The following is a 222,572-nucleotide window of genomic DNA, read 5'->3' on the forward strand; positions in this document are numbered from 1 at the left end:
CACCGATTGCGGTGCCACAACCCGTGCAGCCGGGGCGGAAGCACCCGAAACCTCTCTTAGGAAAGACATCACTGGTGTTGTGGCGCGGCTCTCAGTTGGTCGCCAACGGCAAACACCGCGCTCGCTTCGCTGACGATGGAGACGTGATCCCTGGCGGCCTTGCCGGCGGCATTACCGTCGCCCCGCATGATTGCGGTGACAATGGTGTCGTGCTCCTGCCAGGATTTGGCGAGCCGTCCCGGCAGCATGAATTGCGCGCGGCGGAACGGCGCCAGCCGGCTCCGTGTCATCACGGTCATTTCGTAGATATGGGCGTTGTGGGCGCCGCGATAGAGCCGGGTGTGGAACTCGGTGTTGAAATACTCGTAGTCCTCCTCGGCGCGCAGCTGCACCAGTCGTGCCGAGGCCTGATGCTCGATCTCGAGCGAGCGGCGTTCGCCGCTGGTCATGCGCTCGGCCGAGAAGCGGGCGCAGATCGCCTCCAGTTCGGCCATGCTCTCGAACATCGAGGCGAGATGCTCTTGCGTCACCACGGCGACGATGGCGCCCCGGTTCGGTCGCCTTTCGACCAGGCCCATGGCGCTGAGCTGGCCGAGCGCCTCCCGGACCGGGGTTCGTGACACGTCGAAGCGGGCGGCGAGCGAGGTCTCGTCGAGCTTTTCGCCGGGGCGCAGGAAGCCGGTGACGATCCGGTCGCCGATCGCCCTCACCATCTGATCCACGGTCGTGCCCGACCTGATCAAGCTGCGCTTCCCCGACAAATCTCCTCCGTCCGGTCTTCTGTAGAGTCAGTCGGCGCATAGGCCTGTCGACTCGATACACCACTCTATGCCTCTATTTTAATCTGCCTGTCAAACTGTCTGTTTTCAAGGCAAAAAGTGCATGCAATTGCCTGATACATGAGCAGATGCTTTTGAATGCATGATTGATTTTATTTGATAAATTCATGTTTTGGAATTGGCACAGCGATTGCATGCACTTTTTCGAGAAGGCGTTAACCGACCTGGAAAAGGGTCCATAGGGGAGCATAAGAGATGACCGACAGATTCATGCTTAGCCGCCGCCAATTGCTCAAGACCTCCGCCGCCGGAGCCGCACTTGGGCTGGCCTCGGTATCCTTTCCCATCACAAGGGCTTTTGCTGCCGCCACCACCGTCGGCTTTATCTATGTCGGGCCGAAGGACGACTATGGCTACAACCAGGCGCATGCCGAAGGCGCCGCGGCGCTGAAGGGCATGGAGGGCATCTCCATTGTCGAAGAGGAGAACGTGCCCGAGACGGTCGACGTCCAGAAGACGATGGAATCGATGATCAATCTCGACGGCGCCTCGCTGATTTTCCCGACCTCATTCGGCTATTTCGATCCGCACATGCTGGCCATGTGCGCGAAATTCCCCGACGTGCAGTTCCGCCATTGTGGCGGCATGTGGAACAAGGACAAGCATCCGATGAATGCCGGTTCCTATTTCGGCTATATCGGCATGGGCCAATACCTCAACGGCGTCGTCGCCGGCCATACGAGCAAAACCAAGAAGCTTGGCTTTATCGCCGCCAAGCCGATCCCGCAGGTGTTGCTCAACATCAACTCCTTCCTGCTTGGCGCGCGTTCGGTCGACCCGACGATCACCTGCCAGGTGATCTTCACCGGCGAATGGTCGCTGGCGGTCAAGGAGGCGGAAGCCACCAACGCGCTGGTCGACCAAGGTATCGATGTCGTCACCTGTCATGTCGATAGCCCCAAGGTCGTGGTCGAGACGGCCGCCGGCCGTGGCGCCTTCGTGTGCGGCTACCATGCCAACCAGAGCCCGCTGGCGCCCGAGAAATACCTGACCGGCGCCGAGTGGAACTGGGCCAAGGTCTACAAGATGTTCGTCGACGACCTCGTCGCCGGGACGCCGCTGCCCAATTTCACTCGCGGCGGGTTGGCCGACGGCTTCGTCAAGATGAGCCCGCTCGGCCCCGCCGTCTCCGAGCCGGCCCGCAAACAGTTCGACGCAACGCTGGCCGAAATGACGAAGGGCGGCTTCTCCGTCATCAAAGGGCCGCTGAAGAGCAACAAGGGCGCCGTCGTGGCGAGTGAAGGCCAGGCCTTCACCGAGACCGCCATCGAGCTTGAAAGCATGGACTATCTCGTCGAGGGCGTCGTCGGCTCGACCGCCTGAACCGGACGGAGGCGGCAACATGACAGACACGGTGGCAGGGGCCGGCGCGCCGGCGACATTCGGCGTCAGGGGTTATCCGGCGGCGCTGGAATGGATCGCCCGGCGCGCCGAGGCCGTTGTCATTCCGCTGGCGGCGCTGGTCGTCGGAATGGCCCTGTTCAGCCTGTTCATCCTGGCTGTCGGCAAGTCGCCGGTCCAGCTCTATGAAACGATGTGGCGCGGCGGCTTCGGCTCGTGGTTCTCGGTCCAGAACTCGCTGTCGCGCGCCGCACCCCTTTTGCTGGCGGCGTTGTGCGTGGCGCTGCCGGCCCGGCTCGGCCTCGTCGTCATCGGCGGCGAGGGCGCGATCGTGCTGGGCGGCGTCGCTGCCGCGGCAGCCGGTGTGGCGCTGAGCGGCGCCCCCTCCTTCATTGTCATTCTCGTCATGGGCGTGGCGGGCATGGCCGCCGGCGGCATCTGGATAGGTGCCGTCGGCGCGCTCCGCCATTACCGCGCCGTCAACGAGACCATCTCCAGCCTGCTGATGGCCTATATCGCGATTGCCCTGATGAACCAGCTGGTCGAAGGACCACTGCGCGATCCGGCCTCGCTCAACAAGCCATCGACCCAGCCGCTGGCCGATATCTATCGCGTCGGCAACATGCCAGGCATGGAGGTGCATTGGGGCCTGGCAGTCGGCGTCATTGCCTGCGTGCTGTCCTGGGTGCTGATCGAAAAGACCCGCTGGGGCTTTGCCGCCCGCATCGCCGGCGGCAATGTCAGGGCCGCCCAGGTGCAGGGGCTTGCCGTCGGCTCGCTGATCGTCGGCTTCACCGGGCTGGCCGGCGCCTTCGCCGGCCTTGCCGGCATGCTGGAGGTCGCGGCGGTGCAGGGCAGCGCCAACGCCTCGCTCGCCGCCGGCTATGGCTATACCGGCATCCTCGTCGCCTTCCTCGCGCGGCACAATCCGCTGGCCATCATTCCGGTCGCCTTCCTGCTTGGCGGCATCGATGCCTCCGGCGGGCTGATCCAGCGCCGCATGGACCTGCCCGACGCCACCGTGCTGGTGCTGCAGGGCATGCTGTTCATCGTCATCCTGTTCAGCGAAACCTTTTACGGCCGCTTCAAGGCCTTCAATCCCGACCTATGGCAAAGGAGCAGCTGATGGACGCCACCGGGATCGGCCTCTGGGGCGTGCCGCTCGCCATCCTCGGCGGCGCCATCCGCGTTTCCACCCCCTTCATCTTCGTCTCGCTCGGCGAAGCCATCACGGAGCGTTCGGGGCGCATCAACCTCGGCCTCGAAGGCACGCTGGTGTTCGGCGCCATGACCGCCTATGCGGTGGCGGTGATGACCGGCTCGCCCTGGCTCGGCCTCATCGCCGCAGCCATCGCCGGGCTTTGCTTCGGCCTGTTCCACGGCTGGATCTGCAAATTCCGCGGGGTCAACGACATTGCCATCGGCATTGCGCTGATGCTGTTCGGCTCGGGCCTCGCCTTCTTCTTCGGCAAGCCGTTCATCCAGCCTTCCGCGCCCGACCTGCCGGCCATTCCCCTCGGCGCCTGGTCGGACATTCCGCAGGTGCAAGCCGCACTCGACGTCAACGTGCTGTTCCTGATCGGCGCGGCACTGGCGGTATTCCTGTGGTGGGCCTTCCGCAACACCCGCGCCGGCCTCATCGTGCGCGTCGTCGGCGACAGTTCCGATGCGGCGCGCGCCATGGGCCTCAACCCGGACACGGTGCGTCTCATCGCCACCGGGGTCGGCGGCGCGCTGGCCGGCATCGGCGGCGCTTATCTGTCGCTCTATTATCCCGGCAGCTGGACCGAAGGCATCTCGTCGGGGCAGGGGCTGATGGCGGTGGCGCTGGTCATCTTCGCCCGCTGGAACCCGCTCGGCTGCTTTGCCGCAGCCCTTCTGTTCGGCGGCGCCGGCGCGCTCGGCCCGGCGCTGCAATCGGTCGGCGTCACGCAAGGCTACTATCTCTTCTACGCCGCCCCTTACATTCTCACCCTGATCATCATGATCGCCACCTCCTCGCCCAGCCGTTCGCTCGCCGGCGCGCCGGGCGAGTTGTCGATCACCAAATGAACCGGAGTTTGCTATGAACGCCAGAGCCGGGATCGCCCAGCGCTACATCGACGCCGATCCCTATCCTTGGCCCTACAATGGTGATCTGAGGCCCGACAACACGGCGCTGATTATCATCGACATGCAGACCGATTTCTGCGGGCCGGGCGGCTATGTCGACCATATGGGCTACGATCTGTCGCTGGTGCGCGCCCCGATCGAGCCGATCAAGTCGGTGCTGTCGGCGATGCGCGCCAAGGGCTACACCATCATCCACACCCGCGAGGGCCACCGGCCCGACCTCGCCGACCTGCCGGCCAACAAGCGCTGGCGCTCGCGACGCATCAATGCCGGCATCGGCGATCCCGGTCCTTGCGGGCGCATCCTGGTGCGCGGCGAGCTGGGCTGGGACATCATCCCCGACCTCTATCCGGCCGAGGGAGAACCGATCATCGACAAGCCGGGGAAAGGCTCGTTCTGCGCCACCGATCTCGAACTGATCCTCAACCAGCGCGGCATCGAAAACATCGTGCTCACCGGCATCACCACCGATGTCTGCGTCCACACCACCATGCGCGAGGCCAACGACCGCGGCTTCGAATGCGTGATGCTGGAGGATTGCTGCGGGGCGACCGACTACGGCAATCATCTCGCCGCCATCAAGATGATCAAGATGCAGGGCGGCGTGTTCGGCGCGGTGTCGAACGCCGCCGCGCTCGTTACCCAGCTGCCGTGAGGATACCGCGATGAGCGCAACCACGAACAGTAAGGCGGTCGGCGTCGAGGCCATCGGCATGACCATGCGCTTTGGCGCCTTCACCGCGCTCGACGATGTCTCGGTCAAGGTGCCGGCCGGCTCCTTCCACGCGCTGCTCGGCGAGAACGGCGCCGGCAAGTCGACGCTGGTCAAATGCATGATGGGTTTTTACCACCCGACTTCCGGCGACATGCTGGTCGACGGCCGCGAGGTCACGATCGCCAGCCCCAAGGATGCCTCGGCACTCGGCCTTGGCATGGTCTACCAGCATTTTACCCTCGTGCCGTCGCTGACCGGCGCCGAGAACCTGGTCATTTCGCGCGAGAAGGTGCCTGGCGTCATCGACTGGCGCAAGGAACGCTCCGGCCTTGCCCAATTCATGGAGCGGATGCCGTTCAAGCTGCCGCTCGACGTCAAGGTGGCCGAGCTTGCCGCCGGCGAGAAGCAGAAGCTGGAGATCGTCAAGCAGCTCTATCTCGGCCGCTCCTTCCTGGTGCTGGACGAGCCGACTTCGGTGCTCACCCCCGGCGAGGCGCAGGAAGTGCTTGGCTTGGTGCGCGCCATGACCAGGGCGGGCGACCTCACCGTGCTGATGATCTCGCACAAGTTCCACGAGGTGACGGCGTTCGCCGACGATGTCAGCGTGCTGCGCAAGGGCAAGCTTACGGGAACCGGCCGTGTTACCGATCTCGACCACAAGGCGATGGCGGCGATGATGATCGGCGACCAGCCGATCGCGGCGCTCGACAGCCGTGCCGAGCCAAAGCTGGACGCCGAGATCGTGCTCAAGGTGAAAGCATTGAAAGCACCGGACCGCACCGGGTTGAAGTCGATCCGGATCGAGGATCTTGGCGTGCGCTCGGGCGAGATCGTCGGCATCGCCGGCATTTCCGGCAACGGCCAGAAGGAGTTCCTCGAAGTGCTGGCCGGGCAGCGCCCGCGCGATGCCGGCGAAGTCATGGTGCGCGGCACGACCTATGCGGCGACGCGTGCCGAGGCGCGTGCGCTCAATGTCCGCCTTATCCCGGAGGAGCCGCTGAAGAACGCCTGCGCGCCGAAGATGACGGTGGCCGAGAACATCTCCTTCCGCACCTTCGACATCGACGGCAACGGCAAGCCGGTGAACTGGATCAGCGCTGGTGCCATCCGCGCGTTCAGCGCCAGGCTGGTCGAGCAGTTCAAGGTCAAGACGGCCTCGCTGTCGTCGCCGATCGCCTCGCTGTCGGGCGGCAATGTTCAGCGCGCCGTACTTGCCCGCGAACTGACCGGCGAGGTCGACCTTCTGATCGTCTCCAACCCGTGCTTCGGCCTCGACTTCTCGGCCGTGGCCGAGATTCGCGCCCGCATCATGAAGGCGCGCAATGCCGGCGCGGCTGTGCTCCTGATGTCGGAGGATCTCGATGAACTGCTCGAGCTCTCCGACCGCATCTTCGTCATGTCCGACGGCGCGCTCGTCTACGAGACGCCGATCGCGCTGGCGAGTGTGCAGACCATCGGTGAGCACATGGCGGGACATCATTGATGGTTGAAATCGCAGCGCAGCCATTTCCATTCGCCTTCAAGCTGCCGACCATGGCGCTGGTCGTCATCGACATGCAGTGCGATTTCGCCGAGCCCGGCGGCTTTGGCGCCAGCCTCGGCAACGACGTCAGCCGGGTGGTGGCGATCGTGCCGACGGTAAAGAGACTGATCGAAGGCTTCCGCGCCGCCGGACTGCCGGTGATCCACACCATGGAATGCCACAGGCCCGACCTTTCGGATCTGCCTCCCGCCAAGCGCAATCGCGGCAATCCGTCGATCCGCATCGGGGACGCCGGGCCGATGGGCCGCGTGCTGATCGCCGGTGAGCCGGGCACGGCGATCCTCGACGAGCTTGCGCCGCTGCCCGGCGAGATCGTCATCGAGAAGCCCGGCAAGGGCGCGTTCTATGCTACAAGCTTTGGGGACGACCTCAAGAAACTGGGCGCGCAGCAGCTGGTCTTTGCCGGCGTGACGACCGAAGTCTGCGTGCAGACGACGATGCGCGAGGCCAACGACCGCGGCTACGATTGCCTGCTCGCCGAGGACGCGACCGAAAGCTATTTCCCCGAGTTCAAGGCGGCGGCGATCGCCATGATCAGGGCACAGGGCGCCATCGTCGGCTGGACGGCGACCACCGACCAGGTGCTCGAGGGAATTGCCAATGCCTAATCTGAGTTTTGTCGGCCTGCTCGACGACGGCTGGCGCGATCTCGTATTCGAGCCGTTCCGCGATGGTATCAGTGTGCACTGGCTGCTGAAGGGCGGGCGGGTCGAGCCGTCGGTCGCCATCCTCAGCTACCGGCCCGGCGCCGGTGTGCCACGCCACCGCCATGCCGGGCTGGAGACGATTGTCGTGCTAGACGGCACCCAGAGCGATGAGAACGGCGACTATCCGGCTGGCAGCGTCGTCCTGAACCCGGTCGGGACCGAGCATTCGGTGTGGACGAAAGACGGCTGCGTCGTGCTGATCCAGTGGGACCTGCCGGTGATCATTCTGGGGGGGGCCAAATGAGCGACATCCACTTCGACATCGGCAGCCTGCACGGCGCCTATAAGGCTGGCACCGGCGTCGCAGAGGTGATCGACGCCGTCTATGCACGCCTCGCGGCCGCCGACGATCCCGGCATCTTCATCTATCTGGCCGACAAGGCCGCACTGCTGGCCGCGGCCGCGGACCTCGGCCAGTTCAATCCCGTGGCCAGGCCACTCTGGGGCATTCCCTTCGCCGTCAAGGACAACATCGACGTCGCCGGCATGCCGACGACGGCGGCCTGCGCCGAATACACCTACTGGCCCGACAAGGACGCTACCGTGGTGGCGCGGCTGAGGGCGGCAGGCGCGCTGGTCGTCGGCAAGACCAATCTCGACCAGTTCGCCACCGGCCTCGTCGGCGTGCGCACGCCCTGGCCGATCCCGCGCAACGCCATCGATCCCGAACTGGTGCCGGGCGGCTCTTCCTCCGGTTCGGCGGTGGCGACGGCGCGCGCCATCGTCTCCTTCGCGCTCGGCACCGACACCGCCGGCTCCGGCCGCATTCCCGCCGGCCTCAACAACATCGTCGGGCTGAAGCCGACGGTCGGCGCGCTGTCGGCCGCCGGCGTCGTGCCGGCCTGCCGAACACTCGACTGCGTCTCGGTGTTCGCGCTGACCGTCGACGACGCCTACAGGGTATTCTCCGTCGCTGCGGCGCGCGACGCGGCCGATCCCTATTCGCGCGACATCGCCGTCCAGCCGCTCGCCGCCCGCCCGCCGGTGCTGAGCGTCGGTATCCCGGCAAAGGCCGACCTGAAGTTCTTCGGCGATGCGGCGATGCAGGCCGGCTTCGAGGCCGCGTTTGCCATGCTGTCGCGGCTCGGCTGCCGGCTGGTCGAAATCCCCTTCGGCGATTTCTACGCCACCGCCAATCTTCTCTACGAGGGCGCCTGGGTGGCCGAGCGCTATGCGGCGATCCGCGATTTCATGGAGGCCAATGAAGCGGCCCTGCATCCGGTAACACGGAAAATCATCGGCGGCGCCAGGAACCTGTCGGCAGCGGACGCCTTTCGCGGCCTCTATGCCTTGCAGGCCTACAAGGCGAAGCTCGCCCCGGTCATTGCCTCGGTCGACCTGTTCTGCGTGCCGACCGCGCCGACACATTACACCGCCGCCGCCGTGCTCGCCGACCCGGTCGAGACCAACAGCCGGCTCGGCACCTACACCAACTTCGTCAACCTGCTCGACATGTGCGGCATCGCCGTACCGACCGGCAGGCGCGGTGACGGCCTGCCGATGAGCGTCACCTTGCTGGCGCCGGCCGGCCGCGATGCGCTGACGGCGGCGCTCGCCCGCGACCTGCATGCGGCGAGCGGCCTTTCGCTCGGCGCCACCGGCTGGTCGCAGCTCGGCCTTCAGCCGGCGTCGTTGCCGGCCAGCGACGGCATGATCGACCTCGTGGTGGTCGGCGCGCATCTGTCAGGCATGCCGCTCAACAGCCAACTCGATCAGCTCGGCGGGCAATTTCTGCGCGCGACCACGACCGCCCCGGCCTACAGGCTCTATGCGCTGGCCGGCCAGTCCGTGCCCAAGCCCGGCTTGACCCGCGTCGCCGATGGCGGCATGCGGATCGACGTCGAGGTATGGCGGCTTGGGCCGGAGGCCTTCGGCCGTTTCGTCGCCGCAATTCCGGCACCGCTAGGGATCGGCACGGTCGAACTCGACGACGGCACCCGGGCCAAGGGTTTTCTGGTCGAAGCCGTTGGCTTGGAAGGTGCCTCCGACATCTCCTCATTCGGCGGCTGGCGCCGCTTTGTCGCACGCGGCAAAGACATGACCGAACAAAGTGAAAAGCGGCAGAACTGGCCCGCTGGCGTCCCGATCTGATCGTCGTGCAGACTTGCCTTGCCGGACTTGGCTATTGGCACGCCGGTGGAGGTGTCCTCTCGACCAGCAGTCTCACAACGCTTCCATATCTCATGAAACCTCTTGTGGTCAGTGCGCGGACGTTGAGGGAAGAAAACGTGTGTTGCTTTTCATCGCTCTGAATTACTTGCGCGCGGAATCAGCGGTGCCGCATTGAAATTATTGATCAATTTCAAACGAAATCGCTACCATTGCGTATAGATTCTGTAGCTATTTCAATGGTTTAAGGAGTTTTGGTAGCGGGAGAGGGAAACGATATCCCGCCGCCTTCGACATTGATTTTGCACGGTTTTCTCTAAAGGCATGGTACCGAAAAGGTACCAAAACTCAATACCCAAAAGGAACACGCTATTGCCACAATGCCGTTGATCACCGCTTGGCTCCTACTAGCTCTAAGAGCCAAGCCATTGTCATCAGGCGCGCACCTTCTTCACCATACGCACCGCCTGACCGTCGATCCGAACCTCCACTTGGTTCCGCGCCGCGTAGGGTTCGATTTGCCGGGCAAAACGCGAGATGAGCCGGTGTGACACTTCGAACGCATGCCACCTCCCGGACCGAGCGCAGCGATCGTCAAAGCCATTTAGGGCGCGAAAGCTTCCGGCGTTTTGGATGGGTCGCTGAACATCCCAACGGGTTTCCTCAGGATATGCTCCGTCTGTGACGCGCAGTCTCACGCGGTGCTTTGACTTGGCCTTGACACTTATTGCCTGGTGTCGGCGCAATTGGATGATTTTCGCCATACAACTTCTCCTTCGGCTCAAGGAGTTATTGAAAAGAGAGGTGTCGCGAGCCAGCCGACAACCTCACCCGGTCAAACAGGTGTGGTCGGCGGTCCGCCGTGTACCGGCGGTATCAGCTATCGCTTTGGCGACGCGGTTCGTGAAGCGTTTGGGCTTCGACCCCGGTGGCCAATCCTCGACCCGATAGGCAGGGTGGTCAAGCCCTAAAGAGACGAAAATGTTTCCCAACGAGCTACCGTTTTCAGCCCATGCAATAATTGCTTAACAGCCGCTTCCAGTGTCTAGGGCAAGCAGTTTCTTCGCAGCCGTTATGCTATCTCCTCGTTCGTCGCCATCTTGGCGGACTGATACGGAGCGCGCACGCGCCTACCGACCTCTTGCAGCCTAGAAAGTCTCCGTTAGGTCTACCATATACCTAATTCCAATCTAGCCAAATGAGAGGCCGATGAGCACTTCCGAAACGACAGAATTTGCGGTTATGGACTGTCCGTGTGGGAACGGAAAAATCCTCAAATACATTACCACCCAAGACAACCCATGGAGCTCTGCTCACATCTCCTATGGAACTAACTGCGGTACATGCTCGCGCGATTGGGAAATATCCAACTTTGGGACAATGACCAATCGTGAATCAGAAAACCCGTACAAAGCAGCGTATCGTGCGGAGCAGAAAATAGTGTCGTTGATTCATGCTATCACGGACGATCTGGCCGACCAGTATTTCGAAAAATTTGCAGACAAGCCGGCGACGGTGGAACTTCGGGAAATGCAGCGTCTTGGTATCGCGCGCTTTAATATCGACAAGCTCAGGCAAGCACGACGACAAGCGAGCAAGCCGTCCAAAAACGTCTATGCGTTGCGGAACCCTAATTGGCTTGCGGACCTAGCTAATTCTGCTGGGAGAGAAAACGAGTTTGGTCAGTTAAGAGCAGACTACGAAGCTGCGGTAAGTAAGACAAAAGAGGCAAGCAGCAAAGTGATTAGCCGCTCCATACCACGCAGCTATCCATGACACGCGTGGTTTAAGGTTGAGGGTCTCGCCATTTGTCGAGAGCCGTCCAGCTAAGCTCCGCCTCAATGCGTCGCCGATATTCGGTGTCGATTTGTCGTGGCGCCAACCGAATATAACGCTCGGCGTTTTCGCGGCTACTCCCAGCCAACTTTCGGAGATGGTTTAACGTTTGCTCAATCGTTGGGATTTTGCTTTCCACGCCCAGGAACTTGGGCGGAAGCGCTGTCCAAACAACACCGCCAACACCCCTTGCTGCTGCCCATTCAGCCAAACTGGGTATTTGTTGGGGCGAAGGTGCGCCGAGGACCCATTGGCCAATGTGATTTTTCGAGGGCTTTCCCTCTCTTCCTCGCAGGGCTTCTGCTGATTGGTTGATGTCGGTCGTGTCCATAACAGCCCAAAGCACCCGGACAGGCTTCGCGGAATGCTCAATCACCAAAGTGATTCTATCGTCACTAGATTGACGAGCAAACTCGATCCTGACGAATGGGCCGTCGTCAAACCACTGCCTTTGGACAGGCAACTCGCGTGGATCCCATATCAAGGAGCCCCATCCTAAGCACGCTATCACCGGCACAGTCTTCCTCCCACCTTGATGGTCTGCACTAAACGTCTAGGAGGGCAAAGCCGTACGGCATGGTGGCCCGGTGCCCCGCCTAAGCGGACATAGCTCGTCGAACTCCACGGGCTTCAGAGAGCCCAGTACCGGGTCCCACCGCCGTGGGTTGTTGAAGCGCTCGATGTAGTCGAAAATCGACCCTAGAGCCCGTTACTCGTTGAGTATCGCCAGAAGCCGCTGCTTCATCAATTCCTTCCTTGCGTCATAAAACTCCCGAAAACCTAATAGGCCCATCGAAACCGAAGTTCCGATATCGTGGGCGCTTTCGTACTGCTGCCTTTCTGTGTGTCCAGAGAAGCGCTTTGCGAGCCAATCTGCCGGCAGTGCAGCACGTTTCTCGTTGTTCTCAGCGCCATCCAGTAGTTGCAAGTTTGGGAGAAGATTTCTTCTTTGCGAGACCCAGCTTATTTCCTCGACGGGCCACTCCTGTTTGCTAAGCGAAGACCACTTGGTCAGACTTTCTGGATATATGTGGTCGATGTGGTACTGATTTCGTAGGTCGACGAAGGGATAGAGTAGCGTCAATGCTAGGAATGTGGCTGGCTTTCCGTAGTCTGAGCCAAGAATGGCATCGATCTCCCGCTCTTCGAATGTCAAAGGCTTTCCTCGGGATGCCATAATCTCGCGGAGATGTGCTTCCGGAAAGCCTGCCTCGGCGCTATCGCGAATTGCTGTCCTTAGATGGGTAAGCAGGGTGTCTAATCCACTGCCCCAGATACCGGAAGGTTTTAGCAATGACGCGATGAGCCATCTGCGTATCTGTCTGCGATCGCCGGCGTACTGCGTGTGCGTAAGGTAGTTGTCTTGTGCCTGTATCCGATACAAATAGTACGCGATGGGCAGTAGCGAACTAACCGCCCGGAGGTTGCTCCCGCTGAGCCCAAATTGGCTTGCGAGATGAGTTGTTAAGACCAGCGCGGAGCGAATGTTTGTCCAATTTTTTTCTAACAGTGCCATGTTGGAGCGCGTAAAGTTCTCGACGCGAAACCCTACACTCGCAACATCTGTCAGCATCAACCCAGCCTTCAGGACAAAGTTCTGAGTGAAGGCAAATCCTGGCTTAACTCTGTTAAGATCGTCAACTAAGGACGCTATTTCGCGCCTCGCGTCTAGATGAGCCCACTGAGAAACAATAATGCTATGGAGCAAATCAGATTGCGACAGGAGAGTTCCAGCACTATTGAGGCGAATAAATATGTTAAGAACTCTCTCCAGATCAGAACTTGGCTCCTCGTAGTAATATATCAAAGGATCAACATGAATTACCTTGTGCAGGCGATCAAGAGCAGAAAAAGCCGTGTTGAGGTCTTCACCTTGTAAGCCGTTCTGGGTCAGTAGGTTTAGCATATTGGGGCCGCTCTGAAGGGCCATTATCTCACTAACTCGAAACCAAAATTCCTGCCCAGAAACATATTCTTTAGGCTCACTAAGGAACCGAAAATCATATCGCTGCTTTTCAAGTTGGCCTTCCGGAGTTTCCTTCTCGCTAGATAATAAGTTGAGATAGAGGGTCAATCGCGGATAAGCGTCGGCACTCGATTTTCGAGCGTGTTTCCGCTTCAGCGCCATTGATCCACGAAGGCCAATATTGAGTGCGGTCAGCCGTTGCTGACCATCAAGCACGGCAGTGAGCGCACGACTTGATACCGGGCCTAGCTCGCTACAGTGACGGGCATCCCTCTCATGGTAGTCGCGCATGAAATCGTAGAATTTCCACTCGCCAACTTGTTCAGGCTCGATGCGCCAGAAAAGGAATGTACCAAATGGAAAGCCCCTCATAAGGCTATCGAAGAAACCCGTAACTTGATCGGATCTCCAGACGAATTCGCGCTGAATAGCAGGGAGAACCCAGTGTTTCTGCTCTATTTTTTGTAGAGCGTCCTTGATGGTACCGCCCGGCTTGTACATCGTTGCCCCTCCCATTTCATGGCGAGAATGCTCTAGAAGCTAGAGCGGAAGCTATGCCCGTTCTCGCTGTGTCCACTGCTTTGTGGACGCGATCCAGCCAACTGAAGGCGATTACCTCCGATAGCACCCATCTTATCACGACCTATAGACCCTACGTTCCTAGAGGCCAGCGCCATCCTTCGAGTTGTATTGGCGATCGAGTTGAGCCGCATTGTGCGACTTGTATTTGAAGATCCGTCCGGTAGTTTGACCGTTCCGGTCATCGGGGGGATGAATGGAAGAGGCCGACCGAACTAACGACGATGCACAAGCTGGGGCGCCCGTTCACCTCATCCTCGGGACTGTGCTCCACGGTGCCTTAGCGTTCAAAGCCCGCAACGTGAACGATACATTTCGCGGCCAAGTGCTTTGCAATGACGGCGAAACCAGACATGCGATTATCAAGGACCTGACGCCACGCCAGCTCGCGAACGAGATCATGGCCGCCGCCGATGGCTTGGCGTCGGGGCTTCCAATACCTTTGCCCATAATCGCTAAGGTCGAGCCAGGGGTCTTGAAGGTTTCTCGTTGCCCTCTGTCTGACAAGAGTGGGCATCTGGTGTTTGCGTCCGCTGACGTGGAGGCAAAGAGCGTTCAACAAATTTTTCGCGGCGATCCTAGCCTGGTTCCGCTGGTCCGTGAGAAATTGGCGGGATGGTCCGATGTGGCGGCAATGTACGGGTTTGACACATGGATCGCCAACATCGACCGGCACGAAGGAAATCTCCTCTTCTCGGGACGCAACGAAATTTGGCTAATAGACCACGGGCATAGCTTTACGGGCCCAAAATGGAACGCGAGGCACTTCAAGCCAGACGCTCAATACAACAACCGCTTGTCAAGTTGGCTCACTCCAACCCTATCCGATGACCGCCGGCGTGAGCTAGCAGGGCCGGCGGGTGCATTGCCTGAGCGTCTCGACGGTGTCGAGCTTGCGCGGCTAGGAGAACTGAACTACGTCGCTCATATTTTGACGCGAGGGGATTTTGATGCCCTCGTGGCGTTCCTCAATGCTCGCGTGGAGCACGTTCCGCGATTGGCTTCGGAAGCTCTCGGGTTGCTGGTATGAGCATGGCCTTCACAAGTGGCGACTTTCCTAGCCGAGCTCATCATATCCGGGCATTGTGGGCGCCGGTGCTTTTATCCCCGCGCCTCGGTTCGCCCGAGAACCTTGTTATCGGCGTCGCAAGCGCGACGGAAGGTGACTTTCATCTCGCAGAGGCAAATGCGTGGCGGCGGCTGCACTGTTTGTTCGGAGACGGTTCGGAGACGGCACTGCTTGCGGCCCGTGTTGCGCTCGATACGCTGAAAGCGGATTTGTCAGAACGAGGACAAATCGCGCTTCGTGAACCTCGGGATACTTTTTCGGGGATCAGTTTCGGCAAGGTGAGGGAAGGCGAAGGTAGTAGCGTGAAGCAGATTGCAGTGACTTGGCTCGCCTCGCTTTCATCCCTCTATGATGTTGCTCTAGCGGAGAAAGTCGACAAGGCTGGTGACGCGGTAACGGCAACGATTGAGACCCAGGTCAAGGCGGATCGCTTGCCGGTTCTTGTCCTGGAGTATGTTCAACAACATAGGCCGCAGCTATCTAATTTCTTTAATGCCGAAATTCGTGAGAAGCGTGAACGCCAAAGAAAACCACGCGCGCAAGACATCTACATTGGTTTTGCCGGCTCTTTCCTCGTAGCAAATTTCGCCACATTACCTGCAAAGCGTTCCAACACGACCGTCGACCATATAAAACGTCTAATGTGGGATTTGGAACAGGATCGTGATGCCGCTGGCGACCTAGACCGCCAGCGCAAATACGAGATGATCGTCAAGCATCAGGATAAGTACGATCCGCATATCACCGAAAAGCAGTTCGATGAGGTACTGGGCGTGGTCGACGAGCTTGGAGAGCAGGGCAGAAAGCGGGATATTGCTGTGGTTTCACGGGTAACCGTTCCGGATATAGGCAACCACCTCTTAGAATTTGAACGAGCTGCTTGATGTCGCCTTCTCTAATTGAACTGCTTTCGCGAAAAGCCGAGTGCCTGAGCATTGTCTGATACAATATCCTCGACTTCCTTCGAGAAGCCCTCAGGGCTTTCGGCTTGGACTTCGAGCACGATACGGAAGGTGGTGCCGTCAGCCCGGTCGAGTTCCGCAACGACGCTTTCGAAGATCTGAGAGACCTTTATTGCGCCACGAATGGTGTCCAGCTCGATCATCCCAGAAAAACGCGTCGGTCGCACCGCTTGTCGGGCCTCACCCGGTTGGCCTTCTGTGCCGGAAGCGCTAGCCGTTGAAGTGCTGGACACCGAAGCCTTGCTAATTTGCTCCCGTTTCTTTGCGGCTTCGGCGATCTCCCGCAGAACAATCACCATGTTCTGGCCGAAACGTACCGGCACGGTCCTGGCGAACTGAAGTTCGGTATATTCGTCATCGGTTCTATCTGCTGCCAGCGCGAACTTGGCGCTTGCAGCATCCATGTCTGCAACGGCGTCAGAAATCGCACTCGCCAAAACTACCTCATCCCTCAGTCGCTCCATATGAAGGAATTCGAAGTACCAATCACGTACTTGGTCGACTGGGAGATCCGACTTCCCCTGCGGCCAGAGCTGCAGCATACGCTGGGTGAAGCTCTGGCGACCGAGCGTCGTAGAGACTACCGCTGCCTCCGACGCTTTTTCCCACGCCGCTTCCGCAGGGGTGCGCTGACCCGAAAGCCGCATAGCAAAATGCTCCAGCCCAACAACGCTCTGATCTGTCGCAGAAAGCGTTGGCACCAGCAGATGCGACCAAGCTTTGCGAACGGTATCTTTCGCAGCTTTTTCCGCCTGCGTGTAACGGTTTTGCGCGTCGGATTTTTGGCTGTCGGTCAGGTCGAGGCTTCGGTCGTCGATGATGCTTTTCCATGCCATCATTCGCTTGACCGTGCGTCGACCATCCTCAAGTCCGCGATCGTCGGCAGAAAGAAAGACGAGGGCATTGCGATACTTGCGCTGGCCTCCAGCACGGCGGTCCAACCCATCCAATGCTTCGATTTCCGCGATTGATCCGCCCCCGGGCTGATAGAGATGATTGGGGCCAAGGATCACCAACCCGGATGTCGGGCGATCCTCCACTTCCGAGGCCCGGTCCGGTGAAGTATGGACCCGACCCCAATTGCTTTTTGCTCGCTCGTCAATCTTGAGGAACTTGATGATCTCAGCATCGGCGGCATCATTGTCCACATCGAGCTGTCGGTTATCGGCCAGTTTGTTTAGCGTCGCGCGGGGACCGTACCAATAGCGGCCTTCTGTCTCATAAAGATGCGCTGACCGTTCTGCAATTTCGCGAAGCGCATCACCGAATATGGAAATCTGCTCTCCTGGCTTGACGCAGGCGAGCCTGAGTTCTGGACCAGTTATGCCGCCGCGAGCATCTCCCGCAGGAGCTGTGCTAATGAACACAGCACGCGCTGCGCGCCTGGCAACCTGATCGTTCCGGTAGCGCTGCCTTCTGCTTTCCATCTCAGCCGGCAGCGACGTGTCTCCATCGACTTCGCCTTCTATAATCGATCCCCATACAGGGCCAGGCAGCGGTTCGAGCAACGCGCCACGAACTGCTGGATCATCCACGCGCAATGAACTTGGCAGGATCAGCGGCTCGTCGCTACGCTCGCGATAGCTGGCAAAGATCGTGCGGGCCAAAAGTGCTAGCAGGCCGCGCGTGCGCTGGAATTTCTCCAGTACACCCCATTCGTTCGAGAGCTTGTCGAAAAGCATCGGATGGATTGGATAGGCTTCCATCATTTTGTCAGCATAGTCGCGCTCGCCCGTTCCCGATGGAAAGTCCGACTTGTGATCACGGTACAGCTTTATGAAGCGCTCTACAGTGCGCTTGCGCTGCTTCTCTCCCTCGGTATCAAGTGCCTGAAACAGGCGCCGCCTTATTACGGAGTACGTTTCGGAGCCTTGTGCTGGCTGCCAAGTGGATTGCGTTCGTCCAAACAGTTTTTCGAGTGCGCGCAACGTCTCGCGTCCCTTGTCGCTTCCGCCTGCCTCAAGGTCGCTTTCTGGCAACGAACCGACGATCAGGGCATTGGGGATTTGCGCTGCAGCCTCGGTCAACGATTGCAGGAATGAGATATGTGCGTTGTAACGTTCGCCTGTAAGCTGGCGCACAAACACGACCAACTCGTCCAGCAGGATTAGCGACGGCTTCCCCGTCAGCGTTAGCACTTTCTGGAAGACTTCCGCCCCGGGACTGGTGCCAGCCTCCTCGGATGGCTTGACAAGCGCTAGACCTTCACGCCCTGCCACGCGCCAGGCTAGGTAACCCCAGAGCGTCCGGACGGCCTGGCCATCAGCAGTCGCAAGCGGTGCGTCCGGCCCTTTGTCACTGCCACTGAAGACCGCAAGGTTCACTTCTCCAAGATTGGAAGAACCGATCTCGGCAGCGATCGAAGACAGATTGTCAGCACGGCTCAAGTGCTGAAGCCGAGCCATATGCAGCAGCGAAAGCAGTGTGTGGGTCTTGCCACCACCGAAATTGGTTTGCAGTCCGATCGTTGAAGGGCCGCCGGTCCCTCTGAGACGTTTGGCGGCATTTTCGAGTGTCATTCGCAAGCCGGCGGTCAAGTAGGTCGCGTTGAAGAACTCGATCGGATCAGCGTAGGTTTCCTCGCCCTCGGCGCGGTCGGCAGCGGCGAGGTTGGCCGCGAATTTGTCCTTGTCGAGCCTGCCTGTCAGAACATCCTCGCGCGGGGGCGATACTACCCTCCAAGGCTTCAACCCTTCCACCTCGCCTCCGCCGAAGAAGTCCTCCTGCCTTGGTTCCTCGGCTTTTGTGCGGTTGGGGGTCAGCGTAAGCGTAGGGCGGCGTAGTGTCTCCGGATCTGTTAGGGTGTTTGCCGGTTGTGCTTCTGCCCTTGCTTCAGCTGGGCTGGCCATCGCCGTCAGCAAGCCCCTCAATAGAGCCGAAGCCCGATCAGCTTCGTCTTTCGCACCAACCGCGTTTAGCAAATCCGACCCGCCCGAAAGAGCACGGAGCGCTAGCTGGTCGTCTATTGTCCCGGAAGAGTGCGCGAATGTGTTGCGGCCGGCCAATGCGGCGGAGGCTGCATCTCGCACTTCCATTTTGAGTATGTTCTGAAAGACCTCGCGCCAGTTGTTGTTGATGGCATATAGCAAGGCGTAAGAGTCCAAGTCAGCCATAGGAGAAAGAGACGGCGGCATCCGTGCTGTGCGCCGCCAGTTTGCACCAAGCTGAGCCGTTAGGTGCTTCTCCACAAACGGCAGGCAACCACGCTCAATCAGGGCCAAAAGCTGTGCGATGCGGTCGCGATTGTTCATTTCTCGTCCTTACGGTAGTGCGGGGAACGCAAACTGACCCTGAATTGGTGCCGGGCCGACACCGTCCGCTTCGGCGCGGTCAGCCGCCCGTTCAATTTCCGGCCATGCCGTCTGAAGTTGGTTCCAGGTCAAAGCCTCGTCATTGTCGCCCTTGTTCGTGGCGATCTCAAAAAGACGCTCGGCTACGAGCAGAACGTCCGGTGCGGAACGCCGGCTCTCTGCAAGAATGCGACCGGCCTTGTCGGTGCCGCCATCCTCAGCATGAAAGACGCGGCTGAGGTGTTGGGCTATCTCCCAAACAGTGAAGGTGCCATCGCGAGACGGGCTCCAATGCGGGTCGGCGTCGATCATTTCGAAGCGGGTCAACAGCTTGGCGTCACCGCCGCGCGACCGGAATAGGCCAGACGCGTTCATGCGGCTTTCCGCGAGATTGAAACCCTGAAGCATGTTGATTGCCGTGCCAGCACCGCCGGACACAAGCTTATAGCCATTGATCTCATACCATTCGAGCGCAAAGCGAGTTTCTGCATCCAGCGCTTCTGTGCCTTCGCTTAACGCTTCGTCGATCTCTCGATTGATTAGGGTCAGTGCGGTCGCGACGCTCATCGCGGTGTCATCGGCCTCTCGCACTGCCGCATATTTGGAGAAGTTACCGATGCCGGGACCGATCGCTGCTTGCCGGCGATCAGGCAGTGGCACACCAGCCTTCTGGTGATCTTCTATCGCCTGCCTCATCTGCGGCTTCAAGTCGCGTAGGAATTCACGGCGACTGGCAGTCTCTGCATCCTCTGGTCGAGCACGGCAGACTAGTACGACGGATGAAGCAAGCGCATTTGCATTGTTCCCGACCGCTCTGTTCGATGCTTCGGTGCGAACCGGCCACGTTGCGTCAACCCGAAGTCCTGAATTGACGACAGCCTGCAGAAAAGCAGCCCAACCGGGCGAAAGAACACCCTCCTCGCGCGCTTCCGATTGCTTGAACGCGTAGTAGATGGCGAGTGGCGCCTCGGTAGATGCCTTGCGCATGGCCTCCAAAGCTTCGCCCATCCCATCCATGAAGTGTTTGTCAGCTTGCGCCTGACCGCCGTATCGGTATCGCTCGGCGATTAGCTCCTCACTCTTGGGCGTTAAGAGTCGGCGGAACAGCTCCTTGTGGATGTTTTTCAGGCTGCGCCGAAGCCACACGTAAAAGAAATCGGATAGATCAGCGTATCCAATGTTGTCATAATAAGGTGGGTCAGTTGAGATCAGGGCGGGCCGGATTGGATACGAATTTTTTGGCGCGTCTATCAGATAGCACTGCGCTAGAGAACCTGTATAGCTCGTCAGCAAGTACTCCGAAGAGGTATCGACTGCGGACTGCCATCCGCCACTTGATTTTTCAAAGGGGTTGGCTTCGCAGAAATCCCAAGACATTGGGATGGCTTGTCGCGCAAACGTAGTCCGAATGGCGTTATCTTTCGGAAGCCAAGTAGAGATCGAGCTATTGTATTCGCTCACCCTACTTAGTGCGCAAGACAAATACGTTGCCACCGCATCGGCATAGGCGACCGGGCCAGTACCGCCTTCTGCAAGAGGGAGCTTAGGGTCTAGGTGATTCGCAAAAGCGGTGGCCGCACTAGCATCCTCCAACACCCGCTCCCGCACCTTGCCGATTAGGTCGGAGAAAGTGGTCAATGCAACGAGTTGCCGGCTAGTGAAGTAGTCTCCAAAGGATTTGAAGCCGTAAATACGCCCCTGCGCATTGCTGGCGAAAGTGCCACGTGCTGGTTGATCTGGTTTGTCCTCAGCCACGACTGATAAAGCCAACTGAGCGTGTTCATCGTTGGGAGGAAGAAATATCCTAGAGCGCGGACCTTCTGCTACGATGGCCATCAGCCTGGCACGCATCCGACCGGCATTGGCCTCATCGTCCACATACGCGTACTGAATTCGTGATCCTGACAGCAGGCACGTAAAGCTACCTTGAGAGGCTTTCGTGCCGCGGGCTGCCACTGCCATCTCAGCCTTCGTCACTCCTTTCGTTTTCACGGTAAATTGCCAGCCACCCTCGGCGGCGGCATCCTTGACTGGCACCACTATGGCCTCTCTATCTGCCTTCGATGATAACACGAAGGATGAGGCAAGCGGCACATGCGCGCCTTTCTGTGCTGGGTCTGGCGACGCTACTGTGCGCGACCACAACCACGCAACCACGGTCGCTTTGGATCCGTCTGGCAACATCACCTTTGGATAAAGCTCTCCGATCGCCTTCTCCGCCTCATCACGCATCCACTGGCCGTAGCCACGAACGTCTTCGGCAAGCCCTTGTGCGCCATTCCAGACTCGGCCGCCAAGGTCTCCTTCCTTCTTCACGTTCGGATGGACGGGCGGCAGGTTGGCAAACTTTGGAGGGAATTCAATCAGCGCCCTCGTGATCAACACTGCGACTGGATTGAGGTCGGAGCCATAAGCGCGAAGCCCCAGGCGCTGGGCTTCCAGAGGGATGGACCCTCCGCCGCAGAAAGGGTCATATACTGGCGGTCCCTTAGTCTGGAGAAAGTCGATTACGGCTTTCGGATCGGTCGGCGGTTCCTCGCCTAACCCCCAGGCAACCGAACGAGCAATCTCGTAACGTGCGACCTCAATCGCTCGCTCAAAACGTTTCTGGTCCTTCGCGTTTGGGTCAGGCCACTCGATCATCTCCTTTATGACCTGATGCAGGCGTCGCCGCTCCCGTGCCTGATCCTCGTCGGTATGAAAGATGTTGGGCCAAGCCGATGGGTCGTCGACAAGTTGCGCGAATATGACGGCCCTGCTGGTTGCAAGGGGACGGTGTGCCCAATACTTGTGTAGTTTTGTCGGATAGTGCTTTGGGGCTTTGTTCTTGGTTTTGTTCGCCAAGTTTATGGCTTCGAGAGGCAGCGAGTGCTCGATTAGCTTCAGGCGCAGGGTCATTGGTGCGCGAACCCGGAGATTTTCGGGGACGTGTGTGCCAGGACTACAATGTCCTTTACGGCGTAGTGACGGCAAATGTCACGGAACTCGCCTTCGTCCCACAAATGTCGTGCCGGATCGCAGAGATAGAGCGGCTGACCCGAAAACCCGCCTTCGATTGGCACATACACCAGATGATAACGGTCGCCGGCGTTTCGCGCCTTGAGCATCTCGTTCTTCGTCACAATGATTTCCCGTCCGCCAACGACACGGCCCTTAACTTCCAGAAAAAGCAACTCACCCTCGGCTGTGGCGCTCTCAATGTCCCAACCCCGATTGTGCATCGAGACATCGACCGGCGTGCGCCCGGCCGCTCGTTCATCTTCCATAACAGCGTTCATCGCGAGAAGCTCGGTTTCTTCCGTCTCCTCCGCAAATCCGTCGTGGAAAACCGCCTCGCCCTTAAGCCTCGCCAGCAGTCCAGCAGGTATGACAAGCGCGCCGCCGCGAATGATCGGTGAAGCGGCGGAAATGTCTCGCTCCTTCTTCAACTCCAATAGCCGAAGTTCCAGTCGATCGGCCAGTCGTGACGCTCGCTCCTCGGCTTGGGCAAGCGCCAGTCGTTCATCCTTTCCCGTTTTGATGTTGAGCCCGTGTTGATCGGCGCGTCGGCTCCAGTAGGCAATTTCCTTTTTGAGGCGGACGCGGACTGCCTCCTCGACTTTGCGGATATAAGCGAGGCGGCGCGTGCGGACCTCATCCAGATGCTCCGTAACGAGGTGCTGACTGACATATGTCCGTGCTCGCGCCAGAAGGTCTTGCTTTAGCCAGTTCGCCTCCAGCGCTTCCTTGCACAGGTCGTATTCCTCAGTGGTCAGTGGACGAAGATCGAGATAGGGAGCAGCCCCTTCGTCTCGCGCGCCGCCGTCCTCGCCGAGACTGACGAATTGCAGCCGCTTGGAAATAACGCGAGGCTGGCCGTCGGACGCGGTCACTGCGTCCTTGATCTCGTGTTCGGCCATGATAAGCAAACGCGGCCCGCCGTCCTGAGCGGTTTCAGAAACAAGTACTGCGCCCTGCCTCAATGCCGGTCCGTAGTATTCAATGGTGAGATCCACCACCGCCTGGAGTAGGGGATGGCCAGGTGCTATCAGGGCGGCATTCGGCTGGCCATGGGCTCCACTCACATGTGTCTTATCGAAACAGACGCGGCCATACCGCTCCAATACTGGATCGCCGTGCCCTGTCAGATGATCGCGGCCCCGGATTAGCGCCGGCACGCGAATGATTTCCCAGCGACCTTCCTCGCGCACAACCATTTCGCCGCCTAGCCGCTTGAAGGCTTCCGTAAAGAACATGCGGACGTAGAACGGCTGTAGGCGGCGAGCGTGCGCCCGCTCCATTTCGAACTTTAGCTCCTGGACGCGTTCGGGATTAAGCGTTTCCTGCGAAAGCTGCGCGCGTTCGGTCAAAGAATTGAGATGCGACTTATCCACCACCCCGTCGATACTCTGGAATAGGCGCGCCCGAATATCCTCGCGATCGCCGTAGCGCACGGCCTCCATCAGCAAGTCCTTCAGGCTCTTGTCTTCGAAGGCTTCACCGAGCACATCGTAGACCTTGCCCCCAAGGGCCTTGCGAGCCTCCTCAAGCTTTTCCAGCAGGCGCTGATAGACCGCGCCTTCGCGCGTTTCACCGGCCACCAAATTCCACAGGTGGCATACCTCGGTTTGGCCGATCCTGTGGATGCGCCCAAAGCGCTGTTCAAGCCGGTTCGGGTTCCACGGTAGGTCATAATTGACCATCAGGTGCGAGCCGCGCTGAAGGTTGACGCCTTCGCCTGCTGCATCGTTGGCAATCAGCACACGAACCTTGGGATCATCGTTGAAGCCGGCGACTGCTGCACGACGCTGCTGGCGCGGCACGCCGCCATGAATTACTTTGACGGCCTCGGGATCGCCAAGACGAGCGACGATCTTCTCCCGCAAATATTCGAGCGTGTCTCGTGGTTCAGTGAAGAGAATTATCTTCTTCTGGCGGCCGGTGGCAGGATCATAAATAGGCGGCTGGTTGAGGATCGCGGCGAGTTGGGTCCATTTCGTATCCTCCCCTGAGCGGGTTAATACGAACGCCTTATCTTCGAGAACCCTGAGACTTTCGATCTCTATCTTCAACTCCTCCAGCGTGCGAGCACTGGAGGCCGTGTCGATGGCCTCGTTTTCGAGCGCTTCCACCTCCTCTTCGGGCATTTCCTCCAGATCCTCCTCGCCAGGAACATCTACAATGGACGACGGGGAGAACGTCGATGGCGTCCCGCCTCTCAACTTGAGTTGTTCTTCCTCCAATCGCTTTTGCAGCCTTTCCCGGCGGCGCTTAAGTGAATGCCAAATCGCGCGGGGCGACGAGGCCAGACGGCGTTGAAGCGATTGCAGCGCAAAGCCGACATTGTTCCGTTTCTTGTCATCCGAATTGGCGAACCGTTCGGCGCGGTTCATCTCTTCACGCACATAATCGGTAACCGAGGTGTAGAGGTCGGCTTCGGCTGCGGACAGCGGATAGCTGACCGTATAAGCGCGTCTCTCTGGAAAGAGCGGCCGACCGTCGAACCAGTAGAGTTCCTCTTTGATCAGGCGGCGCATGAGGTCGGACGCATTGGATGTACGCACGCCCTCTCGGTACGCTCCCTCGAAGCGATCATTGTCCAGCAGCGTCAGGAAAAGCTGGAAATCGTCGTCCTTGCCATTGTGTGGAGTAGCCGTCATCAACAGGAAGTGACGCGAGTTGCGACCAAGCATCCGGCCGAGCTGGAAGCGCTTCGTATATTTGACCTCGCCCCCCGTATAGCTCGCCGACATGCGATGCGCCTCATCGCAAATCACTAGGTCGAAATCCCGGGAGGCTTCGATCAGTGCTTGCACATCCTCAGACCGCGAGGCCATGTCAAGCCGAACGATAATCCTGTCCTCGTCATTAAACGGATTGCCGCTGTAGCTGGCGCGGAACATCTCGCGGCCAACAATCTTAAAGTCGAGATCGAACTTCTCCTTAAGCTCGTCCTGCCATTGCTCGACTAACGATCCGGGCGCAACGATCATGCAGCGCTTTAGGTCGCCACGGATCATCAACTCCTTGATGAATAGGCCTGCCATGATGGTCTTACCCGCCCCGGGATCATCAGCCAAAAGAAAACGCAGTGGTTGACGCTCCAGCATCTCTCCATAGACGGCAGTGATCTGGTGGGGCAGGGCTTCTATGTTGGCGCTGGTCAACGCCAGATAGGGATCGAACAAATGTGCCAGAGTGATCCGATGCGCTTCGGCAGCGAGACGAAAGTTCTCGGCGTTCCCATCGAAGGAGAATGGCGACGTAGCAGTCGCGGTTAGCAGCCGGTCTTGGTCGTCGCGAACGAGGATGCGTTGATCGAAGCCCTTGCCGGTGCGGTAGGTGACTTCAAGCTGGTGATCGCTCAGCCAATCGACCGAGATTACTTCGGCTGTACCAGCTGGCGAAAGACCATCAATCTGAGCGCCACGCTTAAGTTCTTCCAACCGAACCACAATCAATTCCCCCGCGCCATTTTACAATTGCTAGCTTTTTTGCCAATTATCAATGCAGTGCGTCTGTGGTCCCATAACGGAAGGCCTAGGAGTTCCACCACAGCTGCTTTCAGAACGAGACGATTTCTGAGGCAAAGTCTCACACAAAGAGGTGCCTGGACAGGCAGTTCCTCGGAACCCGTCAGGTTCAAAGGCCGGTTGCGCGATATCTCTCACGGCCATGCATTTGCCGGTGCATAACATTTGAACCCGGGTTCATTCGCCAGGTGCTTCCAATATCCGGTACACCGATGCTCGACCCATGCCGAGGCGCTTCGCAATTTCGGTTGGACCCACTCCGTCGATATGGAGTTTGATGACTTCTCCCGACCTCGCTCGTGCAGTCGGCTTCCTGCCTTTGTATTTACCGTCGAGCTTCGCCTTCGCGATCCCTTCGCGCTGCCGCTCTAGCATCATCTCCCGCTCGAACTGGGCCATTGCGGCGAACATAGTGAGCATCAACTTGCCGCTGGGGGATTTTGTATCAACTGACGCACCACCAAAATCCAAAATTCTGAGACCGACCTTCTTCTCCTCAAGTCGATCCACGATGGCTAGGAGATGAGAAGTCGAGCGGGCAAGGCGGTCAATCTTCGTCACAACCAGTGTGTCGCCCTCGCGTAGAAAGTCGAGCGAAGTCTCCAGCTCTTTGCGATGGCCAATCGAGGAGACCTGCTCTGAAAAAAGCTTCTCCACTCTGGCCTCGCGTAAATCGCGCTGCTGCGCCAGGAGCCCGGCATCCTGTTCGGCCGTAGAAGTTCTCGCATAACCGACTAGCATCGAATTCGCCCCAGTGACATTCAGGACATAATGAGACAATTGTCTCAAAAGTCAAATGATATGTATATGAGACGTCGATCGTTGATCTTTTGAACGTCTCACTAGCGCGAGCTCGTGTGAGAAAAGGGAAACCGCCTGTCTCAGGGTGCTCGGCCTGCAAAGCCATTCTTGAGGATGTTCGGTTGGTTTGTTGCGCTCCAAGGACGAGGTCGATACACACTCTTCAACTGGGCGGGGTAAAATTTATGAATGCAGTTAGATCAGCTGCGGCATTCCTTATGCTAGTGCCTTCATTGGCATCTGCGGAGGCATTTGACTGGGCGGCACAACTACAAAAATCGCCCCGCGCTGTGCAGGCCGCCCTCGGCGCAAGCGCGCGTTGCAGTACCGCAAGCCATTCTGTCCCCGTTAAGTTTATTGACCAAAACACCACGGTTCGAGCGGACTTATTCGATCCAATCGAGAATACGAACCCGAAACAATACTTTTGGTCGGTAGGCGGCGAAGAGGACCTTTCCATCGACCGGGATGACGAGCGGCGTTACGTCGCTGATACGATAAGCGTCCTAAACTGCATCCTCGGTCGAGAAGCGACTGTTACCGCCTATACGTTCGATAACAGGATTTTTCGGATACAACTAGCATTCGACCGCTGCGCTTCGCGAGAGGAGAAAACGAGCCAAGTTCTCAGCACCCCGGAAAAGCCATTTACATACCGGGAGTGCGATGGATTTGACCCCGATGAAAAGGACTATGACGAGGCCATATTCCAGACAATCAAGGCTCGCAACACTTACGGGTACAACAGTCAGGGCCGCCCTGGGATATTCGATTTCCGCTGGAATGGACATGTTCGCGGCGAGTACAAAGGCGCTGAGGAAAATGCTCTGTTTGGCTTCTCCTGTAGTGTTGACCGCCCGACAGGGGCTAGACAAGTGATCCTTGATGACGAGCCCTATCGCTGTCTGATCGACGTTGACAACGCAGACCTTTCGCATTGGTCTTCGACTGCTATGTACGAATTCCTTACCCCGGGGGTCATCTTCGACAGTGTCGCGAAACGGTTGACTGCAAAGAGAGTGTTTATCGATATGCCCGCCGAAAGCCTCGCCGCCAAATCTATGTGGCCTGGGCTTGGAGCTATGCTCGACGCCGTCAAGTCGGAAATTTCCACGCGCCTGGCGGAAAAGGTTTCGACCGAGGGAGCTGTGTCGAAAATCCTCGGCGCGCCGTAATCGTGCTAAGCCATAAGCCTCAATCAACCTGATCCCGTATCTTTGAATAGTCGGCAAGTGGCATGCTTCCCATATAGACGCCCAGCGGGACGGTCTCCTCGCCAGAGGCAATCGCGTTTGCGCCGGCAACTCGCGCTTTGGCCTCACCATCATATGGTATTGCAATCGCAGTGCCGCCTTGCTGGCCAACCAGATACACATCTGGATCAGTCTCGGCGGTGAATGCCTTCATCTTACACCCAACGAAGCGGTAGCCGTCGACTTCCGCCTTTCGACAACTCACCACGCTGTATTTGTCCGGGTCGAAGAAAGCGTCGTGCCCTGAGCGCAGTCGTGCGAGGTATTCGAGCTCGACTGCATCCCGCACTCTGTCGACCTGGCCGTCGGTAACATTCGACACGCCTTCCAATTTGATTTCGACTAGTCCACTTGCCTTGCTTTCACATACGCTGCCCCATTGGTTCTCTGCAGCCGCGACGGTCCAATCGTCGCGCGGTACGCCCAACGCTTTGGTCAGTTTGTCGTCGACCTTCTTGACGCGCTTTTCGATCCAAGCCCGGCGCTTATCCCATTTGCCGTCGGAACCGTCTTCGGCGAACTGCTTGTTCGCCTGGCTCCTGATCACGTCATACTGCTGGATCGTGTCGCAGTATCCTGGAGGGGGTGCAGCGCCTAGCGCAGTGGCCGCCCGTGAGACGTCGACCAAGTTCGCAGCAACAAGCGCAATCCCGAAGCCCAGTTTCAGCGTCATATGTCAGCCCCCGAATGAGCCGGACTGCTAGCCCGGAATTATCTCAAGATACCGATTTATAGTACGGAAATCAAATGTTTGCACGTATCTATGGTCGGTTCATCGCACGTAAAACCGCCTCCATGATACGTGCATGGGTTTGAAAGAAGCATTTGGAAATCGGATCAAGTCGTTGCGCCGACAGCGTGGCTTGACGCAAGACGCCTTGGCTTTCCGGGCCGAGAGGGCAGTAGATACCATCTCGCTGATTGAGCGTGGCGTAAACTGGCCAAACGCAGAGACGGTTGAGAAGCTGGCCGAGGCACTGGGCGCTACCATCAACGAACTGTTTGACGATTTGCCTGTCGCATCAACCGATGACGGAGAAGATCAGTTGGCGGTCGGTAAGGACCTACTGAAACAGCTAGACGACAAGGAATTGGCTCTGGCGCTGGTCATGTTAAATGCACTTCTCCAAAACAAGCAGTAATGCCCGCCCTTAATGACTTGCATAATCGTCACTCTGTACCCGGGTTCATGGTCGTCCGGGTTGCGTTGAGCCCCCCATGGCAGGAGAGTGTCGCAGTTGATTGATTACCCCAGAAAATCTTGAATGAACGCTTCTCGCGCCCCATGCACCTGAGGTTAGCACGCCTCTTCTCACGAGATGCTCGATCAAGCCTGCATCCGGTCCACTGATACCCGCATAGCTGCCGAGCGAGATGATCAAGCTCATGACGCGCTCCTTCGTGCCAGCGTCACCTTCCCAGGCTGCAAAGGCCTCGAAGAAGTCTGCCGCATCGCTTAAACGAAACGGTCGAGATTGCGCTGGAATTAGGTACTGTCTCTGCTTGTTGAGCTGCTCGGCCGCATGGGTGGTCGTCTGTTCAAGCCAAGAGATGATTTGGTTCAGATCTTCCGATGTATGAGTGCCGCCGATGTGGGATGAGTGCGTGCTGAGATTGTGCCGTACTTCGAAGCGAATGCGCGCGCTAGTTTTGGCGTACACGACCAGGGTGACCCCCTTTATCAAAGGTTTGGTCACAACCAAGCTGTTTCCTCTTCTTGAATGCGAAGTCGGTGGCCCGTACGACATCATTTTGAAAGCGGACCCTCTCATCAGCTCACGGTCGGCTAGAGCCCGCATATAGCTATGGGGATCATCAGAGGCCGCTCCCAGTAGGTCTCAACGGAAGACAGGTTGTAGGTCGGCTGACCTCTTAGCGATGCGTGTAGGACAGCCTGTGAGACTTCTTCTATCCGCGAATTTAGGAATTCGAATGCTTTGCGGATATACGCGCCCTCATGAGCTCTGTAGATCGAAGGGCTCAACATGCGGAGCTTTCTGCGCTCAACAATGCAGTTGTCATTGTTGTCGAGGATGTGTTCACCGTCTGAATTCTGACGAAGGTCCCGTGTCAGCAGAGATCGGGCCGTCAGATCCAATGGCTGACCGCTTCTTAAGCCCCGTATCAGGGCGCTATCGATGTGATGGTGGCGTACGAACCTTGTAGGGTTGAGCGACAGATCAGCGCTGATTTGGAACACGGTAGGTCCGTAATCTGGTCTTGTCCTACGCAAGAGCAATGTGCCCCCTAAGAGCGATAGTCCAGGGGGCGTCCTGTAATGAGTGTTCGCGCTGGATAATAGCTTAACGCTGTTTCGATAGCCCAGCGGGCTTTGAGCTGCGTTGAACGACGGGCCCTCTTCTGCGAATACGACAGGGACCGCGTAGTCCCCTCTGCCAGAGAGTGTTTCTACGAGTATCCTGCCATCAAGATCGTTGCCCAGGAGCCGGAGGCCGGTCCACCCTATTTCAATCTTGTCATGTCGTGCGGTATCGATGAGAAACTCGGTGTCATCAGACACGCTTCCGATGATGTTAGCCAGAATGGGGTATACCATGTAGAAACGCTGTGACGCCTTGTTGCCAATGCGGCATCGTAGCGTGCCAGTCTTTCGAAAGGCTGACTTGTCGTCAGCTACCTGTACCGCCGATCCGGGCAGCGTTTGCGACGAGATGGTCCAGATCCAGTCCGTCGTACTGGACGCGCTCGACGGCGTCATGCAGGCGCTTGATCGTCTGCCCCTGGCCATAGCGGCTGTCCATACTGGCCTGTGCGCTCCATCCGTTGATTGCGTCGCGAAGTTCACGGTCGACCGACGCGTTGCGAAGGGCGTCGTTGAAGTTGTTTCGAAAGCTATGGAATACGCGCCGCCGCGACTTCCACACTCCCGCGAACTTGGCATTGCTGGCGAACCTCTTGGAATAGACATCGGACGGCTTTTCGCCCTTTCTAGCGAGAGCCTCAGGGAACAATCTGTCGTGCGCTGAGCCGTCAACCCAGCGAAGAAAGCCCATGGCAATCAGCTGGTGATGCAGTGGAATGTTACGAACGGCATTGCCGGTCTTGAGGCGCTTCTCAAAGCCCGTTCCACTATAGTCTCCGTGCTCTTGGTCCGTCACTTGAATGAACGGAATGTTGTCGATTGACCGACGGATGTCTGCCTTCTCCAACTGCAAGATCTCGTTCATTCGCATGCCGGTCCAGAGGGCCAAGATTGGAGCCCAGTAGCGATGGCGCATGGGCAGGTTCGGTCCTGGGGTGTGACAGCCGTTTTCGTCGTCGATGCAACCTACAAACAGCGGAAGTGAAAACAGCTTGTTCAGGTCGGAGACGCTGAACGGTTCATAGGTGTTCCCCTTTGCTATGAACTTTTTCATGCGGGGTATGGCCACCTTTATGCCGTCCCACGGGTTCTTAGCGATCCAGCCTTCCTGCTTGGCGAGGTCGAAGGCGCTTTTCAGGATGGCAACGTGTTTCTGGGCTTCAGCATGCCGATCGGCGTACGCGCCTGTCTTAACGCGAAACAGTTCAGCAGCCTTCTCAAGCGTTAAATTCGGATAGTGTTGAGCCGCATGTGAGGGAACCTTCGGAAGAAAGTCCATCAGCTCACGGCACCTATTACGATCGATATCGCCCAACGGGAGCGCGCCAATCTGCTCTTCCAGGACACGGAATGGGATGCGGTATTGAGATGACCGTGATCGAGTGACCTCGGTTTTCGTCCCGAGGAAAAGTTCCTTCAGATCGGCGATCGTCTTGGTGATTGCCATGTCGCTAGCTGGCAGCGGCTGGGACGGTGCACTCTCGGCATTGGCAAAGAAATCGTCTCGGATCGGAGCCAGTGTACCCAGGTTCAAAGAAAGGTATCTTCGATTGGCGAGTTCTAGATCGGCACGTTCTATGAGACGACAAAGAAGTTGAAACGTCTTGTGGCGTCCGAGGCTGCTTGGCCACCTGTCTGGTGAAAGTTGATCAGCCTGGGAACGGGATACAATGCCGTGTCTGACGAGCAGTTCCAGCGCCTTCGGATCAGTGGTGACCTCAGCCCCGGACGCCACACGCAGCGCCACGGAAGCGGCTTCTCCCGCATCAGATAACAGATCGGCGAAATCAGGATCGTCTTGAAGTCCGAAGTAGTCACCCCGAAGCAGATTAGCCTGGTGTCGTTCCAAAAAGTAGGAGAGCGCGATCTGGCGCGCATTCGTTAAGCTCAGGTTGAGTTCGTTCTCAGCTTCAGAAGGGCGACCAGCAGTTGATGCTAGCGCTTTGAACTTTTGCAATTCACCATCGGTCCTCAGAGCGAACAGGTTGCCCTGCCTCCAGATCTCAGCAGCTCCTTTGCTATGCACTCGTTCCACGAAAGCGGTCTTGCCCGCCACGGAATGCAATCGCGCCGGAATGTTGCGCTTGAACTTCTGGTCGCCTGGCTTACCAACCAAATAACGAATTTTCGCCATGTCTTCCATCCCGAAAAGGTACCAAAGAAAGGTACCAACTGCGAGCGAAAAGACGTTCAAAACCAGCAACTTGCTGAGATATCAACCCCTTAGTAAGGGGCTGGTAGCGGGAGAGGGACTTGAACCCCCGACCCCAGGATTATGATTCCCGTGCTCTAACCAACTGAGCTACCCCGCCAAGGCGGCGAAAGGCCCGAAATCCGCCTCAAATCGAAAGGCATGTCGAGGCATTCGCCAAGGTCGCGCGGATATAAGGTTGGGACACCAAGCCTGTCAAGCATCGATGCAGCCGGCATGCCGTCATATTGGGGGTCTCCGAAATGCTTTGCCGGGCAGACATTTGAGCTGAGCTACCGGGGTTGAGTTCGACGAGGCACGTCGCTATGTCTCGGCCACGAAAGTCATGGTCTGAAATTGATGAAACCGCGCATTGCAGTCCTCGGTTGCGGATACTGGGGCAGCAACCACATCCGCACCCTGAAGGCGCTCGGAGCGCTGCACGCGGTTTCGGACGCCAACCCTGCCCGCGCCGAAGGGTTCGCCAGCGAGCAGGATTGCCTGGCGATCGAGCCCGAGGCGCTGTTTGGCCGCAAAGATGTCGATGCCATCGTCATGGCGCTGCCGCCGCAGTTCCACGCCGACATGGCGGTACGCGCCGTCGAGGGCGGCAAGGATGTGCTGGTGGAAAAGCCGATCGCGCTGACAGTGGCCGATGCCGAGCGCTCGGTGCAGGCGGCGGCCGACAATGGCCGCGTCTTCATGGTCGGCCATGTGCTGCGTTTTCATCCCGCTTTCGAGACGCTGAAGGCGCTGATCGACAATGGCGAGCTCGGCGAGGTGCGCTACATCCACTCGCACCGGCTCGGGCTTGGCAAGTTCCATACCGAAAACGACGCGTTGTGGGATCTTGCGCCGCACGATCTGTCGATGATCCTGGCGATCACCGGCTCGGAGCCGGTCGAGGTGCGTGGCGAAGGGGCTGCCCTGCTCGACAGGCTCAGCGACTTCGCGCATCTGCACATGCGCTTTCCCAATGGCTTGCGCAGCCATCTCTTCGCCTCGCGGCTCAATCCTTACCGCGAGCGGCGGCTGACCGTGGTCGGCACCAAGGCGATGGCGGTGTTCGACGATGTCGAGCCGTGGGAGCGCAAGCTCGCCGTCTACCGCCACGCGGTATGGCAAGACAGCGGCCAATGGGCCTTCACCGCCAACGAGCCGTCCTATGTGGCGGTCGGGGAGGGCATGCCGCTGACGCGGGAGCTTGAGCATTTCATCCAGTGCATCGAGACGCGGGCGGAACCCCGCACCAGCGGCGAGGAAGCCATCAGGGTGCTGCGCATCCTGACCGCCGGCACGGTCGCCCATACCGGATCGCCTTCCTGAGAGAAAAGCGGCGGTGCCGCCCTATTCGGCGGGAACCTGCGCCGGCCGGGCGGCAAGCCGGTTCAGCATCGCCTCGGCCTCGGCGCCGCGCTCGGAACGCTCGATGAAGCCGCCGCCCAACACGCGGGCTTCGTTGCCGTCGTCGGAATAGAGCACGCAGGCCTGGCCCGGCGCGATGCCGGATTCGCCGTCGACCAGTTCGACAAAGGTGCTGCCGGCCCGATGGTGCAATATCGCCGGGCGCGGCGGGCGCGTCGAGCGGACCTTGGCAAAGAGCTCCAGCCCGGCGGCCGGAATGTCGGACAGCGGGCCGTCGCCCAGCCAATTCATGTTGCGCAGATAGATCTTGTGCGTCTCCAGCGCCTCGCGCGGACCAACGACGACGCGGGCACGATCGGCATCGAGATGGACAACGTAGAGCGGCTCGCCCGAAGCGATGCCGATGCCGCGGCGCTGGCCGATCGTATAGCGCAAAATGCCTTCATGGCGGCCGAGCACGCGGCCGTCGATATGGACGATGTCGCCCGGGTTGGCGGCGGCCGGCTTCAGCTTGGCGATGATGTCGGAATATTTGCCCTGCGGCACGAAGCAGATGTCCTGGCTGTCCTGCTTGGCGGCGACGTTAAGCCCCATTTCCTCGGCAATGGCGCGAACCTGCGGCTTCGACAGGCCGCCGAGCGGAAAGCGCAGATAGTCGATCTGTGCCTGTGTGGTGGCGAACAGGAAATAGCTCTGGTCGCGATCCGCGTCGACCGGCCGGTAGAGAGCACGATGGACACCGTTGGCGCCGGAACGAATGTAGTGGCCGGTGGCCAACGCGTCGGCGCCGAGCTCCTGCGCCGTCGCTAGAAGGTCGGCGAACTTCACCGTCTGGTTGCAGGAGACGCAAGGGATCGGCGTTTCGCCGGCCACATAGCTTTCGGCGAACGGGTCGATCACCGCCTTGCGGAAGCGCTCCTCGTAATTGAGCACATAATGCGGGATGCCAAGCGTCTCTGAAACGCGGCGGGCATCGTCGATGTCCTGGCCGGCGCAGCATGAGCCGGCCCGGTGCGTTGCCGCGCCGTGGTCGTAGAGCTGCAGCGTCACGCCGACGACATCATAGCCTTCATGCTTCAAAAGACCGGCGACAACGGACGAATCGACGCCGCCCGACATGGCAACGACGACGCGGGTGTTTTGCGGGCTTCCGGGAAGGTCGAGGCTGTTCATGGTTCTTTCGTTCTGCGCGGCGCCCGATTGACGGCGCCTGAATGCCAATGGCCGGAATATAGGTCAAGCACTTCGGGTGCGCCAGCTTTGCGGCGGCGCCGATTTTCGCGAGCAATTCCGCGTTTGCCGACGGATATCTCAAATGCCGGCGAAAACACTAACGCGGCGTTCATGATCCTTACCTAGCTATTAGGGTTCGCTTAGGCAATTTTTAAAGCTGTGGCGGTAATGTGGTGGGGATTGGGTCTTTGAGTTTTTAGTAGAGAGTACGATGACCGATCTAGTTCGACCGCGAGTCAAATATGTTATCGGGCCCGACGGCAGCCCTCTTACGATCGCCGATCTGCCGCCGACGAACACGCGTCGCTGGGTTATCCGGCGCAAGGCGGAAGTGGTTGCTGCGGTGCGCGGCGGGCTTTTGAGCCTTGAAGAAGCTTGCCAGCGCTACAAGCTGACCACCGAGGAATTCCTGTCCTGGCAGGCATCGATCGATGAATACGGCCTTGCCGGGCTGCGCACGACGCGCATCCAGCAATATCGCCATTAGAGCTTTTGACCATGATCTTTTCCGAAAACCGGATTCCCCTTTTCGGGATCATGGTCTGAACCCGGTTCGAGGACGATGAGAGGCGCGGCAATCCGCGCCCTTTTTTGTTTTGCCGGAACGATTCTCCCGTGTCAGGCCGCAAGCGCCACCTTGCCGATCGGCTTGGTGCCGACAAAGGCATGCGCGGCACCGGCCTCTTCAAAAGGAAAGACGTTCGCCAGGTGAACGGCAAGCTTTTCGCGTCGACCCGCTCGACAAGCTCAGCAAGGCCGTTGCGGTCGGGCACGACAGACATGCGTTCGACCCGGATACCTCGCGCGGGGGCTGCGGGACAGTGACCCGGATAGCTCGCGCGGGCGGCTGCGGGACAGGAAGGGTGGCTTGGGACTGACACCCATCTGGCGAGTGGCGGCATCCAGGGTCAATGCCCGATCGCCGCGTGCCAATTAGGCCTGGAGCCCTGTTTTCAGCCGATCATGGCGCTGCGGCCGCCGGTCTCGGCGTCGCGGATCTTGGTGTCACGCGATTCGAGCATTTCGGCCTTGGAGAGCTCCGCTTCGGCTTCGCCGAGCAGTGATTCGGCAATGCTTCGCTGCTGGGCGAGATCGCTCTCCGAATTTCTGAGATTGTCGCGACGCAAACGCGCCGCCTTGGCGAAGGTCGGATAGGCAAAATGGTTGATGTCGGTGATGCCAGCCTTCTTTTCCTCGGCGGTGATCTGAAGTTCCAGTTCGACGGCCATGCGTTCGAATTCGGCGATCATCATGTCGAGTTGCAGCAGCTGCCGCCGCTTCTCGTTCACCTGAAACTGCTTCAGTCGAACGAGGTTTTCACGTGACTTCATGATTCGGTACTCCTGGAAACGCACACCTGCACATATCGTCCAATCCGCCCCGGCAAGCCGAGGCTTCACCCGTTTCCACCGGCTTTCCCGGAACTATGGGAAACAAACCCCTAAAGTTTTTTGCCGGCGGTAACCATTCGTTTACGGGCATTGTTAATCATACGGCTCAGGACTTAAGGCCGGGTAAAAATTCCGGTCCTCGGCTGGAAAGCAAGGCCAGCGAGTCCCTGGAGTCACTTAGTCTGGCTTATTAATGTGTTGCATTAGCGGTTTGGTTCTGTGATTCATCATTAGATTCAACAAGGTGTAGAAAGGGGTTAAAAAATCTGGTACCGTCATCAGCACGGAATTAGGTTTTGTTAACCATTCGATGGCAGCCTCTGCTCTAGGCAATCACTGCTCCGGTCCTGGACGGGTCGTGAAATGGTCCGGCGGCAGAAAAGGGGAATGAAATGCGTGTTCTGCTGATAGAAGATGACAGTGCAACCGCACAAAGCATCGAGTTGATGCTGAAATCGGAAAGCTTCAATGTCTATACGACCGACCTTGGCGAAGAAGGTGTCGACCTAGGCAAGCTTTATGACTACGATATCATCCTTCTCGACCTCAATCTCCCCGATATGTCGGGATATGAAGTCTTGAGAACACTTCGTCTTTCCAAAGTGAAGACGCCGATTTTGATCCTCTCCGGCATGGCCGGCATCGAGGACAAGGTTCGTGGTCTCGGCTTCGGCGCCGACGACTACATGACTAAGCCGTTCCACAAGGATGAGTTGGTTGCCCGTATTCACGCCATCGTGCGGCGTTCCAAGGGCCATGCCCAGTCGGTCATCACCACCGGCGACCTGGTGGTCAACCTTGACGCCAAGACCGTCGAGGTCGGCGGCCAGCGCGTGCATCTGACTGGCAAGGAATACCAGATGCTGGAGCTGCTCTCGCTGCGCAAGGGCACCACGCTGACGAAGGAAATGTTCCTCAACCACCTTTACGGCGGTATGGACGAACCGGAACTGAAGATCATCGACGTCTTCATCTGTAAGCTGCGCAAGAAGCTCGATGCCGCTTCCGGCGGCCAGAATTACATCGAGACGGTCTGGGGCCGTGGCTATGTGCTGCGCGAACCCGAGGATATCCGCGTCAGCGCCTGAAAACCCTCTTTCGATTGGTTTCCTACAAAAACCCGGCTTTCCGCCGGGTTTTGCTTTTGAACAGCTACTCGTGATCTGGCGTCAGACGCGATTTTCAAGTTGCGGAAGCATTCGAGCAGTTGCGGCCGATTGAACGGCTTCAGCAGATAGCCCTGAGCGCCGGCGCGCTTTGCCTTCATGATCGCCGCGACTTCGACCTCAACCAGCGAAATCAGGATCTGGGGCTGTATCGGGCTTGCCATGGCGCGCAGACGGCGAATGACGTCCACCGCCTGCATATCCGGCAGGGCGCCGTCGACGATGATGATATCAGGCATATCGGCTGCACACATCTCGATCGCGTCAAACCCGCTGGCGGCTTCGATGACCAGCATGTCGGGGCCGCCCAGGATGCGCTTTGCAACCTTCCTGATGACGCTCGAATCGTCGATGAACATGCAGCGTTTCATTCGGGCCTTCTTTGCCGGCGGCGTCGCGAGGGGCTGGGAGGCACCATAGGGTCAATCCGGTAAAGAAGCCGAAAACCCGTTGGGTAAAATTTTTGTAAAGGCGCTATTTACATATTCTTCTTCGTCGATACTTCGACTTTGTCAGATCGGGAAATCTTTCCGTTACGACACCAGGTATTGTTAGAAAAGGTTCTTTATCTGTGCTTTCTGCTGGTGAACGACCCAATCACAGGCTCGGAAGCGGATCATGCATCCGAGGCGCTGTGTAGCGCTCCAGAAGTCTCAGGCTGCGGAAAGTACGATTTCCTCCGCGGTTGCGTGGATCGATATCGTCATGTTGGCTTCGCGCGCCAGGAGCAGCGTGTAATAGGGTTGCACCGAATGCGCGTCGATCGGTTCCTCGGGTCTGTGGCCGGAATGAAGTTCGAGGAACTTTGGCGGTACGCGCAGCATCGGACCGCTCGCGGCCAGAGCAAAGCGCGGCTCGGTGTCGAGGTTCTCAAGCGTGACCACAAGCTTGCCGCCACGCGGGATGGCGGCGTTGGCGACGAGAATGAGATTGAGCAGCAGCTTGACCTTGTTCTTGGGCAACAGCGCGCGGCTTCCGTTCCAGATCAGTTCCGGCTTCTCGTTCTTGAGGAAGGCGATGGCAACGGCTTCTGCGTCCCCGGTGTCGATCATCATGCCGGCAGAACCGGCCGCGCCGAAGGCGATACGGGCGAATTGCAAGCGGGCCGAGGCATTTCTGGCGCTCTGGCGAATCAGTTTCATGGCATCTTCGTCGGCGCCGCCTTCATCGAGCAGTTCGAGCCCGTTGTTTATGGCGCCCACCGGCGAAATAATGTCGTGACAGACCCGGCTGCACAAAAGTGCTGCAAGATCGGGTGCGGAAAGGGTGAAAAGCTCGGCCATCAGCGAAAAGTCCCTGCAAAATTTCACAACCAATGGCCGGGCGATCGACGATCACGCCTGTCCACGCGAATCACGCTTGCTCCCAAGGCTTTCTGAATACACAGCGCTTGTGCGTGCATCAACAAATCCAGAATTTGCCGTGATAGAAAATGGTGCGTTCACGCAAGTGGATGCGCGTGCGAGCGAAACCGGGCTAAAACCAGCCTTCGAACCGCCATCTTCATGTGAAAGCTTAATGGTTGAAAAAGAATTACGGCATAGTTTGCCCATAACAGTGATCCTTAACGGCCGCCAAAGAGCCGAACGGATGCGAGGCGTCGGCGAAAGTGCTCCCTGACGGAGATTGGAAGCATGTTTTCCCGATTCTACGACCGGACTTTTTTCCGGGTCCTCACAATGACGATCGCTCTCATGGGCCTTGTCGTCCTTTCCCCCTCGGCTTTGCGAGCCCAGGAATACACCGCTCAGGAGATCGTTGATTCCGGTCACAAATTCTTCGGGGCGACATCGGGCGGGCTCGCCACCGTCGTCGAGAAGATCTTCGCTTCCTACGGCTTGCCAAACGGCTATCTGCTTGGCGAGGAAGGGTCCGGCGCGCTGATCGGCGGCCTGACCTATGGCGAAGGCACGCTCTACACCAAAAATGCCGGCGATCACAAAGTGTTCTGGCAGGGGCCGTCGCTTGGCTGGGATTTCGGCGGCGAGGGCTCGCGGGTGATGATGCTGGTCTACAATCTCAATGATGTGAGCAGTCTCTACAATCGTTTCGGCGGCGTTGCCGGCTCGGCCTACATCGTGGCCGGCGTCGGCTTCAACGTCATGAAGAACAACAATGTGCTGCTGGTGCCGATCCGTACCGGCGTTGGCGCCCGGCTCGGCGTTAATCTCGGTTACCTCAAGCTTACCCAGCGAGCGACCTGGAATCCGTTCTGAGCGAGCATCATCTCGATCGGGCTTGGGTCCGAGATCCGATCAGTGTCGCGGCAGACCCTTGCCGCAGCGCTGGAATTCCGTCATGCGAACGTGGCACAATTGCCTACGATTGTTTGCCATCCATAACGGATAGTCATCTTGGTTCAGTCAATCCTGTTCTTTGTCCTCGGCTTTCTCTGCGCCGGCTTTCTGGCGCTGATGATTGCCCCGGCGATCTGGCGAAGGGCCGTGGCGCTGACGCGCAAACGCGTCGAGGGTTCAATGCCGCTGACGCTGGCCGAGATCCAGGCGGACAAGGACCGCGTCCGGGCCGAGTTCGCCATGTCGACGCGCCGGCTCGAAATGAGCGTGAAGTCGCTGCGCGAGAAATCGGCCGAACAGCTTGTCGAGATCGGCCGTGGCCTTGAGGCCCTGAAGGGCCTGGAAATCGAGCGGAAGGACAAGAAACAGGCCCTTTTGGAACTCGAAGCCAAGGGCGAGGAACTTCGGCAGCGCGAAGACCAGTTGCAGGGTCTGACGGATCGGCTTGCCCAAACCGAGCGTGTGCTGGAAAAGCGCGCACTCGAGTTGGAAAAGCTGGAGCACATGTATGATGACGCCAGTTTTTCCTCCAGCAACCGCCAGATCGAACTGGTTGCGCGCGAATCCGAGCTGCAGAAGCTGGCCAGCGACATTTCGTTGCTGCGCGGCCAGCGCAAGGAAGCGGACAGGCGCAGCCAGGAGATCGTGGCCGAGAGCAAGGCCGTACGGGACGCGTTGAAAGCCGAGAAGAAAAGGACGGGTGAACTGGACAAGAAGGTCGAGCGCCTGCTCGCCACGCTTGCCGATCGCGAGGACAAGCTTGACCGCCGCGAAAAGGAGATCGCGCGACTTCGCGAAAGGAAAGGCGAGGGCAACACCTCCCCGCTGCGCCTTGTCAACGTGGCAGGCGATTCCGCCGGCGCGGCCGCCAAGGGTGACGAGATCGAAAAGGCGATCGCCAAGCTCGATGCCGACCGGGAGCGGCTGGAAGCCAGGTTGACGGTGCTGGCCCGCGAGAACAAGCGGCTGAAGACCGACCTTGCCGCCTTCGAAGCCATCAGGTCAGAGGGCGGGAACGATGCGCGCAACGCCAGCGCGGCATTGCGCGAACAGATGAGCGACCTGGCGGCGCAAGTCGTCGCCCTGACGGCGCGGCTCGACGGGCCGGAGTCGCCGATCACCAAGGCGCTTGCCGCATCCAAGCAGTCGGTAAGCGGCGAACGAAGCCTTGCCGACCGCGTACGAGCGTTGCAGAAGGCCGCTTTGACGAATTGAAGCCAGACAAGATGGAGGCCGTCTTCTGCGGTTCATCTCCTGCTTGCGGAAAAATGATGCAGCGCGACGGCTGACGCCGCGGCGACATTCAGGCTATCGAACCCCTCGGCCATGTCGATCCGTACAGTCCGCAGACGGTCAAGCAGGCTCTCGGGCAGGCCTTCGCCCTCGGTGCCGAGATAAAGCGCCAGCCGCTCTGCGCTTGTTGCATCACGGATTTCGGTTTGCCCGCGTGGTGACAGAGCGAACTGGTCGAAGCCTTGCCGGTCGAGCGCGGCAATGAAGCCGACGGTGTCGGCGAAGGAGGCGAAGGGCACTTTCAGCGCGGCGCCGACCGAGACGCGGATCGCCTTGCGGTACAGCGGATCGCAGCAGGTCGCGTCCAGAAACACGGCATCGGCGCCGAAGGCAGCGGCGTTGCGAAAGACGGAGCCGATATTGTCATGATTGGCGATGCCGACCAGCACGACGATCAGCGCGCGGGCCGGCAGAGCGCCAAGTAGGGCGTCCGCTGGTTGTGCCGTGGCCTTGCGGCCGATCGCCAATATGCCGCGATGCATGTGGAAGCCGGCAATCCTGTCCATGATCTCGCCGGCCGCGACGTAGACCGGCAGATCCACGGGCGCCTTGCGCAGGATTTCGCCAAGACCGGCCAGCCGGTTTTCGAGCACCAGCACCGATTCGGCCTTGAAGCGCCCGGTTGAGAGCAGCATGTCCAATACGACCTTGCCTTCGGCAACGAAGCGACCTTGCCGGCCAGCAAGATCGCGCTCGCGTATGTCCAGATAGGCAGAGACGCGCGGGTCCAGCGGGTCGTCGATGCGGATAGGGTCCATGCGTTCCTCGGCGGACTCGCATCGGCCGGAAAATCGGAATCGATTTTCGGAAAGCACGATGCGAGGACTCAAAGTCTTGAGACGCGTAATTTGTGCGGCCAAGCGGACGCACGTCCCTTAAAAAACATCAGCGACGTGGAACGGTCGGACTTTCCGGTCAAGTGCCGGAGCGGCGCAGGCGATAGGCCATCTGCGACAGCTCGCCTTCGCCGAAAATCCCGTCCAGCATGGTGAGAAGTTCGCGCACGGCCTCTGATTTGCAGGAATAGTAGATCATCTGCCGGTCGCGGCGGGTCTCGACGAGATCGAGCGCCCGCAATTTGGCCAGATGCTGCGACAGGGCGGATTGGCTGAGCAGGACCTTCTCGGCGATGGCGCCGACCGACATTTCACCGTCAGCCAAATAGCTCATAATCAACAGCCGTTTCTCGTTGCCCATCAACGTCAGAAACGTGGCTGCCGATTCGGCGTTGGCGATTAGCTTTGTCGAGACCATCGATCCCCCATGCCTTCCTGCTCATCCGACGCTATGGGGGCAATAGCATCTGATGCCATAGACTCACTGAATGTGCGCTGGCGATTCAACGCTAGCGGGAAAGGTAGAACATTTCGCTCAAATCTCAAGGCTTGCTTTCGACCCCACTCGATTAACTGTGAAGCTGTGTCTAATTCGCCGCTCGACCGGTCTTTGCCATGTCGACCAAGACATGGCGCAGCTCCCGCGCGGCCTGCAACGGCTCGGGAAAGAAGATCCGGCAGACATCGTCGCCCGATGCCAGATCCATGCCATCGGCGTCGAAGCCGGTGACGACCCAATCGTCGCCCGCGGCCTTGGCGAAATGGCTGGCATAGATGGCAATTGCATCGCGATGGTCGGCATTCATGTGGTCAAGGGCCGATTGTTCGGCGGCGGCGATCTCGTCGACGAGGGGTGCGGTGGTGACAAGGTCGGCACGGTTGAGCAAATAGGCCTTGCCGAAGCCGCCATTCAGGCTGGCTCGCTCGGGATCGAGGCGGAAGATCGAGAAGTCGCCAAGCCCGGCATAGAGTTTCGCCTTGGGATTGCGATTGAGGTAGCGCCGTTCGGCGCGGGCATGTGCGCCTGATCCGCGCTCAAGCTGCACCGCCCGGCAAATCAGGGTGATTCGCGGGTGCGCCAGCGGATCACCCTTGCCGGGTTCGCCCACGAGCAGAGAACAGCGCGGATCGGCAAGGATCGCGCCGGTATGAGCGGACAGCGTCGAGACGAGGATCAGCGGCGTGCCGTCGATATCGGTCGCCACACCGACCCTGCTGGCCAGCGGCGAACCGGTTCCGGGCTCGATCACCGCAAGTGCGCCGAAGCGGGCGCTGCGGATCAGCGTCTTGGCCAGCCTGATCGCCTCGGCGTCCGTCTCGCGGATCACGTGCTTCTTCCGGTCGTCCAAGGTGCTCACCGCGACAAGTTGATTTTCATGATCCACTTATCGGACGACAAAGCCTGATTTGACAAGAGCGGCACTATTTCGGCGCCATGCGGATGGCGCCGTCGAGGCGGATGGTCTCGCCGTTCAGCATCTGGTTTTCGACGATGTGCAGCGCAAGTGCCGCATATTCGGAAGGTTCGCCCAGGCGAGACGGGAAGGGCACCGCGGCGCCCAGCGAATCCTGCACCTCCTGCGGCATGCCGGCCATCATCGGCGTTTTGAAGATGCCGGGCGCGATGGTGCAGACGCGGATGCCTGAGCGGGCAAGGTCGCGCGCCACAGGCAGCGTCATGCCGACGACGCCACCCTTGGAAGCGGAATAGGCTGCCTGGCCGATCTGACCGTCATAGGCGGCGACCGATGCCGTGTTGACGATGACGCCACGCTCACCGCCCTGCAATGGCTCGAGTTTGGCGGCCCGGTCGGCGACGAGGCGGATCATGTTGAAGGTGCCGATCAAATTGACCTCGATCACCTTGCGGTACTGGTCGAGCGGATGCGGACCGTCCTTGCCGATCGTCTTGATGCCGATGGCGATGCCGGCGCAGTTGACCAGGATGCGCGGTTCGCCGAGCTTTCTTGCCACCTCCGCGACGGAAGCAGCACCACTGTCGGCGCTGCTCACATCGCATTGGATGGCGAGGCCGCCAATGTCGGCCGCTACCTTCGCCGCCCGCTCGATGCCGAGGTCGAGGATGGCAACGTTGGCGCCCTTCGCGGCCAGCGCTCGCGCCGTCGCCTCGCCAAGGCCGGATCCGCCTCCGGTGACGATCGCAATCTGGCCGTTCGGGTTCATCTCGGTGTCCTCGCCGGACACATGCTACGAAGCCCGACGGGACGGCGCAACATCCGCATCGTCATGCCATCACGGCGACGGGCTCGGCGATCTTCGCCTGATCGGCGTGGCAGACCTCCCCCGCAAGCCTTGCCACCGCGCCCGGCACGATCTCATGCGCCAAAAGCCGGTCGAGATCGACTGGGCGCGGCATGGAGATCTGCCCGCGTGGGATTCTCTTGAAGCCAAGCGGGCCATAATAAGGCTCGTCCCCGACAAGCATGATGGCTGCCATGCCGGCTTTGGCGGCGGCCTCCAATGCGATCGCCACCAGCCGGCGGCCGATGCCGAGATTCTTAAAGGCTGGCCGCACCGCAAGCGGCCCGAGCATCAGTGCACGGCCGGCGCCGGCGGCGATGCGCGTCATGCGCACCGAGGCGACAACGGTATTGTCGTCGACGGCGACAAAGGACAGCCCCCGCTCATGCGGGCCGCCCTCGCGGATCTTGTAGGCGGCCAGCACGAAACGGCCCGGCCCGAAGGCCTCGTCGTTGATGGCTTCGATTTCGGGGTCATGCGCCGGAGTTTCCAGCAGGTATCTTACGTCGGCAAGGCTCATGGTCTTTGCGTTCCGGTACGGGGAAAGGTTTGCTGCAAACGGCAGCGTTCGCCAGTCAGCGCTACATCAAGCGCGGGCGCCCTTTCGTCGTCGGTCAGACCGGATCAAAGCAAAGTCGAACATGCGGATTGTCCGCTAGCATCAATTTTCGGCCGCTGCAATCGGCCGTTTTCGTCCACCGCTTCGCCCAGGTGACGGTCTGTTCAGCACATGACGACTTCGGCGCCGCCGCCTTGCGCCTAAATGATTGTTGAGGACGCAAGGAGATTTCGCATGGGATTGCTGGTCGAAGGCAGGTGGCATGATCGCGGGTATGACACCGCGGGCAGTGGCGGCAGGTTCGTGCGGGCGCAGTCGCAATGGCGCGATTGGGTCACTCGCGACGGCGCGCCGGCGGAGGGCCGCAAGCGTGGTTTCAAGGCCGAGCCCGGCCGCTATCATCTCTATGTCTCGCTTGCCTGTCCCTGGGCGCACCGGACGCTTATCTTTCGCGTGCTGAAGAGGCTCAAGGACGTGATTTCCGTCTCGGTCGTCCACCACTTCATGGGCGCTAATGGCTGGACGTTCCTGGCCGAGGACGATGCCACCGGCGATACGCTCTACGGCTTCGATTTCCTGCACCAGATCTATACCAGGGCCGATCCAGCCTATTCCGGCCGGGTGACGGTGCCGGTGCTGTGGGACAAAAAAGAGCAGACCATCGTCTCCAATGAATCCTCCGAGATCATCCGCATGCTCAATTCCGCCTTCGACGCATGGGGCGATGCCAGTCTCGATTTCTATCCGCAGGCATTGCGCGGCGAGATCGACAAGGTCAATGCGCTGGTCTATCCCTCAATCAACAACGGCGTCTATCGCGCCGGATTCGCCACTACGCAAGCAGCCTATGAGGAAGCGTTTGGCGACCTGTTCTCGGCGCTCGACACGCTGGAGGATCGCCTTTCGCAACAGCGATACCTCGCCGGCGACCGCATCACCGAGGCCGACTGGCGGCTGTTCACGACGCTGGTCCGCTTCGATCCGGTCTATGTCGGCCATTTCAAGTGCAATCTGCGCCGCATCGCCGACTATCCGAACCTGTCGAACTATCTGCGCGACCTCTATCAGGTGCACGGCGTCTCGGGCACGGTGAACCTGCACCACATCAAGGCGCACTACTACGGCAGCCATGAAACCATCAATCCGACGCGCATCGTGCCGGTCGGACCGGAGCTCGACCATGGCGCGCCGCATGATCGCGCGCGGTTCAGGAAGGCGGCGTGATCTACCAGTAGGGCGACGGCTGTTCGCCGCCAAAAATCTCGGCGATGCGCCGCAACGTGGCCGGCGTGGTTCCCTCGGGCAGGCGGTTGAGCGGAAAGAAACCGGCTTCGGCGATCTCATGGTCCGGCAGCTTTGGCGCGGTCTGGCTGAACCCCTCGATCAGATACAGACCGACGTGATCGCGGCGGCTGGCCCTGTGGTTGAAATGCATCGACTTCAGCAGCGGCGGCGCGCTGAGCGCAATGTTGCCCTCCTCGGCGAGTTCGCGCACAAGCGCTTCAACCAGCGTCTCGCCGAGCTCCACGCCGCCGCCCGGAAGCTGCCAGCCCGGGACATAGGTGTGGCGGATGAGAAAGACGGAATTGGAGGCGCGATCGTGGACCAGGCCGCGCACGCCGAGCGTCATTGGCCGCCGCAGCACGAAGTACAGGTGGAACAGCCTTGCCCTGAAACCCGGCCAGCGGGTCTGGCGAAAGGCCTGTTGCGGATCGGACCGCTTCATCAACCACGAAACCGTGGGTGGAAAGCGGCGCGCGCGTCGCATATGAATGAAGGATGTTCAGGCTCGCGCATATTTCCGATATCCATCTGGGACCGCTCCCCGATGTAACCTATCGCGATCTCGCCTCCAAGCGCGTGGTCGGCTACGTCAACTGGCAGCGCAACCGCCGCCGCCACATGCACGATGCCGTCATCGACACGATCGTCGCCGACATGCAGGCCAGCGGTGCCGATCACATCGCCGTCACCGGCGATCTGGTCAATCTGGCGCTCGACGGCGAGATCGAGATGGCCAAGCATTGGCTGGAGACGCTGGGTTCGCCGCATGATGTTTCGGTCGTGCCCGGCAACCACGATGCCTATGTGCCGGGCGCCTTCGACAAGGCATGCCGGTCATGGGCAGAGTGGATGATCGGTGACGGCGTCGATACCCCGGTCGACCGCGACGCCTTTCCCTATCTGCGCGTGCGCGGCGACGTCGCGTTGATCGGTGTCACGACGGCGCGCGCCACGGCTCCGTTCATGGCCAACGGCTTCTTTCTGGAAGGCCAGGCCGAAAGGCTGCGCGGTATTCTCGATGCGACCGCCAGGCGCGGGCTGTTCCGGGTGATCATGATTCACCACCCGCCGGTGCGCGGCGCGGTTTCGCAGCCCAAGCGGCTGTTCGGCATCGCCCGCTTCAACAAGGTCGTCCATAAGCATGGCGCCGAACTCATCCTGCACGGCCATTCGCATGAGCCGTCGCTGCTCTTCATTGGCGGGCGAGGCAGCAGGATTCCCGTGGTCGGCGTGGCTGCCGCGGGACAGTCGCCCGGCGGCAGGCGCCCGGCCGCACAGTATAATCTGCTCGATATCGATGGCGAAAAGGGCAATTGGCGCATCAAGCTGACACGGCGCGGCCTGACCGGGCCAGCCATAGCGCCATCCGACCTGGAGACGCTGGAGCTTGGCGCGAACGCCGAAGCTATGGCTTGAAGCCCCATCCCATCGCAACGATGCGGTCCCAGAACAATATGACCGAGACAGCCAGCCCGACCAGGGCGCCCGCCGCGATCAATCCAAGGCCGGAGAGGAAGGCCGACCAGCCCTTGCCGCGCGGAGCGGCCTGCAACGGTGGCTCGGCTTCCGCCACGGCAGCGCGTTTCAGGCCGGCGATAGCCTGCTCGACGCCACCTTCCAACATTCTCTGGCGCTCAACGACGCGCTCCGCCACGTAGCGCGTCACCTGGTCGGCTATGGGTTTCATGTCGGTCGATTCGGCGAGCACCACACGACCGATGCGCGTATCCCTGAGAAAACGATAGGTGCGGCGGTCGCGCCCCATGGCGACGTGGCTGACGGCATCGATCCACAGGCGCGGCTGCAGCCCCGACGATACGGCGAAGTCGAAATTGTCCATGTCGGCGGGCACGTCGGCGAAGACGGGTGCGAGTTCGGCGGCAAGCAAGTCGAGCCGCATGCGATGCGCCTCGCGCATGTCGACCACGACGTCATCGCGGTCGGCGAAGGCGTTTTTCACGTCGCGAATGGCATCGGACAATTTTCGCGACTGATCGATCTGGGTGATGTTCTCGCCTGCGTCCTTCATCGACGTTCGCCTCGTGGTTTGGTTAACAGCGAGTTAACACAATCGCCGGCAAATTGCACGCTGGACCGGCCTTCGCGTAGGTGCCGGAAGTTGCCTGGCGCGTCCAAGCGGCCGCAAATCTTTGTAGTGAAGGGATCAGTTGGCCGCGGCGGCAAATTTTGGCCGAAGAGGGCGGCTCCGGCGTTTCATGTTGCGGCGAATTATCTCCGCGACCAGGCCGGGTGCCTCCTCGACCAGCATATGGCCGGTCTCCAGCACATGGTGCAGGTGAAAATGCGCCGGCAAGCCGTCGGCCTGGGTAAAGGGCAGCACCGTGTCGTCGGTTCCCCAAACCACCATCACCGGCATGGTCAGCGTCTCGAGCCGTTCGCGCGGGATGACACCTTGCCGATCATCCCTGGTCATGGCAGCCGCCATCTCGACCAGTTTCTGCAACTGGCCAGGACGCGCACGCATATCGCCATGGACATCCACGATACGCTCCGAGGGCGGACTTTGCGGTCCGGACATGGCGGCGAGGCAGGCACGAATTTCGTTTCTGTCGGCAGCAGCGGCATGGCGGCGCAACAGCGGCCCGTTGATCTCCGTGCCAAAGCCGCCCGGGGCCAGAAGTGTGAGCGACGCTATTTTTTCGGGTTCGGCCAATGCCATCAGCACTGCTACCGCCCCGCCCATCGAATGACCGACGAGATGCACTCTGCTGATTTTGCGCGCGCCGAGATCGACAAGAACGGCGCGGGCGGCCGTCTTGGCCGAACCGCCCTCGGGGAAATCGAGCGACAGTCCGTGGCCCGGGAGATCATAGGCCAGCGTGCGTGCTCCAGGTGCCAGTGTCGAAATCACCTCGCGCCAATCATCGTGGCAACCGCCGAAGCCATGCAGGAAGACGATCGTCTCCGGGCCGGTGCCCCGTTCGACAGCGTAAAGGGATGAAATCATGAAAATTTAGGGTGCATTGCAAGACGGGCGGGACAACGGATCTGAAATCGTGGCTGGATTGCTCTTTGTCCAGAGCCATGGCCAATAAAATCTTCGCGATCAGGCGCCAGTCTGGAAATGGTTAGCTACCGCTGCCGATCCCGGCGGCATGCAGGGCCTCGACCAGCCGGTCGGTCAGATCGGCGGGATATCGTCTGTCGGCGAATGTCGCGCGCGGATCGGCCGCGAATTTCGGGAACTTGGCGGCCAGTTCGTCCGCGAGATTTAGCGCCAGTTGATCGCGGCCGGCGGCCTTCGCCCCGATCAGCCGCGCGGCCAGATAGTGCGATTTCGTCGCCGTCGGCCGCAGCGCATCGCTGGCGATCGTGGCCCTGTTCATGTCGCCCAGCATGAACGCACCGACGAAAAGCCCGTAGTCCCACCATGTCGGATGAGCGCTGGAGATTTCGACGGCGTGAGCAAGAATTGGCGTGCCCTGGCTGTACTTGCCGGCGAAGATCAACCCGTAGCCATAGGCCGCCGCCATGCTGAGGTCATAAGGATTGAGCTCGTGGGCCTTGCGCATCCAGCGGATCGATTCATCCGAGTTGCCGAGGCGCGCGTAGAGGTAGCCGTAGGCGCGGTGCGCATAGGGGCTGGTCGGTCCCATCTGTGCGGCGCGATGGGCAAACAACATCGCCTGTTCAATTGTTGCGCCGGGGGGATAGGCGTAGTGATCGGTGACCGCCTCGAGGTGCAAGGAGGCAAGCTCGGAATAGACGAGCGACGACTTCGCATCCAGATTGGCCAGGTTTTCGAGACAACGATACGCAGCCTCATGGGTCCTGGCGCTCTGGTCGAGATAGTATTTGTCGTTGAGCCGCAGACATTCCGTCAGGCCGTTCTGAATGCCGCTCTGTTCGATGTAGTTGTAGATCGTGCCGGAGGCCGGAACGGCTGAGCTCAAAATGTCGGCGACTCTGTCCTCGACGGCGGAGGGGGTGTTGTCCGCGGCAAGGAGGTTGCGCGACAGCAGGACCCGCCCGGTCGCCACGCTTTGCAACTCGAGAGTGACATCGCCCGTCGTCGGTCCCGGCAAGACATCGAATATGAAACTGGTTGCGTCCGCGACCGGATCGGGTGGGCTGTCGGCATCGCGACCGATGAAGTTGACTGTATCGAAACCGCTGAGGCCGGCGCGCAACGACGCGGCGACGCGCCGCGCCTCGGCGCTGTTGGCTTTCACGGCAATGTAGACGAGCGGAAGGGCTTCGATCGGGGGCAATGGCGCGATGCTGCCGGTCGCCACCGCATTCTCGACCGTCGATGCGGCATCGCCTCCGGCCAGCAATGCGCTGCTTCCCTGACGAAGGATCAACACGCCCAGCATGACGATGACCAGAGCCATCGCCGCCCAGAAGAACTGGAGATGGCGCCGCAGCGCGTGTCCCGGCTCGGGGACGACAGAGGACATGAACGATGCAGGGCGCGCGACCATGCCGGCGCCTTCGAGCGGTTCCGGCACGGTGGCGACCGTCTCGACATGTTCCGCCGTTTCGGGCTCGACCGGGAGGCGGATCGCGTTGAGTTCATAGGATGGGACATAGCCGCCACGCGGAATGGCGATGCGGACCGGTTCTGCAATGCCCTCATTGGCGAAGTAGTGCTGAAGAAGCTCGCGCAGCCTGCCCGCCTGGACCCGCACCACGGCATCGGTCGACGGATCGAAATCGCCGTCCTTGCCGAAAACATCCATCGCGATGGAAAAGCCCTTGAGCTTGTCGGCTTCGCCTGCCTGCTCGCGCTCAACCAGGTAGCGAAGCAATTTACGCGCGCGCTCGGATCGCCCGAACGTCTCGCTGGCTAGCAATCGCTCCAACGTCTCGCGCACTGCGGGGGCGGCAGGCGTGGCATGATGCAAGTGTCGATCCTTTCGAAGTCGGCACAGGTTATGCGCGCGATCATATAGCGCCTACACTGCCACACAAGCATGCATCCATTATGCGATCGCGTACCCCACCGGATAATCCCCCGGTGGTTAATGGCGTCAAGGATTGGAGCAAGATGATCCAATTCGGGCTCATCTTGCTCTTGTCGGGGGTTTTTCAGCCCGCCTTGCGGCCGATGATGCGGTTGGCAGCGGAAACCACGGCTTCCAATGAAGCGGCCACGATGTTGGTGTTGATGCCGGCGCCGAACAGCTTGCCGCCTGGATGTTCCATCTCGACATAGGAAATGGCCGAGGCGTTGGAGCCGCGCTGCATGGAATGCTCGGAATAGTCGAGCACCGACATCTCGACGCCGATATGGCGCGAGAGTGCATCGACGAAACCGTCGATCGGGCCGGTGCCGGTGCCGGATATCGTCACTTCCTTGCCCCCGTCGAGGATGACCGCCTCCACCACGCGCCGGCCCTTGGTTTCGGTATCCGGATAGGTCTGATGGTCCAGGAATTTCAGCCGCGCACCGGGCTGGTCGATATAGGTGTCGAGAAAGCGCTGGTAGATGCGCTTGACCGGCACCTCCTTGCCTTCGGCATCGGTGATCGCCTGGATCGCCTGGCTGAATTCGATCTGCAGGTTGCGCGGCAAATGGAGGCCGTAGTCCGCCTGCAGCACATAGGCGATGCCGCCCTTGCCGGACTGCGAATTGATGCGGATGATCGCCTCGTAGTTGCGGCCGACATCGGCCGGATCGATCGGCAGATAAGGCACTTCCCAGTGCGGCGTGTTGGCCTTGCGCAACGCCTTCATGCCCTTGTTGATGGCGTCCTGGTGCGAGCCGGAAAAGGCGGTGTAGACGAGCTCACCGACATAGGGATGGCGCTCCGGGATCTTCAACTGGTTCGAATATTCGTAGACGTCCTTCATCCGGTTGATGTCGGAGCAATCGAGTTCGGGATCGACGCCTTGCGTGTACATGTTGAGCGCCAGGGTGACGATATCGACATTGCCGGTGCGCTCGCCATTGCCGAACAGCGTGCCTTCGACGCGATCAGCGCCTGCCATCAGGCCGAGCTCGGTGGTGGCGATGCCGGTGCCGCGATCATTGTGCGGGTGCAATGAAATGAGCAGGTTCTCTCTGATATCCAGGTTACGGCACATCCATTCGATGCGGTCGGCATAGATGTTGGGCGTCGACATCTCGACCGTGGACGGCAGGTTGATGATCAGCTTGTTGTCCGCGGTCGGCTTCACGATCTCGGTGACGGCATTGCAGATTTCCAGCGCCACTTCGAGCTCGGTGCCGGTAAAGCTCTCAGGCGAGTATTCGAACCGGTAACCGCCGCCGGCCTTGGCCGCCATGTCGGTGATCATCTTGGCCGCGTCGGTGGCGATGCGCTTGATGCCGGCAACGTCCTTCTCGAAGACGACGCGGCGCTGCAATTCGCTGGTCGAGTTGTAGAAATGCACGATCGGGTTGGTGGCGCCCTTCAGCGCCTCGAAGGTGCGGGTGATCAGTTCCGGCCGGCACTGTACCAGCACCTGCAGCGAGACATCGGCCGGCACATTGCCTTCCTCGATGCACCAGCGGGCGAAGTCGAAGTCGGTCTGCGAAGCCGAGGGAAAACCGATCTCGATCTCCTTGAAACCCATGTCGAGCAACAGGCCGAACATGCGCGCCTTGCGCTCGTGGCCCATCGGGTCGATCAGCGCCTGGTTGCCGTCACGCAGGTCGACCGAGCACCAGATCGGAGCCTTGTCGATCACCTTGGAAGGCCATGTGCGATCGGTGAGGCCGACCGTCGGATAGGGCTGATATTTGCGGGCGGCGTCCGGCATGCCCCGGGCTGGCTCTGGCATGGCCTTTGCCATGGGTTCCCCGCCATTGCGGATGTGTTCTCGTGCGTTCATCGTCGTTTCTCCCGGCGGCTCGCGGATTCGCCTTCAGGCGGAATTGGTGCGAGCGGCGCCTTACCAAAATTTCGTTCGCTTGATGTGACTTGCCAATTTGACTGGCCAAGGAGCGTGCGCGTGAGCGGCGGTTCGACCGCCGGGCGCTCCTTCAGCGAACCCGGCGATCGCCGATAAGGCCGAGAAGCAGCAGGGTCGAAGCAAGCGCGCGCACGGTCTCGCCGGCAAAGCCGGTCCGACGGGAAGCAACGAAGGGAACGCGCGTGTTCATGGCGGTTCTCATACAGGAGTGAGCAAAGTGAGGCAAGTGGGCTGCCTGACGGCGCGGCGCGCTCGCTCTTCCCCACACGGTGCAAATGCGCCAAACTTTGTTCGGTGCGTATCGTTGTCCCAAAACCGCTCGCACTTTGGGCGGCATGCACTTAACAATACAGCGACGCCGGGGAGGCCGTCCATGAATTTCGTGTTCTTCTCGCCGCATTTTCCCGCCAATGGCGCCGATTTCTGCGACCGGCTGAAGAAGGCCGGCGCGACCGTGCTCGGCATCGGCGACGCGCGCTATGAAGCGCTGAACGGAAAACTGAAGACGGCGTTGTCGGAATATTACCGCGTCGCCGACATGGAGGATTACGAGCCGGTGTTCCGGGCGATCGGCCATTTCATCCACAAATGGGGCCGCATCGACCGCTTCGAGTCGCTTAACGAGCATTGGCTGGAGTTGGAAGCCAACATCCGTACCGACTTCAACATCTTTGGCACCAAACTCGATTTCGTGAAGAATTTGAAGCGCAAGAGCCGCATGCGCGCCTTCTTCCGCAAAAGCGGCGTCGAGACCATACCGCAGCGCAAATGCTCCGACCGGGCCGGCGCCATGACCTTCATCCGCCGTGTCGGCTATCCCGTGGTGGTCAAGCCGGATTCCGGCTCCGGCGCCTCGAACACCTTCAAGATTTCCAATACGAGGGAACTCGACCAATTTTTCAAGGACAAGCCGGAAGATGTCAGCTTCGTCATGGAGCAGTTCATCGAGGGGCTGGTGGTGACCTTCGACGGGCTGGTCAACCGCGACGGCGAGGTGGTGCTTGCCGCCAGCCACCGCTACGACCAGAGCGTCATGGAGGTGGTCAACCGCGACCGCCATATGAGCTATACCTGCTTTCCCGAGATCAGTCCGGCGGTGGAAGAGGCGGGCCGGAAGATCCTGCGGGCATTCGACGTGCGCGAGCGCTTCTTCCATATCGAGCTGTTCGAGACCAAGGACGACCGCGTCATTGCGCTCGAGGTCAACATGCGGCCGCCCGGCGCCTGGATGACCGATGCCATCAACTACACGTTCGACATGGACGTCTATGCGGCGTGGGCCGAGATGGTGGTCAGGGATGCCGCCGGCGGGCCCTACAAGGGCAAGTACTTCACCGCCTATGCCAGCCGCAAGCGGCACCTCCACTATTTGCATAGCCATGCCGACGTGCTAGCCGCCCATGGCGACAAGATCGTCCACCATCAGGCCATAGAAGAGGTTTTCAGCCGCGCCATGGGACACTACGCCTACCAGATGCGCTCCAAAGACGCTCAGGCGCTGCGCCAGGCGGTTGGCTACATCCACGCGGAAAGGGCGTAAGGCCGATGGACATCTCTTATCACAAGGGTTTTGCCCGCAACCTTGGCCGCGACATGGAATACAAGCGCTACGGCCATGCCGGCCGGCCGGTGGTGGTGTTCCCGACCTCGCAAGGACGGTTCTACCAGTTCGAGGATTCCGGTGGGGTCGCAGCGCTTTCGGAGTTCATCGACACCGGCCGCATCCAGTTGTTCACCCTCGACAGCATCGATTCGGAATCCTTCTTCGCCAAGCATGCCGACCCGGCCGAGCGCATCGCCCGCCACGAGGCCTATTTCCGCTATGTGCGCGAAGAGGCGCTTCCGGAACTTCTCTCCACGGCGACCGAGGCCAATGGCGGGCGCAGCCTGAAGCCGTTGTTTTCAGGCTGTTCGATGGGCGGCTACCATGCCTCGAACTTCGTCTTCCGCTTTCCGGAACTGGGCAGCGGTGTGATTGCGCTGTCGGGCGTCTATTCGACCCGCGACTTCTTCGGGGAGGCGCTCGACGGCAACATCTTCTTCAACTCGCCGCTCGACTACCTGCCCGGCATCGTCGACCAGAAACTGCTCGGCCGGCTGAAGGCGCTGAGGCTGATCTTCTGTTGCGGGCAGGGGGCATGGGAAGAACGGATGCTGGTCGAGACGCGGGCGCTGGAACAGGTGCTGCGCGAAAAGTCCATTCCCGCCTGGGTCGATTATTGGGGAGGCGATGTCAGCCATGACTGGCCATGGTGGCACAAGCAGCTGGTCTATTTCTTCGCCCGCTGGCTGGATGACGACCTGATGCACAGGCTGGATTAAGGTGTGTTGATATTCAGGTGATGCCGACCTGGAGGATATGAGACATGACCACGCCCGATCCCATCCGCCGTTTTGTCGAAGCCACCAATGCCGGCGATACCGAAGCCTTTCTGGATAATTTCACTGCTGATGCCTTGCTGAGCGACTGGGGCCGCTCCTTCAGGGGCCGCGACGAGATTGCGACGTGGAACCAGTCCGACAATATCGGCGTGCAGTCCCATCTCAGCATTGTCCGCATCGCGCCGGTGAACGGCACCTATCAGGTCCGTATTGCCGTGAAGGGGAACGGCTTCAACGGCGAGGGCGACATGACCTTCACGCTGGACGGCGATCTCATCTCCAGCCTGGTGATTACCTGAACCGAGCAACTGCTTCCGTCGGCGGCGAAGAAATAGTCTCTCTCCTTTTCGCGCCGTCCCGCGAAACGGCGGTCAGTCATGGCGTGCAAGGAATGCTTCGGTCACAGTCATGCAATCATTCCTTTCCTCGACATGCGGCATGTGGCTCGATTGCGGAAAGACATGGCCTTCGACCGTGGGAATACGGTCGAGGAAGGGCTGGACGCAGGCTGGCGTGGCTTCATCATAAAAGCCGCGAAAGGCTAGTGTCGGCGCTTCGATTGTTGGCAACCGGTCGATGATCGTCCAGTCGCGCATGGTGCCGACGACGTGGAATTCATTGGGACCGTTCATGGTGTGATAGACAGTGGGGTCGGCGTCGATGGCGGCAAAGGTGCGCGCCACCTCCGCCGGCCATGGCACGACGCGGCAGACGTGCCGGTCGTAGAATGCCCGGGTCGCCGCGAGGTAATCCGGATGGTCCGTCGTCCCGTCCGCTTCGTGCTGGTCGAGAGCCTGCCGCACCGCCGCCGGCAGATCTGCGCGCAACTGCCCCGCGCCTTCGACCCACAGCTTCATTGACGCAAGCGAGTTGGCGAGCACCAGCGCCTTGAGGCCGGGCGGCCGGCGCACCGCGTGCTCGGTGGCAAGCATGCCGCCCCAGGATTGCCCGAGCAGGGCGTAGCGCTGTTGGATGCCGAGATGGGCGAGCAGCGCATCCAGTTCGCCGAGAAAGAATTCGACCGTCCAGAAGTCGCCGCCCTTGTCCGGCAGATGGGTGGATCGTCCGTTGCCGATCTGATCGTAGTGGACCACCGCGCGGCCGAAGCCGGCAATGTCCTTGAAGCTGTCGACATAATCATGGGTGCAGCCCGGTCCGCCATGGGCAACAACCAGCGGCAGCTTGCCCGAGCCCAGGTCTCCCGTCACGCGGTACCAGGTCTTGTAAGGCCCGTAGGCGCTGAAACCTTCCGCTACTGCAAGATCGTTCATTATGTCCCTCCGCTGGCTCGGCGGCGACCGCCGATCAGCGGTCTCCGACGTTGTTCGCGGCAAAGGGTATAGAGGCGGACCGGCCGGCGACCAGCTAGCAATAACGTTAGTTTTGACGGTGCTGCCGGGACAGGTTTTGGCCCTGACTGATCGGTCCGAGCAACCGGTAGTGGGCTGCCAAGGCGATGGCGTGGAAGCGGTTGCGGGCGCCGAGCTTGCGGCTTGCGGCGTTGAGATGCAGCGTCGCGGTCGGCACGCTGCGGCAGATTTCATGGGCGATCTGCTTGGCCGTCAACCCGCAAGCCGCCATGCTCAGGCACTGGCGTTCCCTCGAAGTCAGGTGGAAATACTGGCTTGTCCTGGTGCGCTGATCGAAGCCGGCATAGACGGAATCGTGGAACAGGTGTCCGAGGTCGCCAATGCCGGGCAGCATCATCTGTGCCTCGACTTCGAAATCCGGCTCCGGATCGAGGCGGATGGCGGTGAAGGTGGCGAGATCGCCGCCGTCGAAGCGGATCGGCACCGTCACGCCGCATGTCATCTTGGTGTCCAGGAGGTAGCTTATTACCGGATCATGCTTGCGCTGCAGGATGCGCCGCATGACCGGGCTCTGAGCCCCCCTGTGCGACCACAGGAACGGCCGTGACACCGCGAGCGCCGCCTCCTGTACCGGATCGAGCTGATAGTAGCCACCCTTGCACCAGAGATCCTGCATGTCGGACGGCACATTGGCGAGCGCCATCAGCGACGGTGTGATCAACTCGCCGTCATGGCTGACCGGGACAGGCGTATAGTCGTAGATCAGCGAGGTGAAACCGGCGGGCGCAAGCACGCGCATCGCTGCCGACATCGCGGCATCGACACGCATTCCCGTATGAAATTCACTCTCGAAATCGCCGGACAGGCCCTGCATGAGCAAAAGCTTACTCACCGGCAGGTGTTTGTCAAACGGGCATATTTTAGGAATGCTCAACAAATAAGCAGTAGGCGATCGCGGCTTGTTGCCTGCTGTGGCTTTGGAGGTCCAAAACTATCTTAATTCACAGCTATCCCGGCTGGTTTCCCGCGCCATAGGCTGTGTGCGATGGATTACGGTCCGCCGGCGCTTGCCAGCTGGCGTCCGTCGCGGTTTGCAATCACCCACTTCCCTAGAGGAGCAAGACAATGCGATCCCGGAAGGTTTTCAGTGCAATGATGGCCGGTGTCGGCCTGGCCGGCCTCACGCTGATGGCGCCCCTGACCGGCGCTGCCGCGCAAGAGGGCAAGGCTGGCGGAACGCTCAAGCTTCTTGCCAACGCCGCTGCCGGTACGATCGATCCGCATATCAACTACACGCTGCAATATTTCCAGATCAACTACATCCTCTATGACGGGCTGGTGACCTTCCGCAAGACTGGCGACAAGACAGGCTTCGACGTGGTCGCCGATCTGGCCGAGAGCCTTCCCAAGCCGGAGGACGGCGGCAAGAAATACGTCTTCACGCTGCGCAAGGGCATCAAATTCTCGGACGGGTCGGACCTGACCACTGCCGATGTGGTGGCGTCGTTCCAGCGCATGTTCAAGATCAGCGGTCCGACGACCGGCACGCTCTACAACGGCATCGTCGGCGCCGACAAATGTCTCAAGACGCCGGCGACCTGCACGCTCGAAGGGGGCGTCGTCGCCGATGAGGCGGCGAGCACCGTGACCTTCAATCTGGTGGCGCCCGATCCCGATTTCCTGCAGAAGATCTCCATTCCGCATGCGGCGATCCTGCCCGCCGAGGCGCCGCCGAAGGACGCCGGCACCGTGCCCGTCCCAGGCACCGGACCATATATGATCGCCAGCTACGATCCCAACAGCCTGCTCAAGATGGTGCGCAATCCGCATTTCAAGGAATGGAGCAAGGAGGCACAGCCGGCCGGCTATCCCGACGGGATAGACTATGGCTTCGGGCTCAGCGACGAGGCGGCGGTCACCGCGGTGGAGAACGGTCAGGCCGACTGGATGTTCGACCCTCCGCCGGCGGACCGGCTGGCGGAACTGGGTACCAAATATGCCAAGCAGGTGTCCGTGCATCCGCTGACGGCGATGTGGTATGCGCCGATGAACACCAATCTGGCACCGTTCAACGACATCCGTGTCCGGCAGGCGGTCAACTACGCCATTGACCGGGCGGCCGTCGTCAAGCTGTTCGGCGGCAGCAATCTGGCGCAGCCGTCCTGCCAGATCCTGCCTCCGGATTTCCCCTCCTACGCGCCCTATTGCCCGTTCACCGCCAATCCCGGCGAGAAATGGTCGGCGCCTGACCTGGAGAAAGCCAAGGCGCTGGTCACCGCCTCCGGCACCGCGGGCCAGGAGGTGACAATCATCACCGAGGACACCGAAGTGTCGAAGTCGATCGGTATCTATCTCCAGGACGTGCTGAACGGGCTGGGCTACAAGACCTCGGTGAAGCCGATCTCGCAAAATATCCAGTTCACCTACATCCAGAACACCAACAACAAGGTGCAGATTTCAATCTCGCAATGGTTCCAGGACTATCCGAAGCCCTCAAACTTCCTGCAGGTCCTGTTCAGCTGCGCTTCGTTCACCCCCGGTTCGGATGCTTCGGTCAACATTTCAGGCTTCTGCGACAAGGCGATCGATCAGAAGATGGTGGAAGCCCAGACCGCCACGATCGCGGATCCGGCCAAGGGCGCGGAATTGTGGACGGCCGTCGACAAGGCCGTCACCGACGCGGCACCGGTAGCCGTGCTTTTCACACCGAAGCGCATCGACCTGATCTCGCCGCGGCTAAAGAATTTCGTCTTCAGCCCGCAGTTCTACTGGATCATGAGCCAGTCATGGGTTGAGTGATCATCCGGTCCGCGGCGGAACGGTGCGCAATCTTCCGCCGCGGTTGCTTTTCCCGCTGATCGGTGCACTTTGAGTTCGAGCTTTTGAAGTCCAAGCCTCTGAAATTCATACGATCATGGACAATCTGAGTGCCGGGCAAGCGCTGGTTCGGAGCCACCGGGGCGCCGAGGGGCCATGGCGCACGGCGTGGCGCAAGCTCAGGGCGGATCGGGCCGCCATCATGGCGTTCGGCGTGCTGGTCCTGATCACCGCAGCTTCGCTGGCAGCCCCCCTCTATGCCCGCCATGTGGCCGGGACCGATCCCTTCGCCACCAATCTCAACGGCGAGGTCGTCATCCATGGCGAGACCAGGCAAGTGCTGGAACCCTCGACCGAAGGTCTCGGCCTTGGCTTTACGCCGCTCGGACCGACCTGGGATTTCGGCCCCTATATGCTGGGCGCCGACAATCAGGGCCGCGATGTCGCTGCGCGACTGCTTTACGGCGGCCGCAATTCGCTGCTGATCGCCGGCGCCGCGGCGCTGATATGCCTTGGCCTGGCGACATTGCTCGGCATCGTTTCCGGCTTTTTCGGCGGCCTGGTCGACACCTTGCTGTCGCGTATTCTCGACGTGCTGTGGGCGTTTCCGATCTTCCTGCTGGCGATTTCGCTGTCGATCGTGCTGATCACGCAAAGCATCACCATCGGGCCGATCGAAATCCGCTCCGGCAGTCTCTGGCTGCCGATCTTCATCATCGGTATCGTGTATGTGCCCTATGTCGCCAGACCCATCCGTGGCCATGTCCTGTCGCTGATGCAGGCCGAGTTCGTCACCGCGGCGATCGGCATCGGCGCCTCGCCCTGGCGCATCCTGCTCTACGACATCCTGCCCAATGTCATTACCCGGGTCATCGTGTTCGTGCCGCTCATCCTGGCGCTGAACATGATGACGGAATCCTCGCTGTCCTTCCTGTCCATCGGCGTGCAGCCGCCCGATGCCAGCTGGGGGACGATCATCCAGGACGGGCAGGGCTTGCTCTATTCGCGCCCGATCGTCGCCCTGGCGCCGGGGCTGGCAATCGTCATCTCAGTGCTGGCGCTGAACATACTGGGCGATGGAGTTCGGGACGCGCTCGATCCGAAATCCTCGATCAGGGTCGTCTGATGCTGGCGGCGCTCGTTTCCCGGCTCGGGCAGATGGTGCTGGTGATGTTCGGCATCAGCGTCGTTGCCTTCCTGATCTTTTTCGCCACCCCGGGCGCCGACCCGTCGGCGCGCATTGCCGGGCGCAACGCCTCGCAGGAGACGCTGGCCCAGGTGCGGCACGATTTCGGCCTCGACCGGCCGCTGCCCGTCCAGTACGCGCTGATGATGGAGCGGCTTTTCATCAGCCGCGACCTCACCTCCTTCGTCAATCGCGGCCAGAGGGTCGTGCCGACCGTGCTCGAAGCGATCCCGATCACCTTGTCGCTGGTGCTTGGCGCCGCTGTCTTGTGGGTTCTCGGCGGGCTGATCGTCGGCGTGGTCGCCGGGGCGACGCGCGGTACGTGGCTCGACCGGACGTTGATGATCCTCAGCCTGATCGGCGTGTCGATACCAGTCTTCTGGCTCGGCGAAGTCGCCAATCTGGTCACGCAGAGCCGATGGCATGACACCTGGCTGTTCTCGTGGGTGCCGCCGCTCGGCTATATCGCCTTTACCGAAGACCCCTGGGGCTGGTTCAAGGCGCTGGTCATTCCCTGGTTCACGCTGGCCACGCTTTATATCGGACTCTACGGCCGGGTGCTGCGGGCCAGCATCATCGAGACCATGCAGGAGGATTTCATCCGCACAGCGCGAGCCAAGGGCATTGGCGAGCGGCGGGTGCTGCTGCACCATGGGCTCAGAACCTCGCTCGTCGCCTTCGTCACTATGTTCGGGCTCGATTTCGGTGCCCTGGTCGGGGGAGGCGCCTTGCTGACGGAGGTGGTCTTCGGCCTGCAGGGGGTCGGCAAGCTCACCTATGGAGCCTTGCAGACGCTCGACCTGCCGATGATCCTGGCGACCGTCATCTATGCCTCGTTCTTCGTGGTCATGGCCAATTTCATCGTCGACGTCGCCTTTGTCTTCATCGATCCGAGGGTCAGAGATGCCCACTGATGCGCCGCTGCTGGTCGTCGAGAACCTGTGTGTCTCATTCCGCACGGAGGGGGGCGTGGTGCCCGCCGTCAGCGGCGTCTCTTTTTCGGTCGAGCAGCGCGAAATCGTTGGCGTCGTCGGTGAAAGCGGTTCGGGCAAGAGCCAGACCCTGCTAGCCATTCTGGGGCTGATCAACAGCCCCAATGCCGTCGTCACCGGGTCGGTTCGCTTTCTTGGCAAGGAGCTGCTGGGACTGAAGCGCCGTGCGCTCGACGCCATCCGCGGCCGGCAGATCGCAATGATCTTCCAGGATCCGATGACGGCGCTGACGCCTGTCCATACGATCGGCGACCAGATCGTCGAGCAAATCCGGGCGCATGAGAGCGTGTCGCGCTCTGCCGCGCGCAAGCGGTCGGTGGAACTGCTCGACGCGGTTGGCCTGCCCAGCCCTGAAAGTGCAGTCGACCGCTACCCGCACCAGCTCTCCGGCGGCATGCGCCAGCGTGCGGTGATCGCCATGGCGCTGTCGTGCAATCCGGCACTGCTGATTGCCGATGAGCCGACGACGGCGCTCGACGTGACGGTGCAGGCGCAAATCCTGGAGCTGATCGGACGATTGCGCGATGCATTCGGATCCGCAGTGATCCTGGTCACCCATGACCTCGGCGTGGTCGCCGAAGTCGCCGATCGCGTGCTGGTGATGTATGCCGGGCGCGTGGTCGAGGAAGGCGGCAAGGGGCAGCTCCTCCGCGAGCCGCTTCACCCCTATGCATGGGGCCTGTTCGGCTCGATCCCGCCGATGCACGGTCCGCGTCCCGCGCGACTGACGGCCATTCCCGGCAGCCCGCCGAAACTGAGCCAAATGCCGCACGGTTGCGCCTTCGGGCCGCGTTGCACGTTCCGGCATGAAGCCTGCGCCGCGCAGCCTTCGCTTGGCGGAACTGGAGGGCACCGGTCGGCCTGTTTCCTCCCACAGGATAGCCGCCAGGATCTGCGTCGAACCTTGGCCGGTAGGGTAGAGGCATGACCGAACCCAGACCGCAACCGCTCGTGCGCACCAGCGATCTGTCGAAACGCTATCGCGTGGGGCGCTCGCCGTTTCCGGCGCAAAGGCGGATCGTCCATGCCGTGGAGCAGGTCTCGCTCGACATTTTCCCGGGCGAGACGCTTGGCATCGTCGGCGAGTCGGGTTGCGGAAAGTCGACGCTGGGACGCTGCCTTGTCCGGCTCACCGAAATCACGTCCGGGGTGCTGGAATTCGAAGGCAGGGACATCACCAATGCCTCGCAAAGGCAACTTCGTCCGCTGCGCCGCCAGATGCAGATGGTGTTTCAGGATCCGGCGGCCTCGCTCAATCCGCGCAGGCGCGTCGGCGATCTGCTGGCGGACCCGTTCCGCGTGCACGAAAAGCTGTCGCGATCGGAAATGATGGACCGCGTCGAGGACCTGCTTGTCCGTGTCGAATTGCTTCCAGAACACGCGCAGCGTTTCCCGCATGAATTCTCGGGCGGGCAGCGCCAGCGGATCGGCATCGCCCGCGCCCTGGCGCTGAAGCCGCGCCTGATCGTTGCCGACGAACCGGTGTCGGCGCTGGACGTGTCGATCCAGGCGCAGATCATCAACCTGCTTTGCGACCTGCGCGACGAGTTCAGCCTGACCTATGTGTTCATCGCCCACGACCTCTCGGTGGTCAGACAGTTCTCGTCGCGGGTGGCAGTGATGTATATGGGATCGATCGTTGAAACCGGACCTGTCGACGCGGTCTTTTCAGCACCGCGGCATCACTACACCGCGGCACTTCGCTCGGCGGTGCCGGTTCCCGACGTCGACAATCGGCCGGGCCAGCGGATCGTGCTGAAGGGTGATCTGCCAAGCCCGCTCGATCCGCCGTCAGGCTGCCGCTTCCATACGCGCTGCGTGGCGGCGACTTCGGTCTGCCGCCACGAACGCCCTGTTCTCTCCCTCGTGGACAAAGCCCATTTTGTCGCCTGCCATCATCCAAGGGGAGGATAGGGCCAGACGAGTTCAGGCGGGCGGCTTGCCTATTCCTTGACCGCTCTCGCCACCAGGCGCGCCACGCTCGGCCCGACCAGCAGAACGACCAGGAAGCGGGCGGACTGCAGCGCCATGACGAAGGAGATGTCGACGTTCTGCGCGGCGGCGGCGATGATGGCGACGCTGTCCATGCCGCCGGGGCTGGTCGCCAGATAGGCGGTCAGCGGATCGACGCCAAGCAGATGGCTGATCATGAAGCCGAGACCGCCGCAAAAGGCGATCAGCGCGATGATGGAGCCGACGATCTGCGGCAGCGCCCGCGCCGCGTGACGCAGGATCGGGCGGGTGAAGTTCAATCCGATCGACCATCCGACCATCGCGTAGCTGAGGGCCAGCAGCCAGTTCGGCAATTGCATCGGCACGCCGAGGCCGAGGTGAATCACCGCGCCGAAGATGAAGGTGCCGAGAAAGAAAGGCGACGGCAACCTGAACAGCTTTCCCATCAGGCCGCCGACAAGCGCGATGCCGATGGTGGCGACGAAGGCCTGCGGGTCGATCGGTGGAAACCAGACGATGGGCGGGATCTCGATGCCCGATGTGTCGACCCACATGCGTGCGATCAGGGCTGCCGTCATCGAGACGAAGATGACGCGCAGATACTGCATGAAGGCGACGAGGCGCTGGTCGGCGCCGAAGGCGCCGGCCATCAGCACCATGGCGGTGGCCGCGCCCGGCGACGAGCCCCAGACCGCGGTGGTGCCGGGCAGGATGCGCCAGCGGCTGATCAGCCAGCCGAGCAGGCTGGAGGCCGCGACGGTCGCCACCACCACGCCGAGGAAGAGCGGCCATTCCCTGTAGAAGACCGCAAAGATGTCGGTCGAGATCGAACTGGCGACAAGGCAGCCGACGATCGCCTGGGCGGAACCGAACAGAGGGCGCGGGACGCGCACCGTGGCGCCATTGGTGCCGGCCAGGATCGCCGCCAGCATGGGTCCGATCAGCAGCGCCGCCGGCAAGGCGGCGAGTTCCAGCGCGCCGGCGAACAAGATCGAGAGCGCCAGGAGGACCAGCCATTGCCAGCCCTTGTGCATTCGCGCCATGCGCTCGACGGGCGGTTGGTCTGGCGAGAAATCCATATTCGCTCTTAGACCCATGCAGGAAGATTGCGAAGCCCGTTGGCAGAGAAATTCTAAGGCTCGCTCGTCGCGGGTTTTGGGATTCTGCGACAAGCGGGTACCGCACCAGGATTGCGTGAGCGCTGCACTAGAATTTACTACCTTGCATAAACAGGTAGCGTGCTATATACACATCTGGAATTCGAGGCTTGCATGACCGACTCAATCCAAGTGCAATTGCGAAAAGGCGCCCTGGATCTGTGCGTCCTGGCCGTGCTGTCGCGAGGTGAAAGCTACGGTTATGAAATTGCCAGCACGCTGGTCGCCGCGGTGAGCATGGGGGAGGGTACGATCTATCCGCTGATGCGCCGGATGCAGAATGACGGTCTGGTCGCCACCCGCATCGTCGAGTCCAGCAGCGGGCCGCCGCGTAAATATTACCGGCTCACGCCGCTCGGCCAGCAGGCTTTCGAAGCCCACCGCCGCGACTGGCGCTCCTTCGCGGGCGCAGTCGATAAACTTCTTGAGGATTTGCCATGACCAGGGATGCTTTCTTGCGCACACTGAGACTGGGGTTAGCTGGTCTGCCGCCTCAGGAGATCGAGGACATCGTTGGCGACTACTCAGCCCATTTCGCCGAGTCCGACGCGTCGGGTCGTGGCGAAGCCGAGGTCGCGGCTGCCTTGGGCGACCCGGCCAGGCTTGCCCGCGAGTTGCGGGCCGAGGCAGGCTTGCGTCGTTTCGAGGCCCATTGGAGCGTGTCGAACATGTTGGCGGCGATGCTGGCGCTCGCCGGCCTTGCCTTCGTCGACATCGTCTTTCTGCTGCCGCTGCTGATCACCGCGATCGTCCTCGCGCTCGGCCTCGGCATCGCGCTTGTGGCCATCGGCGCACTCGGCATCAAGATCATTCTCACCACACTGCTGTTCGGCATCGGTGGCACAATCACGGTGACTTTAGGCCATCTGTTCATCGGTGCTGGATTGGTAAGCTTCTTCCTCGGCGGCGGCGCCTTGCTGCTGCTGGCGCTGAGCGCTGGGATACGCGTGCTCGGGCGTTATGCCCGGTTGCATTCCCGTCTGGCTCAACCGGACCATGACCGGGTTTGAGCGTTGCCAAGCTCGAGCAATTCGTCATCACGTTGAAGGAAACGGACAATGACTGGAAAACTGGCATTCATCGCAACGACGGGACTGATCGGCGCCGTCGTCTTTCTGGCTCTGGGCATCGGACTTTCCGGGCCAGGTTGGGCCAATGCCGGAGGGTGGTGGATTGCTGGGCAGTCCACCTGCGGAGCGGCCACGTCTACCAGACGAGAGGTTACCTTGCCCTTCAGCGCCGGCGACAGTCTGACGATCGATCTGCCGGCTTCGGTCCACTACCAGCCGGGAGACAAGGCCGAGGCGGTCGTGAGCGGTGATTCAGCCCTGCTTGACCATGTGCGGATGGAAGGCGGCAGGCTCAGCCTCGATTGCGAGCCGGGCTGGTTTGCGTCCCGGCTCGATGTCAGCCTGTCGGGACCAGCGATTTCAGAATGGAAAGTGCTCGGCAGCGGAGATCTTGCTCTGTCGCAGATCAATCAGCCTGAGCTGCGGCTGAGCATCCGAGGAAGCGGCAGCGTCACCGCGACCGGCGTCGCACAGACGGTCGGTCTGGACATCTCCGGTTCGGGCAGCGGGGAGCTCAAGGACCTGATCGCCCAGTCCGCACGGATCGAGATTCGCGGCAGCGGCGACGCGCAAATTACCGCCCAGGCGGATGCGGACGTTTCGATCTCCGGCAGCGGCGATGTCGAGCTGTACGGGCATCCGACCATGCGACGTTCGCAGGTGAGAGGCAGCGGTAGTATAACGCAAGTACCGTAGCCCTGGTTGTTTGCAATCATCGTAATGCGCGCATAGGCGTGCACACGGCTGGTGTCTTGCCGTCGGCCCGCCCCCGACCGTCAGCCGGTTTTGCCGTCGGTCAGGCCGAAACCGCCGACGGGGTGGGTTTCGACCTGGAATTCGAAGCCGGCAATGAAGGGGCGCGCCTTGGTAATCGCCGCCTGGACTTCCGGCAGTTGCAGGGATGCCTTGTGGCTTGCCTGGTCGGTCCACACCTCAGTCACCCAGATGGCGTCTGCGTCGGCCGGGTCGGTGGCGATGATGTAGCTCAGACAGCCGGGCAGGGCGCCGGTGCTGGCGCGCAGAACGTCCATGACCGCGTCACGTTGGCCGCGCGCCGCCCGCATCTTGCCGATCAGTCCATACATCGCCTTCGTCTCCATTTGGATTTCGCGACTGAAGTATGCAGATCGCGCATCAAGGCATCAACTGGCCGCCATTCACCTCGATCACCTGGCCGGTGATATAGCCGCTCAGCAGATCGGAAGAGAGGAACAGATAGGCGCCGACGCAATCCTGCGGCGTGCCGGCGCGTCCCTGAGGGATGGTGGCCACCATGCCCTTCATCTGCTCGTCGGTCGAATAGCGCTCATGGAAGGCCGTCGCGATGGTGCCGGGCGCCACGGCGTTGACGCGGATGCCGAAGCCGACCAGTTCCTTGGCCATGCCGCGCGTCACATTGGAAACGAAGGCCTTGGACGAGCCGTAGAGCCCGGCGCCGCCGCCGGCACCATTGCGCGCGGCGATCGACGAGGTGTTGACGATGAAGCCGCCCTGGCGTTTCAGCCACGGGATCGCCTTGCGCGAGGCGGTGAGCACGGACCGTGCGTTGAGATCCATCACCGCGTCGTAATGCGCCTCGGTCAGCTCGGCATAGGGCACGCGGCCGAGCATGCCACCGGCATTGTTGACCAGCCCGTCAAGCCGGCCGAAATGTTGTGCGCTGTCCTCAACCACGCGCTCGACATCGGCGGGGATCGAGAAATCGCCCTGGACGAGGAACACCTTCCCGCCGCCGTCCTGGATTGTCCGGCCAAGCTTTTCAGCCGCTTGCCTGCTCGAATTGTAATGGAGCGCCACAAGGCATTTCTGCGCGGCATAGGCCAGCGCGAGCGCTGCCCCGATGCCGGTCGACGCACCGGTGACCAGCACCGCCTTGCCGGCGAGATCGGGGATGGCCAGGCCGGGAATGATTGGGGCGGTCACGGTGCCTGGCACGTCTATCCTCCGGATTTCTGCTCGTCCTTCGTAGGCCTTTGCCGCCTCTGTGTTCAAGCCCTTCAAGGCCTGAGATAGGCGTAGCCCTGGCGCTGCAGTTCCGCGAGCTTGACGACACCGCCGGTTTCGGCGGCGTGGAAGCCGTCGAGCAGGTCGGAGAGCGCAATATCCATGCCTTGCATGGTGTTGGCGCAGGCATGTGGGGAAAGTCCGTCGCGAACCAGACCCGAAAAACGGCTGGAAATCGCGGCGGATGCGCTCTTCGATTTGAAAGCGGCGAGTGCCGGTCCATGCACGACCAGCACGATATCGACCTTGCCACCGGTGCCGTCATAGTGGTTCTTGATGTTGCCGAGCACGAAGCCGACCTTGTCGAGATCGCTGAGGTGATACGCGACCTTTGGCCTTTCCTCTTCCACGGCCGCCGCCTTGACCTGGCGCAGCCCGAAAAGGCCAGCGGTTCCGGCCAGACCCACGCGGAACATGTCGCGGCGTCGCATGGTTTCATCCTCCAATCGTGGGCCGCAAATTGCGTGGCCTCCACCTCGATCCTAGCATAAATTGCAGACACGTCCTGTCGGGCGAGGAGGGTCCTATGACGTTGAAGACCATTTTGGGCGCCGGATTGGGTACTGCCCTGCTCGCGACACTGGCCGGTGCGGCCTTCGCCGAGGATGCGCTCAAGCTCTCCGAACTCAGCCCCGACGGCAAGGATGCCTGTTTCGGGCGTGTCTACGATGCGGCGCATCTCAAGGCCCATCCGAACCAGAAGGTGGGACGGATTTTCTTCCACTACGGCCATGACCCGGTCAGCCATCCGAACGAGGAGCCGAGCAGTGGTCCGTCCGACTACACCGGCTTCATGGCGACGACGGTGCGCGACGCCAAGAAGCCCGAATGGGTCGGCGGCTGGTGCGGCAAGGACGATCCGCAATCGGGCGAGATCCGCTGCGGCATGGAATGCGACCGCACCATGGCAACGCTCAAGGTCGATGAAGAAGGCCGGCTGACCATCTCCGACGTGGGCCGCGACCTCTATCTCGATGTCGGCGCCGAGGACGAACTGGGCGAAAAGGAATACGCCAGGCAGGCGCTTGGCATCGAGGACGACGGCTTCCGGCTGGACCGCATGCCGACAGAGACCTGCAAGGCCGAGTTCGCGCGCATCGATCCGGTCGATCCGGCACTCGGGCCGCCGCTGCGCGAGCGGCTGAAGCCGGACCAGCCCTTCTGCTACGGGCGCGACTACGATGCCGCGCATCTTGCCTCGCATCCCGATCAGTCCACCCGGACCATCCGGGTTTTCCGGGGGCCGGTGGAACTCGCCTCCTTCGCCAGGGATGGCGATCCGGCCAATTGGCCTAGCGGCGCCGACATTGCCGTGTCCGTCACCACGCGACAGAAATCGGCTGAGGTGACGCAGATCTATAGCTGCGAAGGCGAGGCGGACCAGTGGCGCTGTACGGCAAGCGCGAACATGAGCGCCTTTTCCTGCGATATCGCTGCCAAGGAGATCTACCTGCGCCGCGGCGTCAACGGCACGATGATGCTGGCCAATCCTAACAACAGCCTGCCGATCGTCGATTTGTGCTCGAAGGCGGCCGACGGCAAGACCACGTCCGACGACAAGGTCTATCGCCTGGAGCCGATGCCGCAATCCGTGTGTTCGCCGTGAGGGCCGCCAATGATTGATGAACCTCTTCCACAGGATTGGGACTGGCTCGACCAACTAGTCGGGACGCTTGATGACGATTTTGTCGAGGCGGCGCTGGAAAGGCCGGCGGAACAGGCGCGACCCGCTCTCGACGACGCCTTCAAGTGATCTGGTAGGGTACCTGCCGTCACTGCCTAGATTTGGTGACCCACCTCAAGCGAACGGCACGGCCGTCGTGCCCTTGGGCAGTTTCGCCTCATCGTCAGGCTCGACATGGATGGTGACGCGGACCGAGGGGATTTCCGCCTTCAGCGCGTCCTCGATGCGGTCGCAGATGACGTGGCTGGCGCCCACCGACATGTCAGCATCGACGACCAGATGGAATTCGATGAAGGTGGCGCGGCCGGCAATGCGCGTCTTCAGATCATGGACTTCCAGCGCGCCCTTGCAATTGGCCGAGATGAGGTCGCGGATGCGCATGTGTTCGGCCGTGTCGACGGCGCGGTCCATCAACCCGTTCATCGACGAGCCGATGACGTGCCAGCCCTGCCACAGGATGTTGAGCGCGACGATGACGGCAAGTGCCGGGTCGAGAATCTGCCAGCCGGTCAGCACGACGCCGACCAGGCCGGCGAAGACGCCGACCGACGTCACCACGTCGGTCGTGATATGCCTGCCGTCGGCGACCAGCGCCGGCGACTTCTCGGCGCGACCGGCACGGATCAGGGTCCAAGCCCAGAAGGCGTTGATCACCGTCGCGACGCCATTGACGGCAAGGCCGGTCCAGGGCTGTTCGAGCGGGGCGGGATGGCGCCAGGACCACCAGACCTCGTTCAAGATCAGCAGCGCCGCCAGCACGATCAGCACGCCTTCCAGAACGGCCGAGAAATACTCGGCCTTGTGATGGCCGAAGGGATGATCCTGGTCGGCCGGCTTGTAGCTGACCCGGATCGCCCAGTAGGCGGCGGCCGAGGCAATGACGTTGACGATGGATTCCAGCGCGTCCGAATACAGCGCCACGGAGCCGGTGACATACCAGGCCGCCAGTTTCAGGCCGAGCACGACGCAGGCGACGACGATCGACCAGAAGGCAAGGCTGGCGACCTTGCGCCTGGCGGCGGCTTTTGCGTCTGCTGCGATGACTGGGGAAGCCGCGTTCATCCGTAGTCCTAGGCGGCCTTTTCCCGGGCCTTGCGCGGCAGGTGCGCAACAATGTTCTCGATGATGCGCATGCCGGCATTGTGGCCGAGCGTCATGATCGACTCGGGGTGGAACTGCACCGCGGCGATAGGCTCCTTGCGATGTTCGAACGCCATGATGACGCCGTCCTCCGTCTCGGCCGTGACGATGAAGCCGTCGGGCAGCCGCACCGGGTCGGCGAAGATCGAGTGATAACGGCCGACCGTCACCTCCTTGGGCAGGCCGGAGAAGATGATGCCCGGCTTCGACACGCGGATGCGCGACGGCTTGCCGTGCATCGGCACATGCAGTTGCCGCAGTTCGCCGCCATAAGCCTCGGCCAGCGCCTGCAGGCCGAGGCAGACGCCGAAGATCGGCAGCTCGCGCGCCCGGGCCCGCTTGATGGTGGCGGCGCAGTCGAAGTCCTTCGGCGTGCCGGGGCCAGGTGACAGCACGACCAGATTGGGCTTCAGCCGATCGAAGACCTCGTCAGGCACCGGCGTGCGCACGGTCGAGACATTGGCGCCGGTCTGGCGGAAATAGTTGGCGAGCGTATGGACGAAAGAGTCCTCGTGGTCGACCAAAAGGATGTTAACGCCGTCGCCGACACGCGCGGTGCTGCGTTCAGTGCTGGCGGCATTGCCTGATTTGGCGTCGCGGATGGCGGAGAGCATGGCGGATGCCTTCAGTTCGGTTTCGGCTTCTTCTTCCTCGGGGATGCTGTCGAAGAGCAGCGTGGCGCCGGCGCGCACCTCGGCAATGCCGTCCTTGATGCGGATGGTGCGCAGCGTCAGGCCGGTGTTCATGTCGCCGTTGAAATTGACCATGCCGATCGCGCCGCCATACCAGGCGCGCGGGCTCTTCTCGTTCTGCTCGATGAAGCGCATGGCCCACAATTTCGGCGCGCCGGTGACGGTGACCGCCCAGGCGTGCGACAGGAAGGCGTCGAAGGCGTCCATGCCTTCGCGCAAGCGTCCCTCGATGTGATCGACGGTGTGGATCAGGCGCGAATACATCTCGATCTGGCGGCGGCCGATGACGCGTACCGAGCCGGGTTCGCAGACCCTGGACTTGTCGTTGCGGTCGACGTCCGAGCACATGGTCAGCTCGGATTCGTCCTTCTTCGAATTGAGCAGTTTCAGGATCTGCTCTGAATCGGAAATGGCGTCGTCGCCGCGCTTGATCGTGCCCGAGATCGGGCAGGTCTCGACGCGGCGGCCGTTGACGCGCACGAACATTTCGGGCGAAGCGCCGATCAGGTACTCGCCCTCGCCGAGATTGATGAAGAAAGAATAGGGAGAGGGGTTGATCGACTTCAGCTTGCGCGAAATGTCGGAGGGCGGCGTCTCGCAGCGTTCGTAGAACATCTGGCCGGGCACCACTTCGAACAGGTCGCCGCGCTTGAAGCTCTCCATCGCCTTGCGCACCAGATCGGCATATTCGCCGGGCTCGTGGTCGCCGCGCGGCGGGATGCGGTCGGCGGTCTGGAACGGCTCAACGACGGCGTCGCGCGGCAGGCCCTCCGTCGAAAACCCCTCGCCGGAATAGTCGTAGCGGTCGGTCCAGGCCTTGGTCGAATAATGGTCGACGACGAGGATCTCATCGGGCAGGAACAACACCAGGTCGCGCTGGCTCTCTTTGCGCTCGAGCTTGTAGTCGACCGGATCGAACTGGAAGGCGAGATCGTAGCCGAAGGCGCCATAAAGGCCGAGATTGGCGTCTTCCTCCGTCTTGAACAGAGCGGTGACGGCGCGCAGGACCGTAAACACCGAGGGTACGCGGCTGCGTTCTTCTTCGGTGAAGACGCGGCCTGGCTTCGCCACATCGAGGCGGATCAGCTTCTTCGATGTCTCGGCGATCGTCACCTCGGCAAGGCCGGCAAGCGCCTTGCCGATGACAGGCAAAAGCACCTCGCCACGGCTGTTCAGTGCCTCGATGCGGATAGCGCGGCCACGCGCCGAGATCACCAGCGGCGGATCGATGATGGCGGTGTCCCAGCGCGTGTAGCGGCCGGGATATTCGTAATTCGAGGAAAACACGGCACCGCGGCGCGCATTCAGCCCGTCGACATAGGCGTCGATCGCGCCTTCATAGGGCCGGTCGTGGCGCTCGCGCGTGATGGTCACGCCACCCGCGGTGACGAAGCGCTCCGCCCCGTTTTCGAGAATTTGCGTCGTCATTGCCGTCTCCATCAGCGTATTGGGGCAACGGACCCGGGAATGCCTGGAAAAACAAATGGCCGCCCGGACATTCCGTTGCGGCCACCCTCTATTTTCACGCGAACGCGTTCGAACAGGCCGCTGTCAGCGAGCCCACCACCAAACGGTCTTGATCGAACGCATGTTCATGAGAGTCCCATAGCGGCGAATGAACGGCCGTGCAACTGGATTCAGTGGAGGGCGTGAGCCCTCAATCCTCCAGCGTTCCCGACCTGGCGTCGGCGCTCTTGCTGTCGCCGACCAGCTTCAGCAGGTCTTCGCCGCCGCGGATGATGCGGCGCGATCGCCGGGTCAGGATGAGGCCCGCCTGCGGCGCGAACACCTCGGTGCGGCCGTCGGCTTCACCCGGGGCATGGACGATGGTGGCGAGGCGTGCGCCTTTGGTCACGCGGTCGCCGGGCTTCACGTCGTAGAGCACCGCGCCGGCCCGGGGCGCCGGCATCATGTCGATGTTTTCGAGCGGCGCGACAGTGCCGGTGAAAGGAGCGGGCGCGGGCAGGGCCGTATCGACGAGCGCGCCGCGCGCCACCAGCAGCCGATAGAGGCCCTCGGCATCGGAGGCGGCCAGAGCGCCATCGACATCGAGCATGCCGCGATATTCGACCGTGGTGGCGACGCGCCGGTCGAAGCGCGCGACATCGGCGGGAACGTTCTGGTACGGCATGATTGAGGCACCTTCGAAAGTGCCGTCCGTGTCCTCATCCCACAGCACCACCGCGTCGACGCCCATGGCGGCCGCGCAATCCGCCATATGAGGCCACAGGCTGGTGTGGACGTAGAGATAGGCGAGGCCCTCGTCGTCGCAATGCAGGTCGAGCACGATGTCGTGGCCGATGGAAAGCTGCAATAGCCGCGTTTTCAGCCGCTGGTCGGCCGTGCCGAGCGCTGTGTCCGGCAGCAATTTGGTGTCCGGCGCCGCCAGCAGTGGAAAGCCGCGGTTGAAATTGTTGCGGGTGCCCAGATGGAAGCGGCCCTGATGCTCGCCGAAATGATACTGGGCGCGGCCGACCGGATTGGCCTGGGGCACGATGGTGACGTCGCCCTGGATGCGGCCTTCAGCCTCGGCCTTGGTCAGCATCGGCATCAGCGCATCGATAGCGACCACGCCCGGCAGTTCGCCGGCGTGAAGGGCGGCTTGCAGATAGGCCGAGGGAGCTGCCCTGTCGCTGCCTTCGAAGCGGAAGACCGGGAATTCGTAGGAAACGCCTTCGCTGTCACCGGCGATGCGCTCGATCGATTTCTGCATGATTTGCTCCATCAAGAGCGAGAAGACATGCCCATCGGAGGTGCCGATGTCGATTGGTCCAGCCTGCCGCGCTATGGGCGCAAGGGCTATTCCGCAGGCGCCCCCAGCGCGACGACAGGCGCAGGCCGATCCATCGTCTGCGACATCACCGCGACGGCGACGGCCAGCAGCGCGAGTGCCGCGCCGACCAGCGGAAGATTGGCATAGGATACGCCGAAGGAGAGCGCCAGCCCGCCGATCCAGGCGCCGCCCGCATTGCCGACATTGAAGGCGCCCTGGTTCAGCGTGGCGGCAAGGTTGGGCGCCTCGGACGCCGCCTCGACAACGCGGATCTGCAATGGCGGCACGACGACGAAGACGAGCAGGCCCCACAGGAAAACCATGGAGATGGCTACCACTGCGACGGCGCCGAATTCGGCGAAGCCGAGCAATAGCAACGCCAGCATCAACAGCGTGCCGATCACCGTCGGCATCAGCTTCCAGTCGGCCAGCCTGCCGCCGATGATGTTGCCGATGGTCATGCCGCCGCCGAATAAGAGCAGCACCCAGGTGACCGCCCCCGTTGAAAGGCCGGATACGTCGGTGAGATAGGGCTTGATATAGGTGAAGACGGCAAACAGGCTGGCGGAAGCCAGCGCCGAGATCAGCATGGAGAGCCACACCTGCAGCTTGCCGAGCACGCGCACTTCACCGAGCAGGCCGCCGCCGCTCGACTCAGCGACATTTGATGGCACCAGGCAGGCGATGGCCGCAACCGAGATGAGGCCGATGCCGACGACGGCCACGAAAGTGGCGCGCCAGCCGAAGGCCTCGCCAAGCGCGGTGCCGCCGGGAACGCCGAGGATGTTGGAGAGCGTCAGCCCGGCAAACATCAGCGCGATGGCGCTCGCCCGCTTGTTGCGTGGCACGAGGCTCGCGGCAACAACCGAGCCGATGCCGAAGAAGGCGCCATGGCCAAAGGCGGTGAAGACACGGGCGGCCATCAGCAGCCAGTAGTTGGGTGCGATGGCGCAGAAGAGATTGCCGATGACGAACAGCGAGGCCAGTCCGACCAGCACCGGCTTGCGCGGCAGATGGGCGGTGGCCAACGCGATCACCGGCGCACCGAAGACGACACCCAGCGCATAGCCGGTGACCAGGAGGCCGGCCGAGGGAATGGAAACGCCGAGATCGGCGGCGACCTCCGGCAGCAGACCCATGATGACGAATTCAGTGGTGCCGATGCAGAAGGACGCAATGGCGAGCGCTAGGATCGGCAAGGGCATGGGGCGTCCGGAATGAATCGGTTCAAACCTCAGACTGTCCGGAGATCGGGCGGCCGCACAAGTGCGATTGCTGCATTGCAGCATTGCAGAAAGCGGAGAGCAGTTCGCGAGCGCGGCCTATGCCAGCGGCTTCAGCTCCTGGGCAATGGTGGGCAGCAGCTCCGAGACATTGGGGTGGATGTGGGTTGCCCGCGCGAGCGTGTCGACCGGCGCCTTGGCATACATCAGGTCGAGCACGCAGTGCACCGCCTCGTCGCCACCCGGCCCGAGCACCGAGCAGCCGAGAATCTCCCTGCTGTCGGCATCGACCAGGATCTTCATGAAGCCTTGCATCTCGCCTTTTTCGACGGCGCGGCCGACGCGGGTCATCGGCCGCTGGCCGACCAGCGCGCGACGGCCGGACTTTCTCACCGCCGTCTCGGTCATGCCACAGCGGCCGAGCGGGGGATCGATGTAGAGCGCATAGGCCTCGATGCGATCGCTGACCTTGCGTGGGTCGTTGTCGAGCAGATTGGCGGCGACGATCTCATAGTCATTGTAGGAGGTGTGAGTGAAGGCGCCTCTGCCGTTGCAATCGCCCATCGCCCAGATGCCAGGCACATTGGTGCGCAACTGGTCATCGACGACAACGAAGCCGCGTTTATCGACCTCGATACCGGCCTTGTCGAGGCCGAGGTCATCGGTGTTGGGCGTCCGGCCCAGCGCCAGAAGCACATGCGAACCGACCGCCGGCGCCTTGCCGGCCGAAAAAGTTACGGCAATGTCGCTGCCCTTCCTGCCAAAGCCGATGTCGTCGGCGCCGACGTGAACGGTGATGCCTTCGTTTTCGAGGATCGACATGATGGCGGCCGAGACGTCCTCATCCTCGCGGCCGGTCAGCCGCGGGCTCTTTTCGATAACGGTCACATCGGAGCCGAAGCGGCGGAACATCTGCGCGAATTCGAGCGAGATGTAGCTGCCGCCAACGACGATCAGATGGCGCGGCAGCACATCGAGATCCATCATCGATGAATTGGTCAGGTAGTCGATGTCGTGGACGCCGGGCAGGTCGGGCACCGAGGCGCGGCCGCCGGTGTTGAGGAAGATCTTCTTGGCGCTCAGCAGGTCGTCGCCTACGCGCACCGTGTTGGCGGTTACGAAGCGCGCATGGCCGCGATAGAGCGTGCATTTGTCCATGCCGGCGATCCAGTCTTCCAGCCCGGTGCGGGAGGCGCTCGACACCTTGTCCTTGCGCGCCTTGATCGCTTTATAGTCGACGCCGACGGGACCGCCGAGCGTCACGCCATAGTCGGCGGCGCGGCGGGCGAGATGCGCTGCATAGGCGCTCGCCACCATGGTTTTGGTCGGGATGCAGCCGGTGTTGACGCAGGTGCCGCCGACCAGCTTGCGCTCGATCAGCGCCACGCTCATGCCGGCGGCGTTCAGCCTGCCGGCGAGCGGAGTGCCGGCCTGTCCGGCGCCGATGATGATGGCGTCGAAGCTTTTTGCCGTCATGCCACGGCCGCCACGATCAGCAGGCCGCCGATGATCGCCACGGCGTCCTCGATGAAGGCGGCGGGCGGGTCCTTGCCGAAAGCGGCTGCAAGCCGGCCACGCACTTCGGCGCCGCCATAAGTGCCGATGACCGCGCCGATGGCGCCGGCGATGAGCCCACCGATGGTGGCGCCGCCGGTCGCGCCGATCACCGCGCCAGTGAAGGCGCCCAGGATGATGCGCGCGCCGAACTGCTGCGGCACTTTCCGGCTCGGCGTCGACGGCAGCTGGTCGGTGACCAGCTCGACGATGGCCAGGATGGTGAAGATGCCGACGGCGGCCCAATGGCTCATGAAACTGGCCCAGGTGCCGGCAACCGGCAGCCAGCCGAGATAGGCGCCCCAGGCGACCGCTGCAGGTGCGGTCATGGCGCGCAGGCCGGCAATGACGCCGATCAGCAGTGCGAGAATGTACAGCATGATTGATCCCCTCGATCACCGGGCCAGGACCAGTCCGGCAGCGCAGGCTAGCATAGGCTTGGCATTTGACCAGTGGCGACGCTGGTGCTTTCCAGTCTGGATCGACTGTGCTTTGGAACGATCTCGAGACAGGAGGCACCGCCATGGCTGGAAGCGAACGTACGAAAATGGCGGCCGGCGAGTGGTACACATGCCTCGATGACGAACTGGAGGCGTTGCGTGTCATCGCGCGCGATGCGGTTTTCGAACATAACAGCCTGCCGCCTGGCCGCCGCGGCAACATCGGACCCGCCCTGAAATCGCTGCTCGGCGCGGCGGGCGAGGGCGCCCGCATCGAGGCGCCGTTCCATTGCGCCTATGGCTTTAACATCTTCCTCGGCGACAGCGTCTTTCTCAACGCCGGCTGCACCATCCTCGATACGGCAACGGTCCGCATCGGCAAGCGGACGTTGCTCGGCCCCAACGTGCAGATCTATTGCGCCGAGCATCACAAGGAGGTCGCGGGTCGGCAGGCAGGTCTGGAAATCGCCAGGCCGGTCGAGATCGGCGATAATGCTTGGATCGGCGGCAGCGCCATCATCCTCGGCGGCGTCAGCATCGGCGAGGGGGCAATCGTCGGCGCCGGTAGCGTGGTGACGCGCGACGTGGCCGCGAACACGACCGTGGTCGGCAACCCGGCCCGGCCGGCCGGGCGCGGTTGACGGTCATGCGGCGGGAAATTGGATCGTCGCCTCGAAACCGTCCGGCCGGTTGGTCGCCGGTGAATTCAGAACAAGCGTTGCTCCCGTCTGCTGCAGGATCCGGGCGACAATCGCCAACCCGAGACCCGAGCCTTCGGCGCGCGTTGCGCCGCGCTCGAACCGCTTGATCAGGCCGCCCGGGGCTGGAACGACCGGACCCGCGTTGATCACGCTCAGTCTGGCATCATAGCCGACGCGTACGAGCACCGGGCCGCTCTTTGCACCGTGCCGCAAGGCATTCTCGACAAGATTGCGCAGGACAATGGCCAGTGCATCGGCGTCGATTGTGGCGAACGCCGTGCCTTTTGCCGGCGCTTCGAGGCGGATGCGGCCTTTGCTCTCGCCGTGCTGTTCGAAGTCCGCGACCACCAAAGCCGCGACCGTGGCGAGATCGAGAGGCTTGGCGGCAACCGCTATGCCGGCGTCGGCGCGCGCCAGTTGCATCAGCTTTTCGGACACGCTGGCGAGGCCGGACAGGGCTGCCTTGATCTGGCGTGGCCGCTTCCTTGCCGCCTCATTCGCCGCTTCGGCTATCATGCGCTCGGTCTGTGCCAGCGCGCCGGCAATTGGCGTGCGCAACTCGTGAGCCGCATTCGCAGTGAATTCCTTTTCGGCATCAAGCGCCATGTGCAGGCGCTGCATCAGACTGTTGACCGACTTGGCGATGGCGGCAAGCTCGGCAGGGAATTCCTCGGTTCGAATGGAAGCGAGGTTGTCACCGTGCCGGGCGCTGATCTCCCTGCGCAGCGAAGCAATCGGCTTGAGTGAGCGTGCCATGGTCAGCCAGGCGACGATCGCACTCAGCGGGATAAGGATGATCATCGGCACCAGGAAACCGATAGCGGCCTCGATTGTTTCCTCATTGCGCCGTGCATCGAGTTCGGCAACCTGGACGAAAACCGAGCCGCTGACCGCCGGTTCGGTGTAGATGCGCCAACCGGCCTCTTCCGTGAATCCCTGTGCCAGCCTGGCTGTCAGCGGTTCGACCGGGGCGTTGTGGGAGCCCATGAGGATGCGCCCGTGGCCATCACGCACCTGGAAGACCAGCCGGCCACCATCGTCTTCGGAAACGGCTTCCGCCAGTCTTCTCGGCGACTGCAATGTGTCGCGCGCGAAAAGGTCGTCGATGACAAGCGGCAGCAGCCTGCGCGCGGCCTCCCGCATCGAACTGTCCATGGCTTCGTTGATTTCGCGATGCAGAGTGTAGCTGCCGGTAGCCGCGGCAACCAATCCGAATGCGACCGTAAGCGCAATCAGCGACAGGACGACCCGGCCGACAAGGCTGTCGAGCGCTCTCATTGGGATGCCAGCCGGTAGCCCAGCCCTCTCACGGTCGCGATCGCCTCGCGCCCGATCTTCCTGCGCAAGCGGCTCACATAGACCTCGACGGTGTTGCTCTCGATCTCGGAACCGAAGGCATAAAGCGCGTCCTCGATCTGGCCTTTGCCAACTGTTACGCCGGGCCGGCGCAGGAACTGCTCCAGCACCGCCCATTCGCGTGCCGTCAGCATAGTCTCCGCGCCGTCCACGACAACACGGCGAGCGGCCTGGTCGATTTCGACCGGTCCGATACGGATCAGGGGATTGGGACTTCCAGCGTAGCGGCGCGCGACCGCGGCGAGGCGCGCGGACAATTCGCCGAGATCAAATGGCTTGACCAGATAGTCGTCGGCTCCGGAATTCAGTCCTTCTATCCGATCGGAGAGCTGGTCGCGCGCGGTCAGGATAATGACCGGCGTATCGCTGCCTTCACGGCGAAGCGTCTTCAAGAACTCGAGGCCCTTGCCGTCAGGCAGATGCAGATCGAGCAGCAACAGCTCATAGGATGCAACATCAAGGTGATCGCGAGCCTCAGCGAGGGTGCTGCTCCAGTCCACGGCATGGCTGTCGGCGGCGACATGATCGCGCACCGCCTCGCCCAGCACCTGATCGTCCTCGATCAACAGAACCCGCATTTTGTCTCCGCCAACTGGTGACCAGCGCCATACGGCACGAGGCTGACAGTAGCCTGAATGCAAGCCAACTGCGGCATTTGGGCGGCGTGAGCCGCGTTCAGGCTGCTGTCAGGTTTCACGGCCAGTGTCAGCGGCATCGGAATTGGCCGATGGAGAAACGACATGAAGACTTTGATCCTGACCGCATTGGTCCTGGCCGTTGCCGGCCCGGCCTTCGCCGACGACACATGCAATGTGCCAACCGACCAGTGGCAGCCGCGCGAAGCGCTGCAAAAGAAGCTTGAAAGCCAGGGCTGGAAGGTTCGCAGCATCAAGACGGAAAACGGCTGCTACGAAGCCAAGGCGCTCGACGCCAACGGCAAAAGGCTGGAGGCCTTGTTCAATCCCAAGACGCTCGAATCGGTCGGCGCCGATTCCGACGACGGCTGATCATCATGAACGCCTCCGTTTCGACACGAGAAACCTCGGTCAAGGTCTGGAGCCCTTACATTCGCCTCTTTCACTGGTCGTTGGTCCTGTGCGTTGCGGTGGCATGGCTGTCCTCCGGGGAAATCATGAAAGTGCATGAACTGGCCGGCTATTGTGCGGGAGGCCTGATCGCCTCGCGGCTGATCGCCGGATTGGCCGGATCGAAATACGCGCGCTTCCGGCAGTTCGTGCGCAGCCCTGGCGCCGTCACCAAGTATCTTGCCGACGTGATGCGCAATCGCGAGAGACGCTATCTCGGCCACAACCCCGCTGGTGGCGCCATGGTGCTGGCGTTGCTGTTTTGCGTGGCGGCAATTGCGCTTACCGGTTGGATGCAGACCACCGACGCCTGGTGGGGCGTGGAGTGGCTGGAGGATGTGCACGAGATACTGGGCAACAGCCTATTGGTGCTCGTCGGACTCCATGTTGGAGGCGTAGTGCTGGCGGGTCTGCGCCATCATGAGAACCTTGTCCGCGCGATGGTCAATGGCCGCAAGCGCGCGCCATCGGCGGACGATGTGACCTGATTACCTCGGACATCAGGGGCGTCGCATCGCTGCGGCGCCCTTGCCATCTGACCTCATTTGCACCGACAGGCTCATGCCGAGAGGGCGTGTGTTGCGCGCTCATCCTGAACGTTTCTCGAGAATTCGCGCCGGTATCGCGCCGGGGAGGTCTTGAGCCGCGCCGCGAAATGCTGGCGTAGCGAGGTGGGGCTGCCGAAGCCCGCCTCAAAGGCGACAGCTTCCATCGGCTGCGCCGTCGATTCGTGGGAAGATCCTGAAACAGAAGGGGCGCCGCATGATACGGCGCCCTTAGCAGTCTGTGGTTTGGATGCTTTAGAACAGACCCTCGATCTGGCCCGCTTCATTGAGGAAGATCTTTTCCGAGGACGGCGCCTTGGGCAGGCCGGGCATGGTCATGACCTCGCCGCAGATGATGACGACGAAGCCGGCGCCTGCCGACAGCCTGACCTCGCGCACCGGCACGGTATGGCCGGTCGGCGCGCCGCGCAGGTTCGGGTCGGTCGAGAACGAGTACTGGGTCTTGGCCATGCAGACCGGCAGGTTGCCGTAGCCGGCCTCTTCCCAGGCCCTGAGCTGGTCGCGCACCGATTTGTCGGCGATCGCTTCGGAACCGCGATAAATGCGCTGGACGATCGTGTTGATCTTCTCGAACAGCGGCATGGCGTCGGGATAGAGCGGCGCAAACTGCGACGCGCCGGATTCGGCCAGCGCGACCACCTTGTTGGCGAGGTCCTCGATGCCAGCCGAGCCCTTGGCCCAGTGCTTGCACAGAATCGCTTCTTCGCCCATCGAGGCGACGTAGTCCTTCATCGCCTGGATCTCGGCGTCGGTGTCGGAATAGAAATGGTTGATCGCGACCACCGCCGGCACGCCGAACTGCCTGATGTTCTCGATGTGGCGGCCGAGATTGGCGCAGCCCTTCTTTACCGCCTCGAGATTCTCCTTGCCGAGGTCTTCCTTCTTGACGCCGCCATTCATCTTCATGGCGCGCACGGTGGCGACGATGACTGCCGCTGCCGGCTTGAGGCCGGCCTTGCGGCACTTGATGTCGAAGAACTTTTCGGCGCCGAGATCGGCGCCGAAACCGGCTTCGGTAACGACGTAGTCGGCGAGTTTCAGCGCCGTCGTGGTGGCGACGACCGAGTTGCAGCCATGGGCGATGTTGGCGAAGGGGCCGCCATGGACGAAGGCCGGGTTGTTTTCCAGCGTCTGCACGAGGTTGGGCTGCATGGCGTCCTTGAGCAGCACGGCCATGGCGCCGTCAGCCTTGAGGTCGCGGGCATAGACCGGCGACTTGTCGCGGCGATAGGCGACGATGATGTCGCCGAGGCGCTTCTCCAGGTCCTTCAGGTCGGTGGCGAGGCACAGGATCGCCATGACTTCGGAAGCGACGGTGATGTCGAAGCCACCTTCACGCGGAAAACCGTTGGCGACGCCACCGAGCGAACAGATGATCTCGCGCAGCGCCCGGTCGTTCATGTCCATGACGCGGCGCCAGACGACGCGGCGGGTGTCGATGCCGAGCTCGTTGCCCCAGTAGATGTGGTTGTCGATCAGCGCCGACAGAAGATTGTGCGCGGTGGTGATGGCGTGGAAATCGCCGGTGAAGTGGAGGTTCATGTCCTCCATCGGCACGACCTGGGCATAGCCGCCGCCGGCCGCACCGCCCTTGACGCCGAAATTCGGTCCGAGCGAGGCTTCGCGGATGCAGACAATGGCTTTTTTGCCGATGCGGTTCAAACCGTCGCCGAGGCCCACCGTCGTCGTCGTCTTGCCTTCGCCGGCGGGCGTCGGGTTGATGGCGGTGACGAGGATCAGCCTGCCGTCCTTGTTGCCCTTCACCGACTTGATGAAGTCGGCCGAAATCTTCGCCTTGTCGTGGCCGTAGGGCAAAAGATGCTCGCTCGGAATGCCGATCTTCTGGCCGATCTCCTGGATCTGCTTCTTCTTGGCGGCGCGCGCGATCTCGATGTCGGATTTCACTTCGGCCATGACGGCTTTCCTCTGGATTGGACGGTGGAGGGGACGGGTTCGATCACTGATGCATGTTCGAAACGGCCCGCAGGCGCGTGGGGGCTTGTTCTAACCCTGTCGCTGCCGCGGCGTCAACTTTCATGCAACTATATTTCCTATGAAGAAAGTGCTTCCACTCTCGGGTCGACCTTATATCGGGTCTTTGCGCCCGGTTGTCGCGCCGTATAGAAGCCAGAGGACGCGCCGTTCTGCCGTCTCAAAACAGCCGCACAATGCACGGAATGCGACAGAGGCGACGGCGCAAATTCGCCATCGCCATCGCCGTGGACAAACGTTCTACTGCGTGAGCACGTTGCTGATCTCGACCATGTTCGAGCGCACCCTGAGCACGTAAAACCCCATCGTCGTCAGATGCGTCGGCAACAGCCAGCCGTCCTCGCGGCCATTGGCGATGATGAAGGGCTGGATGCGCAGCGCCGAGACGAATTGCGCGTCCATCGTGTCCCACAGATTCTGCAGGTGTTTTTCCTTGATCACGTCCTCGAAGTCGGCCTGGGCGCCTTTCATCAGGCCGTAATAGGCATAAAGCTGGCCATAGGCGAACCAGTAGCGGTCGTCGGCGCGGAAGTCGAACCAGCCATTGTTGTGGTTTTCAGCGCGCTCCTTGAGGATGGCCGAGGTCGAGCCGATGTCGCTGGCGATGCGGTCGATATACTGCTTCAGATTGTCGGCGCGGGCATCGAACGTCGCCTGGCAGGTCGCCAGCCGGGCATTGAAGGCGCGCAGTTTGCGCACCGCATCGCGATAATAGCTCGGCGTCGGTGTCTTGGGGCCGAACGGACTGATGCCGAAATACCAGGTCTCTTCATCGAACTGCAGATTGCCGCGCGCATCCTGCAGGTCGGCGTCGATCTGCGATGTGGTGCGGACGCGGCCGAGATTATCGGCAAGCTCGGTCGCCGTGCGCCGGACCGCCTGGTTGATGCCACGCTGGAACGAAGCCTTGTTGTCCATCCACGGCGTGTGGTCCCAGTCGATGCCGAACAGGCCGAGCTTGTAGAGGATCATCGACGAGATCCAGGCATTCTGGTTGACATTGAAATCGGTAAGGTCAGCCGCCACCTGGGCTATGCCCGAGTTTCCGCAGGTCCTGGCGGTGTCGGTGCCGGCGCCCGCCGTCGTCTGCTCGCCGGCCGAGATGTTGCGCTTCTCGAACGTATAGGTGTTGGGGTAGCTCGGGTTGAAATTGTTCCACCACTGGGTGGCGTAGAAGAAGTTGGCGTAGAGGCCGATCAGCACCAGCAGGGCGAGGCCGAGCACCGCCTTCAGGATCCAGCCGCGCTGCGTGTACCAGCGGCCGGCCCATAGGAACGGCCACAGGATCACGCCGATGACGACGCCGATGCCACGGCCGATCCACTGGAAAATCCAGGTGAAGAAATTCACGATCGGGTCAAGCATGGCGATGTCACCCCTCAGTCTGTCAAACGTTCAATTCAATCAGTCAGGCCGTAGAGGCGTGTGCGAAACGCCACCTTGTCTTTCAGATATGTGGTTTTCAAAACGTCCACAACATGCGATCGCCAGGCGTCGGTGTAGCCGTCAAAGTCCTTGTAGAAGCCCGGCTTGTTGAAGACGTAGCGCGAAACGAAGTCCTGGGGCACGAAGTCGGAGATCAGCTGGTTGGTCAGCCAGGCGTCGGGATGGTCGGGCTTGGCCCGGACCACCAGGAAGCGTTGCTGCGGGAACACATCCTCGATCTTGAGATGGCCGAGCTGGGCGATCTCGCGCTTGGCGGCGTTGAGGAAGGGAAAATTGCCGTCCCTGGTGATCAGATCGGTGTGGCCGTGGATCCATGTCTGCAGCCAGACCTTGTCGACGTCGCTCAGATTGCGGTCGGGCTCGGTATCGCGGATCAGCGCCCGCACCACCATTTCTGCGCGATGTTCGAGATAGCCCGAGGTTTCGATCCATGAGGCGCGGGGCAGTTCGATGCGGCCGGTCGCGGCAAGGAATTTGAACACCTTGTCGGCATCGTTGATTGAGAGATAGCTCACTTGCCATGGCCGCGAGCGGCGGAAACCGGGTGCGGCTGGGTCGCTGATGACAGTGGTCATGTCCGGATCGACGAACACATAGAGCCCGCCGAAATGGCTGGTCCAGTAGGCGTTGTGGCGGAAGATCACCTGGTCGGGCACCAGCGCGTTCTCGCGGATGTCGCCGCAGATCTTGGCCAGCTCGACCATGCGGGTGAGCATGGCATCGTCGCGCCAGGCCTCCGGCTCCTGTTTCAGCCGGTCGACGAGCTTGCCGAGTTCGGCCGCCTTGCCCAGCACGTCCTCGGCCGACAGCACCTTGAACTCGACCTGGTTGATCGACAGCAGATCCTCGATGTCGTTGACCTTGGGGACCGAGTCCTCGATCTCGCCATAGATGACATCCTTGATGGTCAGCGCGTCGATGGCGCGCTGGTTCTTCGACATGAACTCGAACATCAGTTGCGAGGTGTTGGAAAAGGCGGTGTGCACCACCGGCAGGTCGATCTGCGACGGCGTCAGGATGATGAAGCGGCGGTTGACCTCATTGGGGTCGAGATAGCCATAGTCGCCGCATTCCTCGGCCACTTCAGGCGAAAAGCCGGTGCGGTCGATGTCAAAGCTTTGGAGCTTCGTCGGCTTCAGGCCGAAGGCAGCGAGCGCCTTGTTGTAGCGCTGGATGAGGTGCGGCTCGTCGATCGTCAGCAGCCGGCCATAGATCAACTCGTTGTCGCGCAAAAGGTCGGGTTTCTTGCTCACTATTCCTTCTCCCCGTTCACGGGGAGAATGGGGCGCTGGCGCAAATTACGCATTCCAGCTTCCCTTCTTCTTCATCTCCTCGATTTCGCGCAGCGCGCGGTCGCGCAGACGGGTGTCACGAATCATCTTGGTCACTGCCGCATCGTCGGACTTGTCGGAATAGCGGAATTCGCTATCGGCGTAGCGGTTGATCTCCTGCATGACCATCTCCATCGAGAATGGGCCGCGCAGTTCCTCGATCATCGCTTTCTTCTCGTCATAGCCCTTGTGCATGAAGGCTTCCGGCTTCTCGAACCACTCGTCCGGCAGTTCGATGTCCATGGCGCGCATTTTGATCGCATCGGTGACGTTCTTGATGGCGCGGCCGGTGAAACGCGGCTCGGCGTCCTTGATCATGTGCAGATAGGTGCCGATATCAGCCATCGACTTCGGCGCGCCATTTTCCTTCATGTAGCGCTCATAGACCTTCATCAGTCCGTCTTCCCTGGGCTTCTCGTGCTCCTCATAGGCTTCCATTACGGCGCGCTGGATTTCCTGGGCGGCATAGAGCTTGTGGTCGCCGAGCGGGATCTTGTGGTTCTTGCCGGCGAGCAGGACGAAGATGTCGATGTAATCGTCGCGGCTCTGCGGCCCGTCGACCAGCCAGCGGGCGCCGGCGCGCTGGCGCAGCGCATCGTCGACGTTTTCGGGATAGTTGGAAAACATGCCGAAGGAACAGTTGCCGCGCACGACCGTCGACGCACCGGCAAAGGCGTCCATCAGGACACCGGTGATTTCCTGCTGGCCGGCCGAGGCGCGGTCGTCGGAACGGCGCGCCGCCACCTGGTCGATGTCGTCGATGGTGCCGAAGCCGATGACGCGCGGGTTCAGCACGTTGTTGATGAACTGGCGGCAATTCTGGCCCGACTTGCCCTGGTAGGAGGAGATCTGGTCGACGCCGAAATTCTCGTAGGCGAAGGGATAGCCGGCGACCTGGCAGTAGCCGCTGACGAGGCCGGCGATCATCTGGATCAGCGTCGTCTTGCCGGTGCCGGGCGCGCCGTCGCCGATGAAGGTGAAGAGGAAGCCGCCAAGCTCGACGAAAGGGTTCAGCTCGCGCTCGAAATCATAGGCCATCAGCATCTTGGCGAGCTTGACCGACTGGTATTTGGCGATGTGGTTGCCGACGACCTCTTCCGGTTTCTTGAAGGTCATCACCAGCGGTTTCGAACGCTTGCCGGGCGCTACGTCGAAGCCGTCGAGCGTGAAGTCGTCGATGTCGATGCGGATATGGGCGTTTTCGAACGGGCCGATGCCGTCGAAACGGCCCTTTCGCGCCAGAAGGCCGTCGATGGCGACGCGGGCAAAGGCACGCGCCCGGGTCATCAAGTCGGCGTCGTCCTTGGCGCCCGCAATCGCTCTGTCGAGGCCGGCCAGGATCGACTTCACCGCATCCTGCGGCGTGTCGAACAGGAAGTCCGGCTCGGGTGTGTCATTGGGCGCCTCGCCATCGCTGTCGATGAGCTGGAACAGATAGGAGCCGAGACTGAAGGCGGAAATGTAGGCCGAGGCCGACAGCAGCCTTTTGAAGGTGGCGGCCTCGTCGCCTTCGAGCGGGGCGCGGGCGTTTTTCGCCTGCAGGCTTTCGAGGTCGGAACCTTCGGCGAAGACGTCCGATATGGCCAGTGCTATGGCCGTGCCGCGCCGGGCGCGAAACAAAAGCGTATGCTGCGCGATGCTCAGCAACTGGTCATCGGGGTGGACGGCGGCGACGGTCTTGGCAAGCTCGACCTCGCGCGTGCGCCGCACCGAGCCGACCGAAACGGTCGAGACGAAGCGGCGGTTGGTGCCGGCAAGTGCGGTGCCGGATTCGCGCGACGGATCCTCCAGCACGACGATGCGGGTGATGAAGCTCTGCGCGGTGGCGCGGTGCTTTTCGATTGCCGCTTCAGAGATCGTGGTCAGGCCGGTGTCCATGAAGGATGCTCCGCGGTTTGACGGTCAGACGTCGCTGATGACCTGTCCCTTGGACAGGATGTGGACCTTGTAGCCGGAAAAAATCTTCTGTGCCTCGCCGGCGGCGTAGAGCGCCTGATAGGCCTCATGCGGGATCAGCGCATGGTTCTCGTAGCTCGATACGCCCTGGCGCGCGGCCTCCAGGTCGTCGGTGTTGATGAAGAATTCCTGCGTCGTCTTCTCGCTCGAAAACAGGCCCTTGCGGCCGGGTTTTTCGGCTTTCGAATAGACTTCCTGGATGGTCCAGGTAAGCAGCCAGGCGTTTTCCGGCTTGCGCACCTTGGCCAGCACCTCGGTAACCGTCGAATTGTTGTCGGTGATCCCCGCCGAATAGAAGGGGCCGAGCACGACACGGCGCAGCTGCTTGGGGTGCAGCGGTTCGAAATCCTTGTCGAGATTGACGGCGATGGTCGCCGGCGACAGCGTATAGGCCGAGTTCTTCTCGGTGAAGTCGTCGAAGCGATGGGCAAGCTCGGGGTTGAGCAAGCCGTCGACCGGCAGCGGGATGTCGACCTTGTCGTTGAGCTTGCCGGTGTCGTCGACGAGCTGGCGGATCATCGCCTCGGAGGAATCCTCGACCGTCACCATATAGACCAGCGGCAGGTTGGCGCTGCCGTCGAAGGCAGCCCAATGGACGAGATAATAGGGCCGCCCCGTCTTCGGATTGACCGAGACCTTGGCTGTCTGCGCCAGCGTAAACGGGCCGAAGGTGGTCTCGCTCTTCACGTCCTCGAGGTAGAGCCGCTCGGCCATCGACTTCTGCAGCGCTGCGGGGAATTCCTTGTGGCGCAGGATGAAGTCGGCCATTTCCTCGCGCAACTCGCCGGCCAGCGGGATGTTGGCAAGCCGTGCATCGGCCTGGCGACGGTCGTTTTCCAGCTCGAGCAGGTTCTGAAAGACCGGAAAGCCGCTTTCGGCGCGCGAAATGCGGAACGTGTCCATGAAGCCCAGCCGGTTGCGCCAGCAGGAAAAGGACTTGTCGAGCCGCGCAATGTACTCGGCGACGATCCTGGCGACGATGCCGTGCCGGTAGAGCGGCGAGCGGTCGTCGCGCATGAACACTTCGAGGCCGCTGAGCGCCGCCGTGATCGCCGAGAAATAGCGCGCCGCGGCTTCGTTTTCGGGGGTCATGCAGCCAGCCTTAGAGTGCGATGCGCGTGCAGCAATTAGGACTGCACGTAATTGGCCGAATTATGCTTCTTCATCACGTCGTCGAAGCGGCGGGCGAAGGCATCGTCGGCGAGCTTCTTGCGGCGCTGGATGTCGGCGGTCGCCACCATATTCTTCTCGTGCATTTCGAGGAGATCGCCAATGTGCTTCTGCGAGGCAGCCCCGATGCCGGCCATCGTCTCCTCGGCGGTATTGTCGACCTGGCTGCCCAGCGTGTTGATCTTGTGGGCGACGTCCTGCTGGGCGGCGGTCTTCAGCGAATCTTCCAGCGCCTTGTAGAGCACGATGCGCTGCTCGGTATCGATGGTTAGCTTGTTGATCAGCGTCGACTGCGCCGCGATCTGGTTGTTGAGCGAATCGACGAAGGTCTGGAACATCGAAGTGTAGCGTTCCAGCGTCTGGCTTTCGGCCAGCAACTCCTGCTCCTTGGCCTGCTTCTCATTGTATTCCGTAGCCATTTTCGAGCGCTCGCCTTCAAGCTGCGTGCGCTCCTTCTGACTGGTCGAGGCGGCGATCTTGTTTTCGATGTCGAGCAGCATCGGGTTCAATTCCTCGATGCGCTTCTGGACGGCCTCGAGATTGGACATGGTGGTCTTGCGGCGCTCGATCACCTGCGCGAGGCTGGCCTCGGAGGTCTTGTAGCGCTGGTCGAGAACGTCCTTCTGCGCCTTGAGGATGCCAACGATGGTGTCGGATTTCGCCAACAGCTCCTGCAGATTGCCGGCCAGCGACATGTTGCGGACACGGTCGGTGCGCATACGCTGCTTGCTCTGGCTGGAAAAGATGCCGATGAAGTTTTCCCAGCCGGTGTAGTTCTTCATGCTCTCGAATTCGGCGCCGAAGACGTTGGTGGCGTCCTCCAGCCCGATGATCAGGTCGGCAATGTTGCCTTCCATCACCTTCTGCTGCTTCAGCACATCCTCGATGCGGGCATTCTCGATGTCGAAATCGGCGGCGCCGATCTTCTTGTCGGCCTTGGCGAGCGTGTCGAGCACGGTGCCGGATTGCTCGATCTTGGTGCGCATGTCCTGCACGACCTGCTTGGTCTTGGCAATTTCGGCATCGAAATTCTGCAATGTCGCCATGGAGGCCTCCCGCTTCGGCATCAGTTTCGTGTCGCAACCCGCCGCGAATATATGTGCGGCATGGGGGGAAGGGAAGGCGCAAGAGACAAGACGTCAGGAAATTCAAAGGAGTGGGCCGGCGATTGCTTGATCGTCAAAGGCGACCATCGCGTGTTTCAGGACGGATCAGGGCTTGGGATCGGCCTTGAGATAGGCAATGACATTGGCGATATCATCGTCGCTGGTCAGGCCGGTGAAGCCCATCTTGTTGCCGGGGACCTTTTGCCGTGGCGCGCGCAGATATTCGGAAAGGTTCGCCTCGTCCCAGACCATACCGGCGGCGCCCGCATCCTTCATCGCCTGCGAATAGCGGCTGAGGAAGCTCTGCGCCGTGCCGGCGGTGCGGCCGACGACGCCCATCAGATGCGGGCCGACCTTGTCCCGGTCGGTCGCTGCCTCGTGGCAGGCCAGGCACCGATTGAAGACCTTCTTGCCGAGGACGGCGTCGCCGTCGGCATTTGCGGCAAGGATGCCGGCAAGGAGAAAGACACCGGCGGACGAAATGGCTCGAAACATCGCTGACCCCGACAAGTTCTGGCTGAAGACCGATTAGGCCGAGGCCCTTAACAAACGCCGCATGATGGCGGGATTGCGGAAGACAGGCTCAACCCGGTAGACCTTTGACGGCCTGCTGGATCGTCTGTTCGATCGCAGCCAGCGAATGCCTGTCGCGTACGAAGGCCCGGCCGGCGTCGGCCATCGCGGCGGCCCGTTGCGGCTCCGCGGCGAGTGCCGTGATCTTCGCGGCCAGCTCGCTGGTGTCGCGGCCGGACAGGAAGTGCGTGCCGGCTTCGAGGCCGAGCCCCTCGACAGCCTTTTCCGTTGCGCAGACGACCAGTCCCGCGGCCATCGCTTCCAGCACCTTGATGCGGGTTCCACCGCCGAACCTGAGCGGCATCGGCGCATAACCGGCACGGCCAAGCAGATCCGGCACCTGCGGCGGGTTTTCGACGAGTTGCAGCCCGTGCGTTGCGCAGACATGGCGCACGATATCGCGCGGATTCCTGCCGGCTACGATGATCGACCATGGCTGACCGGATGCCGCCAGGCGCGGCGCCATCTCGCGGCCGATCTGCTTGACCGCGTCGATGTTGGGGAAATAGCCGAGATGGCCGATGAAGCAGAGGCGGAGCTCTTCGTAGCGCCGGGTGGCAATCGGCAGGGAGAGCACTGTTTCGTCGGGGAAGGGATTGGCGATCACCTTGATGTCGATCATCTTGTTGCCCGGCGGCTTGCCGCTGCCGGCCGGTCCCAGCGCCAGCAGCGTCGCCCGGTCCGCTTCCGAGCAGACCCAGACCTGGTCGGCAGTGCTTGCGGCCAAGATATCCGCTTCGCGTGCCTGGACGATCTTGCGGCGGTGCTGGCGAAAGCGCCACCAGCGCTGCCACAGGTACAGCGATCCGATGCGTTCCGCCACCGTGCGCGAATCGACATTGTGCAGATCGATGACGGTCTGTCCGCCGTGTTCATGCGCCAGCGCCAGCAATTGCGAAAGCGCGATGTCTTCGATCACCACGAGGTCGGGCGCGAACGCTTTCCAGATCGAGGCTGCTTCGGTCAGTTCATCGGCCGGGACTATATGCACGGTCGGGTGCGGGCTGCGTCTGTGCCAGGGGCCGCGGCCACGGGCCGCCTCGATGATCCGGTGCCGGATATTTGGCGGCGTCGCGGGCGCCGGCGCGCCGGTGAAGCTCACGGTCAGGACCTCGCCCAGTGTTGCCAGCGCCCGCGCATTGGCGGCGTTCCGGATCTCGCCGCCGGAGACCGGCGGAAACGGACAATCGACCGTGAATTGCAGAATTTTCATGCCGCCCCCGCACGCATCGTAATCGGAGACGAATGAAACCGGAATAGGTAGCGGTCAGGCTTTCAGCCCTTGGTGAAACCGATGAAGTCGCCGGGCGCGGCGCGGCCCATTTCCTCTTCCCAATGGCGGCGGCAGAGCGAGACATAGACGTCCTTGCCGATCGCCACCTGTTCGCCCTGCCTTGCCACCTTGCCGTCCGGGCCGAGGCGCACCACCATCGTTGCCTTGCGGCCGCAGCGGCAGATGGTGCGCACCTCGCGCAATTCGTCGGCGATGGCGAGCAGCGCGCGCGAACCGGAAAACAGCTTGCCCTGGAAATCGGTGCGCAGGCCGTAGCACATGACCGGGATGTTCAACCGGTCGGTGATGCGGGCGAGCTGCCAAACCTGTTCCTCCTCGAGGAATTGCGCCTCGTCGACGAAGACGCAATGCACGGTCGTATGGTCATTATGCTCGGCGACGCGAGCGAACAGATCGTCGCCATCGCGGAACATCTCGGCGTCGGTCTCCAGGCCGATGCGCGACGAGATCAGCCCGGTATCGCCCTTGCGGTAATGGCCGGCGACGAACAGCATCGTCTTCATGCCGCGCTCACGGTAATTGTACGACGCCTGCAAGAGCATCGTCGTCTTGCCGGCATTCATCGTCGCATAATGGAAGTACAGCTTGGCCATGCCGCTCTTTTAAGCCGACTTGTCCTGGCGCGGGGAGGGGGCGTCCCTACATTCCACCGGAAAAGGGCATTCCATCGGAGAAACGCCTGCCTGATCGGAAAAACTCTGCCAAAAAGCGGCAAGCGTGTCGCTGATCGGCCAGCCCGCGCCGTTGATCGTGATTGTCTTAGTGCTTGAACCTGCACCAGAATGGTGTTTGGCTGATAAAACAAAGGCGGGCGCAAGAAATCCGCTTTGCCAAAGAATCGAAATGGGAGAAATAAACATGTCGCGCATGAATTCCTTCGTCGCCGGTCTTGGCCTGGCGGCTTTCCTGTCCACGAGTGCCGCTTTCGCCGGCGATCCGGAAAGCTGCAAGGCGGTGCGTCTTTCCGATGTCGGCTGGACCGACATCCAGGCCACCACCGGCGTCGCCTCGGTGCTGCTCACCGCGCTCGGTTACGAGCCACAGGTGATCCAGCTTTCGGTGCCGGTGACGATGGCATCGCTGAAGAACAAGGATCTCGACGTTTTCCTCGGCAACTGGATGCCGTCGATGACCAACGACATCAAGGACTACACTGCCGACGGCTCGGTCGAGACCGTCAGCGAAAACCTCAGCGGCGCCGGTTACGGCATCGTCGTGCCGACCTATGTCGCCGACGCCGGCGTCAAGACGCTGACCGACCTCGGCAAGTTCAAGGACAAGTTCGACGGCAAGATCTACGGCATCGAGGCCGGCAATGACGGTAACCGCATCATCCTCGACATGATCAAGAACCCGGCCGACAATCTCGAAGGCTTCGAACTGGTCGAATCCTCGGAGGCCGGCATGCTCACCCAGGCCGAGCAGTCGATGAAGAACGATGAGTGGATCGCCTTCCTCGGCTGGACGCCGCATCCGGTGATGGGCGCCATGAAGATCACCTATCTCGAGGGCATGGGCGACAGCGGCTTCGGCGCCGCCACCGTCCATACCAATGTGCGCAAGGGCTACATGACCGAATGCCCGAATGCCGGCAAGTTCATCGCCAACCTGAAGTTCAACCTGGACATGGAAGGCGAGATGATGGACGCGATCCTCAAGGGTGGCGACGCCAACACGGTCGCCACCGACTGGCTGAAGAAAAACCCGGACGCCGTCACGCCCTGGATTGCCGGCGTGACCACCTTCGACGGCGGCGACGCGGCCGCAGCCGTCAAGACCGCGCTCGGGAGCTGAGCCGACTGAATTCGGCCAGGCCGAACCAGAAAGGGCAGCCATCTTAGAAAAGGCTGCCCTTTTTCATATCGTGTGACAAGATGATCGTCCAACAAGGACGGCGCCGGCAGAAGAGGGGTGAGATGGATCCGATTTCTAAATTCCTATCCGACCAAAGCCACAGAATCCCCATAGGCCCTTGGGGAAAGGCGTTCTTCACCTTCCTCACCGACAATTTCAACACCGTCTTCAGGGCTTTTTCCAACAGCCTCAACTTCCTGCTCGACGGGATCGTCGACGGGCTGCTGCTGCTGCCGCCTGTCCTGCTCATCGCTCTGATCGCGCTGCTAGCCTATTTCCTGCAGCGTTCGAAGGGCCTGGCGCTCGCCGTCTTCCTCGGTCTGCTGTTCATCCTCAACCAGAACCTCTGGAAACAGACGGTGGAGACGCTGGTGCTGGTGGTTGCCGCCGCCGCCGCCTCGATGGCCATCGGCGTGCCGCTCGGCATCTGGGCAGCACACAAGCCGAAGGTCTACCGCTTCATGCTGCCGGTGCTCGACCTGATGCAGACGCTGCCGACCTTCGTCTACCTGATCCCGGTGCTGACCCTGTTCGGGCTGGGCAACGCGCCCGGTCTCATCGTCACCATCATCTTCGTCATCCCGACGTCGGTCCGTCTCACCCATCTCGGCGTCACTTCGGTGCCGAAATCGATCGTCGAGGCCGGCGAGGCCTTCGGCGCCACCAAAAGACAGCTGCTGTGGAAGGTCGAACTGCCTTCGGCACTGCCCACCATCATGGCGGGGCTCACCCAGTCGATCATGCTGTCGCTGTCGATGGTGGTCTTCGCTGCGCTTATCGGTGCCGGTGGCCTCGGCACCGAAATCAACCGCGCGCTCGGCTCGCGCCGGATCGATCTCGGGCTCGAGGCCGGTCTGGCCATCGTGGTGCTCGCCATCGTGCTCGACCGGATGACCCGTATTGGCGTTGGAGGCAAGAAATGACCGTCGCCGTCGATTTCAGGAATGTCGATATCGTCTTCGGCGCCGACCAGGCCGGGTCGCTCGCGCTCATCGACAGCGGCGCCACCCGCGCCGAGATCCTCGAAAAGACCGGCAATGTGCTGGGTTGCGCAGGCGCCAGCCTCACCGTGCATGAAGGCGAGATCTCCGTGCTCATGGGCCTGTCCGGCTCGGGCAAGTCGACGCTGCTCAGGGCCGTCAACCGGCTGAACGTGGTTTCGCGCGGCCAGGTTCTGGTCAAGGACGGTGACGGCACGGTCGATGTCGTCACCTGCGACGAGGCGACGTTGAGAAGGCTGCGGCAGAAGCAGGTGGCGATGGTCTTCCAGCAGTTCGGCCTTTTGCCGTGGCGCACGGTGGAGGAGAATGTCGGGCTCGGCCTCGAACTCGCCGGCATGCCGGAAGCCGAGCGCAAGGCGCGGGTCAAGAAGCAACTGGAGCTCGTCCATCTCGACCAGTGGGCGAAGAAGTACGCCCACGAGCTCTCCGGCGGCATGCAGCAGCGCGTCGGGCTGGCGCGCGCCTTTGCCACCGAAGCGCCGATCCTGTTGATGGACGAGCCGTTCTCGGCGCTCGACCCGCTGATCCGCACCAAGCTGCAGGACGAATTGCTGCAGCTCCAGGCCGAGCTGAAGAAGACCATCATCTTCGTCAGCCACGACCTCGAGGAGGCGCTGAAGATCGGCAGCCACATCACCATCATGGAGGGCGGGCGCATCGTGCAGACCGGCGCGCCGGAAGACATCGTGCTCAGGCCCGCCAACGATTATGTCCGCGACTTCATCGCCAATGTGAATCCGCTCTCCGTCCTGACGGCCTGGAACGTGATGCGCGATCGCCGTGACCTCGAACACGGCAAGGATGGCTGGGTGTGGCTCGACCGGCGCAAGACGACGCGCTTCAAGATCGACGAGCACGGGCTGGTGGCGGCGGCAGAACGCGACGGCAAGCCGGCGGTGTGGGTCTCCTGCGCCGATGTCGAGGGCCAGCCGGAAGAGGCTGCCCAGGTATTCTGGGCCAACCCCGGTACCTCGCTGAAGACGGTGATGCTGGCCATGCACCGCTCGCAGACGGCGCCGGTGGCCTTGTTCGACGACCAGTCGCGCTTCGTCGGCGCCATCGGGATCAGGGATGTGCTGAGCGCGGTTTTGCGAAGGTAGTTTTCCGCCAGCTCGGTCTACGCGGCCAGCGGCAATCTCAGCTCGGTCAGCAGGCCGCCGCCAGGATGGTTGGACAGGCTGACCTCGCCGCCGGCGGCGCGGGCGATGTTGCGGGCGATGGTCAGGCCGAGACCGAGGCCGCCGGTCTGGCGGTTGCGCGACTGTTCCAGGCGCACGAACGAGCCGAACACGGCGTCGAGCTCGGCCTGCGGTATGCCCGGGCCTTCGTCGCGGATGGCCAGCGTGATGATCTTGCCTGATTGCTGCAGGCTGAGATGCGCCTTCTTGCCATAGGTGACGGCGTTCTGGACCAGATTGGTGACGCAGCGCCGCAGCGCGACCGGGCGCGCGATGCAGATCAGGCCGCGCGAGCGCGTGTCCTCATTGTCGAACGAAACCTGCTCGAAGCCGTCGGCGATCGATTCCACCAGCGACCAGAAATCGATCCTCTCACTCTTTTCCTCGGTCACCTCGAAAGTGGCGAAGTCGATGACGGAGCTGGCAATCTCTTCAATGTCGGCAAGGTCGTGCGCCAGCGCCTCGCGAACGGTCGATTTCCTGAGCAGTTCGAGGCGCAGCCGCATCCTGGTCAGCGGCGTGCGCAAATCATGCGCCAGCGCCGCGGCTAGATGTTCGCGATCCTCGACATAGTCGCGCAGCCTTGCCTGCATGGCATTGACCGCCCTGGCGGCGGTACGGACCTCGCGGCTGCCGGTCTCGGCGATCGGCGGGCTCTTGAGGTCGTAGCCGATCCGCTTCACCGCGGTTTCCATCGTCCGGTAGGGCGCGGTCAGCCGGCGCAGCGACCAGATGGAGGAGACTACCACCAGCCCGGCGATCAGGGCATAGAGCGGCAGGCTGTCGACGCTCAATATCGGGCCGACCGGCGTGTTCGGCTCGGTGAAGTTCAGCCATTGGCCGTCGGCAAAGCGCAGCGAGGCCGTCAGCTTTTCACTCTGGGCGAAATCGGCCGCCAGCACCAGGAGGTCGCGCTCGACCTGGCCGATATCGCGGGGTTCGACCTGGCCTCCGGCATCGTCGGCTTCGCGCGTCGCCGGGTCGCGCCGGACCCGTGCGTCGGTGACGCCGAATTTGGACAGCCGCCCGACCAATATGTCTTCCAGTTCGGCCAACTCGTCATCGCCGGCGATCGACGAGGTGACGGCGGGCGTGTCCGATACGGTGAGCGCATAGGTTGCGTTGGACAGGCCCGACGCGATGGACTTGCGCGCTTCGGGCGCCGCGTCATGCATCAACTGGACAAGCGAGAAGGCACGGTCGTTGAGCCGGTAGAGATCGACCACATCATTGGCGGCGGCGCGGTCGCGCGAGACGATGTAGAGGGTCGCGACCTGGCTGATCAGCAGGCCGGCAATGACGATGAGCAGAACCCAGACCGGCAGGGTTTGCGGCAGGATGCGTCTCATTCGGATGTCGTCTCGGGCAGGAACTGATAACCGCCGCTGCGCACCGTCAGGATCAGCTTCGGCGTTTTCGGATCGTCCTCCATCTTGCGGCGCAGCCGGCTGACCAGAATGTCGACGCTGCGGTCGAAGCTGTAGCCGCTGTCGCCGCCCGACAATTCGATGAGCTGCTCGCGGCTCAGCACGCGCTGCGCGCTCCTGACGAAAGTCTGCAAGAGGTTGAACTCGGCCATCGTCAGCTCGACCCTGACGTCGCCCGGCGCCATCAGCCGGCGGCGCGAACAGTCCATCGTCCAGCCGGCGAAATGATAGATCTGTTTCGAGCTGGGCCGGCGCGGCTCGGCGGCGCCGTTGCGCCTCAGCACGGCGCGGATGCGCGCCAGCAGCTCGCGCGGATCGAAGGGTTTGGGCACATAATCGTCGGCGCCCATCTCCAGCCCCACCACCCGGTCGGTCGTCTCGTTGACCGCGGTCAGCATGATGATGGGTGTCGCATAATTGGCGCGAAGCTCGCGGCAGAGTTCCAGCCCGCTCTTTCCGGGCAGCATGACATCGAGAACGATAAGGTCCACCTGGGTCCGGCGCAGGATGGTTTCCATCTCGGTGCCGTCGGCGGCGACGGAGGTGTGCAGCCCCCGCTTCTGGAAAAACTCCTGAAGCAGGTCGCGGATGCCCTTGTCGTCGTCGACAATCAGTATGTGTGCGTCGGATTTCACTGGAACCCTGTCGTCATTGCGGCCGAAACCGACGTTTGCCCATCCCACCCTCACGATAGAATTCAGGCCAGATGTTGGCCAGTGGCGATAATGGGGCTTGGGGCGGACTGCCAGAAACAATCCAGAAACAAAATTCTACAGTTCGGAAAAACTCCCGAAAAAAATCAAGGGCATAAGTGGTGCCGTGGCGGTCAGGTCACCGGCTGCGACACGCGTTACGGGATTACGGACAAAACCAATGCAAAGGTTCTCGATCAGCCTGATGGGTGCGTTGCTCGGCATTTCGCTCGTCACGGCCGCGATCGAACAATCCGATGCAAAGGTGGCCGATGCAAAGGTAGCCAATACAAAAGCGGCCATCACCCGCAGCGAGCGTTGCAGCGATCTGAGCCGTCAATTCGACCAAGCCCTCGAAACCCATGCCACGGTAACGCAGGTCACCGCGGCGAAGGCACTTCAAAGAAAGGGAAACCGGTACTGCGCCAACAGGAAACAGGCACAGGGAATCCGGATGCTCGCAAACGCTTTGAAGCTGCTTGGAGTGACACCGATCGACCCCGTTCAGTGACGCTCAAATTCGATCTGCAACAAAAAGGAAGTGAAGCCATGAAAAAGTCCCTCCTCTCCGCTCTCGGTCTCGCCATCGCGCTCGCCTTCTCGATGCCGGTCCTCGGCACGACCAGCGCCAACGCTGCTGCCACGACCGCGGCTGCGACGACCACGACCATGACGGCTGCGCCCACCAAGGCCGTGAAGAAGGTCGTTGCCAAGAAGACCGTCAAGAAGCACAAGAAGCACAAGAAGGTTGCTCCGAAGGCGGCTCCGAAGGCCTGATCCAGGCCGGCGACATCTCTTGTCCCATGAGAGGACCGCTCCAGTTGCGATTTGCCTGGAGCGGTCGTCTCTTTGCGTGAGGAGCCAAGGTCCGAGTCGAGCCCCGGCTCCGCGCCGGTCCATTAGCAACCATTAATCTTAAACCCGATCGCAATGCCGGACCGGTAAGGCATCCGCATGAAGAAGCGGCCTTCTTCCATTCTCCGCTCGATGGTCATTGGCGGGCTGGTGGTGATCGCGCTGGCCAAGGTGCTGATCCAGTTGACCGCCAGCCCGGTCCCAGATCCGGCCAGCGGGCGCATTGAGCCGGCTTTGTTCGCGCCAGCGATTTCCACCGATTGGGACTACGTCACCACCTGGCAGACCGTGCTGCTCATCGTGCTCACCAGTACGGTGCTGATCTGCTTTGTCGCGTGGCCGGTCGTTGCCTGGCTGGAACGGCGGATGGATACGGCCGAACCCAGTAAAAGTGCCTTGCCCGTCCCGACTGCGCGGCAATTTCCGGCTCGCCGGAGCTTCGGCCGTCAGGGCCGTGAACCGCAGGCGACAGTCCCCACATAGACCACGGACTTGTGAATGGCCGTGCCCCCCCCGGGAGGGCGGTTTGCGCCGTTCAAAATGGACGATCGCTATCGCCCGTGCCAGAGTGACAGCGACGTTCTCGCACGCTACTGCCGGTTCCGATGCCTGAAATCACGACAAAACCCCGTACCAAGACGCAACCGAAGACCGAACGGCCGAAGCTCTACAAGGTCATCCTGGTCAATGACGATTTCACGCCGCGCGAATTCGTGGTGACGGTGCTGAAGGGCGAGTTCAAGCTGAACGAAGACCAGGCGCGGCGGGTGATGATCACCGCGCACCAGCGCGGCGTCTGTGTCGTCGCCGTCTTCACCAGGGACGTCGCCGAGACCAAGGCGGCGCGGGCGACCGATGCCGGCAAGGCCAAGGGTTATCCGCTGATGTTCACGACGGAGCCGGAGGAGTAAGGAGCGCTACCTTCCCTCGCGGTACCACATCGAGCCCATGGCAAGCAGCAGCAGGCCGAGGCCGAGGAAGCCGCCGAACAGCGGCACGCGCGAGACGGCCTTGAGCACGCTGTCGTCGGTGGTGCGCAGGCCGATCCAGTCGTTGCCGGCCGCCGCGCCCGAGGCGCGGACCGGGACGATCGAAGGCAGCGTCACGCCACTGGCGGGGCCGCCGAGCGTCGATGGCTGAGCCAGCCGGCGCACGCTGCCGCCGGTGGCTTCCGCGGGCGCTTTCAGCCGGTTCTCGGTGGAGATCACGTCGGAGAATTCCGGCGCGTTGACCGGGCCGACATGGGCAAGCGCGGTCAAATTGCCGTTGCCGACCTGGTAGAGGCCGATCTCGTTGGTTTCGATGCTGCCCAGGAAAACGCCGGGCTCAGATTTTTCGAGCTTGACGATCAGCGCCTTGCCGGACGGCGTGATGACCTGTGCCGAGCCAGGGTCGTCGCTCATCGTCTGGCGGCGGATTTCCAGCATCATGCCGCGCCCTTCGGCGGTCAGCCGCTCTTCCTCGAGTTCGGGCTCCTTCATCAGCCAGTGGGCGATGCGCCGGTAGAGCTGGACATGCGGGCCGCCGCCTTCGTAGCCGCGCGCCCACAGCCAGCCCTGATCGGACAGAAGCATGCCGACGCGGCCTTCGCCTTTGCGGTCGAGTAGCAGCAACGGCCGGTTGTCGGCGCCCTTCATCACCACTTCGCCCTCGGGATTCTCGACGCCGATGGTGCGGAACCAACGGCTCCAGTGCGGCGGGTCGGTTGCCGAGCCGTCGAGCCCGCGCGTCACCGGATGGCGCTGGCCAAGGTCGGTGAGGCGCGGATAAAAGGCCTTGTCGACGACTTCGCCGGTCGGCATTGCCGGCAGCGCCGCCATCAGGGGTGTGCGGGCAATGGAGCTTTCGCCGGCATATTCAGGTCCGGCAGCGATCAGCAGCGCGCCGCCCTTTTCGACATATTCGGCGATGTAGTCGTAGTAGAGGATCGGCAGCACGTCGCGGTGCTGATAGCGGTCGAAGATGATCAGGTCGAAATCCTTGATCCTCTCGACGAAAAGTTCGCGCGTCGGAAAGGCGATCAGCGACAGTTCGTTGATCGGCGTGCCGTCCTGCTTTTCCGGCGGCCGCAGAATGGTGAAGTGAACGAGATCGACCGAGGCGTCGGATTTCAAGAGGTTGCGCCAGGTGCGCTCGCCGGCATGCGGCTCGCCGGAGACGAGCAGCACGCGCAAATTCTCGCGGATGCCGTCGACCAGCGCGATGGCGCGGTTGTTGGTGTCGGTCAGTTCACCCGGCTCGGGGTCGATGGCGAGTTCGATGATGTTGCGGCCGGCGCCGGGAATGGTCACCTGCAACGGCATGGCCTGGCCGATGGTGGCTTGCTCGACCGCAACCTGCTCGCCATTGACCGAGACGCGGACATCGACCTGGCCGGCCCCGTTACCGGTGGCGATGACGCGATAGGTCATGTCGAGCGGCTTGCCGACCAGGCCGAAGCGCGGGGCGTTCTCGAAGCGGATGCGGCGATCCTTCTCGTGGTCGTTGCCGGTGATCAGCGCGTGTAGCGGGGCGGCGAAATCGGGGGGGCCGGCCGGCGCATCGTGCACCTCGCCGTCGGTGATCATGATGGCGCCGCCGATGCGCGAAGGCGGCACGTCGCGGAAAGCGCCCTCAAGTGCTGTGAACAGCCTGGTTTCGGTGCGCTCGTCGGCGGCTTCCGACTTACCGGCCTCGACGACGCGCACGTCGAACTGCTTGAAGCGGGCGAGGCGCTGTTGAAGCCCGGCAAGCGCCTCGTCGGTCTGCTTGGTGCGCTCGCCGATGTCCTGGCTCTGGCTGCGGTCGACGACGACGGCGACAACGCTCTTCAGCGCCTCGCGCTCCTCGTCGAGGAACACCGGGTTGATGAGGGCAGCGCCCAATGCGAGCAGGGCGGCGAAACGGAAGACCGAGCCGCGCTGGCGAAACCACAAGCCAACCAGCGCCAGCAGCAACAGCGGTGCCAGCACGGCAACGAGCAGCGGCCAGGAGATGAGCGGTTCGAAGGAGAGCGACCAGTTCATGGCTTACCCTCCCCCTTGTGGGGAGGGTTGATCCGCGCAGGGAGCGCAACAAAGAGCGTCATCCTACTGCCCCAGCCGTTCGAGCAGCACCGGCACATGCACCTGGTCGGATTTGTAGTTGCCGGTCAGCATGTACATCATGATGTTGACGCCGGCGCGCAGCGCATAGATGCGCTGCATCGGGTCCGACGGCACGGTCGGCAAAAGCGGGTCGCCATTCTCGTCGACCGCCCAGGCGCCGGCGAAGTCATTGGCGGTGATCATGATCGGCGAGACGCCGTCGCCGGTGCGCACCGGGCGGTTCTCGGTGTTGCTGGCTTCGAGCGAGGCTTCGACCCAGAGCGGGCTGCCGGCGAAGCGGCCGGGAAACTCGGGCAGGATGTAGAAGGATTTGGTCAGCACGTGGTCCGATGGCACCGGTTCCAGCGGTGGCACGTTGAGATTGCCGAGGATGTCGCGCAGCCGCTCCGTCGCCGGGCTGGTTGAATCGGCGCCGATGCCATTGGCGAACTGGTCGCGCGTGTCGAACAGAACCGTGCCGCCCTGCTGCATATAGGCGTCGATGCGGGCAATCGCCGCCTCGCTCGGCATCGGGGCGGTGGGATCGATCGGCCAATAGATCAGCGGGTAGAAAGACAGTTCGTCCCTGGAGATGTCGACGCCGGCCGGCGCGCCGGGTTCGAGCGCGGTCTTCTCGATCAGGAAGCGGGTCAGGCCTTCGAGCCCGGCACGGCTGATCGAATCGACACCCGGCTCGCCGGTCAGCACATAGGCGATCCGGGTCTTCGAAATGTCCTCGATCGCCTGGGTGTCGCCGGGCTTGGCATCGTCGGCGCGGGCGATGTCGGCGTGGCCGAGCATGGCACCGAGCGCAATCAGCAGGGCGGCCGCGGTTGCCGCGGCCCGCGCACGGCGCGGCCGGCGCGAGAACAGGCCGCCCATCCAGAACACGGCCAGCGTGTCGAGCACCATCAGAGCCAGGGCCGCCGCCACCAGCGGACCTTTCAGATCGTGCGATTCGTCGAAGGCGTACTGGATGGTGGTGACCGGTACGGTGATCTCGGGTCGGACCAGCGGTGCGAAAGTGCTGCCGGTTTCGAGCAGATTGTGGGCGAAGACGCCGGTTTCGGAACCGTAGAGGCCGGGCGGGTTCTCGAACGTCACCGGCAACGGGCCGGCGCCCGGCACCAGCGGCCTTGCATCGGGCGTCGGCGGCACCAGCGTGCCGTCGGCCGATATCATGCGGTAGGGCGCCAGCGAGGTTGAGGCGGCCTCCGCATTGGCGACCGCCGCGCCCTGGTTGCGCGACAGTTGCACGATGCGCCGCAGCATTTCGACGAAGCTGCCAGAGATCGGCAGGCTCGACCACGTCGCTTCCGGCGTGACATGGAACAGGACCAGCGTGCCCTTGCCCTTTTTCAACCCGGTCACCAGCGGGGTGCCGTCGGCAAGCGTGGCCCAGCTGCGCTCGACGATGTCAGGCGACGGCTCGGCCAGGACCTGCCTGGTGACGGTGACTTCGGCGGGCGGCGCGAGGTCGGCGAATGGGCCGGTCTTCGGAAATTCGGTGACCGGCTGCGGGGTCGTCCATGACAGCGCGCCGCCGAGCGAGCGTTCTCCGGTGCGCAAGCGGACCGGCAACAGGTCGTCGTCATTGCCCGCCGCGGCCAGCCGCGAGCCGGCGAAGCGCACCAGCGTGCCGCCATTGTCGACCCAGTCGACCAGCCTTTGCCGCACCTGCTCGGGAATGGTGCCGATATCGGCCATGACGATCATCGCCGGCTTCTGGTCGAGGAGCTGCGGGATGGCGTCGGCAAGATCGGCGCTCGATGGTTCGACCAGATCGGCGAAGGGCTGCAGCGCGCGCCTGATATAGTAGAGCGGCGACAGGAGCGGCTGCGCCTGGTCGGCCTCGGCCTGCGACAGCAGACCGACGCGGCGGCGCTTGGAGTTCTCGTCGAGAACGCGCACGGCTCCGGCCTGCCGCTCGCCGTCGAGCGCGATCGAGGCGAAGTCGTTGCGCAGTTCGAACGGCACCGCCATCGTGCCGGTTGCCGTGGCTTCGCCGGGCGCGAAGGTCAAGGTCGCGTCGGCGATGCGGCGGCCCTTGTCGTCAAAGGCACCAGCCGTCACCTGCGCGGGCGCCGGATCGCCCGGCGCGCGGATGGCGGCGAGCGCGAAGCCGTCGACCTGGTTGTCGGCGCCGGTCAGGCCCGTCAATGTCAGCCGGTCGGAGACAGCCCAGACGACACGCGCGGCGTTCTTCGACAGGAGCGTGTTGAAGGCGGCCTCGTCGCCTTTCGCCGCCAGACCATCGGCGAGCACGGCAACGCTGGCGCCCGGCAAGCTCTCCAGAGTCGCGGCGACGCGGGCATAGACGGCCGGACGATCAGTTGGGATCGGCCGCGGCTTGGCCGCGCGCAGCCGGTCGAGGGCGGCAGCGGCGTCGAAGGGGCCGATCTCGGCATTCGGCTTTTCGGCGGTGAAGGCGATGATGACCGGCACGCCATTGGATCCGGCGTCGGCGATCAGCCGCTCGGCGGTGGCGACGCGCTTGCCCCAGTCGGCGGCACTGGCCCAGTCATTGTCGATGACCAGCGCCAGCGCAGCGCCTTCGGCCGGCAATTTTTCGCGTGGATTGAAGACCGGTTCGGCGAGGGCCGCGACGACCAGGGCAGCCATCAACAGCCGGAGCAGCGTCAGCCACCACGGGCTCTGATGCGGCGTCTCCTCGCGCTTCAGCACGCGGGCCAGGATCTTCAGCGGCGGGAAGGTCTCGCTCTGCGGCTTGGGCGGTGTGAGCCGCAACAGCCACCAGATCACCGGCAATGCCAGGAGGCCCCACAGCACCATGGGGGCGCCGAAGGAGAGCGGCAGCCAGCTCATGCGCCGATCCTCCCGGCACGACCGTCGGCGGTCAGTCCGGCATGACCACCATCGACGGTCAGCCCGGCATGGCCACCGTCGGTGGTCAGCCTGGCATGACCACCATCGGCGGCCATCGCCATGTGGATGCGCACCAGCGCCTCGGAGGCGAGGCGGTCGGTGTGGTTGACGGTGAAGCTCCAGCCAAGCCGCTTGCACCAGCCGGCCAGCTCCTGGCGGCGGGCGCTGTAGAGCAGGCGGTATTCATCGCCCAGCGTTTCGGCGCGGCCGGCGGTCAGCTTCTCGCCGGTTTCGGGATCGGTGAATTCGGTGCGGCCGGCATAGGGGAAGGTCTCTTCGGCCGGGTCGGCGACCTCGATCAGATGGGCACGCACGCCATGGCGGGCGAGCACGTCAAGCCAGGCCATGGTGTCCTCGACCGGGTCGAGGAAATCGCTGACGAGGACAATGTCACAAAAGCGGCGGATGCCGGAAAGATCCGGCTTTGCCGGCAGATTGGGTGCATGGGCGAGTTGGGTGGCAATACGCTCGGCGCCGTTTCGGGCGGTGAACGGGTCGGTCAGGCCCGGCCAGGCGATGCGCTCGCCGCTGCGCGACAGGAGCTCGGCCATGGCCAGCGCCAGCACCAACGCGCGCGATTCCTTCGAGACGGTCGCCCCGGTGGATTTGTAGAGCATGGACGGCGAGGGGTCGGCCCACAGCCAGACCGTATGGGCGGCCTCCCATTCGCGGTCGCGCACATAGGTGTGGTCGTCACGGGCCGAGCGGCGCCAGTCGATGCGCGAGGAATCGCCTTCGACGTAGGGCCGGAACTGCCAGAAATTCTCGCCGATGCCGCGCTTGCGACGGCCGTGCCAGCCGGCGATCACCGTGTTGACGATGCGGCGCGCCTCGACCAGCAGATCCGGCACCAGCGAGGCCCGCAACCGGCCACGGGCGAGCGCGTCGCGCGTCGCAGCCGGTGCCTGGACCTCGCCTATGCGCCCCATCAGATACCTTTTGCCAGTTTCGCCACCACGTCGCGCACAGTGGTGCCCTCGGCGCGGGCGGCGAATGTCAGCGCCATGCGGTGTTGCAGCACCGGCTCGGCCAGCGCCCTGATGTCGTCGACCGACGGCGCCAGCCGTCCTTCATACAGGGCGCGGGCGCGGGCGCATAGCGTCAGCGCCTGGCTGGCGCGCGGGCCTGGGCCCCAGGCGACATGCTTGTCGGTCTCGGCATTGCCCTGGCCGGGGCGCGCCGAGCGCACCAGCTTAAGGATCGCCTCGACGACGCTTTCCGGCACCGGCATGCGGCGGATCAGGGTCTGGATCTCTTTCAACCGTGTCGGCTGCAGCACATTCTGCGCCTTCGCATCCTCGACGCCGGTGGTCTCCAGCAGGATGCGGCGCTCCGCTTCGATATCGGGATAGAGGATGTCGACCTGCATCAGGAAACGGTCGAGCTGCGCCTCTGGCAGAGGGTAGGTGCCTTCCTGCTCCAGCGGGTTCTGCGTTGCCAGCACGTGGAAAGGCGCCGGCAGGTCATAGCGGGCGCCGGCGATGGTTACGTGGTATTCCTGCATCGCCTGCAGCAGTGCCGACTGGGTGCGCGGCGAGGCGCGGTTGATCTCGTCGGCCATCAACAGTTGCGCGAAGATCGGTCCGGAGATGAAGCGGAAGGAGCGCTTGCCGAATTCATCCTGCTCCATCACCTCGGAGCCGAGAATGTCGGACGGCATCAGGTCGGGCGTGAACTGGATGCGGCGGGAATCGAGGCCGAGCACGATGCCCAGTGTCTCGACCAGCCTGGTCTTGGCGAGGCCCGGCACGCCGACCAGCAGGGCGTGGCCGCCGGCCAGAAGCGCCACCAGCGTGCGCTCGACAACGCTTTCCTGGCCGAAGATGACGCGGCCAACGCCATCGCGAACCCTGGAAATGTCGGCCAGCGCCTTCTCGGCATCGGCGATCATGTCCTTTTCGCTGATCGGGCTTTCCTTGATCATCACGCTCATGCAGCATCGATCCTTCTGGTTGGAAATACCGGCTTGCACCTCACAGTGCCGCAGAATGCCGCGATTCGGCTTCGCGTGGCGTGCCTCTTTGAACTTAAATCACAGACTTAGGCTGACAAGCGGAACAACAGTGACTATTTCGTGACCATGACGGAACGCATCGACCTTCGTGAAGAGAGCCTTACAGCCGCAACCGAGGCGCGCGGGCTGGAAGCGCTGATCTCGCGCGCGGCCCGCGCCGGCAAGGGTCCGGCGCCGGTGGAGCGCTGGAATCCGGCCTTCTGCGGCGATCTCGACATGGAGATCAGGCAGGACGGCACCTGGTTCTACCTGGGTACGCCGATCGGCCGCATGCCGCTGGTGCAATTGTTTTCCTCGGTGCTGCGCAAGGACGAAGATGGCAGAACCTATCTGGTAACGCCGGTGGAAAGGGTCGGCATCCGTGTCGTCGATGCGCCTTTCATTGCCGTGGAGATGGATGTTTCCGGCAGCGGCAACGGGCAGATCATCACTTTCCGCACCAATGTCGGCGACGTGGTCGAGGCCGGGCCGGGCCACCCACTGCGCTTCGTCGACGAGGATGCGACCGGCGGCCTGAAACCTTATGTTCTGGTGCGCGGGCGGCTGGAAGCGCTGGTGGCGCGGCCGGTGATGTATGAGCTGGTCGAGCATGGCGAAGAGATCGAAATCGACGGCAGAAGGATGTTTGCCGTGCGCTCGAAGGGCGAGGTCTATCCGATCATGCCGGCGGAAAATCTCAATCGGTTGAGTGCGTGATGGACCAGGTGACGCCGCCGCCGTTTTCCGCCGAGGATTTTCGCGCCCGCGTTGCGGCACAGCCGCAAGCCCATGCCTCCGACGATTTCGGCGACCATCGCTTCAACCCTGGTCATCCCAGGATGAAGCAGGTCAAGGCACTGCGCGATGCCGCCGTTCTGATCCCGGTGGTCGATCACGGTCGCGACGCCACGGTTCTGCTCACCAAGCGTGCCGAAAAACTGCGCAATCATTCGGGGCAGGTGGCCTTTCCCGGCGGCACGATCGATGCGACCGATCCAAGCCCGGAAGCGGCGGCCCTGCGCGAGACCTTCGAGGAGATCGGCATCGGCCAGGACTGGATCGAGATCATCGGCCGCATGCCCGATTATGTCGCGGGCAGCGGCTATCGCATCGCTCCGGTGCTGGCAATGGTGCGGCCGGGATTTTCCCTGACGCTGAACTCCGACGAGGTCGACGCCGCCTTCGAAGTGCCGCTGCGCTTCCTGATGGACCCGGCCAACCATACTAGGGACAGCCGCATGTGGAACGATCTCGAATGGTTCTTCTACGAGATGCCCTATGGCGGCCAGCGCATCTGGGGCGTCACCGCCGGCATCATCCGCACGCTCTATGAGAGGCTCTATCCGTGAGCGGCCGCGTGTCCCTCGCGGGCAGGGCCGACTGGCTCGGCGACAAGCATCTGCAGCGCCTGCTGGCTATATTGGCGGAGGGCGGCGAGGAGGCGCGTGTCGCGGGCGGGGCGGTGCGCAATACGCTCATCGGCCAGTCGGTTGCCGACATCGACATCGCCACCACCTGCCTGCCGCATGAGACCATCCGCCGGGCCGAGGCGGCGGGTTTCAAGGCGGTGCCAACCGGCATCGAGCACGGCACCATCACTGTCGTCGCCGGTGGGAAACCATATGAAGTCACCACTTTGCGCGCCGACATCGAGACCGACGGGCGGCGCGCGAGGGTTTCGTTCGGGCGCGACTGGAAGGCCGACGCCGAGCGGCGCGATTTCACCATCAACGCGCTCTATGCCGAAGCCGACGGCACCGTCATCGACCTGGTCGGCGGCATCGCCGACATCGAAGGGCGCCGGCTGCGCTTTATCGGCGATCCGGAGGCCCGCATCCGCGAGGATTATCTGCGCATCCTGCGCTTCTTCCGCTTCTTCGCCTGGTATGGCGACGGCCGGCCGGATGCCGAAGGGCTGAAGGCCTGCGCCCGGCTCAAGGAAGGGCTCGGCCAACTGTCGGCCGAGCGCATCTGGTCCGAACTGAAGAAGCTCCTGTCGGCGCCCGATCCGTCGCGGGCCTTGCTGTGGATGCGCCAGGCCAGTGTGCTCACCAGCGTCCTGCCGGAGAGCGAGAAATGGGGCATCGACGCCATTCACGGGCTGACCAGGACCGAAAAGGATCTGGGTTGGGCGCCGGATCCACTGCTCAGGCTGGAGGCGATCGTGCCGCCCGACGCCCAGCGCATGAAGACGCTGGCCGAGCGGCTGAAATTCTCCGGCGGCGAGGCCGAGCGCCTGAGGCTGTGGGCTCTGACGGGCGCCATCGAGCCGAGGATCAGCGAAGCGGAACTCGCCAAGAAACTCTACCGTGGCGGCCGGCAAGGTTTTGTCGATCGTCTGCGGCTGTCGCTCGCTTCCGCTCGGGTACGTGCGGTCGAGGACAATGACGCGCTGCTTGAAGCCGGTGGCTTTTCGCGCCTGCTTGCCTACGCCGGAAAATGGCAAAAGCCCGACTTTCCGCTCAAGGGTGCCGATCTGACGGCGCTTGGCGCGTCGCCGGGACCGAAACTCGGCGAGACCCTGAAAAACCTCGAAAAGGAATGGGTCGAATCCGGCTTTGCGCTCGACCGCGGCGCGCTGCTCAAGCGCGCCGCGAAAGCGCTTGAGATTTAAGCTGTGTCAAGCCGCGTCGCGGACCTTCTGGATGCGCGAACGGATCGCCTCGATCATCGTCTCGCGGATGGTCGTTTCGCCATGCGTCTCGCGCATATGCTCGACGGCGCGGCGCATGACTTCGGCTTCTTCATCGGCGCGTGTGTGCCATTCGCAGCCGGGAACGAGCGACCCGCATTGAAATTCCTTCATTGGCTCTCTCCCTTCTCGTTGAAGGACTAGCATAACACATCTCGGCGGATTCAGTTGCATGGCAGCGCCGGGCATCCGAAGGATCAGAAAAGGGCGGAGCAGCGCTGCTCCGCCCCCTTACGCTACCCCGGAGACAAGACTGCGTCTTGCTCTCGGGACAAGACCATGTCTTGCTCCGGCGGGCAGGCCATCACTTCACGATCTTGACTGCCTCGGCAACTTTGTGCTTGCCGCTCATGTCCCAGGAAACGCGGACCTTTTCGCCGGCCTTCAGGCCAGGATCCTTGAAGGTCTTGGGCAGCGTAAAGGTAGATCCGTCATCCAGAACAAGGCTCATCGCCGTTCCATCATAGGTCTTGACCGTGCCAGTGATGTGTTTGACCGCGGCGAAGGCGGCGCCACCAGAGGCGAGAACGGCGGCAGCCGCGGCCGTCATAATAAGCTTGCGCATGGCATGCTCTCCTGGAAAATGAGGGCACCCGTTTGGGCAGGTGCCCCACTCAATCATGGGCCGTCCGGTCGCGTCGGGTCGCGGTTCCAGAGGAGGAGAGAACCGCCGGCGTTTCCCGGCCCGGAAACGACAAATAATCCAAATATTTCAATTGTGTATTAGACGAAAAAGATATTCGTGACGCCACATTCCCCGCCAAAATCAGGCGAATGGGACATGAATGCGGTTTCACGCTCCGCTCACCATTATTTTACGGCCACCTTACTTCCGGCGGCAGGCTGGACAGGATCGACGCGACATTGCCGCCGGTCTTCAGTCCGAAGATGGTGCCGCGATCGTGAAGCAAGTTGAATTCGACATAGCGGCCACGTCGAATGAGTTGCTCGTCGCGGTCGCCGTCGGTCCAGTTGTCGTTGAAGTTGGCGCGAACGAGATGTCCGTAGACGACGAGAAAAGATCGCCCGACATCTTGGACGAAGTTGAAATCGGCGTCCCAGCCGCCCTTGTCCTCGCCCGAATGCAGCCAGTCGAAAAAAATGCCGCCGGTGCCGCGCGGCTCGTTGCGATGCGGCAGGTAGAAATATTCGTCGCACCAGGCCTTGAATTTCGCGTAGTCGGCGACGCCGGCATTCTTCTCGCAGGCGAATTGCATGGCCCGGTGGAAGGCCAGTGTATCGGGGTCGTCCTGGACGCGGCGGCGGTCGAGCACCGGCGTCAGATCGGCGCCACCGCCGAACCACTGGCGCGAGGTGACGACCATGCGCGTGTTCATGTGCACCGCCGGCACGTTGGGGTTCCAGGGATGGGCGATCAGCGAAATGCCGCTCGCCCAGAAACTCGGGTCTTCTTCCGCGCCCGGCATCTGCTTCCTGAATTCCGGCGAGAACTCGCCATGGACGGTCGAGGTGTGAACGCCGACCTTCTCGAAGACACGGCCATGCATCATCGACATGGTGCCGCCACCGCCGCGGCCTTCGTCGCGCTCCCATGGCGTCTTCGCGAAATGGCCGGGCGACCATGAGGCCAGCGGTCCCTGCAGATCCTGCTCGATCTGCTCGAAGGCTGCACAAATGCGCTCGCGCAGCGTCTCGAACCACAGCCTGGCCTTCGTCTTTTTCTGTTCTATGTCGGCCGGCAGCCCCACGGGTATTTCAGGTCGTTCCAAATGCTGTCTCCAGTTGCAGCCGACAAAAGACTCGTCTTTTCCGGGCGCGATCCCTAGTCTCTTGGGTAGAAGCGTCAAGTCTGATCAAGGGGCAAGGAGTTCTTTCGTGCGCACCCCGGCAAGACCGCCGCTGGATGGGCTGAAGAAGAGGCTCGATCGGTCGCGCGCCGAACGAGAGCGCATGCCGCGCGACGGTTTCCTGCGCGAGACCTTCGTGCTGCCGCGCCCCGATGCGCGCCTCAAGGCGCAAGAATGGTTCGAGCGCTTTCCCAAGCAGGCCTACTGGACCGAGATCGAGAGCTGGTTCGAACGGCCGGGCGACGTCATCGAATTCACCATCAGACGGCTACCGGCTGCGGATTAGCGCTCGACAAGCAGCCGCCTTGCCCCGGTGCCTTCCCTTGCCAGCCGGTCGTCCTTGTTCCGCAGCGGGCATTTGTCGATCGACATGCAGCCGCAGCCGATGCAGTCGGTCAGGCCGTCGCGCAGCTTCTTCAGCTGGCTGATCTTTTGATCGAGCTCGTCACACCAAGCGGTTGAAAGCAGATTCCAATCCTCGCGCGTCGGCGTACGGCCTTCGGGCAGGGATTGAAGCGCTGCACCGATCCCGGCCAGCGAGATGCCGACCTCTTGCGCTATCCGGATGATCGCCACGCGTCTCAGCACGTCGCGCCCATAGCGGCGCTGGTTGCCTGACGTGCGGTGGCTGCGGATCAGCCCGCGCGTCTCGTAGAAATGCAGCGCCGATACCGCCACCCCGCTGCGCTGCGCCACTTGACCGACCGTCAATTCCGTTACCGGAGCCATTCGAATTTTTCCGCTTGACCTCAAGTTAAGTTGAGCTTGTAACCAAGAAACCCTGGATATGCAAACCGCAGGAGAAGGCGATGTGCGCCTGGGTGAAAATGACAAGAGACGGCGCGGTCATTGGCCCGAAAGTAGCCGGGGGCCAGAAAGCGGCCGTGACCGCCACGCCCGCTGATGAGCTGCGAATCCTATCGGAGCTGCCGGATCGCTTCGCCGGCCACCATGGCGACGGAAAGCGCGACATTGATGCTGCGCGCGCCGGGCTGCATCGGGATCGTCAATCGCGCATCAGCCGCCTCGTGGACAGAATCCGGCACGCCCGCGGATTCGCGGCCGAACAGGAGTATGTCGCCGGCGGCGAAGGCGAAATCGGTGTAGGCGGTCGCGGCTTTGGTCGACAGCAGCACCAGCCGCCGCGCTTCGCTTCTGCGCCAGTTTTCGAAGGCCTGCCAGTCGACATGCCGGGAAAGCCGCGCCATTTCGAAATAATCCATGCCGGCCCGTTTCAGCGCGCGATCGGAGATCGGGAAGCCGGTCGGTTCGATGATGTCGACACCGAGCCCGAGGCAGGCGGCGAAGCGCAGGATTGTTCCGGTATTGCCGGCGATATCCGGCTGGTAGAGCGCGATGCGGAGACGGTCGTTCATTTCCGCGTCTTCCTAATAAGTGGCAGATCGGCCACAGGGATTTCGCGGTTTTGGAAATTCCTGGACCTGCGGGTGGCCATTTTCTGCGAAGTCGGGTATGTCAGCTTCATTGTCAACCCGAACCGATGGAGGGGGAATTCATGATGACCATGCACAACCAGCGCCCCTCTCGGGGCCTAGTACGCCCCACGGCGGTTTCGGCACGACGATTCTCCTGACACTTTAAGATTTGATCGCACCGATTCCCGCCGAACCTAGTTTTCGGCTTTCGAAGGAATCCTGCGATGTTTTTCAAACTGCAAAAGGGGCTGGGCGCCCCACCTGAACGTGTCCGGACCGATGCTAGCCATCGTGTCCTGACCGACGCAATGCACGCCGACGTTATCCCTGCCTTTGGCCGAATGCCGGCGGTCGAGCTTGCTTCACCCTTTTTATCGCACCTTCACATGGAGGACGGACCAATGTTCGATCCCTATAAAATACCCGGTTCAAGAAGCCTGCACGAGCGCAAGATGGCGACCTGGGCGCTGCTGATCGGCGAAACCTATTCGTCGGCGGTCCACGCCGAGACGCGCCGGCGTCCGCATCGCGGCATGCTGCCTGATGTCGATTTCTCGCGCGCGGTTCCTGACCACAGTCGTCCTTCGCTGGTGCGCCGCATCATCAGGCTGATCAGGCCGGGTGCGAAGATCCGGGTCGTTGACACCGCGCCGTCAGGATCGTCAAACGAGCCTGTCGGCGAAAAGTCCGCCACACCCTATATTGCGCGAAGCAGGACCGATGGCCCGGGTGATTCCGGGCCGTCGGTCCTTGACGCCATGCGATCCGGGGACGCTACCCATTCCCGTGCCGCGTGAGCGCAAAAACAGACATATGAGTACCAAGACAATGTTCCGCTGGTTTGAAAAAAGGCTCGATCCGTTCCCTGCCGAGGAACCGGTCGAGCCCCCAAAGACGCTGGTCGCCTTCTGCGTGCACTATACGCGCGGCGCCTGGCCCTACATCATTCTCGATGCGGTGCTGGTGACGGCTATCGCCCTGGCCGAGGTGTGGATGTTCGGCTTCCTCGGTCGGATCGTCGACTGGCTGTCGGCGCAGAACCGCGAGACCTTCCTGCAGACCGAGGGCTGGAAGCTCGCCGGCATGGCCTTCATCGTGGTCTTCGCACTGCCGGCGACCGTCTGGTTCCATTCGCTGCTCAACCAGCAGACGCTGATGGGCAACTACCCGATGCGCATCCGCTGGCAGGTGCATCGCTATCTGCTCAAGCAGTCGATGACCTTCTACCAGGACGAGTTCGCCGGACGCATCGCGACCAAGCTGATGCAGACGGCGCTCGCCGTGCGCGAATGCGTCATCAAGCTCATCGACGTGCTCAACTATGTCGTCGTCTATTTCCTCGGCATGCTGGTCATCGTCGGCTCGGCCGACTGGCGGCTGGCGGCGCCGCTCGCCGTCTGGCTTGCCGGTTATATCGGGCTGTTGCGCTTCTTCATCCCGCGGCTGGGCAAGGTCGGCGAGGAGCAGGCCAATGCGCGCTCGACCATGACCGGCCGCGTCGTCGACAGCTACTCCAATATCCAGACAGTCAAGCTGTTCAGCCACGCGCGGCGCGAGGCGTCCTTCGCCAGGGAAGGCATGGCGGGCTTCCTCGATACGGTCTACCGGTCGATGCGGCTGGTGACGGTGCTTTACGGCCTGCTCTACGTCCTGAATTCGCTGCTCCTGTTCTCGGTCACCGCTATCTCGCTGTGGCTGTGGCTTGGCCAGGCGGTAACGATCGGCGCCGTCGCAGTCGTCATCGGCCTGGTGCTCAGGCTGTGGGGCATGTCGCAGTGGATCATGTGGGAGATGTCCGGCCTGTTCGAGAACATCGGCACGGTGCAGGACGGCATCGGCTCGATCTCGCTGCCGCGCCTGGTCGAGGACAGGCCCGGTGCCAAGGACATTGCCGTCACCAAGGGTGAGATCCGTTTCGAGGACATCCGCTTCCACTATGGCAAGCAGAAGGGCGTGATCGAGGCCCTGTCGCTGACGGTGAAGCCCGGCGAAAAGGTCGGTATCGTCGGCCGTTCGGGCGCCGGCAAATCGACGCTGGTCAATCTGCTGCTGCGCTTCTACGACCTGGAAGCTGGCCGGATCCTGATCGACGGCCAGGAGATCGCCTCGGTGACGCAGGATTCGCTGCGCGCCCAGATCGGCATGGTCACGCAGGACACCTCGCTGCTGCATCGCTCGGTGCGCGAGAACATCCTTTACGGCCGGCCTGATGCCAGCGAGGAGATGCTTGTCGAGGCGGCACGCCGCGCCGAGGCGCTGGATTTCATATCGGCACTTGTCGACGCTACTGGCCGCAAGGGTTTCGATGCTCATGTCGGCGACCGCGGCGTCAAATTGTCCGGCGGCCAGCGGCAACGCATCGCCATCGCCCGTGTTATGCTGAAGGACGCACCGATCCTCATTCTCGACGAGGCGACGTCCGCGCTCGATTCAGAGGCCGAGGCGGCCATCCAGGAGAACCTTTACAAGCTCATGCAAGGCAAGACCGTCATCGCCATTGCCCACCGGCTGTCGACCATCGCGGCGATGGACCGGCTCGTCGTCATGGACAAGGGCCATGTCATCGAGGAAGGTTCGCATGAGGAACTCGTCGCCAGCGGCGGGCTCTACGCGCAGCTCTGGCAACGTCAGTCGGGCGGCTTCCTGCTCGACGATGGTCCGGCCCCCGCCGCCAACGATGCACTTGCCAAGGGTCAAGCTGCAGAATGATGGCCGCCGAATGATGACTGCCGTCTACCGCTGGTTCGAGAACTGGGTCTATCCGTTCCGGGAGCCCGCGAATCTTCGGCCACCCCTCAGCGTCGGCGGCTTCCTCTGGCACTATGTCGGGCAGGCGAAATTCGCCTTCTTCGCCATGCTGGTGATCGGCGGCATCGCACCGCTGGTCGAAGCCGGGCTGTTCTATTTCGTCGGGAGGCTGGTCGATATACTCGACCAGCTTCCCGAGCGCAGCTGGCACGCCCTGTGGACCGCCGCCGGTCCCGAACTGGTGTTCATGGCCGTCGTGGTGCTGGTCATCCGCACCATCGTCGTCGGCCTGTCGGCGCTGGTCGACGAACAGACGATCACGCCGGGCTTCTACAATCTGGTGCGCTGGCAGGCGCACCGCCATGTCTCGCGCCAGTCCTACGCCTTCTTCCAGAACGACTTCGCCGGCCGCATCGCCACCAAGGTCTGGCAGGCGGGACAGGCGACCGGCGACCTGATGGAAAGCTTCATCGAGGTCGTCTGGTTCATGATCGTCTATACGGTGACGACGCTGGCGCTGGTCGCCGGCCTCGATCTGAGGCTGGCGGCCCTGGTGGTGATCTGGATCACCGCCTTTGGCTTTCTGGCCAGGCTCTATGTGCCGGAGATCCGCAAACATGCCGAAGAAACGGCCGAGGCCGGTTCGATGATCACCGGCCGCATCGTCGATTCCTATTCGAACGTGCAGACGCTGAAACTGTTCTCCGCCGATGGCGACGACCGCTACCTCAGGAGCGGCTTCGACATCTATCTCGACGCGCTTCGCCCGTTCACCCGCCGGCTGACTGGCGTGCGCATGGCGCTGACGACGCTGTCGGGCATCATGATCACGGCGATTGCCTGTTTTGCCGTCTACCTCTGGGTCGAAGGCTCGATCACCGTCGGCGCGGTCGCCTTCACGCTGTCGCTGGTGCTGCGGCTCAACATGCTGCTCGGCCGTTTGATGATGCAGCTCAATGGCATCCTGAGGAATCTCGGCGTGCTGGAGAACTCCAAGGCGCTGATCTCGCAGCCACTCGGCCTGATCGACGCGCCCGACGCGAAAGAGCTGGTCGTAGCCGGCGGACGGATCGATGTGAAAAAGGTCGAGTTCCATTACGGCAAGGGGTTCGGCGTGCTCGATGGCATCGATCTCGTGGTGCGGCCGGGCGAAAAGGTCGGGCTGGTCGGACCGTCCGGCGCTGGCAAGACGACGCTCGCCAACCTGATCCTGCGGCTCTATGACCTCGAGGGCGGGACGATACTGATCGACGGCCAGGACATCTCGAAGGTGACGCAGAACTCGCTGCGCGCCAATATCGGCGTCGTCAGCCAGGATACCGCACTGTTCCACCGCTCGCTGCGCGACAACATCAAGCTCGGCATGCCCGACGCGACCGACGCCCAAGTGATCGCGGCGGCGAAGAAGGCCGAGGCGCACGAATTCATCCTGACCTTGCGCGACAATCGCGACCGGCAGGGCTATGAGGCCTTTGTCGGCGAGCGCGGCGTCAAGCTCTCGGGCGGCCAGCGCCAGCGCGTGGCGATTGCCCGCGTCTTCCTCAAGGACGCGCCGATCCTGATCCTCGACGAGGCGACCTCGGCGCTCGATTCCGACATCGAGGCGGCCATTCAGGAGAATCTGGCAAGGCTGATGGAAAACAAGACGGTCATCGCCATCGCGCACCGGCTGTCGACCATCGCCGCGCTCGATCGCCTGGTGGTGCTCGATGGCGGCCGCATCGTCGAACAGGGCACGCATGACCAACTGGTGGCGCGAGACGGGCTCTATGCGCGGCTGTGGAAGCGGCAATCCGGCGGCTTCCTGTTCAACGAGGAAAGCGCCCTGGAAGAGACAAGGCCGGCGGAGTAAGACAAGCCATGTCGATGCGGATGCCTTCGAATTTTGGACGTCCGGGCGAGCAGGAGAGTGCGCTCGACCTGCTCGGCCACGAAATCCTCGCCGAAAAGGCGGCGGCACTCGGGCGCGCCGGCCAGCGCGTCGAGGAAACGCTGGCGAGGTTGCGCGAAAATGGTGGCGACGAGCATCGACCTCAGCTGCTTAGGGATGCGGCCGAGGCCGTCCACGGCTATTTCATCCAGCGCGAACTGTGCGGCTTGCGCAAGCACGACGCGGTGATCCGCGAATACAACATCCCCAATGCCGTGCTGGCGAGGCTCGGCGCGAAGTGAATATCACTCCAGCCACTCGGTGATGAAGCTGCCGTTCTCGTGGATGTCGGTGGTTTCGAGCGGACCGGGTCCCAGATTGGTGAATTTGTGCGGCGTGTTGGGCGGCACGATCAGGATCTGGCCGGCGGTGGCCTCGATTTCCTGATCGCCGACGGTGAACAGGCCGGTGCCGGCGCGGATGATGAAGATCTCGCTGTAAGGGTGCTGGTGCAGGCGCGGGCCGCCGCCGATGCCGGGCAGGTAGTTGAAGATCAGGCAGCTGTTGGAGCCCCAGGCACCACACTCCAGTTCGCCTTGCCAGCGATCGGGCGCGTTCGCCCAGCGGTCAGGGTTGATGACATGCGCCATGGCCATCTAACTCGTCACCGGTATCCAGGGATTGAATAGTTTCACTCCAGTGCCTTCGAAATCCTTCGTATTGCGGGTCACGACCGTCATGTTGTTGACCAGCGCGGTGGCGGCGATGTAGGCGTCGCGGTCAGGCCGAGGATCCGGAACGTGGAGAGGCGCGCAGCGCAGCGCAACGGCAAGATCCACGGGGAGTACACGCTCTGCGATCTCGGCAACCATTCCGTCGATCCAGGCGCGCAGAACGGCTGCTTTCCCTATGTCTTTTCGTTCTGCTCTGAGCGCGCCGATCTGAGCCTCGAGAATGCTGACGGCCGAAACGTAAAACTCGGCCGGATTTCGACTTTCTGCCCAAATGCGAACGTTCGGGTCGCATCGGTCTCTTCGCCTAAGTTCGGAGATGACATTCGTATCGAGTAGATACATCAGTCGAACTCGGGAGGCCGCAGGGACACGCTCTTGAGTTCCGGGATGTCGAAATCAAAATCCGCCTCCGGCCGATCATCCGCCAGAAGGTCCGCAAGGCTTTTGAACCTTTCCGGCTCGTCTTCGGGGCCTTTCAATTTCTCATACTCCTCCATCGACATCAGCACGTGGGAAGGCTTGCCACGGTCGGTGATGAAGACCGGGCCGTTCCTGGCGGCGCGCTTGGCGCGAGCCGTATCCTGATTGAATTCACGGCTCGATATGGTGGTGATCGTCTTCGCCCTGATGTTCATTTTGGGCACCTTTATCGGGAAGATGTAGATATATTGCTACATTCGTGTTCCTGGGTCAAATTTATGTCTGCGCGGGACGCCCGCGACAATCTGCCCTTGTGCCTTCACCCGTCTGGACAAAAACGGGCTTCACGCATAAACCGAAGTCCAAATGCCGGAGGAATTCGCTAGCCTGTTCGCCATGCGCTGTCGGGTTGGCGTAAACGAGCGGGGAACAAGGCTCGGCCACCGGCATCGAAGAGGCGAAAGGATCAGGCACCCGTGAGCGCAACCGAAATCCACGATCCCAACCGTCGCGATTTTCTCTACGTCGCCACCGGCATGGCCGCTGTGGTCGGCGCGGGCGCCGTCGCATGGCCGTTCATCGACCAGATGCGCCCGGATGCCTCGACGCTGGCGCTGGCCTCGGTCGAGGTCGACGTCGCCTCGCTGACGCCGGGCATGTCGCTTGTCGTGAAATGGCGCGGCAAGCCGGTGGTCGTGCGCAACCGCACCGAGCAGGAAATGAAGGACGGCGAGGCGGTCAATCTGGCCGACCTCAAGGACCCGATCGCCCGCAATGAAAATCTGCCGGCCGACGCGCCGGCGACCGACGCCAACCGCACGACGCCGGGCAAGGAAGCCTGGATGGTGATGGTTCAGGTCTGCACCCATCTCGGCTGCATTCCGCTCGGCCAGGAAGGCGAATTCGGCGGCTGGTTCTGCCCGTGCCACGGTTCGGTTTACGATACCGCCGGCCGCATCCGGAAGGGGCCGGCGCCGGAGAACATGCTGGTGCCGGTGTTCCAGTTCATTTCCGACACCAAGATCCGTATCGGCTGAGGCTAGGGGACATTTCGATGAGCGAGGGACACTCGACCTATACGCCCAAGACCGGTATCGAACGCTGGTTCGACGCCCGCATGCCGCTGCCGCGGCTGGTCTATGACAGCTTCGTCGCCTATCCGGTGCCGCGCAACCTCAACTATGCCTGGACCTTCGGCGGCATACTGTCGATCATGCTGGTAGCGCAGATCCTGACCGGCATCGTGCTGGCCATGCACTACACGGCGGACAGCGTTCTCGCCTTCGATTCGGTCGAAAAGATCATGCGCGACGTGAATTCGGGCTGGCTGTTGCGCTACCTGCATTCGAACGGCGCCTCGTTCTTCTTCGTCGCCGTCTATATCCACATCTTCCGCGGCCTCTACTATGGCTCCTACAAGGCACCGCGCGAGCTCTTGTGGATCCTCGGCTGCATCATCTACCTCCTGATGATGGCGACCGGCTTCATGGGCTATGTGCTGCCCTGGGGTCAGATGAGCTTCTGGGGCGCCACCGTTATCACCGGCTTCTTCAGCGCCATCCCGCTGGTCGGCGACTGGATCCAGCAGCTCTTGCTCGGCGGCTTCGCCGTCGACAACCCGACGCTGAACCGCTTCTTTGCGCTCCACTATCTCTTGCCGTTCATGATCGCCGGCGTCGTCGTGCTGCATGTCTGGGCGCTGCATGTGGTCGGCCAGTCGAACCCGACCGGCATCGAGGTCAAGTCGAAGACCGACACCGTCGCCTTCACCCCTTACGCGACCATCAAGGACGCGTTCGGCATGATCGTCTTCCTGTTCTTCTTCGCCTATTTCGTCTTCTACCTGCCGAACTATCTCGGCCATCCGGACAATTACACGGTCGCCAATCCGCTGAAGACGCCCGCCCATATCGTGCCGGAATGGTACTTCCTGCCCTTCTACGCGATCCTGCGCGCCATCACCTTCAACGTCGGGCCAATCAACTCCAAGCTCGGCGGCGTGCTGTGCATGTTCGGCGCCATCGTCATGCTGTTCCTGGTGCCATGGCTCGATACCTCGAAGGTGCGCTCGGCGGTCTACCGGCCCTGGTACAAGCTGTTCTTCTGGCTGTTCGTGGCCGATGCCATCCTGCTGGGATGGCTGGGCTCGCAGCCGGCGGAAGGCAGCTATGTGTTCATGGCGCAGATGGCGACGCTGTTCTACTTCGCCTTCTTCCTGGTTGCACTGCCGGTGCTCGGCCTGATCGAGACGCCGCGGCGGCTGCCGAATTCGATTACCGAGGCGGTGCTCGAAAAGAACAAGGGTGGCGGTCACCATCCCGCGGGGGCTACGGCCGCGCCGGAAACCAAGGGCTGAGCGTGAGAATCTCAAGGGGATTTGGCATGAAGAAGATTCTCACCTCGCTGGCGTTGCTCGGCCTGGTCTTTGCGGGCACCGCGGCAATCGCCGCGGAGGAAGCGCACAACGCGGCCGCACCGACGCATTTCCCGATCGATGAGCCGAAGGAAATGGACTGGAGCTTCGCCGGACCTTTCGGCACTTACGACAAGGCGCAGTTGCAGCGCGGGCTGAAGGTCTACAAGGAGGTCTGCGCTGCCTGCCATTCGATGAATCTGGTGGCGTTCCGCACACTGGAGGACCTTGGCTATTCGGAGGCGCAGGTCAAGGCGCTGGCGGCCGAGTACACGATCAATGATGGTCCCAATGATGCCGGCGACATGTTCGATCGTCCGGGCAAGCCCTCCGACCATTTTCCGGCGCCGTTCCCCAACGAAGAGGCTGCAGCCTCGGCCAATGGCGGCGCCGCCCCGCCCGATATGTCGCTGCTGGCCAAGGCGCGCGGTGTCGAGCGCGGCTTTCCGCGCTTCGTCTTCGACATCTTCACACAGTATGCGCAAGGCGGTCCCGACTATATCCATTCGCTGCTGACCGGCTATGACGAGACGCCGCCGGCGGGCATGGTGATACCGGAGGGCACGCACTACAATCCGTACTTCTTGTCCGGCGTGTCGCTGAAGATGCCCAAGCCGCTCTCCGACGGCCAGGTGACCTATGATGACGGCTCGCCGCAGACGGTCGATCAATATTCCCGCGACGTCTCGGCCTTCCTGATGTGGGCGGCTGAGCCGCATCTGGAAGACCGCAAGAAGACCGGCTTTCGCGTGCTGGTGTTCCTGTTGCTCTTCGGCGCGCTGGTCTATCTGACGAAGCGCAAGGTATGGGCCGGCGTGGCGCACTGAGCGGTCCCCAGACGCACCGAAACGCAGGGGCGCCGAGAGGCGCCCTTTTTGCGATATTGGCCGTGATCAGCAGGGCAGCTTCGTAAATAGTCCGTTGGCACGGAGTTACTTGATTGATATTCGACGCACGAACGGCGACGAAGGGATTGTCGACGCCATGGCCTTGGAATTCGCTGATGCGGCTGCAGGATTGCCACAATTTTTCCGATTTTCGGCGCATGGCGCAACGGCGGTTGCCGGGGCCGATCTTCAACTACATTGACGGTGCGGCGGACGATGAGGTCACCTATCGCCGCAACACCGAAAGCTTCGAAACTTGCGATCTGGTTCCCAACGTCTTGCGCGGCGTCAGCGAGATCGACATGTCGGTGACGGTCATGGGCCAGAAATTGGCGATGCCCGTCTATTGCTCGCCGACCGCCTTGCAGCGCCTGTTTCACCATCAAGGAGAGCGCGCGGTTGCCAAGGCCGCTGCCAAATACGGGACGATGTTCGGTGTTTCCTCGCTTGGTACCGTCAGCCTCGAGGAGGCGCGCAAGATCAGCAGTGGACCACAAGTCTATCAGTTCTATTTCCATCGGGATCGCGGCCTCAACCGAGCGATGATGCAACGCGCAAAGGACATTGGCGTCGAAGTGATGATGCTGACCGTCGACAGCATCACCGGCGGCAATCGCGAGCGCGACAAGCGCACGGGCTTTGCCATTCCCTTCAAGCTCAATCTGGCCGGAATGCTACAGTTCGCCCTCAAGCCGGGCTGGGCGTTGAACTATTTCACGCATGAGGGCTTCAAGCTGCCGCAACTGGACGAGCACGTGGACATGGGCGGCGGAACCATGTCGATCAGCCGCTACTTCACCGAAATGCTCGATCCGTCGATGACGTGGGACGACGTTGCCGAAATGGTCAGGCTCTGGTCGGGTCCGTTCTGCCTCAAGGGCATTATGTCGGTGGAGGACGCCAAGCGTGCGGTCGAGATCGGCTGCAGCGGCATTGTCCTGTCGAATCACGGCGGCCGGCAACTGGATGGCTCGCGGGCGGCCTTCGACCAGCTTGCCGAGATTGTCGACGCCGTCGGCGACCGGATCGATGTCATCATGGATGGCGGCGTGCAGCGCGGCACGCATGTGCTGAAGGCGCTCTCGCTCGGCGCCAAGGCCGTCGGCGTCGGCCGCTATTATCTCTTCCCGCTGGCGGCGGCCGGGCAGGCGGGCGTCGAACGCGCGCTCGAACAGATGCGTGTCGAGATCGAGCGCGGCATGAAGCTGATGGGTTGCACTTCGATCGAACAATTGACGCGCGAAAATCTGCGTTTCAGATAATCTCGCGCGAAACGGGCGGACGTCCGAGTCAGCAACGGGTCTCGCTCTTCGCGGCAAGACAGCAAACACGCCAGTGTGGAGTGCGAACCATGAAATCCTCCCTCGAAGAGACGCTGCTCTCCGCCATCCGAACCATTCCCGACTACCCCAAGCCGGGCATATTATTTCGCGACATCACCACGCTGCTCGGCAATGCGCGCGCCTTCCGCCGCGCCATCGACGAACTGGTGCATCCCTACGCTGGGCTGAAGATTGACAAGATCGCCGGCATCGAGGCGCGCGGCTTCATCCTGGGCGGCGCCATCGCCCATCAGCTTTCGGCCGGCTTCGTGCCGATCCGCAAGAAGGGCAAGCTGCCTTTCGACACGGTTCGCGTCGCCTACAGCCTCGAATATGGGCTGGACGAGATGGAGATGCACAGGGATGGCGTCTCTCCGGGCGAGAAGGTGATCCTCGTCGACGACCTGATCGCCACCGGCGGCACGGCGGAAGCGGCGGTCAAGCTGCTCAGGCAAATCGGCGCCGACATCCTCGCCGCCTGCTTTGTCATCGACCTGCCGGACCTCGGCGGCCGCGAGAAACTCGAAGCACTCGGCGTGCCGGTCAGGACGCTGATCGGGTTTGAAGGGCATTGAGCGGAGGGCTTTCCCTTCTCCCCTTGTGGGAGAAGGTGGCCGAGCGAAGCTCGGTCGGATGAGGGGTGCTCCAGAAGACACCAACGCCTCATTTCTTCCAACACCCCTCATCCGTCTCGGCGCTGCGCGCCGATCCACCTTCCCCCACATGGGGGGAAGGAAAGTGGCGCCTCACCCCACTTTCACCAGCACGGCGCTGTCGAACTCGAGGACCTTGTCGCCGGTCGAATCGAAGGCCTCGCAGCGTAGCGAGAGCAGCCGCCAGCCCGGCCGCGAGACCATCGGGCGATGGCCGAGCGCCGTGCGGGTGAAGGTGACGGTTTCCCCGGCATAAACGGGTTTCAGCCATTTGAGGTTCTTGAAGCCGGGCGAAGGGCCGAATTCAGGCAAGGGCCCGGGGCCGGTCCAATCCTTCTCGGTCACCATGAGCGTCGCAAGGTTCAGTTTCATCCAGGTGGCGGCGGTGTGCCAGCCCGATGCGCACAGGCCGCCGAACACGCTCCTCTTCGCCGCCGCCTCGTCGAGATGGAAGACCTGCGGATCGTATTTGCGGGCGAACGCCTTGATCGCCTCGGGTTCGAACGTATGCGAGCCGAGCGTGATGGTGACGCCGATGCAGAAGAACTCGTCCAATGTCATGAGCGGCCCTGTGCGGCGTCGCGCGCGAGGAACATGACGGTGTTTTCGAGATCGAAAACGCTTTCGCCGCGCTGGTTGAAAAGCTCGCTGCGCATGGTGACAAGGCCGAGCTGGGGCTTGGACTTGGACAAGCGCTTGGCAAGGACGGTGGTGTTGCCGCTCAGGACGTCGCCGGCCAGCACCGGTTTCTTCCACCGGACCTGGTCGACCCCAGGGGCGCCCTGACAGGTCGAATCGAGCAGGAAGGCGTCGCACAGCATGCGCATGAACATCGCGCAGGTGTGCCAGCCGGAGGCCGCCAGGCCGCCCAGGATGCTGGCCTTGCCCGCCGCCTCGTCGAGATGCATCGGCTGCGCATCGAATTCCTGCGCGAATTCGATGATCTCGGCAGCGCTTACCAGCTTGGTGCCGAGGTCGAGCGACGCGCCCTCGACGAAATCCTCATAGGCCCAGGTCTTTTCGGTGGCCCAAGTCTTTCCGGTCATAATCTGGAATCCGGTTCAAGATTGTACGATCCACGGATCGGCGTTCCCGGATGCAGGCCGGACAGGCTTTGGTCAAGTGATTTCTAGTGAGCCAAGCCTTGCTCAGAGCCAGCCGCGGCGGCGGAAATACCAGAACGGCAGGATCGCCGACAGGATCATCAAGCCAATGGCGAAGGGGTAGCCGAAGTTCCAGGTCAGTTCGGGCATGACATTGAAATTCATGCCGTAGATCGAGGCGACCAGCGTCGGCGGCAGGAAGATGACGGCGGCGACGGAGAAGATCTTGATGATGGCGTTCTGCTCGATCGAAATCATGCCAAGCGTCGCGTCGAGCAGGAAGGAGATCTTCTGCGACAGGAAGGTGGCATGGTCGGCCAGAGACAGCACGTCGCGCGACAAGGTCTTGATGCGCGCCCGGATGTCCTTGCTCATTTTTGTCTGCGTCGAGGCATGGGCGAGGAAGCCAGCGAGGCGCTGCAGCGAAATCAGGCTGTCGCGGATCGAGGAGGCGATGTCCTCCTTGCGGCCGATGGCTTTCAGCAGCTCCTGGAAATCGCGGTTGCGCTTGGAAACCTTGGTCGATCTCGCCTCGAAGATATCGCGCGAGATCGTCTCGATGTCGCGGCCGGCGCGTTCCAGAATGTCGGCCAGGCGGTCGACGATGGCCTCCAGCAGGCCGATCAGGATGGTGTCGCTGCTGGTGCACCCGGTCGCCACCTTCTCGGCGCGCAGCGGAAAGGTCGTGAAGGCCTTGGGTTCGTGGTACCGCACGGTGACCAGCCTGTTGCCGGCCAAGACAAAGGTGACCGGCGACATCAGCGGATCGTCGGCCTCGGTCTGGGCGGGGAGCGTGGCGGTCATGAAATAGGCGCCGTCCTCGACATAGAGGCGGCTGGAAATCTCGATCTCCTCCATCTCCTCGCGCGTCGGAATGGCGACGCCGAGCCAGGTTTCGATGGTGGCTTCCTCTTCCTTCGTCGGGCTGAGGAGATCGGCCCAGACCACCCTGTCGCCGCTTGCCAGGAGATCGTCGACGACGCGCAGGCGATCATTCTCCACGACGAAGGCCTTGATCATCGCCGGTCTCCCTTGCTGGGGCCAAAGAGGTTTTCGTTCGTAGCGACGCGTCGTTTCGGATGCGGGGCGGGGACAGGCATATGGACGAAGCCCGGCCGGTGCAGACGCCCCTTAGACCCGTCGCCAGGGGCAGTCAAGCGATGCGGAGAGGCTTGTCTCCAGCCTGCACGAAGCTGTGATCGGCGGCCGTCGGGCCAGCCGCCGCGAGACCTTTTGCCGGCTCAGGTGTTGAACTTGAACAGCATAATGTCGCCGTCCTGGACGACATACTCCTTGCCTTCGTCGCGCGCCTTGCCTGCCTCCTTGGCCGCCACTTCGCCGCCCAGCGTGACGAAGTCATTGTAGGCGATGGTCTGGGCGCGGATGAAGCCGCGCTCGAAATCGGTGTGGATGACGCCGGCCGCCTGCGGCGCCTTGGCGCCCTTGTGCACGGTCCAGGCGCGCGTCTCCTTCGGGCCGACGGTGAAGTAGGTGATCAGCTGTAGAAGTTCGTAGCCGGCGCGGATCACCTTGTTCAGGCCAGGCTCATCGAGGCCGAGCGTTGCCAGGAATTCCATCTCTTCCTCGTCGCTGAGCTGGGCAACCTCGGCCTCGATCGCGGCCGAAATGACAACCGTGCGGGCGCCTTGTGCGGCGGCCATCTTTTCCACCGCCCTGGTGTGCTCGTTGCCGGTGGCGGCGTCGGCCTCGGCGACATTGCAGACATAGAGCACGGGATGCGAGGTCAGAAGGTTCAGTCCCTGCAGGATGCGCAGGTCTTCGGCGGAAATCCCCTTGAGCAAGATGCGGGTCGGTTTGCCTGCCTGCAGAAGCTCAAGTGCGGCCTCCATCATCGGCAGCACGGTGGTCGCTTCCTTGTCCTTGCCGGACGCGCGCTTGCGGAACTGCGTGATGCGGCGCTCCAGGCTGTCGAGGTCGGCGAGCATCAGCTCGGTTTCGACCGTCTCGGCGTCGGCGACCGGGTCGATGCGGCCCTCGACATGGGTGATGTCGTCATCCTCGAAGCAGCGCAGCACATGGACGATGGCGTCGACCTCGCGGATGTTGGCGAGGAACTGGTTGCCCAGCCCTTCGCCCTTGGAGGCGCCTCGCACCAGGCCGGCGATATCGACGAAGGAGATGCGGGTCGGGATGATCTCCTTCGACTTGCCGATGGCGGCGATCTTCTGCAGGCGCGGGTCAGGCACCGCCACCTCGCCGGTGTTCGGCTCGATGGTGCAGAAGGGATAATTGGCGGCCTGCGCCGCCGCCGTCCTGGTCAGCGCGTTGAAAAGCGTCGACTTGCCGACGTTGGGCAAGCCAACGATGCCGCATTTGAAACCCATTTTGTCTAGTCCTATCGGGAAATCGAGATTTGATGAGGGCTATGGGCGATAGGGGTGAGGAACGTCAAGCCCCGCGGCCACGATCAGGGGCGAGGCCTAGCCCTTGCCGCCGAACAGCTTCTTCAGCATGGCGGCCATCGGGCCGGTTTCGGGAAGCTTGGCCGCCGGCTGCTGCGGCCGCGCCTGGCGGATGTGGCTCTGCTGTTTCGGGCCTTCCTGCTTCTGCCCGGCTTTTTCGGGCGCTGCCTTGCCTTGGACGGCAACGCTGATCTTGTTCATGAAGCCTTGCTCGTCGCCCCTGACGATCATTTCGGCATTGGCGGCGATGGCATCGAGCATCAGATCCAGCCATTCGCGGTCTGCCTTGGCGAAGTCGCCCAGCACATGACCATGCACGAGTTCCTTGACGCCGGGATGGCCAATGCCGATGCGCACGCGGCGATAGGCGTTGCCGACATGGTCGTCGATCGAGCGGATGCCGTTGTGGCCGCCGGAGCCGCCACCGGTCTTGACGCGGAGCTTGCGCTCGGCAAGGTCGATCTCGTCATAGAAGACGGTAAGTGCCGACGGAGCGAGCTTGTAGAAGCGCAGCGCTTCGCCGACCGCCTGGCCGGACAGGTTCATGAAGGTCTGCGGCTTGATCAGGATGATCTTTTCGCCGCCAAGCGTGCCTTCGGCGATCAGGCCCTGGAATTTCTTCGACCAGGGCGAAAAGGAATGGCGGCGGGCAATCGCGTCCGCCGCCATGAAGCCGACATTGTGCCGATTGTTGGCGTATTTCGCGCCCGGATTGCCGAGGCCTGCAAACAGCAGCATCGTCACCTCCGGGCGGAAAGAAGTTACTTCTCTTCGGCGGCAGGTGCGGCTTCGGGTGCCGCCGCCTCGGCCGTCTCTTCGGTCTCCGGCTTCATCGCCGACGAGCCGGCAACGGTCGCGATGGTGAAGTCGCGATCGGAGATGACCGGCTTGACGCCGGCCGGCAGCTTGACCGCCGAGATGTGGATCGAATCGCCGATATCGGCTCCGGTGAGATCGACGGTGATGAATTCCGGGATCGCATTGGCCGGGCAGTGGAACTCGACTTCGTGACGCACGATGTTGAGCACGCCGCCGCGCTTGATGCCGGGCGACTTGTCCTCATTGATGAAGTGGACGGGCACGTCGACATTGACTTCTGTGTCCTTGCCGATGCGCAGGAAGTCGACATGGACTGGGAAATCCTTGACCGGATCGAGCTGGAAGTCCTTGGGCAGAACCTGGATCTTCTTGCCGTCGACATCGATCGTGGCGATCGTGGTCAGGAACCCGCCGCCATGGATCTTGTAGTAGATGTCCTTGTAGGTCAGCGCAATCGCCAGGGGAGGCTGCTTGTCGCCGTAAATCACTGCAGGCACTTTACCGTTGCGGCGAACTGCACGGGCGGACCCCTTACCGACCTGTTCGCGCGCTTCGGCCTTGAGCTCGTAAGTATCGTGGCTCATGGCATTTCCTTTCGCATTGTTCTGGAGCGCTCACGGCCAGCGTGGCTGGGCCGTAAACGTCGAAAGCCGCCGGGCCTGGATATCCGAAAGCCGGCAGCCGCATAAGCAAGCGGACCTTTGTTCGGGATCACAAGGGAAGGCAGCCTTCCGCCGCGTTGCCTCCAAGGGTGTCTACGCGGGTGGCGGCTCTATAGCCGAAGGCGGGAAAGGGTGCAAGCCATGGCAGGCAAGGGTGTCGCTAACCTGAATTTCGAGGACAACCGGTACGCCGCGGCCCGACTACCGGTCACCACTTAACGCGTTGCGCAGCGCCTGGACCTGCCGGTTTAGAGCATCGAGCTGAGACAGCGTCATGCCCGAGCGCTCGATGAGCGTTTCGTTGAGGCAGTTGCACTGGACAAGCAGAACGCGACCGGCGGCGGTCAGGTCGACCTGTACCTGGCGCTCGTCGGTCTGGCTGCGCTGGCGGGTGACGAGTCCTGCCTGTTCCATGCGCTTCACCAGTGGCGTGATGGTGCTCGATTCCAGCGCAAGCCTGTGCGCGATCGCACCGACCGACATGCCGTCGGCCTCTCCCAGTGCGTTCAGCACGAGATACTGCGGATAGGTGATCCCCATCTCGTCCAGCATCGGCTTGTAGGTGCGATTGATCGCCATGCTGGTGGCGTAGAGCGTGAAACAGAGCTGGTTGTCCAACGGAAGAGGCACGATACATTCCTTTTGCGGACTGAGCATTCAGATATGTACCACGAAAAATGATATCGCGATATATATTGTTATGGACAAGGGTTTCGGTCTGCGCTAGTCATATTGTTATCGCGATATTGATTATCGCGACAAAAATCAATGGAGATTGAGATGACCAAGCCCGGCAGCAGCACGATCACCACCAAGGACGGAACCGAGATTTTCTACAAGGATTGGGGAAGCGGCCAGCCCATCGTCTTCCATCACGGCTGGCCGCTGAGCAGCGACGACTGGGACGCCCAGATGCTGTTCTTCTTGTCGAAGGGCTACCGCGTCATTGCCCATGATCGCCGCGGTCACGGCCGCTCGACACAGACCGATACCGGCAACGAAATGGACACCTATGCCGCCGATGTCGCGGAACTTGTCGCGCATCTCGATCTCAAGAACGCCATCCATGTCGGCCATTCGACCGGTGGCGGCGAGGTGGCCCGCTATGTCGCGAAGTACGGTTCAGGCGGCCGTGTCGCCAAGGCGGTGCTGATCGGCGCGGTGCCGCCGATCATGCTGAAGACGCCGGCCAATCCCGGCGGCCTGCCGATCGAGGTGTTCGACGGCTTCCGCTCCGCCCAGGCCGCCAACCGCGCGCAGTTCTTCCACGATGTCGCGGCCGGCCCGTTCTACGGCTTCAACCGTCCCGGCGCCCAAGTCTCGCAGGCTGTCGTCGAGAATTGGTGGCGCCAGGGCATGATGGGCGGCACCAAGGCGCATTATGATTGCATCAAGGCGTTCTCAGAAACCGACTTCACCGACGACCTGAAGGCAATCGACGTGCCGGTGCTGGTCATGCATGGCGACGACGACCAGATCGTTCCGATCGCCGACTCGGCGCTGCTGTCGGTCAAGCTGCTCAAGAAGGGCGAGCTCAAGGTCTACAAGGGCTTCCCGCATGGCATGGCGACCACCCATGCCGATGTCATCAACGCCGACCTCCTGGCCTTCTTCAAGGCCTAGAATCTTCCACTTGGATAGACAGAGGCCCCCGCCGTCAGGCGGGTGCCTTGTGCTTTCAGGCGATGCTCAAGCCGCCGTCGATCAGCATTTCCGCACCGACCATGAACGGGCATTCGTCAGAGGCAAGAAACACCACTGCGTTGGCAATTTCCTCGGCGGTTCCGAAACGACCGGCAGGCACCAGGCCTACCACAGCTTTCGCGCGCGCCTTCGCCGCCTCGGGATCCAGCCCAAGTTTGTCGTTGAGTGGCGTGTCGATCGGACCCGGGCTGATCACATTGGCGCGGATGCCGCGCCCTATCAGTTCGCCCGACAGCGTTCGCGCCAGCGAAATCATGCCGGCCTTGGCCAGCGAATAGACGTGCGTTCCGGCCATTCCCATATGTGCGTTGACCGAGCCGCTGAGGATGATCGACGACGGGTTCGAAAACAGCGGAACGAGCGCCTTGACCAGGAAGTACGGACCCTTGAGGTCGACGTCGATGCTCCTGTCGAACGCCGCTTCGGTCCAATCGCCAAGCGGACGCAGATCGGCGATGCCGGCGTTGAGGAAGAGAGCGTCGAGCTTGCCGAAGGATTCCTCGATCCGCCGCGCAATCTCGCTCTGGGCCGTGGCATCCCCGGCGTCGGCGGCAATGACAAGCACATCACCGCCAAGGGTATTGCGGGCCTCCTCCAAACGGCCCGCATTGGTGCCGGTGATAGCGACGCGCGCGCCTTCCTCAATGAAACGGCGCGCCGTCACCAAGCCGATGCCGCTGGTGCCGCCGGTAATCAGCGCAGCCTTGCCTTTTAGTCTGGACATAGCGAATGCCTTTCCTGGCGCGGAGCGCTGCGCAGCATCAGGGCTGAGCCCGGCATGTTCAACTTGAAGGCGTTGCCGACCCAAATTCTGCCTTCAGAGGTGACCCTATCTAACAGGCTTTTCACCCAGCGTGTGGCGAAAGAAGCATCGAGGGCGCGGCAACTGCCGCGCCCTCGTATCAATTCCGGAAGATGAACTGATTTTTAGTTGGTCGCCGTTTCCGCCTTCCTGGCTTCCTTCATGTTGGGCAGGAACACCGTCAGCAGGCCGAGCAGCGGCAAATACGAGCAGATCTGGAAGACGAAATCGATGCCCTTCATGTCGGCGACGACGCCGAGCACCGCGGCGGCGATGCCGCCCATGCCGAAGGCGAAGCCGAAGAAGATGCCGGCGATCATGCCGACACGGCCGGGCACCAGCTCCTGGGCAAAGACGACGATGTTGGAGAAGGCCGAGGACAGGATCAGGCCGATCAGCACCGTCAGCACCATCGTCCATTCGAAATTGGCGTAGGGCAGGGCCAGCGTGAAGGGCAGCACGCCGACGATCGAGAACCAGATCATCGCCTTCTGCCCGTAGCGGTCGCCGAACGGGCCGCCGAGCAGGATGCCTAGTGCCGACGCGCCGAGGAAAAGGAACAGCATGACCTGCGACATCTGCACCGACACGCCGAACTTGTGGATGGCGTAGAAGGTGTAATAGCTGGAGAGGCTGGCGATGTAGGCGTTCTTGGTCAGCACCAGCAGCGTCAGCACCGCCAATGCCCACATGACTTTGCGGCGCGGGAAGGGCGAGACGAAGGTTGCCGCCTTGCGGTTGGCGAGCGAGGCGCGCAGCCGGCTATACCAGCCGCCAACCTGCCAGAGCACGATGATGCCGATCAGCGAGCCGACGGCGAACCAGGATATGCTGGTCTGACCGAAAGGCACGACGATGAAGGCCGCCAGCAGCGGCCCCATGGCCTGGCCGAAATTGCCGCCGACCTGAAACAGCGACTGTGCCAGGCCGAAGCGTCCGCCCGAGGCGAAGCGGGCGATGCGCGAGGATTCCGGGTGGAAGATCGCTGAACCGATGCCGATCAGCGACGCGCCGACCAGCAGCAGCCAGTAATGCCCGGCATGGGCAAGCACGATCAGGCCGATCAACGAGGACGCCATGCCATAGGGCAGCGAATAGGGCATCGGCCGCTTGTCGGTGACCGCGCCGATGACCGGTTGCAGCAGCGAGGCCGTGACCTGGAAGGTGAAGGTCAACAGGCCGATCTGCCAGAAATCGAGGCCGTAATTGTCCTTCAGCAGCGGATAGATGGCCGACAGCAGCGACTGCATGATATCGTTGACGCAGTGGCAGAAGCTCACCGCAAGGATGACGGTGAAGGCCGTCGCTTGCGCCGAGCTGTGGCTGGCCGTCGCTGGTGTGGCGACAGTGGTGGCTGTCGTGTCGGTCAAGGCAATGCTCCGAGGTCTTTCTGGCGGCGAACCGCAGGCAGCCTTATAGGATGGTTGCCAAGCGACTTCTTTCGTGGTTTGGTCCAATAGCTTCGCAAGTGGGCCACATCCAATGCCACATGGCCGGGAAATTTTTAGAGGTGACGCCGCCGAACTCGGACGTCTGCATCAGTCCCGCTGGCAGTGGCTGGAAGAGGCCGTCGGTCCGGCGGTGGCGCTGCCGACCGAATATCCCGACGGCTATCACGTGCCCCAGCACCGCCACAGCCGCAGCCAGCTGCTGCATGCGCTTATCGGCGTCGTGCTGGTGACGACGCGGCATGGGCGCTGGATGGTGCCACCCGACCATGCGATGTGGATCCCCGCCGGTATCGAGCATTCCGTCGAGATGCTGGGCGATGTCAGCATGCGCTCGGTCTATGTCATGCCTGATGCCATTTCCGGGCTGCCGGACGGCTTGCGCGTCGTCGGCATCACCGCCCTGATGCACAGCCTGATCGTGGAATCGGAAAAGCTGCCGCAGGGAGCCGAGCTGGAGGGGCGCGGCGGGCTGATCATGAACCTGTTGCTGCATGAGATCCCGAACCTGCCGGAACGGCCGCTCGGCCTGCCTTTTCCTTCGGATCCAAGGCTTGCGGCGCTGTGCCGGCGCTTCGTTGCGGCACCTTCGCCGCATGCGACGATCGACGAATGGGCCGATGCCGTCGGCATGAGCCGGCGCTCGTTTACCCGCGCCTTCCATCGCCAGACCGGGCTGTCGCTGTCGACCTGGCGCCAGCAGGCCTGCCTGTTCGCGGCATTGCCGCGGCTTGCCGATGGCGAGCCGATCACCAGGGTAGCGCTCGATCTCGGCTATGACAGCGTGCCGGCCTTCATCACCATGTTCAAGCGCATGCTGGGGGCCTCACCGCGCGGCTATATGCGCGGCGCGCGCGATGCTGGCGAGGGCATGAAGCGACTAACCGGTCCGAGCAGGAGCGCGACGGCTTAGTCGAACAGGCTCGATACCGATTCCTCGGTCGCGGTGCGCGAGATCGCCTCGCCCATCAGGTCGGCGATGGAGATGACGCGGATGTTGGGCGCGTCGAGCACGCCTTGCGTCGGCTGGATGGAATCGGTGATGACCAGTTCCTGCAGCTTCGAGCCGCTGATGCGGGCAACGGCGCCGCCCGACAACACACCATGGGTGATGTAGGCGGTGACGCTGGTGGCGCCATTGGCCAGCAGTGCATCGGCGGCATTGCACAGCGTGCCGCCGGAATCGACGATGTCGTCGATCAACAGGCAATCCTTGCCGGCAACCGCGCCGATGATGTTCATGACTTCGGATTCGCCGGGACGTTCGCGGCGTTTGTCGACGATGGCGAGTTGCGCGTCGAAGCGCTTGGCCAGCGCGCGGGCCCGCACCACGCCGCCGATGTCGGGCGAAACGACGACGACATTGCCAAGCTGCTTGTATTTCGCCTTCACGTCGCGGGCCATGACCGGCACGGAGAACAGATTGTCGGTCGGGATGTCGAAAAAGCCCTGGATCTGACCGGCATGGAGATCGAGCGTCAACACGCGATCGACGCCCGCCCGGGTGATCATATTGGCGACCAGCTTGGCCGAGATCGGGGTGCGGCCGGAGGCGCGGCGGTCCTGCCTGGCATAGCCGAAATAGGGAATGACCGCCGTGATGCGTCTGGCCGAGGAGCGCATGAAAGCATCGATCATGATGAGCAGTTCCATCAGGTGATCGTTGGTCGGGAACGAGGTGGACTGCAGGATGAAGACATCCTCGCCACGCACATTTTCCTGGATCTCGACGAAGATTTCCTGGTCGGCGAAGCGTCTGACGCTGGCCTTGCCCAGGGGAATGTTGAGATAGCGGGCGACCGCTTCGGCCAGCACCCTGTTGGAATTGCCCGCGAAGAGCTTCATGCACCGTTCCTGGCGAAGGATGGAGAGACCCTGACAGACTCGCTTGAGCCTCTTAGTCGGGCTTTTAGCGGCCCGTGCCGGTATTGCAAGCGTCGTGATCGGGAATCCGCCGGCTAATCTCAATAATCGTTTACAGCCGTCAAAGCCGGCACCCTGTCAGCCTGCTTGCCCGCCAAGCCAAGCGGCGAACTGGTCGATCGTCTGGTCGGCGATCGACTGCATGGTTGCCGGGGCGACCGCCGCCCAGCCTTCGGCGCCGTTGGCGGAGGGCGCCTTCTGCTGGCCGTTGATGCGGTGCAGCCGGTTTCCCGAGGGGTCATAGACGTCCCAGACATAGATGACGGTGGTGTCCTTGCCTTCCGACATCGTCGAGAAATAGCCCTTCAGCACGTGGGTGGCGGCCTGGTCGGTGCTGCCGGCAAGCGTGATGCCGCGTTGCTTGGCGCGCGTCTGGAGTTCAGCGGTCAGCGGCGTCGCCGCCTCCACCGACGCGCCGACGATCGGCGCCACCTGCAGCCGGGTCCGCGCGATGGCCGAGGCGCTCTTGGCGGACGGCACGGCCGGCGCCGCAGCTTGCGCAGAGGCGGCTGGCGCAGGGGGAGCAGTGGGCTGCGCCGTTGCGGAAGGCTGCGCGGCAGTCGCAGGGGGCGTGGTGCCGGCTCCGGCCACGGACTGTGTCGATTGCGGGGCGATGGCCGAGGGCTCGAGAACGTCCTTGGCATTGGTGCACGCGGCCAGCGCCAGCGCCGCGAGCAATGACACGGTCGTCAAATGCGATCGTCTCATTTGCCTGAAACTCCGATGACCGCCCCCATTATGCATTATGGATTCACCGCACGATCAAGTCGAGATCATGGCGGGACAGCGGCTTCGGCTGCGATTCAGTGGTCAGATAGGTGCGGCCAAGCGTCATCGCGGTCTCCGTTTCCGAATCCATGATGATCATGTGGGCGAACAGCGTCATGTTGGGCGCAATCGGTTCGGGATTGCCCTGATAAAACATCGGCATGTCCATCCAGGACGGGGTGAAGCGGGCGCCGACCGAATAGCCGCAGGCGTTCAGCCTGTGCTTGGTCAGGTTGTGGGCTTCCAGCGTGCGCGCATGGGCGTCGAACACGTCGCCGAAGGAATTTCCCGGCGTCATTGCCTTTTCGACGGCTAAAAGCGCCGCGCGCGCGGCATCGAAAAGCTCCTGGTGACGCTTCGACGCCTTGCCGGTCAGCACGGTGCGCATCATCGGGGCATGGTAATGGTGGAAGACGCCGGCCCATTCGAGCGTCAACTGGTCGTTCTTGGTCAGTTTGCGGCGGCCTGCCTTGTAGCGGCAAAGCAGCGCGTCCACGCCGGAGCCGATGATGAACTCGTTGGCCGGATAATCACCGCCGCCGGCGAAGACAGCGCCCTGCATGGCGGCAAGGATCAAGGCTTCGTCGCCGCCCTGCTTGATCAGCGGCAAGGCAGCATCCAGCGCGTCGTCGGCGAGATTTGCCGCCTTCTCCGCCTTGGCGATTTCGGCCGGGCTCTTGAACAGGCGCAGCCGGCTGACGATGCCCGACGCGTCGGCGATCTGGCCAAAGGTCTGCAATTGCTCGTCGAGACGCCGGCCATTGTAGGCGGTCAGGCCGTGGGTGTCGTATTCGACGCCGATGCGGGCGCCGAGCAGGTCGAGATCGTTGAGCAGATTGCGCAGGTCGATCGCCGGATTGGCGCCATCGCGGTCCGTCCACAGCACGATATTGTCGATGATGGAGGTGTGGCGCGCCTGGCGCAGATCGGCCGAGCGGGTGAGCAGGACCATCGAACCGTCGGCCTTCACCACCAGGCACTGGAAGAAGCAGAACCCGAACGTGTCGTAGCCGGTGAGCCAGTACATGCTCTCCTGCGCGAACAGCAGGACGGCGTCGAGCTTCTTCTCGGCGAGTTCGATCATCAGCCGGTCGCGCCGCGCGTCAAATTCCGAGCGTTCGAAATGCAACGCCATTACTCTTTCTCCAAAACAATTGCCGAAATCTGTCGCCCGTAATCCGGTTCCTTGCGATGCGTGGTGCGCCGATAGGAATAGAACAGATCCTCCTCGGCATAGGTGCAGCGGTCGAGCCCCTCAGCGGTCACGCCGGCCTTGGCGAGCCGATCGACCGTGTAGCGATTGAGGTCGAACATTGCATGTTCCGATTTCGCCGAGGGCGCGAAATAGCTGGCATTGCCGGCATCGGCATCGACGAAGCGGGCGATGAATTCCGGCCCAACCTCGTAATTCTGCGGGCCGATGGAAGGGCCGAGAACAGCAAAGATGCGCTCGCGCCGGGCGCCGAGGCCTTCCATCGCGGCAATGGTATTTTCCAGCACGCCCGTGAAGGCGCCCTTCCAGCCGGCGTGCGCGGCGCCGATGATGCGCGCTTCGGCATCGGCGAACAGGACCGGTCCGCAATCGGCGGTCGAGGCGCCGATGGCGATGCCCGGCCGGTCGGTGACAAGGGCGTCGGCCCTGGGCCGCTCGCCGGAAAACGGCTCCCTGGCGACGACGACATCGGGCGAGTGGATCTGGTGGGCGGTCAAAAGATGGCTGGCGGGCACGCCCATCCAGTCGGCGACGCGGCGACGGTTCTCGGCTACCAGTGTCTGGTCGTCGCTCGAGCCGGTGCCGATGTTAAGACCTTGATAGATACCACTGGAGACGCCGCCGATGCGTGTGAAATAGCCGTGGCGAATGCCTTGCGCCCGCGCCTTTTCCAGGGAGGGCGACCGAACGGGATCCGGTTTGGTCTGAGTCAACATGCGGGCGTTGTTGTCCGTGCGGGCGATTTCGTCAAGCGGCAGTCAAAAGAAGGGCAACCGTCGGGAGAGTGGGAGAGGCGACAGTGAAAAGTCAATCCGCCGGTAGAAAGGGTGGAACTGCGATGCCGGCGGGCAGGATGGCCAGCACCTTGAAGAGTTCGCCCATGGCTTGCGGGCCGGCGAGGCGCTCGACCTCGCCCGCGATCTTTTCGCGGGCCGCCTCATCGGCATTGGCACCGAGCCGGCCGGCGCGTTCGAGAAGCCCCATCCTCACCAGGAATTCGCCTTGCGTGGCGAGATAGGCATCAAGGCCATGCGCCCGGACAATGGCGGCGAGGGCGGCGAAATCGACATGGGCGGTAAGATCGGCCTCGCCGGGATTGGCCAGCACATCTTCGTGATCGTGCCGGCGCAGGGCCTGCAACGTATCGCCGATCCCTGGCCGGAGATGGCCATAGTCAGGGAATAGCCCGGCGCCGCCACGACTGGATATGCGCTCGGAGATGGTCGCCATCAAGGCGGTGCGAGCCGGCGCGATCTCGACGATCGAGCCTTGCGGGGCCTCTTCGGCATCGTCCGGCAGCAGCGTCGGATCGACCGAAGCGGCGCCGGCGAAAAAACGCAACCCGCCCGCGTCGTCGAGCCCGATCATCCGTTCGCGCCAGTCCGCGCCGGCGCGAACGAACTGACGGATGGGCACCGCGTCGAACAATTCGTTGCCGACAATGAGAAGCGGGGTCCGCGGCAGCGTGTCGATGGTTTCATGCCAATCGATCGTGACCGATGTGCCGGCAAGCGCCTGCCGCTGGATTCCCGTCAGCCGTGGGCTGGTCTCGATCATGGCGAAGGAGGCGCCGGCGGTCAGCGTCGCGTCGAGCCGCGAAAAGGTGCGCAGCATGTCCTTCATCAGCGTGCCACGGCCTGGGCCGATCTCGGCGATGGTGACCGGCAGCGGCCGGCCCGTCGCCCGCCAGGCCTCGTAGAGCCAGATGGCGACCAGCTCGCCGAACATCTGGCTGATCTCCGGTGCGGTGACGAAGTCGCCGGCGGCGCCGAACGGCTCGCGCGTCGTGTAGTAACCGTCCTCAGGGTCGAACAGGCAAAGCGCCATGTATTCGCTGACGGGAATGGGGCCTACCGCATCGATCAGCTCGGCGATGCGGGTTTTCAGCCGCGTCATGCCGGCTGTGGCTGTGTCACCGGTTTAGCGGTGGCCATCGCCCAGATGCCTGCCAGCACCATGGGCGTGGAAAGGATCATACCCATGGTCAGCCAATTGGTGCCGAGGAGATAGCCAAGCTGCTGATCAGGCTCGCGGAAGAATTCGACGAAGATGCGCGACAGGCCGTAACCGCAAATGAAGGCGCCGCCGACAAAGCGCGGCGTCTTCAGCTTGAGCCTGGAATGGGTGAGGACGCGCAGGACCAGGAACAGCACCAGGCCCTCTAGCAACGCCTCGTAGATCTGGCTCGGATGGCGCGAAAATGGCCCGCCATTGGGGAATTCGACCGCCCAGGGCACATCGGTCGGTCTGCCCCAGAGTTCGGAGTTGATGAAATTGGCGACGCGGACAAGGCCAAGGCCGACCGGGACGCCGGCCGCCACGACGTCGAACAGCGACCATGCGCGGATGCCGCGCGACCAGGAGAACAGCGTCATGGCGAGGGTGACGCCGAGCAGGCCGCCATGAAACGACATGCCGCCCTGCCAGACGGCAAAGATATCCAGCGGGTGCGCAATGTAGCGCGGCAGATCGTAAAACAGCACGTAGCCGGTGCGTCCGCCCAGCACCACGCCGATGGCCGCCCAGACGATGAAGTCGTCGAGATCCTCGGGCTTCATCGGCAAGGTACCGTCGGGCCAGAGCCTTTTGTCGGTGACGAGCCGCTTGGCATACCACCAGGCAAAGAGAATGCCGACGATGTAGCCGACGCCATACCAATGCACCGCCAACGGCCCGATCTGGACAATGACCGGGTCGATATTGGGGAAGGGTAGGGCGGCCAGCGGCAGCATAAGATGTTGGCTCAACAAGGATCTCCGGGTAGCCATCGCGTTCGGGCGCGGACCATGCGGCAGGGTTTTGGCAGGGTCAAGGCAAGTTGATGGTTGCCTTCATCGCCACGGACGGAGGGGCTCAACCCTGACGCTTGCCGTCGACCATTTGCCTTAGAGCGTCGTTGATCCTGTCCTGCCAGCCCGGACCATCTTCCTGGAAATGGTCCAGCACGGCTCGATCGATCCTAATCGAAACGAGCTCTCTGACATTGGGCGCGGCCGAGGGTTCGCGAATTGGGGCTGCCGGTTTCTTGATCGGCTTAAAGGCAGCTTCGGCAGCTGCCATCGGATTTGTCGGTCTGCGCGGGGGCGTTGCCATTGGGTGACCCTGACTGAGAGCGACTCGTGCTTGACGCCAGTCGCGACGAAAACACCACAATAGGCGACTGGCCCGTGAAGACCAGCCGCTTCACTTGGTCCTCTCTGCCATTGCGTTGTATTTGGCCTCAAGCCGGTCCAGAACCCCGTCGCCGGGCTTGACCCGGCCGGCATGGGCATCCGAAATGCCTTTGGCGAGGGCCGCATCGAGGACGGCGAGGCGCTTCTCATTGACTTGGCGCCCTAGCTTAACGCACCGAAATTGAATGGGCTGCGGATGCCACCGGGTTTCAACGTTCTTGCATTCGGCGTCGTCCGCCACTACGTCAATTCCAGCAAGCGAGGATTTGCCATGTCGACCGGACCGAACCGCATTCTCGATGAATTCGCCAAGCTGATGACCGACGCCGCGGGTGCGGCGCAAGGGGTGCGGCGCGAAGTGGAGACCGCCTTCAAGGGGCAGGCCGAGCGCATTCTCAACTCCATGGAAGTGGTGCAGCGCGAGGAGTTCGAGGCTGCCCGCGATATGGCGGCGAAGGCCAGGGAAGAGAACACTCGCCTCGCTGCCCGCATCGAAGCACTCGAGGCCAAACTGGCCGAATTGGCCGCACAGGCGACGCCTGCGACCGCGGCCAAGCCGCGTCCGAAAAAATAACCAAAAAAATATTCGTTAAACTTTTCCACAAAGCGCAATCGCAAAAAGCGCTTTGTCGTGAATCGCTTACCGGCATTGCGTGAATCTTTGTGACAGTGCCTTTCCACATGCTGATGACGCAGTGCGAAAAATTGGGCTGGTCACGCGACTCCCGATCAATAGACTGAATTTGTTGCATGATTCGGAGCAGGATCATGCGCCGGGCGGTGGGGTCCGGTCAGGGGTCTTTGCGTTGAGAAGTCCTGGCCGTCCGAGTTCTAGACAGGATTGTTCGTCGTGTGTGCCCACGGAGCGTGTGGCGCTCCCCTGAACGACAGGAAGCATTTCATGGAACTTCTCGAACTCGAATTTTCCCGCGAAATCCATCCGGTGGATGTCATCGAGCAGGTGGCTCACAACAATGACTGGTCCTTCGAGCGGGCCGGCGACGACGAGATTTCGATCTCGGTTGCCGGAAGCTGGACCGACTATCACGTCTCATTCTCGTGGATGGAGGATTTCGAGGCGCTGCATCTGGCCTGCGCCTTCGACATCAAGGTGCCGGAGGCGCGTGCGCTCGAAGTGATGCGGCTCTTGTCGCTGATCAACGAGCAGATGCTGTTTGGCCATTTCGACCTCTGGGAGCAGGAAGGCGCGATCATGTTCCGCCAGTCGCTGCTGCTTGCCGGCGGGGTCGAGCCGTCGAGCCAGCAGGTCGAGGTGCTACTGTCGTCGGCGCTGGAGGCCTGCGAGTGCTATTTCCAGTCCTTCCAGTTCGTCGTCTGGTCGGGAACCTCGGCCAAGGATGCGCTGGCCGGCGTCCTGTTCGAGACCTATGGAAACGCCTGATCCTCGATGAGTTCCAATAACCAGCGCAAGCCCGAGATCAGCTTCGCCGATTTCGACCGTGTCGATATCCGTGCCGGCACGATCGTCGAGGCCGAGCCGTTCCCGCAGGCGCGCAAGCCGGCATTCAAGCTGAAGATCGACTTCGGCGCCGACATCGGGGTGAAGAAATCGTCGGCGCAGATTACCAAATATTATGCGCCGGAGACGCTGATCGGCCGGCAGGTGTTCGCGGTGGTCAATTTCCCGCCGCGGCAGATCGGGCCGTTCATGTCGGAAGTGCTGACGCTTGGCTTTCCCGACGAAGAGGGGGCCGTCGTGCTCGGCGCCATAGAGCGCAGGGTGCCGGACGGCGGTCGCCTGTTCTAGAGCCTCGGACTTTCAAGTCGAACCGTGCCGCCGCCTCATCTTTTTGTTTGCATCGGATTCTTCCCGAAACGGGTTTCCACTTTTGGGTCCGATGCTTTGGCACATCTACGGAAAACACTTCAATTCGCTACAAGCGGTTTGGGCTTCTTGTCGGTCCATTCCGGCGGCGCACCGTACTTGGAGGCCACGACGCCTATTAATCCCGGCATTCGACCGAATGTATCACACGCGGCGTATTTGGGTTTTCCGCCAAACCAGGACTGGATCCGCTGTTTCGAAGGGATGGAAATGTCGAAGACTTTAGGCTCCTTGCCAGTGATGAGCATTCGGGAAAAGTCACCCCCGAACCTCGCAGCGAGGCCGTATGCATCGCCGACCTCCGAAAAGCGGGGGTTGTCTGGATCGAGTTCGCCCCGCGAGCCCAGACCATTGCCGCGCGCTGGACGCCACCGCTATCAACGGCTTCCGCCTCGACGGCAAGTCCTCCGAGGCCGAAAGGTAGGCGCGGCATACTGACGGGCACGCTGGAGGGCATGACGAAACCGCTGCCTACAGTTACGACGGTTGAGACCCCCGCCATCACCTTGTTCGTAGGGACGATATCGGTGACGACGGATCGGATCGTCACATCGGCCGGCTGGCCGGCTGAGACCATTTGATATTTGTCGCTAAGCGCGACACAGAGCGCCCGATCCAGTGCGTTTGACACCAGTGAGCGGTCGGCTGCCGATTTCACCCGGGATGCGGCGCTGAACACGAAAGTCGTTGGAACGATCCTGGCCGTCTTCGCAACCGCCAGACCTTGCCCGTCAACAAAGATACGCTTCTTGGACAACTTTCCCTTGGGGGCACCAAGATTGCTGTAAGAGGTGAGCGTCCCGCCTTCCGTCAGAGGCACCGCGGCACATCCGGCTACCGCCAGGATCAGGGACAAAGCCAGACATATTAACGGAAATGTCGGCGGGGATCCGACAGGTCCGAGAAATGGTTCAATTGATGGATTGCTGCGCACGCTTTCTGATCTCCGTCGCGGATGTTTCCGAGACGACCGTGCGAGGGAAGGATTGCCGCAGCATTACAGATCATGTCGAACAGCGGTTATCGTCGATGCGTACCGCCAGTTGGCTCGAAGGCTTGTCAATCAGAGTCGGATTGCCACCTGCGTCCCGGCCGTGCTGCTTGTCATGCAGACCTGACCCCGATGGTTTGCAACGATCTGCTTCACCAGGCTCAAACCAAGACCTGCGCCTGTGCTTCGCGGGGTGACGCGATAAAAAGGCTCAAAAACCAGTTCCCGATGCTCTGCCGGTATGCCTGGTCCTTCATCGGCCACGTTGATCTCTGCGTCGGCTGAGACCGAGATCGTGATCATCCCGGTATTGCCGCCATGGTCGATTGCATTGCGAACCAGATTGCTGATCGCTCTCGGCAAGGCGGAAGGACTGCCGCGCCGCTCGAGGCTTTCCACTTCACTTTGGAAGGAAATCTGGTAGCCGGCAGCGATCGCCAGAGGTGCGAGGTCGGCAACGACCGTTCGTGCGATTTCGACGAGATCGACCCTTCCGTGCAGATCGGTCGCCTGGTCGTTGCGCTCGAAATCGAGGAGTTGCTCTGCCGTCTCGGCCAAACGCGCAACGTCGGCCAACAATCGCCTGCGATCCTGGTTCTCGGGCATCCCGTCGATCCGCGTCTGCATGATAGCGATAGGTGTTCTGAGCTCATGCGCCGCGTCGATCAGGAAGCGCTGGCGTTTCCGGAACTCATTCTCGAGCCGCTCGAGTGTTCCATTGAACGCAATGACCAGCGGAGCGACTTCCTTGGGAATGCCGTCCACCGGAAGGCGTACTCCGTACCGGCGTGGTTCAATCTGTGATGCTTTGTGAGCGACGTCGCTCACGCCGGCCAGAGCGCGCGCGACGATGCGGGGAACGGCAAGGAAGATCGCAGGCAATGCAATTGCGATCAAAGAGACGTAGATCGGGTAAGTGCTGGCCAGAAGGGTGAGAACGGGCCAGCCCTTGTCAGCGAAGCCGCCAGACAGAATTCGGACCTCACCCACAACAGTCTCTACGTTTTCGACCGAGGCAATCTCATTTGTACCGGCCGATCCCCTGATATCTGCGTCCTGGAACAGGTGCACCAGAGGCGCGACCTCGGCGTAGGGAACTGGTACGGTGCCGTAGGATACCGAGGCACCGTCCGTCGTGGCCGCGACATACCAAAGTCCGCTGTTCTGCGTTTTGAGCGACCTCAGCTTCGGTGTATCGCGCAACTGAAATTTTCCTTGCGGATCGCGTTCCACAGCCTCCGCCAACACGGCGCTGATTTTGTCCTCCACGGCCACGTTCGGCGAAAGGATCATCGCTCCGTAGACGCAAAGCCCGATGATCACGGCGGCAATCACAGCGACGATGACGAGACTGAGCTGCCAGCTCAGCTTCCACCAAAGTGACGGATCCAACCTGTTGGCCACGTGCATCATTCTTCCTTCAGGAGATAGCCGACGCCCCGGATGTTGTGGATAGCGACGCCGGCGCCGGCATCCAGCAGTCGCTTGCGCAGCCTGGAAATGTGCGCATCGAGCGCGTTCGACTGGATCTCTTCTTCGTAATTGTAGACCGCCGCTTCGAGCGTCGACCGAAGAACGGTTTTGTCTTTCCGCTTGGCTAGCGCCGCCAGAACTAGAAGTTCGCGTCTGGGCAGATCGAGCGGGATCGTGTCGACGGTCACGCTCAAATGCAAGGGATCGATCAGCATCCGACCCGCAGTGAGATGAAGTTCCGCCAGACTTGCTGGTCGCCGCAGAACAGCGCGCAGGCGGGCCATCAACTCTTCGACAAGAAACGGCTTGCCCATATAGTCGTCAGCGCCGACGTTGAGACCTTCGACACGCTCCATTGGCTCGTTGCGCGCCGTCAGCACGATGATCGGCGTGTCCGCTCCAGTCCGCCGCAATTCGGGGATAAAGGTCAATCCCTCGCCATCGGGCAAGCGGCGATCCAGGAGGATCGCATCGTAAACATTCTGGTGCGTCAACTCGATTGCGTCAGCGAGGTGCATCGTGTGGTCGGTGACGATGCCGTGCTTTCTCAGTGCCACCGACAGCGCATCCGCCAGTTGCCTTTCGTCCTCTATCAGTAGAATTCTCATCGCCTTCCTGCTTTTTGCGCACCCGGTGTTTCCATCACCAAGATTGCAGCAGCATTGCGGAGCTTGCAGTCAGGTAAAGCTGAAATTGTGGAGGCCTAAACTGGATATATGAGGTCCGCGACCTCTCGACAGATCCTAGTCTAAACCGTCAGGCCTCTCAGGCAGCGAGCTTGCGCGTCGTGCCCAGTGCTTCCTCGACCGTGTCGAGGAACATTTCCGCGCAGGCTTTCCAGCTGTAGCGCATTGCGCGCTGGCGCGCCTCGGCGCGGTCGACGTGAAGGGCGGCAAGTGCTGCCTGCCGCAAATCGTCAGCTACCGAGCCGCCAACGCCGTCGCCGACAATGTCGATCGGGCCGGTCACCGGATAGGCGGCGACCGGCGTGCCGCTGGCCAGCGCCTCGATGATGACGTTGCCGAAGGTGTCGGTGCGGCTGGGGAAGACGAAGACATCGGCCGAGGCATAGATTTCGGCCAGTTCGTCGTTCGGGCGATGGCCGAGGAAATGGGCTTGCGGATATTTCGCCTTGAGCCTGCCCAGTTCCGGGCCTTCGCCGACGATCACCTTGCTGCCCGGCAATTCGAGGTCGAGGAAAGCGCTCAAATTCTTTTCGATCGCGACGCGGCCGACGCAGAGGAAGATCGGTCCCTCGAGACCCAGATCCTTCCGCTTGTCCGGCCGAAAATGGTCGGTGTCGACGCCGCGCGTCCACGGCCTCAGCTTGGTGAAGCCGCGTGCGGCGAGGTCGTCGGCCAGCGACTGGGTGGCGACCAGCGTGCCTTGCCCGGAATTGTGGAAATCGCGAAGCCAGCGATAGGCCCAGGCTTCCGGCACGGGCAATCGCGCGCTCAGATATTCGGGAAAACGCGTGTGATAACTCGTCGTGAACGGCCGGCCCGTGTTGCGGCAGTAACGCCGCGCCATGATGCCGAGCGGGCCTTCGGTGACGATGTGGATATGATCCGCCTTGCGCTCGGCAATCAGCCGCGCGACATGGCCCGGCGTCGTCAGCGCCAGCCTGATGTCGGGATAGGTCGGCAAGGGCAAGGTGCGGAAAATGTTCGGGGTCAGGAAGTCCGCTTCGACGTCGAAGGATTTCAGGGTCTCGGACAGCCGCTCCAGCGTGTGGACGACGCCGTTTACTTGCGGGCGCCAGGCGTCGGTGACCATCAGGATGCGCATGGCGGTCCTTTGCCCATGAAGTCGTCGGTTGCCTTGCCGCGATGCCTGAATGGCGACCAGGCCGCCGCTCCCGCTTCGCTCCAGCGCACCTCGCTCCAGCGCACCCTGGCGGGCACAGGGTCGAATCGATGCCGAGGGGCCGAATCGATAGAGGTCGCGCGCTTCATGCGCGCTCTTCAGCATGGTTTCATGACGGGCGGATGAAGGCATGGCCTGCGGGCGCACTCCGGAATGCCGAAATGCAGGTCAGGCCGGCACCTTGATGACGGCACGCAAGCCGCCGAGCGGGCTGTCGTCGAGCATGATGTCGCCGCCATGGCTGCGGACAATGTCGCGTGCGATGGCGAGGCCAAGCCCGGTGCCGCTGGCGTCAAGGTTGCGGGCCTCGTCAAGCCGCACGAACGGCTTGAAAACCTCCTCGCGCTTCTGGGCCGGGATGCCCGGCCCGTCATCGTCGATGGTGACGAGCAGCGAGCCGCGACCATGGTCGGCTTTGATCTCCACCGTCTGGGCATAACGGAAGGCGTTGCCGACGACATTGGACAGCAACCGGGCGAAGGCGCGGGGCCGCACCTGCACATGCGGATCGCCGGCAAGCGTGGTCGACAGTTTGCGCTTGCGCAGCGTGGCCTCTTCGCCAAGCTTCTCGAAATAGGCCTCAAGGTCGAAACGGCCGGTGTCCTCCGCCGCTTCGCCACGGGCAAAGGCGAGGTAGCCTTCCAGCATCGACTGCATGTCGTCGATGTCCTGGCCGAGCGCCTCGGTGTCGGCCTTGGTCCCGGTCAGCGCAAGCTGCAGCTTGAAGCGGGTGAGGATGGTTCTGAGATCATGGCTGACGCCGGTCAGCATGGCGGTGCGCTGCTCGAGCTGGCGTTCGATGCGCTCGCGCATCTGGATGAAGGCAAAGCCGGCACGACGCACCTCCTCGGCGCCGCGCGGACGGAAATCGCGCGGCATCGGCCGGCCCTTGCCGAAGCTCTCGGCGGCCTCGGCCAGGTTCAGGATCGGCCGGATCTGGTTGCGCAGGAAGGGGATGGCGATCATCAGCAGCACCAGCGAGGTGCCGACCATCCAGATCAGGAAAATGTGGGTGTTCGATGCATAGGCCTGACTGCGGCGCACGAAAACGCGCAGCACCTTGCCCTCGAGCTGGACGCGGACCTCGACGATGTTGGAATTGCCGACCGTGTCTATCCAGAACGGACGGTTGATCTGGCGGGTGATCTCGGAGGAAAGAATTTCATCGAGGATCGAGAAGAAAGGTTTTGGGCCCGGCGGCGGCAATGGGTCGGGCGGCAGCAGATCGACCTTCAACTGCATGCGGTCCTGAGCGATGCGGATGATGTTGGCATAATCGGCGTCGTGCGGATAGGTTTCGATCAAATCGATGATCGCGGCAATGTCGCTGATCGTGGCCTGCGACAGGCGCTGGGTAACGGTCTGCCAGTGGCGTTCCATGAAGACAAAGGCGACGACAGACTGCAGCAGGATCATCGGCGCGATAACGATGATCAGCGAGCGGGCATAGAGCCGCTTGGGCATATAGAGCGCAACGTAACGCCAGAACCGGTTCCAGGCGCGCGGCATGGCCTTGAGCGCCCGCGTGGCGCGGGCGCTCAAGCCGTTATCTCCCGGCTTTTCCAGATCCGTGGTCGCCATTCGCCCTTTTGCTCATCCGCGGGCCACTCAACAAGAGGCCCGCAAGCGCAGTGCCGCACTTGCAATTTTCGACTTTACGCGTGTCGCCATCTCAAAACCGTTTCGCACTTTTGGCGACATGCATTTTCCGTTTGATGCATGTCGTTATCCCAAAACCGCTTCGCACTTTTGGGCGACATGCATCGCGGCAGTCTATTCCACGCTGAGCCGATACCCAATACCGCGCACGGTCTGCAGCCAGACCGGATTGGACGGGTCGCGTTCGATCTTGCGGCGCAGCCGGTTGATCTGGACGTCGATCGTGCGCTCGCCAACTTCGGAATCATCGCCGACAAGTTCGTGGCGCGGGATCGTCTCGCCTGCTCGCGCCGCGAAGATCGCCAGGATCTCCTGTTCGCGGTCGGTCAGCTTGAGGGCCTCGCCGCCGCGCTTGAGTTCCCGCCGGGCGATCTGGAACGTGTAAGGGCCGAAGACCAGTTGCTCGACCTTCGGCGTCGTCGCCGGGCCACCGCGGCGCAGGATGTTGTTGATGCGCAGGATCAATTCGCGCGGATCGAACGGCTTCGGCAGATAGTCGTCGGCGCCGGCCTCAAGCCCGGTGATGCGGCTGTCGGTTTCCGACAGCGCGGTAAGCATGAGGATCGGCACGTTCTTTTCGGCTCTGAGCGCCTTGGTAAGGTCGACGCCGGTTTCGCCCGGCATCATGACATCGAGCACGAGCAGATCGAAATCGAGGCCGGCGAGCTTGCGCCGCGCCTCGCCGGAATTTCCAGCAACAGTGACGCGAAAGCCGTTCTCGGTCAGATATTGCTTGAGAAGATTGCGGATACGGGTGTCGTCATCGACCACCAGCAGATGCGGTGCATCGTCGTCCGGTGCTGCCGGCTGATCAACCTTTTCAATGGTCTCCATGGCTTTTCCCTGACATTTTTGCGGGCACAATGTCGATCTGCGCCCTTAGTTCCGGATTGACCATCGCCTCCAGGAAGCGTTCGATCAAGGCGCGTTCGCTGGCTCCGGAATCTTCCAATGCAGCACGGATGCGGCGCGACTGTGGCCGCGCCAGCGCCAGCGCCAGGGCGCGGCCCCTGGCGGTGGGGTAAAGTTCGCGCTGCCGGCGGTCGCGCGGACCCTGCAATTGCACGACATGGTCGGTGTCGATCAATTGCTTGAGCACGCGCGCCAGGCTCTGCTTGGTGATCTTCAAGACATCGAGCAGTTCGGCGACCGTCAGGCCCGGCCTGCGATTGACGAAATGCAGGACCCGGTGATGGGCGCGGCCGAACCCGTAATCGGCGAGGATCTGGTCCGGATCTGAGGTGAAATCGCGATAGGCGAAGAAGAACAATTCGATGATGGCGAAGTCGATGCCGTCCTCGTCGGCGATCGCCGTCCTGATCGGTTTTCCGGCTGGGTGGCTGCGATCCGTCATCATTTCTCCGATGGAAACAGGAAATTATGTCAGTACTATTGACGTAATTTTCCGGCGATGGTAATTTTTGACAAGCTTTTCGGCGGATTGCGAACGAAAAGGCAAGGGACGTCCGTTTTTCCGGAACTTCCTGAGTTTGCCAGACCTCAAATATCCGCTTACGCTTCGAGGCACTCTACGCTTTGAGAAATGGGGCCGCCCGGCGCGGCCGACACGAAAAACGCAACGACACAATGATATGCGGGCCGTCGCCCGCGGGAGGTTATCATGGCATCCGTTCCTTTCGACCAAATGGATGGCTTTATCTGGATCAACGGCGAGTTCGTCAAATGGGCCGACGCCAAGATCCACGTCCTGACCCATGGTCTGCACTATGCCAGCGCGGTGTTCGAGGGCGAGCGCGCCTATGGCGGCGAGATTTTCAAGCTGACCGAGCACAGCGAACGCCTGCATGAATCGGCACGCCTGCTCGGCTTCAAGATTCCCTATTCGGTTGCCGAGATCGACGATGCCTGCCGCACGCTGCTGAAGAAGCAAGGGTTCCAGGACGCCTATGTGCGGCCGATCGCCTGGCGCGGCAGCGAACAGATGGGGGTTTCGGCGCAGAACAGCCGCATCAACTGCGCCATCGCCATCTGGCAGTGGCCGAGCTATTTCGACCCCGCGCAGAAGCTGAAAGGCATCCGTCTCGATGTGGCGGAATGGCGCCGCCCCGATCCGCGCACCGCGCCGTCGAAATCTAAAGCCGCCGGTCTCTACATGATCTGCACAATGTCCAAGCATGCCGCCGAAGCCAAGGGCTATGCCGACGCCATGATGCTCGACTGGCGCGGGCAAGTCGCCGAAGCAACGGGCGCCAATATCTTCTTCGTCAAGGACGGCAAGATCCAGACGCCGAAGCCCGATTGCTTCCTCGACGGCATCACCCGTCGTACGGTCGTCGGCCTTGCCAGGGATCGCGGCCTCGAGGTGATCGAGCGCGCCATCATGCCGGAAGAGCTGGAAGGCTTCGAGCAGTGCTTCCTGACCGGGACGGCAGCCGAGGTGACGCCGGTTTCGGAAATCGGTCCATACCGATTCGAGGTCGGCGAAATCGCCAAGACGCTGATGAATGACTATTCTGCGGCCGTTCAACCCAAGCACGCGATCGCCGCAGAATAACGAAAGTCACAGCTTTTTTTACAAGTAGGGGCGGTTTTCGGGCCGCCTCTTTTATTTAAGCAGTTCTGCATTTGACTTTCGTCCAATTCGGCGTCTCATGATGCTGTCGGCCCGGGAGGCTGGCAGCTATGGAGGGACTGGTACTATGGACATGAACACGCTTCTTCCGATCATTATTCAGGTGATTACGGGTGTCATCGGTGGTCAGGCGGTGGGCGCGGCGATCAAGACGGCGGCGATGGGTCAGCTTCCCAAGATCCTTGGTGGCGCCGTTGGCGGCGTCGGCGGCGCAGCCATCCTCGGTAGCCTGCTCGGCGGCGGCACAGTCGACCCGGCAGCGGCGGCAGCGGCAACGGGCGGATTGGGCAGTGCGCTTAATCTGCAAAACATCATCGGCGGCGCCGGTGGTGGCGCCATTCTGACCGGCATCATCGGCGCGGTCATGAATGCAATGAAGAAATAGGCTTGGCGGTTTCGGGCTTTCAAATGGGCGGCTTTGGCCGCCCATTTCCATTTCAGCCTGGTCTGTCATGACGGTGGACGCCAGTTGCTTGTGTCCCTAAAGCGCGTCGCTTGAACGAATTCACGCGACACGCTTTAGGTTCTTGTTTTTATGCATGTCGTTATCGCAAAACCGCTGCACACTTTTGCGCGACATGCATTACATCAGGAACGCCACCGCGAAAGGACGATCATGGGTCAACTCAATGCCGGTATCGTGCCGGTCACGCCCTTCCAGCAAAACTGCACCATCCTCTTCGACATGGACGACAAACAAGGCGTTGTCGTCGATCCGGGCGGCGACATCGACAAGGTGCTGGCAGTGCTGAAGGAGAATGCCATCACCGCCGGCGCGATCTGGATCACCCATGGTCATATCGATCATGCGGGCGGCGCAATGGAACTGAAGGAGGCGCTCGGGGTCGAGATTGTCGGCCCGCATGAGGCCGACCGTCCACTGCTCGCCAATCTCGAGAGCCAGGCGAAACTTTACGGCATCACCGATGCCGTGCGCAATTGCGTGCCCGACCGTTTTCTCAGAGAGGGCGACACCGTCTCGTTCGGCCAGCACGCGTTCGAGGTCTTCCATTGCCCCGGTCACGCGCCGGGCCATGTCGTCTACTACAACCGTGCGGCCAAATTCGCCCATGTCGGCGATGTCCTGTTTCGCGGCTCCATCGGGCGAACCGACCTGCCGGGCGGTGACCATGCCGCACTGATTGCCTCGATCAAAAACAAGCTTTTGCCGCTTGGCGACGGCATCGGCTTCATCTGCGGTCATGGTCCTGGCGGCCGCTTCGGCGAGGAGCGGCGGAGCAATCCGTTCCTGGTCTAGGGTGTGCCGATATTCAGGTGAGGCCGGACTGCAAACGGCGGCTTCCTGCGCTTCCGGTGCTCACGTACTTTAAGTACGCTCCGCTCCGGTTCTCGGAACCCACCATTTTCGACTCAGCCTGACCTGAATCTCAACACACCCTCGCGGGCCAACTTGGTTGGAGAGCCGGACACAAAAAACGCCGGCCTCGCGGCCAGCGCTTTTGTTTTGGGGCAGGGAAGCCTTGAGGCGCTTCGCGCATCAAGGCTTTGTCGTTGTGCATGTCGTTATCCCAAAACCGCTGCGCACTTTTGGGCGACATGCATTAGTTGGCGGTGCAGAAATGCTGTTCGCCGTCATAGCCGGTGAACGTGCCCGTGCGGGAATTGAAGCTCCGGTAGCGATCCGAACAGTATTCGTACCAGCCACGGGTCCATGGCTCGGCGTAGCCTTCATTGTAGGCGACCCGGGGTTCCACATAGTAGCGGCGCACCGGGGCCGGCCGCGGATAGCGATCATAATCGTCATAGCCGGGGTCGTAGTAGCGGGGCTGCGGATTGCTGAGCGCGCCGCCGATCAGGGCGCCGGCCGCGAGGCCGAGGACGCCGGCGGCGACAGCGTCGCCATTGCCATGGCCACGATGGTGGCGGTGGTAACGCCAATCGTCGGCGCTGGCCGCGGGCAAGGTCGCAAGCGTGGTTGCGACGACCGCGGCGGACAGGATGGCGGTCTTGAAAATTCGATTCATATCGGTCTCCTTCGTGCCGGCCCGGCAGTGGGAATGCGGTCCGGCTTTACCGAAGGCTAATAGGCGACCGTGGCTGAACGGGGGCTGAACGAAGTTGGCGGGTCGAAATCAGCGATCGGCCGCGGCACGGACGGCAAATATCGCACGCTCATGCGGACCGAGGTCTCTAGCGCGGGAGCCGTTCGGCTGTCTTGAGCCGGCTCAGCCGACCGACAGGTTAACGGCTTTCGGACCCTTGCCGCGCTTGTCCGGCTCGGTGTCGAATGTCACTTTCTGCCCATCCTCAAGACCGGGAAGACCCGACGCCTGCACGGCCGAAATATGGACGAAGACATCCTTTGCGCCATCATCCGGCGTGATGAAGCCGAAGCCCTTGGCATGATTGAAGAATTTGACGGTGCCGGTCTGCGGCATGGGAAGCTCCTTTGATCCCATCAAGTCAAGTCTCGGGCCGGCAAATGCCCGAGTGGAAATTTGTCCTTTATTTTAGCGCTATCGGCAAGTGAAAGTTTTTGCGGGCATTTTTGCTCGCCGTCCTCGATATGAAAAAGGCGCGACGATTATCGTCGCGCCTTCGAAAACTCGGATGCGGCCCTGGAAGCCGGTGCAGCCCGTGGAGAGGCTCATGGACGTTTCGCGTGTCCGAACGGACTTGCGACGTTCCGATGGCTCAGGCCGCGCGGAGATTGACCGCCTTCGGACCCTTGCCCATGCGGTCAGGCTCGACGTCGAAGGTGACCTTCTGGCCATCGACGAGGGTGCGCAGGCCCGAAGCCTCGATCGCCGAGATATGGACGAACACGTCCTTGGCGCCGCCGTCTGGCGTGATGAAGCCGAAGCCTTTGGTAGCGTTGAAGAATTTAACGGTGCCGGTCTGGGCCATTGGGGAAACTCCTTCACCCGTGTCAGTCTTGTGGTTTGCCCGCCGCCTGGCGCCGTGGGCAAGTCCCGGTGGTTGCTTTCGGCAGTCATGCATTGGCGCATGGTCAAACCCCCCGCCGAAAAACGGGGCCGTCAGAGATTCACAGTATCGGGGAAAGGTCGTCCAAAACGTTCCGCTCTCCGGGTCGCAAATGCCCGAACACAAAATTTATCGCACGGAAACGTGATGGTTGCAAGATAGCGCCGCGGGCCGCCCAGATGGCGTCCCGACGCATGGCATCGATAGACCCGGGTGTTTGCTCGGTCATCGGCCAGAACCCGGCCACGCATGGTCCAGCAAGCGCTGTCCGCGCGGCACCCGTGATGCGTCGATTGTTTCCGGCAGTCATCCAAAAAAACGGGGGATTGCATTTGTCGGCGGAATGGCGAGGATCGGTGTTGGCAGTTTGATTTTTGCGCATGTTCCTTTCCGAAAATAGATGTTCGGGGTCATGCGCCAGAGCGGAGCTCATTTTGCGCCGGAGCGGGGGCTCGAGGGAGGTATAGTCATGAGATTTCTTGCGGCAATCTTTTCGCGGCAAGGTTTTGCCATTCTGTTGTTGTCGGCAGTTCTTGCAGCCTGTACCGCGGTGGTGGTGGATGAAGGACCGGGGTACCCTCCGCCAAGGCCTGGACCGCAATTCTGCACCAAGCAGTATGATCCGGTCTGCGCCCGGCGCGGCGGCGACCGCCAGACTTTCGCCAACGCCTGCCTTGCGGAGCGGGCCGGATACCGCATCATTCGCGACGGCCAATGCCGCGACGGCGGCGGTGGTGGTGGCGAAGAGCAGACATTCTGCACGCGCGAATATGCTCCGGTCTGCGCCAGGCGCCGTGGCGAACTGCGCACCTTCCCCAATGCGTGCGAGGCCCGCGCCGCCGACTACCGGGTGGTCGACGACGGCCCCTGCTGAGGGCACGGCTCTCCTATCTCCCCCGTGCTGGGGGAGATAGGGCTTGCCCATCTGGAGATAGGGCTCGCCCATCTATCGGCTGGACATCCTTGTGGCGGCCTCTACGCCGACTGTTTCATCTTGCCGTAATAGGCGATGAACTCAGCCGCGGGCATCGGCTTGGCAAACAGCCAGCCTTGGCCATAGTCGACATCGCGCTCCAGCAGATAGTCGGCCTGGGCCTGCGTCTCCACGCCTTCGGCAACGATCTTCAGCTTCAACGTCTTGGCCATGTCGATGATATGCGGCGTGACGGAACTGGTGGCGGAATTCGTGGCGATCGTGTCGATGAAGGACTTGTCGATCTTCAGCGCATCGAGCGGCAGTCCTTCGAGATGGGAGAGGCTGGAATAGCCGGTGCCGAAATCGTCGATCGCCACCGCGTGACCAAGCTCGCGGGCGCGGATGAGGGTCGAACGCGCTGAATCGATATTGACGAAACCGCGCTCCGTCGCCTCCAGCCAGATCTGCCGAGGCCGAATTCCCGTGTGCTGCAGGGCCTTTTCGATGACGGGGAGGATCCTTGCCGTTTCGACGTCGGCGGGACCGAGATTGATCGCGATGTGGAGGGAACGATTGGCGACGAGGAGCCGGTTCAAGTCAAGAACCACATGGGCTACCACCTGGTCCGTGATCGCCGCGATCAGGCCGCTCTCTTCGGCCAGTGGGATGAAGAGATCGGGCCGGACCAGCGAGCCGTCCGGGCGCCTCCAGCGCACCAGAGCTTCCGCTCCGATGCATCTGCCGGTCCTGAGTTCGACGATCGGCTGATAGTGGACGATGAATTCGCGCTTGCGCACGGCAATCTGCAATTCTCTCAGCGGCGACAGCCGCCGTCGCGACAGCCAGACAACCGTGCCAATGGCGAAGGCGGCGATAAAGGCGCCAAGCGGAAGCAGCAGCAATCGCTGCCTGCGCACACTGTCCACGATCTGGCTTTCCGGTTCGCTCGCCACGGCGATCCAGTCCGCCCCGCGCGCGGTGGCGAACAGATGGCCGTCGTCAAGGCCCTTGCCGGGGCCGGCGATGATCCTGCCGATGCGGGCGGAATCCGGCCCGTTCAGCGTGCCGAGCAGGATGCCTTGGTTGGTTGCCAGAGCAAGCTGAATGCCGGGATCGACGATGACGTCGACAAAGCGCACGGGATCGACAAGGACATTGTGGTCCTTGTAGCGCAGCGCCATCAGCGGATGGTCATGGTTGGCCAAGGGCAGCATGCGCGCCGTGACGGCAACGCCGTCCCGCGTGGTGAAATCCGGAGCGGTTTGCGCGACGCTCCCCTCGGTCGGCCCCCAGGACGTGCATTTGAGCAGGCCATTTTCGAAATAGCCCATTTCCTCGATCGCGCGCGTGTTGATGGTGAGTTGCCGCATGCGGGCGATATGGCCATCCGAGCAGCGGTCGCTGGCAAACCGGTCGATCTCGCGCAGTGCTTCGGTCGCATCCCTAAGGGATATGTCGGCCCTGGCGATGGCGAGGTTGGCGAACAGCGCCAGGCGGTCATGCTCTTCCTGAAGCGCCAGGACCCATGAAAAGTGGAACATCGCCACGATGGGCACGATGGCGCCGAGCAAGGCCAACACCACCGCGGTCACGATGATGCGCGGCCTGTCCATATGCGCCTCCTGCCTTCGGCCGGCGATGACCTGCCGGGTTCACGCGCAATCCCGCCGGACGGGCACCGAGCCTCGTTCCAGCGGACCCTTATATGGCTTCGACGTTACGTGACCTTTAATGCGATCCGCGTCGTGGTCGGGTGGGCGCAGTGTTACTCATCCAGCGTCGGATATGTCCCATCCGCTGGCCCGGCATAGAGCTCACAGCCGCTCTCGTCGGAAATACGCAGACGGTCGGGGATTTGTGGCATCGCCAGCGTGTGGAACAGCGCGCTGGCGCCGTGCAAGGCGGCACGCAGGTTCGGTGCTTCGAGCGGCACCCTGTCGAGCTTCGCTTCGGCGGCATGGCGCGAACGATAGAACTCGACGACGAAGTTCACGCATGCCTCCATGTTGCGGCCGGAATGCCGCAATCCTGCGGTCGCACCAGCCCCGGTGCGCGCGTCGTCCGGCTTGAAGAGGCCAGCGCGGCGGGATGGGACAGTTCTAGCTCCTGGACTTCGGCTTCAAACCGGCTTCCGCCTGCTTTACGGCCGAACCGAAGGGCGAGGCAGGCACTGCCGCCGTCTTGTCCTTCTTGGGCTTGCGTATCTCGCGATTGCTGCGCTGTTGACCCTTGGCCATCTTCTGATCCTTCGAATGTTGGCGGTTGATGCTGGCTTAAAGCGCGTCGCCTTTGAACGGATTCATGCGACGCGCTTTAAGCTCTTGTTTTTGTGCATGTCGTTGTCGCAAAACTTTCGAGCGACATGCATTAGCTTGCCGGATTGTCGGCCGCTTCGAGATTGTCTTCCGTGGTCACCCGTTCATAGGTCTCCTGGTCGCTGCGGATGCGGTATTGCGGCGAACCGTCCTTGACCGGCAGCTTGCTCTTGATCTGGAACAGTTCCGCAGCCTTCTGGACAAGGCCGGTACGGCTCTTCATGCGGACTGTCTGGCCAATTGTGAAAAGATGCGCCGGCGTGTCGGTGCGCGGGCGCGCATTCTGCTGGAAGCGGATCATGCGGCGTTCTCCCTATCGAGTCTCAGCGCGGTTTCGAGTTCGGCGTGGTCGACGGCGACAAGCTGGCTGGTCGCGCTTTTCACCGTCCTTGCCGGCAGGTGGATGAAGGTTGCGACACGGCGCCAGGCAAGCCACGACATGCCGTCAATCAGCTCTTCGTCATGGTCGATGTCGTAGTCTCCCGCCGGCAACTTTCCTTCCAGCCCGCCGAGCACGAAGGGTGCCTCGAAATGCGCGATGGAATGCGTGGTGCGGCCAGACATTCTTTTACCTCGAAGTTCTATGATGGCATCGGCATCGTGCCTGGAAGCAAAGCGTCTGCCTGAAAGCAAAAAAGCGGGGACGAACCCCGCTTCTCCTATCACCGGCAATCGCTGGAGATGAGCCTCTTTCGAGAGCTGCCAGTACATCCGTGGTCAGCGTTCATCGCATTCGGCCGGGTCAGATCAGTTGCAGATTGGCGGCCGACTCGCGGCCCTTGGTGTCACGCTCCAGATCGAACTGCAGTTTCTGGCCTTCGGCCAGGCCGGGGAAGCCAGCGCGTTCGAGCGCGCTGACATGGACGAAGACGTCCTTGCCGCCATCGGCCGGCTGAATGAATCCGAAGCCCTTCTGGCCGTTGTAGAATTTCACGGTTCCCGTGTTCATGTGAGTGTCTTTCAAAGAGAGAAATGAACGCTGGGCAAAATGCGCCGCGCGTTCCTGTATCGGGGATTTGGAATGAGTTTGGCGGGTCGAAAACCTCTGACGCCGCGAGATGCCAAGCTTGGCCCAAAAACGATCTCATACCATTAATCCAAAATTGTGGTTTTTTCAAGAAAATTTCCGAGAAAATTCGACTAATTCGGAAATTTACCCCATATAAATTTTCAAGAATTCTGCTACGGTAAAACAATATCAAAAAATTCCTTATTGAGATCGCTAGAATAATTATTCTGGCGCCTGGACTTATTTTTTCCGGAAAGGACAAAAATCTATGAGAGTCATGAAAACACCTGATGGTCCGGCCGTAAAAATCAAGGCGATGGTCAAGTTCCCAAAAGTCATGTCGGCGCGCCTGACGATAAGAAGCGATGAGGCGGCACGGCGGAAGATCGCAGACACCGACGGCACGCTGCGGCGGGCGCGTCAACTTGCCGAAAGCAATCGCCTTATTTGACGCGGAGGAAATGCGAATGAACAGTATCAGAAGCCTCTGCGCCGCCTCCGCTGATGCGAAAGACGGCAGTCTGGGCCAGATGAACCATGACTATGGGCGGCGCATCGAGATGAACAGATCGTGGACCATCTATCACGTGTTTACCGGCGTTCCGGCCGAAGTCGGTGCGCGTTCCATGGTGGGTCTTAGCAAAGTTGATGCTACCGCCGGGATGCTGTTCCTGAATTCCCACAATTTGGAAAGGCGCAGGACATCGTTCCTGCAGAATGCACGTTCCCGTGGCTTCAGCGAGCGCTGCGGCGCTACACGTCCCCTGGACGCGTAAGGGACGCTGCAGCACTCTGATTTTGCGCATGATCCTTGTCCGGGAAATCCGTTTTTCTCGGATCATGCGCCAAGGAATTCGACCATGACGCTCAATTTCCCCAACCCCAGCCGCTCCTATGACGCAGCGGCCAAGCGTATTCGTTTCACCGGCCATGACGGCATGTTCGAAGTGCCCTTCTTCGTGGAGATTGCCGCGCTTTCGGCGGCAAGTCCGGTCACGACCGGAGCGGAGGCCGAATATCTCAGCGCGTTCGATGCGAAGCGCTCCTCGATCCAGGATGTCGCGCGGGAAGCCTATTCGCATGGTCGCAAGAACATGTATGTGCTGACCCAGGCAGATTTCCGGTAGGCTTGCCCGCAAACCCTTGAACCTGCCGCGCCGATGGCCTAGATCGCCACAGGCGCACAAACACGGCAGGTTTCCCATCAACAGAGATCAAAGAAGAGCGGCGGGCGCGGGAGCGAGGTCTGGCACTGGAGGCGGGCCACCGCCAGGTCTCGACCAGTATGTGCAGCAGGCGCTGCAACTGCACCAGGCCGGACGCCGGCAAGAAGCCGAGGCGATTTACCGGCAGGTGCTGGCGCGCAAGGCCAATCACGCCGCCGCTGCGCACTTCCTCGGATTGCTGCTGCATCAGACCGGGCGCAGCGCCGAGGGGATGGATCTTCTCGAACAGTCGGTGCAGTTGCAGCCGACCAATCCCGATTTCCTCAACAATCTCGGAACGGTGATGCGCGATCTCGGCCGCGTCGCGGCGGCCGTCGATTTCTTCCGCGGGGCGGTGGATATCCGACCGGACCAGCTCGCGGCGCGCGACAATCTCGGCTCGTCGCTGAAGCAGCTCGGCCAGTTCGAGGAGGCCGAAGAGATTTATCGCGGCACGATCGGCCGCAACCCGTTCCATGTCCGCGCCCGCATCGGGCTTGCCGAAACGCTGCAGGAGGCCGGGCGGCTCGACGAGGCGCTCGCCGTGTTCCGCGAGGCGCTGACGATCCGGCCGAAGGATGCCGACCTGCTGCACGGGCTGGGCGTCGGGCTGATGGAAAAGGGCAAGCTCGATGAAGCGACCGATCTTTTCCGCCAGGCGCTGGCAGTCAATCCCGGCATGGCCCGAGCCTGGCTGATGCTGACGCAGGTCAAGCGCCAGAAGGAGCGCGACGCCGAGCTTGCCGGCATGGAAGCACAGCATGCCAAGGCGCCGCAGGACAGCCTGGCGCGCATGCAGCTCTCTTTCGGCCTCGGCAAGGCCAATGACGATCTGAAAGATTATCCACGAGCCTTTGATTATTTCGCCGAAGGCAATGCCATCCGACGCAAGGGCATTGACTATGATCCGGTGAGGACGCGGGCCGAATTCGATGCGATGAAGTCGGTGTTCGACGCCGGCTTTTTCGAAAAGCACAGACCGAGCTCAATCGCCGACGACGCGCCGATCTTTGTCGTCGGCATGCCGCGTTCGGGCACGACGCTGGTCGAGCAGATCATCGCCAGTCATCCCCAGGTCTATGGCGCGGGCGAGCTCAGTATCTTGAAGACGGTGGTCGGCAAGCAGTTCCCGTCGACCATGCCAGGTGGCTTCCCCTGGGGGGTATCCGATGTGGCCGATGCGGATTTTGCCGAGGCCGGGCAGGCCTATCTCGACATGCTGCACGCCCGCTATCCGCATGTCCGCCATGTCACCGACAAGATGCCAGGCAACTTTCTGCTTATCGGCTTCATCCACATGATGCTGCCGAAGGCCAGAATCATCCATTGCGCCCGCGATGCGGCGGCGACCTGCCTATCGATCTACAAGGTGCATTTCCGCGGCGACAGCCACCGCTACGGCTACGATCTCGGCGAGCTCGCCGACTTCCACAATCTCTACACCGACATTATGGCGCATTGGCGCAGCGTGCTGCCCGGTATCGTGCACGATGTGCGCTACGAGGATTTCGTCGCCGATCAGGAAGGGCAGACGCGCGCATTAATCGCCCATCTCGGCCTGCCCTGGGACGATAGGGTGCTGTCGTTCCACGAAACCGACCGACCTGTGCGTACGGCCTCGGCCGCGCAGGTGCGCCAGCCGATGTACCAGGGCTCGGTCGATCTGTGGAAGCGCTATGGCGAGCGGTTGAAGCCGCTGCTGGACAGGCTGGATTGACATGCTGGTCAATGGCCGAAGCATCTCAGCTTCGTCATCCTAGGGCGAAGCAGGAGCGCAGCTCCGTCGCGGAGACCCTGGGATCCATTCCGTGCCCTCGATCGAAGGAGGCAGCGGCGCAGAATTCTGCGCCGTTGCAACGCCTCTAGGTCACGGCATGGATCCTATGGTCTGCGCCGCGTCGCTTCGCTCCTTGCTCTGCCATAGGATGACGAAGCGATGGGTCAAAGCTCCATGAAGGGCTGGAAGCCGCCGAAGATCATGCGCTTGCCGTCGAACGGCATCGTCGATAGGTCTCCATTCAGGCGCGGGTCGGCCATCACCTTGGCCATCACCGCATCGCGGCTTTCCCGCGATTCATAGACGACCCACGAAAAGACGACGATCTCGTCATCCTTGGCCTGCACGGCGCGCGGGAACGAGGTGACCTCGCCATAGGGCACGTCGTCGCCGATGCATTCGACATAGGCGAGCGCGCCATGCTCTTTCCAGACTATGCCGGCCATTTGCGCCATTTTCTTGTAGGCATCGAGATTTGCCTTAGGCACGGCAAGCACGAACCCATCGACATAGGACATTTTGGTCTCCTCCTTAGGCCTTCTTCACCGGCGCGTTCATCGCCCACTCAACACCGAAGGGATCGCGCATATTTCCCCACTGGTCGCCCCAGAACATCACCTGCAGCGGCATGACGACCTCGCAGCCGGCATCGACAGCGCGCTGCCACCAAGCGTCGATATCGTCGCTGCCGAGGTGAAGCTGCATTGTGTAGCCCTGCGGCTTCACGGCGGACATGCCGTGCTCAGGGTAGAAGTCGGAGATCATCAGCGTCGAGCCGTTGATGTGCAGGTGGATGTGCATGGTGCGGCCCTGCTCGTCCGGCGGGTAGAAGAAGACCTGCTCCGCGCCAAAGGCCTTTTGATAGAATTCGGCGGCCTTGAAGGCGCCATCCAGCTGAAGATAGGGCGTCAAGCCGCCGAGGACTTTCGCCGCGGGCTGGGTTTGGGGCTGATCGTTCATGTCTTGCTCCTCTTTGGGTTTGGTTGGCCTTGCCAACCAAAGGACGAACGAGGCGGCGGCAATCCTACATGGCTGCCGGATTTTTTTCGAACGCCACGATCAAACGCTCCGGCCACGGGCCGGTGGTCGCCTTCATATTACCTTGGTCAACGCGGTTGCCATGGCAAGGCGACGTTCGTTTTGCGCGTCGAGGATTTCGGGCCAGCCTATGTCCTTGCGCAATTCGATCGGCAGTGAAAGCAGCGCGCGCTCGCTGCGGTAACGGGCGCGGGTCGCCGAGTAACGGGTCGCGATGCGGCCTATGGATGACAGAATGGACATGATGCACTCTCCCTGGTTGAAGCCGGCATCATCGTGTCGGCGTCCCAAGGACATGGCGTGGGGGTCATGATCCGACAGACCGCTGAGAATTTTCTGTCGTCAGATCGGTATCGGCCCGTGCAAAGGCGGATGTGGTTCAGTTGACCGCTGCGGCTAGCGCAGTGTCGTAATATTCCACCACCTCGACGGCCAGGCCGTCGCGTATTGTCCAGAAATCGGCGACGGGCATCACGAACTCGTCGCCGGTCGCGCGACGTGTCATGTGGTACTCGACCTGGGCGGCAACCTTGTCGCCGCCATCGATGATCTCGACCGGAATGACGCGCCGGTATTCGAAGTCCTCATTCAGGTCCACCAGGCGCGCAAGGAATTCCTGCTTGCCGCGAGCGCTGCCGGCGCGACGCGACTGCCGCGGATCGGCGATCCAACGAAACACGACATCATCGGCGCAATGCGCCAGTGCGCCCTCGATGTCGCGATCTGCATAGGCTTGGTAGAAGTTGTTAACGAGGTCTACCGCACGCATATCCTATCCCTCCCTAAGCTCTACCGCGGCAGGATGCGCCTTTTTAGGTCGATGGAAAAGCTTTCTTCCGTGGTCAACACGGCGTCCGGGCCCACAGTACTTCAAAATGTCGGCCCGGCAGATGCATTGTTGTCCTCAGCCGGTCCCCTCGGCCACCGAGCTGAAGAAATCCTCCGGACTGTCGACCTCGGTCAGCCGCCGCTTCTCGATCAGCCAGAACCGGTTGCCGATCGTCCTGATGAACGAGCGGTCGTGCGAGGCGAGCACGCAGCTTGCCTGATGCGCCAGCAATTCGGCCTCCAGCGCCTCCTGACCATCGATGTCGAGATGGTTGGTCGGCTCGTCGAGCAGGTAGAAATTGGGATTGGCGAGCCTGAGCGCCAACATCATCAGCCGCGCCTTCTGCCCGCCCGACAGAACGCCGATCATGCGCTCCTGCATGTCGATGCTGACCCCGGCGCCGGCGAGCAGCGAGCGGGCGCGTTGCTCGCCGACATCGAATTTTCGCGAGAGCATCGCCAGTGGTGTGTCGCTGCTGCTCATCCCGGACAGTGCCTGGTCGCTGTAGCCGAGCACCGTCGACGGCGTCACCTTGACGCTCTGCACGGTTTCCGGTTCACCGATGGCATTCCGGATCAGGGTGACGAAGCGCGACTTGCCGACGCCGTTGCGGCCGAGCAGGACGATGCGGTCGCCCTGACAGATATGACGCTTGCCGGTCCTGAACAGCAGCGTGCCGTCGGGTGTCTCGACCGCCGCATCATCGAGCGTGATCAGCACCTTGGCATGGGTGCCGCGATTGGCGAGCTTTATCGCGCCCGCCGTTTTCTCGCGATGCGCAGGTGCTGCCGCTTCTTCCAGGCGTTCGGCGCGCTGGTTGAGCTGCTTGGTCTTGACCGTCAGCAGGTCGCTGCCCGAATTGATGCCGATGTTGTTGAGCTTGGCGGCCTGCCGGCGCAATTGCTGTGCCACCTTCATGTCGCGTTGGAATTTGCGCTCGGTCGAGGCATCGATCTCGCTCAAGGCGTCGCGTGCCCGCGAATAAGGCAGGGCAAACACGGGAGACTGCTCGGGGCGCAAGAATAGCGTGCGGTTGGTGGTAGCATCCAGGAAAGCGCGATCGTGGCTGGCGATGATGACCGGCACCTCGCGTGGCAAGGCATTCAACCAAGTTTCCAACTGGCTGATGCGGGCAAGGTCGAGATGGTTGGTCGGCTCGTCAAGGAGCAGGACATCGGGATCGGTGACCCAGACGCGGGCGATCAGCGCCAATCGCTGCCAGCCGCCGCTCAAGGCACGCATCGGCCGCTCGCGCATCGGCTCAGGCACGTCGAGGGTGTCGAGCACCACGTCGACACGCCACAGTTCGCCTTCGGCCTGCTCGGCCGGCAGGGCGTCGGCAACCACCTGATGGAAGCTGAGGTCGAGGAGGGCCGGCGGAACGGATTGCTCGACATGGCCGACACGCAGGCCGCGCGTGCGGGTGATGTCGCCTGATGTCGGCTCGATCTCGCCGGTCAGGCATTTGAGCAAGGTCGACTTGCCGCGGCCGTTGGCGGCGACGATGCCGAGACGGTCACCGGCGCCGATGGTCAGGTCGAGGTTGGAAAAGAGCGGCGCAGTCATGGTGACGCCGAGGGATTTGAGGCTGATCAGGGCCATTTGGATTTCTCTGGTCTTGCCGGAGGCCGGCTCAATGCACTTTGACGGTGCGCGTGCTGATCATCAGGCTCAGCGTTGCGGCACCACGAAGGGCAGACCAAAAAATCGAAGCGGGAGAAACCCGGACCGTCCCTGGTCAGCCCTGCAAGCAAGCTCGCAGGGCAGAAATCGGGCCACGCTGACGATGGTGACGAAAAAACGTAAACACGTGAGCCCTCCTTTCAAGACGTTTGAATGTGGCAACTGGCTACACCAGGGCAGGGGCAGATGGCAAGGGGCTGGTAGGGCCGACCGAAGGGTGATTATCAGACGGTCCTCAAGTGGCCACCGCTTGATCCATATTCCTTGTTCAGATCGAGCAGGAAATGCCCAAACACCGTGCTTTTGCCGAGGTCGACAACGATGACGAGAAGGGTATTGAAGCGCCCGGTGCCGATCAGCACCTGATCGAACCGGTTCCTTGCGTCTCGATAAACATGCCCAACGTCGTTCAAAGAGGGCAGACCGATCTCATCCAGATCTAGCGCGTTGACGTACGGCCATATGTCCAGGGCAGCCTCTGCCGTAGCGGTGACGTCAGTCATAGGCTCAACAAAGCAAGCCTTGAATTCGTCTTCGTCAAGTTGCCGAGTGAAGACCATCACAACGAATGCCTATCGCTACCGCCCGGGCCGACCGGTCTTACCTGGCCGGCGCTTTTCGCGGCGGGCGTCGCCCGGATCCTCGTAAGAGCCGATGCCGGCGCGCTGGCGAGCAATGGGTTTGGCGGAATCGTTGCGATCCTTCGCGCCTGCCCCGCCGGGCATCTCCCCCACAAGGGGGGAGATCGGCTGTGGCTTCGCCGGCACCTTTCCCTCGATCGGCTTCTCGGTCCGGCGCACCGTCATCTCGTCGAGCGAATTCTTCTTGAACAGCGGCTTGGTCGGTTCACCCGGTATACCGAAATCCGAGCCGTGCGCCTCCTGCGCCGACTGCTTCTTGAACAGCGAACGCGAGACGGCGCCTGACGGCGTCGGCATGTCGGTGCCAGGCCCCATATCGTCCAGCGACGGCTTGGCAAACAACGGCTTCTTCACCGGGACGGCGCCGTCGGCGCCCATTTCGTCGAGCTCCGGCTTGCGGAAGAGGTTGGACCGGGCAGCCTTGGCCGCCTCTTCGGCGGCACGTGCCTCGTCGAGCTTGCGGAAACGCTCCTGTTCCTCTGATGTACGATGTTTGGCCACGCCCTTGTTGTGCTTGCCCTTCTCGCGACCGGAGACGGGGCTTTCCATGTCGACGTATTTGGCCAATGGGTCTTCCGAGATGGACAGTTCCATTTCGCGCAGCCGCTTGATCTCGTCGCGGATGCGGGCCGCCTTCTCGAAATCGAGATTGGCGGCGGCGTCGCGCATCTGCTTGTCCATCGCATCGAGATGGGCCTTCAGATTGTTGCCCATCATCGCGCCGGCGCTGTCGGTGAACTGCGAGATGTCGGCGCGGACGTGGTCCTTCTCGTAGACCGAATCGAGAATGTCCGAGATGCGCGACTTGACCGATTCCGGGGTGATGCCGTTGGCCGCGTTCCATTCCATCTGCTTTTCGCGGCGGCGGTTGGTCTCGGCCATCGCGCGCTCCATCGAGCCGGTGACCTGGTCGGCGTAGAGGATGACCTTGCCGTCGACGTTTCTGGCGGCGCGGCCGATGGTCTGGATCAGCGAGGTTTCCGAGCGCAGGAAACCTTCCTTGTCGGCGTCGAGGATGGCGACGAAGCCGCATTCGGGAATGTCGAGACCTTCGCGCAAGAGATTGATGCCGACCAGCACGTCGAAGGCGCCAAGGCGCAGATCGCGCAGGATCTCGATGCGCTCCAGCGTGTCAATGTCGGAATGCATGTAGCGGACGCGGATGCCTTGCTCGTGCAGATACTCCGTCAGGTCCTCGGCCATGCGCTTGGTCAGCACGGTCACCAGCGTGCGGTAGCCGGCCTTGGTGGTCTCGCGGATCTCGCCGACGACATCGTCGACCTGGCTCTTGGCCGGACGCACCTCGACCGGCGGATCGATGAGGCCGGTCGGGCGAATGACCTGCTCGGCGAAGACGCCGCCGGACTGCTCCATCTCCCAGCCGCCGGGTGTCGCCGAAACCGCGACGGAAAGCGGGCGCATGGCGTCCCACTCCTCGAAACGCAAGGGACGGTTGTCCATGCAGGAGGGTAGGCGGAATCCGTACTCCGCCAGCGTGGCCTTGCGGCGGAAGTCGCCTCGGTACATGCCGCCGATCTGCGGCACGGTGACGTGGCTTTCGTCGATGAAGACCAACGCGTTGTCGGGAATATATTCGAACAGTGTCGGCGGCGGATCGCCGGGCTGGCGGCCGGTGAGATAGCGCGAATAGTTCTCTATGCCGGCGCAGGAGCCGGTCGCCTCCAGCATCTCCAGGTCGAAGCGGCAGCGCTGTTCCAGCCGCTGCGCCTCCAGAAGACGGCCAGCCTTTTCAAGCTCTTGCAACCGGTGCCTCAGTTCTTCCTTGATCGACTTGATGGCTTGATTCAAGGTCGGGCGCGGCGTCACATAGTGCGAATTGGCGTAGATCTTGACGCTTTTCAACTCGCCGGTCTTCTGTCCGGTCAGAGGGTCGAACTCGGTGATCGACTCGATCTCGTCGCCGAACATCGAGATGCGCCAGGCGCGATCCTCAAGGTGGGCCGGGAAGATCTCGATCGTGTCGCCGCGCACGCGAAACGAGCCGCGCACGAAGTTGATGTCCTGCCGCTTGTATTGCTGGGCGACGAGGTCGGCGAGCAGCGCGCGCTGGTCGAGCCGGTCGCCGATCTGCATCTGGAACGTCATCGCCGTATAGGTCTCGACCGAGCCGATACCGTAGATGCAGGACACCGAGGCGACGATGATGACGTCGTCGCGCTCCAGCAGTGAGCGCGTCGCCGAGTGGCGCATGCGGTCGATCTGCTCGTTGATCGAGGATTCCTTCTCGATGAAGGTGTCGGTGCGCGGGACGTAGGCTTCCGGCTGGTAGTAGTCGTAGTAGGAGACGAAATACTCCACCGCGTTTTCCGGAAAGAATTTCTTGAACTCGGAATAGAGCTGCGCGGCCAGCGTCTTGTTGGGCGCCAGGATTAAAGCAGGGCGCTGCGTCTCCTCGATCACCTTGGCCATGGTGAAGGTCTTGCCGGAGCCGGTGACGCCAAGCAGCACCTGGGTGCGGTCGTTGTCGTTGACGCCTTCGACCAGATCCTTGATTGCCGTCGGCTGGTCGCCGGCCGGCTCGAAATCCGACACCATTTTGATGGCGATGCCGCCTTCGGATTTCTCCGGGCGGGCAGGGCGGTGCGGCGTCCACAGCACGCCGTCCTTGTGCAGCGGATTGCCGGATTCGATCAGCGCCGACAAAGCGGCCACAGTGGCGGTGACGCCGCTGGAGGTCATGGTCTCGGCGTCTTCGAGAGAAATGTCGAGGCCGGCAACCGGATTGAGGCCGGCCGCGGTTCTCTCCCTGGCCGAGGCCGCGCCGCCCATCGAAGTGCCGCGTGCGGTGCGGCCGGGGGAGGCAGAGCGTTCGGGAATCTTCTTCGCCGCCTTCGGCGATTTACTGCCGCCCTTGCCTGACAGGCGCCCTTCCTTCTCCGCTTCCTGTTCGATCTGCTCGGCCCAGTCGGCGATCGAGCCGGTCAGCGGCGTGCCGGACAATTCCGCTTGCGGCGCTTCGGCAAAGCCGCCCTTGTGCAGCGGCTCCGACGCATCGAGAAAATCGGTCAGCGGGCTGCGCCGCCTGGGCGGCGAAGCGCGGTCGTCACGCGCCGGCGAGGGCGTCTTCTTATCGGAGGGTTTGGCCATGCCCCAAATATGGGAGGTATCGGCCAAAATGGAAAGAGCGGAGTGAAGAGGGGCACAGTGCCAGGCGAAGCTGCTGACAGAAGGCTGTCAGGAGGGATGTCGATGCCGAACCGCGTCCCGACTGCTTCACCGTGGCAAAGCCCCGTCGATCCCAACCCCTGCAGTCGCCGCCAGCTCAGTGGCGATGGCTGCCGCGCGGCGTGCCTTCGGGCCATGCAGCGGCCAGACGAGGCGGCGCTTGATCGTCAACGCCGGCACGTCGCGCGCGATCTCGACGAGATGGCCGGGCTCTAGGTGCCGGCGCAAAACCAATTCGCTGGCCAGCAACGCGCCCATGCCTGCAATGGCCGCTTGCGCCGCGACGATCGTCAGTCCGAAGCGCGGACCCTGGTCGATGCCCTTCGGCTGCCGTCCAGCGGCGGCGAACCAGTGCCGCCAGGCCGGATAGACATCGTCGCCCATCGTCGGGTCGATATGCAGCAGCGGCAGCCTGTCGAGCGCGTCCGCCGCGTCCGGCCTGGCAATGCCCTGGATCAGTGCCGGCGCGCAGGCCGGGATCACCCGTTCGGTGAACAGATCGACCGAAGCGAGGTCCTGTGCGGAGGCCTTGCGGTAGCTGATGGCAAGGTCGACGCCTTCTTCCAGCATCACATCGAGAACGATCGATGCGACGATGCGGACATCGAGCCCGGCAAGCGCCGTGCGTACCTTGTCGAGGCGCGGAGCGAGCCACAGCGAGGCGAACGATGGGTCGGCGCAGATGGTGAAGGTCTCGGCCTGCCGCTCGAAGCGCAGCCGCCGCATGCCGGAGGCCAGCGCGTCGAAGCCCCGGTCAATGTCGGGCAGCGCGCTTTCGGCGGCGCGCGTCAGGACGATACCGTTGCCGGCGCGCCGGACCAGCTTGACGCCCAGCCTGTCCTCGAGCTGCCGGAGCTGATGGCCGACCGCGCCGGGAGTCACGCCCAGCTCCTCGGCGGCGCGAGTCAGGCTGCCGGTCCGCGCTGCCGCCGCAAGCGCCCGTAGCGCCGATAGCGGGAGGTCCCTCAGCGTCGTCATGGATTGAGTTTACCTCAAAAAAACTCGAAGGAAACTCGTTTGATTCTGGGAGTTTCAGCCCGCTACGGTTATTGAGGAGTGTTCAACTCCGAGTCCAACCAGGAGGCGACCATGCTCGATACCCCGAAGCAATCCAGTTCCGATCCACGACCGTTCCGCGCCATGCGTGCCGAGGGCGACCGCATCGCGTTCGATTTCGACGGCGGCAAGGTGGCGTGGCTTTCCAGCCGCTGGCTGCGGCTGGCCTGCGAATGCGAGATCTGCGGCGACACCGCGTCCGGCAAGAGGTGGTTGACGCCGGCCGATGTTCCCGCGCGGATCCGCCCCACCTCGATCGACGCCTCGGCCAGCGAAGTGACCGTCACCTGGGAAGACGGCCATGTTTCGCGCTACGCTGCCCGGTTCCTGGCAGATCGTGCCGGGAGCGGAGCAGTCCGTTTCCAGCCCGATCTATGGGACAGCGATCTCGGCGCGCGCCTCGGCCGCTTCGCCTTCGATGCAGTGGTCGAGGACGACGAGACGTTGTTTCACTCGCTGCGCGCACTGCGCGACCATGGCATCGCCATGCTGACTGGGGTTCCCGCCGAAACGGAAGCGACGGCGCGCGTGGCCGGCCGCTACGGACCAATCCGCGAGACCAGCTATGGCAAGGTGTTCGACCTGATTTCGCGGCCGGATGCGCGCGTTGCGGGTGAAACGGCACGTGCGCAGATCCCGCACACGGACGAGCCGTTCCGCTACTCGCCGCCGGGCTTCATCTTCTTCCACGCCATCAGGACCGGCGCCGGCGCCGGCGGTACCTCGCTGATGGTCGACGGCTTCCATGTCGCCGAGTTGATGCGAACCGGGACGCCAAAGCTGTTCGAGCTGCTGACGCGGCATGGCGTGACCTTCCACCGCGAACATGCCGGCGAGGTGTTCTTCAGCGCCGAGGCGCATGTCATCAGCCTCGACGCCGCCGGGCAGGTGACCGGTATCCGCTACAATGACCGCTGCCTTGCGCCGCAGACTGCACCTGAAGACGAGATCGACGGGCTGATCGAAGCGCTGGCCGAACTGACGCGGCTGATCTGCGATCCGCAAAACCAGTTCCAGCATCAGCTTCAGCCGGGCGAGGTGCTGGTTTTCGACAATCAGCGCGTCATGCATGGCCGCAGCGCTTTCGATCCGACGCTGGCGGTGCGGCATCTCAGAAGCTGCAACATCGATCGCGACGGCGTCCACAGCGCCTTGCGCACGCTGGCGCGCCGTTTTGCGCCGGACGAGGCGGAGACGGTGCTCTATCAGGGTGCGATTTTCTAAACCGCTCTGCGCGTCGTAGCGGTCAATTGAACCAAAGCGCGAAGGTCAAAAATCCGGCGCCACCGAACTGGCGCTGGATCTGGTTGAACTCCTCGCTGGTCAGGATGCTGCCGCTTTCGAGATAGGGCGCGATGGCCGGGCCGGTGATCGACAGCACGAGGTCGAAGGGTTTCGGCTCGTCGAAGAAGCGCTTCATGTTGATGCCCTTGTCGGCGATGCGGAAATGCGGCAGCAAGGCGCGGCCTTCAAGCAGGTCCTCGGCCATAGCAAGCGCGGCCAGCCAGGCTTGCACCTGCTCCTCGCCGACATCGAGGCCGGTGAGCGGGCTGGCGCCCTTCTGCTGCGGCCCGGGCAGCCATTCACGGTCATTGTCGGTCTCGGCGCGGATCGCCTTCCAGTCCTCGCGCGACAGCCGGATCATTTCCATGAGATGGCGGCGCGCCGCCTGCCGGCGTTCCGGTTCGACGACCTGCCAGTTGACCAGATGCACCAGCGAGATGAAGTCGGCGATCCGCCATTCGGAGGAGAGGATGCCGCCGCTCATGCCGCCGTCGGGCGGGACGAGCGTGTCCTGCAGCGGCAGCCCGGCGCGCGGGAACAGCATGTGGAAGGAGCCGTCGAACATGCTCCTGAAATCATGCGCCAGCCAGAAATCCGCCTGCGCCATCAGGAATTCGGCATAGCCCTGCAGCCAGTAGCCGTCGGCGCGGTCGAAACGGAAGACGAGCGTGGGTGCGGTATCGCCCGTCGTGATGCTGCCTCGCGCCAGGGCCGCCATGATCGCGGCGGCGCTTTCATCAGGCGCAATGGCGCCGTCCTCGTTGAGATCGATGCCGAGGCGGGTGAGGTCGACCTCCATGCCGATATCGGCGCCGGCGGGCACGGAACCGAGCGTCGCGGCCGATTTTTCCAGCCGGTCGCGAAAGCCGACCAGGATGGCGCGGAATTGCTCGTAAGTCAGCGGCTCGGGATTGGGATTGTCCGGCACGGGCAGCCGCATCAGCGGCAGCATCAGGGATTGCGGGCTCTCGAAACCGTGGCGATGCAGGCCGCTCGCCAGGATCTCGAGCGCGGTGAAGAATTCTCCGGCGCCGGCTGCGTAGGCGGCTGCCGGATCGGCAGGTGCTGCCGCTTCCAGCGTTGTCAGTGCGGCGTTGCGTTCGGCCACGGTTTTCGCGGCGAACAGGGTGGTTGCCGCTTCCGGCGTCGCGGCCGACGCGTAAGACAGTGGCAGGAACAGGATGAGGGCTGACGCCAGCAGGCCTGCAATTCGTGTCATCTCGTTCCTCCGCTGCACTATCTCTGATGCACCATACACGCATTTGGTGCGCCGCGCCCGATGCCAGGGAATGCGTCCACGGTTTCACTGCCTGATGTACGCGGACACGCTTCAACCCGTCCGGCAGACAGTCTACACAAGGCAAACAACTGGGCTTCGCGTGTCGAACTATCCGCTTTCCTACAAATTGTCGTGGCTGCCGCGCTTCCTTCGGCCTTCGCTTGGCGGCGATCAAGAAGGCTTTGCGGCGGCGGCCGCGACCTTGATCGAACCGCCGCCGGTGCAGACAATTCGGCTGGCGTTCGTCGGTGATATATCGGCGGTGGCCAATGGCAGTGCGCCGGACTGTGACCCGGCGATTGCGGCACTGCTTGGTTCCGCCGATCTGGTGATCGGCAATTGCGAAAGCCCGGTGGTGGACCGGCCAAGCGCGGCGATGGGCACGCGGCTTGGCACCCATCATGCGATGACCGAGCGGTTTCTCGCCGAGGCGCTGGCGGCCGTCGGCATAGCGCGTGAAAGACTCGTGCTGTCGCTCGCCAACAACCATGTGCTCGATCAGGGTGTCGCGGGCTTCGATGAAACGCTTGCCGCGCTGGAGCGGCTCGGCATCCGCACCATCGGCGCCGCGGCGAAGGGGCCGGTCGAGCGCATTGCGATCGGGCCGCTCAGCATCGGCTTTGCCGCCTTCACGTTGTGGCGCAATGCCGATGCGACTTCGTTCGCGAGCTCCGTCTCGATGCAAGCCGATCCGGCGCGGTGGCAGCGCGATGCGTTTGATGGCCACGATCTCCTCTGCGCGGTGCCGCATTGGGACTGGGAGTTCCGGCATTTGCCCAGGCCGGATACGCGGGCGCTGGCCAGGCGGCTGGCCGGACATGGCGTCGGGCTGGTCGCCGGCCACCATGCCCATGTCGTGCAGCCGGTCGAGCGTATCGGCAAGGCGCTCGTCGCCTATGGGCTCGGGGATTTTCTCGGCACCGCCTTTTCGCGCCAGCCATGGCCCGGCCGCATCGGCGCCATCTTCATCGTCGATGTGAGCACCGACGCAGGCTCGCGCGGGGCGATCGCCGCCTACCGGCTGCACGCCTTCATGCGGCTGCGGGCTGGCGACCACGAGCGGCTGGTTGCGGTCGAGGCACTGGAAGGTCGAATGCGCGGCAAGGTCGAAGGCCGGTTGAAAGCAATCTTCCCTTCTCCCCTTGTGGGAGAAGGTGGCCGCGAAGCGGTCGGATGAGGGGTGTTGGACGGAGCGCCAACGCCTCATTTCTTCCAGCACCCCTCATCCGTCTCGGCGCTACGCGCCGATCCACCTTCTCCCACAAGGGGAGAAGGGATCCGGCGCTGGCGACTTTCCCGCAAAAGCAGCTATCATGCCGAGGCACAGGCAGGTTTTCGACAGTGGGGGTGGCGATGGAAACTGCGGATTTCATGCCTGGTGAAGCTGACATCGCCGCCATCAAAAGCAATCTCGATGCCTATGAAGCCGAGAGAGCTTCGGCCTACAGGCAGGTCCGGTGGCGGGTGCCGCTGTTCGTCGGCCTGGTGCTGGTGTTCGTTGCGCTCGTGGCCTGGCTCTTCAACAAGATCGCCGATCCCAACGAGCAATGGTTCTCGACGCCGCATGTGTTCCTCTACGTCGCAGGCTTCATTGCGGCGATTGTGCTCTATTTCCAGGCGATCAAGCCGGCGAGCAGATTGCAGCAATCGTTTCGCGACAGGCTGCTGCCGATCATCTTCGGCTTCATCGCGGAGATGCGCTACCAGCATGGCGTAACGCCGAACTCCTTCGACCGGCTGCCGCGCGGGGTGGTCGGTTCCTTCAACCGGCAGGCTTTCGACGACATCGTCTCCGGCCGCTACGAGGAGTTTCCGTTCGAGCTCTATGAGGCGGAACTGCGGGAGGGGACGGGCAAGGGCTCGTCGACCGCATTCAAGGGCGTCATCGTCGCTTTCGAGACCATCGCGCCGTTTCCCGGCATATTGGTGGCGACGCGCCGGGCCGATGTGGTCGTCGGCTTTTTCCGCGGCATGTTCGCCAGCAAGATGGAGGAACTGTCCAGCGGCGTGCCGGAACTCGATGCCGCCTACGAATTCCGCACCGACAATGCGCAGGCAGCCCAGCCGCTGGTGAGCGGCCGGCTGGCACAGGCGCTGAAATGGCTCGGCGAAACATGGCCCGACGAACCGGCGCGCGTCGCGCTCAATGGCAGCGACGGTTTTCTGCTCTTGCCGCAGCCGAAGAATTTCTTCGAGCTGCCCGATATCTCGGTGCCGCTCGATTACCAGACGCATGTCGCGCCGATGATATCGGATATCGGCGCAATGCTGGCGACGGCGGCGCTGGTGCGCAAGATCGGGGCGAGGGACGAGGCGGGATAGTCCGGCTGGGCGGTCAGCAATCGAAGCCGCGTTGGCTACGCATGTAGTCGACTTCTTCCTTCGACATCGACTTGAACATCACGCAAACGGTGAAACTGCCAACCTGATGGCCGTTTCTAGTGTACCCCCAGTCGGAAATATAGTCCCGGTTGAATTCGATATACTGGCCAGCCACGACGTTGTGGACAGCCTGTGGTTCGTTCGCCAGTATTCCCGCAAATCCGGTCTCGATCCGCTGGAACGGGATGACCCAGAAGTGTTCGGTCTCGTTTCCATCCGTGATCATCACCTTCAACTTGAATCTGTCCGTTCCAGGCGGTGGTGTCTGGGACAGCGCCAGAAATTCATCCAGGCTGGCACGCGCCTGAGCAATCGCCGCCGTCATATCCGGATCGTCATCGGCCACTGTCACAACGGAGTCGCCGCCCTGACTGGAATCCTGTGCCCCGGCGGATAGTGGGGCAAGCGCTAGCATGAGGGACAGGATCGCGCGGGATACAGGCTTCATGGAATGGGAACCCTCATAACAGTCGAGATCGTCGCGCATTTCGTTCGTATTTCAACCATAGCGCGAAAACAGATTAAATTGCAACCGTATAAGAATGCATCATTGATGCCGCAACCGCAGTCCAGTTCCGCCACGCGCCGCTATGGTTTTTGCCGAAGCCTCGCGCTATCGATGGAGCGGGGGTACATGATGGTCGAGCAACGCAAAGGGTTTCGCCTGTCGCGGCGGCTGCTGCTGGGTGCTGCCGTGGTCGGCGGCGCCGTGCTGTGGGGCGGGACGACGGTGGCGCGGCTGGCGCGCGGGCCGTCGGGACAGAAGAACGCCGGACGCATCGCCGACATAGACGGTATCTCCCTGCCGCTGAAACCGCCGGAGACCTCTCCGGCCTTCGACCCTTCGCTGCCATGGTCGGCCAAGGGCGGCGCCATCAACGATGCCAGCGGCCTGTCGGTGACGCCGGTCTATGGCGTGGTCGAGGTGCGCCAGGAAGACGACATCGCCAGGGCGCTGGCCTTCGCCCGCGCCAACGGGCTGAAAGTCTCGGTCGCCGCGGTGCGCCATTCAATGGGCGGCCACGCCTTCGACGACAATGCGCTGGTGCTCGACCTCAGGAAGTTCAACAAGGTCAGTGTCGATGCGGCGGCCAGGACGATGACCTTGCAGCCCGGCGCTTGCTGGCACGAGATCCAGAACCTGCTGCATCCGCGCTTCGCGGTGAAGGCGATGCAGTCGACCGATATCTTTTCGGTCGGTGGCTCGCTGTCGGTCAATGCGCATGGCATGGACCATCAGGCCGGCTCGGTGGCCGGTTCGATCCGCTCGATGCGGGTGATGCTGGCCGACGGTTCGGTGACGACCTGCTCCCTGAGCGAAAATGCCGAATTGTTCCGTCATGTCGTCGGCGGCTACGGCCTGTTCGGTGTCGTGCTGGAAGCGACGCTCGACATCGTCGACAACGCCGTCTACCGGACCTCGCGCGAGATCATCAAATCGGACGACTTTCCGACGTTCTTCGCCGAGGTGCTGGAACCAAACAGGACGATCGGTCTGTTTTATGGGCATCTGTCGACGGCGCCGGGCAATTTCCTCGAGGACATGATCGTCTACCGTTACGATGAGGTCGCCGATCAGCCGCCGGCCGACCAGCCTGCCATCGGCGAGCCGGGCGGCGTCGGCCTGAAGCGGGTGATCATGAACCTAGCGAAATGGGGCGGCCTGTTCCAGGAGCTGAAATGGTTCACCGAAAAGACGCTGGAGCCGAAATTCGAGAGCTGCACGGTGGCGCGTACGGCGGCGATGGCCGAAGGCGAGGCCTGCCTCGTCACGCGCAACAATCCGATGCACGATTCGGTGCCCTATCTCTTCAACGATCTGAGGGACGAGACCGACATACTGCACGAATATTTTATTCCGCGCGCCGCCTATAATCCATTCATCGCCGAGGCGCGCGAGATCCTGCGCAAGCAGAGCCTGCCGGTGCTCAACGCCTCGGTGCGTATCGTCCATGGGGAAGATTTGGCGCTGAATTATGCGCCGGAGCCGGCCTATTCGCTGGTGCTCTACATCAACCAGCCGACAGATGCCGACGGCAATGCCAGGATGCGCGAGCTGACGCGGGCGCTGATCGACCTGACGATCAAGAATGGCGGGCGGTTCTTCCTGCCCTACCAGTTGCATTACACCGGCAAGCAACTGCTTGCGGCCTATCCGGAGCTGCCTGACTTTCTGGCGAAGAAGCGGCAGTATGACCCGACCGAGCTGTTCTCCTCGACCTTTTACCGGGCACTGAAGGCGCTGAGCGGGACGGCCTGAGAGAATGTCCGCTGCGCTCCGGTTCTCGAAACCACCACCATATGGCTCGCCTGAGCGAATTTCGAAACGATCTCTGAAAGCTGCTTACAAGCCGCTCGGCATTTTCGCCGCCAGCCAGTTCGCGGAGCGTTTGGCCATGTCGACGGTCGCCGAGGCGGCACGGCCAAGATCGGTCTTGACCACGGCATAGCCATTCTTCGTGCGATAGAGCACGCCGGCATCGACCATCTGTTCATAGGCGACGGGCCGGGCGGCGGCGGCCTCCATGGCCGTCGTCGGCGAGCCGACCGGGACGCTTGGCCGGTGGCTCAATTCCGGCGGCAGCGGGCTTTCGGGTTGGACGGCCCGGCTGGCGGGTTTCAGTTCCGGGCGCGAGGCCGTCGCGGCCAATTGCGAGGCCGATGACGAACCCTTGGGGCGACAGATGCCGGAGACCAGCGGGTAATTGAAATTGCGCTCGTGCAGCATCTGGCTTTTCATCGCCGCTTCGCATTCGGCGACGGTCGACCACTTGGCCGGCGTCTCGCCGATATATTCGCAAAGCTTGGCGTCGCAGTCGCAGCCGACGATGGTCATGGCGACAAGGGCGGTCTTGATCACGGCATTATCCCTTCGGGTTTCACCCTACCAGTCGGGGTAGAAAAAGGCAGGATTTGGCCGCGATCAGGGAATGTGCAAGGCGAAGTGTTACGCAACGTTTCACGGAATGGCGACTGTGACCGAAAAACCTCAGTAGTCGTAGACATGCTCCAGCCTGGCGCCAGCCTTCATCAGCGCCGGCAGCACGATGTGCAGCCGGCGCACGGCGACGGTCAGCCCCGTGCGGCGCGTGGCCGGCTCCGCCGGGATCTCATAGCTGAACAGTGTGCGGGCGCCATCGGGAACGGTGACCTCGTCATTGGAAAGCATGGTGACCATGATCTCGTCATTGCCGCCGATCTCGACGAAGGAGACGCCCTTGTCGATCAGGCGCGGGATTACGTCGGTGAATACCTGGTAGCGCTTGGTGACGAAGATCGTGCCGTCGGCGCCGTAGTCGCGCTCGAGCAAGGTGTCAGGCTCGTTGCGTGTCGCTTCGCCGACCGGGCCCTTGGCCCAGACATGAATGTCGAGCAAGGCCGGGTCGGAGGTGGCCGCCACCGCTTCGCTGATCAGGTCGGCATAGAACTGCTTGATCGTATCGGCGAGGCCGAAGGCGAGCTTCCGTTCGCTGGTGCGGGCAGCGCCATCGCCCGGTGTCGGCTCGACGGCAAACAGGCCGGCGCGCTTTTCGGCGTAGGGGAACTGGTACCACGGCACCTGATCGAGAAAGCCTGCATACTCGGCAGCCACCTTGGCCTGGTAGATGTCGGCGGCGGTCCGCCTGCCGGCGGTAGCTTCGGTGATGCGGCCGACCGTGTTCTCATAGGCCCATTGGATTGCATGCTCGATCGTATGGCTGGTGCCGATGATCACCAGCATCTGGTGGTTGGCGAGGTTGAATTTGTAGTCGGAGCTGGCGCGGATGACCATTGCATAGTCCTGCCAGAAGCGGCCGATATAGGACCAGTAGGGAAAGCCGCTCGGCTGGTTCTTGTCGACGAAGCCGGCATAGTCGCGGGCGGCATAGACGATCGCCCATTCCGGATAGGTGAGGAAGGTCGATTCCTCCGGCCGCTGGTAGCCGGGGATTTCGGCGCGCACCTTGTCTGCCAGCGGCTGGGGCGGGGCGCCCTCGGCGACGCCCGGCAAAGGTGCGCTGGCGAGCGTCGACGTGGTGAGAAAACCATAGGCCAGCCCGACGATCGGGATGAGCACGATGATGACGACCAGCCAGAGGATCGTCTTGATGATGCGTTTCAGCCAGCGAAGCAGGAACATGGCGCTCAGGCCGTGGCGAAATGATCGTACACGCGCTTCGACAACCAGAAGCCGACATAGACGGCAAAGCCGCCGATGACGAGGTGCGGCAGGTTGGCGAAGAAACGGGCAGGGAATTCGACGTCGTTCAGCGAGCGGAAGCCGTTGATGAAGATGCCGGCGTCGAGGCAGCCGGAACCGGTGATCAGGCCGAGCAGTCCGTCGAACAGATAGACCGAGCCGAACAGCTTGAAATAGAACACCGCCTGGCGGTGCGAGATCAAGGCGGCGGCCAGCGCCCAGACGCTGGAAAAGGCGTGCAGAAGGTCGTCATACCATTGCAGCGAGAACAATCCGAACAGATTGCCATTGTCGTCGTTGAACGCCGGTATGTAGCCGATGGCGACAACGCCGAAGAACAGGAAGGCGTAGGCAATGGCAAGCTTCTGGATCAACGTCATGAAGTATCCCCCTCCAAGTGACGCTAAACGTTAGCTGATTTTGCTGCCAGTTGCAGCCCCAGCCAAAAAGACCGTAAAAATTGTGGATGATAGCTAAAAGACAGTCGGCGCCGGGATTTCTCCCAGCGCCTCCCTGTCAGATCAGGACACGGTCGCGGCAGCAACTTCCGTAAAGACGTCGCGCCATGCCGGCCTTGATTTTGACGGTCCTGCCAGTCCGCTACCCGAGAGCAGCGTCCGTTCGGGACCACGCCGGCCTTCACTCTTGCGAGCTTCGTCCAGCGCGCCATCGAAGGTTTTTGCCGTCCTTCATGGCAGCATCGGTCCGCCGTTGGCGTTCGCACGCTTTCCGCGGCCCCGTAGGTCTCGGCATCCGTCCCTCCTGCAGGCAAGCCTGCTCTCGTTTCGGGCCGTACGGGCCTCAGGAAATCCGCCGTTCCGCTTTGCCTTTCGGCGTGGCGATCGGTAGCCGCCTGAGATGGGTTCAATGTATGCCGGATAAGTGTCTTGGGGAACCGGCCCGAGCCTGTGGATAGCGGGATTATCGGGGACCAATGCGTTTTTCGAGACAGACCCGACCCGATGCGCGGCGAGGACATCCACGGCGAACATCGTCAAATATTCGGCGCTTGCTCCGCCGGCCGTCACGGGCTTCAATGCCGGCAAAGGATTTTGGGAGTCGCGGCGCCCTCGATGTCCTTTGGGGGAGGTTGCTTGAAGGTCGGGGTGGTGCTCAATCCGATTGCAGGTGGCGGCCGGCTGAAACGGCATTGGCCCGAGATCAGCGCCTTGCTGAAAAAGCACTTCGGCGATTTCGAGTTGCGCGAAACGCAGGCCGAAGGCGATGCCGAAAGGCTGGCGCTCGACCTCGCGGCCAGCGGTTTCGAGCTGGTGATTGCGGCGGGCGGCGACGGCACGGCCAGCGAGGTGGCCGATGGGCTGCTGCAGGCGTTTCAGGAGAGCGGCCGGACGGCTGCGCTCGGCCTTTTGCCTTGCGGCACCGGCATCGATTTCGCCCGCGGGCTCGGCCTCTCCGGCGAAGTCGACCTGACGCTGAAGCGCATCGCCGGCGCCAAGCCCCGCAAGGTCGATGCCGGGCGCATCTGCTATATCGACGATCACGGCGCGCTGGCCAGCCGCCATTTCATCAACATCGCCAGCCTCGGCCTCTCCGGCGCCACCGACCGCGCGGTCAATGCCGACAAGCGCAAGGGCAAGGTCTCGGCCAGGGCGCTGTTCTACTGGCGCACCGTTTGGGAATTCATGCGCTACCGGTTCCAGGACGTCAGGATCACCGTCGATGACGGCGACCCGGTCGAGGCACGCATGGCGCTGGTGGCGGTGGCCAACGGAAAGTTCTTCGGCGGCGGCATGATGATCGCGCCGGACGCCGAGCTGGACGACGGTCAGTTCGACATCGTCATCCTGCGTGCTGCCGGCAAGCTGAAGCTGATCTGGGACATCCGCCTGCTCTATGGCGGGCGGCATCGCAACCATCCGGCCATCACCATCCTGCGCGGCAAGAAAGTGGTTGTCGAACCGGTCGGCGATGTGGATAAGAACGGCGCGCTGGTCGACATAGACGGTGAGTCGCCTGGGCGCATACCGGCGACATTCGAGATCTTGCCGGGCGCGCTGACGCTCAGATGTTGATTCAACGCGTTGAGAGATTGATTCAGGCCGTTGCGGCCGTGATTCCAGCGGCCCATTCAATCCACTGAAATCGCTTGATAATTCCGTAACGTCAGATTGCCAGTTTTGCCGGGAAACCGGGGGCGCGCAGCTCCGTTCCGACTGCATCTTCCAGCAGTTTGACGATCTGGGTTGACCAGGCGCTGCCGCCATAGGCGGCCTTGCCTTGCTCAAAAATCGCGTTGACGCGTGAGGCCAGATCGAGCGGCACGCCGAAATCCTCGCCCATGCGAAGCGCGAAGCCAAGGTCCTTCAGCGCCAGGTCCATGGTGAAGCCGATGTCGTAGGAGCCGTTCAGCACGAGCTGGCTTTCGGTCTCATGGACGAAGCTGTTGCCGGAGGAGGCGACGATCGCGTGATAGGACTGGGCGAGGTCGAGCCCGCCCTGCCTGGCCAGCATCAACGCCTCGCCGGCGGCGACGAGATGGATGAAGGCCAGCATGTTGGTGATCACCTTGATCACCGCCGCCGAGCCGATCGGGCCCATCAGGAATGATTTTTCGCACATCGCCTCGATGGCCGGACGGTGGCGTTCGTAGAGTGCCACATCGCCCCCGACCAGCGAGGTGATTTTTCCCACCGCCGCCAGATGCACGCCACCGGTGACCGGGCATTCCAATGTCTCGATACCTTTTGCCGAGGCGAGTGCAGCCAGACGGATAATCTCGTCACGGCCGTTGGTCGACATTTCGATCCAGGCGCCACCCTTGGGCAGGCCTTCGAGCAATCCGTCAGGGCCGGCCAGCACCGCTTCGCTCACCTTCGGCGAGGGTAGGCAGGTGATGGCGTTGCCGGTCCGCGCGGCGGCCTCGGCCGGGCTGTTCGCGGCGATGGCCCCGAGTGCCACAAGACGGTCGACGGCCGTCTGGTCGCGATCGAAGACGGTGACGGCAAAGCCGTTGCGGACCAGGCTGGCGGCAAGGTTGCCGCCGAGATGGCCAAGGCCGATGAAGGCGTAGCGTTCGCTCACGGCATCAACGGCGTCTGCATCATCTGCAGATGCAGGTCCTTGCCGGTCCAGGGATGCGCCTCGCAGACGGTCTCATTAAGCTCGACGCCAAGGCCGGGCTCTCTGGACGGGATGACGTTGCCGTCCTGCCACTCGATCTTCTTCTTGAGCAGCGTGGCGTGGAAGCCGTCCCATTGCTTCAGCGATTCCAGGATGAGGAAGTTGGGCAGCGTCACCGCGAGCTGGATGTTGGCGGCGCCGACGATCGGCCCGCAATAGCAGTGTGGCGCCACCTGGATGTGGTAGGCCTCGGCCATGGCGGCGATCTTCTTGGTTTCGAGAATGCCGCCGGAGCGACCGAGGTCCGGCTGCAGGATGGTCGCGGCGCGGTTCTCGATGACACGGGCGAACTCGAACTTGGTCGTCAGCCGCTCGCCGGTGGCGATCGGGATCGAGGTGCCGCGGGCGACCTGCGCCATCACTTCGGGCATGTCGGGCGGTACCGGCTCTTCGAACCACAAGGGATCATAGGGTTCGATGGCGCGGGCGAGGCGCAGCGCGCCCGATGCGGTGAACTGGCCGTGGGTGCCGAACAGGATGTCGGCGCGGGTGCCGACAGCCTCGCGGATCGCCTTGACCATGCGGGTGGAGACATCGATGTCGATGAGGCGCGGCTGGTGGCCGTCGAAGGCGGTGTAGGGACCGGCCGGGTCGAGCTTCACGGCATTGAAACCTTGCTCGACATATTCGAGCGCGCAGGCCGCCGCCATCTCAGGGTCGTTGTAGACGTTCCTGCCGTCCGGCGCGTCCTCGGAATGGACGCTGCCGGTGTGCGGATAGAGGTAGGTGTAGGAGCGCAGCGTCTCGTGCACCTGGCCGCCGAGCAGCTTGTAGACCGGCTTGTCGGCCTCCTTGCCGATAATGTCCCAGCAGGCGATTTCGAGCGCGGAGAAACAGCCCATGCCGGAAACATCCGGGCGCTGGGTGAAGCCGGAGGAGTAGGCGCGGCGGAAGAAGTTCTCGATATCGTGCGGGTCGCGGCCGATGAGATAACGCTCGGCCATGTCCTCGATCATCCTGGCCGTGACATGACCGGAGAAGGTGGCGTTGTAGGCTTCGCCATAGCCGACGACGCCGCCATCGGTGGTGAGCTTGACGAAGATGAAATACTTGCCGCCGATGCCCGGCGGCGGGTTGCCGACAACCCAGGTCTTGACGTCGGTGATTTTCATTTTTGGTCCTCCAGAACCAGTTCGGCGCCCTTCCATCCGGTCATGATCGAGGCGGCATTGGTGTTGCCGGTGATGTTGTCGGGAAAGATCGAGGCGTCGATGACGCGCAAACCTTCGAGGCCGTGCACTTTCAGCCGCGGGTCAACGACGGCGCGCGAGGGGTCCGGCCCCATGCGGCAGGTCGAGACCGGGTGGTAGACGGTGCCCGAACGCTTCCTGAAATCGGCGATCAGGTCGGCGTCGGACTGGATCGACGGACCCGGCAGAACCTCTTCCTCGATGATCTCGGCCATCGCGGGCATCGAGGCGATCTTGCGCACGAATTTCACCGCCGCCAGCATCTCGTCGACATCGGCGTTCGTTGAGTACGCGTTGGCCGTGATCCTGGGATAGTCGCGCGGGTTGCTGGAGCGGATCATGATCTCGCCACGGCTCGACGGGCGGCAATTGGACAGGCCGATGGAAAAGCCCGGCCAGGGATCCGGCGTCAGGATCGGGCGTTCGCCGCTTTTCGGGATGACGGTCGAGAAGGCCTGGAAATAGAGCTGCATGTTGGGCCGCGCGGCCGTCGGGTCGGTGCGGAAGAAGCCGCCGGCATTGTTCATCGACAGCGACAATGGGCCGGAGCGCATGAGGATGTATTGCATGCCGACCAGCAATTTGCCCCACCATGGGCGCAGGATCTGGTTGAGCGTCGGCAGTCTGCCCTTGAATGTATAGTTGATGCCGACATGGTCCTGCAGGTTTGCCCCGACATTCTCATTGGCATCAACGATCGGAATGCCCAGCCTCTTGAGCAGCGCCGAGGGGCCGACACCGGACAGTTGCAGCAGTTGCGGCGAGTTGACCGAACCACAGGACAGGATCACTTCGCGTCCGGCGCGGGCGGTTCTTGTCTCGCCGTTCTGCAGATATTCGACGCCGACGGCGCGCTTGCCCTCGAACAGGATCCGGGTCGCCAGCGCATTCATCTCGACGCGGACGTTTTTGCGCTTCATCGCCGGGCGCAGGAAGGCGCGGGCGGCCGACATGCGGCGGCCATTCCTGGTGGAGATCTGGTAGATGCCGACGCCTTCCTGCGAGGCGCCGTTGAAATCCGGATTGAGCGGCAGGCCAGCCTGCTGGCCGGCGGCAAGGTAGCGCTTCGTCAGCGGATGGACCGAATTCGAACAGTCGGTGATGTGCAGCGGCCCGCCGGCGCCGCGCCAGCGGTCGGCGCCGGCTTCATTGTCTTCCAGCGCCTTGAAGGCAGGCAGCAGATCGTCATAGCCCCAGCTGGGATTGCCAGCGGCAGCCCAAGCGTCGAAATCCTCGCGCGCGCCCCGGATCCAGACCATGGCGTTGATCGAGCTCGAGCCGCCAAGCAATTTGCCGCGCGGCCAGTGGTCGACATTGCCGCCTAGGCCGGAGTCCGGCTCGGCCTTGTAGTTCCAGTTGACCGCCGGATCGAAGAAGGTCTTGCCGTAGCCGAGCGGCATCTGCACGTAGAAGCGGCGGTCGGTGCCGCCGGCTTCGAGCACCAGGACGGAGAAGCGGCCGGAGGCCGACAGTTTGTCGGCCAGGACCGAGCCGGCCGAGCCGGAGCCGACAATGATGAAATCAAAACTCTGCATGATGGATGCGGCGGGCTCCGGAAATCTGGCCGCAGCCTAGACGGCGCATGCCTTGGGCGTCGCCGTGCCTTCCGGCATCGGTTGTGAAAAAAGCGACCGGCAGTCCCCAGTTTGAATTTCAGCCCCGACGCTTCTCTGTCCTTCGTCGGAGGCGCGTTGGCGAAGACGTCCCGTCGTTGCTTCGGCGAGTCAATACTGAGCCTGCGCTTACGCGCCATCTCTCTCGACAAGACCAATGGCTGGACGCGGTCGAGCTCAGTTGGTGCCGGTTGCGGCGGTGAACCCGCACTGCTTCTGTTCCATATCGATCTGCTTCGTGATGCGGACGGCGTTCTGTGCGTAGGCCTCCGTCACCGAGCCACTATTCACGGTCTTGTCCTTCAGCGGACTCACGCCGGCGCAAAGGTGGAAAACATGCGGCTCGGCGGACTTCACGGCTCCGGTTTCGGGCGCGATCCAGTAGACGACATCCTGACCGGCGGGGTGGCTCGCGTCCTTCGTCGCCGCCGCCACCGCGGCTGTGTCCGCCGCGATCGCCTGCGCCTGAGCGGCGACTTCGGGCGAACAGGCGGTGGTGGGCTGCCCCGACTTGATCTGGGCTGCGCATGCGTTCATATCCTGGGTGTACTGTTCGACCGACGGGGGTTGGAAACTGATCCCCATGACCGTCGCGAGCACGGCCAGCGCAGCGCCGAGACCGCCGGCAACCTTCTTGGTCTGCGGATCCATGTTTTTGTCGGTGAGGATGAGGAAAACCAGCGGGAGGAAGGCAATCAGCGTGATGATTGCGCCGAGCTGGTTTTGGAAGAAGAACCTGGCCGCGTCGGATGCGCGGGCCGGATCGTGCCTGTTGGCCGCCTTCCACAGCAAGTTGCCGGCGATTGCGAAAATCGCGATGCCGACCAGAAGGCCGATGATCAGCGGCAGGTGTCCCTGGTCGAACTTGTTCTGGCGAAGCAGAATAATCCCATAGATCTCGCCGCCAATGGCGACGATCCACGAGAGTGCGGCGAAAAGGCGAAGACGCGTGGCGGAGGACTTCTGGCCCTGCGTCGCTTGCCAATCCTTGGTAACGTCTGGCTTGTTGTCGGTCATTGACCAGATCCCCTGATATCGACATTTCCGCGGGCGGCACCTGCCCTGCGCAGCGTCATTGAACGAGCGTCACCTGCCTTGGCGACGCGGCAAAATGTGAGCGCCACGGCAGGCGTCATCCCCATCCATATTGCGCATGAGTGAATCCGTCCATACCCACGGAGGCAGACGCCTATGCGGCGATGGCTCCGTTCTTCTCAATCTGGCTCGAACCTGACGCTGCCTTGCCTCGCTTGCCTGGCTTCCCTGGCGGTCCGGATTGCCGAATTCAGATCACGCTGCTGGTGGCGCGTTGACGCGTCGATGCCGTAACGATACGAAGTCGAACCATCGATCTCGGGGATTTGCCGCATGGTGCACTACGCTGAAGGCCGGCCGATCGGCGACCTTACGCTGAGAACCCTGGCGATGCCATCCGACGCCAATGCGGCGGGCGACATTTTCGGCGGCTGGGTGATGGCGCAGATGGACCTTGCCTGCGGCATCCGTGCCGCCGAGCGCGCCAAGGGCCGGGTGGTGACGGCTGCGGTGAAGGAGATGTCGTTCGCCAAGGCGATGAAGATCGGCGACACGCTGTGCATCTACACCCATGTCGAACGCGTCGGCCGCACGTCGATGACGCTCAAGGTCGAGGCCTGGGCGCAGCGCTATCTCTCCGACCTGATGGAGAAGGTCACCCATGCCGATTTCGTCATGGTGGCACTGGACGGCGAAGGCAAGCCGAAGGCGGTTCCGGCGGAAGGCTGACCGGCCAGATTTCCAAGTTTCGATATCGCCGGCAGGACCGACACGGCGCGCGATCCCGCAGGCCGATTCTGTGTGAAGCGTCTCACAGTCCCGTTCGCACATTTCCGGGACCATGTCCGGCAGGGCATGGGGAAAGACAATGCGTCAACGATTGCTGAACGGCGCATTGGCGGGCGCGCTTGCAGCCCTGTTCTGCCTGTTGGCCGCAACCGCCTATACGGAGGTCAAACAGGGCAGGGCAGAAGCCGGCTGCGCCTTCGAAAACCACATCCTCGGGAGACAGGCGGCCAGGTGCGAAAACTGCGCTTCGGCGGCGTGCGGCATCGGTGCGACGGCCGCGCGCAATTGCGGTGAAGGGAAGGGCTGCGCCATCGACGGCAAGGCGGCCGACCGGACCCCGAAATCGACGCGGACCGGAAGCCGTCCGCGGGCCGGAATGCCGATGCAGCCGTAGGATTCGCCGGCGCTGCGCGGCGCGCGAAAACCCTTGCATTGCAAGGGTTTCAGGCGTGCGCGCCGTCGAACTTCGCCCGCGCCGCCTTGACACGCGCGGTGTTCTTGCGCGCCCATTCGCCGAGCGCCGCGACCGGCACCAGCAATTCGCGGCCGAGATCGGTCAGTTCGTAGTCGACGCGTGGCGGGATGGTCGGAAACACCGTGCGGGTGACGAAGCCGTCGCGCTCCAGCCCGCGCAAGGTGGTGGTCAGCATCTTCTGCGAGATGCCGCCGACGGCCGCGCGCAATTCGTTGAAGCGGAGCGGTCCGTCGCCGAGCTTGCCGACGACCAGAACAGTCCATTTGTCGCCGACGCGCTGCAGGATTTCCGAGATGGCGCGGCAGTCCTCGGTGATATGCGGGTGCCTCAGTAACAAAAACGTGCCTCCTTGCACTTCGAGTCTGCGGTATCTCATATAGCGCCGGTATCCAAACGATACCACAATTTCCCGCAAGGAGAGCCCCTCTATGTCCAAGCCCAAAATCGCCATTGTCGTCGGTTCGACGCGCGCCGCGCGCTTCGCCGACGTCCCCGCCGAATGGATCGCCAAGATCGCCAGGTCGCATGCCGACATCGATGTCGAAGTCGTCGATTTGCGCGATTTCCCGCTGCCGTTCTTCGACGAGGTCGCATCCTCCGCCTGGGCGCCGTCGCAGAACGAAGTGGCGCAGCGCTGGCAGAAGAAGGTCGCCGAGTTTGACGGCTTCATCTTCACCGCCGCAGAATACAATCACGGCCCGACCGGCGTGCTGAAGAACGCCATCGACTACGCCGCCAATGAATGGAACAAGAAGCCGGCCGGCTTCGTCGGCTATGGCAGCGTCGGTGGCTCGCGCGCCGTCGAACAGCTGCGTCTTTACGCCGTCGAGTTGCAGATGGCGCCGGTCAAGTCGGCCGTCCATATCGCCTGGGGCGATTTCCTTGCCGTCCGCCAGGGTGAGAAGAAGCTCGAAGAGATCGAGCATCTGAACCAGGCTGCCACCGCGCTGGTCAACGACGTCGCCTGGTGGGCCAAGGTGCTGAAGGCGGCGCGCAAGGCCGATGCGATCGCCGATGAAGCCAGGGCGGCCTGATCGCGGACTGTTTGAATTATCCTCCCAAGGGATGTGGGGCGGCGCTTGCGCCGCCCCCTTACCGCGGCCAACAGGGCGTTGTCGCGCCTAAGTCCTGCAGGAATATGTGCCTGCGAGGCCGGCATTTACGCTGATTTTGCGGTAGCCAACAGGAAAAGCTTTGCCTTCTCCTCGGCGAGCAGCTTGAAAACCACAGAACGAACGGCGGAATCGGCTTCCGTTTCCAGCCTCTTTTCGAAGTGCTTGATATTCTCTCGGCTTATGAATTCAGCTTCGCTGACCAACATCACGCGCTCCTCTCGGGAGGCGATTGAGCAAGCCCGGTACGCTACGCCTTTCGCGGCAGCGGGTCCACTGAAACATTGCAATTCAGGTACAGGCGCTACCCCAGCCGCAGGGGGATAGCGGCGCCGAAATTGCCTTCTTCAGCCGCGAGCGGGTTTCCGCCCGCGCGGCTAGCGACAACCCTTTACCCGCTCGGCGCGTGCGATAGTCGCGATATTGGATCGTTCGATTGAAGACAGTGGTACACTGTCGGCGTCGTCATATCGACAGCCCTCGTTGCCGAAATGGGCTTTGCCCCGGGCCGTGTGAAAGCAGTATCCGCGCTCGGCCAAAATTCCGTTACGCATCTCCCACAGGAACTGGCAGTTCGGTCCGTCCGGATGGGGGGCAGCCAGATAGTCATGGAAATGCCTCGAGAACAGATTTCGATCCGTACAACCAAGAATGTCATAGCAATCAGCCGTCGCCGGGCCGGATATTGCGATTGCCAGAACGGCTGCCGTGCCGAACAATCGAATGCGTTTGCCCATGAAAGCAGTCCTCCACCTTGAAATAATCGCATCAAGATCGGAGGCCGTGTTGATCTGCGTCAAAAAAGATCAGCTTGTCACCGAATCGGGATGACGGCCGGGCGGCCGTACTGCCAGCCGTGAATGCTCATCGATCAGGCAAGCGAGGCGCATCGTCTGCTGGACGAGCGCCGTTCGACGGGCAAGGTCGTGCTGGTACCTTGGTATCGTGATCGATTGAATTGCTCACAGGCCGATCGTGCAATTCGTCGGTTCGCCCCTTATCGGGGTGCCGCGACTCCAGCGTAGTGGCTTCCCAATTGCCAGAAGGGTAGCGGGAACCGCCCGCGCTCTTCTTCAACAAGGTGGAAGCCCGCCCCGCGGATCAGGCGCAACGGATCGCGGTTGAGGTGGCAGCCACCAGCGAGCGATCCCCACGGCCGGTTCAGGCGCTCCTGCCATCTGCGGCAACGCGGCCCCTCGGCCAGGCCATGCTCGATGAAGATCAGCCGGCCCGTTGGCCTCAGTATGCGCTGGATTTCGGTCAGCGCCGCATCCGGGTCCAGAATGGTGCAGAAGGCATAGGTGACGACGACCGTGTCGGCGAAGTCATCGGTCAACGGCAGGCTTTCGCCGCAGGCCCGGAGGCATTCGATATCGAACGGCAAGGAACGGCTCTTCGGTTCGGCGAGGCCGAGCATCGTGCCGTCGGGATCGATGCCGACCAGTCGTTCTACTCTGGCGGGGTCGTAGTAGGGAAGGTTCAGGCCGGACCCGAAGCCGACTTCGACGACTATGCCTTCTGCCCGCGGAATCATGCGCTTTCGCATGTGCGCGAATGCGTTGGCCGAACAGCCGGCGTGGACGAGATAGGGAGCAATGCAGCGTGCGTACCAGGAGAGACAGGATTGGCACATGTCTCAGCCTCCTTGCCCCGTGTTCGGAGCACCGGCAGGGCCTATCAAAGCGCCGACCCCCGGGACCAAGAGCGGCTCGCCGTGACAGTCGTTGCGGGTGACAGGGACGCCAACCTCGGCAACAGCCTCGGACGTGCGATGGTGGGTGAGAGTATTGACCAGGGGCATTTCTCGCTCCAAGGGAGTGTTCCCATCGGGCCCGATCGGCCCGATGTCGTGGGGTAGATAGAAGGCCGGCATCCCCTCAACGTCCCCGCTCGGCCGCAGACGGACCGATGGAGCGATTGGAGTTCCGACTTCTGGGTTTTCCGGAGTTCCGTCTGAACGGGCGGCGGGTGGAACTCGGCTTGCGCAAGGCGGCAGCGCTCCTCATCTACCTCGCCGAAGCCGGCCGGCCCGTGGGGCGCGAGGTCGCCGCCACGCTTCTATGGCCCGAAACCGACGAGGAAGCCGCACGGGCACGCCTTCGGCGCACACTGTATAAAATCCGCATCGCGTTTGGCAGCGAGGTCATCACTGCCACCGGAGCATCCCTCGGTCTCTCCGTCGAGGTCGACTCCCAGGCTTTCGAGCATGCCTGCAATGTCGGTCCTCTCGACGCGGCAGTCGACATCTATAAGGGCGACTATCTCGCCGGCTTCTCACTCCCGGATTGTCCGGAATTCGAGGAATGGGTCTTTTTCAGGCGCGAGGCTTTGCGCAGCCGATTGGTGCAGGCACTGGAGCGGCTCGTCGAAGCAAAGATCGCCGGCGGGGAGCCTCGCGCCGCGGTCGTGCATGCGACACGCCTGGCGGGGCTGGACCCTTTGAGCGAAAGCGCACACCGTCACCTGATCCGTGCCCATCTGGCGGCTGGGGACAGGGCAGCAGCCGAGCGCCAGATCGAAGCTTGCGTCCGGCTGCTGCGAGAGGAGCTCGGTGTAGCGCCTGATCCCACCACGCTTGCCTTGGGTGAGCCAACCCAGGTAGCCACTTTGGACGTGCCCAGAACGCGCTACGTCGAAGTGGACGGCATCCATATCGCGTTCCAGACCGTCGGCAGCGGCCCGCTGGACATCGTGCTTGTCCCGGGATTCATTTCGCATGTCGAGCGGGTCTGGGAAGACAGAAGCTGCCGCGCCTGGATATCAGCGGTTTCGCGCCTGGGTCGCTTGATCCTCTTCGATCGGCGCGGCATGGGGCTTTCCGACCGCGTCGGCGCCCGCCCGACCGTCGAGGCGACGGCGCAGGATATTCTGGCGGTCATGAATGCGGCTGGCAGCCGCCGTGCCTTGCTCATCGGCGCGTCAGAGGGTGGGCCGGGCTGCATCCGTTTTGCCGTGGATCACCCCGATCGCCTGAGCGGCCTTGTTCTCTGGGGTTCCCTGGCCAAAGGCAGCCACGCGCCCGACTATCCTTTCGCCCTGACCGTCGCGCAATACGAGCTGTGGACGCAACGGCTGATCGCCGGCTGGGGTGGCCCGGCGGAAATCGGAACCTTCGCCCCGAGCCTCGCCGGCGACCGCCAGGCGCAGAACTGGTGGGCCGGATTGCTCAGGGCAGCCTCCAGTCCCGGCGCGGTCGCAGGCCTGCTCGAAGCTCTGCGTGATACCGATGTGCGTCATCTGCTCGCAAAAGTCTCGGCCAGGACAATGGTTCTGCACCGCTCAGGTGACCGCGCCGTGCGCGTCGAGGCCGGGCGCTTTCTCGCGGCCCAGATCCCAGGCGCGCGGTTCATTGAGGTCGACGGTGACGACCACTGGTTTTGGGTCGGCGACCAACAACCGCTGCTCAATAGCATCAGCGCGTTTGCACGAAGCAGCTGATCGCGCGGCTCCTGCTGATGTCACCGCACGATTTCGCGATGGCTGCTTGGCAGGCGCGTGGCGATGAGCTTGTCGATGCGGCGGCCGTCAAGGTCGACCACTTCGAAGCGCCAGCCTTGCGCGTCAACGCATTCGCCGGTCGCCGGCAGATGGTGCATGTGCGACAGCACATAGCCGGCGACGGTCTCGTAATCGCGGTTCTCCGGCAGGTCGATGCCAAGGACATCCGCCATCTCGTCGGCCTGCATGTAGCCGGCGAGCAGCCATGAGCCATCCTCGCGCTTGACGGCGTTTTCCTCGTCGCCGGCGTCGAGATCCGCGCGGAAGACGCCGGTGATGGCTTCAAGTATGTCGGCGGGCGTAACGATGCCTTCGAAATGGCCGTATTCGTCATGCACCAGGGCCATCGGCACGTCGGACTCCTTGAGTTTCGAAAGCACATCCAGCGCGTCAGCCTGGTCATGGACGATGGGCGCGGCGCGCACATGCCGGCGCGGGTCGAGCGCGCGGCCGCCAAGCATGGCAGCCAGCACGTCGCGGGTCTGGACGACGCCGATCATGGCGTCGACGCCGCCATCGCCGGCGGGCAGGCGTGAATGCTGGGTCTCCATCAACAGCCTGCGGATCGCCGCGTCGTCGGACTGCAAATTGATCCAGTCGACCTCGGTGCGCGGCGTCATCACGGCGCGCACGGCGCGGTCGCCGAGCCGCATGACGCCGGCGATCATGCGCCGCTCGTCGGATTCGATGGTGCCGTGATGCTCGGCCTCTGCGACCAGCATCTTGATCTCTTCGTCGGTGACCTTCTCCTCGCTTTCGCCGCGCTGGCCAAGCAGCCACAGGATGGCGCGGCCGGAAATGTCGAGCAGGAAAACCAGCGGGGCGGCGACAGTGGCGAGGATGGTCATCGCCGGAGCGACCCTGGCGGCGACGCGTTCGGGATCGCGCAGCGCGATCTGCTTGGGCACCAGTTCGCCGACGATCAGCGAGAAGTAGGTGATGACGGCGACGACGATGCCGACGCCGAGCGGGTCGGCGACGCTTTCGCGGATGCCGGTCGATGCCAGGAACACGGACAGCCGTTCGCCGAGCGTGGCGCCTGAAACGGCGCCGGACAGAACGCCGACCAGGGTGATGCCGATCTGCACCGACGACAGGAATTTGCCTGGATTGGAGCCGAGCGCCAGGGCGCGGCCGGCACCTGTGACGTTGCGGTCGATCATCGCCTTGAGACGCGCAGGCCGCGACGAGACGATGGCAAGTTCCGACATTGCCAGAAGGCCGTTCACGCAGATGAGGACGACCACGATAGCGATTTCAGCGTAAAGCATGAGGGGTCAATAGCATCGCGGCGTGGTCTTCGAAAATAGTCGGCCGCCATTTTTCAAGATGAAGACTGCTCATTCAGGTCGCGTCCCAGGACGGCGACGAGAAATGCTCGATCAGGGCGTCGACTACGACGCGGACCTTCGGCGTGAGATTACGCGTCACCGGCCAGACGGCGTGGACGACGATGTCTTCGACGAGACAGTCCGACAACACCATTTCGAGTTCGCCCCGCTTGAGACTGTCGGCCGCCAGCCAGGTCGGCAGAAAGACGATGCCGCAGCCGGCAAGGGCGGCATCAAGCATCGGTTCGCCGTGACCGAGGACGAGCCGAGCCCTGGGCACGAATTTGCCGAGATGGCCGTCGGCATGCCTTATGGCCCAGGGGCGTACGATGCCGTCACGGCCGTAGCCGATGACACTGTGATTGGCGAGGTCCTCGATCGATCGCGGCCGGCCATGCGCTTCGAGATAGGCAGGGGCCGCGCAGATGGCCGAGCGCTGGGCGTAAATGCGACGCGCCGCAAGCGACAGGCTGTCATCGAGATCGCCCATGCGGACAGCCAGATCGATGCCCTCCTCGATCAGGTCGACGCGCCGGTCGTTGAAGGAGATTTCCACCGTCAGGTCCGGAAATCTTCTGGAAATGTCGAACAGAACAGGGGCGACGCAGCGACGACCGAAGGCGAGGGGTACGTCGACACGAAGCCGACCGGAAGGCACCAGCCGATGCGCGGCGAGCAATGACTGGGCCGCCTCGATCTCGGCAAGCGCCCTGACGCAGGCGTCGTAATAGCTTAGGCCCTCGCTGGTCGGGCTGAGACTGCGGGTGGTGCGGTTGAGCAGGCGAACGCCCAGCCGGCGCTCCAGTTGCGCGATTGACTTGCCAACCGCCGATTTCGTCACATGCAGCCGCCTGCCGGCGTCGGTGAAGCTGCCGGCCTCGACTACCTGCACGAATGCGAGAATGCCTTGCAGGCTGGTCGCTTCCAACGCCGCTCTCCAATTGTAGATTTTTTCTCGTCAATCTGTTTCCGAATATGCAGCATGGGAGAGTTTTATTCCATAGCTGAACGGCATAAATGTGCGGCGTAGTCACCAAACGCGGAGCGTGGATCGAGATGAGCGCCTGCCCAGGCTGAAGCCTGCGCGGGCAGGATTTTTTCGGAACGGCTGATCTCGCAATCCAACGTCAAAGCCAAAGCTGCATGAAGGAGACCGAAACACAATGCCAGGACAACGCTTCAGGGTCGGTATAGTCGGATTGCAACCGGGCAGGAGCTGGGCGGCACGGGCCCATATTCCTGCGCTCAATGCCCTATCGGAGAGCTTCGAGATCGTCGGCGTCGCCAACACCAGCTTGGCCAGCGCCGAGAAGGCGGCCGGCGCGACCGGGCTGCCGCGGGCCTTCGCCAGCGTTGCCGAGTTGATCGCGGCGCCGGAGATCGACATCGTCACTGTCACGGTGAAGGTGCCTCCTCACCTGGAGATCGTGAAAGCGGCGATCGGCGCGGGCAAACACGTCTACTGCGAATGGCCGCTTGGCAATGGGCTGGCCGAGGCCGAGGAACTCGCCGCGCTTGCCCGGTCCAAGGGTGTCTTGGGCGTGGTCGGAACCCAAGCGCGCGTTGCTCCGGAAATTGAGTATCTGGGACATCTGATCGCCGACGGGTTCGTCGGCGAGGTGCTGTCGACCACCCTGGTCGCGCGGGGCGGGGGCTGGGGCGGCTCCATCTCCGAAAAGAAGATCTACGCCTATCTGCTGGATCGCGCCAACGGCGCCACCATGCTGACGATCCCGGTGGGGCACACGCTGGCAGCGCTCAGGGATGTGCTCGGCGACGTTGCGGAGATATCCGCGGTGCTGGCGACACGGCGGCGCACGGCGCTCGCGGTCGATACCGGGGAAACGCTGCCCGTGTCCGCCCCGGACCAGGTACTGGTCAGCGGGGTTCTCGCCAGCGGCGCGCCCCTGTCCATCCATTACCGAGGCGGCGCGGCGCGAGATAACGACGGCCTGTCCTGGGAGATCAACGGCACGGAAGGCGATATCCTTATATCGGGTTTGTCCGGCCACACGCAGATGGTGCAGCTTTCCCTCAAGGGCGCGCGGAACGGGGAGAAGGTGTTCCGGCCGCTGGAGGTCCCCGCCTCGTACCGTTCCGGCTGGCCGGAAGATGTGGAGCCGGGCAACGTCGCCCGCGTCTATGCCAGGATGGCCCGGGATCTGCGCGAGGGAACCCGCTCGGCGCCGAGTTTCGACGATGCGGTCGCAGTGCATCGCATCATCGCCGCGATCGACAGAGCAGCCGAAAGCGGAAGCCGCACCGCGCTGGTGTGATCGGGGCCTGGCCAAGATCGCCGGCGGCGCGCCTAGGGCAATTGCCTGAGCACGCCGATCACCGCCTTGCCGTCGGTGAAATAAGGGTCGCCGCCGCCGTTGCGCCCGGTCCTGGTCGCACCGATACCAGGGATATCGCTGGTCGAGATCAGCATGCCGGCGGCGGTAAGGTCGTGGATCAGGAAATCGCGCTCGGCGTCGATGTCGGGACCGATATGGTGGGTGATGGCACCGGTGTCGTGGCTAAGGCCGATGCCGCGGTCGAAACTTGCCGAACCCAGCCAGAGCGGCCGGCCATCGTCGCCGGTCGTATCGGTATGCCAGAAGCGGACGTGATGACGCCGGTCGGCGCTGTTGCCGACCGGTTTTTCGAAGGCCAGATCCTGGGCACGGCCTTCGAACAGCAGACGGCTGACCGGCGCGTCGGGATAGGGACGGCCGAACAGCACGCTTTCGCCGATCTCGATCGCGGTCTTCAGCGTAATGGCGTCGGCGGTGTCCCAGCCGGCAACGGCGAAGGCGTGGACGAGTTCCTTTTCCGTGCCGACAAGGCCGACATTGATCGGGTCGCCCGGAATGCCTTGCGGCGTGTGCGTCACCATCTCGAAGCTGTGCGAGCGGAAGTTGCGGTCCCGAAACGTCCAGAACTCAGGCGCGGCGAAATAGGCGAAGGCGAGATAGAAGGCCAGGAACGCCACCAGCCAGGTCGTCGCACGTCGTTTAAGGCTTCGTTGACCCATGATTGCCGCCCAATGGTGGCGAGTAACTGTCTCGCGATAGCCCCTGGAAATCAATGGCTATCGATGTACGGCCAGTCTATCTTCGGTCGTCGTTATTGGGGACGTTGGGCAAGATGAACCGGAAGCCGATGACCCGCAGGTCAATGGCCTTGACTGCCGAACTTGTCGCTCGGGTCGAGCGGATGGAGCCGGACCCAGGCCCTGAGCCCGGTACCAGCGAGCATACTGACGCGGAGTTCGACGGTCTGGTCGAACGTCTGCTTTCCGAATACCGTCCCGAAACGCTGTGGGTTTTTGCCTACGGCTCGCTTATCTGGAACCCCGAATTCACTCACATCGAACAGCGCCCTGCCAGAGCGCCGGGGTGGCACCGCTCATTCTGCCTGAAGCTGACGCGCTGGCGTGGAACCCGTGAATTGCCGGCGCTGATGCTGGCTCTCGACCGGGGAGGCAGTTGTAGTGGCATCGTCTACCGGCTGCCGGCGGAAGACCATTTTGGACAGCTCGGCCAGTTGATGCGGCGCGAAATCGATGCGAACCCACCAACCAACGTGCCATGCTGGATTACGGTCCGCACCGACGATGGGCCGCTGCGTGCCTTGGCCTTTGTCGCCGCGCCGGACGGCAGGGCTTATGCCGGACGATTGCCGCTGGATGAGGTGGCGCAGATGCTGGCGCGCGCCGCCGGGCATTGGGGCTCATCGGCGCAGTATCTGTTTCGGACTGTCAGCAAGCTCGAGGAAATCGGCATCCGGGACAGGAATCTGTGGCGCATCCAGCATTTGGTGGCACAGCAGATCGCCGCTTCTACAGGCGTCGCCCCGCGCGTCTGATCTAGCGGCAGGCGCGGTAGCCGTTCCTGCGGTTCTTGATGTCGAAATGGAAATGGTTGCGGTGGTCGTAATTGTAGCCGGGGCCGAGCACGGTCGTGAAATACTGACAGCCGTCGGCGCGCACATTGTTGAGGAAGCCGCGCGTGCGGAAGGCGAACAGGCCGGGCTTGCGCACGTCGATGTCGTCGCCATTGTTGAGTTCGATGCTCATGACGTCGAGCGCGTTGCCCTTGCCGTGCTCCGACAGCACGCCTTCGCCGGCGATCCTGCGGCAGGAATAGCTGGAACCCTGGTGGATGGTCTTGACGCCCGAGAAATAGCGCCAGCGCGCAGACGGGACGAGTTCGTTCCTGGTCCAGCCGGCGAAAGTGGCGGCCATGTCGCAGGTCAGGGTGGCGGCCGGCTTCATCTGGATGCTGCCGATGGCCGAGACCTTGACGGGGTAGTCGATGCCGCATTGGCCTTCGTGGATGGGCGCCAGATCGGTGTAGACGACGCCGAGACGCTGCAATTCCTTACGGCAGTCGGTCTCGCTGGCCGGCATCTGCTCAGGCTGCGACATCGGGTCATCCATGCGCGGGTAGGCGGCTTCCATCATGTCGGGATTGGAGGGGACAAGCCTCTGCATGCCGGAATATTGCGGCACGGCCGAGGTCTGGGAGCCGACGTCGACAGCCGGCTGCAGCGACAGCACGCTGCCGGTATTGCAGGCCGAAACCGCGACAAGGGCAAGCCCGGCGGCCGTCATCGCGGCACGTTTCGATTGGCGCGCGGCGGCGAAAAACACGGCGCGAAATGTCCCGGCCATTGGCGGAATCCCGTTGACGGATAGCCGGCATTTTAACGATCAAGGGTAAAGGAAAACTCAGCGGCGGCGTTCACGCCTGCGGCCGAATTGCGGCATCGTTCACTGACAGAACGTGCCGCCGTTGCGGCGCGGTTCGAGGTCGAGATGGAAATGCAGCGCATGGTCGGCATCGCTGCCCGGCCCAAGCACGGTCTTGAACGGCCCGCAGGCCGCCTTGCGCACGGCATTGAGGAATTTCGCGTCCTTCTCCGGCGGCGCCGGGCCAATTTCGATCTTCTTGCCGTCCGAAAGCGTGAAGCTTGATATGTCGAGCGCGTTGCCGAAGGCGTGTTCGGACAATTTTCCTCCGGCGTGGCGCGGCCGGCAGACAAAGGCCGAGGCCTGGCTGATCGATTTGAGGTCAGCGCCGAATTCCGCCTTTGCCGCCGGCTGGATGACATCGGCGGCAAAGCGCGCGGCCGCCTCGGCCATCTCGCAGTTGAGCTCGGTCTCCGGGCCGATGGCGATTGATTTCCCGAGCGTCTTCAGCGTGATCGGATAGGGGATCGAACAGCCGATTTCGAGATTGTGCTCGGGCTTGTGTTCCTCGAAGTCGACACCCATCGATTTCAGCCGCCGCCGACAGGCAAGCTCCTCGTCCGGCATTTTTTCCTCCGGCACGTCGGCCGAGCGCGGATCGGGCAGTATTTTCTTGTCTTGCTTTTCTTGCGCCTCAGCCGGCTTCTCCGGCGGTTGCGGGGCAATGGTGGGCGGTTGTGCCTCGGGCTCCGCTTCAGCCGGCTTTTCGATCGGCTTTTCGGTTGGCTTTGGAGCGCTCGCCGGCGGCTCCTGCTGATCGGGCTTTGGCGCGTCGGCGGGACGCGGCTCCGGCACCGGCACATTGGCCGGCGCGTCTTTTTGCGCAGGCTGTGTTTGATTGAGCACCGGGACGGCTACGGTTTCAGGCAATTTCGGCGACTTGGCCAGGGCCGTACCGGCAAGCAGCGTTGCCACGACCAAAGGCAGCGCTGCCCTGCTCGATCCGGCCAATCTCAGAAGGGTCAGCTCCGCCATCCGTCCCTAACGGCGGGCGACCGGGGAAGTTGCCCGAAATGAGCGTGTGGGCCGATCACGATGAGTGACGGCAGCGTTACGCACCGATGGCTTCCAGCCCTTCCTCCAGCCAGTCGGCGAGCAGCGGCATGCCGAGCAGATATTTGGCGGTGCGCTTGTTGGCGCGCTCGCGCGCGGCCGCCAACGCGTCCGCCCATTCGGAAGCGTCATAGTCGCCGCGGCCGACCCAGGCGAGTGCCACGAGTTCGGCCGCCTCGTCCACATTGAGGTCGTTGATCAGTTCGCGCAGTTCTTCCTCGGTGAGGTTTTCCGAGCTTTCCTCGGCCAGGCCGTCATGATGGTGGTTGTCGTGCGCCTGCCCGTCGAGTTCTATCTCGTGCTCGGCGCCGTCGGCATAGTCTTCGTTGACAGCGGCGCTCAGCGCCTTCGCCTTGAGAATGAACAGGCGCACGGTATCGGGACCGATCGAAAGCTCCCATTCCTTTTCAAGGCGCTGCTGCACTGGCCTTTCTCCGCATGCTCCGTTTGCCGGATGATAGCGAATTTGCAGCGCGCGTCACGTCACGTTCGGCTTGCAGCCTTTATCTTTGGCAAATTCCGGCGGACCTGCGCGCATTCTGCTTGGATCGGAGATCGAAGAGCGGGCGGTTGAGTGTCGGTTTCTGGCATTTGCGGGATGAAACGGCTTTCGTCCGGCGTTAGTGTTGCATTGTTCTTCTCAAGGAGGCTTCGATGCGCAGACGATTGCTGATCCAGGTTCTGGCGGTTGCCGCCCTGCCGCTTTTTGCGGTTCCGGCGTTTTCGGCCGGTGAAGGTGGTGGAGGCGGCCAGACCACGAAATGCAAGAAGGGTGAGGTTTGGGACAAGAAGAAGCAGAAATGTGCGCCGCCGCAGCAAGGCATGTTGGACGACGACAATATCTATGAAGCGGGCCACGACCTGGCGATGGCCGGGCGCTATGACGAGGCGATCGCCGTGCTCAGCCTGGCCGCCAACAAGCAGGATCCGCGCATCCTCAACTATCTCGGTTATTCGCACCGCCATTCCGGCCGCGTCATCGTCGGCCTCGGCTATTACGAGGAAGCGCTGCGCATCGATCCCGATTACACGCTGGTGCGCGAATATCTCGGCGAAGCGCATCTGCAGATCGGCGACCTCGCCGGCGCCCAGGAACAGCTCCGCGAGATCGAAAAGCGCACCGGCAAGGGATCGCGCGAATACGGCATGCTGTCCGAACAGATCGACCATTTCATGAGGAGCTGATCTATCCCCAATACTCCTCAACCGGCCGCGAGCAATCGCGGCCGTTTTTTGTCGCCTCTCGCTCCGCCAGCCCTCGTTGCCGCCACGGCATTTCCAGAAATGGCGGAGAATTTTTGAAAACCGACTTTTTGGACGTGAAAACCGCGCAAAGATTGCTATATCTTGGGAAATTGTGGTGAAACGGTTCCGTTAGCCCGAGGCTGCCGGACCGTTTTCTTTTTGTACCCATCGACAAGGTCATCCCCGACAAAGCGGGGGTGGCGGCAGGAAAGGTCAGGCATCATGAACAAGGTCCCGATGACAGGCGAGGGGTTCGCGTCATTGAAGGAAGAACTGCGTTGGCGTCAGCAGGAAGAGCGCCCGCGCATCATCGAGGCGATCTCCGAAGCGCGCTCGCATGGCGACCTGTCCGAAAATGCCGAATACCACGCGGCGAAAGAGGCGCAGAGCCTTAATGAGGGCCGCGTCAACGAACTCGAGGACCTGATAGCGCGGGCCGAGGTCATCGACGTCACCAAGCTCAGCGGCGACAAGGTCAAGTTCGGCGCCACGGTTGTGCTGGTCGACGAGGACACGGAAGAGAAGAAGACCTACCAGATCGTCGGCGACCAGGAAGCGGACGTGAAGTCCGGCCGCATCTCGATCTCCTCGCCGATCGCGCGCGCGCTGATCGGCAAGGAAGTCGGCGACGCGATCGAAGTCAACGCGCCCGGTGGCGCGCGGGGATACGAGATCGTCCAGGTGCAGTTCATCTAGGGCCTCTACGTCGCGGCCTGCGATTTGAGTTCTAGCAGCCTTTCGGCTTCCGCCATCACCGCATCCGGCGCAACGCCTCCGCTGGGCGGGGCCAGAAGCGTCGATGAGAACGGCCCGCGCGGGCCGGTCAGACCGGGTTCGGTCGCCAGGAACACGGCGACGGTCGGCAGGCCGAAGGCGCTGGCGAGATGGGTGAGGCCGGTGTCGGCGCCGATTACCAGCGTTGACCGGCCGATGAGCGCGGCGATCTCGGCAAGCGGTGATTTCGGCACCAGTTCGGTCCGCGGAACGGCCTTGGCGATCGCTTCGGCGACCGCCTTTTCAGCCTGGTTCGACCAGGTGGTGACCGGTGTAATCCCTCTTTCGACCAAGAGCCGGGCGGTCTCGATCCAGTCGCCGACCGGCCATTTCTTGTCCTCGCGGCTGGTGCCATGCAGCAGGAAGGCGGTTTTGCCTTCGACGCGAGGTAGACGTCCGGCTGGCGGCGCTATGCCGGAATCGAGGTTGGAAAGATCAGGCTGGTAGCCGAGCGCCAGCCCGAACAGCCGCCTTGTGCGCTCTATGGCGTGCAGGTCGCGCGGCACGGCGTAGCGGCGATCATAAAACAGGGCGGCTGTTGGCTCGCGCGCGCTCGAACGGTCGAAGCCGGCAAGGGGTGCTGCTGCCTGTTTCGCCACCAGAGCCGATTTCAGCAGGCCTTGCGCATCGATGACGAGGTCATAGCGGCCGGCTCGCAAGGCGCGTCGCAAGCCCGCCGCCTCGCGCCAGGTGTTGCGGCCGAGCAAGTTCTTGCGCCAGCGCCGGATCGCCACTGTGTGAATGGTGCCGATCGCCGGGTGCAAGGCGACGATGCCGGCAAAAGCCTCTTCCACGCACCAGTCGAATGAGATTTCAGGCCGATTGCGGTGCGCATCCTCGACGGCCGGAAAAGTGTGGATGACATCGCCCATCGAGGACGTCTTGACGATGAGCACCTTCATGCGGCGGCCGGCATTTCCAGCAACCGGTCCGCCGCCGCCGCGACCCGTGCGACCTCGAGTGTCTTCAGGCAGTTGAGATGGCCGAGCGGGCAGATTTTCTTGTGGCACGGCGAACAGGACAGGCCAAGCCAGACCAGTTCGCGACGCTCGGTGAGCGGCGGCGTGTTGTCGGGCGAGGTCGAGCCGTAGACCGCAACGATCGGCGTGCCGACAGCGGCGGCGACATGCATCAGTCCGCTGTCGTTCGACACGGCGAGCCTGGCGGCTGATATCAGGTCGATGGCGTCTTCCAGCCGTGTCTTGCCGGCGAGGTCGACAACGCCGGGCGCAAGCCTGGCGATTTCCGCCGTCACGTCGGCGTCGTTCTTCGAGCCGAACAGCGCGACGTCAAACCCCTTCGCCATCAGGTCGCTGGCAAGGCCGGCATAGTGTTCGCTGGGCCAGCGCTTGGCCGGGCCGAATTCGGCGCCGGGCATCAGAGCGACGAATTTCTTCATCCCCAGCCCAAACCGGCGGAGCAATGCCGCCTGGTTGGCTGTGTCGACGGTTAGCCTTGGAGCGCGGAATGTACCGCCCTGGGCGAGGTTGAAATAGGCCTGCGCGGTGCGTCGCCTCACGGCATCGGGCAATGGCACGATGTCGGTCAGCAGCCCATAACGCATTTCCCTGAGATTGCCGATACGGCGCGGAATGCGCGCAAAGTACGGAATCAGCGCCGATTTCCAGCTTCCCGGCATGATATAGGCGATGTCGTAGCGGCCACGCAGCAGCCGGCCGAAGCGCCGGCGGATGCGGAACTCCAGCGCGCCGGATTTTAGCGGCAAGTCGATCTGCTGGCGTATCTCGGGCATGCGTGCGACCAGCGGCGCCGCCCATGCCGGCGCCAGCACGTCGATCGCGGCGTTCGGGTGAAGCTCTCTCAGCGCCGAAAACAGGCACTGCGCCATCACCATGTCGCCCACCCAGCGTGGGCCGATCACGAGGATCGTTGGGCTTTCAGCCATTCGACATAGTCTCTGACGCCGGTTTCCACTGTGCGAAATTGGCCATTGTAGCCGGCTGCGCGCAACCGTGACATATCAGCTTGCGTAAAACTCTGGTAGCTGCCCTTGAGGTGGTCGGGGAAGTCGATGAATTCGATCTGCCCCTGGCCCAGCGTGTCGATCACCGTTTCGGCGATGGCGCGGAATGGCTGGGCGCGGCCGGTGCCGCAATTGAAGATGCCGCTTGAGCCGCGCTTCCACAGCCACAGATTGACGTCTGCGACATCGCCGACATGGATGAAGTCGCGGCTCTGCTCGCCGGGGCCGAAACCGTCATAGGCGCCGAACAGCTTCGGGTTCTGTCCTTGCTCGACTTGGTTGAACAGATGGTAGGCGACCGAGGCCATCGCGCCCTTATGCGCCTCGCGCGGTCCGTAGACGTTGAAATAGCGCAGGCCCGCCACCTGCGAATGATCGGTATCGAAGACGGTGCGCCTGACATAGTCGTCGAACAATTTCTTGGAATAGGCGTAGACGTTGAGCGGCCGTTCAAGCTCCGGTTCCTCGCGAAACTCGGCGCTGCTGCCATAGACGGAGGCGGAGGAGGCGTAGAGGAAGGGCACACGCAGCGCGAGGCACGCATGCAGCAGCCGTTTCGAGAAGGTGTAGTTCACTTCCATCATGAACTTGCCGTTCCACTCCGTGGTGGTCGAGCAGGCGCCCTGGTGGAAGACGGCTTCGATGCGACCCAGGTCTCCCGCCTCCAGGCGGGCCAAGAAATCATCCTTGTCGAGATAGTCGGCGATCTGGAGATCGGCGAGGTTGGCGATCTTGTGGCCGTCGGTGAGATCGTCGACGACAAGAATGTCGGTGAGGCCTTCGGCATTGAGCGCGGCGACGATATTGGAGCCGATCATGCCGGCGCCGCCCGTGACGATGATCATATCGATAGCCCTGACCTGCGGTTTGCTTGCCGATTCCGGCCCTTATAGGGGAGCCCGGCGAGGCTGTCGATAAAGGCCGCTGGCGGGCGTCGGCTGGGCAGTTGCCACAGTGCCGCCTTAAAGCTCTCGCTTCAGTCGTGGATCCGCCGGGTCAGTCAGCAGGCCGACGACCGGGCCAGTCGGTAGGCCGACGACCGGGATCGTGAAGGAGCAAGGCAAATGCCGTCGACCGAACTGCTTATCGCCTTCTTCGCCACCACCGCGATTTTCGCCTATATTCCTGGCCCGGCCATGCTTTACGCCGCCGCGCAGACCATGGCGCGTGGGCGCTGGTCCGGGCTGACGGCGGCGTTCGGCATTCATCTTGGCGGCTATGTGCATGTTTTTGCGGCCGCTGCCGGGCTGTCCGTGCTGTTCCACGCCGTGCCGCCGCTCTACATGGCGGTCAAGCTCATCGGCGCGCTCTACCTGATCTGGCTCGGCGTTTCCCTGTTCCGCAAGCGGACGGACGGCGACGCGGCACTGCCCGCGATCGAGCGGAAATCGGCGCGCCGCGCCTTTTTCGAGAGCATCGCCGTCGAGGTGCTTAACCCCAAGACGGCGATCTTCTTCATGGCCTTCCTGCCGCAATTCATCGATGCATCGGCCGCACTCCCGGTCTGGCTGCAATTCGTCGTGCTTGGAACCATCGTCAACCTGATGTTCTCTTCTGCCGATATCGTCTGTGTGTTCCTGGCGGGCGCCGTTCTCGGCCGCTTGCGGCGTTCGAGCCGCGCGCAGCGCCTGATGCAGCGGGCCGGAGGCGCGGTGCTGGTCGGGCTCGGTGTGCACGTCGCCTTGCAGAAAAGTTGACACAGCGAGCCGCCGTTGCGCTGGCGCGAATTGCGGTATATCGGCTTCGCCACGAAAAGACCGGTCAGCCGGTTCATTTTCTCGGCGAATGGTTCCAAGAGCATTGAGATCGGCTTTTCCCGCGCGTTGCAAATGACATGATCAAGCACAATCCGCCTTCTCCCGAACCCTTGCACCGCGCCATTTCGCGGTTCGGCGACGTCACCGTGCTGGTGGTCGGCGACTTCATCCTCGACCGTTTCGTCAACGGCGTGATCGAGCGGATTTCACCCGAAGCGCCGATCCCCGTGCTGCATGGGCGCGGCGAGATGCTGGCGATGGGCGGCGCCGGCAATGTCGTCTCCAACATCGTTTCGCTCGGCGCTGCCGCCATACCGGTTTCGGTGATCGGCGACGACCATGCGGGCAGCAATCTGATAGGCATGCTGGGAGAGCTGGGCGTCGGGACCGATGGCCTCGCGCGGGATCGCGATCGCATGACCTCGTCGAAAAGCCGTTTCAGCGCGCTCAACCAGCAGGTGCTGCGTTTCGACGAGGAGGAAATCAAGCCGTTGGGCGACGCGGAGCGAGCGATGCTGATCCGGCATTTCCGCGCAGCGCTTGCGCAAGCCGACATCGTCATCCTGTCCGATTACGGCAAGGGCATATTGCTCGATGGCGTCGCTGGCGAGCTGATCTCGATCTGCCGTGAGGCGGGCAAGCCGGTTCTGGTCGATCCGAAGGGACGTGACTATGCACGCTATGCCGGGGCGACGGCGATCACGCCCAATCGCAAGGAGCTCGGCGAAGCGGTAGGACGTGTGGTTTTCGCCGACGACGAGATCGTCGCTGCGGCGCGTGAGCTGATCTCGGCGCATGGCTTCGATTTCGTCGTCGCGACGCGCAGCGAGAAAGGCATGAGCGTCGTCGGGGCGCAGGATGCCCGGCACATCGCCACGCAGGCGCGCGAAGTGTTCGACGTGTCCGGCGCCGGCGACACCGTCATCGCGACGTTTGCGTTGGCGCTTGCGGCAGGCGCCGACCGTGTCATGGCCGCCTCCCTCGCCAATGCCGCGGGCGGCGTAGTGGTGGGAAAGCGCGGCACCGCGCGGTTGACGGTCGAGGAACTGACTGGCGCGCTGTTGCGCTCGCACGGACCGGTCGCCCCCCGCAGCGCGATCCTCGATGCCGCCGCCGCCGCAAGGCTGGTGGCGACGTGGAAGAACGAGGGACTTTCCGTTGGCTTCACCAATGGCTGCTTCGACATCCTTCATGCCGGCCATGTCAGCCTGTTGCACGCCGCACGCAGCCAGTGCGACCGGCTGGTGTTGGGCCTCAACAGCGATGCTTCAGTGCGCCGGCTGAAAGGGCCGGGGCGTCCGGTCAACGATGAGCATGACCGCGCCTGCGTGCTGGCCGCGCTTGCCTCGGTCGATGCCGTCGTCGTCTTCGAGGAGGACACACCGCTCGCCCTGATCGAGGCTTTGCTGCCCGACATACTGGTAAAGGGTGCGGACTATACCGTCGACACCGTGGTTGGCGCCGATGTGGTGCAGAAGGCCGGCGGGCGAGTGGTGCTGGTCGACCTCGTCGCCGGCAAGAGCACCACCGGCACCATCGGCAAATTGCGCGCCGGCGGCACTGCCAATTGAGGAATTCATGTCCGAACTGAACGATTATCTGATCCGCTCGGCGGCCGCGATCAACGCGATGGTCGAACGCGACCTCACCAGCGAGATGGAGCGCGCGGTGAGCGCCGTCGTCGCCGCGCTTTCGTCGGGGAAGGCATTGCTGATAGCCGGCAATGGCGGCTCCGCCAGCGACGCCATCCACATTGCCGGCGAACTGGTCGGCCGTTTCCTGAAGGAGCGCAAGGCCTATAACGTCATCGCGCTGCCGGCCAACGCGGCGGTGCTGACCGCCTGGGGCAACGACTACGGCTTCGATACGGTGTTTTCGCGCCAGGTCGAGGCGCATGGCGCAGCGGGTGCCGTGCTGCTAGCCATCTCGACCAGCGGCAATTCACCGAGCATCCTGGCCGCCGCCGAACAGGCGCGCATGATGGGCATGACGGTGATCAGCCTGACCGGCGATACCGGCGGCAAGCTCAAGCCGCTTTCCGACATCCTGCTCAACGTGCCTTCGACGTCGACGCCGATCATCCAGCAGGGGCATCTGTGCCTCTATCATCATCTGTGCGAAATGGTCGAAGCGCGCCTCAGCGATGGCTGACATGGGCGCCGCCGAGGCGTCGAGCCGCTACCCGCTCGAGGAACCGGGCCTATGGGTCGAGCGGATTGGCGACAGGATATTTCCGGCCGGCAGGCCGGCACTCTTCCTCGACCGGGACGGCACCATCAATGTCGATACCGACTATCCCAGCGATCCGGCGGACATCGTCCTGCGCGGCGACATCGCCCCGGTGATCGAGACCGCCAACCGGGGCAATGTCCCGGTCGTCGTGGTGACCAACCAGTCAGGCATCGCGCGCGGCTATTTTGACTGGAACATTTTCGCGGCTGTCAACGCTCGCGTGCTCGACTTGCTGCGGGGCAGCAACGGGTTTGTCGATATGGTTGTTGCCTGTGCCTATCACGAGGCCGGCACAGGGCCACTGGCGATCGCCAACCACCCGATGCGCAAGCCCAATCCGGGCATGTTGCTTGAGGCAGCCAAGCGCCTACGGCTCGATCTCAAGGACTCGCTGATCGTTGGCGACAAGCTGGCGGATATGGAAGCGGGGCGGCGCGCGGGCCTGTCGCAAGGCTGGCTGGTCGACGGCGAGGCGTCCAATCAAGGCGGATTCAGCACCATGCGCCTGCGCAATCGCGGCGATCTGGCCGGCTTGCTGGCGGCGATCGAGGCGCTGTAGGCCGGTCCGGTCAGATAGAGTCAGGTTTCTGCTCTACGTCATTGTTTTGTTGGCTTTTACTGTGCTTGCAATGCCGATCTCCCGGTCGGCATTGCACTCAAGCCGGAAACGCCACCAGACCTTCATCCTTGACCCGGCGGATGGTGAGCGCGGTGCGCACCGTGTCGACATTCGGCGCCGAGGCCAGTTCCTCGATGACGAAGGTCTGGAAGGCGCCGAGGTCGCTTGCCACGCAGTGCAGCAGGAAGTCGGATTCGCCCGACACCATCCAGGCGTCGCGCACGATCGGCCAGCCGCGCGTGCGTTCGGCGAAGGTCTTGAGCTCGGCATCGGCCTGGTGATGCAGACCGATAAGGCAGAAGGCGACGACGTCCATGCCAAGCGCCGGCGCATTGAGCAGCGCGCGATAGCCGCGGATGATGCCGGCCTCTTCAAGCCGCCTGACGCGGCGCAGGCATGGCGGCGCCGAAATGCCGACGCGGCTGGACAATTCGACATTGGTCATGCGCCCGTCCTGTTGAAGCTCGCGCAGGATCTTCCAGTCGATGGCGTCGAGATCGGCTTTGAGCGGCATGGATACCCTTCGGCGCTTCGCGCAAGAATCTTTCGTGATTTTGCAATTAAACGACTTACGCGTCTCGCTTCAATCGGCGATTTTCTGACAGTCACCGCGCAAGATGTTCATGGATCGTCTGTTGGCGCCGAAGCTTTCCGGGGACGAAGCGCAGCTCGTCTTGCTGGCGTCGTCCGCAACACCTAGATTAGGCGCGATATCGCTCCCTGTGCCGGATTGCGTCCGGTTGTTGTGAAAGCCCTGCTATGACCACCAAGCACGCGCCCGTTCTCATCATCGGCTCCGGTCCCGCCGGCTATACGGCGGCGATCTACGCCGCCCGGGCCATGCTGAAGCCGATGCTGGTCGCCGGCCTGCAGCAGGGTGGCCAGTTGATGATCACCACCGATGTCGAGAACTATCCGGGCTTTGCCGATCCGATCCAGGGTCCGTGGCTGATGGAACAAATGCTGAAACAGGCCGAGCATGTCGGCACCGACATCATCAACGACATCATCACCGAGGTCGACCTTAATGTGCGGCCGTTCCGTGCCAAGGGCGATTCCGGCACGCTTTATACCACCGACGCCTTGATCATCGCCACCGGCGCGCAGGCGAAATGGCTGGGCATTCCGAGCGAACAGACCTTCATGGGCTTCGGTGTGTCGGCCTGCGCCACCTGCGACGGTTTCTTCTATCGCGGCAAGGATGTCGCGGTGATCGGCGGCGGCAATTCAGCGGTGGAGGAGGCGCTCTACCTTTCCAACCTGGCCAAGAGCGTGACGGTCATTCACCGGCGCGGCGATTTCCGCGCCGAGCGCATCCTGCGCGAGCGGCTGTTCAAGAAGGACAATGTCCGCGTCATTTGGGACACCACCGTCGACGAGATCACCGGCCAGCCCGGCAAGATGCCGCTGCCACCGTCGGTCGAAGGGCTAAGGCTGCGCAATGTGGCGACCGGCGAGGTGACGCATCTCAAGGTCGATGGCGTGTTCGTGGCGATCGGCCATGCGCCGGCGGTCGAGCTGTTCGCCGGCAAGCTGAAGCAGAAGCCGAATGGCTATCTGTGGACGGCGCCGGATTCGACCCGCACCGACGTGCCGGGCGTGTTCGCCGCCGGCGACGTGACCGACGACATCTACCGCCAGGCGGTGACCGCCGCAGGGCTTGGCTGCATGGCCGCGCTCGAGGCGGAAAAATATCTCGCCGGTATAGAGGTTCACCGCGAAGCCGCGGAGTAAAAGTTCAAGAGGCGGCTGAGAAAAGTCGTTCAAAAGCCTGATTTTATTTCCAAACGCTAAGAGCGGGGCAGACGCTAGAGCGGGCAGACGCCAAAGAAAGCACGAGGGGAATCATGGCGCTGGACTGGGACAAGCTGCGGGTGTTTCACGCAGCGGCGGAAGCTGGGTCGTTCACCCATGCGGCCGAGACCCTGCATTTGTCGCAATCGGCGATCTCGCGGCAGGTCAGCGCGCTTGAACACGACGTCGGCGTGCCGCTGTTCAACCGTCACGCCCGCGGCCTGGTGCTGACCGAGCAGGGCGAGATGCTGTTTCGCACGGCGCATGACGTGCTGATGAAGCTGGAGACGATCAAGTCGCGGCTGACCGAGACCAAGGACAGGCCTTCGGGCGTGCTCAGGGTGACGACCACGGTGGGGCTGGGCGCCGGCTGGCTGACCGAACGCGTGCAGGAATTCATCGAGCTCTATCCCGAGGTCAGCCTGCAGCTCATCCTGGCGAACGAGGAGCTCGACCTGACCATGCGCCAGGCCGATTGCGCCATCCGGCTGCGCCAGCCGCAGCAGCCGGACCTTATCCAACGCCGCCTGTTCACGGTGCATTTCCATCTCTACGCGGCACCGTCCTACATCAACAAATTTGGCAAGCCGGCTTCGATCTCCGAGCTGAAGAGCCATCGCATCGTCACCTTCGGCGTGCCGGTGCCCGCACATCTGTCGGAATTGAACTGGCTGGAGACGGTCGGTGATTTCGAAGGCGGGCAAAGGGTGCCGACGCTGCAGATCAACGACATCTTGTCGATCAAGCGCGCGGTGCAGGGCGGCGCCGGCATCGCCATGCTTCCCGACTATGTCATCTCCAAGGATTCAGGCCTGGTGCAATTGCTGCCGGAGACCGAAGTGCCGTCCTTCGACACCTACTTCGCCTATCCCGATGCGATGAAGAACCAGGCGAAGCTGCATGTCTTCCGCGATTTCATTATTGCCAAGGCGCGAAGCTGGTCATTCTAAGGGCGTGTCGATGTTCAGGCGATGCCAGCCTGATACGAATCTCAACGCACCCTGAATCGGCGCAGATCCCGGCTCACCCGCGCCACGGCGTCAGGCGGGGCAGCCAGCCAGGCACGGCGCGGCGGTAGGCCTCATATTCGGCGCCGTAGCGGCGGGCCAGCGTCGGCTCCTCATGAAGCCTGGCGAATGAGACCATGGCGGCGGCGGCAATGACGGCGTAGGCGACGAGAGCCCAACTCGAAAACAGCAGTGCCTGGCCGAGGATGATCGACAGCACCGCCACATACATCGGATTGCGAACATGGCGGTAGATGCCGCCGACGACCAGTCTTTCGGTTGGCGCTACGGGGGCAGGCGTACCCAGGCCCTCCAGGGCAAAGCGGGCAAAAGCATGCAGCAGCAAGGCCGCGGCAGCGACAATCAGGACCCAGCCGACCGGCACAAAGCCGGGCAAGGTCGACCATGGCAGATGATAACGAGCGGTCAGCAGCCAGGGCACCAGTCCCGCGACCACGCCGGGTGCTGCAATGAAGAACAGTGCGCTGCCGGCGATCGCCGAAGCTGTCCGCACGAATACCTCCTTGCCGGATTGCCGTAAAAATGAACGCGGACTGCCCGATTCCACGTCATTCAGTGTTTTCCGCGTTTTCGGCGGGAATCAAGTCCGATTCGCTTCTCCCGCTGCGATTCCGGCTCGCGACACGTTACATTTCGACGATTCCGCTGGTCCTACGAGCCCCAGGAATGGGTTAGACCACAGCCTGCCTCTTTTTGCATGCGAGTGTTGCAAAATAGATGCTTGTTTCTTGGGCATGATGAGCAGATATATAGTTCATCTCTTGGGCGCGTTCTCCTCCCATTAGCGCCCTCGAGTGTTCCCCTCTGGAGGTTAGCCTTAACAGGCACTTCCAATCAAACTCAGCCGGATCTTCGTTGATCCGGCTTTTTTGTTGCCCAAAATCTGCAGTGCTCCGAAAAACCGACCGAAATTGTCGCGTAACGGTGACATGTAACCCCAGGTAACATGTTGCAGACACGCGGTATCGAGTAAGCAGATCGTAGGACGCGGTGTGGTTCGTGCGGGAGATGGGGGCATCACTCGGGCGATCCGGGCTCAGGCGGCTACCGCGTCCGAACCAATTCCACCGTCAACGCCATCAGGCGCTGGCGGCATGTGCGGCGGACCTGCCGTTTCGCCTCCCACGAAGACGGTCCGCAAGAGGGCGGCGTCCGGGTCATCCGGACGCCGCTTTCTTATGCTCGGGTACCATTTGATGCCCGACACGCTTAATTTAAGTTTTCATGCATGTCGTCATCGCAAAACCGCTGCACACTTTTGCGCGACATGCATTAAGTGTCAGGCGGCCTTGCCGTTGGCGTTCATCGCTTCGTCGGCCAGGCGGCCGGTGAGTTCGGCCATATGGTCGAAGGCGGCGCGATAGCTGGCGACGCCCGCGGTAGCCGAACGCAGTTCGATGATCAGGTCGCCGATCTCTGCCTGCGGCATGGTCGCCTCGACGATGTCCCATCCCGGCCAATCGGGCCTTGCGTCGTAGCCGAGGATCTGGCCGCGCCGTTGCGGGATGAGCGCAATGATCTTCGACGTCGCATCGGAGGGCGTGACGATCTCGACCTTCATGACCGGCTCCAGAAGCACTGGCGAGCAGGCGGCCATGCCTTCCTTCATCGCCAGCTTCGCCGCCATCTGAAACGCCATGTCCGACGAATCCACCGCATGGTAGGAGCCGTCGGACAGGTTGACGGCGACATCGACCACCGGGAAGCCGAGCGGGCCTGACTTCAGATAGTCGCGCACGCCGGTCTCGACCGACTGGATATAGGTCTTCGGCACGACGCCGCCGGTAATGGTGTCGGTGAACTGGAAGCCGGAGCCGCGCGGCAGCGGCTTGATCTCGATCACCACGTCGCCGAACTGGCCATGGCCGCCCGACTGCTTCTTGTGGCGGCCGCGCTGCTGCGCCGATTTGCGGATCGTCTCGCGATAAGGCACGGCCGGCGTATGGCCCTCGACCGGGATCTGGTTCTTGCCTTCCAGCCGTTCGCGCACGACGCGCAGATGCATCTCACCATGGCCCGAAAGCACGGTCTCGGCCGAATCCTGATTGTGGCGCAGGCTGAGCGAGGGATCTTCCTCGGCAAGACGCTGGATGGCTGCCGACATCTTGACCTCATCCTTGCGTTCCTTCGGCCGCAGCGCGAAAGCGAAGACCGGTTGCGGCGGCGTCAGCGCCACCAGTGGCCTGATGCCGCCCTTGGCCGAGCTCAGTGTCTGGCCGGTCTTGACGTCGTCCAGCTTGCCGAGCGCCACCGTGTCGCCGGCCTTGGCCACGGTGAGCTTGGTCTGGTCCTTGCCGAGCATTCTGTAGATGCCGGACACTTTTGTCGTGTCGCCATTCGAGAGGTAAAGCTCGGAGGCGTCGGCGAGCTGTCCGGAGAGGATGCGCGAGACCGACAGCTTGCCGCCATGCGGGGTGTGGATGGTCTTCATGACCTGGACCACGGTGGCATTGCCATCGGGCGCGCCGAGACGTTTGCGGGTCGCCTCCATGTCGGGTGCGTCGTGGCGGAGCGTCTTCAACAGGCGCAGCACGCCATTGCCCTTCTCGGCGGTGCCGATCAGCACCGGTGTCACCGCGCCGGTGCGCAGGTCGGCGGCAAGGTCGTCGAAGATCGCGTCCTTCGGCGGCTCGATCTCTTCGAGAAGCTGTTCCATTAACTGGTCGTCATGGTCGGCGAGCGTCTCCAGCATGGAGAAGCGTGCCTCCAGTTCGCGTGCCTTTTCGTCGCCCGGAATCTCGGCGACCTCGCTCTCGGCATATTCGCGATAGATGTAGGCGCGCTCCAGCGCGAGATCGATCGAGCCGATGACGACGCCGTTCTTGCGCAGCGGAATCTGGCGCAGCAGCAAAGGCATCGAACTTGCCGGCTGCAGCATCTTCAGCGTGTCGCGCACGCCTGCTATCGCCTTGTCGACCTTATTCAGGAACAGGATACGCGGCACGCCAAGATCGTCGAGCTTGCGCATGATGAGCTGCAGGGCAGGGATCTTCTTTTCGTCGGCTTCGGCGACGACCACGGCGATGTCGCAGGCGGCCAGCACCGGCTCGGCCTCGAAGGAGAATTCGATGGAGCCGGGACAATCGACGAAGGTGAGCTGCTCGCCCATGAAGTCGGTGGTGGCGAAGGTCGCCTCGACGCTCATGGCGTGGGCGCGCGCCTCGGGCGAATGATCGGAAACGGTGCTTCCCGAGGAAACGGGATTCTGGCGGGGAATGGCGCCCGTGCGGGCGAGTATTGCTTCGAGAAGTGTCGTCTTACCGCTTGCGAAGGGACCGACTATGGCAATGCATTTCGGTCCCGTGCGTCGTCCTCCGGCGCGAGTTCCCATGACTGACCTCCACTCAGGCGTTTCCCTGGGAGCGGCGGCCGGCCTGTCGACCGTCGCGGGCGGGGCTTTTTTAGTTCGCCACCTACCCGAAAGCATCGTCCCACGGGTTAGTCGGGAGGGCAAGGGATTTGAGGGAGGGGGGATTTGAGAAGCGGATTTGAGGGAGGAGTCGACGCGTCGCTGACCCTGCATCCGCGGATGCAGGTGGCCAATGTGCTTCGGGGAGAATCAGCCGGCCTTGGTCCGGCGCGGCGCCAGCGTGGTCTCGTCCGCGCCCTGCATCGCCACTGTCTCGACAAAGCGCGCCAGCAGAGGATTGAACAGGTCCGGACGCTCCCAGAAAGGAGCATGCCCGGCACCTGATATGACGTGGCAATGCTCCCACAGCGAAGCGTAGGCCAAGGTTTCGAAATAGCCGAGGCGGACAAACGGGTCGTTCTCGCCGTTGACGATCGCGACTGGAAATGCGGCCTGCTCGACCACCTGCTTCTGGTCGGCGCCTTTGCCGGTGAACATGCCGCGCGTCACAGCGGCGCGCAACCGGCCGTCGGTGCGCAGGATGGTCTGGCGGAACGATGGATCGGCAGTGTCGCCGAAACATAGTGTTTCGAAGCGCTCGGCATCGCGTTCCGAGTAGGTCTTCTTGGATGCCAGCAGCATGTCCCAATGGGCATGGAAGCCACGCAGCATGCCGAACGGCCCTTTCGATACCGGTGGCGCGCCGGTCAGCATCAGCCCGGCGACCGCCTGGTGAAAACTCGCGAGCTCGATGGCGACATGCCCGCCAAGCGACCAGCCGAAGACGACGGCGCGGTCGATCCCCATGATGTCGAGGAGCTGAGCCGCCGATTGGGCAAGGCCGGAAATCGTATAGGCGTTCGCCGGATCGCGGGCGTCGGACGATTCGCCATGGCCGGGCAGATCGAAGGCGATCAAGCGGTGGGCCACAGCCAGGGGGCTGTCGAACTGGCGGGCGAACACGGCCCGCGAACTGCCCGAGCCATGGATCAACACAATCGGAAGGCCGGAGCCCGACGACTGGCTGAGGCGCAAATCCGCTTGCTCGGTGCGGACCGTCCGCTGGGAAACGACCATGCTGGATTAGACCCTCAGATTACCCGACGGCCAACATCGCATTCCACAGTCACTATCTTGTTTAGGTTTGTGGTTAAGAAAAGATTTCTCCGCGGCAACAAGCTATGATGAGCGAATCCGTGGGCGGGAGCATGTTTTAAATCTACGCATTTCCGAAAATCGATGCCGATTTTCGGGCTGATGAGACAACCAGGGATTCCAATGATGGACGGTGCGCTCGATCTTCTTGTCTCAATCAGCAGCATCGCGACGCTCGGCCAATATGCCTGGTCCATGCGCGCCCATTTCCAGTCGCCGACCATGCCTCCAGGCGCCATGATCATTTCCGCCGTGGTGATCGGTGTGGCGGTGTTCTTTCTGGCAATCCTGTGGATCGAACGGCAGCCGGTGGCGGCGAAGCTCGGCGGGCTCGCCATCGAACTGGCAAGCTCGGCCCTGTTCTGGTGGGCGATTGTCATTTCCCGCAAGGCGCGGCTGCGCTTCGCGTTCGACCCTGACAGTCCCGACAGTCTGGTGACCGACGGGCCTTACTTCTATATCCGCCATCCGTTCTATGCCTCCTACATCATCTTCTGGATCGGATGGGGCATCGCGACTTGGTCGATCTGGGCGCTGGTGCCCGTCGCCGGGATCGTTGCGATCTACACGATCGCCGCGCTGGACGAAGAGAGGAAGTTTTCGCGCACGGCGCTGGCCGGCGACTATGGGGCCTACCGCGCACGCACAGGCCTGTTCTGGCCGCGCCTCAACCGTGATTGGCGAAGCCTCTGGATGCGGGCTTGAACAGCCGGTTGCGCCATGGCAGGTATCGGACGAAACTGCCGTCAGCCTGAGGATTATCGACGATGAAGATCATTGCCTGCGGCAGCGTGCCTACCATCCTTGCGCCGGAGAAATATTTCACCGGCCGTGTGTTGCAGACGCCGATCATCGAGAAGGAAGCGCCGGCGCGGCTCAGGGCCGTGATGGTCAGTTTCGAGCCCGGCGCGCGGACCCACTGGCACACGCATCCGCTCGGCCAGACGCTCTATGTCATATCAGGCGCCGGCCTCGCGCAAAGCTGGGGCGAACCGATACGGGAGATCAGGGCTGGCGACGTGATCTCGTTCGCAGCGGAGGAAAAGCACTGGCATGGCGCCGGCCCGAAATCGGCAATGGCGCATATCGCCATGCAAGAGGCGCTCGACGGCGTCCACGCCGACTGGCTGGAGCAGGTGACCGACGCGCAGTATGGCGGTTGAGTCTTCTTGAACTGATATAAAAAATCCGGCCGGGCGGCCGGATTTTCATTTTACAACAATGTATTGATCAGGTCAGCGACGCCGTAAAGCGCTGGATGCGCGTGCAGGCCTCTTCGAGCAACGCCTCCGACGTGGCGTAGGAGATGCGGAAGTTGGGGCCGAGGCCGAAGGCCGAGCCGAACACGACCGCGACGCCCTCGGCCTCGAGCAGTTCGGAGCAAAAAGTCTCGTCGTTGTCGATCAGCTTGCCGGCTTTGGTCTTCTTGCCGATCAACTGGGCGCAGGACGGATAGACGTAGAAAGCGCCCTCCGGCGAGGGGCAGGAAATGCCGCGCGCCTGGTTGAGCATCGACACGACAAGATCGCGCCTGGCCTGGAAAATCGCCTTGTTCCTGGCGACGAAATCCTGTGGGCCGTTCAGTGCCTCGACCGACGCCCATTGCGCGATGGTGCAGGCGCCGGAGGTCTGCTGGCCCTGAATCATGTCCATTGCCTTGATCAGCGGCACTGGGCCAGCCGCATAGCCGATGCGCCAGCCGGTCATCGCATAGGCTTTCGACACGCCGTTCATGGTCAGCGTGCGCTCGTAGAGCCTGGGCTCGACCTCGGCGAGGGTCTTGAAAACGAAGTCGCCATAGATCAGGTGCTCGTACATGTCGTCGGTCAGCACCCAGACATGCGGATGCTTTATAAGCACGTCGGCCAGGCTCTTGAGCTCCGCCCCGGTGTAGGCAGCACCCGATGGATTGGACGGCGAGTTCATCAACAGCCATTTGGTGCGCGGCGTGATCGCCTTTTCCAGCGCCGCCGCCGTCAGCTTGAAGCCGCTGTCGATGGAGGTATCGGCGAAGACTGAGGTGCCGCCGCAGATTGCCACCATCTCGGGATAGCTGACCCAGTAGGGCCGCGGGATGATGACCTCGTCGCCTGGATTGAGCGTCGCCATGAAGGCGTTGAACAGGATCTGCTTGCCGCCGGTGCCGACGATGGTCTGCTCCGGCCTGTAGTCGAGATTGTTCTCGCGCTTGAATTTCTTGGCGATCGCCTCGCGCAGGGGCACGATGCCTGAAACCGGCGGATATTTTGTCTCGCCGCGCCGGATCGCCTCGATGGCGGCCTCCTTGATGTTGTCGGGAGTATCGAAGTCCGGTTCGCCGGCGCCCAGCCCGATCACGTCACGGCCGGCGTTTTTCAGCTCGCGCGCTTTCTGCGTCACCGCGATGGTTGCGGAAGGCTTTACACGGGAAAGGGCGTCGGCAAGAAAGGCCATGGTAGCGTGTCTCCAGGGAGCGTCGGCGCGGCCGAGAATGGCTGCGGCGCTTCTCATGTCGCATCATTCCCCGAAGTGCAAGCGCAGTCGGATGAGCCAGCGCTCAAATCCTCGGCAACAATAAATTCATCAACGGCCGGTAAACCCTTGAGTGGCAGGATCGCAATCCAATCTTGCCAGTCTCGCGGAGCGAGGAACCCTTGTCGCGCAGCATCGGGCTTGCCCATATCATCCGCCATGATGACGGCACCGCCAGCGGTGTCTGGGGTATCTATACGCTGCAAAGCGCCTTCCAGCCGATCTTCGCCTTCAAGGAGGGCAAGCTTTCGGTCGTTGCCTTCGAGGGGCTGATCCGGCCGTCTCGCGATGGCGAGCCGCAGCCGCCGATGAGTTTTTTCAGCACGTGCCCGGCGGCCGACCGCCTGCATATCGAGGCGCTGACAAGGACGCTGCACCTCTTGAACGCCGGCGCCTGCCTTCCGCAGGAGGCGTCCATCTTCATCAATTTTGACCCGTCGGTGTTCACCGACCGCGGCATCGTCGACAAGGCGCTGCGCGAGATGCGGCTGGTGCTGCACGAAGCGGGCATCGATCCGCACCGCGTCGTATGCGAGGTGACCGAGCAGAAATCGGCGTCGCAGGAGACCCTCTACAATTTCGTCGAAGCGCTCAGGGGCAATGGTTTTCGCATCGCTGTCGACGATTATGGCGCCGACGAATCCGACATCAGCCGCGTCAAGGAGCTCAAGCCGGATATCGTGAAATTCGATGCTCGGTGGATCACGCAGTTGATGGAGTCCGGCGCGGGTTTCGCGCTGCTGACGTCGATGGTGGCAAGCTTCGAGGAACAAGGCATCCGCACCGTATTCGAGGGCATCGAGGAGGGCTGGCAGCTTGAACTGGCCGAGAAGTCGGGCGCCTCGATGGTGCAGGGGTTCACGCTGGCGCGTCCCGAGCTGGCGCCGACCAGCTTTCATGTCTTCGGCAAGGACAGTCAGACGCCTGCGGCCGACGCCAATGTCGGAGTGGCGCCTGCGCCCGTGCCGTCTTCGCCGCGGCCGGCGCGGGCTTTCGGGCGCCGGGTGGCGCAGTGACCAGGCGGCCCGACAGGCGGCGCAATGTCGGCGAGGCGATCTTTGCCGACGAGGTCGGGATCGAATATGGCGTCTATGGCGCATTCCGGCTGAGGAGCGCCTATCAGCCGATCTTCGCGCCGCGCGGCAGGTTCTTGCAGGCCGTTGCGGTCGAAGGCCTGATCGAGCCGCACCGTGCCGGAAGGCCGGTTGCGCCACAGGTGTTTTTCGAAAGCCTGCCCGCGGCCGATCGGCTGTTCGTCGAGACGATGTGCCGGGTGCTGCATATCAGGAACTTCCGCAACATCGGCGTCGACGGGCTCGATCTGTTCTTCAACTACAATCCGCTGATCAACGATCATCCCGGGCGGGCGCTGGCCGAGATCAGGCTGATGACCAGGCATCTCGCCGATTTCGGCCTGCATCCGGGCATGCTGGTCTGCGAGATCACCGAACAGGCGGCCGACGACGCGCTGCTCGTCAGCCTGGTGCGCGAGATGCGGCGCGACGGCATCCGCATCGCCATCGACGATTTCGGTACCGGGCATTCGACGGAGGAGCGGGTCGCGCTGGTCCAGCCCGACATCGTCAAGATCGATGGCACATGGTTCGCGGAATTCTGCCGCCATGCCGCCGCCGAACGATTTTTCCGGCCGTTGGTTTCGGCGTTGCACGACCGCGGCACCAAGGTGCTGGTCGAAGGGATCGAGCGGGCCACCCATCTGCGCGTGGCACTCGATGGCGGCGTCGATCTCTTGCAGGGTTTTCATCTGGGGCGGCCGGCATTGGCCGGCACGGTCTTCGACGAGGAGCCGCTGTCCATCGACAGGCTGCTCGGCATGGATGCCAAGGTCATCCCGTTATTTGGGTGATGCATCAGCGGCGCTGATGGTCGCGCCAAAACAAATCACTGGATCAGGCTGCGGCTGCGACGATAATTGCGCCGGAGTGGCCGCAGGGGAACAAAATGACCATACTCTATGGAATGATCGACAGCGGCAATTGCTACAAGCCGCGCCTTTTGATGGCGAAGCTGGGCATGGCCTTCACCAATGTCGAGGTGAGTTCCCATACCGGCGAGACGCGCAAGCCCGATTATGTCGCCAAGAACCCCAACGCCATGGTGCCGCTGCTGGAACTCGACGACGGCAGGCGGCTCGCCGAATCCAACGCCATCCTGCTCTATCTCTCCGAAGGCACGCGCTTCCTGCCGGCCGATAGATACGAGCGCGGGCTGGCCTATCAATGGCTGTTCTTCGAGCAATACAGCCACGAGCCCTATATCGCGGTGCGCAGGGCGCTGCTCACCTTTCCAGAACGGGCCAAGGATGCGACACCCGAACGGCTGGCAGTAACGCTGGAGCGCGGCAACAAGGCGCTCGGCGTGATGAACAAATATCTGGAAGGCAATGCTTTCTTCGCCGGTGCGGCGCCGAGCGTCGCCGATATCGCGCTCTACGCCTATACGCATACGGCAGAGATGGGCGGCTTCCAGCTCGACGCCTATCCGGCGGTGGCGGCCTGGCTGAAAAGGGTCGAGGCCGATCCGGGACATGTGCCGATGGAGTGGGTGGGGTAGGTGACGTCGGCGATTGGCGAAAGCTGTGACACAGCGTCCTTCTCCCCGTCACTATACGGGGAGAAGTGCCCGGTAGGGCGATGAGGGGCAGCGGACACCTCAGAACTACCTCTCGATAGCTACCCTGAAAAGCTGGCGCCGCCCTCATCTTGCTGCCGCCATCTTCTCCGTATAGAGACGGGGAGAAGGACGCTGCATTGCCGGTTTCGCCAACTGGCAGCGTCAGGAATCCGCACAAACAAAAAGGCGGGACAAAATCCCGCCTTCCCATGCTTGGTAGCCTGACTGGAGCGTTTTGGCCGGGCCGTCAGCAATCTGCTGCTTCGGCTGGTCGGGTTCTTTCCGCTCCGGCGCGCTTCTCGCGCGACCGTCAGTACATCCGTGACTTGCCGCGCGCCCCGAGCTCTCGCCCGGCGCGCGCCATTTTCAAAATCAGGCTGCCTTGCTCAGAGACCCAGCGGACGACTTGCCAGTGCGGCGGTCCTGCTCGATCTCGAAGTTGATCTTCTGGCCTTCGACCAGGGTCGACAGTCCAGCGCGCTCGACTGCGGAGATGTGGACGAAAACGTCCGCGCCGCCCGCGTCAGGCTGAATGAAGCCGAAGCCCTTGGTGGAATTGAACCACTTGACCGTACCAGTTGCCATTTCGATAGTCCTTCACATTTGCTTTAGTTTGACCAGACCGAAGTCCAGCCGGTGTGCATCGAGATTTTGGAGATAGACGTCAGCAAACGCGAATATCGCGAGGCCCGGATCGATCGGCCGAAATATCAATGGAACGCATATAGGCTGGTTTTGCGCGAAAAACAAGTCTTCGTGAGAATGGCGCTGACGCGGCGCCGCCCAACGGCCGCCCCAATCGCATGAAAGCGTTGAGGAATTGCGCGTCGGGAAGAGGGCAACATACCTTCGGGCGCCGGTTCGGTTTTGGGAGAGGAACCATGAAAACTGTTCTGCTTGCCGCCTGCCTGACGCTTATAGCCGCCGAGGCGCAGGCGATCTCGCGCTATGACCCGACCCGCATGAGCTGCGACAGGGTGCGGGCGACGATCGCCCGGCAGGGTGCGGTGATCCTGCGCTACCAGTCGCCGCGCGTGCCGGGCCTGGCGCTCTACGACCGCTATGTGCGGGACGAGCGCTTCTGCAACATGGGCGAGGTGAGGGCGCGGGCCTATGTGCCGAGCGCCGATGCGAAATCCTGCCCCGTCTACACGTGCAAGCGGCCGGATTTCGACCGGCATTTCCGCCGCCGCATCCTCAGGCACAACTGATGCATGTCGCGCAAAAGCATGCCCTCGGGCTTGAACCGAGGGTGTGCAGCGGTTTTGCGATAACGACATGCATGAAACAAGAACTTAAAGCGCGTCGCATGAATCCGTTCAAACGCGACGCGCTTTAAGGCGCCGGATCAGAAACCGAACGACACCTGCGCCGACGGCGGTGGGCCGACGCGCACGCCTTCCATTGCCAGCATCTTTTCCTTGGTGGTCGAGCCGCCGGGGGCGGAAAAACCGCCGATCTTGCCGCCGGCGGCAAGAATGCGGTGGCACGGAATGACCAGCGGCACCGGGTTGGCGCCAAGCGCGGCGCCCGTTTCCCGCGCCAGCCCGGCGTGGCCGGCGCTTTTGGCCAGTTCACCATAGGTGGTGGTCTCGCCAAAGGCGAGCTTGCGCGCGGCGTCGTAGATGGCGAGGCGGAAATCGTCGATGCCGGCGAGATCGACCGGCACGCCGGAGAAATCGACGTCTTCGCCTGACGCATAGGCCTTGATCGAGGCGATCAGTTCGACAACCCAAGGCGGCTGGACGGTGGAGGGCGAAACGCCGGGGTGGCGCAGCAACCGGCGCTCCACCGCTTCGCGACTGCGTTCGGGCAGGCAGAGCCGGATCAGCCCGGTTTCGCTCCAGGCAATGCCCATGAAGCCGATCACTGTTTCTAACACTGCGTGGCCGGCGGTGATCGAAGCGGGGGTTTCCATGGCATGTTCTCCAGGCAAAACGACGAAAAACAGGTACATATCCAGAACAATATGGCATCGGGACCTGAGTCCCGCCACCCGAAAACCGCCAGCCCGCCCCGATTGCGGCCCAAGAATCGCTGGTGTAAGGGATTTCTTAACAACCGAACCGGACCCGAGCGCGGCTTGCCAGCAAAATTCAATCTCATCGCGATCGGCGTGGTCGTTGCGGCGGCCGCCCTGGCCGGCTGCACGTCGACCTCGCAGGTCAAGCCCGCGCCTTCCTTCACCGAACCGGCCGCTGCCGCCGGCGCCGACGCAGGTTTCGCGCTGGCGCTGCCGGACACGGTTTCGGTGCTGCCCGAGCCCTCCGGCAACAAGCCGGTGCAGACGGCCGCGCTGTCGGCGGAACCCGCCGCGTCGCCCGCCGAGCCCACTGCGGCTTTCGCCGGATCGACGCCAGGGGCCGCAGCCATGCCTGCCGTCATGACCAGCAAGGCCGCCGCCATGCCGGTCAATGCGCCGGTCTATACCACCGCCGGGCTTGTCGTGCCGGCGACCGCCGGGAAAGCCGGCATGCCCGGGGTTCAGCAGGTGGCCTATGTCGTGCCACAGAATCCCGCCGTCCTGGCTCCGGTCGGTTCGCCGGAAGTGCCCGCGAGAGGCCCGCGCGCCGAGATCGAGCGGCTGATCGAGAAATATGCCGCGTTCTACCAGGTGCCGGTCGACCTGGTGCGCCATGTCGTCAACCGCGAGAGCACGTTCAACCCGAAAGCCTATAATCGCGGCCATTGGGGGCTGATGCAGATCAAGCACGCGACGGCACGCGGCATGGGCTATGACGGGCCGGCCAAGGGCCTGTTCGATGCCGAGACCAATCTGAAATACGCGGTGAAATATCTGCGCGGCGCCTGGCTTGTTTCTGATGGCAACGCCAAGCGCGCCGACTGGCTCTACCAGACCGGCTATTACTACGACGCCAAGCGCAAGGGCCTGCTTGAGGCGACCGGCCTCGGCATCGACCGCAAGCGGCGTCGCCTGCAGCCCGATGCCTGAAATTGAATAAAATGCCTGAGCCGCGCCCCCCGGCGCCAAACGACATCAGGCTGCGCAAGATCCTCGACGAGACGCTGGTTCCTCCGCGCTGGCCCGAAGGCTTCATCATGCGCTGCTTCGAACCCGCCGATGCGCCGGCCTTGCACGCGCTTTTGACCGAGGTGTTCGACGACGGCGCCGATGGGCCGTTCGACGAATGGTGGCCGCGCGTCTCGGGCGACGCGGAATTCGATCCCGCTCTGTGCTTCCTGGTCATCAACGACAAAGGCCGGCTGGTGGGCGCGGCGTTGTGCTGGACGCGGGCCTTCGTCAAGGATATTGCCGTTCATCCCGAAGCGCGCGGCCGGGGCATCGCCGAGGCGCTGATGTGGCACGCCTTCGCCGAATTTCACGAGCGGGGCGCCGCGCATGTCGATCTCAAGACCAATACGGTCGAGAACCCCGCCGCCGTCAGGCTCTACGAACGGCTGGGTATGTTCGAGGTTGCCTGGGAAGGTTAAAGCGCGTCGCGTTTGAACGGATTCATGCGACGCGCTTCAAGTTCTTGTTTTCATGCATGTCGTCATCGCAAAACCCTGCACACCCTCGGTTCAAGCCCGAGTGCATGCTTTTGCGCGACATGCATTGGTTCTGCCCTGACGTTGCGGAAAGTGCATCGTTTGTGAACCGCTTCACATAGATCGCCAAGGGCAAATGCTAACCACCTGCCACGCCGGTCGGTCGGGGTTACGAGCGGAAGGTGTCGGAGGGGCTGCACCGGCATGTGTCAG

227 protein-coding genes, 1 tRNA gene and 3 pseudogenes are annotated in these 222,572 nt (G+C 62.3%); 97 read left to right on the forward strand and 134 right to left on the reverse strand.

From position 1 onward, the window contains the following. Positions 1-68: 68 nt before the first annotated feature. Positions 69-743 (reverse strand): GntR family transcriptional regulator, encoded by a 675-nt coding sequence (locus tag C9427_RS13480; protein WP_107649663.1) that lies wholly within the window; start codon positions 741-743, stop codon positions 69-71. Between the two features lie 291 nt (positions 744-1,034). Between C9427_RS13480 and C9427_RS13485 the strand changes: the two genes are divergently transcribed. From C9427_RS13485 to atzF, 8 genes are read left to right on the forward strand one after another with little or no spacing between them, the layout of a single operon-like run. Then, on the forward strand, positions 1,035-2,162 hold the full coding sequence (locus tag C9427_RS13485; protein WP_107649664.1) for a BMP family ABC transporter substrate-binding protein: 1,128 nt from the start codon (positions 1,035-1,037) through the stop codon (positions 2,160-2,162). 19 nt (positions 2,163-2,181) lie between these two features. Then, on the forward strand, positions 2,182-3,306 hold the full coding sequence (locus C9427_RS13490; RefSeq protein ID WP_107649665.1) for an ABC transporter permease: 1,125 nt from the start codon (positions 2,182-2,184) through the stop codon (positions 3,304-3,306). Further along, entirely contained in the window at positions 3,306-4,232 is a 927-nt protein-coding gene (locus C9427_RS13495) for an ABC transporter permease (RefSeq protein ID WP_107649844.1), read from the forward strand. Before C9427_RS13490 ends, C9427_RS13495 begins: the two co-directional genes overlap by 1 nt. A 13-nt stretch (positions 4,233-4,245) precedes the next feature. Further along, positions 4,246-4,947 (forward strand): biuret amidohydrolase, encoded by a 702-nt coding sequence (gene biuH / locus C9427_RS13500; protein WP_107649666.1) that lies wholly within the window; start codon positions 4,246-4,248, stop codon positions 4,945-4,947. 10 nt (positions 4,948-4,957) lie between these two features. Continuing rightward, complete coding sequence (locus C9427_RS13505; protein ID WP_107649667.1) at positions 4,958-6,490, forward strand: ABC transporter ATP-binding protein; 1,533 nt, start codon at positions 4,958-4,960, stop codon at positions 6,488-6,490. Then, complete coding sequence (locus C9427_RS13510) at positions 6,490-7,158, forward strand: cysteine hydrolase family protein (protein ID WP_107649668.1); 669 nt, start codon at positions 6,490-6,492, stop codon at positions 7,156-7,158. The genes C9427_RS13505 and C9427_RS13510 overlap by 1 nt, the downstream gene beginning before the upstream one ends. Beyond that, positions 7,151-7,501, forward strand: coding sequence for a cupin domain-containing protein (locus C9427_RS13515; RefSeq protein WP_107649669.1), 351 nt, complete (start codon positions 7,151-7,153; stop codon positions 7,499-7,501). The genes C9427_RS13510 and C9427_RS13515 overlap by 8 nt, the downstream gene beginning before the upstream one ends. Continuing rightward, positions 7,498-9,348 (forward strand): allophanate hydrolase, encoded by a 1,851-nt coding sequence (gene atzF, locus C9427_RS13520; protein ID WP_107649670.1) that lies wholly within the window; start codon positions 7,498-7,500, stop codon positions 9,346-9,348. The genes C9427_RS13515 and atzF overlap by 4 nt, the downstream gene beginning before the upstream one ends. Positions 9,349-9,800: 452 nt before the next feature. Here atzF and C9427_RS13525 read toward each other — a convergent pair whose 3' ends face one another. Continuing rightward, positions 9,801-10,130, reverse strand: coding sequence for a hypothetical protein (locus tag C9427_RS13525; RefSeq protein ID WP_107649671.1), 330 nt, complete (start codon positions 10,128-10,130; stop codon positions 9,801-9,803). Positions 10,131-10,575: 445 nt separating this feature from the next. Here C9427_RS13525 and C9427_RS13530 point away from each other — a divergent pair, with 445 nt between their 5' ends. Next, a complete protein-coding gene (locus C9427_RS13530) occupies positions 10,576-11,142 on the forward strand; it encodes a hypothetical protein (protein WP_146172538.1) in 567 nt (188 codons plus the stop codon). A 769-nt stretch (positions 11,143-11,911) separates the two neighbouring features. On the opposite strand, the gene C9427_RS13535 is transcribed toward C9427_RS13530, so the two are convergent. Further along, the gene (locus tag C9427_RS13535) at positions 11,912-13,669 is read right to left on the reverse strand and encodes a DUF262 domain-containing protein (protein ID WP_107649673.1); all 1,758 of its coding nucleotides are present in this window, start codon (positions 13,667-13,669) and stop codon (positions 11,912-11,914) included. Between the two features lie 274 nt (positions 13,670-13,943). Between C9427_RS13535 and C9427_RS13540 the strand changes: the two genes are divergently transcribed. Both C9427_RS13540 and C9427_RS13545 read left to right on the forward strand, forming a co-directional pair. Beyond that, the gene (locus tag C9427_RS13540) at positions 13,944-14,777 is read left to right on the forward strand and encodes a HipA family kinase (protein ID WP_107649674.1); all 834 of its coding nucleotides are present in this window, start codon (positions 13,944-13,946) and stop codon (positions 14,775-14,777) included. Continuing rightward, a complete protein-coding gene (locus C9427_RS13545) occupies positions 14,774-15,700 on the forward strand; it encodes a hypothetical protein (RefSeq protein WP_107649675.1) in 927 nt (308 codons plus the stop codon). Before C9427_RS13540 ends, C9427_RS13545 begins: the two co-directional genes overlap by 4 nt. Positions 15,701-15,711: 11 nt before the next feature. Here the strand turns inward: C9427_RS13545 and C9427_RS13550 are convergent, their stop codons facing one another. From C9427_RS13550 to C9427_RS13565, 4 genes are all read right to left on the reverse strand, one after another. Continuing rightward, complete coding sequence (locus C9427_RS13550; protein WP_107649676.1) at positions 15,712-19,029, reverse strand: DUF499 domain-containing protein; 3,318 nt, start codon at positions 19,027-19,029, stop codon at positions 15,712-15,714. Between the two features lie 9 nt (positions 19,030-19,038). Further along, positions 19,039-21,966, reverse strand: coding sequence for a DUF1156 domain-containing protein (locus C9427_RS13555; protein WP_107649677.1), 2,928 nt, complete (start codon positions 21,964-21,966; stop codon positions 19,039-19,041). Then, positions 21,963-25,493: a helicase-related protein gene (locus C9427_RS13560; protein WP_146172539.1), complete on the reverse strand. Its 3,531-nt coding sequence runs from the start codon at positions 25,491-25,493 to the stop codon at positions 21,963-21,965. The genes C9427_RS13555 and C9427_RS13560 overlap by 4 nt, the downstream gene beginning before the upstream one ends. 264 nt (positions 25,494-25,757) lie before the next feature. After that, entirely contained in the window at positions 25,758-26,321 is a 564-nt protein-coding gene (locus C9427_RS13565) for a recombinase family protein (protein WP_107649679.1), read from the reverse strand. A gap of 278 nt (positions 26,322-26,599) precedes the next feature. On the opposite strand from C9427_RS13565, the gene C9427_RS13570 reads away from it, so the two are divergent. Then, on the forward strand, positions 26,600-27,556 hold the full coding sequence (locus C9427_RS13570; protein WP_107649680.1) for a hypothetical protein: 957 nt from the start codon (positions 26,600-26,602) through the stop codon (positions 27,554-27,556). A gap of 19 nt (positions 27,557-27,575) precedes the next feature. Here C9427_RS13570 and C9427_RS13575 read toward each other — a convergent pair whose 3' ends face one another. Continuing rightward, entirely contained in the window at positions 27,576-28,307 is a 732-nt protein-coding gene (locus C9427_RS13575) for a hypothetical protein (RefSeq protein WP_107649681.1), read from the reverse strand. Positions 28,308-28,440: 133 nt separating this feature from the next. Here C9427_RS13575 and C9427_RS13580 point away from each other — a divergent pair, with 133 nt between their 5' ends. After that, on the forward strand, positions 28,441-28,776 hold the full coding sequence (locus tag C9427_RS13580) for a helix-turn-helix domain-containing protein (RefSeq protein ID WP_107649682.1): 336 nt from the start codon (positions 28,441-28,443) through the stop codon (positions 28,774-28,776). A gap of 45 nt (positions 28,777-28,821) precedes the next feature. Here the strand turns inward: C9427_RS13580 and C9427_RS13585 are convergent, their stop codons facing one another. From C9427_RS13585 to C9427_RS13600, 3 genes are all read right to left on the reverse strand, one after another. Then, positions 28,822-29,337, reverse strand: a complete 516-nt coding sequence (locus tag C9427_RS13585) for a hypothetical protein (RefSeq protein ID WP_107649683.1) — start codon at positions 29,335-29,337, stop codon at positions 28,822-28,824. Between the two features lie 927 nt (positions 29,338-30,264). Further along, positions 30,265-32,091 (reverse strand): site-specific integrase, encoded by a 1,827-nt coding sequence (locus C9427_RS13595; RefSeq protein ID WP_167434341.1) that lies wholly within the window; start codon positions 32,089-32,091, stop codon positions 30,265-30,267. 101 nt (positions 32,092-32,192) lie between these two features. After that, positions 32,193-32,269 (reverse strand) — tRNA-Met (locus tag C9427_RS13600). 239 nt (positions 32,270-32,508) lie between these two features. On the opposite strand from C9427_RS13600, the gene C9427_RS13605 reads away from it, so the two are divergent. After that, positions 32,509-33,474 carry a Gfo/Idh/MocA family protein gene (locus tag C9427_RS13605; protein ID WP_107649686.1) on the forward strand — a complete coding sequence of 322 codons (966 nt, stop codon included), beginning with the start codon at positions 32,509-32,511 and terminating at the stop codon, positions 33,472-33,474. A 21-nt stretch (positions 33,475-33,495) separates the two neighbouring features. Here the strand turns inward: C9427_RS13605 and mnmA are convergent, their stop codons facing one another. Further along, complete coding sequence (gene mnmA, locus C9427_RS13610; RefSeq protein WP_107649687.1) at positions 33,496-34,686, reverse strand: tRNA 2-thiouridine(34) synthase MnmA; 1,191 nt, start codon at positions 34,684-34,686, stop codon at positions 33,496-33,498. 271 nt (positions 34,687-34,957) lie between these two features. Between mnmA and sciP the strand changes: the two genes are divergently transcribed. Further along, positions 34,958-35,233 carry a CtrA inhibitor SciP gene (sciP, locus tag C9427_RS13615; RefSeq protein ID WP_006203587.1) on the forward strand — a complete coding sequence of 92 codons (276 nt, stop codon included), beginning with the start codon at positions 34,958-34,960 and terminating at the stop codon, positions 35,231-35,233. A 466-nt stretch (positions 35,234-35,699) separates the two neighbouring features. Here sciP and C9427_RS13625 read toward each other — a convergent pair whose 3' ends face one another. Further along, on the reverse strand, positions 35,700-36,077 hold the full coding sequence (locus tag C9427_RS13625) for a flagellar export protein FliJ (RefSeq protein WP_107649688.1): 378 nt from the start codon (positions 36,075-36,077) through the stop codon (positions 35,700-35,702). A 452-nt stretch (positions 36,078-36,529) separates the two neighbouring features. Between C9427_RS13625 and ctrA the strand changes: the two genes are divergently transcribed. Then, a complete protein-coding gene (ctrA, locus tag C9427_RS13630) occupies positions 36,530-37,225 on the forward strand; it encodes a response regulator transcription factor CtrA (RefSeq protein ID WP_006203583.1) in 696 nt (231 codons plus the stop codon). A gap of 83 nt (positions 37,226-37,308) precedes the next feature. Here ctrA and C9427_RS13635 read toward each other — a convergent pair. Together C9427_RS13635 and chpT are read right to left on the reverse strand one after the other, a co-directional pair. Continuing rightward, positions 37,309-37,674, reverse strand: a pseudogene (locus tag C9427_RS13635) (response regulator); the annotation flags it as partial. A 282-nt stretch (positions 37,675-37,956) separates the two neighbouring features. Continuing rightward, positions 37,957-38,586 carry a histidine phosphotransferase ChpT gene (gene chpT, locus C9427_RS13640; protein ID WP_097572408.1) on the reverse strand — a complete coding sequence of 210 codons (630 nt, stop codon included), beginning with the start codon at positions 38,584-38,586 and terminating at the stop codon, positions 37,957-37,959. Here chpT and C9427_RS33805 point away from each other — a divergent pair. The 3 genes from C9427_RS33805 to C9427_RS13650 all read left to right on the forward strand — a co-directional run bounded on the left by C9427_RS33805 (position 38,570) and on the right by C9427_RS13650 (position 40,815). Continuing rightward, complete coding sequence (locus C9427_RS33805) at positions 38,570-38,923, forward strand: hypothetical protein (RefSeq protein WP_146172541.1); 354 nt, start codon at positions 38,570-38,572, stop codon at positions 38,921-38,923. The genes chpT and C9427_RS33805 overlap by 17 nt on opposite strands. Before the next feature lie 59 nt (positions 38,924-38,982). Beyond that, positions 38,983-39,519 carry a DUF1134 domain-containing protein gene (locus C9427_RS13645; protein ID WP_245437068.1) on the forward strand — a complete coding sequence of 179 codons (537 nt, stop codon included), beginning with the start codon at positions 38,983-38,985 and terminating at the stop codon, positions 39,517-39,519. A 138-nt stretch (positions 39,520-39,657) separates the two neighbouring features. Then, positions 39,658-40,815 carry a coiled-coil domain-containing protein gene (locus C9427_RS13650; RefSeq protein WP_107649690.1) on the forward strand — a complete coding sequence of 386 codons (1,158 nt, stop codon included), beginning with the start codon at positions 39,658-39,660 and terminating at the stop codon, positions 40,813-40,815. Positions 40,816-40,847: 32 nt separating this feature from the next. Here the strand turns inward: C9427_RS13650 and C9427_RS13655 are convergent, their stop codons facing one another. The 5 genes from C9427_RS13655 to C9427_RS13675 all read right to left on the reverse strand — a co-directional run bounded on the left by C9427_RS13655 (position 40,848) and on the right by C9427_RS13675 (position 44,511). Beyond that, positions 40,848-41,651: a TrmH family RNA methyltransferase gene (locus C9427_RS13655; protein WP_107649691.1), complete on the reverse strand. Its 804-nt coding sequence runs from the start codon at positions 41,649-41,651 to the stop codon at positions 40,848-40,850. A gap of 157 nt (positions 41,652-41,808) precedes the next feature. After that, complete coding sequence (locus C9427_RS13660) at positions 41,809-42,147, reverse strand: ArsR/SmtB family transcription factor (RefSeq protein WP_097572404.1); 339 nt, start codon at positions 42,145-42,147, stop codon at positions 41,809-41,811. A 169-nt stretch (positions 42,148-42,316) separates the two neighbouring features. Beyond that, complete coding sequence (locus tag C9427_RS13665; protein WP_107649845.1) at positions 42,317-43,078, reverse strand: HugZ family pyridoxamine 5'-phosphate oxidase; 762 nt, start codon at positions 43,076-43,078, stop codon at positions 42,317-42,319. 73 nt (positions 43,079-43,151) lie between these two features. Next, complete coding sequence (locus C9427_RS13670; RefSeq protein ID WP_097572421.1) at positions 43,152-43,913, reverse strand: 3-hydroxyacyl-CoA dehydrogenase; 762 nt, start codon at positions 43,911-43,913, stop codon at positions 43,152-43,154. 61 nt (positions 43,914-43,974) lie between these two features. Next, entirely contained in the window at positions 43,975-44,511 is a 537-nt protein-coding gene (locus C9427_RS13675; RefSeq protein WP_107649692.1) for a GNAT family N-acetyltransferase, read from the reverse strand. A gap of 273 nt (positions 44,512-44,784) precedes the next feature. Between C9427_RS13675 and C9427_RS13680 the strand changes: the two genes are divergently transcribed. Next, positions 44,785-45,774, forward strand: coding sequence for a glutathione S-transferase family protein (locus tag C9427_RS13680; RefSeq protein ID WP_107649693.1), 990 nt, complete (start codon positions 44,785-44,787; stop codon positions 45,772-45,774). A gap of 1 nt (position 45,775) precedes the next feature. Here C9427_RS13680 and C9427_RS13685 read toward each other — a convergent pair whose 3' ends face one another. Beyond that, the gene (locus tag C9427_RS13685) at positions 45,776-46,276 is read right to left on the reverse strand and encodes an NUDIX domain-containing protein (protein WP_107649694.1); all 501 of its coding nucleotides are present in this window, start codon (positions 46,274-46,276) and stop codon (positions 45,776-45,778) included. Between the two features lie 53 nt (positions 46,277-46,329). Here C9427_RS13685 and C9427_RS13690 point away from each other — a divergent pair, with 53 nt between their 5' ends. Next, entirely contained in the window at positions 46,330-47,250 is a 921-nt protein-coding gene (locus C9427_RS13690; protein ID WP_107649695.1) for a metallophosphoesterase family protein, read from the forward strand. Here the strand turns inward: C9427_RS13690 and C9427_RS13695 are convergent. The 4 genes from C9427_RS13695 to leuA all read right to left on the reverse strand — a co-directional run bounded on the left by C9427_RS13695 (position 47,240) and on the right by leuA (position 52,563). Then, complete coding sequence (locus C9427_RS13695) at positions 47,240-47,863, reverse strand: hypothetical protein (protein ID WP_107649696.1); 624 nt, start codon at positions 47,861-47,863, stop codon at positions 47,240-47,242. The genes C9427_RS13690 and C9427_RS13695 overlap by 11 nt on opposite strands. A 135-nt stretch (positions 47,864-47,998) precedes the next feature. Continuing rightward, positions 47,999-48,802, reverse strand: coding sequence for an alpha/beta fold hydrolase (locus tag C9427_RS13700; RefSeq protein WP_107649697.1), 804 nt, complete (start codon positions 48,800-48,802; stop codon positions 47,999-48,001). A gap of 121 nt (positions 48,803-48,923) precedes the next feature. Beyond that, positions 48,924-50,702, reverse strand: a complete 1,779-nt coding sequence (locus C9427_RS13705; RefSeq protein WP_107649698.1) for a tetratricopeptide repeat protein — start codon at positions 50,700-50,702, stop codon at positions 48,924-48,926. Positions 50,703-50,886: 184 nt separating this feature from the next. Next, complete coding sequence (gene leuA / locus C9427_RS13710; protein WP_208636367.1) at positions 50,887-52,563, reverse strand: 2-isopropylmalate synthase; 1,677 nt, start codon at positions 52,561-52,563, stop codon at positions 50,887-50,889. Positions 52,564-53,089: 526 nt separating this feature from the next. On the opposite strand from leuA, the gene C9427_RS13720 reads away from it, so the two are divergent. The 3 genes from C9427_RS13720 to C9427_RS13730 are packed head-to-tail and all read left to right on the forward strand — an operon-like array spanning position 53,090 to position 55,397. Further along, positions 53,090-54,256: an ATP-grasp domain-containing protein gene (locus C9427_RS13720; RefSeq protein ID WP_107649701.1), complete on the forward strand. Its 1,167-nt coding sequence runs from the start codon at positions 53,090-53,092 to the stop codon at positions 54,254-54,256. A gap of 5 nt (positions 54,257-54,261) precedes the next feature. Beyond that, the gene (locus tag C9427_RS13725) at positions 54,262-55,038 is read left to right on the forward strand and encodes an esterase family protein (protein WP_107649702.1); all 777 of its coding nucleotides are present in this window, start codon (positions 54,262-54,264) and stop codon (positions 55,036-55,038) included. Between the two features lie 44 nt (positions 55,039-55,082). Then, a complete protein-coding gene (locus C9427_RS13730) occupies positions 55,083-55,397 on the forward strand; it encodes a nuclear transport factor 2 family protein (protein WP_107649703.1) in 315 nt (104 codons plus the stop codon). 72 nt (positions 55,398-55,469) lie between these two features. On the opposite strand, the gene C9427_RS13735 is transcribed toward C9427_RS13730, so the two are convergent. Both C9427_RS13735 and C9427_RS13740 read right to left on the reverse strand, forming a co-directional pair. Then, entirely contained in the window at positions 55,470-56,369 is a 900-nt protein-coding gene (locus C9427_RS13735; RefSeq protein ID WP_107649704.1) for a proline iminopeptidase-family hydrolase, read from the reverse strand. A gap of 106 nt (positions 56,370-56,475) precedes the next feature. Then, a complete protein-coding gene (locus tag C9427_RS13740; RefSeq protein ID WP_245437069.1) occupies positions 56,476-57,300 on the reverse strand; it encodes a helix-turn-helix transcriptional regulator in 825 nt (274 codons plus the stop codon). A 233-nt stretch (positions 57,301-57,533) separates the two neighbouring features. Here C9427_RS13740 and C9427_RS13745 point away from each other — a divergent pair, with 233 nt between their 5' ends. From C9427_RS13745 to C9427_RS13765, 5 genes are all read left to right on the forward strand, one after another. Then, positions 57,534-59,207: an ABC transporter substrate-binding protein gene (locus C9427_RS13745; protein WP_107649705.1), complete on the forward strand. Its 1,674-nt coding sequence runs from the start codon at positions 57,534-57,536 to the stop codon at positions 59,205-59,207. A gap of 115 nt (positions 59,208-59,322) precedes the next feature. After that, positions 59,323-60,351 carry an ABC transporter permease gene (locus C9427_RS13750; protein ID WP_107649706.1) on the forward strand — a complete coding sequence of 343 codons (1,029 nt, stop codon included), beginning with the start codon at positions 59,323-59,325 and terminating at the stop codon, positions 60,349-60,351. Beyond that, positions 60,351-61,325 (forward strand): ABC transporter permease, encoded by a 975-nt coding sequence (locus tag C9427_RS13755; RefSeq protein ID WP_107649707.1) that lies wholly within the window; start codon positions 60,351-60,353, stop codon positions 61,323-61,325. Before C9427_RS13750 ends, C9427_RS13755 begins: the two co-directional genes overlap by 1 nt. Then, positions 61,315-62,331, forward strand: coding sequence for an ABC transporter ATP-binding protein (locus C9427_RS13760; protein WP_107649708.1), 1,017 nt, complete (start codon positions 61,315-61,317; stop codon positions 62,329-62,331). Before C9427_RS13755 ends, C9427_RS13760 begins: the two co-directional genes overlap by 11 nt. Further along, positions 62,328-63,317 carry an ABC transporter ATP-binding protein gene (locus tag C9427_RS13765; RefSeq protein WP_107649709.1) on the forward strand — a complete coding sequence of 330 codons (990 nt, stop codon included), beginning with the start codon at positions 62,328-62,330 and terminating at the stop codon, positions 63,315-63,317. Before C9427_RS13760 ends, C9427_RS13765 begins: the two co-directional genes overlap by 4 nt. A gap of 29 nt (positions 63,318-63,346) precedes the next feature. Here the strand turns inward: C9427_RS13765 and C9427_RS13770 are convergent, their stop codons facing one another. Then, on the reverse strand, positions 63,347-64,435 hold the full coding sequence (locus C9427_RS13770) for an AbrB family transcriptional regulator (RefSeq protein WP_107649710.1): 1,089 nt from the start codon (positions 64,433-64,435) through the stop codon (positions 63,347-63,349). 192 nt (positions 64,436-64,627) lie between these two features. Between C9427_RS13770 and C9427_RS13775 the strand changes: the two genes are divergently transcribed. Genes C9427_RS13775 through C9427_RS13785 form a run of 3 tightly spaced genes read left to right on the forward strand, consistent with a single transcriptional unit; the run spans position 64,628 to position 66,279 of the window. Beyond that, on the forward strand, positions 64,628-64,954 hold the full coding sequence (locus C9427_RS13775; RefSeq protein WP_097572391.1) for a PadR family transcriptional regulator: 327 nt from the start codon (positions 64,628-64,630) through the stop codon (positions 64,952-64,954). Further along, on the forward strand, positions 64,951-65,523 hold the full coding sequence (locus C9427_RS13780) for a DUF1700 domain-containing protein (protein WP_107649711.1): 573 nt from the start codon (positions 64,951-64,953) through the stop codon (positions 65,521-65,523). Before C9427_RS13775 ends, C9427_RS13780 begins: the two co-directional genes overlap by 4 nt. A gap of 48 nt (positions 65,524-65,571) precedes the next feature. Continuing rightward, the gene (locus C9427_RS13785; protein WP_107649712.1) at positions 65,572-66,279 is read left to right on the forward strand and encodes a GIN domain-containing protein; all 708 of its coding nucleotides are present in this window, start codon (positions 65,572-65,574) and stop codon (positions 66,277-66,279) included. Positions 66,280-66,359: 80 nt separating this feature from the next. On the opposite strand, the gene C9427_RS13790 is transcribed toward C9427_RS13785, so the two are convergent. The 3 genes from C9427_RS13790 to C9427_RS13800 form a co-directional block, all read right to left on the reverse strand. Beyond that, entirely contained in the window at positions 66,360-66,668 is a 309-nt protein-coding gene (locus C9427_RS13790) for a putative quinol monooxygenase (protein WP_097572418.1), read from the reverse strand. Between the two features lie 49 nt (positions 66,669-66,717). Continuing rightward, positions 66,718-67,518, reverse strand: coding sequence for an SDR family NAD(P)-dependent oxidoreductase (locus tag C9427_RS13795; RefSeq protein WP_107649713.1), 801 nt, complete (start codon positions 67,516-67,518; stop codon positions 66,718-66,720). Between the two features lie 62 nt (positions 67,519-67,580). Continuing rightward, positions 67,581-68,018 (reverse strand): DsrE family protein, encoded by a 438-nt coding sequence (locus C9427_RS13800; protein WP_107649714.1) that lies wholly within the window; start codon positions 68,016-68,018, stop codon positions 67,581-67,583. 95 nt (positions 68,019-68,113) lie between these two features. On the opposite strand from C9427_RS13800, the gene C9427_RS13805 reads away from it, so the two are divergent. Continuing rightward, positions 68,114-69,193 carry a hypothetical protein gene (locus tag C9427_RS13805; RefSeq protein WP_107649715.1) on the forward strand — a complete coding sequence of 360 codons (1,080 nt, stop codon included), beginning with the start codon at positions 68,114-68,116 and terminating at the stop codon, positions 69,191-69,193. Between the two features lie 9 nt (positions 69,194-69,202). Beyond that, positions 69,203-69,340: a hypothetical protein gene (locus C9427_RS13810; RefSeq protein ID WP_245437070.1), complete on the forward strand. Its 138-nt coding sequence runs from the start codon at positions 69,203-69,205 to the stop codon at positions 69,338-69,340. 45 nt (positions 69,341-69,385) lie between these two features. On the opposite strand, the gene C9427_RS13815 is transcribed toward C9427_RS13810, so the two are convergent. The 6 genes from C9427_RS13815 to C9427_RS13840 all read right to left on the reverse strand — a co-directional run bounded on the left by C9427_RS13815 (position 69,386) and on the right by C9427_RS13840 (position 77,033). Then, entirely contained in the window at positions 69,386-70,333 is a 948-nt protein-coding gene (locus C9427_RS13815; protein WP_107649716.1) for a cation diffusion facilitator family transporter, read from the reverse strand. A gap of 8 nt (positions 70,334-70,341) precedes the next feature. Next, a complete protein-coding gene (locus C9427_RS13820; protein ID WP_107649847.1) occupies positions 70,342-72,531 on the reverse strand; it encodes an anthranilate synthase in 2,190 nt (729 codons plus the stop codon). A 229-nt stretch (positions 72,532-72,760) separates the two neighbouring features. Further along, on the reverse strand, positions 72,761-73,816 hold the full coding sequence (locus tag C9427_RS13825; protein WP_107649848.1) for a M14 family metallopeptidase: 1,056 nt from the start codon (positions 73,814-73,816) through the stop codon (positions 72,761-72,763). 86 nt (positions 73,817-73,902) lie between these two features. Further along, the gene (locus C9427_RS13830) at positions 73,903-75,081 is read right to left on the reverse strand and encodes an MFS transporter (RefSeq protein ID WP_107649717.1); all 1,179 of its coding nucleotides are present in this window, start codon (positions 75,079-75,081) and stop codon (positions 73,903-73,905) included. Between the two features lie 117 nt (positions 75,082-75,198). Next, entirely contained in the window at positions 75,199-76,575 is a 1,377-nt protein-coding gene (locus C9427_RS13835; RefSeq protein WP_107649718.1) for an FAD-containing oxidoreductase, read from the reverse strand. After that, positions 76,572-77,033, reverse strand: coding sequence for a DUF4126 domain-containing protein (locus tag C9427_RS13840; protein WP_107649719.1), 462 nt, complete (start codon positions 77,031-77,033; stop codon positions 76,572-76,574). The genes C9427_RS13835 and C9427_RS13840 overlap by 4 nt, the downstream gene beginning before the upstream one ends. Positions 77,034-77,176: 143 nt before the next feature. Between C9427_RS13840 and C9427_RS13845 the strand changes: the two genes are divergently transcribed. Beyond that, a complete protein-coding gene (locus tag C9427_RS13845; RefSeq protein WP_107649849.1) occupies positions 77,177-77,734 on the forward strand; it encodes a sugar O-acetyltransferase in 558 nt (185 codons plus the stop codon). Positions 77,735-77,737: 3 nt separating this feature from the next. On the opposite strand, the gene C9427_RS13850 is transcribed toward C9427_RS13845, so the two are convergent. Next, on the reverse strand, positions 77,738-79,072 hold the full coding sequence (locus tag C9427_RS13850; protein WP_107649720.1) for a sensor histidine kinase: 1,335 nt from the start codon (positions 79,070-79,072) through the stop codon (positions 77,738-77,740). After that, positions 79,069-79,728 carry a response regulator gene (locus C9427_RS13855; RefSeq protein WP_107649721.1) on the reverse strand — a complete coding sequence of 220 codons (660 nt, stop codon included), beginning with the start codon at positions 79,726-79,728 and terminating at the stop codon, positions 79,069-79,071. The genes C9427_RS13850 and C9427_RS13855 overlap by 4 nt, the downstream gene beginning before the upstream one ends. A 162-nt stretch (positions 79,729-79,890) precedes the next feature. Between C9427_RS13855 and C9427_RS13860 the strand changes: the two genes are divergently transcribed. Further along, positions 79,891-80,157: a PepSY domain-containing protein gene (locus C9427_RS13860; RefSeq protein WP_107649722.1), complete on the forward strand. Its 267-nt coding sequence runs from the start codon at positions 79,891-79,893 to the stop codon at positions 80,155-80,157. Positions 80,158-80,162: 5 nt separating this feature from the next. Next, positions 80,163-80,723 carry a cytochrome b/b6 domain-containing protein gene (locus C9427_RS13865; protein ID WP_107649723.1) on the forward strand — a complete coding sequence of 187 codons (561 nt, stop codon included), beginning with the start codon at positions 80,163-80,165 and terminating at the stop codon, positions 80,721-80,723. 71 nt (positions 80,724-80,794) lie between these two features. Here C9427_RS13865 and C9427_RS35410 read toward each other — a convergent pair. From C9427_RS35410 to C9427_RS33810, 11 genes and pseudogenes are all read right to left on the reverse strand, one after another. After that, positions 80,795-80,965, reverse strand: a pseudogene (locus tag C9427_RS35410) (GlxA family transcriptional regulator); the annotation flags it as partial. 70 nt (positions 80,966-81,035) lie between these two features. Next, complete coding sequence (locus C9427_RS13875) at positions 81,036-82,715, reverse strand: formate--tetrahydrofolate ligase (protein ID WP_107649724.1); 1,680 nt, start codon at positions 82,713-82,715, stop codon at positions 81,036-81,038. 318 nt (positions 82,716-83,033) lie between these two features. Then, positions 83,034-84,158 carry a DUF2333 family protein gene (locus C9427_RS13880; protein WP_107649725.1) on the reverse strand — a complete coding sequence of 375 codons (1,125 nt, stop codon included), beginning with the start codon at positions 84,156-84,158 and terminating at the stop codon, positions 83,034-83,036. Positions 84,159-84,193: 35 nt separating this feature from the next. Then, entirely contained in the window at positions 84,194-85,492 is a 1,299-nt protein-coding gene (locus C9427_RS13885) for a DUF6638 family protein (RefSeq protein ID WP_167434342.1), read from the reverse strand. 45 nt (positions 85,493-85,537) lie between these two features. Then, on the reverse strand, positions 85,538-87,448 hold the full coding sequence (locus C9427_RS13890) for an AAA family ATPase (protein ID WP_107649727.1): 1,911 nt from the start codon (positions 87,446-87,448) through the stop codon (positions 85,538-85,540). Positions 87,449-87,472: 24 nt separating this feature from the next. Then, complete coding sequence (locus tag C9427_RS13895; RefSeq protein ID WP_107649728.1) at positions 87,473-88,618, reverse strand: hypothetical protein; 1,146 nt, start codon at positions 88,616-88,618, stop codon at positions 87,473-87,475. Positions 88,619-88,653: 35 nt separating this feature from the next. Further along, entirely contained in the window at positions 88,654-89,742 is a 1,089-nt protein-coding gene (locus C9427_RS13900) for a hypothetical protein (protein ID WP_107649850.1), read from the reverse strand. A gap of 165 nt (positions 89,743-89,907) precedes the next feature. After that, positions 89,908-90,297: a c-type cytochrome gene (locus tag C9427_RS13905; protein WP_107649729.1), complete on the reverse strand. Its 390-nt coding sequence runs from the start codon at positions 90,295-90,297 to the stop codon at positions 89,908-89,910. Positions 90,298-90,385: 88 nt separating this feature from the next. Then, entirely contained in the window at positions 90,386-91,588 is a 1,203-nt protein-coding gene (locus tag C9427_RS13910) for a glycosyltransferase (RefSeq protein WP_107649730.1), read from the reverse strand. A 62-nt stretch (positions 91,589-91,650) separates the two neighbouring features. Next, positions 91,651-92,262 (reverse strand): thymidine kinase, encoded by a 612-nt coding sequence (locus tag C9427_RS13915; protein ID WP_107649731.1) that lies wholly within the window; start codon positions 92,260-92,262, stop codon positions 91,651-91,653. A 9-nt stretch (positions 92,263-92,271) separates the two neighbouring features. Further along, on the reverse strand, positions 92,272-92,538 hold the full coding sequence (locus tag C9427_RS33810) for a hypothetical protein (protein WP_146172542.1): 267 nt from the start codon (positions 92,536-92,538) through the stop codon (positions 92,272-92,274). Between C9427_RS33810 and choX the strand changes: the two genes are divergently transcribed. The 3 genes from choX (at position 92,528) to choV (ending at position 95,624) form a co-directional block, all read left to right on the forward strand. Then, positions 92,528-93,463 carry a choline ABC transporter substrate-binding protein gene (gene choX / locus C9427_RS13920; RefSeq protein WP_107649732.1) on the forward strand — a complete coding sequence of 312 codons (936 nt, stop codon included), beginning with the start codon at positions 92,528-92,530 and terminating at the stop codon, positions 93,461-93,463. The two genes, C9427_RS33810 and choX, sit on opposite strands and share 11 nt — an antisense overlap. A gap of 122 nt (positions 93,464-93,585) precedes the next feature. Then, positions 93,586-94,446 (forward strand): choline ABC transporter permease subunit, encoded by an 861-nt coding sequence (gene choW, locus C9427_RS13925; protein WP_107649733.1) that lies wholly within the window; start codon positions 93,586-93,588, stop codon positions 94,444-94,446. Next, positions 94,443-95,624 (forward strand): choline ABC transporter ATP-binding protein, encoded by a 1,182-nt coding sequence (choV, locus tag C9427_RS13930; protein WP_107649734.1) that lies wholly within the window; start codon positions 94,443-94,445, stop codon positions 95,622-95,624. Before choW ends, choV begins: the two co-directional genes overlap by 4 nt. Positions 95,625-95,641: 17 nt before the next feature. Here the strand turns inward: choV and C9427_RS13935 are convergent, their stop codons facing one another. Continuing rightward, the gene (locus C9427_RS13935) at positions 95,642-97,051 is read right to left on the reverse strand and encodes an ATP-binding protein (protein ID WP_107649735.1); all 1,410 of its coding nucleotides are present in this window, start codon (positions 97,049-97,051) and stop codon (positions 95,642-95,644) included. Further along, entirely contained in the window at positions 97,048-97,764 is a 717-nt protein-coding gene (locus C9427_RS13940) for a response regulator (protein ID WP_107649851.1), read from the reverse strand. Before C9427_RS13940 ends, C9427_RS13935 begins: the two co-directional genes overlap by 4 nt. Before the next feature lie 238 nt (positions 97,765-98,002). On the opposite strand from C9427_RS13940, the gene C9427_RS13945 reads away from it, so the two are divergent. The 4 genes from C9427_RS13945 to clpS all read left to right on the forward strand — a co-directional run bounded on the left by C9427_RS13945 (position 98,003) and on the right by clpS (position 99,587). Further along, entirely contained in the window at positions 98,003-98,332 is a 330-nt protein-coding gene (locus C9427_RS13945) for a hypothetical protein (protein ID WP_107649736.1), read from the forward strand. Positions 98,333-98,370: 38 nt separating this feature from the next. Then, entirely contained in the window at positions 98,371-98,598 is a 228-nt protein-coding gene (locus tag C9427_RS13950; protein WP_107649852.1) for a hypothetical protein, read from the forward strand. Positions 98,599-98,775: 177 nt separating this feature from the next. Beyond that, positions 98,776-99,159 (forward strand): hypothetical protein, encoded by a 384-nt coding sequence (locus tag C9427_RS13955; RefSeq protein ID WP_107649737.1) that lies wholly within the window; start codon positions 98,776-98,778, stop codon positions 99,157-99,159. Positions 99,160-99,281: 122 nt separating this feature from the next. Beyond that, a complete protein-coding gene (gene clpS / locus C9427_RS13960) occupies positions 99,282-99,587 on the forward strand; it encodes an ATP-dependent Clp protease adapter ClpS (protein ID WP_097572358.1) in 306 nt (101 codons plus the stop codon). A gap of 6 nt (positions 99,588-99,593) precedes the next feature. Here the strand turns inward: clpS and C9427_RS13965 are convergent, their stop codons facing one another. The 4 genes from C9427_RS13965 to C9427_RS13980 form a co-directional block, all read right to left on the reverse strand. Beyond that, the gene (locus C9427_RS13965; RefSeq protein ID WP_107649738.1) at positions 99,594-101,681 is read right to left on the reverse strand and encodes a hypothetical protein; all 2,088 of its coding nucleotides are present in this window, start codon (positions 101,679-101,681) and stop codon (positions 99,594-99,596) included. A 63-nt stretch (positions 101,682-101,744) separates the two neighbouring features. Beyond that, complete coding sequence (locus C9427_RS13970; RefSeq protein ID WP_107649739.1) at positions 101,745-104,567, reverse strand: DUF4159 domain-containing protein; 2,823 nt, start codon at positions 104,565-104,567, stop codon at positions 101,745-101,747. Further along, positions 104,564-105,556 (reverse strand): DUF58 domain-containing protein, encoded by a 993-nt coding sequence (locus C9427_RS13975; protein ID WP_107649740.1) that lies wholly within the window; start codon positions 105,554-105,556, stop codon positions 104,564-104,566. Before C9427_RS13975 ends, C9427_RS13970 begins: the two co-directional genes overlap by 4 nt. After that, a complete protein-coding gene (locus tag C9427_RS13980) occupies positions 105,556-106,560 on the reverse strand; it encodes an AAA family ATPase (protein ID WP_107649741.1) in 1,005 nt (334 codons plus the stop codon). Before C9427_RS13980 ends, C9427_RS13975 begins: the two co-directional genes overlap by 1 nt. A 147-nt stretch (positions 106,561-106,707) precedes the next feature. Here C9427_RS13980 and C9427_RS13985 point away from each other — a divergent pair, with 147 nt between their 5' ends. The 3 genes from C9427_RS13985 to C9427_RS13995 are packed head-to-tail and all read left to right on the forward strand — an operon-like array spanning position 106,708 to position 109,234. Then, positions 106,708-107,337 (forward strand): DUF1285 domain-containing protein, encoded by a 630-nt coding sequence (locus C9427_RS13985; RefSeq protein ID WP_107649742.1) that lies wholly within the window; start codon positions 106,708-106,710, stop codon positions 107,335-107,337. After that, positions 107,337-107,969, forward strand: a complete 633-nt coding sequence (locus C9427_RS13990; RefSeq protein ID WP_107649743.1) for a CoA pyrophosphatase — start codon at positions 107,337-107,339, stop codon at positions 107,967-107,969. The genes C9427_RS13985 and C9427_RS13990 overlap by 1 nt, the downstream gene beginning before the upstream one ends. Beyond that, complete coding sequence (locus C9427_RS13995) at positions 107,966-109,234, forward strand: CCA tRNA nucleotidyltransferase (protein ID WP_167434343.1); 1,269 nt, start codon at positions 107,966-107,968, stop codon at positions 109,232-109,234. The genes C9427_RS13990 and C9427_RS13995 overlap by 4 nt, the downstream gene beginning before the upstream one ends. Positions 109,235-109,240: 6 nt before the next feature. On the opposite strand, the gene C9427_RS14000 is transcribed toward C9427_RS13995, so the two are convergent. From C9427_RS14000 to hemF, 3 genes are all read right to left on the reverse strand, one after another. Further along, positions 109,241-109,426, reverse strand: a complete 186-nt coding sequence (locus C9427_RS14000) for a DUF1059 domain-containing protein (RefSeq protein ID WP_097572344.1) — start codon at positions 109,424-109,426, stop codon at positions 109,241-109,243. A gap of 190 nt (positions 109,427-109,616) precedes the next feature. Continuing rightward, the gene (locus C9427_RS14005) at positions 109,617-109,877 is read right to left on the reverse strand and encodes a DUF1344 domain-containing protein (protein WP_107649744.1); all 261 of its coding nucleotides are present in this window, start codon (positions 109,875-109,877) and stop codon (positions 109,617-109,619) included. Positions 109,878-110,127: 250 nt separating this feature from the next. Further along, positions 110,128-111,042, reverse strand: coding sequence for an oxygen-dependent coproporphyrinogen oxidase (hemF, locus tag C9427_RS14010; RefSeq protein WP_107649745.1), 915 nt, complete (start codon positions 111,040-111,042; stop codon positions 110,128-110,130). 106 nt (positions 111,043-111,148) lie between these two features. Here hemF and C9427_RS14015 point away from each other — a divergent pair, with 106 nt between their 5' ends. Further along, entirely contained in the window at positions 111,149-111,406 is a 258-nt protein-coding gene (locus tag C9427_RS14015) for a hypothetical protein (RefSeq protein ID WP_008877705.1), read from the forward strand. On the opposite strand, the gene soxR is transcribed toward C9427_RS14015, so the two are convergent. Together soxR and C9427_RS14025 are read right to left on the reverse strand one after the other, a co-directional pair. Further along, entirely contained in the window at positions 111,403-111,849 is a 447-nt protein-coding gene (soxR, locus tag C9427_RS14020) for a redox-sensitive transcriptional activator SoxR (protein WP_107649746.1), read from the reverse strand. The genes C9427_RS14015 and soxR overlap by 4 nt on opposite strands. A 188-nt stretch (positions 111,850-112,037) precedes the next feature. Beyond that, on the reverse strand, positions 112,038-112,496 hold the full coding sequence (locus C9427_RS14025) for a tRNA (cytidine(34)-2'-O)-methyltransferase (RefSeq protein ID WP_107649747.1): 459 nt from the start codon (positions 112,494-112,496) through the stop codon (positions 112,038-112,040). Between the two features lie 461 nt (positions 112,497-112,957). Here C9427_RS14025 and C9427_RS14030 point away from each other — a divergent pair, with 461 nt between their 5' ends. The 4 genes from C9427_RS14030 to C9427_RS14045 are packed head-to-tail and all read left to right on the forward strand — an operon-like array spanning position 112,958 to position 117,476. After that, positions 112,958-113,353 (forward strand): hypothetical protein, encoded by a 396-nt coding sequence (locus tag C9427_RS14030; RefSeq protein WP_107649748.1) that lies wholly within the window; start codon positions 112,958-112,960, stop codon positions 113,351-113,353. Between the two features lie 31 nt (positions 113,354-113,384). Beyond that, complete coding sequence (locus tag C9427_RS14035) at positions 113,385-115,265, forward strand: ABC transporter ATP-binding protein (protein WP_107649854.1); 1,881 nt, start codon at positions 113,385-113,387, stop codon at positions 115,263-115,265. Between the two features lie 10 nt (positions 115,266-115,275). Beyond that, a complete protein-coding gene (locus C9427_RS14040; RefSeq protein ID WP_107649749.1) occupies positions 115,276-117,156 on the forward strand; it encodes an ABC transporter ATP-binding protein in 1,881 nt (626 codons plus the stop codon). Positions 117,157-117,164: 8 nt separating this feature from the next. Next, positions 117,165-117,476 (forward strand): DUF6665 family protein, encoded by a 312-nt coding sequence (locus C9427_RS14045; RefSeq protein ID WP_107649750.1) that lies wholly within the window; start codon positions 117,165-117,167, stop codon positions 117,474-117,476. 3 nt (positions 117,477-117,479) lie between these two features. On the opposite strand, the gene C9427_RS14050 is transcribed toward C9427_RS14045, so the two are convergent. Genes C9427_RS14050 through C9427_RS14060 form a run of 3 tightly spaced genes read right to left on the reverse strand, consistent with a single transcriptional unit; the run spans position 117,480 to position 118,543 of the window. Then, positions 117,480-117,824, reverse strand: a complete 345-nt coding sequence (locus C9427_RS14050; RefSeq protein ID WP_097572336.1) for a cupin domain-containing protein — start codon at positions 117,822-117,824, stop codon at positions 117,480-117,482. Positions 117,825-117,830: 6 nt separating this feature from the next. Then, entirely contained in the window at positions 117,831-118,250 is a 420-nt protein-coding gene (locus tag C9427_RS14055; RefSeq protein ID WP_107649751.1) for a type II toxin-antitoxin system VapC family toxin, read from the reverse strand. Next, a complete protein-coding gene (locus tag C9427_RS14060) occupies positions 118,250-118,543 on the reverse strand; it encodes a type II toxin-antitoxin system Phd/YefM family antitoxin (protein WP_107649752.1) in 294 nt (97 codons plus the stop codon). Before C9427_RS14060 ends, C9427_RS14055 begins: the two co-directional genes overlap by 1 nt. 261 nt (positions 118,544-118,804) lie before the next feature. On the opposite strand from C9427_RS14060, the gene petA reads away from it, so the two are divergent. The 5 genes from petA to C9427_RS14085 all read left to right on the forward strand — a co-directional run bounded on the left by petA (position 118,805) and on the right by C9427_RS14085 (position 123,525). Next, complete coding sequence (gene petA / locus C9427_RS14065) at positions 118,805-119,365, forward strand: ubiquinol-cytochrome c reductase iron-sulfur subunit (RefSeq protein ID WP_097572335.1); 561 nt, start codon at positions 118,805-118,807, stop codon at positions 119,363-119,365. A 17-nt stretch (positions 119,366-119,382) separates the two neighbouring features. Then, a complete protein-coding gene (locus C9427_RS14070) occupies positions 119,383-120,684 on the forward strand; it encodes a cytochrome b (RefSeq protein ID WP_107649753.1) in 1,302 nt (433 codons plus the stop codon). A gap of 26 nt (positions 120,685-120,710) precedes the next feature. Beyond that, complete coding sequence (locus tag C9427_RS14075; RefSeq protein WP_107649754.1) at positions 120,711-121,568, forward strand: cytochrome c1; 858 nt, start codon at positions 120,711-120,713, stop codon at positions 121,566-121,568. 176 nt (positions 121,569-121,744) lie between these two features. Next, positions 121,745-122,890 (forward strand): alpha-hydroxy acid oxidase, encoded by a 1,146-nt coding sequence (locus tag C9427_RS14080; protein ID WP_167434345.1) that lies wholly within the window; start codon positions 121,745-121,747, stop codon positions 122,888-122,890. An 89-nt stretch (positions 122,891-122,979) separates the two neighbouring features. Continuing rightward, on the forward strand, positions 122,980-123,525 hold the full coding sequence (locus tag C9427_RS14085; protein WP_107649755.1) for an adenine phosphoribosyltransferase: 546 nt from the start codon (positions 122,980-122,982) through the stop codon (positions 123,523-123,525). A gap of 171 nt (positions 123,526-123,696) precedes the next feature. Here the strand turns inward: C9427_RS14085 and C9427_RS14090 are convergent, their stop codons facing one another. From C9427_RS14090 to C9427_RS14120, 7 genes are all read right to left on the reverse strand, one after another. After that, positions 123,697-124,164: a MaoC family dehydratase gene (locus tag C9427_RS14090; protein WP_107649756.1), complete on the reverse strand. Its 468-nt coding sequence runs from the start codon at positions 124,162-124,164 to the stop codon at positions 123,697-123,699. Then, entirely contained in the window at positions 124,161-124,649 is a 489-nt protein-coding gene (locus C9427_RS14095) for a MaoC family dehydratase (RefSeq protein WP_107649757.1), read from the reverse strand. Before C9427_RS14095 ends, C9427_RS14090 begins: the two co-directional genes overlap by 4 nt. Before the next feature lie 102 nt (positions 124,650-124,751). Further along, the gene (gene corA / locus C9427_RS14100) at positions 124,752-125,726 is read right to left on the reverse strand and encodes a magnesium/cobalt transporter CorA (RefSeq protein WP_107649758.1); all 975 of its coding nucleotides are present in this window, start codon (positions 125,724-125,726) and stop codon (positions 124,752-124,754) included. A 221-nt stretch (positions 125,727-125,947) separates the two neighbouring features. Beyond that, the gene (ychF, locus tag C9427_RS14105) at positions 125,948-127,051 is read right to left on the reverse strand and encodes a redox-regulated ATPase YchF (protein WP_107649759.1); all 1,104 of its coding nucleotides are present in this window, start codon (positions 127,049-127,051) and stop codon (positions 125,948-125,950) included. Positions 127,052-127,147: 96 nt separating this feature from the next. Further along, a complete protein-coding gene (gene pth / locus C9427_RS14110; protein ID WP_107649760.1) occupies positions 127,148-127,867 on the reverse strand; it encodes an aminoacyl-tRNA hydrolase in 720 nt (239 codons plus the stop codon). A 23-nt stretch (positions 127,868-127,890) separates the two neighbouring features. After that, on the reverse strand, positions 127,891-128,532 hold the full coding sequence (locus C9427_RS14115; RefSeq protein WP_097572325.1) for a 50S ribosomal protein L25/general stress protein Ctc: 642 nt from the start codon (positions 128,530-128,532) through the stop codon (positions 127,891-127,893). Between the two features lie 279 nt (positions 128,533-128,811). Next, on the reverse strand, positions 128,812-129,240 hold the full coding sequence (locus tag C9427_RS14120; protein ID WP_107649856.1) for a MarR family winged helix-turn-helix transcriptional regulator: 429 nt from the start codon (positions 129,238-129,240) through the stop codon (positions 128,812-128,814). 150 nt (positions 129,241-129,390) lie between these two features. Between C9427_RS14120 and C9427_RS14125 the strand changes: the two genes are divergently transcribed. Continuing rightward, positions 129,391-130,233, forward strand: a complete 843-nt coding sequence (locus C9427_RS14125) for an alpha/beta fold hydrolase (RefSeq protein WP_107649857.1) — start codon at positions 129,391-129,393, stop codon at positions 130,231-130,233. A 55-nt stretch (positions 130,234-130,288) separates the two neighbouring features. Here the strand turns inward: C9427_RS14125 and C9427_RS14130 are convergent, their stop codons facing one another. Continuing rightward, a complete protein-coding gene (locus C9427_RS14130; protein WP_107649761.1) occupies positions 130,289-131,038 on the reverse strand; it encodes an SDR family oxidoreductase in 750 nt (249 codons plus the stop codon). Between the two features lie 203 nt (positions 131,039-131,241). Next, entirely contained in the window at positions 131,242-132,486 is a 1,245-nt protein-coding gene (locus C9427_RS14135) for an MFS transporter (protein WP_167434346.1), read from the reverse strand. A 112-nt stretch (positions 132,487-132,598) separates the two neighbouring features. Here C9427_RS14135 and C9427_RS14140 point away from each other — a divergent pair, with 112 nt between their 5' ends. Further along, on the forward strand, positions 132,599-133,477 hold the full coding sequence (locus C9427_RS14140; protein WP_107649762.1) for an AraC family transcriptional regulator: 879 nt from the start codon (positions 132,599-132,601) through the stop codon (positions 133,475-133,477). Here the strand turns inward: C9427_RS14140 and C9427_RS14145 are convergent. From C9427_RS14145 to C9427_RS34775, 8 genes are all read right to left on the reverse strand, one after another. Beyond that, positions 133,474-134,409 carry a ribose-phosphate pyrophosphokinase gene (locus tag C9427_RS14145; RefSeq protein WP_097572321.1) on the reverse strand — a complete coding sequence of 312 codons (936 nt, stop codon included), beginning with the start codon at positions 134,407-134,409 and terminating at the stop codon, positions 133,474-133,476. The two genes, C9427_RS14140 and C9427_RS14145, sit on opposite strands and share 4 nt — an antisense overlap. Positions 134,410-134,565: 156 nt before the next feature. Beyond that, the gene (locus tag C9427_RS14150; RefSeq protein ID WP_107649763.1) at positions 134,566-135,195 is read right to left on the reverse strand and encodes a hypothetical protein; all 630 of its coding nucleotides are present in this window, start codon (positions 135,193-135,195) and stop codon (positions 134,566-134,568) included. 43 nt (positions 135,196-135,238) lie between these two features. Next, on the reverse strand, positions 135,239-136,390 hold the full coding sequence (locus C9427_RS14155; RefSeq protein ID WP_107649764.1) for a M24 family metallopeptidase: 1,152 nt from the start codon (positions 136,388-136,390) through the stop codon (positions 135,239-135,241). After that, the gene (gene pgeF, locus C9427_RS14160; RefSeq protein ID WP_107649765.1) at positions 136,390-137,184 is read right to left on the reverse strand and encodes a peptidoglycan editing factor PgeF; all 795 of its coding nucleotides are present in this window, start codon (positions 137,182-137,184) and stop codon (positions 136,390-136,392) included. Before pgeF ends, C9427_RS14155 begins: the two co-directional genes overlap by 1 nt. Before the next feature lie 91 nt (positions 137,185-137,275). After that, on the reverse strand, positions 137,276-138,364 hold the full coding sequence (locus tag C9427_RS14165; RefSeq protein ID WP_107649766.1) for a class I SAM-dependent methyltransferase: 1,089 nt from the start codon (positions 138,362-138,364) through the stop codon (positions 137,276-137,278). After that, positions 138,361-139,200 carry a prolipoprotein diacylglyceryl transferase gene (gene lgt, locus C9427_RS14170; protein WP_167434354.1) on the reverse strand — a complete coding sequence of 280 codons (840 nt, stop codon included), beginning with the start codon at positions 139,198-139,200 and terminating at the stop codon, positions 138,361-138,363. The genes C9427_RS14165 and lgt overlap by 4 nt, the downstream gene beginning before the upstream one ends. 121 nt (positions 139,201-139,321) lie before the next feature. Next, positions 139,322-139,561 (reverse strand): BrnA antitoxin family protein, encoded by a 240-nt coding sequence (locus C9427_RS14175; protein ID WP_006338500.1) that lies wholly within the window; start codon positions 139,559-139,561, stop codon positions 139,322-139,324. 90 nt (positions 139,562-139,651) lie between these two features. Then, on the reverse strand, positions 139,652-139,882 hold the full coding sequence (locus C9427_RS34775) for a hypothetical protein (RefSeq protein ID WP_245437071.1): 231 nt from the start codon (positions 139,880-139,882) through the stop codon (positions 139,652-139,654). A gap of 30 nt (positions 139,883-139,912) precedes the next feature. On the opposite strand from C9427_RS34775, the gene C9427_RS14185 reads away from it, so the two are divergent. The 3 genes from C9427_RS14185 (at position 139,913) to C9427_RS14195 (ending at position 141,409) form a co-directional block, all read left to right on the forward strand. After that, positions 139,913-140,215 carry an accessory factor UbiK family protein gene (locus C9427_RS14185; protein ID WP_107649768.1) on the forward strand — a complete coding sequence of 101 codons (303 nt, stop codon included), beginning with the start codon at positions 139,913-139,915 and terminating at the stop codon, positions 140,213-140,215. Between the two features lie 327 nt (positions 140,216-140,542). After that, complete coding sequence (locus tag C9427_RS14190; RefSeq protein ID WP_006338495.1) at positions 140,543-141,043, forward strand: type III secretion system chaperone family protein; 501 nt, start codon at positions 140,543-140,545, stop codon at positions 141,041-141,043. A gap of 6 nt (positions 141,044-141,049) precedes the next feature. After that, positions 141,050-141,409, forward strand: coding sequence for a tRNA-binding protein (locus C9427_RS14195; protein ID WP_107649769.1), 360 nt, complete (start codon positions 141,050-141,052; stop codon positions 141,407-141,409). A gap of 119 nt (positions 141,410-141,528) precedes the next feature. Here C9427_RS14195 and C9427_RS14200 read toward each other — a convergent pair. The 7 genes and pseudogenes from C9427_RS14200 to C9427_RS14230 form a co-directional block, all read right to left on the reverse strand. After that, positions 141,529-142,421, reverse strand: a pseudogene (locus tag C9427_RS14200) (DUF3313 domain-containing protein). A 129-nt stretch (positions 142,422-142,550) separates the two neighbouring features. Continuing rightward, positions 142,551-143,891, reverse strand: coding sequence for a sensor histidine kinase (locus C9427_RS14205; RefSeq protein WP_425351646.1), 1,341 nt, complete (start codon positions 143,889-143,891; stop codon positions 142,551-142,553). Continuing rightward, the gene (locus C9427_RS14210) at positions 143,888-144,559 is read right to left on the reverse strand and encodes a response regulator transcription factor (RefSeq protein WP_107649770.1); all 672 of its coding nucleotides are present in this window, start codon (positions 144,557-144,559) and stop codon (positions 143,888-143,890) included. The genes C9427_RS14205 and C9427_RS14210 overlap by 4 nt, the downstream gene beginning before the upstream one ends. Positions 144,560-144,716: 157 nt before the next feature. Then, a complete protein-coding gene (locus tag C9427_RS14215; protein ID WP_107649860.1) occupies positions 144,717-145,739 on the reverse strand; it encodes a glycosyltransferase family 4 protein in 1,023 nt (340 codons plus the stop codon). Between the two features lie 246 nt (positions 145,740-145,985). Then, on the reverse strand, positions 145,986-147,398 hold the full coding sequence (locus tag C9427_RS14220; RefSeq protein WP_107649771.1) for an ATP-binding protein: 1,413 nt from the start codon (positions 147,396-147,398) through the stop codon (positions 145,986-145,988). A 192-nt stretch (positions 147,399-147,590) separates the two neighbouring features. Then, positions 147,591-148,310 carry a response regulator gene (locus tag C9427_RS14225; RefSeq protein ID WP_107649772.1) on the reverse strand — a complete coding sequence of 240 codons (720 nt, stop codon included), beginning with the start codon at positions 148,308-148,310 and terminating at the stop codon, positions 147,591-147,593. Beyond that, the gene (locus C9427_RS14230; protein ID WP_097572349.1) at positions 148,297-148,830 is read right to left on the reverse strand and encodes a MarR family winged helix-turn-helix transcriptional regulator; all 534 of its coding nucleotides are present in this window, start codon (positions 148,828-148,830) and stop codon (positions 148,297-148,299) included. The genes C9427_RS14225 and C9427_RS14230 overlap by 14 nt, the downstream gene beginning before the upstream one ends. A 267-nt stretch (positions 148,831-149,097) precedes the next feature. Between C9427_RS14230 and C9427_RS14235 the strand changes: the two genes are divergently transcribed. From C9427_RS14235 to C9427_RS14245, 3 genes are all read left to right on the forward strand, one after another. Continuing rightward, the gene (locus C9427_RS14235; protein ID WP_107649773.1) at positions 149,098-149,991 is read left to right on the forward strand and encodes a branched-chain amino acid aminotransferase; all 894 of its coding nucleotides are present in this window, start codon (positions 149,098-149,100) and stop codon (positions 149,989-149,991) included. 145 nt (positions 149,992-150,136) lie between these two features. Continuing rightward, entirely contained in the window at positions 150,137-150,454 is a 318-nt protein-coding gene (locus C9427_RS14240; protein ID WP_097572307.1) for a hypothetical protein, read from the forward strand. 231 nt (positions 150,455-150,685) lie between these two features. Further along, positions 150,686-151,327, forward strand: coding sequence for an MBL fold metallo-hydrolase (locus C9427_RS14245; RefSeq protein ID WP_107649861.1), 642 nt, complete (start codon positions 150,686-150,688; stop codon positions 151,325-151,327). A 304-nt stretch (positions 151,328-151,631) separates the two neighbouring features. Here C9427_RS14245 and C9427_RS14250 read toward each other — a convergent pair whose 3' ends face one another. The 3 genes from C9427_RS14250 to C9427_RS14260 all read right to left on the reverse strand — a co-directional run bounded on the left by C9427_RS14250 (position 151,632) and on the right by C9427_RS14260 (position 152,937). Continuing rightward, entirely contained in the window at positions 151,632-152,054 is a 423-nt protein-coding gene (locus tag C9427_RS14250; RefSeq protein WP_107649774.1) for a BA14K family protein, read from the reverse strand. A 201-nt stretch (positions 152,055-152,255) separates the two neighbouring features. Beyond that, complete coding sequence (locus C9427_RS14255; protein WP_008877668.1) at positions 152,256-152,468, reverse strand: cold-shock protein; 213 nt, start codon at positions 152,466-152,468, stop codon at positions 152,256-152,258. 256 nt (positions 152,469-152,724) lie between these two features. Then, positions 152,725-152,937 carry a cold-shock protein gene (locus C9427_RS14260; RefSeq protein WP_006202520.1) on the reverse strand — a complete coding sequence of 71 codons (213 nt, stop codon included), beginning with the start codon at positions 152,935-152,937 and terminating at the stop codon, positions 152,725-152,727. Between the two features lie 547 nt (positions 152,938-153,484). On the opposite strand from C9427_RS14260, the gene C9427_RS14265 reads away from it, so the two are divergent. Beyond that, entirely contained in the window at positions 153,485-153,889 is a 405-nt protein-coding gene (locus C9427_RS14265; RefSeq protein ID WP_107649775.1) for a Kazal-type serine protease inhibitor family protein, read from the forward strand. A gap of 101 nt (positions 153,890-153,990) precedes the next feature. On the opposite strand, the gene C9427_RS14270 is transcribed toward C9427_RS14265, so the two are convergent. From C9427_RS14270 to C9427_RS14290, 6 genes are all read right to left on the reverse strand, one after another. Next, positions 153,991-155,544 carry an EAL domain-containing protein gene (locus C9427_RS14270; protein WP_107649776.1) on the reverse strand — a complete coding sequence of 518 codons (1,554 nt, stop codon included), beginning with the start codon at positions 155,542-155,544 and terminating at the stop codon, positions 153,991-153,993. 152 nt (positions 155,545-155,696) lie between these two features. Further along, entirely contained in the window at positions 155,697-155,924 is a 228-nt protein-coding gene (locus tag C9427_RS14275) for a hypothetical protein (RefSeq protein ID WP_107649862.1), read from the reverse strand. Between the two features lie 106 nt (positions 155,925-156,030). Continuing rightward, entirely contained in the window at positions 156,031-156,168 is a 138-nt protein-coding gene (locus tag C9427_RS34080) for a hypothetical protein (RefSeq protein WP_167434347.1), read from the reverse strand. 130 nt (positions 156,169-156,298) lie between these two features. Further along, positions 156,299-156,547: a hypothetical protein gene (locus C9427_RS14280; protein WP_107649777.1), complete on the reverse strand. Its 249-nt coding sequence runs from the start codon at positions 156,545-156,547 to the stop codon at positions 156,299-156,301. After that, positions 156,544-156,810, reverse strand: coding sequence for a hypothetical protein (locus tag C9427_RS14285; protein ID WP_107649778.1), 267 nt, complete (start codon positions 156,808-156,810; stop codon positions 156,544-156,546). The genes C9427_RS14280 and C9427_RS14285 overlap by 4 nt, the downstream gene beginning before the upstream one ends. 178 nt (positions 156,811-156,988) lie before the next feature. After that, entirely contained in the window at positions 156,989-157,195 is a 207-nt protein-coding gene (locus C9427_RS14290) for a cold-shock protein (RefSeq protein ID WP_107649779.1), read from the reverse strand. A gap of 337 nt (positions 157,196-157,532) precedes the next feature. On the opposite strand from C9427_RS14290, the gene C9427_RS14295 reads away from it, so the two are divergent. The 4 genes from C9427_RS14295 to C9427_RS14310 all read left to right on the forward strand — a co-directional run bounded on the left by C9427_RS14295 (position 157,533) and on the right by C9427_RS14310 (position 160,177). Continuing rightward, complete coding sequence (locus C9427_RS14295; protein ID WP_245437072.1) at positions 157,533-157,706, forward strand: hypothetical protein; 174 nt, start codon at positions 157,533-157,535, stop codon at positions 157,704-157,706. 16 nt (positions 157,707-157,722) lie between these two features. Next, positions 157,723-158,031 carry a hypothetical protein gene (locus C9427_RS14300; protein ID WP_107649781.1) on the forward strand — a complete coding sequence of 103 codons (309 nt, stop codon included), beginning with the start codon at positions 157,723-157,725 and terminating at the stop codon, positions 158,029-158,031. 84 nt (positions 158,032-158,115) lie between these two features. Further along, a complete protein-coding gene (locus tag C9427_RS14305; RefSeq protein WP_107649782.1) occupies positions 158,116-158,382 on the forward strand; it encodes a DUF1488 family protein in 267 nt (88 codons plus the stop codon). Between the two features lie 160 nt (positions 158,383-158,542). After that, complete coding sequence (locus C9427_RS14310; RefSeq protein ID WP_107649783.1) at positions 158,543-160,177, forward strand: tetratricopeptide repeat-containing sulfotransferase family protein; 1,635 nt, start codon at positions 158,543-158,545, stop codon at positions 160,175-160,177. 224 nt (positions 160,178-160,401) lie between these two features. Here C9427_RS14310 and C9427_RS14315 read toward each other — a convergent pair whose 3' ends face one another. From C9427_RS14315 to C9427_RS14350, 8 genes are all read right to left on the reverse strand, one after another. Then, positions 160,402-160,755 (reverse strand): DUF1428 domain-containing protein, encoded by a 354-nt coding sequence (locus C9427_RS14315; RefSeq protein ID WP_107649784.1) that lies wholly within the window; start codon positions 160,753-160,755, stop codon positions 160,402-160,404. 13 nt (positions 160,756-160,768) lie between these two features. Further along, positions 160,769-161,197: a VOC family protein gene (locus C9427_RS14320; RefSeq protein ID WP_107649785.1), complete on the reverse strand. Its 429-nt coding sequence runs from the start codon at positions 161,195-161,197 to the stop codon at positions 160,769-160,771. Between the two features lie 132 nt (positions 161,198-161,329). Next, positions 161,330-161,518: a hypothetical protein gene (locus C9427_RS14325; protein WP_107649863.1), complete on the reverse strand. Its 189-nt coding sequence runs from the start codon at positions 161,516-161,518 to the stop codon at positions 161,330-161,332. Positions 161,519-161,654: 136 nt separating this feature from the next. After that, entirely contained in the window at positions 161,655-162,044 is a 390-nt protein-coding gene (locus C9427_RS14330; protein ID WP_006338454.1) for a nuclear transport factor 2 family protein, read from the reverse strand. A 135-nt stretch (positions 162,045-162,179) separates the two neighbouring features. Further along, positions 162,180-163,706: an ABC-F family ATP-binding cassette domain-containing protein gene (locus C9427_RS14335; RefSeq protein ID WP_107649786.1), complete on the reverse strand. Its 1,527-nt coding sequence runs from the start codon at positions 163,704-163,706 to the stop codon at positions 162,180-162,182. Between the two features lie 305 nt (positions 163,707-164,011). Beyond that, positions 164,012-164,290, reverse strand: a complete 279-nt coding sequence (locus tag C9427_RS14340) for a hypothetical protein (protein ID WP_167434348.1) — start codon at positions 164,288-164,290, stop codon at positions 164,012-164,014. A gap of 75 nt (positions 164,291-164,365) precedes the next feature. After that, complete coding sequence (gene uvrB, locus C9427_RS14345) at positions 164,366-167,536, reverse strand: excinuclease ABC subunit UvrB (RefSeq protein WP_107649788.1); 3,171 nt, start codon at positions 167,534-167,536, stop codon at positions 164,366-164,368. A gap of 126 nt (positions 167,537-167,662) precedes the next feature. After that, positions 167,663-168,592, reverse strand: coding sequence for a LysR substrate-binding domain-containing protein (locus C9427_RS14350; protein ID WP_107649789.1), 930 nt, complete (start codon positions 168,590-168,592; stop codon positions 167,663-167,665). Between the two features lie 111 nt (positions 168,593-168,703). Between C9427_RS14350 and C9427_RS14355 the strand changes: the two genes are divergently transcribed. Further along, positions 168,704-169,894, forward strand: a complete 1,191-nt coding sequence (locus tag C9427_RS14355) for a clavaminate synthase family protein (RefSeq protein WP_146172543.1) — start codon at positions 168,704-168,706, stop codon at positions 169,892-169,894. Positions 169,895-169,916: 22 nt separating this feature from the next. Here the strand turns inward: C9427_RS14355 and C9427_RS14360 are convergent, their stop codons facing one another. Next, the gene (locus tag C9427_RS14360) at positions 169,917-171,173 is read right to left on the reverse strand and encodes a hypothetical protein (protein ID WP_107649791.1); all 1,257 of its coding nucleotides are present in this window, start codon (positions 171,171-171,173) and stop codon (positions 169,917-169,919) included. A 160-nt stretch (positions 171,174-171,333) separates the two neighbouring features. Here C9427_RS14360 and C9427_RS14365 point away from each other — a divergent pair, with 160 nt between their 5' ends. Further along, positions 171,334-172,410, forward strand: coding sequence for a CapA family protein (locus tag C9427_RS14365; RefSeq protein WP_107649792.1), 1,077 nt, complete (start codon positions 171,334-171,336; stop codon positions 172,408-172,410). Between the two features lie 176 nt (positions 172,411-172,586). Beyond that, positions 172,587-173,555 carry a DUF3137 domain-containing protein gene (locus tag C9427_RS14370; protein WP_107649793.1) on the forward strand — a complete coding sequence of 323 codons (969 nt, stop codon included), beginning with the start codon at positions 172,587-172,589 and terminating at the stop codon, positions 173,553-173,555. A gap of 13 nt (positions 173,556-173,568) precedes the next feature. On the opposite strand, the gene C9427_RS14375 is transcribed toward C9427_RS14370, so the two are convergent. Then, positions 173,569-174,102, reverse strand: coding sequence for a YegJ family protein (locus tag C9427_RS14375; RefSeq protein WP_342587246.1), 534 nt, complete (start codon positions 174,100-174,102; stop codon positions 173,569-173,571). Positions 174,103-174,249: 147 nt separating this feature from the next. Here C9427_RS14375 and C9427_RS14380 point away from each other — a divergent pair, with 147 nt between their 5' ends. Then, positions 174,250-175,875 (forward strand): FAD-binding oxidoreductase, encoded by a 1,626-nt coding sequence (locus C9427_RS14380; RefSeq protein WP_245437073.1) that lies wholly within the window; start codon positions 174,250-174,252, stop codon positions 175,873-175,875. A gap of 84 nt (positions 175,876-175,959) precedes the next feature. On the opposite strand, the gene C9427_RS14385 is transcribed toward C9427_RS14380, so the two are convergent. The 3 genes from C9427_RS14385 to C9427_RS14395 form a co-directional block, all read right to left on the reverse strand. After that, positions 175,960-176,475 carry a hypothetical protein gene (locus tag C9427_RS14385; RefSeq protein ID WP_107649794.1) on the reverse strand — a complete coding sequence of 172 codons (516 nt, stop codon included), beginning with the start codon at positions 176,473-176,475 and terminating at the stop codon, positions 175,960-175,962. A 129-nt stretch (positions 176,476-176,604) separates the two neighbouring features. Then, positions 176,605-177,735 carry a hypothetical protein gene (locus tag C9427_RS14390; protein WP_107649795.1) on the reverse strand — a complete coding sequence of 377 codons (1,131 nt, stop codon included), beginning with the start codon at positions 177,733-177,735 and terminating at the stop codon, positions 176,605-176,607. Between the two features lie 5 nt (positions 177,736-177,740). Then, positions 177,741-178,175 (reverse strand): hypothetical protein, encoded by a 435-nt coding sequence (locus C9427_RS14395; RefSeq protein ID WP_107649796.1) that lies wholly within the window; start codon positions 178,173-178,175, stop codon positions 177,741-177,743. 714 nt (positions 178,176-178,889) lie between these two features. On the opposite strand from C9427_RS14395, the gene C9427_RS14400 reads away from it, so the two are divergent. Continuing rightward, on the forward strand, positions 178,890-179,828 hold the full coding sequence (locus C9427_RS14400) for a diacylglycerol/lipid kinase family protein (protein ID WP_107649797.1): 939 nt from the start codon (positions 178,890-178,892) through the stop codon (positions 179,826-179,828). Positions 179,829-179,919: 91 nt separating this feature from the next. On the opposite strand, the gene C9427_RS14405 is transcribed toward C9427_RS14400, so the two are convergent. The 4 genes from C9427_RS14405 to C9427_RS14420 all read right to left on the reverse strand — a co-directional run bounded on the left by C9427_RS14405 (position 179,920) and on the right by C9427_RS14420 (position 184,756). Further along, positions 179,920-180,837, reverse strand: coding sequence for an NAD(P)-dependent oxidoreductase (locus tag C9427_RS14405; RefSeq protein ID WP_107649798.1), 918 nt, complete (start codon positions 180,835-180,837; stop codon positions 179,920-179,922). Next, a complete protein-coding gene (locus C9427_RS14410; protein ID WP_107649799.1) occupies positions 180,834-182,048 on the reverse strand; it encodes a mandelate racemase/muconate lactonizing enzyme family protein in 1,215 nt (404 codons plus the stop codon). Before C9427_RS14410 ends, C9427_RS14405 begins: the two co-directional genes overlap by 4 nt. Continuing rightward, positions 182,045-183,661, reverse strand: coding sequence for a GMC family oxidoreductase (locus C9427_RS14415; protein WP_107649800.1), 1,617 nt, complete (start codon positions 183,659-183,661; stop codon positions 182,045-182,047). The genes C9427_RS14410 and C9427_RS14415 overlap by 4 nt, the downstream gene beginning before the upstream one ends. 255 nt (positions 183,662-183,916) lie before the next feature. Continuing rightward, the gene (locus C9427_RS14420) at positions 183,917-184,756 is read right to left on the reverse strand and encodes a hypothetical protein (RefSeq protein WP_107649801.1); all 840 of its coding nucleotides are present in this window, start codon (positions 184,754-184,756) and stop codon (positions 183,917-183,919) included. A 351-nt stretch (positions 184,757-185,107) separates the two neighbouring features. Here C9427_RS14420 and C9427_RS14425 point away from each other — a divergent pair, with 351 nt between their 5' ends. Continuing rightward, on the forward strand, positions 185,108-185,503 hold the full coding sequence (locus C9427_RS14425; protein WP_107649802.1) for an acyl-CoA thioesterase: 396 nt from the start codon (positions 185,108-185,110) through the stop codon (positions 185,501-185,503). 151 nt (positions 185,504-185,654) lie between these two features. After that, the gene (locus C9427_RS14430) at positions 185,655-185,957 is read left to right on the forward strand and encodes a hypothetical protein (RefSeq protein WP_245437074.1); all 303 of its coding nucleotides are present in this window, start codon (positions 185,655-185,657) and stop codon (positions 185,955-185,957) included. A gap of 49 nt (positions 185,958-186,006) precedes the next feature. Here C9427_RS14430 and C9427_RS14435 read toward each other — a convergent pair whose 3' ends face one another. Beyond that, positions 186,007-186,375 carry a winged helix-turn-helix transcriptional regulator gene (locus C9427_RS14435; RefSeq protein ID WP_167434350.1) on the reverse strand — a complete coding sequence of 123 codons (369 nt, stop codon included), beginning with the start codon at positions 186,373-186,375 and terminating at the stop codon, positions 186,007-186,009. A gap of 91 nt (positions 186,376-186,466) precedes the next feature. Here C9427_RS14435 and C9427_RS14440 point away from each other — a divergent pair, with 91 nt between their 5' ends. Further along, on the forward strand, positions 186,467-187,072 hold the full coding sequence (locus C9427_RS14440) for an NADPH-dependent FMN reductase (protein ID WP_107649805.1): 606 nt from the start codon (positions 186,467-186,469) through the stop codon (positions 187,070-187,072). A gap of 125 nt (positions 187,073-187,197) precedes the next feature. Here C9427_RS14440 and C9427_RS34085 read toward each other — a convergent pair whose 3' ends face one another. The 3 genes from C9427_RS34085 to C9427_RS14450 form a co-directional block, all read right to left on the reverse strand. Further along, positions 187,198-187,359, reverse strand: a complete 162-nt coding sequence (locus tag C9427_RS34085; protein WP_167434351.1) for a hypothetical protein — start codon at positions 187,357-187,359, stop codon at positions 187,198-187,200. A gap of 168 nt (positions 187,360-187,527) precedes the next feature. Further along, on the reverse strand, positions 187,528-187,887 hold the full coding sequence (locus tag C9427_RS14445; RefSeq protein WP_146172544.1) for a YARHG domain-containing protein: 360 nt from the start codon (positions 187,885-187,887) through the stop codon (positions 187,528-187,530). Positions 187,888-188,147: 260 nt separating this feature from the next. Next, on the reverse strand, positions 188,148-188,783 hold the full coding sequence (locus C9427_RS14450) for a class I SAM-dependent methyltransferase (RefSeq protein ID WP_107649807.1): 636 nt from the start codon (positions 188,781-188,783) through the stop codon (positions 188,148-188,150). 275 nt (positions 188,784-189,058) lie between these two features. Between C9427_RS14450 and C9427_RS14460 the strand changes: the two genes are divergently transcribed. After that, the gene (locus tag C9427_RS14460) at positions 189,059-190,588 is read left to right on the forward strand and encodes a bifunctional AfsR/SARP family transcriptional regulator/alpha/beta hydrolase (protein WP_107649809.1); all 1,530 of its coding nucleotides are present in this window, start codon (positions 189,059-189,061) and stop codon (positions 190,586-190,588) included. Between the two features lie 20 nt (positions 190,589-190,608). Here C9427_RS14460 and C9427_RS14465 read toward each other — a convergent pair whose 3' ends face one another. After that, entirely contained in the window at positions 190,609-191,919 is a 1,311-nt protein-coding gene (locus tag C9427_RS14465) for a hemolysin family protein (RefSeq protein WP_107649810.1), read from the reverse strand. Between the two features lie 73 nt (positions 191,920-191,992). Continuing rightward, entirely contained in the window at positions 191,993-192,907 is a 915-nt protein-coding gene (locus tag C9427_RS14470) for a LysR family transcriptional regulator (protein ID WP_107649811.1), read from the reverse strand. Between the two features lie 235 nt (positions 192,908-193,142). On the opposite strand from C9427_RS14470, the gene C9427_RS14475 reads away from it, so the two are divergent. After that, positions 193,143-194,255 carry a Gfo/Idh/MocA family protein gene (locus C9427_RS14475; RefSeq protein WP_107649812.1) on the forward strand — a complete coding sequence of 371 codons (1,113 nt, stop codon included), beginning with the start codon at positions 193,143-193,145 and terminating at the stop codon, positions 194,253-194,255. A gap of 32 nt (positions 194,256-194,287) precedes the next feature. On the opposite strand, the gene C9427_RS14480 is transcribed toward C9427_RS14475, so the two are convergent. Next, positions 194,288-194,995, reverse strand: coding sequence for an LssY C-terminal domain-containing protein (locus tag C9427_RS14480; protein WP_107649813.1), 708 nt, complete (start codon positions 194,993-194,995; stop codon positions 194,288-194,290). 113 nt (positions 194,996-195,108) lie between these two features. Here C9427_RS14480 and C9427_RS14485 point away from each other — a divergent pair, with 113 nt between their 5' ends. Beyond that, on the forward strand, positions 195,109-195,828 hold the full coding sequence (locus tag C9427_RS14485; RefSeq protein WP_107649866.1) for a gamma-glutamylcyclotransferase: 720 nt from the start codon (positions 195,109-195,111) through the stop codon (positions 195,826-195,828). A gap of 1 nt (position 195,829) precedes the next feature. Here the strand turns inward: C9427_RS14485 and C9427_RS14490 are convergent, their stop codons facing one another. From C9427_RS14490 to C9427_RS14500, 3 genes are all read right to left on the reverse strand, one after another. Next, positions 195,830-196,636: an extensin-like domain-containing protein gene (locus tag C9427_RS14490; RefSeq protein ID WP_107649814.1), complete on the reverse strand. Its 807-nt coding sequence runs from the start codon at positions 196,634-196,636 to the stop codon at positions 195,830-195,832. Positions 196,637-196,735: 99 nt separating this feature from the next. After that, positions 196,736-197,689: an extensin family protein gene (locus C9427_RS14495; protein ID WP_107649815.1), complete on the reverse strand. Its 954-nt coding sequence runs from the start codon at positions 197,687-197,689 to the stop codon at positions 196,736-196,738. Positions 197,690-197,765: 76 nt separating this feature from the next. Then, entirely contained in the window at positions 197,766-198,191 is a 426-nt protein-coding gene (locus C9427_RS14500) for a DUF3775 domain-containing protein (protein WP_107649816.1), read from the reverse strand. A 230-nt stretch (positions 198,192-198,421) separates the two neighbouring features. On the opposite strand from C9427_RS14500, the gene C9427_RS14505 reads away from it, so the two are divergent. Beyond that, positions 198,422-198,952, forward strand: a complete 531-nt coding sequence (locus C9427_RS14505; protein ID WP_107649817.1) for a tetratricopeptide repeat protein — start codon at positions 198,422-198,424, stop codon at positions 198,950-198,952. A 282-nt stretch (positions 198,953-199,234) separates the two neighbouring features. Further along, a complete protein-coding gene (greA, locus tag C9427_RS14510) occupies positions 199,235-199,708 on the forward strand; it encodes a transcription elongation factor GreA (RefSeq protein WP_008877613.1) in 474 nt (157 codons plus the stop codon). Positions 199,709-199,713: 5 nt separating this feature from the next. Here the strand turns inward: greA and waaC are convergent, their stop codons facing one another. The 3 genes from waaC to rfaD are packed head-to-tail and all read right to left on the reverse strand — an operon-like array spanning position 199,714 to position 202,615. Beyond that, positions 199,714-200,688: a lipopolysaccharide heptosyltransferase I gene (gene waaC / locus C9427_RS14515; protein WP_107649818.1), complete on the reverse strand. Its 975-nt coding sequence runs from the start codon at positions 200,686-200,688 to the stop codon at positions 199,714-199,716. Beyond that, positions 200,685-201,692, reverse strand: a complete 1,008-nt coding sequence (gene waaF / locus C9427_RS14520) for a lipopolysaccharide heptosyltransferase II (RefSeq protein ID WP_107649819.1) — start codon at positions 201,690-201,692, stop codon at positions 200,685-200,687. Before waaF ends, waaC begins: the two co-directional genes overlap by 4 nt. Further along, positions 201,665-202,615 (reverse strand): ADP-glyceromanno-heptose 6-epimerase, encoded by a 951-nt coding sequence (gene rfaD / locus C9427_RS14525; RefSeq protein ID WP_107649820.1) that lies wholly within the window; start codon positions 202,613-202,615, stop codon positions 201,665-201,667. Before rfaD ends, waaF begins: the two co-directional genes overlap by 28 nt. A gap of 219 nt (positions 202,616-202,834) precedes the next feature. Between rfaD and C9427_RS14530 the strand changes: the two genes are divergently transcribed. From C9427_RS14530 to C9427_RS14545, 4 genes are all read left to right on the forward strand, one after another. Beyond that, positions 202,835-203,467, forward strand: coding sequence for a LysE family translocator (locus C9427_RS14530; protein WP_107649821.1), 633 nt, complete (start codon positions 202,835-202,837; stop codon positions 203,465-203,467). 137 nt (positions 203,468-203,604) lie between these two features. Then, positions 203,605-205,098: a D-glycero-beta-D-manno-heptose-7-phosphate kinase gene (rfaE1, locus tag C9427_RS14535; protein WP_107649822.1), complete on the forward strand. Its 1,494-nt coding sequence runs from the start codon at positions 203,605-203,607 to the stop codon at positions 205,096-205,098. Between the two features lie 7 nt (positions 205,099-205,105). Next, positions 205,106-205,678 (forward strand): D-sedoheptulose-7-phosphate isomerase, encoded by a 573-nt coding sequence (locus C9427_RS14540; protein ID WP_107649823.1) that lies wholly within the window; start codon positions 205,106-205,108, stop codon positions 205,676-205,678. 1 nt (position 205,679) lies between these two features. Next, complete coding sequence (locus C9427_RS14545) at positions 205,680-206,318, forward strand: D-glycero-alpha-D-manno-heptose-1,7-bisphosphate 7-phosphatase (protein WP_107649824.1); 639 nt, start codon at positions 205,680-205,682, stop codon at positions 206,316-206,318. Between the two features lie 97 nt (positions 206,319-206,415). Here C9427_RS14545 and C9427_RS14550 read toward each other — a convergent pair whose 3' ends face one another. Further along, positions 206,416-206,892 (reverse strand): Lrp/AsnC family transcriptional regulator, encoded by a 477-nt coding sequence (locus tag C9427_RS14550; protein ID WP_008877604.1) that lies wholly within the window; start codon positions 206,890-206,892, stop codon positions 206,416-206,418. A gap of 245 nt (positions 206,893-207,137) precedes the next feature. Here C9427_RS14550 and trxB point away from each other — a divergent pair, with 245 nt between their 5' ends. Further along, positions 207,138-208,112, forward strand: coding sequence for a thioredoxin-disulfide reductase (trxB, locus tag C9427_RS14555; RefSeq protein WP_107649825.1), 975 nt, complete (start codon positions 207,138-207,140; stop codon positions 208,110-208,112). Between the two features lie 113 nt (positions 208,113-208,225). Beyond that, a complete protein-coding gene (locus C9427_RS14560; protein ID WP_097572801.1) occupies positions 208,226-209,122 on the forward strand; it encodes a LysR family transcriptional regulator in 897 nt (298 codons plus the stop codon). A gap of 73 nt (positions 209,123-209,195) precedes the next feature. On the opposite strand, the gene C9427_RS14565 is transcribed toward C9427_RS14560, so the two are convergent. The 3 genes from C9427_RS14565 to C9427_RS14575 all read right to left on the reverse strand — a co-directional run bounded on the left by C9427_RS14565 (position 209,196) and on the right by C9427_RS14575 (position 213,626). Next, complete coding sequence (locus C9427_RS14565) at positions 209,196-209,693, reverse strand: methyltransferase family protein (RefSeq protein ID WP_107649867.1); 498 nt, start codon at positions 209,691-209,693, stop codon at positions 209,196-209,198. 786 nt (positions 209,694-210,479) lie between these two features. Continuing rightward, on the reverse strand, positions 210,480-212,531 hold the full coding sequence (locus C9427_RS14570) for an elongation factor G (RefSeq protein WP_107649826.1): 2,052 nt from the start codon (positions 212,529-212,531) through the stop codon (positions 210,480-210,482). A gap of 228 nt (positions 212,532-212,759) precedes the next feature. Beyond that, positions 212,760-213,626 (reverse strand): alpha/beta fold hydrolase, encoded by an 867-nt coding sequence (locus C9427_RS14575; protein ID WP_107649827.1) that lies wholly within the window; start codon positions 213,624-213,626, stop codon positions 212,760-212,762. 201 nt (positions 213,627-213,827) lie between these two features. Between C9427_RS14575 and C9427_RS14580 the strand changes: the two genes are divergently transcribed. Both C9427_RS14580 and C9427_RS14585 read left to right on the forward strand, forming a co-directional pair. Next, positions 213,828-214,409: a methyltransferase family protein gene (locus C9427_RS14580; protein ID WP_245437075.1), complete on the forward strand. Its 582-nt coding sequence runs from the start codon at positions 213,828-213,830 to the stop codon at positions 214,407-214,409. 62 nt (positions 214,410-214,471) lie between these two features. Next, complete coding sequence (locus tag C9427_RS14585) at positions 214,472-214,867, forward strand: (R)-mandelonitrile lyase (protein WP_107649828.1); 396 nt, start codon at positions 214,472-214,474, stop codon at positions 214,865-214,867. Positions 214,868-214,934: 67 nt separating this feature from the next. On the opposite strand, the gene C9427_RS14590 is transcribed toward C9427_RS14585, so the two are convergent. Continuing rightward, on the reverse strand, positions 214,935-216,137 hold the full coding sequence (locus tag C9427_RS14590) for a pyridoxal phosphate-dependent aminotransferase (RefSeq protein WP_107649829.1): 1,203 nt from the start codon (positions 216,135-216,137) through the stop codon (positions 214,935-214,937). 200 nt (positions 216,138-216,337) lie between these two features. Between C9427_RS14590 and C9427_RS14595 the strand changes: the two genes are divergently transcribed. The 3 genes from C9427_RS14595 to C9427_RS14605 all read left to right on the forward strand — a co-directional run bounded on the left by C9427_RS14595 (position 216,338) and on the right by C9427_RS14605 (position 218,789). Then, on the forward strand, positions 216,338-217,231 hold the full coding sequence (locus C9427_RS14595; RefSeq protein ID WP_107649830.1) for an EAL domain-containing protein: 894 nt from the start codon (positions 216,338-216,340) through the stop codon (positions 217,229-217,231). Further along, positions 217,228-218,082 carry an EAL domain-containing protein gene (locus tag C9427_RS14600; protein ID WP_107649831.1) on the forward strand — a complete coding sequence of 285 codons (855 nt, stop codon included), beginning with the start codon at positions 217,228-217,230 and terminating at the stop codon, positions 218,080-218,082. Before C9427_RS14595 ends, C9427_RS14600 begins: the two co-directional genes overlap by 4 nt. A gap of 95 nt (positions 218,083-218,177) precedes the next feature. Further along, entirely contained in the window at positions 218,178-218,789 is a 612-nt protein-coding gene (locus C9427_RS14605; RefSeq protein ID WP_107649832.1) for a glutathione S-transferase family protein, read from the forward strand. Between the two features lie 432 nt (positions 218,790-219,221). On the opposite strand, the gene C9427_RS14610 is transcribed toward C9427_RS14605, so the two are convergent. Next, the gene (locus tag C9427_RS14610; protein ID WP_006338270.1) at positions 219,222-219,434 is read right to left on the reverse strand and encodes a cold-shock protein; all 213 of its coding nucleotides are present in this window, start codon (positions 219,432-219,434) and stop codon (positions 219,222-219,224) included. Positions 219,435-219,730: 296 nt separating this feature from the next. Here C9427_RS14610 and C9427_RS14615 point away from each other — a divergent pair, with 296 nt between their 5' ends. Continuing rightward, positions 219,731-220,060, forward strand: a complete 330-nt coding sequence (locus C9427_RS14615) for a hypothetical protein (protein WP_097572848.1) — start codon at positions 219,731-219,733, stop codon at positions 220,058-220,060. A gap of 137 nt (positions 220,061-220,197) precedes the next feature. Here the strand turns inward: C9427_RS14615 and C9427_RS14620 are convergent, their stop codons facing one another. Further along, a complete protein-coding gene (locus C9427_RS14620; protein WP_107649869.1) occupies positions 220,198-220,767 on the reverse strand; it encodes a methylated-DNA--[protein]-cysteine S-methyltransferase in 570 nt (189 codons plus the stop codon). A gap of 165 nt (positions 220,768-220,932) precedes the next feature. Between C9427_RS14620 and C9427_RS14625 the strand changes: the two genes are divergently transcribed. Both C9427_RS14625 and C9427_RS14630 read left to right on the forward strand, forming a co-directional pair. Continuing rightward, positions 220,933-221,802: a lytic transglycosylase domain-containing protein gene (locus C9427_RS14625; protein WP_107649833.1), complete on the forward strand. Its 870-nt coding sequence runs from the start codon at positions 220,933-220,935 to the stop codon at positions 221,800-221,802. Between the two features lie 11 nt (positions 221,803-221,813). Then, positions 221,814-222,302, forward strand: a complete 489-nt coding sequence (locus C9427_RS14630; RefSeq protein ID WP_107649834.1) for a GNAT family N-acetyltransferase — start codon at positions 221,814-221,816, stop codon at positions 222,300-222,302. The last annotated feature ends 270 nt before the right edge of the window (positions 222,303-222,572 follow it).

The sequence above is a fragment of the Mesorhizobium helmanticense genome (genome assembly GCF_003034915.1).
GTDB lineage: Bacteria > Pseudomonadota > Alphaproteobacteria > Rhizobiales > Rhizobiaceae > Mesorhizobium > Mesorhizobium helmanticense.

Excerpts from the sequence above, each read along its gene's own strand:
- C9427_RS13485 (WP_107649664.1), top strand. The coding sequence starts at position 1,035 with ATGACCGACAGATTCATGCTTAGCCGCCGCCAATTGCTCAAGACCTCC.
- C9427_RS13490 (WP_107649665.1), top strand. The coding sequence starts at position 2,182 with ATGACAGACACGGTGGCAGGGGCCGGCGCGCCGGCGACATTCGGCGTC.
- C9427_RS13495 (WP_107649844.1), top strand. The coding sequence starts at position 3,306 with ATGGACGCCACCGGGATCGGCCTCTGGGGCGTGCCGCTCGCCATCCTC.
- biuH (WP_107649666.1), top strand. The coding sequence starts at position 4,246 with ATGAACGCCAGAGCCGGGATCGCCCAGCGCTACATCGACGCCGATCCC.
- C9427_RS13505 (WP_107649667.1), top strand. The coding sequence starts at position 4,958 with ATGAGCGCAACCACGAACAGTAAGGCGGTCGGCGTCGAGGCCATCGGC.
- C9427_RS13510 (WP_107649668.1), top strand. The coding sequence starts at position 6,490 with ATGGTTGAAATCGCAGCGCAGCCATTTCCATTCGCCTTCAAGCTGCCG.
- C9427_RS13515 (WP_107649669.1), top strand. The coding sequence starts at position 7,151 with ATGCCTAATCTGAGTTTTGTCGGCCTGCTCGACGACGGCTGGCGCGAT.
- atzF (WP_107649670.1), top strand. The coding sequence starts at position 7,498 with ATGAGCGACATCCACTTCGACATCGGCAGCCTGCACGGCGCCTATAAG.
- C9427_RS13525 (WP_107649671.1), bottom strand. The coding sequence starts at position 10,130 with ATGGCGAAAATCATCCAATTGCGCCGACACCAGGCAATAAGTGTCAAG.
- C9427_RS13530 (WP_146172538.1), top strand. The coding sequence starts at position 10,576 with ATGAGCACTTCCGAAACGACAGAATTTGCGGTTATGGACTGTCCGTGT.
- C9427_RS13535 (WP_107649673.1), bottom strand. The coding sequence starts at position 13,669 with ATGTACAAGCCGGGCGGTACCATCAAGGACGCTCTACAAAAAATAGAG.
- C9427_RS13540 (WP_107649674.1), top strand. The coding sequence starts at position 13,944 with ATGGAAGAGGCCGACCGAACTAACGACGATGCACAAGCTGGGGCGCCC.
- C9427_RS13545 (WP_107649675.1), top strand. The coding sequence starts at position 14,774 with ATGAGCATGGCCTTCACAAGTGGCGACTTTCCTAGCCGAGCTCATCAT.
- C9427_RS13550 (WP_107649676.1), bottom strand. The coding sequence starts at position 19,029 with ATGAACAATCGCGACCGCATCGCACAGCTTTTGGCCCTGATTGAGCGT.
- C9427_RS13555 (WP_107649677.1), bottom strand. The coding sequence starts at position 21,966 with ATGACCCTGCGCCTGAAGCTAATCGAGCACTCGCTGCCTCTCGAAGCC.
- C9427_RS13565 (WP_107649679.1), bottom strand. The coding sequence starts at position 26,321 with ATGCTAGTCGGTTATGCGAGAACTTCTACGGCCGAACAGGATGCCGGG.
- C9427_RS13570 (WP_107649680.1), top strand. The coding sequence starts at position 26,600 with ATGCTAGTGCCTTCATTGGCATCTGCGGAGGCATTTGACTGGGCGGCA.
- C9427_RS13575 (WP_107649681.1), bottom strand. The coding sequence starts at position 28,307 with ATGACGCTGAAACTGGGCTTCGGGATTGCGCTTGTTGCTGCGAACTTG.
- C9427_RS13580 (WP_107649682.1), top strand. The coding sequence starts at position 28,441 with ATGGGTTTGAAAGAAGCATTTGGAAATCGGATCAAGTCGTTGCGCCGA.
- C9427_RS13595 (WP_167434341.1), bottom strand. The coding sequence starts at position 32,091 with ATGGCGAAAATTCGTTATTTGGTTGGTAAGCCAGGCGACCAGAAGTTC.
- C9427_RS13605 (WP_107649686.1), top strand. The coding sequence starts at position 32,509 with ATGAAACCGCGCATTGCAGTCCTCGGTTGCGGATACTGGGGCAGCAAC.
- mnmA (WP_107649687.1), bottom strand. The coding sequence starts at position 34,686 with ATGAACAGCCTCGACCTTCCCGGAAGCCCGCAAAACACCCGCGTCGTC.
- sciP (WP_006203587.1), top strand. The coding sequence starts at position 34,958 with ATGACCGATCTAGTTCGACCGCGAGTCAAATATGTTATCGGGCCCGAC.
- C9427_RS13625 (WP_107649688.1), bottom strand. The coding sequence starts at position 36,077 with ATGAAGTCACGTGAAAACCTCGTTCGACTGAAGCAGTTTCAGGTGAAC.
- ctrA (WP_006203583.1), top strand. The coding sequence starts at position 36,530 with ATGCGTGTTCTGCTGATAGAAGATGACAGTGCAACCGCACAAAGCATC.
- chpT (WP_097572408.1), bottom strand. The coding sequence starts at position 38,586 with ATGGCCGAGCTTTTCACCCTTTCCGCACCCGATCTTGCAGCACTTTTG.
- C9427_RS13645 (WP_245437068.1), top strand. The coding sequence starts at position 38,983 with ATGACGATCGCTCTCATGGGCCTTGTCGTCCTTTCCCCCTCGGCTTTG.
- C9427_RS13655 (WP_107649691.1), bottom strand. The coding sequence starts at position 41,651 with ATGGACCCTATCCGCATCGACGACCCGCTGGACCCGCGCGTCTCTGCC.
- C9427_RS13660 (WP_097572404.1), bottom strand. The coding sequence starts at position 42,147 with ATGGTCTCGACAAAGCTAATCGCCAACGCCGAATCGGCAGCCACGTTT.
- C9427_RS13670 (WP_097572421.1), bottom strand. The coding sequence starts at position 43,913 with ATGAACCCGAACGGCCAGATTGCGATCGTCACCGGAGGCGGATCCGGC.
- C9427_RS13675 (WP_107649692.1), bottom strand. The coding sequence starts at position 44,511 with ATGAGCCTTGCCGACGTAAGATACCTGCTGGAAACTCCGGCGCATGAC.
- C9427_RS13680 (WP_107649693.1), top strand. The coding sequence starts at position 44,785 with ATGGGATTGCTGGTCGAAGGCAGGTGGCATGATCGCGGGTATGACACC.
- C9427_RS13685 (WP_107649694.1), bottom strand. The coding sequence starts at position 46,276 with ATGAAGCGGTCCGATCCGCAACAGGCCTTTCGCCAGACCCGCTGGCCG.
- C9427_RS13690 (WP_107649695.1), top strand. The coding sequence starts at position 46,330 with ATGTTCAGGCTCGCGCATATTTCCGATATCCATCTGGGACCGCTCCCC.
- C9427_RS13695 (WP_107649696.1), bottom strand. The coding sequence starts at position 47,863 with ATGAAGGACGCAGGCGAGAACATCACCCAGATCGATCAGTCGCGAAAA.
- C9427_RS13700 (WP_107649697.1), bottom strand. The coding sequence starts at position 48,802 with ATGATTTCATCCCTTTACGCTGTCGAACGGGGCACCGGCCCGGAGACG.
- leuA (WP_208636367.1), bottom strand. The coding sequence starts at position 52,563 with ATGCCGGACGCCGCCCGCAAATATCAGCCCTATCCGACGGTCGGCCTC.
- C9427_RS13720 (WP_107649701.1), top strand. The coding sequence starts at position 53,090 with ATGAATTTCGTGTTCTTCTCGCCGCATTTTCCCGCCAATGGCGCCGAT.
- C9427_RS13725 (WP_107649702.1), top strand. The coding sequence starts at position 54,262 with ATGGACATCTCTTATCACAAGGGTTTTGCCCGCAACCTTGGCCGCGAC.
- C9427_RS13730 (WP_107649703.1), top strand. The coding sequence starts at position 55,083 with ATGACCACGCCCGATCCCATCCGCCGTTTTGTCGAAGCCACCAATGCC.
- C9427_RS13735 (WP_107649704.1), bottom strand. The coding sequence starts at position 56,369 with ATGAACGATCTTGCAGTAGCGGAAGGTTTCAGCGCCTACGGGCCTTAC.
- C9427_RS13745 (WP_107649705.1), top strand. The coding sequence starts at position 57,534 with ATGCGATCCCGGAAGGTTTTCAGTGCAATGATGGCCGGTGTCGGCCTG.
- C9427_RS13750 (WP_107649706.1), top strand. The coding sequence starts at position 59,323 with ATGGACAATCTGAGTGCCGGGCAAGCGCTGGTTCGGAGCCACCGGGGC.
- C9427_RS13755 (WP_107649707.1), top strand. The coding sequence starts at position 60,351 with ATGCTGGCGGCGCTCGTTTCCCGGCTCGGGCAGATGGTGCTGGTGATG.
- C9427_RS13760 (WP_107649708.1), top strand. The coding sequence starts at position 61,315 with ATGCCCACTGATGCGCCGCTGCTGGTCGTCGAGAACCTGTGTGTCTCA.
- C9427_RS13765 (WP_107649709.1), top strand. The coding sequence starts at position 62,328 with ATGACCGAACCCAGACCGCAACCGCTCGTGCGCACCAGCGATCTGTCG.
- C9427_RS13770 (WP_107649710.1), bottom strand. The coding sequence starts at position 64,435 with ATGGATTTCTCGCCAGACCAACCGCCCGTCGAGCGCATGGCGCGAATG.
- C9427_RS13775 (WP_097572391.1), top strand. The coding sequence starts at position 64,628 with ATGACCGACTCAATCCAAGTGCAATTGCGAAAAGGCGCCCTGGATCTG.
- C9427_RS13780 (WP_107649711.1), top strand. The coding sequence starts at position 64,951 with ATGACCAGGGATGCTTTCTTGCGCACACTGAGACTGGGGTTAGCTGGT.
- C9427_RS13785 (WP_107649712.1), top strand. The coding sequence starts at position 65,572 with ATGACTGGAAAACTGGCATTCATCGCAACGACGGGACTGATCGGCGCC.
- C9427_RS13790 (WP_097572418.1), bottom strand. The coding sequence starts at position 66,668 with ATGTATGGACTGATCGGCAAGATGCGGGCGGCGCGCGGCCAACGTGAC.
- C9427_RS13800 (WP_107649714.1), bottom strand. The coding sequence starts at position 68,018 with ATGCGACGCCGCGACATGTTCCGCGTGGGTCTGGCCGGAACCGCTGGC.
- C9427_RS13805 (WP_107649715.1), top strand. The coding sequence starts at position 68,114 with ATGACGTTGAAGACCATTTTGGGCGCCGGATTGGGTACTGCCCTGCTC.
- C9427_RS13810 (WP_245437070.1), top strand. The coding sequence starts at position 69,203 with ATGATTGATGAACCTCTTCCACAGGATTGGGACTGGCTCGACCAACTA.
- C9427_RS13815 (WP_107649716.1), bottom strand. The coding sequence starts at position 70,333 with ATGAACGCGGCTTCCCCAGTCATCGCAGCAGACGCAAAAGCCGCCGCC.
- C9427_RS13820 (WP_107649847.1), bottom strand. The coding sequence starts at position 72,531 with ATGACGACGCAAATTCTCGAAAACGGGGCGGAGCGCTTCGTCACCGCG.
- C9427_RS13825 (WP_107649848.1), bottom strand. The coding sequence starts at position 73,816 with ATGCAGAAATCGATCGAGCGCATCGCCGGTGACAGCGAAGGCGTTTCC.
- C9427_RS13830 (WP_107649717.1), bottom strand. The coding sequence starts at position 75,081 with ATGCCCTTGCCGATCCTAGCGCTCGCCATTGCGTCCTTCTGCATCGGC.
- C9427_RS13835 (WP_107649718.1), bottom strand. The coding sequence starts at position 76,575 with ATGACGGCAAAAAGCTTCGACGCCATCATCATCGGCGCCGGACAGGCC.
- C9427_RS13840 (WP_107649719.1), bottom strand. The coding sequence starts at position 77,033 with ATGCTGTACATTCTCGCACTGCTGATCGGCGTCATTGCCGGCCTGCGC.
- C9427_RS13845 (WP_107649849.1), top strand. The coding sequence starts at position 77,177 with ATGGCTGGAAGCGAACGTACGAAAATGGCGGCCGGCGAGTGGTACACA.
- C9427_RS13850 (WP_107649720.1), bottom strand. The coding sequence starts at position 79,072 with ATGAGAGCGCTCGACAGCCTTGTCGGCCGGGTCGTCCTGTCGCTGATT.
- C9427_RS13855 (WP_107649721.1), bottom strand. The coding sequence starts at position 79,728 with ATGCGGGTTCTGTTGATCGAGGACGATCAGGTGCTGGGCGAGGCGGTG.
- C9427_RS13860 (WP_107649722.1), top strand. The coding sequence starts at position 79,891 with ATGAAGACTTTGATCCTGACCGCATTGGTCCTGGCCGTTGCCGGCCCG.
- C9427_RS13865 (WP_107649723.1), top strand. The coding sequence starts at position 80,163 with ATGAACGCCTCCGTTTCGACACGAGAAACCTCGGTCAAGGTCTGGAGC.
- C9427_RS13875 (WP_107649724.1), bottom strand. The coding sequence starts at position 82,715 with ATGGCCGAAGTGAAATCCGACATCGAGATCGCGCGCGCCGCCAAGAAG.
- C9427_RS13880 (WP_107649725.1), bottom strand. The coding sequence starts at position 84,158 with ATGCTTGACCCGATCGTGAATTTCTTCACCTGGATTTTCCAGTGGATC.
- C9427_RS13890 (WP_107649727.1), bottom strand. The coding sequence starts at position 87,448 with ATGGACACCGGCCTGACCACGATCTCTGAAGCGGCAATCGAAAAGCAC.
- C9427_RS13895 (WP_107649728.1), bottom strand. The coding sequence starts at position 88,618 with ATGACCCCCGAAAACGAAGCCGCGGCGCGCTATTTCTCGGCGATCACG.
- C9427_RS13900 (WP_107649850.1), bottom strand. The coding sequence starts at position 89,742 with ATGGCGACATTGCAGAATTTCGATGCCGAAATTGCCAAGACCAAGCAG.
- C9427_RS13905 (WP_107649729.1), bottom strand. The coding sequence starts at position 90,297 with ATGTTTCGAGCCATTTCGTCCGCCGGTGTCTTTCTCCTTGCCGGCATC.
- C9427_RS13910 (WP_107649730.1), bottom strand. The coding sequence starts at position 91,588 with ATGAAAATTCTGCAATTCACGGTCGATTGTCCGTTTCCGCCGGTCTCC.
- C9427_RS13915 (WP_107649731.1), bottom strand. The coding sequence starts at position 92,262 with ATGGCCAAGCTGTACTTCCATTATGCGACGATGAATGCCGGCAAGACG.
- choX (WP_107649732.1), top strand. The coding sequence starts at position 92,528 with ATGTCGCGCATGAATTCCTTCGTCGCCGGTCTTGGCCTGGCGGCTTTC.
- C9427_RS33810 (WP_146172542.1), bottom strand. The coding sequence starts at position 92,538 with ATGCGCGACATGTTTATTTCTCCCATTTCGATTCTTTGGCAAAGCGGA.
- choW (WP_107649733.1), top strand. The coding sequence starts at position 93,586 with ATGGATCCGATTTCTAAATTCCTATCCGACCAAAGCCACAGAATCCCC.
- choV (WP_107649734.1), top strand. The coding sequence starts at position 94,443 with ATGACCGTCGCCGTCGATTTCAGGAATGTCGATATCGTCTTCGGCGCC.
- C9427_RS13935 (WP_107649735.1), bottom strand. The coding sequence starts at position 97,051 with ATGAGACGCATCCTGCCGCAAACCCTGCCGGTCTGGGTTCTGCTCATC.
- C9427_RS13945 (WP_107649736.1), top strand. The coding sequence starts at position 98,003 with ATGCAAAGGTTCTCGATCAGCCTGATGGGTGCGTTGCTCGGCATTTCG.
- C9427_RS13950 (WP_107649852.1), top strand. The coding sequence starts at position 98,371 with ATGAAAAAGTCCCTCCTCTCCGCTCTCGGTCTCGCCATCGCGCTCGCC.
- C9427_RS13955 (WP_107649737.1), top strand. The coding sequence starts at position 98,776 with ATGAAGAAGCGGCCTTCTTCCATTCTCCGCTCGATGGTCATTGGCGGG.
- clpS (WP_097572358.1), top strand. The coding sequence starts at position 99,282 with ATGCCTGAAATCACGACAAAACCCCGTACCAAGACGCAACCGAAGACC.
- C9427_RS13965 (WP_107649738.1), bottom strand. The coding sequence starts at position 101,681 with ATGAACTGGTCGCTCTCCTTCGAACCGCTCATCTCCTGGCCGCTGCTC.
- C9427_RS13970 (WP_107649739.1), bottom strand. The coding sequence starts at position 104,567 with ATGAGCTGGCTGCCGCTCTCCTTCGGCGCCCCCATGGTGCTGTGGGGC.
- C9427_RS13975 (WP_107649740.1), bottom strand. The coding sequence starts at position 105,556 with ATGGGGCGCATAGGCGAGGTCCAGGCACCGGCTGCGACGCGCGACGCG.
- C9427_RS13980 (WP_107649741.1), bottom strand. The coding sequence starts at position 106,560 with ATGAGCGTGATGATCAAGGAAAGCCCGATCAGCGAAAAGGACATGATC.
- C9427_RS13985 (WP_107649742.1), top strand. The coding sequence starts at position 106,708 with ATGACGGAACGCATCGACCTTCGTGAAGAGAGCCTTACAGCCGCAACC.
- C9427_RS13990 (WP_107649743.1), top strand. The coding sequence starts at position 107,337 with ATGGACCAGGTGACGCCGCCGCCGTTTTCCGCCGAGGATTTTCGCGCC.
- C9427_RS14000 (WP_097572344.1), bottom strand. The coding sequence starts at position 109,426 with ATGAAGGAATTTCAATGCGGGTCGCTCGTTCCCGGCTGCGAATGGCAC.
- C9427_RS14005 (WP_107649744.1), bottom strand. The coding sequence starts at position 109,877 with ATGCGCAAGCTTATTATGACGGCCGCGGCTGCCGCCGTTCTCGCCTCT.
- soxR (WP_107649746.1), bottom strand. The coding sequence starts at position 111,849 with ATGGCTCCGGTAACGGAATTGACGGTCGGTCAAGTGGCGCAGCGCAGC.
- C9427_RS14025 (WP_107649747.1), bottom strand. The coding sequence starts at position 112,496 with ATGAACGACCGTCTCCGCATCGCGCTCTACCAGCCGGATATCGCCGGC.
- C9427_RS14030 (WP_107649748.1), top strand. The coding sequence starts at position 112,958 with ATGTTCGATCCCTATAAAATACCCGGTTCAAGAAGCCTGCACGAGCGC.
- C9427_RS14035 (WP_107649854.1), top strand. The coding sequence starts at position 113,385 with ATGTTCCGCTGGTTTGAAAAAAGGCTCGATCCGTTCCCTGCCGAGGAA.
- C9427_RS14040 (WP_107649749.1), top strand. The coding sequence starts at position 115,276 with ATGATGACTGCCGTCTACCGCTGGTTCGAGAACTGGGTCTATCCGTTC.
- C9427_RS14045 (WP_107649750.1), top strand. The coding sequence starts at position 117,165 with ATGTCGATGCGGATGCCTTCGAATTTTGGACGTCCGGGCGAGCAGGAG.
- C9427_RS14050 (WP_097572336.1), bottom strand. The coding sequence starts at position 117,824 with ATGGCGCATGTCATCAACCCTGACCGCTGGGCGAACGCGCCCGATCGC.
- C9427_RS14055 (WP_107649751.1), bottom strand. The coding sequence starts at position 118,250 with ATGTATCTACTCGATACGAATGTCATCTCCGAACTTAGGCGAAGAGAC.
- C9427_RS14060 (WP_107649752.1), bottom strand. The coding sequence starts at position 118,543 with ATGAACATCAGGGCGAAGACGATCACCACCATATCGAGCCGTGAATTC.
- C9427_RS14070 (WP_107649753.1), top strand. The coding sequence starts at position 119,383 with ATGAGCGAGGGACACTCGACCTATACGCCCAAGACCGGTATCGAACGC.
- C9427_RS14075 (WP_107649754.1), top strand. The coding sequence starts at position 120,711 with ATGAAGAAGATTCTCACCTCGCTGGCGTTGCTCGGCCTGGTCTTTGCG.
- C9427_RS14080 (WP_167434345.1), top strand. The coding sequence starts at position 121,745 with ATGCGGCTGCAGGATTGCCACAATTTTTCCGATTTTCGGCGCATGGCG.
- C9427_RS14085 (WP_107649755.1), top strand. The coding sequence starts at position 122,980 with ATGAAATCCTCCCTCGAAGAGACGCTGCTCTCCGCCATCCGAACCATT.
- C9427_RS14090 (WP_107649756.1), bottom strand. The coding sequence starts at position 124,164 with ATGACATTGGACGAGTTCTTCTGCATCGGCGTCACCATCACGCTCGGC.
- C9427_RS14095 (WP_107649757.1), bottom strand. The coding sequence starts at position 124,649 with ATGACCGGAAAGACTTGGGCCACCGAAAAGACCTGGGCCTATGAGGAT.
- corA (WP_107649758.1), bottom strand. The coding sequence starts at position 125,726 with ATGATCAAGGCCTTCGTCGTGGAGAATGATCGCCTGCGCGTCGTCGAC.
- ychF (WP_107649759.1), bottom strand. The coding sequence starts at position 127,051 with ATGGGTTTCAAATGCGGCATCGTTGGCTTGCCCAACGTCGGCAAGTCG.
- pth (WP_107649760.1), bottom strand. The coding sequence starts at position 127,867 with ATGCTGCTGTTTGCAGGCCTCGGCAATCCGGGCGCGAAATACGCCAAC.
- C9427_RS14115 (WP_097572325.1), bottom strand. The coding sequence starts at position 128,532 with ATGAGCCACGATACTTACGAGCTCAAGGCCGAAGCGCGCGAACAGGTC.
- C9427_RS14125 (WP_107649857.1), top strand. The coding sequence starts at position 129,391 with ATGACCAAGCCCGGCAGCAGCACGATCACCACCAAGGACGGAACCGAG.
- C9427_RS14130 (WP_107649761.1), bottom strand. The coding sequence starts at position 131,038 with ATGTCCAGACTAAAAGGCAAGGCTGCGCTGATTACCGGCGGCACCAGC.
- C9427_RS14140 (WP_107649762.1), top strand. The coding sequence starts at position 132,599 with ATGCCACATGGCCGGGAAATTTTTAGAGGTGACGCCGCCGAACTCGGA.
- C9427_RS14145 (WP_097572321.1), bottom strand. The coding sequence starts at position 134,409 with ATGAAGCTCTTCGCGGGCAATTCCAACAGGGTGCTGGCCGAAGCGGTC.
- C9427_RS14150 (WP_107649763.1), bottom strand. The coding sequence starts at position 135,195 with ATGAGACGATCGCATTTGACGACCGTGTCATTGCTCGCGGCGCTGGCG.
- C9427_RS14155 (WP_107649764.1), bottom strand. The coding sequence starts at position 136,390 with ATGGCGTTGCATTTCGAACGCTCGGAATTTGACGCGCGGCGCGACCGG.
- pgeF (WP_107649765.1), bottom strand. The coding sequence starts at position 137,184 with ATGTTGACTCAGACCAAACCGGATCCCGTTCGGTCGCCCTCCCTGGAA.
- C9427_RS14165 (WP_107649766.1), bottom strand. The coding sequence starts at position 138,364 with ATGACGCGGCTGAAAACCCGCATCGCCGAGCTGATCGATGCGGTAGGC.
- lgt (WP_167434354.1), bottom strand. The coding sequence starts at position 139,200 with ATGCTGCCGCTGGCCGCCCTACCCTTCCCCAATATCGACCCGGTCATT.
- C9427_RS14175 (WP_006338500.1), bottom strand. The coding sequence starts at position 139,561 with ATGGCAACGCCCCCGCGCAGACCGACAAATCCGATGGCAGCTGCCGAA.
- C9427_RS14185 (WP_107649768.1), top strand. The coding sequence starts at position 139,913 with ATGTCGACCGGACCGAACCGCATTCTCGATGAATTCGCCAAGCTGATG.
- C9427_RS14190 (WP_006338495.1), top strand. The coding sequence starts at position 140,543 with ATGGAACTTCTCGAACTCGAATTTTCCCGCGAAATCCATCCGGTGGAT.
- C9427_RS14195 (WP_107649769.1), top strand. The coding sequence starts at position 141,050 with ATGAGTTCCAATAACCAGCGCAAGCCCGAGATCAGCTTCGCCGATTTC.
- C9427_RS14205 (WP_425351646.1), bottom strand. The coding sequence starts at position 143,891 with ATGATGCACGTGGCCAACAGGTTGGATCCGTCACTTTGGTGGAAGCTG.
- C9427_RS14210 (WP_107649770.1), bottom strand. The coding sequence starts at position 144,559 with ATGAGAATTCTACTGATAGAGGACGAAAGGCAACTGGCGGATGCGCTG.
- C9427_RS14215 (WP_107649860.1), bottom strand. The coding sequence starts at position 145,739 with ATGCGCATCCTGATGGTCACCGACGCCTGGCGCCCGCAAGTAAACGGC.
- C9427_RS14220 (WP_107649771.1), bottom strand. The coding sequence starts at position 147,398 with ATGGCGACCACGGATCTGGAAAAGCCGGGAGATAACGGCTTGAGCGCC.
- C9427_RS14225 (WP_107649772.1), bottom strand. The coding sequence starts at position 148,310 with ATGGAGACCATTGAAAAGGTTGATCAGCCGGCAGCACCGGACGACGAT.
- C9427_RS14230 (WP_097572349.1), bottom strand. The coding sequence starts at position 148,830 with ATGACGGATCGCAGCCACCCAGCCGGAAAACCGATCAGGACGGCGATC.
- C9427_RS14235 (WP_107649773.1), top strand. The coding sequence starts at position 149,098 with ATGGCATCCGTTCCTTTCGACCAAATGGATGGCTTTATCTGGATCAAC.
- C9427_RS14240 (WP_097572307.1), top strand. The coding sequence starts at position 150,137 with ATGGACATGAACACGCTTCTTCCGATCATTATTCAGGTGATTACGGGT.
- C9427_RS14245 (WP_107649861.1), top strand. The coding sequence starts at position 150,686 with ATGGGTCAACTCAATGCCGGTATCGTGCCGGTCACGCCCTTCCAGCAA.
- C9427_RS14250 (WP_107649774.1), bottom strand. The coding sequence starts at position 152,054 with ATGAATCGAATTTTCAAGACCGCCATCCTGTCCGCCGCGGTCGTCGCA.
- C9427_RS14255 (WP_008877668.1), bottom strand. The coding sequence starts at position 152,468 with ATGCCGCAGACCGGCACCGTCAAATTCTTCAATCATGCCAAGGGCTTC.
- C9427_RS14260 (WP_006202520.1), bottom strand. The coding sequence starts at position 152,937 with ATGGCCCAGACCGGCACCGTTAAATTCTTCAACGCTACCAAAGGCTTC.
- C9427_RS14265 (WP_107649775.1), top strand. The coding sequence starts at position 153,485 with ATGAGATTTCTTGCGGCAATCTTTTCGCGGCAAGGTTTTGCCATTCTG.
- C9427_RS14270 (WP_107649776.1), bottom strand. The coding sequence starts at position 155,544 with ATGGACAGGCCGCGCATCATCGTGACCGCGGTGGTGTTGGCCTTGCTC.
- C9427_RS34080 (WP_167434347.1), bottom strand. The coding sequence starts at position 156,168 with ATGGCCAAGGGTCAACAGCGCAGCAATCGCGAGATACGCAAGCCCAAG.
- C9427_RS14280 (WP_107649777.1), bottom strand. The coding sequence starts at position 156,547 with ATGATCCGCTTCCAGCAGAATGCGCGCCCGCGCACCGACACGCCGGCG.
- C9427_RS14285 (WP_107649778.1), bottom strand. The coding sequence starts at position 156,810 with ATGTCTGGCCGCACCACGCATTCCATCGCGCATTTCGAGGCACCCTTC.
- C9427_RS14290 (WP_107649779.1), bottom strand. The coding sequence starts at position 157,195 with ATGAACACGGGAACCGTGAAATTCTACAACGGCCAGAAGGGCTTCGGA.
- C9427_RS14295 (WP_245437072.1), top strand. The coding sequence starts at position 157,533 with ATGAAAACACCTGATGGTCCGGCCGTAAAAATCAAGGCGATGGTCAAG.
- C9427_RS14300 (WP_107649781.1), top strand. The coding sequence starts at position 157,723 with ATGAACAGTATCAGAAGCCTCTGCGCCGCCTCCGCTGATGCGAAAGAC.
- C9427_RS14305 (WP_107649782.1), top strand. The coding sequence starts at position 158,116 with ATGACGCTCAATTTCCCCAACCCCAGCCGCTCCTATGACGCAGCGGCC.
- C9427_RS14315 (WP_107649784.1), bottom strand. The coding sequence starts at position 160,755 with ATGTCCTATGTCGATGGGTTCGTGCTTGCCGTGCCTAAGGCAAATCTC.
- C9427_RS14320 (WP_107649785.1), bottom strand. The coding sequence starts at position 161,197 with ATGAACGATCAGCCCCAAACCCAGCCCGCGGCGAAAGTCCTCGGCGGC.
- C9427_RS14325 (WP_107649863.1), bottom strand. The coding sequence starts at position 161,518 with ATGTCCATTCTGTCATCCATAGGCCGCATCGCGACCCGTTACTCGGCG.
- C9427_RS14330 (WP_006338454.1), bottom strand. The coding sequence starts at position 162,044 with ATGCGTGCGGTAGACCTCGTTAACAACTTCTACCAAGCCTATGCAGAT.
- C9427_RS14335 (WP_107649786.1), bottom strand. The coding sequence starts at position 163,706 with ATGGCCCTGATCAGCCTCAAATCCCTCGGCGTCACCATGACTGCGCCG.
- C9427_RS14340 (WP_167434348.1), bottom strand. The coding sequence starts at position 164,290 with ATGACTGACGTCACCGCTACGGCAGAGGCTGCCCTGGACATATGGCCG.
- uvrB (WP_107649788.1), bottom strand. The coding sequence starts at position 167,536 with ATGGCCAAACCCTCCGATAAGAAGACGCCCTCGCCGGCGCGTGACGAC.
- C9427_RS14350 (WP_107649789.1), bottom strand. The coding sequence starts at position 168,592 with ATGACGACGCTGAGGGACCTCCCGCTATCGGCGCTACGGGCGCTTGCG.
- C9427_RS14355 (WP_146172543.1), top strand. The coding sequence starts at position 168,704 with ATGCTCGATACCCCGAAGCAATCCAGTTCCGATCCACGACCGTTCCGC.
- C9427_RS14360 (WP_107649791.1), bottom strand. The coding sequence starts at position 171,173 with ATGACACGAATTGCAGGCCTGCTGGCGTCAGCCCTCATCCTGTTCCTG.
- C9427_RS14370 (WP_107649793.1), top strand. The coding sequence starts at position 172,587 with ATGGAAACTGCGGATTTCATGCCTGGTGAAGCTGACATCGCCGCCATC.
- C9427_RS14375 (WP_342587246.1), bottom strand. The coding sequence starts at position 174,102 with ATGCGCGACGATCTCGACTGTTATGAGGGTTCCCATTCCATGAAGCCT.
- C9427_RS14380 (WP_245437073.1), top strand. The coding sequence starts at position 174,250 with ATGATGGTCGAGCAACGCAAAGGGTTTCGCCTGTCGCGGCGGCTGCTG.
- C9427_RS14390 (WP_107649795.1), bottom strand. The coding sequence starts at position 177,735 with ATGTTCCTGCTTCGCTGGCTGAAACGCATCATCAAGACGATCCTCTGG.
- C9427_RS14395 (WP_107649796.1), bottom strand. The coding sequence starts at position 178,175 with ATGACGTTGATCCAGAAGCTTGCCATTGCCTACGCCTTCCTGTTCTTC.
- C9427_RS14410 (WP_107649799.1), bottom strand. The coding sequence starts at position 182,048 with ATGAAAATCACCGACGTCAAGACCTGGGTTGTCGGCAACCCGCCGCCG.
- C9427_RS14415 (WP_107649800.1), bottom strand. The coding sequence starts at position 183,661 with ATGCAGAGTTTTGATTTCATCATTGTCGGCTCCGGCTCGGCCGGCTCG.
- C9427_RS14420 (WP_107649801.1), bottom strand. The coding sequence starts at position 184,756 with ATGACCGACAACAAGCCAGACGTTACCAAGGATTGGCAAGCGACGCAG.
- C9427_RS14425 (WP_107649802.1), top strand. The coding sequence starts at position 185,108 with ATGGTGCACTACGCTGAAGGCCGGCCGATCGGCGACCTTACGCTGAGA.
- C9427_RS14440 (WP_107649805.1), top strand. The coding sequence starts at position 186,467 with ATGTCCAAGCCCAAAATCGCCATTGTCGTCGGTTCGACGCGCGCCGCG.
- C9427_RS34085 (WP_167434351.1), bottom strand. The coding sequence starts at position 187,359 with ATGTTGGTCAGCGAAGCTGAATTCATAAGCCGAGAGAATATCAAGCAC.
- C9427_RS14445 (WP_146172544.1), bottom strand. The coding sequence starts at position 187,887 with ATGGGCAAACGCATTCGATTGTTCGGCACGGCAGCCGTTCTGGCAATC.
- C9427_RS14450 (WP_107649807.1), bottom strand. The coding sequence starts at position 188,783 with ATGTGCCAATCCTGTCTCTCCTGGTACGCACGCTGCATTGCTCCCTAT.
- C9427_RS14460 (WP_107649809.1), top strand. The coding sequence starts at position 189,059 with ATGGAGCGATTGGAGTTCCGACTTCTGGGTTTTCCGGAGTTCCGTCTG.
- C9427_RS14465 (WP_107649810.1), bottom strand. The coding sequence starts at position 191,919 with ATGCTTTACGCTGAAATCGCTATCGTGGTCGTCCTCATCTGCGTGAAC.
- C9427_RS14475 (WP_107649812.1), top strand. The coding sequence starts at position 193,143 with ATGCCAGGACAACGCTTCAGGGTCGGTATAGTCGGATTGCAACCGGGC.
- C9427_RS14480 (WP_107649813.1), bottom strand. The coding sequence starts at position 194,995 with ATGGGTCAACGAAGCCTTAAACGACGTGCGACGACCTGGCTGGTGGCG.
- C9427_RS14485 (WP_107649866.1), top strand. The coding sequence starts at position 195,109 with ATGAACCGGAAGCCGATGACCCGCAGGTCAATGGCCTTGACTGCCGAA.
- C9427_RS14490 (WP_107649814.1), bottom strand. The coding sequence starts at position 196,636 with ATGGCCGGGACATTTCGCGCCGTGTTTTTCGCCGCCGCGCGCCAATCG.
- C9427_RS14495 (WP_107649815.1), bottom strand. The coding sequence starts at position 197,689 with ATGGCGGAGCTGACCCTTCTGAGATTGGCCGGATCGAGCAGGGCAGCG.
- C9427_RS14505 (WP_107649817.1), top strand. The coding sequence starts at position 198,422 with ATGCGCAGACGATTGCTGATCCAGGTTCTGGCGGTTGCCGCCCTGCCG.
- greA (WP_008877613.1), top strand. The coding sequence starts at position 199,235 with ATGAACAAGGTCCCGATGACAGGCGAGGGGTTCGCGTCATTGAAGGAA.
- waaC (WP_107649818.1), bottom strand. The coding sequence starts at position 200,688 with ATGAAGGTGCTCATCGTCAAGACGTCCTCGATGGGCGATGTCATCCAC.
- waaF (WP_107649819.1), bottom strand. The coding sequence starts at position 201,692 with ATGGCTGAAAGCCCAACGATCCTCGTGATCGGCCCACGCTGGGTGGGC.
- rfaD (WP_107649820.1), bottom strand. The coding sequence starts at position 202,615 with ATGATCATCGTCACGGGCGGCGCCGGCATGATCGGCTCCAATATCGTC.
- C9427_RS14530 (WP_107649821.1), top strand. The coding sequence starts at position 202,835 with ATGCCGTCGACCGAACTGCTTATCGCCTTCTTCGCCACCACCGCGATT.
- rfaE1 (WP_107649822.1), top strand. The coding sequence starts at position 203,605 with ATGATCAAGCACAATCCGCCTTCTCCCGAACCCTTGCACCGCGCCATT.
- C9427_RS14540 (WP_107649823.1), top strand. The coding sequence starts at position 205,106 with ATGTCCGAACTGAACGATTATCTGATCCGCTCGGCGGCCGCGATCAAC.
- C9427_RS14545 (WP_107649824.1), top strand. The coding sequence starts at position 205,680 with ATGGGCGCCGCCGAGGCGTCGAGCCGCTACCCGCTCGAGGAACCGGGC.
- C9427_RS14550 (WP_008877604.1), bottom strand. The coding sequence starts at position 206,892 with ATGCCGCTCAAAGCCGATCTCGACGCCATCGACTGGAAGATCCTGCGC.
- trxB (WP_107649825.1), top strand. The coding sequence starts at position 207,138 with ATGACCACCAAGCACGCGCCCGTTCTCATCATCGGCTCCGGTCCCGCC.
- C9427_RS14560 (WP_097572801.1), top strand. The coding sequence starts at position 208,226 with ATGGCGCTGGACTGGGACAAGCTGCGGGTGTTTCACGCAGCGGCGGAA.
- C9427_RS14570 (WP_107649826.1), bottom strand. The coding sequence starts at position 212,531 with ATGGGAACTCGCGCCGGAGGACGACGCACGGGACCGAAATGCATTGCC.
- C9427_RS14575 (WP_107649827.1), bottom strand. The coding sequence starts at position 213,626 with ATGGTCGTTTCCCAGCGGACGGTCCGCACCGAGCAAGCGGATTTGCGC.
- C9427_RS14580 (WP_245437075.1), top strand. The coding sequence starts at position 213,828 with ATGATGGACGGTGCGCTCGATCTTCTTGTCTCAATCAGCAGCATCGCG.
- C9427_RS14585 (WP_107649828.1), top strand. The coding sequence starts at position 214,472 with ATGAAGATCATTGCCTGCGGCAGCGTGCCTACCATCCTTGCGCCGGAG.
- C9427_RS14590 (WP_107649829.1), bottom strand. The coding sequence starts at position 216,137 with ATGGCCTTTCTTGCCGACGCCCTTTCCCGTGTAAAGCCTTCCGCAACC.
- C9427_RS14605 (WP_107649832.1), top strand. The coding sequence starts at position 218,178 with ATGACCATACTCTATGGAATGATCGACAGCGGCAATTGCTACAAGCCG.
- C9427_RS14610 (WP_006338270.1), bottom strand. The coding sequence starts at position 219,434 with ATGGCAACTGGTACGGTCAAGTGGTTCAATTCCACCAAGGGCTTCGGC.
- C9427_RS14615 (WP_097572848.1), top strand. The coding sequence starts at position 219,731 with ATGAAAACTGTTCTGCTTGCCGCCTGCCTGACGCTTATAGCCGCCGAG.
- C9427_RS14620 (WP_107649869.1), bottom strand. The coding sequence starts at position 220,767 with ATGGAAACCCCCGCTTCGATCACCGCCGGCCACGCAGTGTTAGAAACA.
- C9427_RS14630 (WP_107649834.1), top strand. The coding sequence starts at position 221,814 with ATGCCTGAGCCGCGCCCCCCGGCGCCAAACGACATCAGGCTGCGCAAG.